The organism is Streptomyces sp. NPDC033229 (genome assembly GCF_055576875.1).
In genome coordinates this window covers 1-230,686 of sequence record NZ_JBVIQR010000003.1, presented here as the reverse complement: position 1 = coordinate 230,686, position 230,686 = coordinate 1, and the positions used below count along the sequence as shown (strand labels likewise).

The 230,686-nt window shown below is 72.9% G+C and carries 113 protein-coding genes, 1 tRNA gene, 5 pseudogenes and 1 riboswitch (1 of these 120 cut by a window edge); of the genes and pseudogenes, 70 read left to right on the top strand and 49 right to left on the bottom strand.

The window, feature by feature from the left end:
- Positions 1 to 719, bottom strand: partial view of a penicillin acylase family protein gene (locus ACZ53N_RS04520; RefSeq protein ID WP_469139555.1) — the start only. Its footprint begins 1,693 nt before the window's first position; the window shows 719 of its 2,412 coding nt (coding positions 1-719); the start codon lies at positions 717 to 719; its stop codon lies beyond the left edge, outside the window.
- Between the two features lie 144 nt (positions 720 to 863).
- On the opposite strand from ACZ53N_RS04520, the gene ACZ53N_RS04515 reads away from it, so the two are divergent.
- Complete coding sequence (locus ACZ53N_RS04515; protein WP_469139487.1) at positions 864 to 2,378, top strand: fatty acyl-CoA synthetase; 1,515 nt, start codon at positions 864 to 866, stop codon at positions 2,376 to 2,378.
- A gap of 24 nt (positions 2,379 to 2,402) precedes the next feature.
- On the opposite strand, the gene paaK is transcribed toward ACZ53N_RS04515, so the two are convergent.
- Together paaK and ACZ53N_RS04505 are read right to left on the bottom strand one after the other, a co-directional pair.
- Complete coding sequence (gene paaK, locus ACZ53N_RS04510; RefSeq protein WP_469139486.1) at positions 2,403 to 3,710, bottom strand: phenylacetate--CoA ligase PaaK; 1,308 nt, start codon at positions 3,708 to 3,710, stop codon at positions 2,403 to 2,405.
- A 103-nt stretch (positions 3,711 to 3,813) separates the two neighbouring features.
- Positions 3,814 to 5,475, bottom strand: coding sequence for an acyl-CoA synthetase (locus ACZ53N_RS04505; RefSeq protein WP_469139485.1), 1,662 nt, complete (start codon positions 5,473 to 5,475; stop codon positions 3,814 to 3,816).
- Between the two features lie 175 nt (positions 5,476 to 5,650).
- On the opposite strand from ACZ53N_RS04505, the gene ACZ53N_RS04500 reads away from it, so the two are divergent.
- The 7 genes from ACZ53N_RS04500 to ACZ53N_RS04470 all read left to right on the top strand — a co-directional run bounded on the left by ACZ53N_RS04500 (position 5,651) and on the right by ACZ53N_RS04470 (position 11,292).
- The gene (locus tag ACZ53N_RS04500) at positions 5,651 to 6,451 is read left to right on the top strand and encodes a crotonase/enoyl-CoA hydratase family protein (protein ID WP_469139484.1); all 801 of its coding nucleotides are present in this window, start codon (positions 5,651 to 5,653) and stop codon (positions 6,449 to 6,451) included.
- A gap of 30 nt (positions 6,452 to 6,481) precedes the next feature.
- Positions 6,482 to 7,447, top strand: a complete 966-nt coding sequence (locus tag ACZ53N_RS04495) for a Zn-ribbon domain-containing OB-fold protein (RefSeq protein ID WP_469139483.1) — start codon at positions 6,482 to 6,484, stop codon at positions 7,445 to 7,447.
- Entirely contained in the window at positions 7,444 to 8,637 is a 1,194-nt protein-coding gene (locus ACZ53N_RS04490) for a lipid-transfer protein (RefSeq protein ID WP_469139482.1), read from the top strand. The genes ACZ53N_RS04495 and ACZ53N_RS04490 overlap by 4 nt, the downstream gene beginning before the upstream one ends.
- Positions 8,634 to 9,800, top strand: a complete 1,167-nt coding sequence (locus tag ACZ53N_RS04485) for a thiolase domain-containing protein (RefSeq protein ID WP_469139481.1) — start codon at positions 8,634 to 8,636, stop codon at positions 9,798 to 9,800. Before ACZ53N_RS04490 ends, ACZ53N_RS04485 begins: the two co-directional genes overlap by 4 nt.
- Before the next feature lie 104 nt (positions 9,801 to 9,904).
- Positions 9,905 to 10,153 carry a DUF397 domain-containing protein gene (locus ACZ53N_RS04480; protein ID WP_469139554.1) on the top strand — a complete coding sequence of 83 codons (249 nt, stop codon included), beginning with the start codon at positions 9,905 to 9,907 and terminating at the stop codon, positions 10,151 to 10,153.
- Between the two features lie 174 nt (positions 10,154 to 10,327).
- The gene (locus ACZ53N_RS04475; RefSeq protein ID WP_469139480.1) at positions 10,328 to 10,726 is read left to right on the top strand and encodes an ACT domain-containing protein; all 399 of its coding nucleotides are present in this window, start codon (positions 10,328 to 10,330) and stop codon (positions 10,724 to 10,726) included.
- 65 nt (positions 10,727 to 10,791) lie between these two features.
- Entirely contained in the window at positions 10,792 to 11,292 is a 501-nt protein-coding gene (locus ACZ53N_RS04470) for a hypothetical protein (RefSeq protein ID WP_130880961.1), read from the top strand.
- Between the two features lie 163 nt (positions 11,293 to 11,455).
- Here the strand turns inward: ACZ53N_RS04470 and ACZ53N_RS04465 are convergent, their stop codons facing one another.
- Positions 11,456 to 13,480, bottom strand: a complete 2,025-nt coding sequence (locus ACZ53N_RS04465) for an N-acetylmuramoyl-L-alanine amidase (protein WP_469139479.1) — start codon at positions 13,478 to 13,480, stop codon at positions 11,456 to 11,458.
- 257 nt (positions 13,481 to 13,737) lie between these two features.
- On the bottom strand, positions 13,738 to 14,847 hold the full coding sequence (locus ACZ53N_RS04460; RefSeq protein WP_469139478.1) for an aminoglycoside phosphotransferase family protein: 1,110 nt from the start codon (positions 14,845 to 14,847) through the stop codon (positions 13,738 to 13,740).
- Between the two features lie 235 nt (positions 14,848 to 15,082).
- On the opposite strand from ACZ53N_RS04460, the gene ACZ53N_RS04455 reads away from it, so the two are divergent.
- On the top strand, positions 15,083 to 16,582 hold the full coding sequence (locus ACZ53N_RS04455; protein ID WP_469139477.1) for a DNA-binding protein NsdB: 1,500 nt from the start codon (positions 15,083 to 15,085) through the stop codon (positions 16,580 to 16,582).
- Positions 16,583 to 16,704: 122 nt separating this feature from the next.
- Here the strand turns inward: ACZ53N_RS04455 and ACZ53N_RS04450 are convergent, their stop codons facing one another.
- The gene (locus ACZ53N_RS04450) at positions 16,705 to 18,165 is read right to left on the bottom strand and encodes a PP2C family protein-serine/threonine phosphatase (RefSeq protein WP_469139476.1); all 1,461 of its coding nucleotides are present in this window, start codon (positions 18,163 to 18,165) and stop codon (positions 16,705 to 16,707) included.
- Between the two features lie 349 nt (positions 18,166 to 18,514).
- Here ACZ53N_RS04450 and ACZ53N_RS04445 point away from each other — a divergent pair, with 349 nt between their 5' ends.
- The 3 genes from ACZ53N_RS04445 (at position 18,515) to ACZ53N_RS04435 (ending at position 21,097) form a co-directional block, all read left to right on the top strand.
- Positions 18,515 to 19,942, top strand: a complete 1,428-nt coding sequence (locus ACZ53N_RS04445; RefSeq protein ID WP_469139475.1) for a HEAT repeat domain-containing protein — start codon at positions 18,515 to 18,517, stop codon at positions 19,940 to 19,942.
- 231 nt (positions 19,943 to 20,173) lie between these two features.
- Positions 20,174 to 20,752, top strand: a complete 579-nt coding sequence (locus tag ACZ53N_RS04440) for a hypothetical protein (RefSeq protein WP_469139474.1) — start codon at positions 20,174 to 20,176, stop codon at positions 20,750 to 20,752.
- Between the two features lie 135 nt (positions 20,753 to 20,887).
- Positions 20,888 to 21,097, top strand: a complete 210-nt coding sequence (locus tag ACZ53N_RS04435; protein ID WP_469139473.1) for a DUF5302 domain-containing protein — start codon at positions 20,888 to 20,890, stop codon at positions 21,095 to 21,097.
- Between the two features lie 106 nt (positions 21,098 to 21,203).
- Here the strand turns inward: ACZ53N_RS04435 and ACZ53N_RS04430 are convergent, their stop codons facing one another.
- From ACZ53N_RS04430 to ACZ53N_RS04405, 6 genes are all read right to left on the bottom strand, one after another.
- Positions 21,204 to 22,115, bottom strand: coding sequence for a hypothetical protein (locus ACZ53N_RS04430; protein WP_469139472.1), 912 nt, complete (start codon positions 22,113 to 22,115; stop codon positions 21,204 to 21,206).
- A 120-nt stretch (positions 22,116 to 22,235) separates the two neighbouring features.
- Positions 22,236 to 22,625 carry a DUF6233 domain-containing protein gene (locus ACZ53N_RS04425; protein WP_469139471.1) on the bottom strand — a complete coding sequence of 130 codons (390 nt, stop codon included), beginning with the start codon at positions 22,623 to 22,625 and terminating at the stop codon, positions 22,236 to 22,238.
- A gap of 279 nt (positions 22,626 to 22,904) precedes the next feature.
- Entirely contained in the window at positions 22,905 to 23,078 is a 174-nt protein-coding gene (locus ACZ53N_RS04420; RefSeq protein WP_469139470.1) for a DUF6126 family protein, read from the bottom strand.
- Positions 23,079 to 23,140: 62 nt separating this feature from the next.
- Positions 23,141 to 23,485: an ArsR/SmtB family transcription factor gene (locus ACZ53N_RS04415; RefSeq protein ID WP_469139553.1), complete on the bottom strand. Its 345-nt coding sequence runs from the start codon at positions 23,483 to 23,485 to the stop codon at positions 23,141 to 23,143.
- A gap of 5 nt (positions 23,486 to 23,490) precedes the next feature.
- Positions 23,491 to 23,688 (bottom strand): hypothetical protein, encoded by a 198-nt coding sequence (locus ACZ53N_RS04410; RefSeq protein WP_469139469.1) that lies wholly within the window; start codon positions 23,686 to 23,688, stop codon positions 23,491 to 23,493.
- 107 nt (positions 23,689 to 23,795) lie between these two features.
- Positions 23,796 to 24,251 carry a pyridoxamine 5'-phosphate oxidase family protein gene (locus ACZ53N_RS04405; protein WP_469139468.1) on the bottom strand — a complete coding sequence of 152 codons (456 nt, stop codon included), beginning with the start codon at positions 24,249 to 24,251 and terminating at the stop codon, positions 23,796 to 23,798.
- 590 nt (positions 24,252 to 24,841) lie between these two features.
- Between ACZ53N_RS04405 and ACZ53N_RS04400 the strand changes: the two genes are divergently transcribed.
- Entirely contained in the window at positions 24,842 to 26,647 is a 1,806-nt protein-coding gene (locus ACZ53N_RS04400) for a glycosyltransferase family 2 protein (RefSeq protein WP_469139467.1), read from the top strand.
- Between the two features lie 109 nt (positions 26,648 to 26,756).
- The gene (gene glxA / locus ACZ53N_RS04395; protein ID WP_469139552.1) at positions 26,757 to 28,694 is read left to right on the top strand and encodes a radical copper oxidase GlxA; all 1,938 of its coding nucleotides are present in this window, start codon (positions 26,757 to 26,759) and stop codon (positions 28,692 to 28,694) included.
- A 107-nt stretch (positions 28,695 to 28,801) separates the two neighbouring features.
- On the opposite strand, the gene ACZ53N_RS04390 is transcribed toward glxA, so the two are convergent.
- Complete coding sequence (locus ACZ53N_RS04390) at positions 28,802 to 30,067, bottom strand: MFS transporter (protein WP_469139466.1); 1,266 nt, start codon at positions 30,065 to 30,067, stop codon at positions 28,802 to 28,804.
- A 96-nt stretch (positions 30,068 to 30,163) separates the two neighbouring features.
- On the opposite strand from ACZ53N_RS04390, the gene ACZ53N_RS04385 reads away from it, so the two are divergent.
- Positions 30,164 to 30,616 (top strand): winged helix-turn-helix transcriptional regulator, encoded by a 453-nt coding sequence (locus ACZ53N_RS04385; RefSeq protein ID WP_469139465.1) that lies wholly within the window; start codon positions 30,164 to 30,166, stop codon positions 30,614 to 30,616.
- A gap of 360 nt (positions 30,617 to 30,976) precedes the next feature.
- Here ACZ53N_RS04385 and ACZ53N_RS04380 read toward each other — a convergent pair.
- Together ACZ53N_RS04380 and ACZ53N_RS04375 are read right to left on the bottom strand one after the other, a co-directional pair.
- Positions 30,977 to 32,002 (bottom strand): annotated as a pseudogene (locus ACZ53N_RS04380) (glycoside hydrolase family 6 protein); the annotation flags it as partial.
- Positions 32,003 to 32,136: 134 nt separating this feature from the next.
- Positions 32,137 to 33,198 (bottom strand): ATP-dependent DNA ligase, encoded by a 1,062-nt coding sequence (locus tag ACZ53N_RS04375; protein ID WP_469139464.1) that lies wholly within the window; start codon positions 33,196 to 33,198, stop codon positions 32,137 to 32,139.
- Positions 33,199 to 33,275: 77 nt separating this feature from the next.
- Here ACZ53N_RS04375 and ligD point away from each other — a divergent pair, with 77 nt between their 5' ends.
- Both ligD and ACZ53N_RS04365 read left to right on the top strand, forming a co-directional pair.
- Positions 33,276 to 34,280, top strand: a complete 1,005-nt coding sequence (gene ligD, locus ACZ53N_RS04370) for a non-homologous end-joining DNA ligase (protein WP_469139463.1) — start codon at positions 33,276 to 33,278, stop codon at positions 34,278 to 34,280.
- A gap of 117 nt (positions 34,281 to 34,397) precedes the next feature.
- Positions 34,398 to 34,784, top strand: a complete 387-nt coding sequence (locus ACZ53N_RS04365; protein ID WP_469139462.1) for an SH3 domain-containing protein — start codon at positions 34,398 to 34,400, stop codon at positions 34,782 to 34,784.
- Positions 34,785 to 34,786: 2 nt separating this feature from the next.
- Here the strand turns inward: ACZ53N_RS04365 and ACZ53N_RS04360 are convergent, their stop codons facing one another.
- The gene (locus ACZ53N_RS04360) at positions 34,787 to 35,974 is read right to left on the bottom strand and encodes a CapA family protein (RefSeq protein WP_469139461.1); all 1,188 of its coding nucleotides are present in this window, start codon (positions 35,972 to 35,974) and stop codon (positions 34,787 to 34,789) included.
- 370 nt (positions 35,975 to 36,344) lie between these two features.
- Here ACZ53N_RS04360 and ACZ53N_RS04355 point away from each other — a divergent pair, with 370 nt between their 5' ends.
- The gene (locus ACZ53N_RS04355; protein WP_130880946.1) at positions 36,345 to 36,539 is read left to right on the top strand and encodes a hypothetical protein; all 195 of its coding nucleotides are present in this window, start codon (positions 36,345 to 36,347) and stop codon (positions 36,537 to 36,539) included.
- A 305-nt stretch (positions 36,540 to 36,844) separates the two neighbouring features.
- Positions 36,845 to 38,074 carry a hypothetical protein gene (locus tag ACZ53N_RS04350; protein WP_469139460.1) on the top strand — a complete coding sequence of 410 codons (1,230 nt, stop codon included), beginning with the start codon at positions 36,845 to 36,847 and terminating at the stop codon, positions 38,072 to 38,074.
- 18 nt (positions 38,075 to 38,092) lie between these two features.
- Here ACZ53N_RS04350 and ACZ53N_RS04345 read toward each other — a convergent pair whose 3' ends face one another.
- From ACZ53N_RS04345 to ACZ53N_RS04335, 3 genes are all read right to left on the bottom strand, one after another.
- Entirely contained in the window at positions 38,093 to 39,079 is a 987-nt protein-coding gene (locus tag ACZ53N_RS04345) for a DUF6528 family protein (protein ID WP_469139459.1), read from the bottom strand.
- A 183-nt stretch (positions 39,080 to 39,262) separates the two neighbouring features.
- Entirely contained in the window at positions 39,263 to 40,138 is an 876-nt protein-coding gene (locus ACZ53N_RS04340) for an NAD(P)H-binding protein (protein ID WP_469139458.1), read from the bottom strand.
- Positions 40,139 to 40,230: 92 nt separating this feature from the next.
- Positions 40,231 to 41,115 carry an AraC family transcriptional regulator gene (locus ACZ53N_RS04335; RefSeq protein WP_469139457.1) on the bottom strand — a complete coding sequence of 295 codons (885 nt, stop codon included), beginning with the start codon at positions 41,113 to 41,115 and terminating at the stop codon, positions 40,231 to 40,233.
- Between the two features lie 294 nt (positions 41,116 to 41,409).
- On the opposite strand from ACZ53N_RS04335, the gene ACZ53N_RS04330 reads away from it, so the two are divergent.
- Positions 41,410 to 42,003 (top strand): cupin domain-containing protein, encoded by a 594-nt coding sequence (locus ACZ53N_RS04330; RefSeq protein WP_469139456.1) that lies wholly within the window; start codon positions 41,410 to 41,412, stop codon positions 42,001 to 42,003.
- Between the two features lie 16 nt (positions 42,004 to 42,019).
- On the opposite strand, the gene ACZ53N_RS04325 is transcribed toward ACZ53N_RS04330, so the two are convergent.
- Positions 42,020 to 42,439: a nuclear transport factor 2 family protein gene (locus ACZ53N_RS04325; RefSeq protein WP_469139455.1), complete on the bottom strand. Its 420-nt coding sequence runs from the start codon at positions 42,437 to 42,439 to the stop codon at positions 42,020 to 42,022.
- 97 nt (positions 42,440 to 42,536) lie between these two features.
- Here ACZ53N_RS04325 and ACZ53N_RS04320 point away from each other — a divergent pair, with 97 nt between their 5' ends.
- The 4 genes from ACZ53N_RS04320 to ACZ53N_RS04305 all read left to right on the top strand — a co-directional run bounded on the left by ACZ53N_RS04320 (position 42,537) and on the right by ACZ53N_RS04305 (position 46,870).
- Positions 42,537 to 43,121, top strand: coding sequence for a TetR/AcrR family transcriptional regulator (locus tag ACZ53N_RS04320; RefSeq protein WP_469139454.1), 585 nt, complete (start codon positions 42,537 to 42,539; stop codon positions 43,119 to 43,121).
- A gap of 130 nt (positions 43,122 to 43,251) precedes the next feature.
- On the top strand, positions 43,252 to 43,776 hold the full coding sequence (locus ACZ53N_RS04315) for a hypothetical protein (protein ID WP_469139453.1): 525 nt from the start codon (positions 43,252 to 43,254) through the stop codon (positions 43,774 to 43,776).
- On the top strand, positions 43,773 to 45,677 hold the full coding sequence (locus ACZ53N_RS04310; protein ID WP_469139452.1) for a GMC family oxidoreductase: 1,905 nt from the start codon (positions 43,773 to 43,775) through the stop codon (positions 45,675 to 45,677). Before ACZ53N_RS04315 ends, ACZ53N_RS04310 begins: the two co-directional genes overlap by 4 nt.
- The gene (locus ACZ53N_RS04305; protein WP_469139451.1) at positions 45,674 to 46,870 is read left to right on the top strand and encodes a ferritin-like domain-containing protein; all 1,197 of its coding nucleotides are present in this window, start codon (positions 45,674 to 45,676) and stop codon (positions 46,868 to 46,870) included. The genes ACZ53N_RS04310 and ACZ53N_RS04305 overlap by 4 nt, the downstream gene beginning before the upstream one ends.
- Positions 46,871 to 46,991: 121 nt before the next feature.
- Here ACZ53N_RS04305 and ACZ53N_RS04300 read toward each other — a convergent pair whose 3' ends face one another.
- The 9 genes from ACZ53N_RS04300 to ACZ53N_RS04260 form a co-directional block, all read right to left on the bottom strand.
- The gene (locus ACZ53N_RS04300; RefSeq protein WP_469139450.1) at positions 46,992 to 48,440 is read right to left on the bottom strand and encodes a DUF6777 domain-containing protein; all 1,449 of its coding nucleotides are present in this window, start codon (positions 48,438 to 48,440) and stop codon (positions 46,992 to 46,994) included.
- A gap of 121 nt (positions 48,441 to 48,561) precedes the next feature.
- Positions 48,562 to 49,935, bottom strand: coding sequence for a serine/threonine-protein kinase (locus ACZ53N_RS04295; RefSeq protein ID WP_469139449.1), 1,374 nt, complete (start codon positions 49,933 to 49,935; stop codon positions 48,562 to 48,564).
- A gap of 429 nt (positions 49,936 to 50,364) precedes the next feature.
- A complete protein-coding gene (locus tag ACZ53N_RS04290) occupies positions 50,365 to 52,983 on the bottom strand; it encodes a condensation domain-containing protein (RefSeq protein WP_469139448.1) in 2,619 nt (872 codons plus the stop codon).
- On the bottom strand, positions 52,980 to 56,774 hold the full coding sequence (locus ACZ53N_RS04285; RefSeq protein WP_469139447.1) for an amino acid adenylation domain-containing protein: 3,795 nt from the start codon (positions 56,772 to 56,774) through the stop codon (positions 52,980 to 52,982). The genes ACZ53N_RS04290 and ACZ53N_RS04285 overlap by 4 nt, the downstream gene beginning before the upstream one ends.
- A gap of 108 nt (positions 56,775 to 56,882) precedes the next feature.
- Positions 56,883 to 58,055, bottom strand: a complete 1,173-nt coding sequence (locus tag ACZ53N_RS04280) for an acyl-CoA dehydrogenase family protein (protein WP_469139446.1) — start codon at positions 58,053 to 58,055, stop codon at positions 56,883 to 56,885.
- Positions 58,052 to 61,222 (bottom strand): non-ribosomal peptide synthetase, encoded by a 3,171-nt coding sequence (locus tag ACZ53N_RS04275; protein WP_469139445.1) that lies wholly within the window; start codon positions 61,220 to 61,222, stop codon positions 58,052 to 58,054. The genes ACZ53N_RS04280 and ACZ53N_RS04275 overlap by 4 nt, the downstream gene beginning before the upstream one ends.
- A 115-nt stretch (positions 61,223 to 61,337) precedes the next feature.
- Positions 61,338 to 62,657, bottom strand: coding sequence for a condensation domain-containing protein (locus ACZ53N_RS04270; RefSeq protein WP_469139444.1), 1,320 nt, complete (start codon positions 62,655 to 62,657; stop codon positions 61,338 to 61,340).
- A 167-nt stretch (positions 62,658 to 62,824) separates the two neighbouring features.
- Entirely contained in the window at positions 62,825 to 64,105 is a 1,281-nt protein-coding gene (locus ACZ53N_RS04265) for an MFS transporter (RefSeq protein ID WP_469139443.1), read from the bottom strand.
- A gap of 323 nt (positions 64,106 to 64,428) precedes the next feature.
- The gene (locus ACZ53N_RS04260) at positions 64,429 to 65,304 is read right to left on the bottom strand and encodes an endonuclease/exonuclease/phosphatase family protein (protein WP_469139442.1); all 876 of its coding nucleotides are present in this window, start codon (positions 65,302 to 65,304) and stop codon (positions 64,429 to 64,431) included.
- Between the two features lie 271 nt (positions 65,305 to 65,575).
- A riboswitch (cobalamin riboswitch) is annotated at positions 65,576 to 65,767 on the top strand.
- A gap of 152 nt (positions 65,768 to 65,919) precedes the next feature.
- Between ACZ53N_RS04260 and metE the strand changes: the two genes are divergently transcribed.
- Both metE and ACZ53N_RS04250 read left to right on the top strand, forming a co-directional pair.
- Entirely contained in the window at positions 65,920 to 68,247 is a 2,328-nt protein-coding gene (gene metE, locus ACZ53N_RS04255; protein WP_469139441.1) for a 5-methyltetrahydropteroyltriglutamate--homocysteine S-methyltransferase, read from the top strand.
- 172 nt (positions 68,248 to 68,419) lie between these two features.
- The gene (locus ACZ53N_RS04250) at positions 68,420 to 68,773 is read left to right on the top strand and encodes a hypothetical protein (RefSeq protein WP_469139440.1); all 354 of its coding nucleotides are present in this window, start codon (positions 68,420 to 68,422) and stop codon (positions 68,771 to 68,773) included.
- A gap of 24 nt (positions 68,774 to 68,797) precedes the next feature.
- Here the strand turns inward: ACZ53N_RS04250 and ACZ53N_RS04245 are convergent, their stop codons facing one another.
- Entirely contained in the window at positions 68,798 to 69,388 is a 591-nt protein-coding gene (locus ACZ53N_RS04245) for a histidine phosphatase family protein (RefSeq protein WP_469139439.1), read from the bottom strand.
- Between the two features lie 302 nt (positions 69,389 to 69,690).
- Here ACZ53N_RS04245 and ACZ53N_RS04240 point away from each other — a divergent pair, with 302 nt between their 5' ends.
- Both ACZ53N_RS04240 and ACZ53N_RS04235 read left to right on the top strand, forming a co-directional pair.
- Complete coding sequence (locus tag ACZ53N_RS04240) at positions 69,691 to 69,915, top strand: CbtB domain-containing protein (protein ID WP_130880926.1); 225 nt, start codon at positions 69,691 to 69,693, stop codon at positions 69,913 to 69,915.
- 21 nt (positions 69,916 to 69,936) lie between these two features.
- Positions 69,937 to 70,707, top strand: coding sequence for a CbtA family protein (locus ACZ53N_RS04235; RefSeq protein WP_469139438.1), 771 nt, complete (start codon positions 69,937 to 69,939; stop codon positions 70,705 to 70,707).
- Between the two features lie 166 nt (positions 70,708 to 70,873).
- Here ACZ53N_RS04235 and ACZ53N_RS04230 read toward each other — a convergent pair whose 3' ends face one another.
- On the bottom strand, positions 70,874 to 71,464 hold the full coding sequence (locus ACZ53N_RS04230) for a TetR/AcrR family transcriptional regulator (RefSeq protein ID WP_469139437.1): 591 nt from the start codon (positions 71,462 to 71,464) through the stop codon (positions 70,874 to 70,876).
- A gap of 49 nt (positions 71,465 to 71,513) precedes the next feature.
- On the opposite strand from ACZ53N_RS04230, the gene ACZ53N_RS04225 reads away from it, so the two are divergent.
- Entirely contained in the window at positions 71,514 to 72,434 is a 921-nt protein-coding gene (locus tag ACZ53N_RS04225; RefSeq protein WP_469139436.1) for a DUF2867 domain-containing protein, read from the top strand.
- 71 nt (positions 72,435 to 72,505) lie between these two features.
- Here ACZ53N_RS04225 and ACZ53N_RS04220 read toward each other — a convergent pair whose 3' ends face one another.
- Positions 72,506 to 73,489 (bottom strand): NAD-dependent epimerase/dehydratase family protein, encoded by a 984-nt coding sequence (locus tag ACZ53N_RS04220; protein ID WP_469139435.1) that lies wholly within the window; start codon positions 73,487 to 73,489, stop codon positions 72,506 to 72,508.
- 214 nt (positions 73,490 to 73,703) lie between these two features.
- Here ACZ53N_RS04220 and ACZ53N_RS04215 point away from each other — a divergent pair, with 214 nt between their 5' ends.
- On the top strand, positions 73,704 to 74,801 hold the full coding sequence (locus ACZ53N_RS04215) for a beta-propeller fold lactonase family protein (RefSeq protein WP_469139434.1): 1,098 nt from the start codon (positions 73,704 to 73,706) through the stop codon (positions 74,799 to 74,801).
- On the opposite strand, the gene ACZ53N_RS04210 is transcribed toward ACZ53N_RS04215, so the two are convergent.
- Positions 74,756 to 75,736 (bottom strand): GlxA family transcriptional regulator, encoded by a 981-nt coding sequence (locus ACZ53N_RS04210; RefSeq protein ID WP_469139433.1) that lies wholly within the window; start codon positions 75,734 to 75,736, stop codon positions 74,756 to 74,758. The two genes, ACZ53N_RS04215 and ACZ53N_RS04210, sit on opposite strands and share 46 nt — an antisense overlap.
- A 52-nt stretch (positions 75,737 to 75,788) precedes the next feature.
- Here ACZ53N_RS04210 and ACZ53N_RS04205 point away from each other — a divergent pair, with 52 nt between their 5' ends.
- A complete protein-coding gene (locus ACZ53N_RS04205; protein ID WP_469139432.1) occupies positions 75,789 to 76,205 on the top strand; it encodes a cupin domain-containing protein in 417 nt (138 codons plus the stop codon).
- A 261-nt stretch (positions 76,206 to 76,466) separates the two neighbouring features.
- On the opposite strand, the gene ACZ53N_RS04200 is transcribed toward ACZ53N_RS04205, so the two are convergent.
- Positions 76,467 to 76,540 (bottom strand) — tRNA-Trp (locus ACZ53N_RS04200).
- Positions 76,541 to 76,724: 184 nt separating this feature from the next.
- Between ACZ53N_RS04200 and ACZ53N_RS04195 the strand changes: the two genes are divergently transcribed.
- The 5 genes from ACZ53N_RS04195 (at position 76,725) to ACZ53N_RS04175 (ending at position 81,029) form a co-directional block, all read left to right on the top strand.
- The gene (locus ACZ53N_RS04195; protein WP_469139431.1) at positions 76,725 to 76,991 is read left to right on the top strand and encodes a hypothetical protein; all 267 of its coding nucleotides are present in this window, start codon (positions 76,725 to 76,727) and stop codon (positions 76,989 to 76,991) included.
- A 112-nt stretch (positions 76,992 to 77,103) separates the two neighbouring features.
- Entirely contained in the window at positions 77,104 to 78,153 is a 1,050-nt protein-coding gene (locus ACZ53N_RS04190; RefSeq protein WP_469139430.1) for a phytase, read from the top strand.
- 215 nt (positions 78,154 to 78,368) lie between these two features.
- Positions 78,369 to 79,127 carry a 2OG-Fe dioxygenase family protein gene (locus tag ACZ53N_RS04185; RefSeq protein ID WP_469139429.1) on the top strand — a complete coding sequence of 253 codons (759 nt, stop codon included), beginning with the start codon at positions 78,369 to 78,371 and terminating at the stop codon, positions 79,125 to 79,127.
- Positions 79,128 to 79,241: 114 nt separating this feature from the next.
- Positions 79,242 to 80,330: a magnesium and cobalt transport protein CorA gene (locus ACZ53N_RS04180; RefSeq protein WP_469139551.1), complete on the top strand. Its 1,089-nt coding sequence runs from the start codon at positions 79,242 to 79,244 to the stop codon at positions 80,328 to 80,330.
- Positions 80,331 to 80,399: 69 nt separating this feature from the next.
- Entirely contained in the window at positions 80,400 to 81,029 is a 630-nt protein-coding gene (locus ACZ53N_RS04175; protein WP_469139428.1) for a DUF4291 domain-containing protein, read from the top strand.
- A 267-nt stretch (positions 81,030 to 81,296) separates the two neighbouring features.
- On the opposite strand, the gene ACZ53N_RS04170 is transcribed toward ACZ53N_RS04175, so the two are convergent.
- Positions 81,297 to 81,896 carry a TetR/AcrR family transcriptional regulator gene (locus tag ACZ53N_RS04170; RefSeq protein WP_469139427.1) on the bottom strand — a complete coding sequence of 200 codons (600 nt, stop codon included), beginning with the start codon at positions 81,894 to 81,896 and terminating at the stop codon, positions 81,297 to 81,299.
- 90 nt (positions 81,897 to 81,986) lie between these two features.
- Here ACZ53N_RS04170 and ACZ53N_RS04165 point away from each other — a divergent pair, with 90 nt between their 5' ends.
- A complete protein-coding gene (locus ACZ53N_RS04165; protein ID WP_469139426.1) occupies positions 81,987 to 82,688 on the top strand; it encodes an SDR family NAD(P)-dependent oxidoreductase in 702 nt (233 codons plus the stop codon).
- A 25-nt stretch (positions 82,689 to 82,713) separates the two neighbouring features.
- Here ACZ53N_RS04165 and ACZ53N_RS04160 read toward each other — a convergent pair whose 3' ends face one another.
- Complete coding sequence (locus ACZ53N_RS04160) at positions 82,714 to 83,676, bottom strand: hypothetical protein (protein ID WP_469139425.1); 963 nt, start codon at positions 83,674 to 83,676, stop codon at positions 82,714 to 82,716.
- A 174-nt stretch (positions 83,677 to 83,850) separates the two neighbouring features.
- On the opposite strand from ACZ53N_RS04160, the gene ACZ53N_RS04155 reads away from it, so the two are divergent.
- The 13 genes from ACZ53N_RS04155 (at position 83,851) to ACZ53N_RS04095 (ending at position 102,292) form a co-directional block, all read left to right on the top strand.
- Positions 83,851 to 84,561 carry a L,D-transpeptidase family protein gene (locus tag ACZ53N_RS04155; RefSeq protein ID WP_469139424.1) on the top strand — a complete coding sequence of 237 codons (711 nt, stop codon included), beginning with the start codon at positions 83,851 to 83,853 and terminating at the stop codon, positions 84,559 to 84,561.
- Positions 84,562 to 84,670: 109 nt separating this feature from the next.
- Entirely contained in the window at positions 84,671 to 84,817 is a 147-nt protein-coding gene (locus ACZ53N_RS04150; protein WP_469139423.1) for a hypothetical protein, read from the top strand.
- A gap of 846 nt (positions 84,818 to 85,663) precedes the next feature.
- Positions 85,664 to 87,838 (top strand): hypothetical protein, encoded by a 2,175-nt coding sequence (locus tag ACZ53N_RS04145; protein ID WP_469139550.1) that lies wholly within the window; start codon positions 85,664 to 85,666, stop codon positions 87,836 to 87,838.
- A gap of 65 nt (positions 87,839 to 87,903) precedes the next feature.
- Entirely contained in the window at positions 87,904 to 89,421 is a 1,518-nt protein-coding gene (gene pelF / locus ACZ53N_RS04140) for a GT4 family glycosyltransferase PelF (protein WP_469139422.1), read from the top strand.
- Positions 89,418 to 90,878, top strand: coding sequence for a hypothetical protein (locus tag ACZ53N_RS04135; RefSeq protein WP_469139421.1), 1,461 nt, complete (start codon positions 89,418 to 89,420; stop codon positions 90,876 to 90,878). Before pelF ends, ACZ53N_RS04135 begins: the two co-directional genes overlap by 4 nt.
- 162 nt (positions 90,879 to 91,040) lie before the next feature.
- The gene (locus tag ACZ53N_RS04130; protein WP_469139420.1) at positions 91,041 to 92,042 is read left to right on the top strand and encodes an SDR family NAD(P)-dependent oxidoreductase; all 1,002 of its coding nucleotides are present in this window, start codon (positions 91,041 to 91,043) and stop codon (positions 92,040 to 92,042) included.
- A 52-nt stretch (positions 92,043 to 92,094) separates the two neighbouring features.
- Positions 92,095 to 92,808: a nucleotidyltransferase family protein gene (locus ACZ53N_RS04125; protein ID WP_469139419.1), complete on the top strand. Its 714-nt coding sequence runs from the start codon at positions 92,095 to 92,097 to the stop codon at positions 92,806 to 92,808.
- Positions 92,809 to 92,817: 9 nt separating this feature from the next.
- Positions 92,818 to 93,720 carry an NAD-dependent epimerase/dehydratase family protein gene (locus ACZ53N_RS04120; RefSeq protein ID WP_469139418.1) on the top strand — a complete coding sequence of 301 codons (903 nt, stop codon included), beginning with the start codon at positions 92,818 to 92,820 and terminating at the stop codon, positions 93,718 to 93,720.
- The gene (locus tag ACZ53N_RS04115; protein WP_469139417.1) at positions 93,717 to 94,445 is read left to right on the top strand and encodes a spherulation-specific family 4 protein; all 729 of its coding nucleotides are present in this window, start codon (positions 93,717 to 93,719) and stop codon (positions 94,443 to 94,445) included. The genes ACZ53N_RS04120 and ACZ53N_RS04115 overlap by 4 nt, the downstream gene beginning before the upstream one ends.
- Complete coding sequence (locus tag ACZ53N_RS04110) at positions 94,442 to 95,392, top strand: endo alpha-1,4 polygalactosaminidase (RefSeq protein WP_469139416.1); 951 nt, start codon at positions 94,442 to 94,444, stop codon at positions 95,390 to 95,392. Before ACZ53N_RS04115 ends, ACZ53N_RS04110 begins: the two co-directional genes overlap by 4 nt.
- A gap of 272 nt (positions 95,393 to 95,664) precedes the next feature.
- Positions 95,665 to 96,981, top strand: a complete 1,317-nt coding sequence (locus tag ACZ53N_RS04105) for an alpha/beta hydrolase (protein WP_469139415.1) — start codon at positions 95,665 to 95,667, stop codon at positions 96,979 to 96,981.
- Complete coding sequence (locus tag ACZ53N_RS04100; RefSeq protein WP_469139414.1) at positions 96,978 to 99,524, top strand: phosphatidylglycerol lysyltransferase domain-containing protein; 2,547 nt, start codon at positions 96,978 to 96,980, stop codon at positions 99,522 to 99,524. Before ACZ53N_RS04105 ends, ACZ53N_RS04100 begins: the two co-directional genes overlap by 4 nt.
- 146 nt (positions 99,525 to 99,670) lie before the next feature.
- Positions 99,671 to 102,292, top strand: a complete 2,622-nt coding sequence (locus tag ACZ53N_RS04095; protein WP_469139413.1) for a hypothetical protein — start codon at positions 99,671 to 99,673, stop codon at positions 102,290 to 102,292.
- Between the two features lie 10 nt (positions 102,293 to 102,302).
- Here the strand turns inward: ACZ53N_RS04095 and ACZ53N_RS04090 are convergent, their stop codons facing one another.
- Positions 102,303 to 103,034 carry an oxygen-binding di-iron domain-containing protein gene (locus ACZ53N_RS04090; RefSeq protein ID WP_469139412.1) on the bottom strand — a complete coding sequence of 244 codons (732 nt, stop codon included), beginning with the start codon at positions 103,032 to 103,034 and terminating at the stop codon, positions 102,303 to 102,305.
- A gap of 120 nt (positions 103,035 to 103,154) precedes the next feature.
- A complete protein-coding gene (locus ACZ53N_RS04085; RefSeq protein ID WP_469139549.1) occupies positions 103,155 to 103,904 on the bottom strand; it encodes an SDR family NAD(P)-dependent oxidoreductase in 750 nt (249 codons plus the stop codon).
- Positions 103,905 to 103,975: 71 nt separating this feature from the next.
- Here ACZ53N_RS04085 and ACZ53N_RS04080 point away from each other — a divergent pair, with 71 nt between their 5' ends.
- From ACZ53N_RS04080 to ACZ53N_RS04060, 5 genes are all read left to right on the top strand, one after another.
- A complete protein-coding gene (locus ACZ53N_RS04080) occupies positions 103,976 to 104,581 on the top strand; it encodes a TetR/AcrR family transcriptional regulator (protein ID WP_469139411.1) in 606 nt (201 codons plus the stop codon).
- 132 nt (positions 104,582 to 104,713) lie between these two features.
- The gene (locus tag ACZ53N_RS04075) at positions 104,714 to 105,913 is read left to right on the top strand and encodes a cytochrome P450 (protein WP_469139410.1); all 1,200 of its coding nucleotides are present in this window, start codon (positions 104,714 to 104,716) and stop codon (positions 105,911 to 105,913) included.
- Between the two features lie 105 nt (positions 105,914 to 106,018).
- Positions 106,019 to 106,393, top strand: coding sequence for an RNA-binding S4 domain-containing protein (locus tag ACZ53N_RS04070; RefSeq protein ID WP_469139409.1), 375 nt, complete (start codon positions 106,019 to 106,021; stop codon positions 106,391 to 106,393).
- Positions 106,394 to 106,726: 333 nt separating this feature from the next.
- Entirely contained in the window at positions 106,727 to 107,743 is a 1,017-nt protein-coding gene (locus ACZ53N_RS04065) for an isopenicillin N synthase family dioxygenase (protein WP_469139408.1), read from the top strand.
- Between the two features lie 91 nt (positions 107,744 to 107,834).
- Complete coding sequence (locus ACZ53N_RS04060; protein ID WP_469139407.1) at positions 107,835 to 109,391, top strand: MFS transporter; 1,557 nt, start codon at positions 107,835 to 107,837, stop codon at positions 109,389 to 109,391.
- 64 nt (positions 109,392 to 109,455) lie between these two features.
- On the opposite strand, the gene ACZ53N_RS04055 is transcribed toward ACZ53N_RS04060, so the two are convergent.
- A complete protein-coding gene (locus tag ACZ53N_RS04055; protein WP_469139406.1) occupies positions 109,456 to 111,036 on the bottom strand; it encodes an FAD/NAD(P)-binding protein in 1,581 nt (526 codons plus the stop codon).
- A gap of 205 nt (positions 111,037 to 111,241) precedes the next feature.
- Here ACZ53N_RS04055 and ACZ53N_RS04050 point away from each other — a divergent pair, with 205 nt between their 5' ends.
- Positions 111,242 to 112,834: an alpha/beta hydrolase gene (locus ACZ53N_RS04050; protein ID WP_469139548.1), complete on the top strand. Its 1,593-nt coding sequence runs from the start codon at positions 111,242 to 111,244 to the stop codon at positions 112,832 to 112,834.
- A gap of 87 nt (positions 112,835 to 112,921) precedes the next feature.
- On the opposite strand, the gene ACZ53N_RS04045 is transcribed toward ACZ53N_RS04050, so the two are convergent.
- Positions 112,922 to 114,013: a PP2C family protein-serine/threonine phosphatase gene (locus ACZ53N_RS04045; protein ID WP_469139405.1), complete on the bottom strand. Its 1,092-nt coding sequence runs from the start codon at positions 114,011 to 114,013 to the stop codon at positions 112,922 to 112,924.
- A 231-nt stretch (positions 114,014 to 114,244) separates the two neighbouring features.
- On the opposite strand from ACZ53N_RS04045, the gene ACZ53N_RS04040 reads away from it, so the two are divergent.
- Positions 114,245 to 115,006, top strand: a complete 762-nt coding sequence (locus ACZ53N_RS04040; RefSeq protein ID WP_469139404.1) for a thioesterase II family protein — start codon at positions 114,245 to 114,247, stop codon at positions 115,004 to 115,006.
- A 34-nt stretch (positions 115,007 to 115,040) separates the two neighbouring features.
- Here ACZ53N_RS04040 and ACZ53N_RS04035 read toward each other — a convergent pair.
- A pseudogene (locus ACZ53N_RS04035) lies at positions 115,041 to 115,824 on the bottom strand (VOC family protein).
- A gap of 291 nt (positions 115,825 to 116,115) precedes the next feature.
- Here ACZ53N_RS04035 and ACZ53N_RS04030 point away from each other — a divergent pair.
- A complete protein-coding gene (locus tag ACZ53N_RS04030; protein WP_469139403.1) occupies positions 116,116 to 116,535 on the top strand; it encodes a CBS domain-containing protein in 420 nt (139 codons plus the stop codon).
- A gap of 49 nt (positions 116,536 to 116,584) precedes the next feature.
- Here the strand turns inward: ACZ53N_RS04030 and ACZ53N_RS04025 are convergent, their stop codons facing one another.
- Positions 116,585 to 117,145 (bottom strand): GNAT family N-acetyltransferase, encoded by a 561-nt coding sequence (locus tag ACZ53N_RS04025; protein ID WP_469139402.1) that lies wholly within the window; start codon positions 117,143 to 117,145, stop codon positions 116,585 to 116,587.
- Between the two features lie 170 nt (positions 117,146 to 117,315).
- On the opposite strand from ACZ53N_RS04025, the pseudogene ACZ53N_RS04020 reads away from it, so the two are divergent.
- From ACZ53N_RS04020 to ACZ53N_RS04010, 3 genes and pseudogenes are all read left to right on the top strand, one after another.
- A pseudogene (locus ACZ53N_RS04020) lies at positions 117,316 to 118,642 on the top strand (MbnB/TglH/ChrH family RiPP precursor modification enzyme).
- Between the two features lie 15 nt (positions 118,643 to 118,657).
- Entirely contained in the window at positions 118,658 to 119,563 is a 906-nt protein-coding gene (locus tag ACZ53N_RS04015; protein ID WP_469139401.1) for a TIGR04222 domain-containing membrane protein, read from the top strand.
- A gap of 118 nt (positions 119,564 to 119,681) precedes the next feature.
- The gene (locus ACZ53N_RS04010) at positions 119,682 to 120,377 is read left to right on the top strand and encodes a polysaccharide deacetylase family protein (RefSeq protein WP_469139400.1); all 696 of its coding nucleotides are present in this window, start codon (positions 119,682 to 119,684) and stop codon (positions 120,375 to 120,377) included.
- A gap of 22 nt (positions 120,378 to 120,399) precedes the next feature.
- On the opposite strand, the pseudogene ACZ53N_RS04005 reads toward ACZ53N_RS04010, so the two are convergent.
- A pseudogene (locus ACZ53N_RS04005) lies at positions 120,400 to 122,674 on the bottom strand (family 2 encapsulin nanocompartment cargo protein terpene cyclase).
- Between the two features lie 223 nt (positions 122,675 to 122,897).
- Between ACZ53N_RS04005 and ACZ53N_RS04000 the strand changes: the two are divergent.
- Complete coding sequence (locus ACZ53N_RS04000; RefSeq protein ID WP_469139399.1) at positions 122,898 to 123,221, top strand: nuclear transport factor 2-like protein; 324 nt, start codon at positions 122,898 to 122,900, stop codon at positions 123,219 to 123,221.
- Here the strand turns inward: ACZ53N_RS04000 and ACZ53N_RS03995 are convergent.
- Both ACZ53N_RS03995 and ACZ53N_RS03990 read right to left on the bottom strand, forming a co-directional pair.
- Positions 123,212 to 125,227, bottom strand: a complete 2,016-nt coding sequence (locus ACZ53N_RS03995; RefSeq protein ID WP_469139398.1) for an ABC transporter ATP-binding protein — start codon at positions 125,225 to 125,227, stop codon at positions 123,212 to 123,214. The genes ACZ53N_RS04000 and ACZ53N_RS03995 overlap by 10 nt on opposite strands.
- Before the next feature lie 78 nt (positions 125,228 to 125,305).
- Complete coding sequence (locus ACZ53N_RS03990) at positions 125,306 to 127,057, bottom strand: ABC transporter ATP-binding protein (protein ID WP_469139397.1); 1,752 nt, start codon at positions 127,055 to 127,057, stop codon at positions 125,306 to 125,308.
- 353 nt (positions 127,058 to 127,410) lie between these two features.
- On the opposite strand from ACZ53N_RS03990, the gene ACZ53N_RS03985 reads away from it, so the two are divergent.
- The 5 genes from ACZ53N_RS03985 to ACZ53N_RS03965 all read left to right on the top strand — a co-directional run bounded on the left by ACZ53N_RS03985 (position 127,411) and on the right by ACZ53N_RS03965 (position 180,923).
- On the top strand, positions 127,411 to 128,442 hold the full coding sequence (locus ACZ53N_RS03985; protein WP_130880881.1) for a GDP-mannose 4,6-dehydratase: 1,032 nt from the start codon (positions 127,411 to 127,413) through the stop codon (positions 128,440 to 128,442).
- A 323-nt stretch (positions 128,443 to 128,765) separates the two neighbouring features.
- Positions 128,766 to 157,166, top strand: a complete 28,401-nt coding sequence (locus ACZ53N_RS03980; RefSeq protein WP_469139396.1) for a type I polyketide synthase — start codon at positions 128,766 to 128,768, stop codon at positions 157,164 to 157,166.
- 12 nt (positions 157,167 to 157,178) lie between these two features.
- On the top strand, positions 157,179 to 173,378 hold the full coding sequence (locus ACZ53N_RS03975; RefSeq protein ID WP_469139395.1) for a type I polyketide synthase: 16,200 nt from the start codon (positions 157,179 to 157,181) through the stop codon (positions 173,376 to 173,378).
- A 52-nt stretch (positions 173,379 to 173,430) separates the two neighbouring features.
- On the top strand, positions 173,431 to 179,589 hold the full coding sequence (locus ACZ53N_RS03970; protein WP_469139394.1) for a type I polyketide synthase: 6,159 nt from the start codon (positions 173,431 to 173,433) through the stop codon (positions 179,587 to 179,589).
- Positions 179,590 to 179,735: 146 nt separating this feature from the next.
- Positions 179,736 to 180,923, top strand: a complete 1,188-nt coding sequence (locus ACZ53N_RS03965) for a cytochrome P450 (protein WP_469139393.1) — start codon at positions 179,736 to 179,738, stop codon at positions 180,921 to 180,923.
- Positions 180,924 to 181,015: 92 nt separating this feature from the next.
- On the opposite strand, the gene ACZ53N_RS03960 is transcribed toward ACZ53N_RS03965, so the two are convergent.
- The 4 genes from ACZ53N_RS03960 to ACZ53N_RS03945 form a co-directional block, all read right to left on the bottom strand.
- Positions 181,016 to 181,216, bottom strand: coding sequence for a ferredoxin (locus ACZ53N_RS03960; protein WP_469139392.1), 201 nt, complete (start codon positions 181,214 to 181,216; stop codon positions 181,016 to 181,018).
- 107 nt (positions 181,217 to 181,323) lie between these two features.
- A complete protein-coding gene (locus ACZ53N_RS03955) occupies positions 181,324 to 182,499 on the bottom strand; it encodes a cytochrome P450 (protein ID WP_469139391.1) in 1,176 nt (391 codons plus the stop codon).
- An 85-nt stretch (positions 182,500 to 182,584) separates the two neighbouring features.
- Positions 182,585 to 183,643 (bottom strand): DegT/DnrJ/EryC1/StrS family aminotransferase, encoded by a 1,059-nt coding sequence (locus ACZ53N_RS03950; RefSeq protein WP_469139390.1) that lies wholly within the window; start codon positions 183,641 to 183,643, stop codon positions 182,585 to 182,587.
- A gap of 11 nt (positions 183,644 to 183,654) precedes the next feature.
- Complete coding sequence (locus tag ACZ53N_RS03945; protein ID WP_469139389.1) at positions 183,655 to 185,043, bottom strand: glycosyltransferase; 1,389 nt, start codon at positions 185,041 to 185,043, stop codon at positions 183,655 to 183,657.
- 420 nt (positions 185,044 to 185,463) lie between these two features.
- Here ACZ53N_RS03945 and ACZ53N_RS03940 point away from each other — a divergent pair.
- From ACZ53N_RS03940 to ACZ53N_RS03930, 3 genes and pseudogenes are all read left to right on the top strand, one after another.
- Positions 185,464 to 188,658, top strand: a pseudogene (locus tag ACZ53N_RS03940) (type I polyketide synthase); the annotation flags it as partial.
- A 41-nt stretch (positions 188,659 to 188,699) separates the two neighbouring features.
- Positions 188,700 to 198,182: a type I polyketide synthase gene (locus tag ACZ53N_RS03935; protein ID WP_469139388.1), complete on the top strand. Its 9,483-nt coding sequence runs from the start codon at positions 188,700 to 188,702 to the stop codon at positions 198,180 to 198,182.
- A gap of 20 nt (positions 198,183 to 198,202) precedes the next feature.
- Positions 198,203 to 230,530 carry an SDR family NAD(P)-dependent oxidoreductase gene (locus ACZ53N_RS03930; protein ID WP_469139387.1) on the top strand — a complete coding sequence of 10,776 codons (32,328 nt, stop codon included), beginning with the start codon at positions 198,203 to 198,205 and terminating at the stop codon, positions 230,528 to 230,530.
- Positions 230,531 to 230,686 lie beyond the last annotated feature (156 nt).

The window sequence follows — 230,686 nt, the reverse complement described above, 5'->3', positions numbered from 1 at the left end:
GCGACCGCGTTGGACCCCATGCCGTTGCCGCGGGGGCCGAAGAGCCCGCGGGACGCCTTGGCCGGGTCGGGGGACCCGGCGGGGCGGGCCGGCTTCTTGTCCTGCGGGCCCGTGTCCGTGGTGCCGTCCACGACCGCGCCCCGGCCGCCCAGTTGGGTGATGGCGTGGCCGCGCCGCGCCACGTCCAGTGCGGTCACCGGCCGGACCCAGTCCGTCGCGCGGCAGGCCGGGTCCGTGATCTTGTTCTGTCGCAGCCAGGCGTTGTACCCGGCGGCCCAGCCGCGCATCAGCTCCTTGGCCTGTCGGCTCGGACCGACGGGCGCGGGCCGGTCGAGGAGCTTCTCCACGGTCTTCGCGTCCCGCAGCCCCCGGAAGTACAGGTCGCTGGAGAGGTTGGTGGCGGCCGAGGACAGCGAGCGGTCGGGCGCGGCGTCGCCGCCGAAGTGACGGGAGCGCTCGCCGCGCAGGGTGACGAACCCGTCGGCGAGCGTACACACCTGGTCGGCGGCCTGCGCCCACCCTTGGCCGAAGCCCAACTGCGCGTAGTCCTTGCCGGTGATGTGCGGGATTCCGTACTCGGTGTAGCGGATGACGGCGGACAGCCCGCCGCCCGACGGTCTGTCCGTACGGTCCGGGGCGGCGGCCGAGGCGGGCAGCGCGGTGGCCCCTGTCAGCAGGACCAGCCCCCCTACGGCCAGTGCGCGTAAGCGGTGACGGATGAGCAACGCGAACTCCTCTACGAAAAAAGACGGAGGTGACAGTTGTCTGCGAACTGCCAGACGCAGCCGAGGTGTTCGCAGTTGACTCCGGGGCCGTGCGCTGCGCCCTTGACGCCGGTAGCGCCGCGCCCACAGGATCCCGCCATGTCTTCACGGCCTTCAGCACGCGAGAGCACGGTGGACGGCGTCCTGCGGCGCAGCGCCCGGCGGGTGCCCGGGCGGACCGCCCTGCGGTACGGGGACCGCGCGTGGACCTACCGCGAGCTCGACGAGGCGGTGACCGGCGCGGCCCGGGTCCTGCTGGAGCACGGGCTGCGGTCGGGTGACCGTGTCGCCGCCTACGGGCACAACTCCGACGCCTATCTGATCGGCTTCCTGGGTTGTGCCCGCGCCGGGCTGGTGCACGTGCCCGTCAATCACCACCTCACCGGTGACGACCTGCGCTACATCCTGCAGCAGTCCGGCGCCGCCCTGGTGCTCACCGACCCGCTGCTCGAACACCGGCTGCCGGGCGGCGTGCGCACGCTGCCGCTGCGTGATGCCACCGGCTCCCTGCTGGAGCGGCTCGTGAGCCCGCCGGGGTCGGCCGTGCTCTTCGCCGGCGGCCCGGACGAGGGCGACCTCGCGCAGCTGCTCTACACCTCCGGCACCACCGCGCTGCCCAAGGGCGCCATGATGACGCACGGCGCGCTGGTACACGCCTACGCCAGTGCCGTCCTCGCCCTCGACCTGAAGGAGACGGACCGGCCGGTCCACGCGCTGCCGCTCTACCACTCGGCGCAGTTGCACGTCTTCCTGCTGCCGTATCTGGCGGTGGGCGCGGAGAACATTGTCATCGACGCCCCGGATCCGTACCGGATCCTGGAACTCGTCTCCGCCGGGCACGCCGACAGCTTCTTCGCCCCGCCGACCGTATGGATCGCGCTGGCCGGCCACCCGGGTTTCGCCACCCGTGACCTGAGCGCCCTGCGCAAGGCGTACTACGGTGCCTCCGTCATGCCCGTCCCCGTCCTGGAACGGCTGCGCGCCCGTCTGCCGGGTCTCGACTTCTACAACTGCTTCGGGCAGTCCGAGATCGGCCCGCTGGCCATGGTCCTCGGGCCGCACGAGCACGAAGGACGGCTGGAGTCGTGCGGGCGGCCGGTGCTGTTCGTCGAGGCACGGGTCGTGGACGAGCGGGGCCATGAGGTGTCCGACGGCAACCCGGGCGAGGTCGTCTACTGCTCACCGCAGTTGTGCGAGGGGTACTGGGACAAGCCGGAGGAGACGGCCAAGGCCTTCCGCGACGGCTGGTTCCACTCCGGCGACCTCGCCGTCCGCGACGGCGAGGGCTACTTCACCGTCGTCGACCGGGTCAAGGACGTCATCAACTCGGGCGGTGTGCTCGTCGCTTCCCGCCAGGTCGAGGACGTCCTCTACGGGCACCCGGCCGTCGCCGAGGCGGCGGTGATCGGACTGCCGGACGAGCGGTGGATCGAGGCGGTCACGGCCGTGGTCGTCGTACGCGACAAGGCCGACGAGAGGGAGCTGATCGCCTACGCGCGCGAGCGGCTCGCCGCGTTCAAGGCGCCCAAGCGCGTGCTGTTCGTGGACCGGCTGCCGCGCAACGCCGCCGGGAAGGTCCTCAAACGGGAGCTGCGCGACCGCTTCGGCTCGTGAGAAACCACCGGCGCACGGCGCGGATCACGACGGGCTCTTCGCCCGCAGGTCCACGATCCGCTTGAGCTTGCCCACCGACCGCTCCAGGGTCTCGGGCTCCACGATCTCGACCGCCACCGAGACGCCGATCCCGTCCTTCACCCGACGGACGATGTCCGAGGCCGCCGCCGCCCGCTGCTCGGGCGTGGCCCCCTGCCGCGCCTCGGCCCGCACGGTGAGGCGGTCCAGTCGCCCCTCGCGGGTCAACCGCAGCTGGAAGTGCGGGGCGATGCCGGGGGTGCCGAGGACGATCTCCTCGATCTGCGCGGGGAAGAGATTGACCCCGCGCAGAATGACCATGTCGTCGCTTCGGCCGGTGATCTTCTCCATCCGGCGGAAGGCCGGGCGGGCGGTGCCCGGCAGCAGCCGGGTGAGATCGCGGGTGCGGTAGCGGACGACGGGCATGGCCTCCTTGGTGAGCGAGGTGAAGACCAGCTCGCCGTGGCCGCCCTCGGGGACGGGCTCACCCGTGAGGGGGTCGACGATCTCCGGGTAGAAGTGGTCCTCCCAGATGTGCGGGCCGTCCTTGGTCTCCACGCACTCCTGGGCGACGCCCGGTCCGATGACCTCCGAGAGCCCGTAGATGTCGACGGCGTCGATGGCGAAGCGGCCCTCGATCTCCCGACGCATCCCCTCGCCCCACGGTTCGGCACCGAAGATGCCGACGCGCAGCGACGTGGAGCGGGGATCCACGCCCTGACGTTCGAACTCGTCGAGCAGCGTGAGCATGTAGGAGGGCGTCACCATGATGACCTCGGGCCGGAAGTCCGTGATGATCCGCACCTGGCGCGCGGTCATGCCGCCGGAGGCGGGGATCACCGTGCAGCCGAGCCGCTCGGCGCCGTAGTGCGCGCCGAGGCCGCCGGTGAACAGCCCGTAGCCGTAGGCCACGTGGACCGTGTCGCCCGGCCGGCCGCCGGCGGCGCGGATGGAGCGGGCGACGACATCGGCCCAGGTGTCGAGGTCCCGCTCGGTGTAGCCGACGACGGTCGGCTCGCCCGTGGTGCCGCTGGACGCGTGGACGCGCCGCACCTCGGCCCGGGGCACGGCGAACATGCCGAAGGGGTAGTTGGCGCGCAGATCGGCCTTGGTGGTGAAGGGGAACAGGGCCAGATCGGCGAGGCTGCGACAGTCCTCCGGGCGCACCCCGGCCGCGTCGAACGAGCGCCGGTAGAAGTCGACGTGGTCGTAGGCGTGCCGCAGCGTGGAGCGCAGCCTGCTCAGTTGCAGCGCCGCCAGCTCGTCGTGCGAGAGCCGCTCCGCCGCGTCGGGAAGTCCCCGGGAATCCGTCATGCGCTCCACCGCCCCACCAAGCCGACCGATCATTCGGTAGTCACCTGTGTGATCAAGTAACCAGCTGCCCGGGGCGGTCGTCAAGGGGAGCGTGACGCGGCGGTCAGGTCCCGCCGCTCCCGTCCCCGTCGCCGCCCGCTTCGTCGGCTGCCGCCCGTGCCACCTCCCGCGCCCAGCGGTAGTCCGCCTTGCCGCTGGGGGAGCGCCGGACGTGGTCGGTGAGGACGACGACGCGCGGGATCTTGTAGCCCGCGAGGCGGGCCCGGCAGTGGGTCCGTACGGCGTCGGCCGTCAGGGGCGGGGCGTCCGCGCGGGGCTGGACCACGGCGGCGACGCGCTGGCCCCACCTCGGATCGGGCACGCCCGCGACCAGTGCGTCGTACACATCCGGATGAGCCTTGAGAGCCTGCTCGACCTCCTCCGGATACACCTTTTCCCCACCGGTGTTGATGCACTGCGAGCCACGGCCGAGGACCGTGACCACGCCCGCCTCGTCGACCGTCGCCATGTCGCCGAGCAGCACCCAGCGCTCGCCGTGCGCCCGGAAGAACGTCTCGGCGGTCTTCACCGGGTCGTTGTAGTAGCCCAGCGGCACATGGCCGCGCTGCGCGATCCGCCCCACCTCGCCGGCCGCGACCCTCTCGCGCGTCGCGGGATCCACCACGGCGGTGCGGTCGTTGACGCGCAGCCTGAAGCCCCGCCGGGGCCCCGCGTCCTCGGTGGCGGTGCCGTTGAAGCCGGACTCGGAGGAGCCGAAGTTGTTCAGCAGCGCCACCCGGGGCAGGAGCGCCGCGAACTCGGTGCGCACGATGTCGGAGAGGACGGCACCGGAGCTGCTGACGGTCAGCAGCGAGGAGCAGTCGGTGTCGCGCTGCGGGCCGGACAGCGCGTCCACCAGCGGTCGCAGCATCGCGTCGCCCACCAGCGAGAGGCTGGTCACCCGCTCGCGCGCGACGGTGCGCAGCACTTCCTCGGGCGCGTACTTGCGGTGGAGGACGACCTTCTGCCCGAAGTCGAAGGCGATGAACGAGGTGAGCGTGGAGGTGCCGTGCATCAACGGAGGGGTGGGGAAGAAGACGAGCCCCTCACCGCCCGCCGCGACCCGCTCGGCCACCTCCTGCGGCCGTTTCACCGGCGCGCCGGTCGGCGCGCCGCCGCCGAGACCGGAGAAGAACAGGTCCTCCTGCCGCCACATCACCCCCTTGGGCAACCCGGTGGTGCCGCCGGTGTAGATGATGAACCGGTCGTCGCTCGAGCGCGGTGCGAAGTCGCGCCAGGGCGCCCCCGACGCCTCGGCGGCCGTGAAGCCGACGGGGGCGATGTGCGGCTCGGCGGCGCCCTCGGGGGCCGTGCCCACCCGGACGAGATGCCGCAGCCGCTCCGCCCGGGGCGCGGCCGCCGCGACCCGGCCGGTGAACTCCGCGTCGAAGATCAGGGCGGCCAGATCGGCGTCCCGGTAGAGGTAGGTCAACTCCTCGTCCACATACCGGTAGTTCACATTGATCGGCACCGCCCGGATCTTCAGACAGGCCCATACGGTCTGGAGGTACTCGACGCCGTTGTACAGGTGGAGCCCCACGTGCGCGCCCGGCCCGATCCCGCTGTCCTGGAGGTGGTGGGCCAGCCGGTTGGCCGCCGTGTCCAGCTCCGCGTACGTCAGCCGCCGCTCGGCGCCGCTGCCCGGCAGGTCGAGATGGACCAGGGCCTCCCGGTCCGGCACCGTGTCGACGACCGACTCGAAGAGATCGGCGAGGTTGTAGTCCACGTCTCCTCCTGACCGGGCCCGACCGGGGGAACAGGGGCTCGGCGGTCATTAGAGCGTCCGGGGACCGAAGGGGGAAGGGCGTGCGCCCAAGAAAACTGACGGGAAGTCAGAAATCTATTGAACCCGGCCCCCGCCTCCTGCAACCTGTTCTCCGTCTCGAGACGGGAGAACTGTCATGGGCGGGACCCCGCACCTCACCGCGGAGCGCGTCGGCGCGACCCTCGTGCTCACCCTGAACCGGCCGGAGGCCAAGAACGCCCTCTCACTGCCGATGCTGGTCGGCCTGTACGACGGCTGGCTGGCGGCCGACGCCGACGACGCGATCCGCTCGGTCGTCCTCACCGGCGCCGGCGGCGCCTTCTGCGCCGGCATGGACCTCAAGGCCCTCGCCGGCCGGGGCCAGACCCGCGACGTGTACCGCGAGCGCCTCGACGCCGACCCCGACCTGCACTGGAAGGCCATGCTCCGGCACCACCGGCCCCGCAAACCGGTCATCGCCGCCGTCGAGGGCCCCTGCGTCGCCGGCGGCACCGAGATCCTCCAGGGCACCGACATCCGCATCGCCGGCGAGAGCGCCGTCTTCGGTCTCTTCGAAGTGCGCCGCGGGCTGTTCCCCATCGGCGGCTCCACCGTCCGCCTCGCCCGCCAGATCCCCCGCACCCACGCCCTGGAAATGCTGCTCACCGGACGCCCGTACCCGGCCCGGGAAGCCGAACGCATCGGACTCATCGGACGCGTCGTCCCCGACGGCACCGCCCTGGAAGCGGCCCTGGCGACCGCCGAACTCATCAACGCCAACGGACCGCTCGCCGTCGAAGCCGTCAAGGCCTGCGTCCACGACGCCGCCGAGATGGGCGAGACAGACGGCCTCGCCCTCGAACTCCGGCGCGGCTGGCCGATCTTCGACACGGACGACGCCAAGGAAGGCGCCCGCGCCTTCGCCGAGAAGCGCCCCGCCGTCTACCGGCGCTCCTGAAGCGCCGGCCGCCGAAGGAGAGCAGCCGCCATGCCCGAGCCCCTGACCGCCCCCCTGGTCGTGGAATTCCCCTTCACCCGCTCCCTGGGCCCCGTGCAGAGCGCGTTCCTCACCGGGCTGCGCGAGCGGACCGTACTCGGCGTCCGGACCACCGACGGGCAGGTGCTCGTGCCCCCCGTCGAGTACGACCCGGGCACCGCCGAGGAGATCCGCGACCTCGTCGAGGTCGCCGCCACCGGCACCGTCACCACCTGGGCCTGGAACCCCGCCCCCCGCCGCGGCCAACCGCTGCACACCCCCTTCGCCTGGGCCCTCGTCCGCCTCGACGGCGCCGACACCGCCCTGCTGCACGCCCTTGACACCCCCGGCCCGGACACCGTGCGCACCGGCATGCGGGTCCGCATCCGCTGGGCCCCGGAGCGGACCGGAGCGATCACCGACATCGCCTGCTTCGAGCCGTACGACGACTCGGCAAGCGGGCCCGCCGGGCGGCCCGCCGCCGAACCCGCCTCCCCGCCGGGCGCCTTCGCCGACCCCGTCACCGCCGTCACCACCCCCGCCCGCCTCGACTACACCTACACGCCCGGCCGCGCCCAGAGCCGCTACCTCGCCGCCCTCACCGGCCGAAGGACCGTGGGCGAACGCTGCCCCGCCTGCCGCAAGGTCTACGTCCCGCCCCGCGGCGCCTGCCCCACCTGCGGCGTCGCCACCGACGAAGAGGTCGAGGTCGGCCCGCGCGGCACCGTCACCACCTACTGCGTCGTCAACATCAAAGCCAAAGGCCTGGACATCGAAGTCCCCTACGTCTACGCCCACATCGCCCTCGACGGCGCCGACCTCGCCCTCCACGGACGCATCGCCGGCATCCCCTACGACCGGGTGCGCATGGGGCTGCGCGTCGAGCCCGTATGGACCGAAGGCGCCCGCTACCCCGACCACTACCGCCCCGCCGACGAACCCGACGCCGACTACGACACGTACAAGGAGCTGCTGTGACGCACGCCGCCAGGGACGTGGCGATCGTCGCCTTCGCACAGAGCGCCCACCGGCGCCGCACCGACGGGCTCTCCGAGGTCGAGACGCTCATGCCGGTGCTCCACGACGCCCTCGGACAAGCGGGACTCACCGCCCGCGACATCGACTTCACCTGCTCCGGGTCGAGCGACTACCTGGCCGGCCGTGCCTTCTCCTTCACCATGGCCCTCGACGGGGTCGGGGCCTGGCCCCCCATCGCCGAGTCCCACGTGGAGACGGACGGGGCCTGGGCGCTCTACGAGGCATGGGTCAAGATCCTCACCGGCGCGGCCGACACCGCCCTCGTCTACGCCTACGGCACCTCCTCGGCCGGTGACGTCCGGGACGTCCTCACCCGGCAGCTCGACCCCTACTACCTCGCCCCCCTGTGGCCCGACCCGGTCGCCCTGGCCGCCCTCCAGGCACGGGCCCTCATCGACGCGGGGGAGACCGACGAGCGCGCCCTCGCCGACATCGCCGCGAGAAGCCGCGCGGCGGGCGTACCAGGTGCGGCAGTCGCGCAACGGCAAGGGGAGCGTCGTCCCCGCGGCACCGGCCCCCGAGCCGGACAACCACGAGGGGATGACGGGCGTGCCGCACCGACCGCGTGGATCGCGGAGGCCGGCGCCGCCCGGTCCGCCGACGCCAAGGGCACCGCGCGCGGCACCCGGGCGGCGGACGACTACGTCGTGGCGCCGCTGCGCGTCCGCGACTGCCCGCCCATCGGCGACGGCGCAGCCGCCGTCGTCCTCGCCGCCGGGGACACCGCCCGCCGGATCCACGACCGGCCCGCCTGGATCCGCGGCCTCGACCACCGCATCGAGGCACACGCCCTCGGCGTACGCGATCTCACCGACTCGCCCTCCACCCGCCTCGCCGCGACCCGCGCCGGGGCCTTCGACGCCCCCGTCGACACCGCCGAACTGCACGCGCCCTTCACCTCGCAGGAGATCGTGCTGCGCAAGGCGCTGCGGCTGGGCGACGACGTCACCGTCAACCCCTCCGGCGGCGCCCTCGCCGCCAACCCCGTCATGGCCGCCGGCCTCATCCGGCTCGGCGAGGCCGCGGCCCGGATCCACCGCGGCGCGAGCGACCGCGCCCTCGCCCACGCCACCGCCGGCCCGTGCCTCCAGCAGAACCTCGTCGCGGTCCTGGAAGGAGAGACCCGGTGACCCGAGAACCCGTGGCCGTCGTCGGAATCGGGCAGACCCGGCACGCCGCCGCCCGCCGCGACGTCTCCATCGCCGGACTGGTCCGCGAGGCCGCCCGCCGCGCACTCGACGACGCGGCACTCACCTGGTCCGACGTCGACGCCGTCGTCATCGGCAAGGCCCCCGACTTCTTCGAGGGCGTCATGATGCCCGAGCACTACCTCGCCGACGCGCTCGGCGCGGTCGGCAAACCGCTGCTGCGGGTCCACACCGCGGGTTCCGTCGGCGGCTCCACCGCCCTCGTGGCCGCCGACCTCGTCACCGCGCGCGTCCACCGGACCGTGTTGACCCTGGCCTTCGAGAAGCAGTCCGAGTCCAACGCCATGTGGGCCCTGTCGCTGCCCGTCCCCTTCCAGCAACCCCTGCTCGCCGGCGCGGGCGGCTTCTTCGCCCCGCACGTCCGGGCGTACATGCGCCGCACCGGCGCGCCCGACGGCGTGGGCTCCCTCGTCGCCTACAAGGACCGCCGCAACGCCCTCAAGAACCCCTACGCCCACCTCCACGAGCACGACCTCACCCTGGAGAAGGTCCGCTCCTCGCCCATGCTCTGGGACCCGATCCGCTACTCCGAGACCTGCCCCTCCTCCGACGGGGCCTGCGCCATGGTCCTCACCGACCGCGCGGGCGCGGCCCGCGCCCCCCACCCGCCCGCTTGGCTGCACGGCGGCGCCATGCGCAGCGAACCGACGCTCTTCGCCGGCAAGGACTTCGTCTCGCCCCGCGCCGGGAAGGACTGCGCCGCCGAGGTCTACCGCCAGGCCGGGATCACCGACCCGCGGCGCGAGATCGACGCCGTCGAGATGTACGTGCCGTTCAGCTGGTACGAGCCGATGTGGCTGGAGAACCTCGGCTTCGCGGCGGAGGGCGAGGGCTGGAAGCTCACCGAGGCGGGCGTGACGGCACTCGACGGCGACCTGCCCGTCAACCCCTCCGGCGGCGTCCTGTCCACCAACCCGATCGGCGCCTCCGGCATGCTCCGCTTCGCCGAGGCCGCGCTGCAGGTCCGGGGCCGGGCGGGCGAGCACCAGGTGGCGGACGCCCGCAAGGCGCTCGGCCACGCCTACGGCGGGGGCGCGCAGTTCTTCTCCATGTGGCTGGTCGCCGCCGAACCCCCCACGGCCTGAAGGGAGTACGGGCGTTCCCGGCGGCCTGTCCGGCGTCCGCCGCGCTCGCTACTGTGGCCCCGGGACGACGACGAACCGGGAGGAGCGCAGACGTGGCGGACAGCATGACGGGTCATCTGAGGGAACAGCGTCCGGGGCGAGCGACGGGCGGCGCGCAGCCGGAGCTGGACCTCGGCAAGGCCACCTGGCAGTCGAGCAGCGAGGGGACGGGCGACGTCCAGATCGCCTTCGTCGAGGGGTACATCGCCATGCGCGACGGCCGTAACCCGACCGGGCCCTCGCTGGTCTTCACCCCGGAGGAATGGCGCGCCTTCGTCGTGGGCGCGCGGAAGGGCGAGTTCGACCTCACGTAGTGCCTGTCCGGCGGATCACGGGGGCGCACCACCGCTGCGCGGCGGTGTCCTCAAGCGCCGGACGGGCTGGTTTCGGCTGAGCCCAGCCGCATCAAGCCCGTCCGGCGCTTGAGGACGCGCCCGTCAGGGCGCTCGCCGCCGCAGGCGGCACAGCTGCCCCCGTAGGGTGAGGGCATGGCGGGAGAACGCGATCTGACGAAACTGCTCGGCGGCATGCGGCCGCGGCTCAACCCCGGGCGCTATGTCTTCACCGTCGTGACCGGCCCGGCGCCGGCCGGCGTCAAGCCGGTGGTGACCGTGGCCGAGGACGAGGGACTCACCCTCGTGCTCCGCAAGGAGGAGGCCGACACCGCCGGCCTGGCGTACGCGTACGTCGCCGGCTGGATCACCCTGCGGGTCCATTCGGCCCTGGAGGCCGTCGGTCTCACCGCCGCCGTGGCCCAGGCGCTGGCCCAGGCGGGGCTGAGCTGCAACGTCGTCGCGGGCTGCCACCACGACCACCTCTTCGTCCCCTACGAGCGGGCCGCGGAGGCGGTGGAGCTGCTCGAGAGCCTCGCCGCCGGAGCCGCCTGAGCGGGAGGGGGCCACGCCGGGTTCCCCGGGGCGGCGGCCCGGCCGCGGGCACGTACGATGTGGGCATGTCGTTCCTCCGCCGCCGCAGCGCAGCCACGCCCACCGGGCCGGACTTCGACGTCCTCGCCATGGACCCGGGGGACTGGCCCGGCGACCTCGGGGCCGGGCTGCTGCCCGCGCCCGACGGCACCTGCCAGGGCGTCTTCCTCCGCTACGACCTCTTCGGCGGGCGCGGCCCGGCGATGATCATCGGCAATCTGCCGGAGGGCTCCCCGGCGCGCGAGCTGGACGAGGACCAGGTGCCGTTCGAGGTCGCTCAGCTCCTCGCGGCGCTGGGCAACGACGAGCCCGTGCACGTGGTGGGCACCGAGGACATCCCCGTCATGCACGAGGACAACCTCCTCATCGTGCGGCGAGTGAAGTGCTCCGAGGGCCGCATCTCCTGCACCCAGTTCGACCGCAGCGACGGCGTGCTCGTCACCATCGCGAGCTGGGACCGCCCGATCACGGACGAGCTGTACCAGCTCCTCAAGCCGCTGCCCGCGGAGATGTTCCAGCAGGGCTGACCCATGACCTCCGGCACCCCGGAGCCCGGCACGGTCCCCGTGCCGGGCTCCTTCGCGTTCCCCGCCGGGGCCTGCCGACGGATCTTCGCGGGCTCCCGACGCCCGGCACCGGGAGGTGCCCCCCGAGCCGCTCGCCGATCCACGAAGGTCCGCCGGACAGGCACTAGCGGTTCGAGGGCCGGACGTCCACGTCGGCGGCCTTGACGAAGGCCACCCGGTGCCCGAACTGGATCTCGTAGTACGTGTCCTTGCCGCGGATCACCTTGTGTTCCTTCTCGTCGAACGTCGACGCCCACAGATACTCGCTCGGCGACCTCTGGCCCAGCGCGTAGGCCTGACCGGCGAGCAGCTTGTACGGCAGGGGCGAGACGGCCTGCACCGGCACGCCCGCCGGATAGGCCTCCTTCTCCGGGTACGCGCGCCCGTAGACCGGGATGTCCCGCCGGCCCTGCTTGGGCGTGACCACATTGCCGTAGGTGTGCATCGCCGTCGGACTGTCCCACGGGTTGTGGAACCACGCCCTCTGGCCCAGGTACCAGATGGAGGTCCAGTCGCCCCGGTGGCCGGCGACCGCGAACTGCTGGCCGGTGGAGGCACGGGCACCCGTGTCGTTGACGTCGATGGTCGAGGCGCCGCCGTCGGGGCGCAGACCGATGTCCTTCACCAGCGGGGCGTCCAGGCTCGGTCCGGTGTGCAGCCGGACCGCTCCCGAACCGTGCCGGACACATGCCTGACCGGGCTTGACGCAGCCCGTGTAGTCGGGCTGGTGGTCGGGGTAGTGCGGCGCGATGGTGACCATGCCGGCGAACGGGCCGCCCGTGGGCTGGAAGAACTTGCCCATCAGCGCGAAGTAGTGCGCCCAGTCCCAGTACGGGCCGGGGTCGGTGTGCATGCCCCTGATCGTCGCGGTGGTGGTGCCGGGGACGTTGTCGTGGCCCAGGATGTGCTGCCGGTCCAACGGGATCTTCAGTTGGTGCGCCAGATACTTCACCAGCCGGGCGGACGTGCGGTACATCGCCTCCGTGTACCAGGCGTCGGGCTGGGCGAGGAAACCCTCGTGCTCGATGCCGACCGACTTGGCGTTCACATACCAGTTGCCCGCGTGCCAGGCGACGTCCTTGGTCGGCACGTGCTGCGCGATGTGGCCGTCCGAGGAGCGCACGGTGTAGTTCCAGGAGACGTACGTAGGATCCTTCACCAGCTTGATCGACGTCTCCCACGACCCCTCGGTGTCATGGATGACGATGAAATCGGGCTTCTGCGACGTCGGCCGGTCCGCCCGATCGTGGTTGCCGTAGTCGTCACCCTCGAGCTTCTGGTACGGCGCGGGGATCGACTCGCAGGCCACGGTGGGCGGGCATTCGACCCCGGTGGCCGGGGGCGTCGTCAGGCCCAGCCGCCGCACCTGCTCCGTACGGGCCGCCAGCCGCGGTGTCGCGGCCAGCGTGACCTGCTGGCCCGCGTCGGTGATGCGCCGCTCACCGGTACGGATGACGTCCATGACGTCGTTCGCGAAGGTGGTCGCGGTCGCCGCGTCCGAGGCGCCCGAATAGCTCGCCACCGCGCCGTACCAGCCGGCGGGACGCTCGCTCGGCGGCAGCCCCAGCCGTTTCTGCGCGGCGGCCAGCAGCGCCGCGCCACCCAGGACATTGGCCGAGGTCTCCTGCCGCAGCGCCTTGCCGGACAACCCCGTCAACGCGGCGGCACGCTCCAGGGTGCGCAGCCGCGCCGGGAGCGGCCCCGCCGTGATCGTCCGTACGGCCGCGCGGGTGGCCGTACGAGGCCGGGCGGCGTCACCCCGGGCGTCCTCCCCGGCCTCGCTGTGGTGCGGGGCCCCGGCCAGGGCCGTCGCCGCGTCCGTGAGGTGCATCGGGCCGTAGCCACCCGTGACGCTCGGGGCACCACCGTGGGAGTCCCAGCGCGACTCCAGATAGGAGACCCCGAGCAGCACGCTCTGTGGGACGTGGTACTTCGCCGAGGCGTCGGCGAACGCTTGCTGCAGTGCTCCGGAGCCCGGCTGTCCGGCCGTCGCGGTCGGCGCGACCGCGAGCACGGGCAACAGCAGGGCGGCCGACGCGACGGCGCCGGCCGCCCGCAGGGTACGGCAGGATCGATGGGGACGTCCGCGCGGACGTCTACGGGGGCGGGTCGGTGGGGTGCTCCATGACTCCGCGGGGGATCCTCGCAATGCAGCCTCCTTGGGACGGGCCGTGCCATGCGCTGGGATGGTAGGGGCGCGATCAGGCGTGCGGGACCGGACTTTCCAGAGGTAACCGCTATCCGACGATCCGTCAATCACCGTGGTGAGCCGGTGTCGGACGTGCCGAACGCCCGTGTCGGGGGGTTCTCCCGGCACGGGCGTTCGATCTGCGGTGCTGCTCCAATGCGGTGAATGCGGGGGGAGTCCCGGCCCGCCGCGCGCCGGGCGCGGCGGGCCCGCCGGGCTCAGCGGGTACCCACCGCCGCCCGGACGGCCCGCCGGGCCAGCGCGCAGTCGTCATGCAGGCGGCGCAGCAGCAGCCGCTGCTCCTCTCCGGCATCGGCCATGCCGGGCCCCGACGGCGTGGGGTCCTGCAGGGAACGCTGCACGGCGGTCTCGTACGTACGGATCTCGCGGGTCAGTACGAGCATGAGATTCACCAGAAAGGCGTCACGCGAAGCGGGCCCCGCGGCCTGCGCGTGCTGACTGATCTGACGCCGCGCCACCGGGGCATCGCCGAGGACGGTCCACAGCGTGGCCAGGTCGTACCCCGGCAAATACCAGCCGGCCTGGTCCCAGTCGACCAGCACCGGCCCGGCGGGCGAGAGCAGGATGTTCGACAGCAGGGCGTCGCCGTGGCAGAACTGCCCCTGGACGTGCGCCAGTCCGTGCAGCAGCTTCTGGAGATCGCCCAGGTCACGGTCGGTGAGCAGACCGAGCTCGTGGAAGCGGGCGATGCGCTTGCCGTAGTCCAGCGGCATGTCGAACATGCCGGCCGGGGGCCGCCAGAGGTTGACCCGGCAGATCGCGCCGAGCGCCGCCCGGACATCGGCGCGGGGCGGACTGTTCACCGGATGTCGCTGGCCGGCGGCCGGGCGGCCGGGCATCCGCTCGATGACGAGTGTGCAGTTGTCCGGATCGGCTGCGATGAGCCGGGGTACCCGCACGGGCGGGCGATGGCGCACGAATGCGCGATATGTGGCTATTTCGTGCCGGAATCGTTCGGCCCAGGCCGGAGAGTGATCAGTTAAGCACTTGGCCACGGCCGTCGAGCGTCCCGTCGTACCGACCAGGAGGACGGAGCGCCCGCTGTGGCGCAGTACCTGGACGGGGTTGAACTCCGGACAGATGCGGTGCACCGACGCGATGGCCGCGCGCAGTTGCGTTCCCTGCGGGCCGGACAGGTCGATTCTTCCGCTGAGCGGTTGGGCGCCGATCCCCGGGGCCCGCCGGGCCCGGCCCGCCCCGAACGCGGCTCCCGCGGCGTGGGAGGGGTCGAGGTACGGCCCTCCGCCGCTCGCTTGCGGTCGGATCGGCCGGGGCGGCGCGGACACGGAGGTCGATGCTGCATACATGGGCGGAACAGATCCCTTCGTGTGCCGACGAGTTGCCGCGCATCCCGGCCCCCGAGGGCCGGTGCACCCTGGGGAATGCCCTCCGGTCGCCGGGGGCCGGGGTTGCGCGTTCCTACATCACACCCGGCCGCCGGTGGCACACCATCTGGCGCACCCTGGCGAAGCCTGGCGAATACTCGCTTGGCCCATGACGGGCCGATACCTTCAAGTCAGCCGAGGAACCTGGGGGCTTGACGTGACAAGGGAACCCAACACCCGCCTGGCGGATCTGTTCGGCCTCGCCGGATGGACCAAGGGCGAGCTGGCGAGACTCGTGAACCGGCAGGCGGCTGTCATGGGACATCCGCAGCTGGCGACCGATACCTCGCGGGTTCGGCGCTGGATCGACATGGGGGAGTCCCCGCGCGATCCGGTGCCCAAGGTGCTGGCCGCCCTGTTCACCGAGCGTCTCGGTCGTGTCGTGACCATTGAGGATCTCGGGTTCGGCCGGCGTGGGCGCGCGACCAAGGGGCAGTCCGTCGAGGGACTGCCCTGGGCGCCCGAGCGGACAGCCGCGGTCCTCACCGAATTCACGGGAATGGACCTCATGCTCAACCGACGCGGCTTGGTGGGCGCGTGTGCCGCGCTCTCCGCAGGCTCAGCACTCAGCAGCGCCATGCACGACTGGCTGCATACCGACCCCCTCCTCACCTCCGACGCCCCCCGGCTCGACGACCCGCTGCGCAGGGACGGCGCGTACTCCGACGCCGCGGGTTTCGACCGCTACGAGGCGGCGCCCGTGGGTTCCACCGAGATCGACGCCCTGGAGCGCTCGGTCGACGTCTTCCGTGCCTGGGACGCGGCCCGCGGTGGCGGGCTGCAGCGCAAGGCGGTCGTCGGTCAGCTCAATGAGGTGGGCGGCATGCTCGCCTACCGCCACCCCGAGCACCTCCAGCGCAGGCTCTGGGGCGTCGCCGCGAATCTCGCCGTGCTGGCGGGCTGGATGTCCCATGACGTGGGGCTGGAGCCCACCGCGCAGAAGTACTTCGTCATCGCCGCGCACGCGGCCCGCGAGGGCGGCGACCGGCCGCGCGCGGGAGAGGCGCTCTCCCGGGCCGCCCGGCAGATGGTCCACCTCGGCCGCCCGGACGACGCCTTGGACCTGATGAAGCTCGCCAAGTCCGGCTCCGGCAGCGAGACCCTGCCGCGCACCCGGGCCATGCTGTACACGATCGAGGCCTGGGCGCAGGCGTCGATGGGGCGTGGCCAGGCCATGCGACGGACCCTGGGCCAGGCCGAAGAGCTGTTCGCGTCCGACAAGGGCGATGTGCCGCCGCCGAGCTGGATGCAGTCGTTCCACGAGATGGAACTCCACGGGATGCAGGCCCTGGCCTACCGGACGCTCGCGGACCACGAACCGGGGGCCGCGGTCATCGCCCAGCGGCACGCCAAACAGGCGCTGGCCCTGCGGGGGAACGACACCCTGCGTTCGAAGATCTTCGACTACATCTCCATGGCCTCGGCCTGCCTCCTCGGCAACGACCCCGAGCAGGCCGACACCTACGCCCGGCTGGCCCTGGCCTCGATCGGTGACACCTCCTCCCACCGCACCTGGGACCGGTTGCGCGAGATGTACCGGCTCACGGGGAAGTACGCGGGCTTCGCCCGGATCGAGGATCTGCGCCAGGAGATCCAGCGGGCCCTGCCGAAGGGCCCGGGAAAGAGCACGGGCAAAGGCAGGAGCACGGGCGTGTGACCAGCCGAGTGACCAGTCCTGTGATGAGCCGTACCGCAGGGGCCCCGGGGTCGGTGGCGCCGACGTGATCAGCCGTGGCCGGAGTCAGCCGTGGCCGGACGTGGTGACGTGGTCGGATGTGGTCAGCAGCCGACGCGGGCGACGAGCACGCAGGCGTCGTCCTCGCGCGCCTCGCCGCCGAACTCCTCCAGCACCACTCGCACACCCTCCTGCGCGCTTCTCGCCATCGCGAAGCGCGGCGCCAGCTCCAGCAGGCGCTCGGTGCCCGGATCGGTGTCGGGCGTGGTGCGGTAGGGCGAGAGCCCCTCGGTGTGCAGAACGAGCAGGTCACCCGGCTCCAGGCGCTCTTCGGCCTGGGCGTAGGCGGCGTCGGCGACCGCTCCGAGCAGCACGCCCTCCGGGGGCCGAAGTGCCCGGCCCCGCCCGCCCCGGAAGAGCAGCGGGGCGGGGTGGCCGGCCTGTGACCAGAGCAGGGTGCGCTCGCGCGGGTCGTAACGGCAGCACACGGCGCTGCCCAGCGCGGGCTGGGCGGAGGCGTCGAGCAGCCGATTGAGCAGGGCCATCAGGGGACCCGGCTCGGTCCCGGCGACCGCCATGCCGCGCAGCGCGCCGAGCAGCATGGCCATGCCGGAGGTGGCGGTCACACCGTGTCCGGTGAGACCACCGACGCTCAGCAGCGTGCGCCCGTCCGGGAGCTGCATCGCGTCGTACCAGTCGCCGCCGATCAGGGCGCTGCTGGCAGAAGGGAGGTAGTGCGCGGCCAGATCGAGGACGCCCGGCGTCTCGGCGGGGGCTGCGGGCCCGTCGCACGAGAGCCGGAGGGAGCCGCGCCACGGTGGCAGCACGGCTTCCTGCAGCTCGACCGCGAGCCTGCGCTCGGCCTGCGCGATGTGCCGTTCGTGGCGCAATGAGTCACGGGTCTCGTGCACCTCCCGCTCGCTGCGGCGCAGCTCGCTGACGTCCCGCAGCACGGCCCACATGGAGGCCGTGGCGCCGTCGGCGTCGAGCACCGGCTCACCCATCATGTGCACGGTGCGCACGGCGCCGTCCGCGCGCTCCACGCGGAACTCGCCGTCGATCGCCTTGCCGTCCACGAGGCAGTCGGTGACCATCGCGGACAGCAGTCCGCGGTCCTCCTCCAGAAGCCAGGAGGGCAGCTCGTCGAGGGTCGGCGCCCCGTCCTCGGGCCGTCGGCCGAAGAGCTCGAACAACTCGTCGGACCAGGTGACCTCGTCGTTGAGGAGATTCCACTCGGCGCTCCCGGCGCGGCCGGGACCGGGGTCCGGCGTCGCGGGCCGCGCGGGGGCGGGTGCCCCGGCCGCGGGGGGAAGGTCGGCGGGCAGCCCCGCGCGGAGCTGGTCGAGATGCTCGCCGAGGCCGTCCAGATGGTGCGCGGCCAGATCGCACAGGGCACGCTGCCAGCGCAGCTCGGGATCGCCCGCGTGCTCCTCGCCGGCTGTCTCGCGGCGCACGGCGTCGATGTCGCCGCGCAGTCGCCGCGTCTGCGAGATCAGTGCCTCGACCGTGCCGCGCTGCGGCGGTCGGTCGGCGGCGGAACGGTCCGCGGAGAGGGGGGACGGCATCACGTACTCCGATACATGCGCGGCGCGGCCGGCTTTGGCGGATCCGATGGATCCGGTGGATCTGTGGAAGGGCCGGTAACGACTGTTGCACAGGGAGCGAGCGCCCGTCAGTGGTTTTGCAATACCCGATACGGTGGTGCTGTAGGCATATGTCAGAGGCTTTCCGGGGTCCGGCGGGGGGCAATTCGGGCACGGCTCGGTGGAATGCTCCGCTCCGGGTAGGCTGCGGGCGCTCGGAAGACCTTGAGTTCCTCCAGTTCACCAGGCATAGCACAGGTGGACACCGGCAAGAATGCCGGACGACGGAAATCCCGTTGCCAGCCGACTCCCCGCACCGGATGCTGACCCCATGTTCGATCCAGACATAGCGCCCAGCGGCACCCTGCTCGGCCTCCTTCAGCGAGGCCGCGGCGACGGGACCCTGCATGCCCTCGCGGCGCCGCGGGCCGAGGCGCTCGCGGCACTGCACCACTGCGTGCTCCGCGACCCGCGGTGTGACTGGCAGGTGGAGAACCGCTCCCTCTACTACGCGCGGCTCTATCTGGACCTCGACGGCGGACTCGAGGAGATCGAGCAGCACCTCTTCGCCCCGGGCGACCTGCTCGACACCGCCGAGGAGCGCACCGGCCTCGCCCTCGCCGTCCTCGGGCACCTCGCCTCCTACGGCCGCGACGACGCCCTCCTGCTGCTGCGCCGCTACGCCACCACCGGTGGCAACTGGTCCTGGGCCCTCGACGAGCTCGCCCTGCGCGACGACGACGCCGGTCTGGCCGCCCTGGGCGAGATCATCGTCGCCCGGTTCCCCCGCACGCCCGAAGGCGAGTCCGCGCTCGCCGCCGCCGTGCGGGACGCCTTCGAGCCCCGCCCGTGGCGACTGTGGGCCGAGGACCCGCACGCCCCCGCGACCGCCGCCCGGGTGCGCGCGGCGCGGGAACAGGGCTCCTTCGACCGTTGGCAGCGCCAGCTGCGCCCGGCCGGCCCACGGCCGGGCTGGAGCGTCCGTGAGGTCCTCGACTGGGCGCAGCAGGGCCTGGCCCTCCACCCCACCCAGCACCGCCATGTGCCCGCCACCCGCTGTCTCACCGCGGTCGCCGGGCCCGAGGACCGGGTCGAGATCATCGAGGCCGCGGCCGGCGCCCCCGACGCCGCCCGCGCCACCGCGCTGCGCTATCTCGCCGAGCACCACGATCCCCAGGCCCTCGACCTCATCGAGGCCGCCGCCGACGATCCGCGCGAGCTCGTCGCGGAGGCCGCCGTCACCGCCTTCGGGCGCATGCGCAGCACCGCGGCCCTGGAGCGGGCCCGCACCTGGATCCACCGCACCGACGCCCTCGGCGCCGCCGCCGCGGGGATGCTGGCCTGCCGGGGCGCCCAGTACGACGCCGCGCTGGTCCTCGGCGCCCTGCGCCGGACCGTGCGGGCGCAGGGCCCCGACGCACCCGTGCTGTGGGATCTCGTCGACGGCGCCGGGCGTCTCGCGATCACCTGCGCCGCCCCGGTCCTGCGGCACGTCTACCGCGAGACCTCCTCCTCCCACCTGAGGGGCCGGGCGGCCCGGGCGCTCGCCGCGACGGACCCCTCCTTCGCCACCGGGTTCGCCGTCGAGTGCCTGTGGGACTGCGAGGAGACCACCCGCGAGCTCGCCGCGCACCACGCCACCACGGCCGATGCCCGGGTCGTCGAGCAGCTCCGCAGGCTCGCCGCCGATCCGGCGGAGGAGGCCGAGGTGCAGACCGCGGTCCGCAGCCGCTTCGGTCCGGACGCCCCGGCGGTGTGACGGCGCCGGGGTGAGCGCGCCGGTGGCCCGTCGGGACACCGGCGCCCGCCCGATGATCTTGAGGGTGGCCGGGGCTCCTAGGATGTCCGGGGCCGTCTTCCACGGCCCGACGCCCGGGCGTGCCCTTCGCGGGGCCGAGCCGGCGTCGGTCATCTCCTCGTCCCAAGGAGCGACGTGCCCGAACAGCGCGCACCGCGTCCCTGCCCGTCCCCGGTCCGGTCGACAGCCGGCATGTCCGGCCTCCGTGCCGCCCCGATCCTGGCGTCCGGCGGCAGGGCGCTGCTCGTCGGGGCCGCGGTGCTGGCCCTCCAGCTCGGCGCCGGCGTGCTCCCGGCCGTCGCGGCGACCGGCCCCGTCGGCGCGACGGCCGTATCGGACGGCCGGACCGCGACGGTCCGTATCACCGAGGGGCAGGTCAAGGAGATCGGCCGGGGTGGCACGATCGTCTATCCCGGCGTGACCAGCTGTCTGACGGTGACGGTCCGCCTGCGCGACGGCGCCAAGGCGGGCGCCCACGCCAGCCTGTTCCAGGTGCCCGGTGAGTACCGGTCGGACGAGATCCTCGGGGCGCTGCGGCGCCAGGTGGGGGGCCGGGCCGTTCGCGCCGTCGAGGTCAAGGGCGCGGTCGGGGCCTGGCACCCCGGCTACTTCACCAAGGCCGTGGAGAGTTACGGCGACGGCGAGGCCGTTCCGTATCCGACGCGGCCCGATCCCGAGGGACTGGCGGCGGCCGTGGCCGAGGGGCTCGGTACGCCGAGGAGCGCGGTGACGGTGGAGGATCTGCCCGACGGCGATCTGATCGTGCGCTGACGGACCGGCGGTGCGGGGAACCCGCCGGTGTCCCGCGCCGGTGCCCAGCGGCTCCGGGCGCCTGACGTGGAAATTGTGGTGGCGCCGGTGTGCCAAGCTGTGGCTGACGCCGGTATGACTGACCAGGAGGTTTTCATGACAGAGAACAACGCGCCGCAGGACGCGACCGCCGAGGGTGCCGAGGGCACCGAGGACGCGGTCAAGCGCAAGTTCCGGGAGGCCCTGGAGCGCAAGCAGGGCAAGGCCGCGGGTGGCGCCAACGGCCAGAACCGCGACGGCTCGAAGATCCACGGCACCCAGGGCAAGGCGGGCGGCCAGCGCAACTTCCGTCGCAAGAGCGGCTGACCTCGCACCGACGCCGCCCCGACTCCTGGCGGCCGGTCGCCTCGGCCGGTGCCGCACCGAACTTCCGGTGCGGCACCGGCCTTTGCGTGGGCGGACCCCGTTCGCCTCAGCTCGCTCCGGCCCTTCCGGCCGTTCTGGACAGCCATACCAGGGCGAGCCATGGGGTGGCGGCGGCGCCCGCCGCGAGGGCCCAGCCCGTGCCCGTCGCCGGGAATCCGGTCAGCAGCGGCAGGACCAGTCCGGCACCACCGGCCAGGAGGGCCGCCGCCGGCAGGTGGGCGCGGGGTGCGAACCGGCGGGCGGAGCGGACGCCGAACTCGTTGCGGTGCAGCACCATGCCGGTGACGATCCCGGCCGCGAAGGACAGTACCCAGATGGCGGGCAGGGCGATCAGCCGGCCGACGAAGGTGCCGATGTCGTTTTCCGGCGTCTCGCGCACCCCGAGGTCCGGCCTGCTCGGCGCGTACAGCAACTGCACGGTACGCCCCACCTCCGGCATGCCACGGGTGTGCACGTTCTCGACGGTGACCCGTCGCGACCCCGAGTCGAAGGGGAGGACGACCTCGATGGTCGACGCGTACTCGTCGACGTCGTTGATCTCCACGTTCGTGGAGCGCGGCTCGCCGACGATCCGTTCGATGCGGACCTCGTAGGTGCCGCCGTCGGCCTGCCCGACCTTCGCGAGCCACTCGCCGTACGGGCCATCCGGCCCCACCCCCTGACAGAGCGCGGCTCCGCTGGCGAGCGCGATGCCGAAGCCCAGGATCCAGCACACCAGGCGCGAGGACCGGGGCTCGTATTTCTTGCGCGTGACCCGCTTCCGCGCCACCGCCCGTCTTCTGGCCGTGGTCAGCCAGGAGACGCATATCCAGCACAGGGCGCACCCGGCGGCCAGGGCGAGCAGCCACAGTTGCTGCCGCTTGGGCGGCAGCTCCCGGAACGGGATCACACCGGCCACCACGGCCGCGTAGGCGGCGAGCAGCGTCGCCCACCCGGTGAGCCGCGTCCCCATGTTCATGTTCCACATCCCCCGACCACGCCACTTGATGATCTTGACGTGGACAGCGTAATTGGTGCATTCGCGCCACAACGCCGCAGGAGAAAGCGGAGGAATCGGTACCGGTGCGGGGGGTGGCCCTCAGTACCGGGTGAGGAACCTCTGCGGCTGGCAGGCGTCGCAGGGCCGGGCGCCTTCCGACGCGAGCTGGTCGCGGGCCTCCGCGGTGGTCATGGCGTCCTCGCCGCCCTTGGGTACCCAGCAGCCGGCGTGATGCAGCTCCATCAGGAGCCTGCCGGACCGGCGGTGCGTGGTGACGAGCCAGAGGGCGTCCTCGAGCCCGGGCCGGTACGGCCCCTGGTGCTCCGCGCGGGTGGCGAGGGCGCCGTGCGCGGTATCGGTCTCCTCGAAGTCCCCGCCGTCGAGGTGCTGCAGAACGACAGCGCGCACCCAATCGCGCGGGGAGTGGCCGGTCTCTCGCGCAGCGGCCTCGATACGGGCACGTTCATCAGGGGTGAAGAGCTGCTCCATGACGCGCGACAGTAGCAGCGCGAGGGGGTGGTGGGCCCTGTCGCCGATGGTCGGAGAAATGTTCTGACCTGCCGAGTTGACAAGAACGGGGGCGGAATATGCCGCGTGCACCACGCACGCGCACCCGAGGCGAGGTGCCGCCGCCCACGCCGCACCCCCCGGGGGCGGAACCCCTGGGCGTCGAGGGGGTGGCGTTTTCCCCTCGACCCTGGGCATAGGCGCCGTCGCCTGGGAGGGGGACGGCGATGTCCCCGCGCCGACGGCCGGTCGGCCCGGGTGCTACTTCGGCGCGTGCTCGCCGAGGTAGAAGAGCAGCCAGATGAAGCCCGCGAGCAGGTGGCTGACGACGACGTAGATGAGAACCCGGAAGGCCACGGCCTTCTCCTTGTACTTCTCACTGCCTGCGCCGAGGTCACGCGGGGGCGTGGCCTGCTCGGCCCGGTCGTCGGTCACTGCTGTTCTCCGGTCGTCGTGCTGTGCTTCGGGGGCCGGGGCGTCGGCCGCCCGCGGTGGCGTCAGGGGGTGTCCGGCCGCTCGGCCTCGCGCAGCTCTGTCAGGAGCTCCTCCTGGCCGGTCAGGACCTGGGTGAGCAGCCGTCGGGCGGCCGCCAGCAGCTCCGCGACGTCCCCGCCCGCCAGGGCGTAGACGACGGTGGGGCCCTCGCGGGTGGCGGTGACGATGCCGGAGCGGCGCAGCACGGCCAGCTGTTGCGAGAGGCTGGAGGGCTCGATCCCGATGGCGGCGAGGAGGTCGCGCACCGGCATCGGCCCGTCCTGGAGGAGCTCCAGCACCCGGATGCGCACGGGGTGCCCCAGCATCCGGAAGAACTCCGCCTTCGCCTGATAGAGCGGCACCCGCACCCCGATCAACGCTCGTCCCGTCCCTCGTCCGGGTCCGCCGCGGCGCCGGTGTCGACGCCGTGCGCCCGGGCCAGCCGCAGCGCGTCGTCCAGCTCGTCGGCGGCCACGGCCGTCGCGTAGGCGTCACCGTCGGCCTGTGCCGCCGCCAAGGCCGCGCGCGCGTCGCGCACCCGCTCCCGCATCGCTTCGGCGAACGCGCTCACCACAGCCCCCCATGCGGCACGCCCGGTGACCCAGGCACCTGGTGAATTGAAGAATTCTTCAAATTCTAGGACACACCCCGCCGGGTCCGGGCCGCCGGGTGCCGGGGTCATACCCGCCATGCTCCGTTCCTCATCAATTCCCGCCCCTCCAGCTCGTTCTCCTCCCGCCAGGCCAGCAGTCGGCGGGGCCGGAAACGGAGGTAGACCCAGGCGTCCCGTCCCCGGGGGTCCCATGCCAGCTTCGCCGCGAAGGCGTCGGCCGCCGAGGCCGGGAGGTCCGCCCCGGTGACGGTCTCGGCGTCGGCGTCGATGAGGATCACGTCCCGGGTGTGACCGAGGGCGATACGGGCCTCGCCGTTCGCCGCGAGGTTGCGGGCGGTGCGGTTGGTGGTGCGGGTGCACATCACCAGCGTGCCGTCGTGCCAGACGAAGGACAGAGGGGCCAGCAGGGGCCGGCCGTCGCGGTCCGCCGTGGACACCCACGCGTCCTGGTCCTGCTCCAGCCGTTCCAGTACGTCGGACTTCCGCTGTTCGGCACTGCGCGCCGGTGGCGTGTTCGTCATGCCCCGGACGCTATCGACGGGATGCGCCTCGGCGCCTCGGCCGTAAGCCGTACGTCATCTGCGCCGACCGCCGTACTACCGGCGGCCTACCTCGTCATGGGGCGGCATCGGTCCGGTGTGGCCCCGGTGTGGCCCCGGTGTGGCCCCGGTGTGGTCTGTGTGGGTGGCCTGACGGTGTGTTGCATGCAGATTGTCAGATGATCAGAGAGTCAGCTTGTTAGGTTTTCAGGGCTGATGGAGCGATTTATGCGATTTATTACGAGTCATGCAAAGTTCCCGTGTCCTTGTGCGACTGGGGGTATGTGGTGACGGTTTCGGCGAGTGGAGCCCGGTTGGCGGCCACCGATGGGTGCTCGGTGGCGAGTGTGTCCAGTGAAAACACTTCCGGCAGCCGGCCCGCCGAGGGGAGGGCGGCCGGGGGCGGATCCGCCGGAGGCGTCGCGTCCGGCGGGCCGCCCGGCGGCGTTCCCGGACCGGGGGGAGCCGCCGGAGGTTCGGGTCCGGCGGACCCGGGGAACCCGGGTGCCCCCTCCGGCTCCGGCGGTCCGGGCTCCGGGGGAGCGGGGCCGGGCGGCCCGGGCGGGCCCGGGGTGGCGGAGCCGGACGGGGCGAGCGAGCCGGCGGGCTATGACTACGAGGGATTCAGCCGGCTGGCGGGCGACCTGACGGAACCTCCGAAGGGTGTGTACCGGGTGCGGTACCAGCGGCTCCTGGACCGGGAATCCGGCAGTGGATGGGGGATCGGGCTGCTCGTGGGAGCGGCCCCGCTGGTGTCTTTGGGCTTGCTGGTATGGCTGTTGTGGCCGGGGCACTGGGCGCACCGGGAGTACGTCGGCCCCATCGGGCGCGCCGCCGACACGGCGATGCTCATCTCGATCGGGCTGATCGAGGTCTTCCGAGTGGTCAACGTCCTCTCCAACGCCCACGCGACCTGGGTCGCCCGCGACCCGGTGCCGGTGCGGGCCCAGCCGGGCACCCGGGTGGCGTTCCTGACCAGCTTCGTCCCCGGCAAGGAACCCCTGGAGATGGTGAAGGCCACGCTGGAGGGGGCGGTGCGCATCGAGCACGACGGGGTGCTCGACGTCTGGCTGCTGGACGAGGGCGACGACCGCGAGGTCAAGGCGCTGTGCCGGCAGCTCGGCGTACGGCACTTCTCCCGCAAGGGGACGGTGCGGTGGAACCAGCCGTCGGGCTGCTTCCGGGCCCGCACCAAGCACGGCAACTACAACGCCTGGCTCGACGCGCACGGCCACGACTACGAGTTCATGGCCTGCGTGGACACCGACCACGTGCCGTTGCCGAATTTCCTCCAGCGCATGATGGGGTACTTCCGCGACCCGGACGTCGCGTTCGTCGTCGGCCCGCAGGTCTACGGCAACTACACGGCGGCCGTGACAAAGGCGGCCGAGAGCCAGCAGTTCCTCTTCCACGCGCTGATCCAGCGGGCGGGCAACGCCTACGGCTCGCCGATGTTCGTGGGGACGAGCAACTGCGTGCGCGTCAGCGTGCTGCGCCAGATCGGCGGGCTCTACGACTCGATCACCGAGGACATGGCGACGGGGCTGGAGATCCACCGGCGCCGCAACCCTGCCACGGGCCGCCGCTGGCGGTCGGTGTACACCCCGGACGTGCTGGCCGTGGGCGAGGGGCCGTCCTCGTGGACGGACTTCTTCTCGCAGCAACTGCGCTGGTCGCGCGGGACGTTCGAGACGCTGCTGAAACAGTACGGCCGGGCGGTCTGGTGTCTGTCGCCCGGCCGGGCGCTCAACTACACGCTGATGGTGACGTACTACCCGATGGCCGCCCTCAACTGGTTCCTCGGCGCGGTGTCGTGCGTGCTGTTCCTCGGGCTGGGCGCGGCGGGGATCAACGTGGAGTCCCAGGTGTGGCTGATGCTCTACAGCGACGCGGCGGCGCTCCAGGTCGGGCTGTACATGTGGAACCGGCGCCACAACGTGAGCCCGCACGAGCCGGCCGGGTCCTCCGGCGCGGCCGGGATGGTGATGTCGGCCCTCTCCGCCCCGCTGTACGCGCGGGCACTGGGGGAGGCGCTGCTGCGGCGGCGCTCGCGGTTCGTCGTGACCCCCAAGGGCGACTCGGCCAGCCCCGACTGCCTGGCGACCTTCCGCACCCATCTGGTGTGGGTCGGGGTCTTCGGGCTGTCGCTGGCCGCCTCGATGGTGCTGAGCCACGCCCACACGGCGATGCGCATCTGGGCGGGACTGGCCATGCTGACCGCGCTCGGGCCGCTCGGGGTGTGGCAGGCCGGTCTGCTGCGGGACCGCTGGCGGATCCGCCACGGGCTGGATCCGGTGCCGGCGGCGGGGGATCCGGCGGTCGCCGGGGAGACGGAGGCCGGGGCGCCTCGCCCGGTGGAGCAGCGCAGCCCGGTGTGAGCTCCGAGGCCGCCCGCACGGGCGGCGGTCCTCGGTACGGACGTACGGCGCGGCAGTGCCGAGAGGGCGGCGGCGCCGAGAGTGCTGATGCGACGGATGGGATGGTGTGGTGAAGGTCTACCCGAAGACGAAGGCACGCAAGGCGGCGCTGGGCACGGTGGCGGTCGCGGCGCTCGTCGCGGCGAACGCCCCGGCCGCCGCCGGGTTCGCGGAGCGGGCCTGGCACGAATACACCATCAACCAGGAGTCCTACAAGGCCCGTTACGGGCACTGGGACCTGGTGGACGTCCCCGAGAAGTTCAGGATCAACGCGATCCACGCGGCGCTGCTGCACACGGGCAAGGTGCTGCTGATCGCGGGCTCGGGCAACGACGAGAAGAACTTCAAGGCGGGGACCTTCCAGAGCGTGCTGTGGGACCCGCGGAAGGACACGTTCAAGGAGATCGACACCCCCAAGGACATGTTCTGCGCGGGACACGCGCAGCTGCCCGACGGAAAGCTCCTGGTGGCGGGCGGTACCGCGCGCTACGAGAAGCTGACCGGCGATGTGACGCGCGCGGGCGGCGGGATGATGGTCAAGAACGAGGACCCCGACAAACCCCGGACCCTACCCGCGGGCACCGTCTTCGAGGGCTCGACCGGCAAGCGGTACCGCTCGCAGCTGCCGGTGCTGGTGCCGCGCGCGACGAAGACGGTGACCGAGGAGTCCGAGGGGAATCCGAAGAAGGTCGTCGTCAGCGCGTCCCAGGCGCGGGTGTACGTGGAGTCCGACGTCGAGGGGGAGGAGGGCATCGCCAACACCGCCGACCAGTACAGGATCAAGGGGCTGCGGGGCAAGGACGCCCAGATGGTCTACGGGCTGGCGACGAAGCTGGGGCTGGACAAGAAGGACTTCCAAGGCCTCAAGGAGGCCTACGAGTTCGATCCCGTCACCGAGCGGTATGTGACGGTCGACCCGATGGACGAGGCCCGCTGGTACCCCACCCTGGTGACCTTGCAGGACGGCCGGGTGCTGTCCGTCTCGGGCCTGGACGACATGGGCGAGATCATCCCGGGCAAGAACGAGATCTACGACCCCAAGACCCGCACCTGGAGCCCGGCGCCGCAGCAGTACTTCCCCACCTACCCCGCGCTGTTCCTCACCACGGGCGGGAAGCTCTTCTACTCCGGCTCCAACGCCGGCTACGGCCCGGCCGACAAGGGCCGCAAGCCGGGGATGTGGGACCTGGAGGACAACACCTTCACCCCCGTCCCCGGCCTGCGGGACCCGCAGCTCACGGAGACCTCCGCGTCGGTGCTGCTGCCGCCGGCCCAGGACCAGAAGGTGATGATCCTGGGCGGCGGCGGGGTGGGAGAGTCCCATGAGGCCACCAAGCGCACCGCGGTGGCGGACCTGAAGGCCGCGAACCCCGTCTTCGCCTCCGGTCCCGACCTGCCGGTGGGCACCCGCTACCTCAACGCCGTCCTGACCCCCGACGACAAGGTCTTCACCACCGGCGGCTCACGCGACTACCGCGGCAAGCGGGGTTCGGACATCCTGGGTGCCCAGTTCTACGACCCACGGGCGAGGGCGTTCGACGCCATGGCCGCCCCCACCGTGGGCCGCAACTACCATTCCGAGGCCCTGCTCCTGCCCGACGGTCGGATCGCGGTGTTCGGCTCCAATCCGCTCTTCGCCGACGAGGACGACACCAGGCCCGGCAGGTTCGAGCAGCGCATCGAGGTCTACACCCCGCCGTACCTCTACCGTGACAAGCGCCCGGTCCTGCGCACCGGGCCCCTCAAGGCCGAGCGCGGCCAGGCCCTCACCCTCCCCACGCCCGCCCCCGGCAAGGTGGCGGCGGTCCGGCTGATGCGCCCGAGCGCGGTCACCCACGCCACGGACGTCGAGCAGCGCTCCATCGCCCTGCAGGCGACGGCCCGCGCCGACGGCCTGTCCGTGACCATCCCGAAGGACCCGTCCCTGGTGCCGGCCGGCTGGTACATGGTCTTCCTGACCGACCGGGACGGCACCCCGTCCGAGGCGGCGTGGGTGCACGTCGGCTGAGTGGCGCCCGGCCCGGCGCCGGGCGCGCGGAGCAACCGCAGGACGTGAGGCCCCGACGGCTTCGGGGTGCCGGTAAGAACCGTGTCACCAACGCGGCGGTGATCAGCTCATGCTTCGCTGCGGGAGGTCACCTTGGCGGCGGGGTCCGGGGCGCTGTGTCGAGTGAACGCCCACAGCGCGAGCCCCAGGCAGCTGAACGAGGCACCCAGCGCGCATACGGCGCCCCAGCCCGCCACCGTGTAGAGGGAGGTCGCGGCGATGGCGCCGGTGGCGCTGCCGATCGAGTAGAAGACCATGTAACCACCGATCAGCCGGCTGCCCGCGTCCGGGTGCAGCGCGTATATCAGGGTCTGGTTGGTGACATGGACCGCCTGCACGGCGAGGTCGAGAAGGATCACCCCGACGGCCAGAGCCCAGAGCGAGCTGCGGGTGAAGGCCAAGGGCAACCACGAGGCCGCGAGCAGGGCCAGGGCGATGCCGGTGGTCCGCCGGGAGAGTCCGCGGTCGTTCAGGCGGCCCGCCACGGTCGCGGCCACGGCGCCGGCGACACCGATCAGCCCCAGCGCCCCGATCGCGCTGTGGGACCAGAAGTACGGAGCCTCACTGAGCGGCAGCGCGACGCTGCTCCACAGGGTGCTGAAGGCGGCGAAGACCAGCAGACCGAACAGGGCCCGGAGCCGCAGCAGTCGTTCCCGTGCGAACAGGGTGACCGTGGAGCGCAGGAGCTGTCCGTAGCGCAGGGTTGTCGGCGGAGCGTCACTGTGGCGCGGCAGCACTCGGTACAGGACGAGGGCGAGCAGAGCGGTGAGCGATGCCGAGGCGAGGTAGACGGAGCGCCAGCCCGCGAGATCGGCCATGAGGCCGGATGCGGTGCGGGCGAGCAGGATTCCGATGACGACGCCGCTGGTGACCGGACCGACGACCCGTCCGCGACCGGCGGGAGGGGCCAGCGAGGCCGCGAAGGCCACCAGCGTCTGCGTGACGACCGCGAGAAGCCCCGTCGCGGCCATGCCCACGAGCAGGATCGCCGCTGTGCGGGCGGCGGCCACCACGGCCAGCGCCACCACCAGGAGCAGCAATTGGGCCACGATGAGCCGTCTGCGGTCGGCCACGTCGCCCAGCGGCACGAGGAAGAAGAGTCCCAGCCCGTACCCGACCTGCGTGAGCATGACCACGCTGCCGACGAGTGCCGGGCTCATGGCGAGGTCGTGGCCCATGGTCACCAGGAGCGGCTGGGAGAAGTAGACGTTGGCCACCGCGGCCCCGCAGGCGACGGCGAACAGTATGACGACGCCCCGGGAGAGGACGAACGCGGAACCTTCCCCGCTCGGGGCCTCGGTCCGTTGGGCCACAGCCTCACCGTTGCCGGTCATCAGCGCTCCTCCGCACATCTGGTTTCATCTTGCTACCAATGGCGACGGTAACTATTTTGGTAGCATGTTGCAACCGTCGTGGGAATGGAGGACGCCATGGTGACCAGGACGCGCTTCGACGACAGTGAATGTCCCGTCGCCCGGTCGGTGGACGCGATCGGCGACTGGTGGTCCCTGCTGATCGTGCGGGACGCCTTCGACGGAAGCCGACGCTTCGGGGAGTTCCAGCGCAGCCTCGGCGTGGCGAAGAACATCCTCACCGCGCGTCTGCGCACCCTGGTCGCCGGCGGTGTCCTCGAATCCGTCCCCGCCTCGGACGGCAGCGCCTACCGCGAATACGTACTGACCCCGAAGGGCAAGGCGCTCTTCCCTGTCATCGTGGCCCTGCGGCAGTGGGGCGAACAGAATTTCTTCAGCCCTGGCGAACCACACTCACAGTTGGTCGACCGCCGACAGGGACATCCCCTCCGCGCACTGGAAGTGCTGTCCACGGACGGGCGACGGCTGAACCCCGACGACACCACCGTCCACAAAGTCTCCACCCAGTGATCCGAGCCGAAGACCCGGTGCCGACACGCCGCTCTGCCGGTGATCCCGCGGCGGGGTGCCTCCTCGGCGGGCGCCCGATCGCCTACGGTGCGGGGGCCGGGCACCGTTGCACGGTTCCTACCGCCACTCCTACTTCGCCGGCGTGACGGGGGCCGGCGGTGCCTGCGGTGCCTGTGGTGTCGGGAGCGGGGCTGCCGGGGCCGCCGGGGTGACGGCAGGGGCGGCTGGGGGCATCACCGCGGGCGGTGTCACCGGCTGCACCACCGGCTTCACCACCGGCACCGGCTTCGTCACCTGTACGGGCTGCGTCACCTGCACGGGCTGCGGCGCGGCCTGCTTCGCGGGGGCGGTGGGCTTGGCGCGCGCCAGCTTCAGCGCGTAGTCGGCCCACCAGTGACCGGCCGGCGGGGCGCCCCGGCAGGAGCCGTCCGACTCACCGGGCCGTTTGACCCAGACGAAGGCATCGACGCGCGCCGCGCCGGTGTCCGTCGTGGGCGCGGCACCCAGGGCCCGGCCCGGGGGGTTGCACCACGACTCGGCTCCGTTGCCGCCGGTGGCCTTGTCCTGCTCCGGGGGCAGTGGACCGTTGCCGTTGCGGCTGGTGTCGATGATGTAGTGCGCCCCGCCCAGCAGGTCCGAGAGCTTGTCGCCGTACGCGCGGGTCACGGGGGTGGTGTGGAAATTGGAGACGTTCAGCGCGAACCCGTCCGCCTGCGACACCCCCGCCCTCTCCAGCGCACCCGCCAGGAGCCGCTGATCGGAGATCCAGCCGGAGTTGCCGGCATCGAGATACACCGTCGTACGGGGATTGGCCTTGAACTTCCGTACGGCCTCGCCCAGCAGCCCGAGCCGTTCCTTGGCCACGTCCGGGGTCACACAGCCCGACGCCCACTGGGCGATGGCGTCGGGCTCCAGCACCACCCAAGCCCGGCGCTCGGCGATCCCCGCCGCGGCGCTGTCCAGCCAGGCCCGGTACTGGGCCGCGTCCTTCGCGCCGCCGGAGGAGTACTGGCCGCAGTCACGGTGCGGGATGTTGTAGGCCACCAGCAACGGGACCCGGCCCGCTTGTTCGGCCTGCCGGGTGACCTGCTCCACCTGCTCCTTCGGGTCACGGCCGTCACCGGGCATCCACACGGCCGTCGGCTGGTCGGCGATGCGCCGGAGCACCGCCGAGTCCTGTTCCCGGCCGCGTTCCTGCCACACCCGCACCTGCCGTGCCGCCCGGCCCGTGGGCTCCACCCAGAACGGGGAGTCGGGGCCGTCCGTGGCGCCCACCGCGACCGCCCGGCCGTCACAGGACGGCAGCCACACGCCGCACGCGCACGCGAACAGGACGGCGCCGCGCCGGGCTCCGGTGATGAAGCGGGCTGTACGTGCCCTGGGCATGAACTCCACCCTTCCGCTCTTCACATGGTCCTCGTCCGTTCCTCCACGCTTACATGTGTCGAGCCGTCAGGTCGCGCGGAAGTGCGCCGAACGGGCAGCCCCGTGCCCCGGTCGGCGGTTCGGCTCCCCGCTCGCTATCCGCCGAGCACCTCCGCCAGGTCGTAGTGGACCGGCTCCTCCAACTGCGCGTACGTGCACTCCCGCGGCTGCCGGTCGGGACGCCAGCGGCGGAACTGGGCGGTGTGCCGGAAGCGGTCGCCCTGCATGTGGTCGTAGGCGACCTCGAGCACCCGCTCCGGGCGCAGCGGGATCCACGACAGGTCCTTCTTGCCCGTCCACCGGCTCGGGCCGCCGGGCAGCCGGTCGGCGGCCTGCGCCTCCTCGCTGGCCCACCGCTCCCAGGGGTGGCCCTGGGCGGAGGGCATCCGCAGCGGCTCCAGCTCGCCCATCAACTCCTGACGGCGGCGCATGGGGAAGGACGCGCAGACCCCGACGTGCTGCAGCCGGCCCGCGTCGTCGTGCAGGCCGAGGAGCAGCGAACCGACGACCGGCCCGCTCTTGTGCAGCCGCAGACCCGCCACCACGCAGTCGGCGGTGCGCTCGTGCTTCACCTTGACCATGACCCGCTCACCCTGCCGGTAGGGGAGCCCGGGCGGCTTGGCGACGACCCCGTCCAGGCCCGCGCCCTCGAACCGCTCGAACCACGCCCGGGCCACGTCGACGTCCTCGGTGACGGGCGCGACGAACACCGGGTCGGCCGCGTCGCGCAGCGCGTCCTCCAACGCGGCCCGACGGGCGCGCTGCGCCGTCTCCAGCAACGACGCGTCGCCGAGGGCCAGCAGATCGAAGGCCACAAAACTCGCGGGGGTGGTCTCCGCCAGATGGCGCACCCGGGAATCGGCTGGATGGATGCGCTCCAACAGGGTGTCGAAGTCCAGCCGTCCGCCCCGGACGATGACGATCTCCCCGTCCAGGACGCAGCGCGGCGGCAGCTGTTCGCGCAGCCCGCGCACGAGTTCGGGGAAATAGCGGGTCAGCGGTTTGCCCGAGCGGCTGCCGAGCTCGATCTCCGCGCCGTCACGGAAGACGATGGCCCGGAAGCCGTCCCACTTGGCCTCGTAACTCATGCCCGGCGGGATGGCCGCCGCGGACTTCGCCAGCATCGGCCGCACCGGAGGCATCACCGGAAGGTCCATGATCTTGATTGTGCGGGCGCGACGGTTCTCGCGCCCGCCGACGGGCGCCGCCCGCCCGTGCGGCCTAGCGTGACGGTATGGCAGATTCGCTGGAGCTCACCGTCGGCGAGCGGACGGTGCGGGTGTCCCACCCGGAGAAGGTCTACTTCCCCCAGCGGGGGTTCACCAAGGCCGACCTCGTCCGCTACTACCTGAGCGTCGGCGACGGCATCCTGCGCACGCTCAGGGACCGGCCCACCACGCTGGAGCGGTACCCCGACGGCGTGGAGGGGGAGTCGTTCTTCCAGAAGCGGGCACCCAAGAACCTTCCCGAGTGGATCCCCACCGGCCGCATCTCCTTCCCCAGCGGCCGCTACGCCGACGAGATCTGCCCCACCGAGACCGCGGCCGTCCTGTGGGCGGCCAACCTCGGCTGTCTCACCTTCCACCCCTGGCCCGTGCGGCGCGCCGACACCGAGCACCCCGACGAGCTGCGCATCGACCTCGACCCCCAGCCCGGCACGGACTACGCCGACGCGGTCCGGGCCGCGCTCGAACTGCGCGACGTGCTCGACGGGCTGGGTCTGGCCGGCTGGCCCAAGACCTCCGGCGGCCGGGGGCTGCACGTCTTCGTCCCCATCGCGCCGACGTGGACCTTCGTCCAGGTGCGGCGCGCGGCCATCGCCGTCGCCCGGGAGCTGGAGCGGCGGGCGCCGGAGCGGATCACCAGCGCGTGGTGGAAGGAGGAGCGGGGCGCCAAGATCTTCGTGGACTACAACCAGACCGCCCGCGACCGCACCATCGCCAGCGCCTACTCCGTACGGCCGCGCCCGCACGCCCCGGTCTCCGCCCCGCTGCGCTGGGAGGAGGTCCCCAGCGCCGTGCCCGAGGACTTCGACCTGGCCACCATGCCCGCCCGGTTCGCCGAGGCGGGCGATGTGCACGCCGACATGGACGATCACGCCTACGGTCTGGAGGCCGCGCTCGAACTGGCCGACCGCGACGAGCGCGAGCACGGCCTGGGCGATCTGCCCTACCCACCGGAGCACCCGAAGATGAAGGGCGAGCCGAAGCGGGTCCAGCCGAGCCGCGCCAAGAAGTGAGGCCACCCGATCGGCTGATCACCCGGAAGGGCAGGAATCTTTTTCTCCTGGTTTATCGGGACATGCGGTGCGGAAACTGGGCATAGCGTTATCCACCTCGCACTGCAGGGAGTACCCATGTCCCAGACACTCGCGATCCGCGGCGTGATCGCGGCCGCCGCGCTCGCCATCCCGCTGCTGGCCGTCGGACCGGCCCAGTCGGCGCCCGTGCCGGTGGCGCCGAGCGGCACGGTCACAGCCGCCTCGGGCGTCAACGAGCGCGCGTACCCGAGCATCGACTCCAAGGTGACGGGCCGGCCGCTGAAGCACCGCGCGCCGATCGCCCTGCGCTGCAAGGTCCGGGCGCAGAACATCGGCGGCAACGAGTACTGGTACCTGCTGCGGGCCCGGCCCACCTGGGTCGCGGCGAAGTACGTCGGCGCCGCCGGGTCCGTCCCCCTCTGCCGGAGCATCAACCGCAGCGTCCTCGACGACACCCCCGCGACCCGGGCCGCCATGGGCTGACGTCAGTCGCCCATGACCAGGCCGTCCTTAGCCGCCCCCCGGGACAGCACCGCCTCGCGGATCTGCTCCCGGGCGTCGGCGAGGTCCGCGCGGCCCGGCCGCTCCCGCACCGCCCGGCCCAGGGCGACCACCCGGAACGGCGGGCCCTGGTCGGTGAGCTGGGGCAGGAACTCCGCCTTCGTCACCGTCCAGCGCCCACCCGCACGCGGGGGCGGCGCGAACGTGAAGCGCGCGAGGGAGCTCTGGTTGCCCCGCCCGTCCGGGGCGCCCTGCGGATTGAACATCTCGCCCGCGAGCTGGTCGCCCATCCCGTAGACCACCCAGGTGCCGCCCACCTTCTCGTACGCCTGCGGCACGTGGTTGTGCGTGCCGAGGATGACGTCGATGTCCGGGCGTCCGTGGCTCCTGGCGGCGGTGAGCCGCTTGGCCACGGTCAGTTGCTGCTCGTCCGGGTCCCGCTGCCACTCCGTGCCCCAGTGCAGCGAGACCGCGACGACGTCGGCCCCGGCCTTCCGGGCGGTCCGGGCGTCCGCGACGATGCGGTCCTCGTCGATGAGATTGACAGCCCACGGACTGCCCTCGGGCACGGGTATGCCGTTCGTGCCGTAGGTGTAGGACAGGTGGGCCACCTTCGCCGGACCCGCCCGCAGCAGATTCACCCGGGTCCGCTCCGCCGCCGACCGCGCGGAACCGGTGTGCCGCAGGCCCACCGCGTCCATCGCGTCCAGCGTCCGGCGCACGCCCGCGCTCCCGGCGTCCAGGGTGTGGTTGGAGGCGGTCGAGCAGGAGTCGTAGCCCGTCTCCTTCAGCGCCCGCGCGACCTGCGGCGGTGAGACGAACGCCGGCCAGCCGCTGAACGGACCCGACCGCTCCCCGTACACCGTCTCCATATGACAGATCGCCAGGTCGGCGCCGGAGACGATGTCCTTCACCCCGGCGAACATCGGCCGGAAGTCGTACCCCGTGCCCGACCGGTCCCCGTCCCGCTTCGACTGCCGGATGATCGAATCGTGCGGCAGTACGTCTCCTGAGGCCAGCAGGGTGAATCCGCGCTGTTCCCGCGCCGCCTGAGTGGCCCCCGCGCCCCGCGCCGCCCGGCTGTCGGCGTCCCCGCCCGGCGCGCACCCCGGCGCCACGGCGAGCACTATCCCGAGCGCCGCCACAGCGGTCCTGCCTCCGTATGTCCCCATCGCTCCGACTCCCGGTTCGCCGACAGTGAGCTGCACGCCTATATGACTTATTGGGGCATCTCTGGGCGACTTGGGCGAGTCGGGGACGGGTGGTGACGGAAGCGCAGCGAACAGGAAGGCGCCGACCACGGGCGCACGGGCGCCCACCGGGGCGCGAGGATCACGTCACGCCGAACGGCCGCGCCGGTCACGCTTCCGGCCGGCCCTCTCGGGTGCCATGATGGCCGGCGGGGGAGGGGGAACCGGTGAACTGTACACACTGCGGCGCGCCCGTGATCCAGGGGTCCGACGGCGGCTGGTCGTGCAACAACTGCGGCGCGGCCGGGAAATAATGGACGGCACCGACATCCCCCAGACGAATGCTGCTGCGATGCTGTGCAAAGACTGCCTGAACCCGGTGATCGAAGGCCCTGAAGGGGGCTATGTCTGCGGCCAGTGCTTCCACGTCGTGGAACCCAACGGCTACGCGGAGCGCCGCGCCGAAGGCGTGAAGAAGGCCGCCGAGGAGCGCCGGATCCGCACCGAGGAGCGCCGGGGCCGCCCCGGCGCCCGGAAGTGGTCCTGAACGGGCCCGTCGGCCCGGTGGCCGTCCGGCCGCCCGGCCACCCCCGACGCGGGCCGCGCCGACGCGCCCGCGCGGCCCGGCTCACCCGGCACCCGCCACCGGACCCCGCCGACGGGGACATACCGGACGTCACCGGGGCAGGGCCCGGCCCCGTCCCGCCCGTCGGTGACGGTGTCCGCGGTCACCACCCGCGGCGACCGAGCATCCCACCCCCGCACCAAGCCACAGGGGCGGCCCATGTCACAGGGGCTGCCCGCACCCGCCGCCACGGCGCGGGACCCGCATCAGCCGGAAGGAAGCGCGCAGTGAACCACCCCGCTCATGGTTGTGTTCTGTTGCTGGACGGCACCCCGGACAGACGGCGGGGAGCGTTGCCCAACCCCACCGCGCACGCCATCGCCGGAGCCAACCCCCGCGGATTCCTCGCCGCCGCGTCCGCCGACGTGGTGCAGCTTCCCGCCATGGCGGGCCCCCAGAGCGTCCTGGCCTACCTCCAACACGCCGTCACCGGCACCGGGCCGTTACTCATCTGGGTCACCGGCCACCTCATGATCCCGGCCCGCCGCAGCACCGAACTGCACCTGGCCCTGCGGGAGAGCACCCCTGCCACCGTCCGCTACACCGGACTGCCCTGGGAATGGCTCACCCGCACCCTGCGCGACCACCCCGGCCCCACGCTGCTCGTGATCGACGCGGAAGCCGACGCCCACGCCCGGCCCCACGTGGCCGCCGCGGCCCGCGAAGGGCACCTCGCGGCGGGCGTCCCGGCCTGTGGCGTCATCACCCCCGCCGCGCCCAAGGCGCCCCTGGAGGCCGGGCCGTACACCCGGTCCTTCCTCGCGGCCCTGCGCACCGGCCATCCCACCGCCGGACCCACGCTCGACCCCGCCCACGTCCATCACCAGGCCCTCGCCCAGGCCGCCCTCCCCGAGGGCGTCGTGGCCTTCCAGCACGGCGCGTTCGGTCCCGTCCTCACCAACCCCTGTACCGCCCCCGTGGTCCGGCGCCCGGCGCCCGTCCCGGCGGTGCCCGGATTCGGGACCCCCGCACCCGTCGACACCGCGCCCCCGGCGGCCCCTTCGCCCGCGGTTCCCGAGCCCACCGGCCGACCGGACGACGACCCCCTGCCGCGGATCCTCGCCGCAGCCCACGCCGGCCGGCACAACGAGGCCGCGAACATGGCCGCCGCCTGGGAACAGCAGACGCTGCGCCGACACGGCACGGACAGCGCCGAGGCCCGGCTGTGGATCGAGGTGCGCGCCGACCTCGCCCGGCTGGCGGGCGACCACCCGCGCGCCGCCGAGCTGTGGATGTCGGCCGCCGCGAACCGGCTCGCCCGGGGCGGCCCGGCGGACACCGAGGCCCTCGCCGCGCTGAAGCGGGCCCACTACTGCTGGCAGCACAGCGGGGAGCGCGCCCGCCGGCTGGCACCCGCCCTCCTCGCCCTGTGGGAGCAGGTGCCCGACAGCCTCGACGCCACCGCGGACGTCCGCGCCCGTCTGACGGAGGAGGTGTCCCGCCCGGCTGCCCGTTAGCGGCGGGGCGGCTGCCCGTCAGCTGCGGTAGGAGGTCCACCAGCGGGCCTTGTACATTCCGCCGCGCAGCAGTGTGCGGGTCCCGTCGGGCTGGTACAGGGTCAGGGTGGAGGTGCACCAGACGCAGGGGTTGCCCGCTTCGGGCCGGGCGACCAGCACCTGCCCGGTGGCCGGGTCGTCGCCGACGCTCTTGACCGACCGCCCGCTGATCCTGGACTGGAGCGGGTAGGAGACGAACTGCCGCTCCGAGGTCGCGTACTGGTACACCGCCGAGGACGTGGCCACCCACAGCCGGCCGGGCGAGGCGAACACCGGGGCCAGGTCGTGACCGCCCCGGGTGGGCAGCGCCCGGCGGTGGGCGACCGTGAGCGCGGGGGAGCCCGGCGTACCGCCCACGGCCAGCGCGACGAGTTCACGGTCGCCCACCGCCCACAGCAGTTCATTGCGCGGATCCCAGTGCACACCGTGCGCCCCGGCGAGGGCCACCTGGGTGTACTCGGTGGCCCGCGTGCTCCGGGACGCGGCGTACACCCGCACGTACTGGCCCTTGCTGGCCGCGACCGCCACGTTCCCGTCCGGCAGCAGCTCGATGCTGTGCGCGTTGCCCGAGCCGGTGTCGGCCGCCCAGTACGCCGTGCCCTCCGGGTACCTCACCACGGCGGCCAGGCCGCCGGACGCCGTGGTCAGCAGATACCGCCGGCCGTCCATCTCCCGGAGCTTGGCCTCGCTCGGATTCGTCCACGAGCCCGCGGGCCGCAGATCGGCGAGGTCCGCGCGGCCGTCGGCGCGCCACGACCACAGCACGCCCCCGTCGGGCCCCTGGGCGTTCCACCGCGTACGCTCCGCGTCCAGCACATACACCGACCGGGAGGCCTGGTCGGCCGCCACGATCGGCGTGACCGCCGCGAGAGCGGAACGCCCGCCCACCGTGTGGTGGGCCCTCGCCACTCCGGACGTCCCCAGTACGGTCAGCGCCGCGAGGACGGCGACCCACACACGTCTCACGCGGCCGCCCGTGCCGTCGCCGTGATCCCGTTCTCCACGCAGAACTCCCATCCCGTGACGCGGCATCCGCGCCGACAGGATCGGGCAGCGCACCCCGTTCCCCCGCCGCGCCACGCCCACAGGTCCCGCGAACGGGGTGCGCCGAGCCGGCCGAGGGGGCACGAGCGGCTCGGCGCGGGCGGATCAGCCGCGCCAGGCTCCCGCGGCGGCGGCGTCCGACACGAACTCCGTGAAGTCGCGCGGATCACGGCCCAGCGCGCGCCGCACGCCGTCGGAGATCTTGGCCTCCAGGCCCCGGCGGATCGGGTTCAGGGCCGCGGCCCACAGCCCCGCGTCCTCCGCCGAAAGCCCCTCCTGCCTCAGCTCGGCCGTGAACCGGTCGACCGTCACCGGCACATAGCGGATCCGGCGGCCCGTGGCCTCGGCGATCTCCGCGACGGCCGTCCCCAGGGTCACCGCCCAGGGGCCGGACATCTCGTAGACCTGCCCGGTGTGCCCGTCCTCGGTCAGCGCCGCCACCGCGACCGCCGCGACGTCCTCGAGGTCGACGAACGACGCCGCGCCGTCCGCCACCGGCAGCCTCAGCTCGCCCGCGAGCAGCGGGTCCAGGAACAGGCCCTCGCTGAAGTTCTGGGCGAACCAACCCGGGCGCAGGATCGTCCACTCCAGCCCCGAGTCCCGCACCGTGCGCTCGCCCTGGAGGTGGCTCGCCACGCCGGCTTCCTCTTCGTCCGCGGCCCCGTCCGCTTCCTCCCCTTCCTCGGAGTACCCGGGCACGTCCACCCCGCGGGCCGACAGCAGGACGATGCGCCGGACTCCGCTTCTCGCGGCGAGCTCGGTGAAGGACCGGGGCACCGGAACCCCCTCCAGCGGCACCGCGTACACCGCGCCGGCGCCCTCCAGCGCCGGCGCCCATGTGCTCTCGTCCAGCCAGTCGAATCGCTGCTCACTGCTGCGGGACGCCACCCGCACGGCCACGCCGCGCTCCTTGAGCCCTGCCACTACGCGGCGGCCGGTCTTGCCCGTGCCGCCGATCACCAATACCGGTTCGTTCGTCATGCCCCGAGCCTCTCCGACGGGCCTACCGCCGGGCCATGGCCGAAACGCTCGACCGGATGTGCGAGCGTCCAGGGAGGTGTGGGCCGGTGGCCTCAGACGCCGACCCGTTCGTGGTCCGCCCCGGCCCGGCCGGCGCGGTGCGCGCTCGGGCTGAGGCCGCGTTCCCGCTTGAAGGCCGCGCTGAAGGCGAACCCGTCCGCGTACCCCACCCGCCGCGCCACCCCGGCGACGGTCGCCTCCGGCTCGGCCAGTAGTTCGGCGGCGAGCGTCATCCGCCACCCCGTCAGATACGCCAACGGCGGCCGGCCGACCAGCTCGGTGAACCGCTTGGCCAGGGATGCCCGGGAGACCCCCGCCCCGGCGGCCAGCGCGGCGACGGTCCAGGGCCGGGCCGGCGCGTCGTGCATCGCGCGCAGCGCCGCGCCGACCACCGGGTCGCCGAGCGCGCGGTACCACGCGGGCGGACAGGCCTCGGGGCGCTCGAACCACGCCCGCAGCGTGCACACCAGCATCCAGTCCATCAGCCGGTCGAGGACGAACTGCTGCCCCGGCTTGTCGGCGGCGGCCTCGGCCGCGATGAACTCGTGGAGCACGCCGCAGCCCTCCGGCTCGCCCTCGTCGGGGACGATCAGCACCTGGGGCAGCGCACCGGTCAGGCGTCGGCCGATGTCGGACTCCGAGCGGTAGGCACCGGAGACCAGTTCGGCGCTCCGGCCGGCGGGACCCGCGGGTGCGGCCGCGAGCGCGTCCACGAAGGTGAACGGCGCGGGCCCGCGCACGAGCGCGGTGTCGCCGCGCCGCAGCAGTCGCGGCTCGCCCTCCGCCGGTACGAGCCACCCCGTCCCCCGCACCAGTGTGCACAGGGTCAGCGGAGCCCCGTCCGCGAAGCGCAATGACCACGGTGCCGTCACGGTCCACCGGCCGAACAGGGCGCCGTCGGCCCGTACCCCACGCAACAGATCCCCCAAGGCGTCCATGCCGTCACTTTAGACGTGCCGTGAGACGGGATTGAGAGGATCCGGCGCCGTGCCCGCCGCACCCCCTCCGTACACAGAACCGGAGGGTTCCTTTTCGAATCCGTGCCCTGGACGGGTGATTTTCCGGGCTCGTCCTGTGGCCGTCGGCCGGAGTCGGGGATCATGTCCCGGGAGAGCGCCCGAACGCGGGTCCCCCGCCGCGCCTCGCCCGCGTCCGCCTCATGACGAGGAGTGCACGCCGATGACGACGATCGAATCCGCTCGCCTCGTGGACATCCCGAAAGGCCGTGCACGATGACTCTCACCAGCTCTCCGGACGGCCTCATCGTCCCGCCGGGCGCGGGACGCACTCTCGTCACGGCGGCCCAGCAGGTGACGTTCAAGGTGACGGGGGAGCACTCGCGGGCGGCCTCCAGCTTCGAGGTCGTCGTGCCCCCGGGCTTCGACGTCGGCGCGCATCTGCACACCCGCAGCGAGGAGCTGTTCTACGTGCTCGAAGGCGAGCTCGACGTCCTCGCCTTCGAGCCCCGCGTCCGGACGGTCCGCAATTGGCGGGAGTGGGAGTCCCCGAGCGGGGAGCGCTGTGTGCGGGCCACGGCGGGCACGCTCATCGTTGTGCCGCCCGGCTGCCCCCACGCGTTCGCCAACCCGACGTCCGACCCCGCGCGGATGTTCTTCCAGGCCTCGCCCCCGCCGGACCACGAGCGCTATTTCGAGGAACTCTTCGAGATCCTCAACTCGGGCCCGGTCATCGACCAGGACGCCATCGCCGCGCTGCGCAAGCGTTACGACATCGAGCAGCTCACCCCCCTGACCGCTGCCTCCCCTGTCGCCGCCCCTCCCGCCGCGGCTCCCGAGCCCGCCGCCGCCCCCGCCGTCCTGGCCTGATCCGTCGGCGAGCCGGTCAGACGGCGATGTGCCGTTCGTCCTCGGCGATCGGCACATCGTTGATGCTTGCGTAGCGGCGCCGCATCAGACCGTTCTCGTCGAACTCCCAGTTCTCGTTGCCGTAGCTGCGCCACCACTGGCCCTCGCCGTCGTGCCACTCGTACGCGAAGCGCACGGCGATGCGGTCGTCGCCGTACGCCCACAGTTCCTTGCGCAGGCGGTAGCCGTGCTCGCGCTCCCACTTGGCGCGCAGGAACTCCACGATCTCCGCCCGGCCGTTGAGGAACACCTCGCGATTGCGCCATTCGGAGTCCTCGGTGTAGGCGAGGGCGACGCGCTCGGGATCGCGGCTGTTCCAGGCGTCCTCGGCGGCCTGGACCTTCCGCAGGGCGGACTCGGCGGTGAACGGCGGGAGCGGCGGCCTCTGCTCGGACATAACTCTTCCCTTCCACGCGGAGAACGATCGTTCTCTCAGCTGTCCGGTAGCCTAGGAGAACGATGGTTCTCGGGCAAGACGCGAGGTGGGAGCGGTTATGGACACCACGGCAAGGGAAGCGGCGACGCCGGAGGCCCGGGTGCTGGACGCGGCCGGGACCCTCTTTTACGGGCAAGGGCTCCAAGCAGTGGGCATGGACGCGATCCGTGCCGCGTCAGGTGTCTCCCTCAAGCGCCTCTACCAGCTCTATCCGTCGAAGGATTCGCTGGTCGAGGCCTATCTGCGGCGGCGTGACACCCGCTGGCGGGACGCGCTGGCACGCTACGCCGATGCCCGGCCCGCCGGGGCCGAGCGGATCCTGGCCGTCTTCGACTGGCTCCACCAGTGGTTCGAGGAACCCGATTTCCGCGGCTGCGCCTTTGTGAACTCCTTCGGGGAGCTGGGTGCCGGGTCGGAGGCGGTGGCGGCGGTCGCCCGCGCCCACAAGGACGCCTTCCGGCGGTATCTCACCGACCTGGTGACCGGGGCGGACGCCCCCGTCGCGCTGGCGGACCAGCTCGCCCTGCTCGCGGAGGGGGCCATCGTGACGGCCGCGATCTCCGGTGATGCCGAGCCGGCGATCCGGGCCAAGGAGGCCGCGCGCGTCCTGCTGGAGGCGGCGGTGACCCGCCCGCGACCCTGAGGCGGAGGTGACTGTCCAGAATCATCCATTCCGCCAATCTCCTTCCGGATAAAGGACGTTCACCCCTCTTCTCCCGCTATGAACTCTTCGGTAAGAATGTGCGGGCAGTCCCTTGGAGGGGTGGTCACGCATGATTCCCGAACTCGATCGAACGGCACTGGAAGACGAGTCCGTCGAAGTGCCCCCGCCCGTGGCGGGGTTCATCGACATCTCCGAACGCCTCACCGGTTTCACGGCGTTCGACCTGTATGGCACCGGAATGGCCCAGCTGTACCACGACACCACGGTCGACCAAGTGGGGCGCGAGGGCGTCGGCCGCTTCATCGACGACATGGCGGCGGCCGGCGGAGACCCGGACCGGCTCGTCGACGAGACCTCCCGCGAGATCGCCCGTGCCGTCACCCATCTGTGGTACCTGGGCGTGTGGCCCGCACTCGCCCGGTCCGTGCACCGCGCGCTCGGCCGGGAGAAGGCCAACGTCGCCTTCACGGCCGCCCCCGAGGCCTACCCGGAGGGCCTGGTCTGGCGGACCTTCCACGGACACCCGCCGGGCGCGAAGGCCCCCGGCTTCGCCACCTGGGCCGATCCGCCGCCCGGTGCCCCGCCCCTCGCCCGGCCCGATCGCCCGGCCCACGGCACGGGAGGCGTCGCGTGAACAGCCCGTCACCTTCCGGCCGCCGCCGGTACGACGTGATCGTGGTGGGCGCCGGGATGGCCGGCAGCCTGGTCGCCAAGCGCCTGGGGGACCAGGGGTGGCGCGTACTCGTCCTGGAGGCGGGCACCGGCACCCTGGACACCTGGCCCGGCCATCTCGACGCGCTGAACACCTTCGCGTCCGCCGTGGCCAAGGTGCCCAACTCGCCCTACCGGCCCAACGCCGTCGCCCCGTCCCCCGACGTCCTCCATGTGGGCGGCCTGCCCGGCGGCGGCTACCGGGCCCAGGGCTACCTCGTCCAGCGCGGAGCCCTGCCCTACAACTCGGACTATCTGCGCGCCGCCGGCGGCACCGGTCTGCACTGGCTGGGACTGACGCCCCGCATGCACCCGGACGACTTCGCCATCCGCAGCCGTTACGGCTACGGACGGGACTGGCCGATCGGCTACGACGACCTGGAGGCCCACTACCGCGCGGCCGAGCGGGAGTTGGGCGTCGCCGGGGACGCGATCGAGCAGGCCGACGCCATCGGCCTGCCGTTCCCCGAAGGCTACGTCTACCCGATGCGGGAGATCCCCCGCAGCTACCTCGACAACGTCCTGGCGGCCCGGCTCGACGGTCACGCCGTCCAGGAGAAGCCGGGCTCCCCGCACACCACACTGCGCGTCGTCACCACCCCGCACGCCCGCAACAGCACGCCCCACGAGCACTACGACGGCGGCCGCGGCTACCGCCCGGTCGGCGCGGCCGGACTGCCCAACTACGGTGAGCGCTGCGTGGGCAACGCCTCCTGCACGCCGATCTGCCCGGCCCAGGCGAAATACACCCCCCTCAAGACCCAGGCCGCCTGGAGCCGTGACGTCACCCTCGTCACCCGCGCCGTGGTGAGCCGCGTCCTCACCACGACCAACGGCCGGGCCCGGGGCGTCGAATACCAGGAGTACGACGACCCCGCCGCCCCCGCGAGCGTCACCCGCACCGCGGAGGCCGACGTCGTCGTCCTGGCCGCGCACGCCATCGAGAACGCCAAGCTGCTGCTCGTCTCCCACCTGGCCACCCGCAGCGACCAGGTGGGGCGCAACCTGATGGACCACCCGGTGCTGCTCACCTGGGGGCTGATGAACCACCCCGTCGGGCCGTTCCGCGGCCCCGGGTCGACGTCCGGCCTGGAGGGCTTCCGCACCGGAGCCGGTCGGCGGACCCGCGCGCCCTTCCGTATCGTGATCGCCAACTGGGGGTGGAGCTGGCCCACGGGTTCACCCGGCGCCGACGTGGCCCGGCTGCTCGGCATGGGCGGCGACCCGGCGGCACCGCGCGGGCGAGGGCTGTTCGGCGCCGCGCTGCGCGACGCGCTCGGCCGGGGCATCGGCCGCCAGTTCACCCTGCAGTTCGAGATGGAGCAGGAGGCCGAGAGCCGGAACCGGGTCACCGTCGACCCGCTCCACCGCGACCTCCTGGGCAATCCGCGCCCCGTCGTCACCTACGACCTCTCAGACCGCGTCAAGCGCGGCATGGCGGCGGCGAAGGCCGTCTCCGACCAGATCTTCGGGCTGCTCGACGCCGAGGACCACACCGCGTACGGTCCCGGGCCCTTCGCCCCCGGCCACTTCCGCTTCGAGGGCCGCGACTTCGTCTACCAGGGCGCGGGACACGGCGCCGGCACCCATGTGATGGGCGCCTCGCGCGAGACGTCCGTGGTCGACCAGTGGCAGCGCTGCTGGGACCACCCGGGCCTCTACGCCGTCGGCTGCGGCAGCATGCCCTCGGTCGGCACCGCCAACCCCTCGCTGACCATGGCCGCCCTGGCCCTGCGCAGCAGCGAGCGGATCCACCGGGAGCTGAGCGAGCTGCGCCGGCCCCTGACCGTCCGTACCGCCCCCGTCCCGGAGGGACGCCCATGACGGCCACCGGCCCGCTGACCGGGCAGACCGGCCCCGCCCGGCACACCGACATCTCCGCCGACCTCGCGGTGGTCGAGGAACCGCCGTTCCGGGTGCCCCGCGACCGCGCGGAACTGCATCTGTTCCTCCAGGCCGCACTGACCCTCGAACACCTCACCATCCCGCCCTATCTGACGGCCATGTACACACTGCCGCCCGGCACCAACCGGCCCGCGCACTTCGCCGTCCGGGCCGTCGTGCTCGAGGAAATGCTGCACATGACGCTGGTCGCCAACCTCCTGAACGCGACGGGCGGCACCCCCCTGGTGGCGAACTCGCGGTTCGTCACCGGCTATCCCGCCCGACTGCCCTTCAGCCGGGACAAGGTCCCCATCGCGCTGCGGCACTTCGGGACGAAGGCGCTGGACACCTTCCTGCACATCGAGCGGCCGGAGTACGTTGCCGAGCCGCCCGGTCACCCTTCGGTGGCGGACGACGACGGCTGGACCTCCATCGGCCAGTTCTACAACACCATCCGGGAAGGGGTGATCCGTCTGTCGAGGAAGCTCGGCGAGGCGGAGCTCTTCCGCGGCGACCCCGCGCGCCAGGTCGGCCCGAAGGACTTCTACAACTCCGGCGGCGAGGTCTTCGCGGTCACGGACCTGGCGTCCGCCCTCAAGGCCCTGCGCGTCATCACCGAGCAGGGCGAGGGCGCGGCCGGGGGCATCCACGACACCGACGACCGGCTCTTCGGCGAGGTCCGCGAGGTCGCGCACTACTTCCGGTTCAACGAGATCCGTCAGGAGCGCGGTTACGGCCCGCACGACACCCCGCGCTCCGGGCCGACCGGCCCGGCGATGGACGTCGCCTGGCAGGACACCTACCCCATCGACCCCGAGGCGAAAGTGGCGCACTACCCGCCCGGCAGCGCCGTGCGCCGGGCCGCCGACCACTTCAACGAGGTGTACGCGCGGCTGCTCGTCGTCCTCGAACGCGGCTACACCGAGGACCCGGCGGTGCTGGGGGCGGCCGTGCCCGTCATGCTGGAGCTGCGCGACCTCGCCGAGGCCCTGTACCGCAACCCGCACCCCGACCCGGCCAAGCGCGCCCTGGGCCTGCACGCCTGTGCCACCTACGAGATCACCGACCGGCACTTCACCCTCGCGCGCGACCGGCTGTCCGGGGCCCCCGGCGCCACCGCCCTGCCGGGCTGAGGGCACGACAGCGGGCGGGACGTCTCCCGGAGGAGGCGGCCCGCCCTCGGGCGTCGGCGCCCATCTCGGCCTCGACCGGCGGGAGACGGCTCGAACGGAATCGTTGACCGTGGCAGGCCGCTCACGTGCTCGGCGGCTCGGCCCTGGGCGGGGTGCGGGGCGCGGGCGGCAGCTGCCTGTCCGCGGTGGGATGTTGCGCGGGTGGTTGCTGCCGGTCGGCCGGGGGCCTGGCGGCCGACTGCGGCGGAGGCTTGGGCGGGTCCACCGGCTTGTACGTCGGCTTGTACGTCGGCGGGTCGACCGGCTTGTTCGCCGGCGGGGCCTGCCCGGTGTTCCGCGGGGGAATCGGCGGCGGCCGGTCCTGGCCGTCGGCTGTCGGCACCCGGCCCGTGGCGGGCTGCCTGCCCGCGCTCGGCAGGGACGAGGACGCCGAGGACGGCGGCTTGCTGCGGGCGGACGGCACGGTCGGTGCCGTCGGCGCCACCGTGGTGGCCTTCGAAGGCTTCGAGGCCGTCGGCGGGCGGACCGACGACGGCCCGGTGCCGGTCGGCGGCTTGGGCGACGTTCCCCGAGACGGCGTTCCCTTGCTCGGCGTCCCTGAGCCCGGCGTTCCCGAGTCCGGCGGTGAGGAGGGCGTTCCCGACTCCGGCGTGGAAGCGGACGGCGCCGGTGAGGAGGGCCTGTCCGATTCCGGCGACGGAGTGCCGCTGCCGCTGCCGGTGGGCGTGGGAAGCAGGGCGGACGGGGTGGGCACGGGGAACGGCTGGGAGTCCTTCGAACCGTCGGAACCGGCGCTGCGGTCGAAGCCCTTGGTCGGCGCGTAGGGATCGACGAGCGGGACCGACGTCAGCGGCCCCTTCTTCTTGGGCCGTTCCTTGATGACCGTGATCTGGACGTAGGCGAAGCCTTCCCAGCGCTTGCCCGTGTACGAGGACGCCTTGTAATCGACGTTGGTCTCCGGCTGCCGCAGCGGGTTTCCGCAGTTGCACTTGACGGCCGGCCGCGCGTAGGAGTCGACGAGCACCGCGACGCCCGCCTGGAGGACCGACAGATATTCGGATATCTCGCCGTTGCCCTTGTAGTTGTGGTTCTTGACCAGGGTGTCGTGGAGCAGGACCACGGGCGTCAGCTGGTCGATGTGCGCGGCGATGTCCCGGGGGTCGATGTCGCGTGCCGAGCTCCAGGCCTTCGCCTTGACGCTGTCCCGGGTGAGCTCCTTGACGAGGGCCGCCTTGTCGCAGTGCGCGACGTTACGGGTGCCGCCGAACGCGCCGCGGCTGTCACCGGCCAGCTCGCCGCCACGGCGGGCGGAGTCGACCCCCTTGAGGTCCGTGCCCGCGCCGGTGAGGAACGGGGCGGAGCCGATCACTCCCACGGCCTCCAGGGCGAGCTCGGCCGCCTTCTTCTTCTGGGGGCCCGTGCACCCCAGGGTGCCGGTTCCCCCGATCAGGGCGGGCACGGCCAGCAGCGCGACGGCGCTCAGCAGCCGTTTGTGCCTGCGGGCACGCCGGATGTCCGGCCCGCCCGCCTCGCGCTCGGTGACTCCGTACGGAAAGGACCCCAGCCGCATGTGCGTACCCCCGAAAGCCGGTCTGTGATGTCGGTGATCAGTGATTCCCCAGGACCCCGTCACCGGAGCCCCTCGCACACCTCGCCACGCGTGACCCTCGCGCGTCCCACCCCGCCTTCCCTCAGCCGTATCCGCAGGTCGCGACCCAGCCGCCGGCCGCGCACGTCGTGCCCGGGTCCGGCGTCGGCTCGGCAGTCGGTTCGGCGGCCGCGGGCGTCTCCTTCGGGCCGGGCGTCGTGGACGGCCGCGGCTGGGCCCCCGACGCGCCGTCCGACGGCCGGTGCGTCTCGCTGACCGCACCACCGGTGCCGCCCGACGGTGTGCCGCCGTCGTCACGGGTGGCGATCACGGCGGCGGTGGCCGCTCCGCCGGCGAGCAGGAACGCCAGCACCGGACCGAGGACCACCATCGCCTTCCGGCGCCGGACAGGGGGGCTCGGGCGCTGGGGGTCGGGAAACGGCCGCTCGGGCTGCTGCGGGGTGGGCGGCCCGAAGACCCCGCCGGGGTGGGGCACGGGCGGCACGGGCGAGTAGTAACGCACGGCAGGCCCGGGGGCGGGCGACGGCACGGGTGACGGGGCGGGCCGCGGCACCGGCGCCGGGGAGGGTGCGGCGACGGCCGTACGGACGTACTCCCCGGTGTCCGAACGTGCCCAGCCCGGTGGCTCGCTGAGCCGCCCGGCCGCGACGGAGTCCAGGAGCCGCTGTGCCTCCACCGCGCCCATCCGGTCCTGCGGGTCCTTGCGGAGCAGCCCTTCGAGCAGCGGAGTGAGCGGGCCGGCCCGCCGCGGCGTGGGCGCCTCGTCCTGCACCACCGCCTGCAGCGTGCTCAGCGCCGAGGTGCGGCGGAACGGCGACAGTCCCTCGATCGCCGCGTACAGGGTCGTGCCCAGCGACCACAGGTCCGACGGAGTGCCGGGACGCCGGCCCATCGCCCGCTCGGGGGCGAGGAAGTCGGGGGAGCCGACGATATCGCCGGTGTGGGTGAGGGTGCCCGAACCCTCGACCACGGCGATGCCGAAGTCGGTCAGCACGACCCGGCCGCTCTCCTCGATCAGGACGTTGGCGGGCTTGACGTCGCGGTGCAGCACCCCGGCCGCGTGCGCGCTGCGCAGCGCCTGGAGCACCATCGACCCGATCCTGGCGGCCTCCTTGGGCTGGAGCACTCCTTCCTCCTCCAGCACATCGGCCAGCGACTTGCCGCGCACCAGCTCCATGACGATCCAGGGCCGGCCCTGCTGCTCGACCACGTCGTGCACCGTGATCACGTACGGGTGGCTGATCCGGGCGGCCGCCCGGGCCTCCTGCTTCAGCCGCGCGTACAGCAGCCGGACGTCCGCCTCGCGCATGTGCTCCGGTGCCCGGACCTCCTTCGCCGCGACCTCACGGTCGAGCAGTTCGTCGACGGCACGCCACACCACTCCCATGCCGCCACTGCCGAGCCGTTCGACGATCCGGTAACGTCCGGCCAGCAATGGACTTCGCGCCTCGTCCATGCCATACGCCCCCTTCCCGCGCGCACGGCACCCCGAGCCGCGCGCATTCGGGCACACTCCCTCAGACGGCGGGACCGTCGATATCGTTCCCGCCTTCGGGAATTTCGCCGAATTCCCTTGCGCCCCTCCCGACACTGTCTGTCCAGTCCCCGTGTGACCAGGGGATTTGGCCCTCTGTGGGTAGATCTCCCGTGCCTCCCCGGAAAGTTACCCGCCGGTCTTTTCGCCCCTGGTCGGACTTCCTTTACGGCCGACTAAGGGAATGCATCGTTCCGCGGTACTGATTCCTCGGGGCGTCCCCCTCAAGGGAGTTTATTCGGGAAGGAATTGCTCCGCTCCCGCAAGGGGCTGCGCAAAATGTTCTCAAAAGCGGAGACGCCTGGGGGTGGCGGTCCCGGCACCGCCGCCCCCCTGGATCGTTGGCGCGCGTCAGCGGTCCAGCATCGCCGCGATCACCGAGCGCCAGTCCTCGCCCGGCCGTTCGACCAGCTCCTCCGCGAGGGCCTCCGCGCGGTAGCGGTGGCGGTGGAGCAAGGGCGCGGAGGCCGTCCCGGCCGCCGGGCGGATCCCGCCGGTGCTGCCGAGCAGCCGGTTCAGTTCGGTCGCGAACTCCTCCCAGCCGACATGGCCACCGATGGCGTTCACCATGCCGTGCGCGGGTCGTTCGGCGCAGGTCACCAGGGCGCGCGCCAGGGCGGCCGCGTGCACCCACGGTGCCCCGGACCAGGGGTCGCCGGACGCCGGCACGGCCCCCGCCGCGGGCAGCACGACCGGTTCCCCGGCCCGGGCGGCCTGGAACAGCGCCCCCGTCGCGCCCCACCTCAACTGGTCGCGCAACCGGGGGTGGGGCCCCCACACCAGCGGCGCGCGCACCGCGGTCGCCCCGCCGCGTCCGCCGGTGCCCGCCGCCTCCCACAGCATCCGCTCGCAGTCGAGCTTGGCCCGCCCGTACGCGGTGAGCGGTTCGGCGGACGGCGTGTCCTCGGTGACCTCCACCACCGGCGGCCTGCCGTACGCGTCCACGCTGCTGACGAAGACGAACGAACCCTGACGCCAGCCGTCCAGCAGCGCGCGCATCGCCGCGACGTCCACCTCGGGCGAGGTGAACGTGCATGCGGAGTGGATCACCGCGTCCACGCCCGTGACCGCGTCCCGCAGGCTCTGCGGGTCCGCGAGATCGCCCTCGGCCACCTCGATCCCGTCGCCCGCCACCAGGTGCGCCGACTCCGGCCGCACCAGCGCGCGCACCGGCCGTCCCCGGGCCGCCAACTCCCGCAGGACGAAGGCCCCGACGCCCCCGGTGCCGCCCGTGACCAGGACCGTGCCGGGCCTGGCGGGACCCCGGCGCACGGCCCCGCCGGAGGCGGCCGTGGCCGTCCGCTTCCGCTGTTCCGCCCGCTCGTCCAGCAGCGCGGCGAGCGCGCGCGGGGTGCGGTGCTCCAGGACGTCCAGTCCCGTCAGCGGCAGGCGGAGCCGTTCCCGCAGCCGCTCCGCGACGCGGACGGCGAGCAGGGAGTGCCCGCCCAGGAAGAAGAAGTCGCCGTCGGGGCCGGGGTCCTCGCCCAACAGCTCGCCGAACACCGTCCTGACGACTTCACCCCGCTCGCCGAGCGGCGCGGTGGGGAGCCCGGCCACGCGGTGGTCCGCGCAACCGGCCGTCCCGCGCGACAGCGGCCGCCCGGGGTCCGACGCCACCTCCGTCAGGAGCGCGGCGAAGGCGTCCAGCAGCCCCCGCGCGGTCTCCTCGTCGAGCCGCCCCCGGTCGTACTGCACCAGGGCGCGCGGCCCGGTACGGTCCGTGGCCTCCGCGACGTAGAAGCCGAGGCCGAACTTGGCCGTCCCCAGGTCGATGTCGACGGGCTCGCACTCGGTACGGGCGAGGCGCAGCCCCGACGGCTTCGGCAGGACGTCGGCGGTGACGCCCACCAGCGGATTGCCGTCGCCGTCCCGGGCCGCCGCGCCGAGCCGGTCGACAACCAGGTCGAACGGGACGTGGCGGTGACGGTGTGCTTCGAGCAGGTCGTCCCGTACCCGCGACAGCAGCTCACCGAAGTCCCGCGCGCCGGACAGGTCCGTGCGGATCGCCAGGGTGTTGACGCACAGGCCGACGAGATCGCGCCACCCGGCCCGGTCACGGTGGCTGCTCGCGCACCCGATGACGAGGTCCTCGCCGCCGGTCGTCTCCAGCAGCGTCGCGAACGCACCCGCGAGTACCACGGTGAACAGCGTGGCCTTGCGGTCCCGGCCCACCCCGCGCAGCCCTTCGAGGGTGCGCGGCGTCAGGGGCGCGGTGAGGACGCGGCCCTCGCCGCGGCCGCCGGCGGGTGCCGTGACCCGGGGCAGGGGCACGGGCCGGGCGCCCGCGAGCCGCTCCGCCCAGTACGCCGGCCCGGTGTCGAGCGTCGCGGCCGACTCCGCGCGCTCCCGGCGGGCGAAGTCGGCGTACCGCGGCGCTTCGGTGTCCGGCTCCCAGGCCCGGCCCTCCACGACCGACCGGTACCGGGCGTCGAGTTCACGGGTGATCAGGTCGAGGGAGCCGCCGTCCACCGCGATGTGATGGAACGTCAGCAGAACCGTGTGGTCCTCCGGCGCGTGCCGCACACAGAGCACACGCGGCAGCGGCCCGGCGTCCAGGTCGAACGGACGCGCCGCCTCGACGGACAGCTCACCGGCGCCGTCGCCGGTGGCGTCCACGACCCGTACCGGCACCGGTCCGGCCGCCATCACCTCCTGGTACGGCTCGCCGTCGGCGTGTCCGTACCGGGTGCGCAGCACCTCGTGGCGGCGCACCAGTCCGGTGACGGCCGCGGCGAGGGCGTCCAGGTCGAGGGGCCCGCGCACCCGGGTCGCGAACGGCACGTTGTACAGGGCGCCGCCCTGGCCGAGCCGGTCCATCAGCCACATCCGGTGCTGGGCGTGCGAGAGCGGCGCCGGGCCCGCGGCCCGGCCGGCCGGCGCGGGCGCCCGGCCCGCGGCGGCGGTCCGCCCGCGTTGCCGGGCGAGGCGGAGCAGCGCCTCCTGGCGCGCGGCATCGGGGACGGCGGTCATCGGCCCTCCTGGCCATCGGTGTCGACGTCCGCTCCGAAACGGCCGAGGAGCGCTTCCTCGATCAGCGCGGCCTGGCCCGCCACCGTGGGCGCCGCGAAGAACTCGGCGAGCGACAGCTCGACGCCGACGTCCTCCCGCACGTCGTCCACGATGCCGAGGGCCAGCAGGGAATGGCCGCCGAGGTCGAAGAAGTCGGCGTCGGGGGCGTCGACCGGGCGGTCCAGCGCCCGGGCCCACGCCTCGGCCACGGTCTGCTGGATCGGGGACAGCGCCGGCCGCGCGTCCGGGGCCTGTCCGGCCGCCGCGGGCTGCGGAATGCCGGGCACCGGCTGTTCGGCCAGCGCGCGGCGGTCGACCTTGCCGGTGGCGGTCAGCGGCAGGTCGTCCACCACGGACCAGCCGTTGGGCAGCAGGTGCGCGGGCAGCCGCTCGGCCAGGTGGGCGCGGAGCGCGGCGACCGTGAGGTGTCCGCCGTCGACGGGAACGACGAAGGCGACGAGCCGCGCGTCCTCCGGTGTGGGCCGCAGCACGGTGACGGCCGCGTCCGCGACGCGCGGGTGGGTCCGCAGCGCGTGCTCGATCTCGCCGGGCTCGACCCGGAAGCCACGGATCTTGAACTGGTCGTCGGTGCGGCCGTGGAAGTCCAGCACACCGTCCGGACGGGCCGACACGAGGTCACCGGTGCGGTAGATCCGCCCCGCGGACGGATGGTCGACGAAGCGTTCCGCGGTGAGGTCGGGCCGGCCGAGATAGCCGCGGGCGAGCCGGGGGCCGCCCAGCCACAGCTCCCCGCGGGTGCCCGCGGGCACCGGGGCGCCGTGCTCGTCGAGGACGTGCACCGTGGTCCCGGCGACCGGGCGGCCGATCGGCGGCGGGCCGTCGCAGTCGGCGTCCCGTACCCGGTGGGTGGTGGCGAAGGTCGTGGCCTCGGTCGGCCCGTACCCGTGGACCAGCTCCAGCCACGGATGCGAGCGCAGCACGCCGCGCGCGTGCCGGGCCGATATCGCCTCGCCGCCGACGAGCACGCCGCGCAGCACGTCGAAGACCGACGACCGGCGGTCGGCCAGGTGGTGGAAGAACGCGGTGGTGAGCATGGCGACGGTGACGCCCAGCCGCTCCACGTCCCGGGCCAGCCCCTCCAGCGAGTGCCGGTCGGCGGTGGAGACGGCCACCGCCGCACCGTTCGCCAGCGCGACCCAGACCTCGAAGGGAGACGCGTCGAAGGTCTGCGCCGAGTGGAACAGCACCCGGTCCCGGGGGGTGACCGTCACGAAGTCCGGTGCGACGGTCAGCCCGGCCACCCCGCGGTGGGTGATCGCCACGCCCTTGGGGCGGCCCGTCGAACCCGAGGTGTACATCACGTACGCCACGGCGTCGGGGTCGTAGGGGCGGTGCGGTGCCGGGAGGTCCTCGTCCGGCCACCGCGCACCCGTGTCGGCGATCCCGGCCGAGGACAGGGCGAGCCCCTGCCCCGCCGGTATGCCCGCCGCCTCCAGCAGGTCCTTCTCGCCCAGCGTCAGCGTGACCCCGGCGTCGGCCAGCATCGCGTCCGTACGCTGCCGGGGATACGCGGGGTCGAGGGGGACGTAGTGGCCGCCCGCCCACCAGACGGCGAGCTGGGCGACGACGACGCCCACCGAGTGCGGCATCAGCAGCCCGACCGGGGTGCCGGTCCGCACGCCCCGGGCGCGCAGCACGTTGGCCAGCCGCCGGGCGGCGGCAGTCAATTCGCCGTACGTCAGCGTCAGATCGCCGTCCAGGACGGCGAGGGCCCGCGGTGACGCCTCGGCATGGGCGGCCACCCGGCCGAGCACACCGCCGTCGGCCGGGTCCGCCGCGGCAGCCGCCGGGGGCACGGTCGCAGCCACCGGCGCCGAGTCCGCCGGGGGCGCCGGCTGCTCGGGGGTGTCCGTCCGCTTGCTGTCCAGCAGCGCGGCCAGGCTGCGCAGATCGGGCTGCCGCAGCACTTCCGGTGCCCGCAGCCGCACGCCGCACTCCTCCTCCAGGGCGGCCAGCAGCCGCGCGGCGGCGAGGGAGTCACCGCCGCTGCCGATGAAGTTGTCCCCCGGGCCGAGGTCCGGCCGGTCGAGCAGCGTGCGGCACAGCCGCAGCACCGACTCCTGCGAACCGGACGCCGCAGCGTGCGCGGGAGCCGTCTCCCGCGGCGCCTCCCCGGCGGGCAGGGCGGCGCGGTCGACCTTGCCGTTGGCGTCGAGGGGGAAGGCGTCGACGTACCGGACCGCCGCCGGTACCGCCTGCTCGGGCAGCCAGCCGCGCACGGCCGCCAGCAACTCCGCCCCGGCCGGCGCCCGCCCGCCCGGTTGGGGCAGGACGTACGCGATCAGCCGAACCGCGCCGTCGGCGCCGGTCGTTGCCGCGACGACCGCTCGCCGGACCCGCGGGTCGTGCTCCAACGCCGCCTCCACCTCGGCCGGTTCGATACGCACCCCGCGCACCTTGACCTGGTCGTCCAGGCGGCCGAGGAACTCCAGCACGCCGTCGGCCCGCATCCGCACCCGGTCGCCGGTGCGGTAGACCCGCCCGGTCCCGGTCATCCCCGTCGGCGGGGCCACGAAGCGGCGGGCCGTCAGTTCCTCGTCCAGGTAGCCGATCGCCAACCCGGCGCCGCCGAGGAGCAGTTCACCGGGCTCACCCCGGGGCACGAGGTGCCCGGAGGCGTCGGTGACACCGACGACCGTTCCGTCCAGCGGCAGCCCGATGGGCGGCGGCGCCCCGGCGTCCGCTCCGTCCGTGCCGTCGCCGTCCGCCGCGTCCGCCGGGTTCAGGGCATGCGCGGTGGCGAGGACGGTCGCCTCCGCGGGGCCGTACGCGTTGTCCACCAGGGCGGTGACGTCCGCCGCCGGGCGGCGGCGCATCCGGTCGCCGCCGACCGAGAGGTGACGCAGCGCGGGAAGCCGCGGCCACGGCCGCTCGAACACGGTCTCCGCGAGCGGTGTCGGCAGGATCGCCACCGTCACCGCCGCCCGCCGCCACCAGTCGGTGAGGGCCTCCGGGTCCCAGCGCACCTCGTCCGGCGCGACGCTCAGCGCGCCGCCGGAGCACAGGGCGGCCCACAGCTCCAGGACGTGCGGGTCGAAGGAGACCCCCACCAGCAGGCTGTGCCGGTCGCCCGGGCGGGCGCCGACGCGGTCGAGATACCAGCGCAGCCGGGCGGCGAGCGCGGCGCTGTCCACCGCGACCGCCTTGGGGGTCCCCGTCGACCCCGAGGTGAGCACGGCGTAGAAGGCGCCCTCGGGCGCGGCCGTCCCTGTTGCCCGGTCGCGCGGGGCGAACGCGGCGACGGCCTCCGCCGCGTTGGCACCGGCGACGGGCAGGGGCAGCGGCAGCCGCTCACCGGCGGGATACCCCTCGGGCAGCACCTCAAGTGCCCCGACGAGTGCGGTCACCCGGAGCCCGCCCGTCACGGCGGCGAGCCGCCGGTCGCCGGGGCGCGGCCCGAGGGGGAGGTAGACGGCGCCGAGCCGGGCGAGGGCGACGGCCGTCGCGGCCAGGGCCGCGGAGCGGTCCAGGCACACCCCGACCAGATCACCGGGGCGCACCCGGGGGCGCAGCGCGTCGGCGACCCGCTCGGCCAGGGCGTCCAGCTCGGCGTAGGTCCAGCTCAGTTCCCCGTCCTCGACGGCGGTCGCCGACGCCTCATGGCGGGCCCAGTGCTCGAACCGGGCCAGGACGTCCCAGCCGTCCGCCGGGGCGGCCGGGCCATGGGCGACGCTGAGGCGCGGTCCGCCGTCCGGTGCGTCCGGGCGGGACGTGTTCGCTGTAGTGGTCATGATTCCTCTTGACGAAGTCGAAGGGGTCGCGCGGGCCGCGAACAGGGCGCGGGACGCGCGCGATGCGAGAGGGGCGGGGGCGGTGCGGTGGCGTGCGAGGCGAGTGGCTCAGCCGAGCCCCATCGACCGGGCGACGATCACCTTCTGGATCTCCGACGTACCCTCGATGATCGTCATCATCCGCACGTACCGGTAGAGGAACTCCAGCGGATGGCCCCGGACCCAGCCCGTCGCGCCGTGTACCCGCAACGACCGGTCCACGACCCGGACGGCGGTCTCCGAAGAGGTCAACTTCGCCAGCGCCGCGTTCTCCGGCGTCTCCACGCCCTCGTCCACCAGCCGCGCGCACGCCAGCGTCAGCAGCTTGGCCGCCTCGACCTCCGCGCGACTGCTCACCAGGTGCTCCTGCACGTGCTGGTACGCGCCGATGCGCTCCCCGAACGCCCGCCGTTCACGGGCGTACTCGATCCCCAGCCGCAGGGCGTACTCGGCGATGCCGTTGCACATGGCGGCCACCACCAGACGGCCCCGGGAGAGGCTGTCGATGCCGTTGCCGAGGGCGGCGCCGATCCCGGCCTCGCCGCCGACGACGGCCTCGGCCGGCAGCCGCGCCCCGTCCAGCACCAGCTCGTACAGCCGCTCGCCCGACATACCGTCGTATGCCTGCCCGATCCGCAGCCGGGGATGGTCCATCTCCACGACGAACGCGGTCGGTCCGCCGTCACCCGTGCCGTCGTCCGCCCGGGCCACGACGATCGCGAAGTCCGCGTGCCCGGCGTTGCTCACGAATGTCTTGCGGCCGCTCAGCACCCACTCCCCGCTTTCCTCGCGGGTCGCGGTGCTGGTGAGGTGGAAGGCGTCCGACCCGGCGTTCGGCTCGGTCAGCGCCAGACAGCGGGTCGCCTCCCCGCGCACCAGCGGCTTCAGATACCGCTCGATCTGCTGCTCGGTGCCCTGCCGCAGCAGCGGGCTCGGCCCGTCCGAACCCGCCAGCGCGTACGGGGCGAGCGGACAGCCGCTGCGCCCCGCGGCGTGGTGGAGCAGCACCACGGCGCTGAACGGCATGCCGGAGCCGCCCAGTTTCTCGGGGTAGTCGCCCGCGTAGAAGCCGAGCTTCGCCGAGCGGGCGCGGACGTACGCCCGCAGGTCGGCGGGGGGCAGGTCGCCGTCCTCCGGCAGCTCGGCCGCCAGCGGCACCAGCTCGCGTCGGACGAACGACTCGAAGGAGCCGACGAGTTCACGGTGTTCCGTCTCCAGGACGGACGAGGGGGCGGTGCTCATCGGGTCGCCTCCGTGACCGCGCGGGCCTGGTCGGCGAGGACCGGATGCTGGAAGAGGACCCGCAGCGGCGGGCGGCCGCCGAGCCGGGGCTCCAGCCACGCGGCGAGCTGGGCGGCCAGTAGGGAGTGCCCGCCCACCTGGAAGAAGTGCGACGACGGCGAGAAGCGGTCGTGCCCCAGCACCTCCCGCCAGCCCTCGCTGAGCAGCGCGACGGCCGGGTCGGCGGGTGCCGCGGACGCCTGCTCGGCGACCTGGTCGAGCGGCAGGTCGGCGGCTGCGCGGGTCAGGGCGGCACGGTCGGGCTTGCCGCCGGGCAGGGTCGGCATCGCGTCCATCCGGATCCAGCGGCCGGGGACGAGCGCGGCGGGCAGCCGCCCGGACAGGGCGGTGTGCAGGGCCTCGGCATCGGGCTCGACGGGTGCCTCGGTGGGTGCCTCGGCGCGGGACTCGAAGAAGCCCACCAGCCGTGGCCCGCCGGACGCCTCCCGGTCGAGGACGACCGCGCAGGACCGGCCGCCGAGCTCGGCGGACGCCGCGGCCTCGACCTCCTCCAGCTCGATGCGGTAACCGCGCAGCTTGATCTGGTTGTCGCGGCGGCCGAGGAAGACCAGGCGGCCCTCGCGGTCGCGGTAGCCGAGGTCACCGGTGAGGTACACGCGCTCACCACCGAGCGCCGGTACGGTCACGAACCGGGCGGCCGTGGCCTCGGCGGCCGTCTCGCCCCCGAGGTACCCCTCGGCGAGAGAGGCGCCGCCGATGGCGAGTTCACCGACCGCGCCCCACGGCAGCGGACAACGGCCCGCGCCGAGGACGTGGACGTCCACGCCCGGCAGCGCGCTGCCGAGCGGCACCTCGGTGCCCTCGGCGAGCTCCGCCCGGTCCACCTCGTGGACGGTGGAGGTGACGGCCGCCTCCGTCACCCCGTAGGCGTTCAGGACCGTGACGGTGCCCGTAGCGTCAGTGGCGTCGAGCAGCTCCCGCAGCGCACCGGCCGGCAGCCGCTCGCCGCCGCACACCAGGAGCCGCGGCGACCAGCGGCCGTCACCGAGCGCGTCGCGCAGCTCCGCGCGGACCGCGAGGAGATAACTCGTCGGCAGATTGGCGACGGTGACCCGGCGGGCCGACAGCACGGCGATCAGCTCCGCGGCCGTCGGCACCTCCCGTTGCGGTACCACGAGGGCCGCACCGGCCAGCAGCGACGGCAGCACCTCCTCCAACGCCACGTCGAACGACGGCTGGGCGAACAGCAGCACCCGGTCCTCGGAGGACAGCGCGTACCGCCGCGCCACGGCCGCGGTGAAGTGGGCCAGCGCGGCCCGGCCCACCACGACGGCCTTGGGCACACCGGTGGAGCCGGAGGTGTGGATGATGTACGCCGCGCCCTCGATCCACTCGGCGGGCTCGGCCTTGGGGAACTCCGCCGCGTCGAGGAGGGCCACCGGCAGGCCCTCGGCGGGCAGGGACAGCGCGCTCTCCCGGTCGGTCAGCACGAGCGCGGGCCGCAGCCGCGCCAGCAGCGTCTCCAGGCGCGCGGCCGGGTCGTTGGGGGAGAGCGGGGTGTAGACCGCCCCCGTGCGCAGACAGGCGAGCAGGGTCACCACGGTGTCCACGCCGCGCGGCAGCACGGCCGCCACCGGCCGGCCCTCCGTGACGCCCGCCGCCCGCAGCTTCCCGGCCAGCTCCCCGACCCGGCGGTCGAGCTCCCCGTATGTGATCTTCAGGGCGCCGCTGACGATCGCGACGGTCGCGGGGTCGTGCCCCGCGACGGGGTCCAGGGCCGCGGCCGACGTCACGGGGAGGGCCTCTGCGTCCGCCGGGCTCACGACGGCGGGCGCGGGGGCGAGTTCGGCGAGCGTCGTCGTCGGCGCGTCCAGATAGGCGCGGACGAGGTCCAGGAACCGCTCGGAGAGCAACTGTGCCGTCGCCCCGTCGAACAGGTCCCGGTCGTAGTCCCACACCAGCGTCATCCCGGCCGCGCCCTCGCGCGGGCCGACCGTGCGCCGGTCGTCGGGTAGCAGCACCAGATCGAGGTCGAAGCGGGTCGTGCCGGTGTTGAAGCCCTCGAACAGCGACACCTCCAGGCCCGGCACCCCGATCTGCGGCAGCGCCGCGTCGTGCGCGCTGAACATGACGCTGAACAGCGGGTTGTCCGCCCCGGAGGTGTGCAGCCCCAGCGCCCGGGTGAGCACCTGCACGGGCACTTCCTGGTGCGGCAGCGCGCGGATCAGACCGTCGGTCACCTCGTCCACCGTCGCGTCGGCCCCGGCCGCGGGGTCCAGCCGCAGACGCAGCGGGATGGTGTTGACGAACATCCCCGTGGCGCCCTCGAAGCCCTCCGGGCGGTTGCCGACCGCCGTGCCGACGACGAGGTCGGTGCGCCCGCTGTGGCGGCGCAGCAGTTCGGCGAAGAGCGCGAGCAGCGTGGAGAACGGCGTGTGGCCCTGGGCGCGGCTGTGTGCCCGCAGCCGCTCGGCGAGGTCCGCCCCGATCGGCTGGCGCAGCTGGGCGCCCGCGTGCCGGCGCCGCACACCGGGCCGGGCGAGCCCGGGCAGCGGCAGATCGAAGGTGGCGTCGGCCAGCTCCCGCTGCCAGTACGCGAGGCTCGCCTCCCGCCGCTCCTGTCGGCCCGGCCCCTCGGCGGCCCGCACGTGGTCCTCGTACGAGGGCGCGGCCGGCAGCTCGGCCGGCTCGCCCAGCACCCGCGCCCGGTACACGGTGAACACGTCGCGGAGCAGGATCGCGAAGGAGTGCCCGTCGTGGACGAGGTGGTGCTCGACGTGGATGATCCGGTGGTGGCCGTCACCGAGGCGGACCAGGCACCAGCGCAGCAGCGGCGCCTCGAAGACGTCGAGGGGGGTGACGGTCTCGGTGCGCAGCAGCTCTTCGAACGCGGCCTCGGGGTCGGCCTCCTGGCCGAGGTCGACGTTCCGCACGCGGGGCGTGCAGCCCTCACGGACGCGCTGGCCGGGCAGCGCGCCGGGGTTCTCGACGAGTTCGAGCCGCAGCCCGGGGTGCCGGTCGAGGGCGGCGGCCAGCCCGTCGCGGAGCGCGCTCTCGTCGAGCGTGCCCCGCAGGTCGATGGTGGCGGTGAAGTTGTAGGCGCGACTGCCGGGCAGCATCTGCTCGTGCAGCCAGACGATCTCCTGGGATGTGGAGAGTCCGAACATGGTCAACCCTTCCGTGGGGTGGTTGGAGGGGCCCGGTGCCGCCGTCGGGTGGACGGCGGGCCGGGTCAAGTGAGGCAAGTGAGGCAAGTGAGGGGGGACGGGCGGCCGGTGGGGATCAGCCCACCGGCGCGTGCCCATGGGTGCGGGCCCGCAGGGCGTCCAGCAGGGCGTCCAGCAGGGCGGCGAAGGCCTCCTCGGCGACCGGGTCCGGTAGGACGCCCCGGTCCCACGCCATCCGGACGAGGAGGTCCGTGCCGTGGGAGACGGACACGGCGAACGGCGCCTGGAGCGGGCGGCCGTCGATGTGCGTCTCGTGCCCGGTGGCGTCGCCCAGCCGCAGCGGGGGACGGCGGTGCAGATCCTCGGAGGTGAGCAGGCCGTCGAGCCGCCCCGACCAGGGCACCCCGGCGGTGCGGGCCGCGTGCACCACCTCGTCGAACGGGGCGTCCGCGTGGTCGAGGTCGTCCCACCACGCCACGGTCCGCTCGTCGAGGTCGCAGGCGGTGGCCGGGTGCACCACGGTGTTGAGGAAGCAGCCCAGGACGGGCTGTGCCGCGGCGGGCCTGCCGCCCCAGGGATAGCCCAGGGCCGGGACCCGGTCCGGGCCGTACAGCGTGCGCGCGGCGGCGGCACAGGCGTCGAGCAGCTCGGGGAAGGCGGGCCGGGAGCCGTCCGGCGCGGCGGGCAGCCGGTGCAGCACGGCGCCGGTGCCGGCCGGGCCGTCCCCGGCGCGCGGCGCCGACGCGGGGCCGGCGGCCGGGCGCAGCGCGGCGAGCCGCCGGGCCCAGTACGTGACGGACCGCTGCCCCGACGCCCGCGCCTCGGCCTCCAGTTGGAGGTGCACGGCCTCGCGGTAGGCGGCCAGCTCGTCCGCCGCCCGGGCATCGGGGACGTCCCGGGGGCCGAGCCCGTCGCGGTAGGCGTCGGTGAGATCCGCCATGACCCGGCCGATGGACGCCTCGTCGCAGGCCGCGTGGTCCATGACGACGGCCAGGACGTCGCGGTCGGCCGCCGGGTCGGCGACGAGGAACAGCCGCAGCGGCGGGCCCTCGGCCGCCCAGGCGCCGAGCGCCCGGCGCAGCGCGTCGGCGGCGCTCTCGCCGGGGCGCGGCTCCACACCGCTCACCCGGGCGTCGGGCTCCCCGAGCCGCTGCACCGGGACCCCGCGCAGTGTTTCGGGGCGGGCCCGCAGGGCCGGGTGCAGGGCGGCGAGGTGCCCGGCCGCCGCCCGCAGCCGGCTCACGTCGACGGACCCGCGGGGGAAGGCGAAGAACAGCGGGACGAGATCGGCCCGGCCGGCCGGGTCCATCCGCCGGGCGAGCAGGAACCGCCGCTGCGCACCGGTGACCGGGAGCGACCCGGCGGCCCGCGCCGTGCCGTCGACGGTGCGCCGGTATCGGTCGAGGTACTGCGAGGTGATGCTGCTGGACTGCACGATGTCCTCCCGCGCGCCCGGGGCGCGCTGACTCGTGAGACGAAAGGGGGGTGTCGGGCGGTGGTGCGGTGGGGCACGTCCGACCGCCGCGGTGTCGGAGCGTCCGAGCGGTTCGCTACGAGGGCGCTTCCGGGCGGCGGGTGGGCGGGGTGGTGGTGCGGTGGGGCCTACGTACCGGAGACGGCCCGGTCCTCGTCGGCGGCGGGCGCCGGCAGATCGCGCAGGCGCCGCAGCGGGGAGAGCAGCAGGGGCAGAGGGACGAGCAGGAAGCCCGCGGCGCACACCCATACGGCGGCGCGCGGCCCGGCGGCGGACGCCACGGCCCCGCCGAGCAGGGCGCCGAGCGGCATGGTGCCCCAGACCATGAAGCGCAGGGTGGCGTTCATCCGCCCGAGGAGCGCGTCGGGGCACAGCAGTTGCCGGAAGCTGACCTGGGCGACGTTGTAGACCACCGCGCCGAAGAAGACGGCCGCGGAGGCGACCGCGAACCAGACGGCGGCGGCGCCGTGTCCGGCCAGCGGCCACAGCAGCGCGAACGGCCCGGTGACGACGGTCGACAGCCAGATGACCCGGGCCTGGCCGACCGCGCGGGCGAGCGCTCCCGCGCACAGCGCGCCGGCCAGTCCGCCGACGGCCGAGGCCGACAGCATCAGTCCGAGCACCCCGGGGGGCAGGCCGAGCTCCCGCACCAAAAACACCGTCTGCACGGACATCAACATCGCGGAGAAGAAGTTCGCGACCCCGGTGGCGCAGGCGATCATACGGAGGACGGGATGGCGGAGGACGAACACGAGGCCCTCCGCGACCTGGGCCCGCAGCGGGACGCCCGCGACGGGCGCGGGCCGCGGCTCACGGGCGCGGATCCCGCGCAGGAAAAGCGCCGAGACGAGGTAGCCGATCGCGTCGGCCAGCAGGGCGACGGGCGCCCCGAGCAGCTGCACCAGGGCGCCGCCCAGCCCCGGCCCCGCCACCTGGGCGGACGAACGAGCCGTCTCCAGGGCGCCGTTGCCCGCGACCAGCTGCTCCCGGGGGAGCAGGCCGGGCAGGTAGCTCTGGTGCGCGATGTCGAAGAACACGGTGGCCACACCGGTGATGAGGGCGGCCACGTACAGCTGCGCCATGGTCAGCGCCCCGGCCCACGCCGCGAGCGGCAGGCTCAGCATGGTCACGGCCCGTACGACGTCGGTGCGGATGAGCAGGGGCAGCCGCCGCATCCGGTCCACCCAGGCTCCGGCGGGCAGCCCGACCAGCAGGAACGCCGCGGTCTCGGCGGCGGTCAGCAGCCCGACCTCCATGGGCGACGCGTCGAGCTCGATGACGGCCACCAACGGCAGGGCCACCACGGTCACTTGGGCACCGATCTGGCTCACCGCTGCCCCGGAGAGCAGTAATCGGAAGTCGTAGTTCCGTAAGAGCCCTGAGCACACCGGCTTCACTGACGAGGACATTTGGCAGACATTTGGTGATGAGGGTGGGCACAGTCAAAAGGATCCGGGTACTTCCGGACAGTTTTGTTCGTAATGCGGACAACTCGTGGTGACGTTGGGGCGAAAGGTTTCATACTGTTGCTTGAACGTCACCCAGGGTGGCCTGCGACGGAAGCGTTTTCTGCGGTTCCGGTGCGCCGAGGGGGGCCTGATGTTCGAATGTCCGATAGTCGGTGCCGTGCCCGGGGTGGATCGGTTCAAAGTGGTGACACTCGGGCGGCTTTGAGATAAGCGGCGATGAGATGGGCGGCTCGGGGAGGAGTGTCCGGGAGTGTCCGGCTGCCCTACAGCTCCACGTCCGCCTGCACCGGCAAGTGATCGCTGGGGAACTGCCCGCCCTGCTGGAAGACGTTGATGGCCGCGCGCCGGGTCCGCACCCGGGGCGAGGTGAGGATCCAGTCGATGCGGTCGCCGTCCGGCACGAGTGGCCGGTATCCGTGGAAGGTCGCGTACTGCGCCCCGCGCCGGTCGGCCGCGTCCCAGGAATCCACGAGCGAACCCTGGTCGAGCATCGTGCCGTAGACGGGGTTGCCGTGTGCGGGGACGTTGAAATCGCCGGTGACGATCCGGGGGAGGGCCGGATCCAGACCGCGCAGCCGAGTGGTGATCAGCGCGGCGGAGCGCTCGCGCGCGTACTGGTGGGCGTGGTCGAGATGGGTGTTGAAGGCATAGAACTCGCCCCCGGTGAGCAGATCCCGGAACCGGACCCAGGTGACCATCCGGATCACGGTGTTGCCCCAGGTCGCGGAGCCGATGAGATACGGGGTGTCGGAGAGCCAGAAGTGGTCGTACGCGACGGGGGCGAGCCGCCGCACGTCATGGAAGACGGCGGCGAACTCATCACGGCTGCCTCCCGCGCGGCCCGTGCCGATCCACGCGTAGCGCGGCCCGAGATCGTCGGCGATGTCCCGCAGCTGCGCGTACAGCCCCTCCTGGGTGCCGAGGAGATGAGGGCGTTCCTGGCGCAGCAGCGCGCGGGTGACAGGCCGGCGATCGGCCCAGGTGTGGGGCGGGGTGTCGGAGGCGTAGCGGAGGTTGAAGCTCATCACCCGCAGCGGACTTCGGCCGCCACCACCCCCGACGGGCCCGGCCGCGGCCGACGCGGCCACGGCCCGCAGCGCGGTGCGGCGGTCGAAAGGAGCGTGCGCGAAGGCGGTCACGGCGTCTCCAGGGTCCGGGCGAGGTCCGGGTACCGAGGATTCTCATGCGTCGCAGGGGCCGCCGCAACGGTGCCGTGGGTGACACGTGCGGGGGGTTGTGACGGCGTCCGTCGACGGGCGGCGGCGCCCCCGGGGGCGCCGCCGGGCGTGTCGGCGCGGCTCGCGCGAGGGCCCGGCCCCCCTCTTTTCCGCCACCACACGCCAAGATCGAATCCTTGCGCGGATTCCCCTACCGGCACTTCGACATTGTGTCTAGGGTGGGAGACGCAGCTGGTTCGCCCCGCCCGCCAGGCGGGAGCGTCGCAAGAGGGAACCCGGTGGGAATCCGGGACTGCCCCGCAGCGGTGAGTGGGAACGACCGCCGTCATACGCACTGGACGCCCACGCGTCCGGGAAGCGACGGCCAGTAGGTGCCCGACGGCCCCAAGGCCCAGGGCGCGCCCGCGAGTCCGAAGACCTGCCACTGCCCGCGCGCCACCCGCGCGCGGTGATCTCGGTGGCCTCGAGGGAGGGCCGGCGGTGGCAGGCAGGCGTGCCCGGCACGCCCGCCCTCTTCGTCGTCCCTTCGCGCCCGGGTCCGCCGTGGTCATTCCGCGACTCGCGAAGGAGAGTTCCGTGACCGACCGCATCGCCACCCCGCCCTCCCGGGCCACCGTCCACGGCTACCCCCGCCAGGGCCAGGGCCGTGAGCTGAAGAAGGCCATCGAGGGCTACTGGGCGGGCCGCGTCACCGCCGACGCCCTGCACACCACCGCCGCCACCCTGCGCCGCACGGCCTGGCGCCAGTTGACCGAAGCCGGTGTGGACGAGGTCCCCACCGGTGACTTCTCGCTCTACGACCACGTCCTGGACACCACGGTCATGGTCGGCGCCATCCCCGAGCGGCACCGCACCGCCGTCCGGGACAACGCCCTGGACGGCTACTTCGCCATGGCCCGCGGCACCCAGGAGGCCCCGCCGCTGGAAATGACGAAGTGGTTCGACACCAACTACCACTACCTCGTCCCCGAACTGGGCCCGGACACCGTCTTCACCGCCGACCCCGCCAAGCCGCTCGGCGAACTGCGCGAGGCCCTCGCCCTCGGCCACACGGCCCGCCCCGTCCTGGTCGGCCCGGTCACCTATCTGCTCCTCGCCAAGCCGGCCCCCGGCGCCCCGGCGGACTTCCAGCCCCTCACCCTCCTCGACCGGCTGCTCCCCGTGTACGCCCGGGTGCTGGCCGAGCTGCGGGCCGCGGGCGCCGAGTGGGTCCAGCTCGACGAGCCCGCCCTCGTGCAGGACCAGCCCCCCGCCGTCCTCAGCGCCGCCACCCGCGCCTACCGCGACCTCGGCGCGCTCGCCGACCGGCCCAGGATCCTGGCCGCCGCCTATTTCGACCGCCTCGGTGACGCCCTGCCCGTCCTTGCCAAGTCACCCGTCGAGGGTCTGGCCCTGGACTTCACCGGCCCCGCCGCCGCCAATCTCGAAGCCCTCGCCGCGGCCGGCGGTGTGCCGGGCAAGCGCCTCGTCGCCGGCGTCGTCGACGGACGCAACATCTGGCTCAACGACCTCGAACACTCGCTGGCCACCCTCGCCACCCTCCTCGGTCTCGCCGGCCGGGTGGACGTGGCACCGTCCTGCTCGTTGCTGCACGTCCCCCTCGACGCCACCGCCGAACGCGACGTGGACCCCCAGGTCGCCCGCTGGCTCGCCTTCGCCCGCCAGAAGACCGAGGAGATCGTCACCCTCGCCCGCGGACTGAACGAGGGCACGGACGTCATCGCCCCGCAGCTCGCAGCCAATCGCTCCGCCCGCGCCTCCCGCGCCGCCTCCGCCCTCACCCACGACCCGGCCGTCCGGGCCCGCGCCGCGGCCGTCACCGAGCGGGACACCCGCCGCCCGCAGCCGTACGCCGAGCGGACCGCCGCCCAGCGGGCCCGGCTGAACCTGCCGCTGCTGCCCACCACGACCATCGGCTCGTTCCCGCAGACCACCGAACTGCGCACCGCTCGTGCCGACCTGCGCTCGGGACGGATCGACGCCGCCGGGTACGACGAGCGCATCGCCGCCGAGATCCGCGACGTCCTCGCCTTCCAGGAGAAGGCCGGGCTGGACGTCCTCGTCCACGGCGAGCCCGAACGCAACGACATGGTCCAGTACTTCGCGGAGCGGCTCACCGGCTACCTCGCCACCCAGCACGGCTGGGTGCAGTCCTACGGCACCCGCTATGTCCGTCCGCCGATCCTGGCCGGTGACATCTCCCGCCCCGAGCCCATGACCGTGGCCTGGACGAGCTACGCCCAGTCGCAGACCGAGCGCCCGGTCAAGGGCATGCTCACCGGGCCCGTCACCATGCTCGCCTGGTCCTTCGTCCGCGACGACCAGCCGCTCGCCGACACCGCCCGCCAGGTCGCCCTGGCCCTGCGCGATGAGGTCGCCGACCTGGAGGCCGCCGGGACCGCCGTCATCCAGGTCGACGAGCCCGCGCTGCGCGAGACGCTGCCGCTGCGCACCGCCGACCGGCCCGGCTACCTGGCCTGGGCGACCGAGGCGTTCCGGCTGACCACCGCGGGCGTCCGGGCGGACACCCAGATCCACACCCACATGTGCTACGCCGAGTTCGGGGTCATCATCGGCGCCATCGAGGAGCTGGACGCCGACGTCATCAGCCTGGAGGCGGCCCGCTCGCACATGCAGGTCGCCGACGAACTCGCCGTGGCCGGATACGGGCACGAGGTGGGCCCGGGCGTCTACGACATCCACTCGCCCCGTGTGCCGGGCGTCGAGGAGACCGCCACCCTGCTGCGCAAGGGGCTCGGCGCCATCCCCGCCGAGCGTCTGTGGGTCAACCCCGACTGCGGCCTGAAGACGCGGGGCTGGAGCGAGGTCCGCGCCTCCCTGGAGCATCTGGTCGAGGCGGCCCGGCAGGTGCGGGCCGAGCTGACGGGTCCTGACGCGCGCTGACGCCGGTCACCGCCGCTCTGATCAGGGGCGGCAGCGGGCGCGGCCCGGCGCCGATGTGCCGGGCCGCGCCCGCTGTTCACGGCCAATCCCGCTCAAGTGGCCCAAATCCCAACGGACTCTCATGATTGACTGCCCCCACCGGTCATGCCCCCCACAGGAGAGGACGGCCACGATGAGCAGGCGCCCCGAGCCGCGTCGAATGATCATCGGTGGGGAGGAGGCGGTGGTGGTGGCCCCCGAGGAGTACGAGCGCCTGGCGACCACCCGCAGACAGGTGGGCGCGCAGGGCGCCCGTATCCGCGTCCTCAAACAGGAACTCCAGCACAGCCTCGCCCTGTTGGCGGCCGTCGAGTCCCTGCTGGCCGACGTTCCGCACGGCCGTCCGGGGCCGTCCTTCGACGGCGGGGGCGGCGGTGACGTCGGCCATCCGGCGGCCTCCTGTGTCCGCTGCGGGTTGCTGGAGCTGATCCAAGGGAGGCCGCCGGCCGCGACGCGGGCCCAGCGGGGCGGGCTGACCGCCCTGTGAGTCCCCGTGTACTTCCGTGCCGGTTCAGGGGGCCGGCGGTGCCGGCTCCGGGGTCAGTGGCCGACCGCAGCGCAGGTTCCAGCGTCCGGCACGGCCGGTGAGTTCGGTCAGCGACAGCGGGGGCACGTCGAGCCGCCAGAAGAGCTGCGGCGGCAGCCCCAGCGCGTGCACGACCGCCGCGCGGACCACCGCGGGTTCCACGACGGCGAGCAGCCGGCCGTCGTCGTCGGTCCGCCCGTCCAGCCAGGAGCCGACCCGGCCGACGAGGTCCAGCAGCGACTCACCCCCGTGCGGCGCGGCGCCGGGGTCCGCCAACCAGGAGGCCACCGCCTCGGGTTCGGTGGCGGAGAGCTCGGCCAGCCCCCGCCCGCGCCAGCCGCCCACCTCCAGGTCCCGCAGCTCGGGCACGGCAGCGGGGGACAGGCCGAGCGCGGCGGCCGTCCCCCGGCAGCGCGGGGAAGGGGCACAGAGGGCGGCAGACATCCGGGGCAGGCCGCCGGCGGCGGCGCGTGCCTGCCGGGTGCCGACGTCGTCGAGCGGGGCCCCGTCGTCGAAACGGGCCTCGCGCAGGGCGGCACTCATCGCCGGTGAGAGCAGCGTCACACGTACGGTCATGGTCCTCAACTCTCCTCCCGGGCGGGCCCGGTCGGCCCGGGCCCAGCAGACCACGAGGGGGCGAGCGGGGCGCGCGCGGGGGTGCGCATCCGCACGCCGTAGCGCCCCGGTCGCGTACACGGTACGGTCGCGTGTACATGACGACGGTGTGACGGAAGTCCGGTGAGATCCCGGCACGGTCGCGCCACTGTGTACCCGGCGAACGCCCCCCGATCCACGTGGGGCGGTGGCAGGGAAGTCAGACCCGGCACCGTCGTTGAAAGCACCACGATCGGGACGCGTGTTCCCCAGGAGGTTTTGCCATGGCCCAGTCAGCCGCCCCCGCGACCGGTACCCCCGCCGTACCGGCGATCACCCCGATCTCCCTCAAGGAGATCGCCCCGTGGACGCTCTTCTTCGGGATCCTCGCGCTGATCCTGCTGTACTTCGTCGGCGCCGAGCAGGGCGCCACCGCGCTGATCTCCGGTGAGGGTGTGCACGAGTGGGTGCACGACGGCCGTCATCTGCTCGGCTTCCCCTGCCACTGAGAGACCAGGGGTCAACAGCTCGTGAACTCCATATCGGTACGGGCCCTGCTCGTACGCGGCATGCTCGCCGGCCTCGCCGCCGGCGCGCTGGCGCTGCTCACGGCCTATCTGCTCGGGGAATCCCGGGTGGACGCGGCCATCGCCTTCGAAGAGGCGCACAGCCATGACCACGGCGGCGGTGAGGAGCTGGTCAGCCGCTCCCTGCAGTCGACCGCGGGACTGGCCACCGGCATCCTCGTCTACGGGGTCGCACTGGGCGGTATCGCCGCCCTGGTGTACTGCTACGCGCTGGGCCGCGTCGGCCGGTTCGGCCCGCGCGCGACGGCGGTACTGGTCTCGCTCGGCGCGTTCGTCGCGGTCTATCTGGTGCCGTTCCTGAAGTATCCGGCGAACCCGCCCGCCGTGGGCGACCCGGACACCCTGGACCAGCGGACCGCGCTGTTCTTCCTGATGATCGCGCTCAGCGTGCTGCTCACCGTCGGCACGGTCATCCTGGGCAAGCGGCTGGCTCCCCGCCTGGGGAATTGGTACGCGAGCGTCGTGGCGGGCGCCGCGTTCCTGGTAGTGGTGGGGATCGCCTTCGCGTTCCTGCCCTCGGGCGAGAACGTGCCGGAGGGCTTCCCCGCCGTGCTGCTGTGGCAGTTCCGCCTCGCCACGCTGGCCGTTCAGCTCGTCCTGTGGGCCGGTTTCGGCCTGCTCTTCGGTCACCTCGCGGAGCGTCTGCTGCTCTCCAAGGCGGGGGACCGGCAGGGCGACGGGACGGCGTCGCGGACGGCCACCGCGGCGCGCTGAGCGCACCGGAGCACCGAGAGCACCTCATCTGTCCCGTGGGTTCGGAAGGGCGACTGCCCGACCGTCCCACGGGACAGTCGCGTTCGGGGCGTCGTCCGTGCTCGGGGCGTCCTTCGTGCCCGGGGAAGGCGTCCGTGCTCGGGAAGGCCTCGTGCCCGCTTCGGAGTCAGTCCCGGCGCAGCAGCATGTCGATGATCGAGTCGAGGTGCTGGGCCCGCTCCCGGCCCGGCGGCAGGGCCTCCGGGACGGCGTGGACCAGCTGGCCGTGGCCGAGGAAGCTGGTGTAGCCCAGCATGCCGCGCAGCCGGGCCTCTTCGGGCGTGAAGCCCAGCTCGGCGAAGACCTGGGTGAGATAGCCGAGCCGACGCTCGGTCACCCGCTTCACCACCGTGGCGACCAGCGGGTGTCCGACGGTGGCCAGCAGGGAGACCTCGAGGGGGTTCTCGGTGACCGCCTCGGTCGCCGCGACGAACAGCCTGCGCAGTCGCCGTTCGGGGTCCGGCTCGGCCGACAGCTCGGCGATGGCCGCCTCGGTGCGGGTCTGCTCCCAGCGCAGCAGCGCGGCCTCGATCAGGGCGTCCCGGCTGGCGAAGTGCCAGTAGAAGCTGCCCTTGGTCGTCCCCAGCCGGACGGCGAGCGGCTCGATCGCGACGGCGGCCAGCCCGCCTTCGCCGATGGCGATCAGCGCCGCGTCCGCCCAGTCCAGCGCGCTGAGCCGCTGTCGTCCGCCGGGTTCCCGCAATCGCCGTTGCACCATGACCGTACGCTACCGTACGGTTGAACATACGCCAGCGTATGGAGGGGCAATGCGCACGGTCCGCAACATCCACGAACGCGTCATCGAGGCTCCGGCGGAGACGGTCGGAGCTCTGCTCGACCGGCTGTCGTCCGACGACGACCCGATCTTCCCCACCCCCGCCTGGCCCGCGATGCGCTTCGACCGCCCGCTCGGAGTCGGGGCCGAGGGCGGCCACGGCCCGGTGCGCTACCGCGTCGGCGCCCATGAGCCCGGCAGCCGCGTCCGCTTCGACTTCACCCCACCGTCGAACGGCTTCCACGAGATGGCCGTGGAACCGCTCGGCCCCGGCCGCTGCCTCGTACGGCACACTCTGGAGCAGACCCAGCGCGGCACCGAGGCGCTGGCCTGGAGCCTGGCGATCCGGTTCGCCCATGACACCGTCGTGGAGGAGGTCTTCGACAACATCGAGCGCGTGGCGACCGGTTCGCTGCGGCGGGCGGTGCGCTGGTCCCCGTGGGTGCGGTTGCTGAACCGGCTGAAGTGGGACAAGCCGGTCGAGGTGGAACTCCCCGCCCGGGCCCGGCTGGCCCGTACCGCCTTCGAGCGCACCGATTTCACCGACGCCTGGCAGCTGGAGATCCTGCCGGGGATGCCCGAGGACCCACGGGCCTGGGAAGGTGCTCTGCGCTTTCCTGTCGTGGCGCGCGGGGACGGCGAGGTCCTACTGGGCAAGGACGCCGGCCACCTGGACTTCCGGGCCTCGATCCTCATCGACCAAGGGCGCGTCACGCTCAGCACGGTCGTGCGGATCCACAACCCGGTGGGCCGGGCCTACTTCACGGTCGTCAAGCGGGTGCACCCCGCCATGGCCCGCGCCCTGCTGCGCCGCACCCACCGCCGACTGGCGCTGTCCACCCCGAGCGCGGGGTCGCGCGAGCGGTTCCACCGGGCAGCGGACCCGGCCACCGCCGAGGTGGCCGTGCCATGACCGGGAGGCGGACCCGTTGAACAGGGGACAGCGGGTCCGTCTCCCTTCTCCGCGGCCGTGCCGCCCGCTGTTCAGCCCCCCAGCAGCTTGGCCTCGATCTCCGGGTCCAGGCCGAGCGGGGGACGGTCCATGCGTCGCGGCGGCGGACCGTCCAACTCCCGGAGCCAGGCCCAGGTGTCGGCCACCGTCTCCTCGACGGGGCGGCAGCGCAGCCCGGCGGCCAGCGCCTTGGACACATCACCCTCGTGCATGGTGGCGTACGCCTCGCCCGGCGGCACCCAGATCGGCAGGTCCATCCACGGCTCGACACCCGCGGCGAGGATCGGCTCCGGATCCGTCCAGCGCAGCTCGGCGTCGGAACCGGTGACGCGTACGCACGCCTCCAACAGCCCGCCCATGGTGGTGTGTCCGGGCGGGCTGATGAGGTTGTAGGGGCCGCCGAGCTCCCGCTCCACGGCGTCCAGGGACCATCGGGCGAGATCGCGCGCGTCGATGTACTGCAACGCCAAGTCGCGTGGCCCGGGCGCCAGCACCGGGCCGCCCCGGGCGATGCGCAGCAGCCACCACGGCAGCCGCCCGATGTTCTCCCGGGGGCCCAGGATCAGCCCGGCCCGCACCAGCAGCGCCCGGTCCCCGAAGACCTCGGTCACCGCCAGCTCTCCGCCCCGCTTGGCCTGCGGGTAGTCCACCTCGCCGGCGTCGGGCGAGCCGTCCACCAAGGGCGCGTCCTCGTCGTGCCCGGGCGCGCAGGGGTAGCTGTACACCGAGCCGGTGGACACGTACACATACCGCTTCACCCGTCCGGCCAGCGCCCGCGCCGCGTCCCGCACGACCGACGGCGCGTTCGTCCAGGTGTCGACCACGACGTCCCACTCGCCATGGTCCAGCGCCGCCAGACCGCCCACCTCGGTACGGTCGCCCAGCAGTTCGACGACGCCCGGCGCGGGCTCGTGGCGGCCGCGGTGGAAGACGGTCACCTGCCAACCCCGGGCCAGCGCCTCGTCGGTGACGGCGCGGCCCACGAACTCCGTTCCACCCAGTATCAGAAGTCTCATGACCGCGACTGTGCACCCCGGACCGCGCCGGGGGAAGCACCCCATGCTCTCAGCGGAATCGCCCAGAGCTGAACGCCCCGGCCTCGTTGTGCGTGACCCCTGCCACAGCGTATTCGGCCGACGGACAGCCCACCTGGATCATTGCGCCGAGGACAACACGTCCTTGACCGCAACGCACTGGAGTGCCCCGCCCCGGCCGCCCAGGATGCGAGGCATGAACACCCGTCACACCGACACCAGCCGTGACCAGCTCGCCGTCGTCAGCCAGAGCGGCCCGACCGTCACGTTCTTCGACGCCCGCACGCACGCGGTCCTCCGGGTGCTGGAAGTGCCCGCCGAGCCACACGAGTTGTGTTTCGACGCGGACCGCCGACTGCTGTACTGCGCCGCCACCTACGTCTCGGGCTACTACCACGCCCACCAGGGCCGGGCCCGGAACATCAGCGTCATCGACGTGGACACCCACGAGATCGTCGCCACCCTCGACACCGCACCGGACCACGCCCCGCACGGGCTCGCCCTCGACCCCGACCGATCCCGGCTGTACGTCAGCGTCGAGGCCACCGAGAACGCGCCCGGCGGCGTGATCGTCTACGACACCCGGACCCATGAGCGGGTCGCCCGGATCCCGCTCATGGCCGACGGCCCGCACTGGTTCGCGATCACCCCGGACGGGCGGCGGGGCTACTCCACCAACAAGGAGGCACGGTTCGTCTCCGTCGTGGACCTCGAACGCGACGAGTTCACCGGCCGGATCGCCGTACCCGGCAGCGAGGGACTGGACGTCTCGCGCGACGGCCGGTACGTCTACGTGGCCGCCCCCAAGGGCGACTTCGGCGCCCGGCCCGCCGCCGCACCGGGCATCCGTGTGATCGACACCGCCACCGGCGCGATCGTACGGACCCTGCCCACCGAAGGCCTGGTGTTCCCCGTGCACACCGCCGCCACCGGCGCGGTGCTCGTGGGCGAGCTGCGGATGGCGGCGCAGGCGCCCGACGGCGCACTGGGCGCGCAGGACAACGGCGTGCTGACCGTCTACGCCCCGGGCACCCTGGAAGTGGCCGGACACGTCGAGGTCGGCCGGTTCCCCCTCACCATCACTTCCTCCCCGGACGGCTCGGTGGGCTACGTCTCCAACGTCATGTCCAGCACGGTGACCGTCGTCGACCTGACCCTGATGCGGGTCATCACCACGTTGGAGGTCGGCCGCGCGGGCGAAGCCGGCGCGCACGGGCTCGCGTACCTCCCGGCCGCCCGCCGATCCGTTCAACGCACCGGCTCGGGAGCGGCCGGACCGAACCGCCGACGGTAGGTCGTCGGGCTCAGCCCGGTGCGCCGGCGCAGCTGCGCCCGGAGGTTCGACGCCGTCCCCAGGCCACTGGCTTCGGCGACCACGTCGAGCCGTAGCTCGCCACGCTCGATCAGCCGGCAGGCCAGCGCCACCCGTTCACCGGTGAGCCAGGCCAGCGGCGTGGTGCCGAGCTCGGCCCGGAAGCGCCGGTGCAAGGTGGCCGGGCTGACCGCCGCGCGGGCCGCGAGGTCCGCGACCGAGAGCGGCCGGCCCAGCCGTTCCAGGGCCCAGGCCAGCAGGGGAGCGAGCGACGCGTCGGGCACGGCGGGCACGGGCCGCTCGACGAACTGCCGCTGCCCGCCGTCGCGGTGTGCCGCGAACACCAGCCGCCGGCTCACCGCGTTCGCGATCTCGGCGCCGTGGTCGCGGCCGATCAGGTAGAGGCCGAGATCCAGCGCGGCGGCGCTGCCGGCGGCGGTCAGCACGTCACCGTCGTCCACGAACAGCACGTCCGGTTCGAGCCGGACCTCGGGGTAACGGGCCGAGAACTCCGCCGCCCACTTCCAGTGCGTGGTGGCCCGGCGGTCGTCGAGCACCCCCGCCGCGGCGAGGGTGAACGCGCCGGTGCAGAAGCTCACCAGGCGCGCACCCCGCCCGGCGGCCCGCCGGATCGCGGCCGTCACGGCCGGGTCCGGCGGGGTGCGGGGATCCGGACGGTTGGGCACGATCAGGGTGTCGGCGGCATCGGCCGCCTCCAGCCCGGCGACGCCGGACAGCGTGAACATCCCGTCGTTCATCCGCACGGCGGGTGAGGCGGCGCAGAGCGTGAAGTCGTACCACCGCCGGTCGATCTCGGGGCGGCGCAGCCCGAACAGCTCGGTGGCCACGCCCAGTTCGAAGGGGTTGGAGCCCTCGTCGACGAGGACGGCCACCCGGTGCGAGGATCCATGCGACATATGCGATTCCTAGCACTGGTACCGAATGATCGACAATGGCGATGATGGCGAAATGATCAACGAACCGATCAACGAACCGATCAACGAACCGATCGACCTGACGTCCGCACTGAGCAGTTTCGATCAGCTGTGGAGCCCACGGATCGTCACCCAGGTGAACGACTACGACGTCCGTATCGCGAAGGTGGCGGGTGAGCACATCTGGCACGCGCACGAGAACACGGACGAGTTCTTCCTCGTCCTCGACGGTGAGCTGGGCATCGGCCTCCGCGAGGGCGAGGACGAGCGCGTGGTCGTGCTGCCCAAGGGCGCGGTGTTCGTCGTCCCGCGCGGGGTGGAACACCGCCCGTTCTCCACCGCCGGCGCCTCGATCCTCCTGTTCGAACCGACCGGCACGTCCACCGTCGGCGACCGCCACGACCCGGTCCCCGGCCACGTCGACGCCACCACCGGGCACACGCTCGGCTGACGACGGGGCGGCGATTGCCGGGCGTGCTGTGCCCTGCTCGGCCTTCGGATGAGGAACGCCTGGCGGTCGGCCGTACCGAAGGGGAAGGCCGCTTCCAGGCAGTGGACGCGGTCGACGCTGCCCGCAGTGAGTGCGAGGCAGCCGGAGCGGCTCGGACATGCGCGGGGAGCTGAAACGACAGTGGGGTTGTCGCGGTGATCGCGACAACCCCACTGCACGCACTTTTGCAGGTCGGGGGAAGTAAGCCTGCCCGACCGTCAGCAGGGGCGACAGGATTTGAACCTGCGACTAGCGGGTTTGGAGTCCGCTGCTCTGGCCAGCTGAGCTACGCCCCTTCGGCGTGGTGATCACTCTGCCATGGGCAGGGCGTCCGCCGCCAGCCGATTTGTCGTGGCGATGGTCACCGTCGCCCCTCGGCGAGGGCTTTCACCCCAAGCGGTCGGTGAGGCTCCGCCTGACGGCGGCCCGGCCCGGGGCCGTACGTACCCACGACGGCTCCGCGTACGGAAGACTGCACCGGTGAGCACAACGACACCTCAGCCCTCGCCCCGTACCGCCCTCGGACGCGGCGTCAGCACCCTGATCCCCGGACCCACCGCGTCGTCGGGCGAGCAGGCCGCCGCCGCGCTCGCCGCCCTGCGGACCGCGACCGTGCACGTCGGGGTGCTCCAGGCCGCCGCCGTCCTGCTGGGCGAACTCGCCCGCACCGGCGAGGACGAGACCACGCGCGAGACGGCGACGACCACCGCGGCCCTGCTCGAACAGGCGATGCGTACGGCGGAGTGAACGCCCGAGGTGGCGGGGAACGGCCGCCCGGGATTCAAATGGAGTTCACCGCTCCGTCCCGTATCGAACGTACCTTCGCCGCGACGTTGTCGTCTCCGGAAGGCTCCTTCCCATGAGGCCCCTGGCCACCTCCGTACGTCTGCGCGCCACCTCGGCCGCCCTGGCCCTCGCGACCGGGGCGCTGCTCTGGCAGTCCACCGGCACGGCGCAGGCCGCCGTCCCCGGCCGCTTCCCGGTGACCGCCACCGTGGAGACCTCCCCGGTGTCGCACAGCGGTGACGCGGCCGACGACCCGGCGATCTGGGTCCACCCCACCGACCCGTCCCGGTCGGTGATCGTCACCACCGACAAGAAGGGCGCGCTGGAGGTCCTCGACCTCTCCGGCAACCGCATCCAGCGGATCAACGGCGACCACGGCAACAACGTCGACCTGCGGGGAGACATCGTCGTCTCCGCGGACGACGAGGCCGCGAACGGCGACGGCGCGATGCACATCTACCGCATCGACCCGGCCACCCGGAAGCTGACGCACCTCAAGGACGTCGCCACCGAGGTCACCGCCCACGGCATCTGCATGTACACCTCGCCCACCAGCGGCAAGCTGTACGCCTACCCCAACTCCACCTCCGGCCGCGTCGAGCAGTGGGAGCTCGCGGTGCGCGGCGACGCGGTCAACGCCACCTCCGTGCGCATCTTCGACGCCGGCTCCGCCGTCGAGGGCTGCTACGCCGACGAGAAGACCGGCAAGCTCTACCTCGGCGAGGAGGACGTCGGCGTGTGGGTCTACGGCGCCGAGCCCACCGCCGGCACCACGCGCACCAAGCTCGACTCCACGGGCTCCGGCGGCCACCTCACCGCCGACGCCGAGGGCATCACCGCCGCCGGCCGCTACCTCATCGTCTCCTCGCAGGGCAGCAACGACTTCGCCGTCTACGACCGGACCGGCGGCGGCTACCTCGGCCGCTTCGCCGTCACCAAGGGGACGGCCGCCGACGGCTGCGAGGACACCGACGGCATCGACGCCACCGCCGCGCCCCTCGGCGCGAAGTTCCCCGGCGGGGTCTTCGTCTGCCAGGACGGCACCAACTCCGCCCCCGGAACCAGCGGCAACCAGAACTTCAAGCTCGTACCGTTCGAACGGATCTCCGCCGTCCTCGGCTGACGGTTTGAACACGCACCCCCGGGTGCCCGGACGACGTGCGTCGTCCGGGCACCCGTGCGTTTGTCAACAGGCCTTTGTATGTGACTTTTTCGGCCGTCTCGGCCGATTCCCCGTCGTGGCCGGTCTTGCTACGTTCGTTCAGCCCCCGTGACCCGGTGCCCCGAGCACGTCCGCACGAAGGCCCTTGACAGGGCCCGTACGAAGGCAAGGAAGCCATGACCACAGCGCCACTGCGGGAGCCGGAGACGTCCGGCGCCGGAATCGGGAACGCACCGGAGTCGGGCCCCCTCGATCAGGTCGCCCCCTTCGTCCAGTTCGGCCCGGACCTCCTCACGACCGCGCTGGCCGAGGTCCCCGAGGACGGTGTCGCGGAGTTCACCGACTCCTGGCACGATCTGCCGGCCGACGCGCACCTGGGCACCGCCACGCCCTACCGGTTCCGCCGCTACGGGTCCTTCCGACTGCTGCCCGACCGGCTCGAAAAGCTCCCGCACGCCGCCTTCTTCCAGGACAGAGCCGTGAACAAGGTGAACGGCGGCGTGGACCGCATGTTCGCCCCGCTCGACGACTCGGTGGCGTCCGGCGCCGCGCTGCGCACCGTTGTCCGCACCCTCTTCGGCAGGCTCCCCGGCCCCCGCACCGGCATCGACACCTGCGGGGTGCACCAGATACGCGTCACCGCCACCGAGGACGCCGAGGGCCACCCCGCCCCCGAGGGCGTCCACCAGGACGGCCACAGCTACGTCGCCCAGGTGCTGATCCGCCGCGAGGACGTCGAGGGCGCCGAGTCCAGCCTCTACGACCTCGGCCGCCGCCGGATCCACCACGCGCTGCTCACCACCCCCATGGAGACCATCGTCCTCGACGACCGGCGTGTCCTGCACGGCGTCTCCCCGGTCCGGCCCGCGTCCGGTGCCCGCACGGGCGTGCGCGACATGCTGCTCGTCGACTTCTTCCCCGGCTCCACCGGCTGACCGCGGCGCGGGGGCGCGTGAACGGGCGCCGGGAGAGGGTGCCGGGCGCGGCTGGGTCCTGCAGACCAGAGATGGCAGACTGGCCGCCGACCTGGAGGAGGACCCCGTATGTCGATGACCGGCCAGCTGCGCAAAGCGGTGCGGCTGAGGCACCGCCGCACCGCGGTGGACCTCAGTCATCCCGCACGCTCACCGCTCGGATCCGCCGTCGTCAACTGCGCGGTCTACATCGGCGGCGTCCGGCAGGAGGGTGACTGCCCCGTCGAAGAGGCGGTCAGGCACGTACGCAAGGCGGGCGACGGCTTCGTCTGGATCGGCCTGCACGAGCCCACCGTGGAGGAGTTCGCCGACATCGCCACGCTGTTCGGCCTGCACCCGCTGGCGGTCGAGGACGCCGTCCACGCCCACCAGCGGCCCAAGCTGGAGAGCTACAACGACACGCTCTTCACCGTCTTCAAGACCGTCTGCTACGTCGACCACGACAAGCTGACCGCGACGAGCGAAGTGGTCGGCACCGGGGAGATCATGGTCTTCACCGGCCATGACTTCGTCGTCACCGTCCGGCACGGCGGACACGGCTCCCTCGGTCCGCTGCGCGAGCAACTGGAGTCCGCCCCCGAGCTGCTCGCGAAGGGACCCGCCGCCGTCCTGCACGCCATCGCGGACCATACGGTCGACGACTACCTCGCCGTTGTCGACTCCGTGCAGAGCGACATCGACGACGTCGAGGCCGAGGTCTTCGCCAGCGACAGCGGCCGCCCCGCCGACGCGGGCCGGATCTACCAGCTCAAGCGCGAACTCCTGGAATTCCGGCGTGCCGTGATACCGCTGGACCGGCCGGTGCGGGAGCTGTCCACCCGACCGTACCCCGTGGTCGACCAGGAACTGCGGACGTACTTCCGCGACGTCGCCGACCACCTGGCCCGGGTCGCCGAACAGATCATCGCCCTCGACGAGCTGATCAACTCCATCCTCCAGGCGCATCTCGCCCAGGTGACCGTCGCACAGAACGAGGACATGCGCCGGATCAGCGCCTGGGTCGCGATCGTCGCCGTGCCCACGATGGTCTGCGGGATCTACGGCATGAACTTCGACCACATGCCGGAGCAGCACTGGACGTACGGCTACCCGCTCGTCCTCGTCGTCATCGCCGTCGCCTGCTTCGCCATCCACCGAGGCTTCCGCCGTAACGGCTGGCTGTAACGCCGGCGGCTCCGCCCGTCCCGTAAAACCACTGGTCAAGGCAGGTCGGCGTACCTCATCGTGGTCGTCATGCACGAACCGAACCACCGAATCCGCGCGCTCCACACGGACTCCACGGTCACCGTTTACCAGGCCTACAGTCCAGCGATCGGCGTTCCCGCGGCGCGCGACGGGCGCTTCCCCGCCGCCTGGAAGCGGGACCGCATGACATGGATCAAGCCCTCTTTCCTGTGGATGATGTACCGCTGCGGCTGGGGCACGAAGGAGGGGCAGGAGACGGTTCTCGCCGTCGAGATCACCCGTGAGGGGTTCGAGTGGGCGCTGCGGCACGCCGCCCTGTCGCACTACGAGCGTGGTGTGCACCCCGACCGGGACGCCTGGCGGCGCGAGCTGCGCCGGGCGCCGACGCGGGTGCAGTGGGACCCCGAGCGCGATCTGCGCCTGGCCGCGCTGCCGTACCGGTCCCTCCAGCTGGGTCTTTCCGGCGAGGCCTCGCGACGCTATGCCGACGAGTGGACGGTCGCCATCACCGATGTGACCCCGCTCGCGCACGAAGTGCACGCGCTCGTGCGCGGCGGTGACCTGGAGACGGCGTCCCGGCTCTTGCCCGAGGAGCGTCCGTACCCGGCCGGGGACGAGCTGCTGGCCCATCTGCGGGCGCAGGAGGGGGACGGGCGAGGACGTCACCGTCAACGGTGAGAGCGTCATCGTCGCCAGGCCGATCGCTCCTGGCCGCCCGGGTCTCAGCGCTTGAGTACGGGCCGGGTGAAGAGGCTGATGTCGCTGCTCGTCACGACGGCCAGGGGAGACCGCCGTCTGCGGAGAACAGGACGCGGTGGTCCGGCTACTCGGGATGGTGGCCGAGTCCGCCGCCACCGACCTGCGCCGGGATCTCGCCACCGTGCCGGCCTTCGGGCCGGGGCAGGGTGCCCGCCTGGTCAGGCCGACGCATCGCTGAGTGGATACTCAGGTCGATCGGGGCCTGAGCAGGCCCTCGACAAGGGTGTCCACCAGTTCACCGGGGATGCTCGATCCCGTCAGGGCGCAGTAGACGATCGGGCCGATGAGGGCGTCGATCGTGGCTTCGGGGCCGAGTCCGGGCGAGACCTCACCGGCGTCGATCGCGCGCGTGAGCATGGCTCGTTCTTGGTCACGACGTGGACCGAGATAGCGCGTGTGAAAGCTCTTGGCCGTGGCGGGATCGTGCTGCGCCTCGGCGATGAGCGCGAGCAGGACCTTGCCGGCAGGGTCGTCGGCGAGGAATCGCGCGAAGTCGCTGAGATAGCCACGGACGGTCTCTGCCGTGGGCTTCTCCGTCGGGACGGGGAGGCGTTTGTCGCTGTCCTCGATGAGCGTGTCGAGGAGGATCTCGACCTTCGAAGGCCACCAGCGGTAGATCGTCTGCTTGGCGACCCCGGCGCGACGCGCGATCGCCTCGATGGTCAGAGCGCCGAAGCCGTGCTCGACGAGTAGATCGTCCGCGGCATGAAGCACAGCGAGACGTGCGGACTCGTCGCGCCGGCTGCCGGAGCGCGGCCTGCGGGGCTGAGGGCTGGCTGCGGGCATGCGGGACACCCTACCCGCCGACAGGGCCGCGGTATTGTCTAGACGCAACGGCGCGTCTACTCTAAATTCTCCCGCCACGAAGGAGTGCGTATGAACGCTGCGTCCCACCGCAAGGCCCTCATCATCGGAGCGTCTCGAGGGTTGGGGCTCGTCCTCGCCGACGAGCTGGCTCGACGCGGCTGGCACGTCATTGCCACGACGCGCCAGGGCGGCGGCGAGCTGCAAGCGAAGGCCGATGCCTGGAACGGCCGACTGAAGGTCGAATCGCTGGAGATGACAAGCTCCGAACAGTTAGCCGCGCTGCGCGAGCGCTTGGAGGACGACGGCTGTCGACTCGATCTGCTCTTCGTCAATGCTGCGATCGACCGAGGGAATCTGCCGATCCACGAGGTCTCGACGGACATGTTCACCGAGGTGATGATTACCAACGCCTTGAGCCCGCTGCGCGCCCTGGAGGCCCTCCGCGGACTTGTCGCGCCCGGTGGCACCGTCGCGGTCATGTCCTCCGAGCAGGGCAGCGTCTCGCGGAACACCGAGGGCGGCCATGAGCTCTACAAGGCCAGCAAGGCCGCGCTCAACCAGCTGATGCGCAGTTACGCCATCCGCCATGCCGCCGACGGACAGACCAAGCTGCTCATCGACCCCGGCCACAACCGGACTCGGCTCGGCGGGCCCGACGCGCCACTCACCCCCCAGGAGAGCATTCCCGGCGTCGTCGACGTCCTCGAAGCGCAGACCGGCGCCCCCGGCCTGCAGTTCTTGGATCGCCACGGCAAGACCGTCCCGTGGTAGAGCGTCGGCCTGTACCGGACAGCCCCTACGCGCCTTGGACGACGTCCTCCCAGGTGATGACCGGGCTGCCCGCCCGCAGGCTGTAGTCCATGGCCGGGTCGCGCACCGGCCACTTGAGGCGCAGCCAGCTCGGGATCGTGGCGGGAATGCCGTCGTCGCCCGCCAGGTGCCAGAACGTATTCGAGTCCTGCCGGGCGAAGTAGGGGCAGAAGAAGGAGATCACCAAAGTCACCCGGCGGCCCTGCGTCACCGGGGTGACCGCGTGGAAGATCCGGCTGCCGTGCAGGAACAGTGTCGTCCCGCGCTCCCCGCACGGCGCCTCCCGGATCCGTGGGTCGCCCTCGGTCACCCCTGTGAATTCATCCGTGCGTCCCTGGAAATACGTGAAGCGCCCGCCCTCGTAATCGTCGTCACCGCTGAGCTGGATGGTGAAGACGTAGTCCATGCCGTCGCGATGCCAGCGCACGATCTCCGGCCGGCCCCGGCCCTCGAAGTAATTGATCTGCGCGGTGGGAAGGCGCAGCGGATGCGGGATCAGGGGAACTCCCGCCAGTCGGGAGCAGGTGAGCAGGAAAGTCCGGTCCCGAATCATGTTGTTGATGAACGGCGACACGAGATCGGCACCGCGCAGCCGCCGCGTCGCGATGAAACGGCTGCTGCCCGCCGCGCCCTCCAGCTTGTCGCACACCTCGGCCAGCAGGTCGAGGCCCTCCGGAGTGAGGATCCGTGCGGGGCCCACGAGGGCGGTGTCGTCGACCCGGCCGTGCGCGTGGTGGAGTTCCTCCCGGCGATAGCCGAATTCCTCGAGGGTCATGCGCGGCCCCGTGACGTCCGGCGCCACATAATCGGCGCGCCAGTGCGGCTCGGCGGGCAGGCCCGCGATCCGTTGTGGCTTCCGGGCCCGTATCGCGTGAAAGACCTGGTCGAATCCGGTCGGCGTCCTCGGCAGGTCGAGCGCGCTTCTTCCGTCGCTTCGCACGGGGCTCATGGGCATGACTGGATCTCCTTCGATGGGAGAACGCCGGGGACCACTTCACCGGAATGGCGGCATCGAATCATCGGGCCCCGGACCCCACAAGCCCGGATCCCGCCACGTGCCGCCGGGGAAAAGCCGGGTGCCGGTTCGTGCAACCGCCGGGCCGGGTGGGGGGTCATACCCCGTATGGGAACCAGAGCGAGAAACAGGACGGGATCAGTCGCGGCACGCCGAACGGCCGTGCTGCTGGGGGTCGTCGGACTCACGGCGCCACTGACGGTGGCCATGGGCGGGACCGCGCAGGCGGCCACCGCGTGTACGTCGGAGACGGGGCCGCACCAGAAGGACGCGGAGAAGTTCCTGGGCCGGCCGGTCGACGGGCGGCAGTCGCCGGCCGACTGCCGGGTGATCCAGGCCTTCCAGAACAAGCACGGCATCCGCCCCGACATCGGCTACGCGGGCCCGGTGACCTGGCGGGCGATGCAGGCGGAGATCACCAAGCGCGATCCGAACGCCGCCGGGAAGTGCCCGGTGAACAAGGGCCGCATAGCCTGCGTGGACCTCACGCGTCAGATCAGCTGGATCCAGGACGGCAAGACCCTCAAGTTCGGCCCGGTTCCGGTGCGCACGGGACGGGACGGGTACGAGACGCGCACCGGTGCGAAGAAGATCTACTGGCGGGCGATCGACCACTGGTCGAGCATCTACAAGGTCCGCATGCCGTACAGCCAGTTCTTCGACGGCGGACAGGCCTTCCACGCCATCAGCGGCAGCGTCTGGTCGCCCCCCGGTTCGCACGGCTGCGTCAACATGCGCACGGCGGATGCGAAGAAGTATTGGTCCATGCTTCGCAACGGCGACGACGTCCAGGTCTACGGCCGCAAGCCCGGCACGTGAGGTTCCGGCGGGAGGGACTCTTGGACGTGAGACCCCCGGTCACTGGGTAGACACACAGTCTCGAACCACGTGGGCCGCGCCGGGCCGTGAGCGACCGGAGGAATGGGTCATGGCAGGGTTGATCGACCGGATCAGGAATTTCGCCCGGAGTCCTCAGGGCCGCCGGGCCATCAGCGAGGGCAGGCGGGCCGCTCGGGACCCACGCAAGCGGGCCCAGCTGAAGGCGCTGCTCGGCAAGGTGCGCGGCAAGCGCTGACCGTACGGGCCGGGGCCCTGGCTCGTACGGGCCGAGAAGACCATGGCGTAACGCCCGTCCGAACGGCCGGGCGTTACGCGTCCGGGCGCGTCGTGGCGGGCTCGGGCCCTTGTCCGCCCCCCGACCCGGCCCGGCCCCGCCCCCGGAACGATCGCGGAACAAACTCGGCACAATATCGGACCGGTCGCGCGGTTTCCGGAACTTTGCCGCCCGACTCGCCGGTACGTCACGGAAGTTGGGGGTGATCGCCGCCGAGCACATCCGTCGAATTGACACCTCAACCGGCAATTCCGACAGCCGTCATCAGGCCGATCTTGTCGATGTTCGATGTCGGGGTGGCCCCCCTGTCCGGCGGCCCGGCGGCGGGCATACGAGCGGGGCATAGACCAATGTCGCCACAGGTCACCCCGGCAATGGCCGATGAGCGTGAGCTGATCCGTCCGTATCCGGTCGCTATCCGGGGCGAGTTGAATTCCGGACAACACCCCGGAACGAGCGCCGGGCTCCTCCTCGGTGCGCCCCGCGCGGCCTTCGGGCATGGCGCACTATATGGCTGGGCGGTCGAGAGGCTGAGTGCGCCTCTCGGGGGGTGTGGCATCGCTGTGCCACCCGCCCGGTCACTGTCGCGCGGCCTCGGCTCCGGCCGCGCGGCACGGGTACGGGCATCGGCGCGCGTACCGCGGCAGGGGAGGAGCGGACGCGGCCGGGATGGGGTCCCGGACCGCAGCGGAGCCGGACTTGGGGACTATTCGGGGTGCGCTCAATGGCGGCATCGACGCCATGCGCACGTGAGGAACCGTACGGACGACGCTCTCGCGCGTCGTTCCGTTATGGGGGGAGATCATGATGGGTCGTACGACCCGGCTGGCCGCGGCATGCGCCTCGGCGGCCCTACTGGCTGTGACGCTACCGACGGGCGGCGCCTCCGCCGCCGGGGCGGAGCCCAGAATCGACCTACGGGTGCTGGTCGTCGACGACGGCGGACCGGCCACCGAGGCGATCCGTGCCGAGCTCGATGAAGCCGGCACGCCGTACACGAAGATCACCCTGGCGGACTCCGGCCGCCAGCGGATCGACGAGGCGTTCCTGAGCGACACCGTGGACGGCAGACCGCGCGCCAGATTCCAGGGCGTGGTGCTGCCCAACGACAACCCCTTCGGGGCCAATTCGGCGGAGATGGCAGCCCTGGCCGGGTACGAGAAGCGTTTCGGGATCCGGCAGGTGGACGCCTACACCTACGCCCGCCCGGCGGTGGGGCTCAACACTCCCCAGGGCTCCGGCTACAGCGGCTCGATGGACGGCAAGTCCGCCCAGGTGACGGGGGCCGGGGCCGGGGGGCCGTTCGGCTATCTGAAGAGAAACGTTCCTTTTGAGGACAACGACACCGCCGTCAACGAGAGCTGGGGCTACCTCGCGACCCCGCTGGAGAAGCAGGCGAACGGCGCGACGTACACCAGCTACCTCGACGCGCCCATCCCCGGCGGCTCCGCGCGCGGCTCGCTGATCGGCCAGTACGACCACGACGGCCGCAGCGAGTTGGTCGTCACCTTCGTCTACAACCGGTACCAGTCGCAGTTCCGGCTGGTCTCCCGGGGCATCGTGGAGTGGCTGACCCGGGGCGTTCATCTGGGGGCCGCCCGCAACTACTTCGGCGTGCACGTCGACGACGTCTTCGCCTCCGACGACCGCTGGGACACCAAGCTCAAGTGCACCCCCGGTGACGTCGACTGTCCGGGAAACCCCGATGCCCAGAGCCCGCCGATCCGGATGACGGCCGCCGACGCGGCCTACGCCAAGCAGTGGTCCGACAGCCACGGCCTGCCCCTGGACCTCGCCTACAACGGCGTCGGCAGCGAGGAGTACCGGGCGGAGCGCGGCGGCGCACCGGACCCGCTGCTGAATCAGCTGGTCGCCGACCAGAAGTCCTACCGCTGGATCAACCACACCTACACCCACGCCTTCCTGGGCTGTGAGCAGAACACCTCCGTCGTGCCCTGGAAGTGCGCCACCGATCTCTTCGGCAGGACGCGCTGGGTCAGCCGCCAGACCATCAGCGGCCAGGTCAACGACAACCTCGCCTGGGCGGCCCGTCAGGGGCTGACCCTCGACCGGGACGAGCTGGTGACCGGCGAGCACTCCGGTCTCAAGACGCTGCCCCAGCAGAACGTCGACAACCCCGAACTCGCCCCCGTCCTCACCGCGAGCGGAGTCGCCTCGATCGCCAGCGACAACTCGCGTGAACCGCGCCAGCGCCAGGTCGGATCCGCGCTGACCGTGCCCCGCTACCCGATGAACGTCTACTACAACGTCGGCACGGCCGCCGAGCAGACCGACGAGTACAACTGGCTCTACACCAAGAAGTCCGACGGCGGCAGCGGCTTCTGCGAGAACTCCACGACGACCACCTGCCTGAAGGCCCCGCTGGACGTCAGGACCGGATTCGCGTCCTACATCGCGCCCCTCGAATCCCGGATCGCCCTCGGCCACGTCCTGGCCAACGACCCGCGGCCGCACTTCATGCACCAGTCCAACCTCTCCGAGGAACGCCTGGGCTACACCGTCATGGAGAAGGTCCTCGCCGACTACTCCGCCCTCTTCGCCGACAACACGCCCCTGGTCACCCCCCGGATGCGGGACGTCGCCACGGAGCTGCGCAAGCGGGCCGCCTGGGACGCGGCCCTCGACGCCGGCAAGGTCACGGCCTACCGGATCGGCTCCACGGTCACCGTCGAGGCGCCCGTCGGCATCGAGGCCACCGCGACGCTCCCGAACGGCAGCACGCAGGTCAACGGCAGCGGAAGCACACCGTTCGGCGCCGCCTACGCCGGAGCCCGTTCCGGCTGGGCCGCATCCGCCGACGGGCAGCCCCAGCTCACCTTCACCCTGCCCACCGAGACCCCGGCCGCCCGTACCGCGCCCGGGGCCGCCGCCCGGGTGCAGCCCCCGGCCGCCGCCCTCACGGTCCCCCAGGGCGTCGGCCACCCCGTGCGCCCGGGGACCGGAGTCCCCACCCGGCGCTGATCCGACCCGTGTCCTCCGTGCCGAACCGCCCCATGCCCCACCGTCTCCCGGAGAGAACAGAATTCATGCACGGACCGTTCGCCGAACCGGCGTTGGACACCCCCTCGGTGACGCTGCTCACCGAGGGGACCTACCCGCACAGCCACGGCGGGGTGAGCGTGTGGTGCGACCAGCTGGTCCAGGGCATGCCCGACATCGACTTCCGGGTCATCGCCGTGACCGGCACCGGCCGGGAGCCGCTCGCCTGGGACCTGCCCGGCCACGTCCGGAGCGTGGACACCCTCCCGCTGTGGGGGCCGCCCCCGGCCGGCCGCGCCCCGCGCGGCCGGGCACTGCGCCGCTTCCTCACCGCCTACGAACGGTTCCTGCTCGCTCTCCTCGACCCCGCCCAGGAACACCACTTCCCGCGCACCTTCTACCGGCTCGCCGAGTACGCCGTGGCGGGCACCCTGCCGGCCGCGCTGCGCGGCGAAGCCGCCGCACGCGCCCTGGTCCGGGTGTGGAACCGCCCGGAGCTGGCCACCGCCGCCGCCCGCCCCACCCTGCACGACGCGCTGACCGCCACCGACCTGCTGGAACACGCGCTGCGCCCGCTCGCCGCGAAGGTGCCGGCCGAGGGCGTCACCCATGCGGTGAGCGGCGGCCTCGCGGCGGTCCCCGGGCTGCTCGCCCACCACCGCCACGGCACGCCGTTCCTCCTCACCGAGCACGGCATCTATCTGCGCGAGCGCTATCTCGGCTTCCGCGCCGAGCCCTACCGCTGGCCGGTCAAGGCCCTGATGCTGGGGCTGTTCCGGCTGCTGGCCGAGGAGAGCTACCGGCGCGCCGCCCTGGTCACCCCGGGCAACCGCTACAACCGACGCTGGGAGGAACACGGCGGCACCCCGCCCGACCGCATCCGCACCGTCTACAACGGTGTCGACCCCGCCGCGTTCCCGCCCGCCGGCCCGGAGCCGGAGGTCCCCACCCTGAGCTGGGCCGGGCGCGTCGACCCCATCAAGGGCCTGGAGACCCTGATCCGCGCCTTCGCGATCGTACGGGCGGAGATCCCGGCCGTACGCCTGCGGCTCTTCGGTGGCACCCCGCGCGGTGGAGAGGGCTACCGCACCGCCTGCGAGAGCCTCGCGGCCGAGCTGGGCGTCGCCGACGGCGTCACCTTCGAGGGGCGGGTGGAGGACATCCGCGACGCCTACGCCGCGGGCAACGTGGTGATGCTCTCCAGCATCAGTGAGGGCTTCCCCTTCACCCTGATCGAAGCCATGTCGTGCGGGCGCGCCACCGTCTCCACGGACGTGGGGGGCGTCTGCGAGGCGGTGGGCGACAGCGGTCTGGTCGTGCCGCCGCGCGACCCCGAGAGCATGGCGAAGGCCGCGCTGCGCCTGCTGAAGGACCCCGGACTGCGGGCGAGGATGGGCGAGTCGGCCCGGCTGCGGGTGATCGAGCAGTTCACCCTCCGCCAGACCATCGACTCCTTCCGCGACATCTACCACGACCTGGCCCGCGGCAGGCAGCAGGAGTCCGGGCGGATATTCCGGCCGGAGCCCGTGCCCGTCATGGCTCTGGCAGCAGGTGGTGCGGGATGAGCGGCTTGCTGCGGCTCGTCCCCGACGAGCCGGAACCCGTCCACGACCTCGCCTCCGCGCACCCGCGCCCCCACCCGCGGCCCCGGCCGCGGTGGGCCGCCGACCCGCTCGACGACCTCGCCGAGGAGCTCGCCGAGGTCTGCGCGGCGGCCGTCCACCCCGACGAGATCGCGGCCGTCCTGGAGGCCGACGGACTGACCGGCGAGCAGATCACCGAGCGCTACGGCCGTCGCGACGCCTTCGAACTCGCGGCGGAACTCTACGCACGGGTGCCGCGCGGCCACCCCGAACCCGGCCCGCGCCCCGACCCGTGGCAGGTGAGTCCCGGCCAATTCGTCCTGCGGGCCCTGGTGTTCACCCTGCCCGGCTTCGGCTACGCGCTCGGTGCCCCCTTCATGGCCGGCGCCCGGGACGGCTACGGCCTGCCCGCCGGCACCGGTGCGCTCGTCGCCTCCGCGCTCACGGCCTGGGCCTGGAACCAGGGCTTCGCCCACCGCGCGTACCTGCGGCTGGGCACCGGCGGGCGCGCCGCCGCCGGGCGGGCCCTGATGTGGGGTGCCCCGCTCGGCGCCCTGCTCGCCATCGTGGTCGCGGTGGCGTTCCCCGCCCCGGCCGGGCCCACCGCCTACGCGGCGGGCCAGGCGCTGTACCTGGCGGGGGCCACCGTCCTGTTGGTGCTGGGCCGGGAGCGGCTCCTGCTGCTCGCCCTCCTGCCCACCGCCACCGGGGGAGTGGCGCTCCTCGTCACCGACCCGCCGGCCTCCGTGCGCGTCGCCCTGCTGCTGGCCACCGCCGGGGGCGTGCTCTTCGCGGCGGCGTACGAGATCGCGCGCACCCGCAAGGGCGATACCCCGTCGGCCGGGCCCGCACCGCTGCCCCTCGCCGCCTCCGTCCCGTACGGGCTGTTCGGCCTGGGCTGCGGGGTGCTGACGACCCTCGCCGCGCTCGGCGACGTTCTGCGGCACGGGGCGGGGGCCACCACGGCGGGCTCCGCCGTCATCGCGCTCACCCTCAGCATGGGCGCGGCGGAGTGGCTGCTCTACCGCTGCCGGAGCCTCGCCCTCCGCGCGCTCGCCCGGAGTGTCACCACCGGGGGACTGCTGCTGCGGGTCGCCCGCGTGCTCGCCCTGTGCGTGGCGGTCTACCTCGCCGCCCTGGCCGCCCTCGACCTGGCCGCCGGGGCCCTGTGGCCGGACGGTCCGCCGCTCACCGCACTGCGGACAGCCGCGCTGCTGGCGCTGGGCGCGGTCCTCTGGGCCGGGCTGCTGCTCCAGGCCTTCGGCGTCGCCTGGACCCCGGCGCTGCTGTGCCTGGCGGCGGCCGGGACCGAGACGGCCGCGCAGCTCCTGCGGATCTCCACACCGGCCACCGCGCAACTCCTCGTCTGCGGCGGCACGGCGGTCGGCCTCCTGGCCGTCGCCACCGCCCTGCTCGGACGACTCACGACGCACCGCTGAACCACCACTGAAGCACCACCACGTCCCCGCACCACCGTCCCCGCACCTCACGCACATCGCACCTCAGGCACACCGCACGGCACCCGTCATGAACGACCTTCATGCACAGGCCTGGTGAACGCAGGCCTGGTGAATGGCCGTCACACACAAGGGAGACCCCGCATGTCCGCACCCGCAATCGTCGCCGTCACCGGCGCCGAGGGATTCATCGGCTCGCACCTGGTGGAGGAACTCGTCACCACCGGGCACCGGGTACGCGCCATGGTGCAGTACAACTCCTTCTCCTCCTTCGGCTGGCTGGAGACGCTTCCCGAAGAGGTGATGTCCCACGTCGAGGTGGTCCTCGGCGACGTGCGCGACCCCGGATCGGTGAACGGGCTGGTGACGGGCGCGGAGGCCGTCTACCACCTGGCCGCGCTGATCGCGATCCCGTACTCCTACCGCGCCCCGCACAGCTATGTGGAGACCAACGTCACCGGCACCCTCAACGTGCTGGAGGCCGTCCGCCACCTGGGCGTCCCCCGACTGGTGCACACCTCCACCAGCGAGACGTACGGCACCGCGCAGACCGTGCCGATCAACGAGGACCACCCCATCAACACCCAGTCCCCGTACGCCGCGTCGAAGGCCGGCGGCGACCGGCTCGCCGACAGCTACCACGCGAGCTTCGACCTGCCGGTGGTCACCCTGCGGCCGTTCAACACCTTCGGGCCCCGCCAGTCCATGCGCGCCGTCATCCCGACCGTCATCGCCCAGGTGGCCGCCGGGCAGCGGGCCATCACCCTCGGCGATCTGCGCCCCACCCGGGACTTCACCTATGTGAAGGACACCGTGGCCGCCTTCCTCGCCGTCGGCACCGCCCCGGCCGCCGACGTCGTCGGCCGCACCTTCAACGCCGGCACCGGGGAGGAGATCTCGATCGGCGACCTGGTGCTGCTGATCGGCAAGCTCATGGACGCCGACCTGACCGTCACCGAGGACCCCGCGCGCATCAGGCCCGCGGCGTCCGAGGTGATGCGGCTGGTCTGCGACGCGACCCGGCTGCGCGCCGCCACCGGCTGGGCCCCCGCCCACACCCTCGAAGCGGGACTCGTCCGGGCCATCGAGTTCTTCCGCGACCCGGCGAACCTCAGCCGGTACAAGGTCGGCATCTACAACGTCTGACGCGACGTCACCACCCGTTCCGGCGCCACCCATCGCAGAGAGGAATGCCACCATGCATGTCGTCATACTGGCCGGAGGCAAAGGCGTCCGGCTGCGTCCGTACACCACCGCGCTCCCCAAGCCCCTGGTCCCCATCGGCGAGGAACACGCGATCCTCGAGATCGTGATGCGCCAGCTGGCCGACGCGGGATTCACCAGCTGCACCCTGGCCATCGGCCACCTCGGGCACATCATCCGTGCCTACGTCGGCGACGGCTCCCAATGGGGCATCAAGGTCGACTACGCGACCGAGGAGAGCCCGCTGGGCACCATGGGCCCGCTGCTCACCATGCTCGACCGACTGCCCGAGAACTTCCTGGCGATGAACGGCGACATCCTCACCGACCTCGACTTCGGCGCGATGTACCGCACCCACGTGGCCGCCGAGGCACCGCTGACCATCGCCACCTACGCCCGGAAGGTGAACATCGACTTCGGTGTGCTGACCACCGACTGCGGGCGCGTCGTCGGTTTCGCCGAGAAGCCGAGCATGGACTACCGGGTCTCCATGGGGGTCTACGGCGTCTCCCGCGAGGCCCTGACCCGCTACACCCCCGGCCTGCCGCTCGGTTTCGACGAGCTCGTCCTGGACATGCTGGCCGCGGACACCCCGCCGCACGCGTACGAGTTCGACGGCTACTGGCTCGACATCGGCCGGCCCGACGACTACGACCGGGCCAACCGGGAGTTCTCCCTGCACCGCGACATGCTGATCAAGGGAGCGTGAACGGCCCGCATGCGCATCCTCGTTCTGGGCGCCACCGGCTTCCTGGGCCGGCACGCCGTCGAGCAACTGCGCGCCCTCCCGGGCGCGCGGGTACTCGACGGCGGCCGGGCCCCCGGCGCCGATCTCCCCGTCGACCTGGCCACCGCGGACCCGGCCCACCTGGCGGCCGCGCTGCGCGAGGCCGCCCCCGACGCCGTCGTCAACTGCGCGGGCGCGGTCGACGGCAGCGCGGTGAACCTCGCCGCCGTCAACGCCCGTGGCCCGGCCGTGCTGTGCGAAGCACTGCGCGGAGCCGCCCCGGCGGCCCGCCTGGTCCACCTCGGCTCCGCCGCCGAGTACGGGCCCACGGACGGACACCGGCCCGTCACCGAGACCACCCCGGCCCGCCCCGTCGGCCTCTACGGCGCCACCAAACTCGCCGGCACCCTCGCGGTGACCGCCTCCGGCCTCGACGCCGTCGTGCTGCGGCTGTTCAACCTCGTCGGCCCCGGTTCCCCCGCCTCCTCACTGCCCGGCCGGCTCGCCGCCGAGCTGCACCGGGCCGGCCCCGACGGCAGCGTGCGGACCGGGGACCTCTCCGCCCACCGCGACTACGTCGACGCGCGGGACGTGGCACACGCCGTCACCCTCGCCGTCACCGCGCCCGCCCCGCTGCCCCCGCTCCTGAACATCGCCGGCGGCCGGGCCCGCCGGGTCAGGGAGATCGCCGACGGGCTGGTACGGGCCGCCGGCTTCCGCGGGCGCATCGAGGAGGACGGCAGCGGCTCCACCCGGTCCGCCGCCGTCTCGTGGCAACAGGCGGACATCACCGCCGCCGCGCACGCCCTGCGCTGGGCGCCCCGGCACACCCTCGCCGACTCCCTCGCCGATCTGTGGGCCGAGACCCGCACCCGTTCGGAGTCCCTCCGGTGACCGGCCGGACGCGTCGCCGTACGAGTGGGGACCCGCCCGGCGACGGCCGGCGACGGCTACTCGTCCCGCTGTACGTCCACCCCGCGGTGAGCCCGCAGGCGTGGACGTCGCTGGCGGGCGCCGCCGCCGGACTGTACGCCGTCGTGCTCAACGTGGCGGACGGCCCCGGCCACCTCCCCGACCAGGAGTTCCGGGCGGCCGCCGATCGGCTCCGGGGCGCGGGCGTCCGGCTGCTCGGCTACACCGACACCGGCTACGGCCACCGACCACCGCGCGAGATCATCGCCGACATCCGCAAATACCGCAGGTGGTACGACGTGGACGGAATCTTCTTCGACCAGGCGGCGGCGCATGCCGCACTGCTGCCCCGCTACCGCAGGCTCGTCCGTCTGGCCAGGGCGCTGGGCGCCCGGACGGCCGTACTCAACCCGGGCACCCACCCCGACCCCGGCTACGCCCTGATCGCCGACCTGCTGGTCACCTTCGAGGGCAGCTGGGAGACCTACCGGCGGGCGGCGGTGCCCGACTGGACGGCCGACCACCCGCCCGAGCGGTTCTGCCACCTCGTCCACGGGGTCCCGCCCGAGCACGCGGAGCAGGTGGCACGGACCGCCGACGGGCGGGGCGCCGCGGTGCACTGCGCGGTGCCGGGGGAGGGGGCCAACCCCTGGCAGAGCGTGCCGCTGACGGGCGCGGGCACCGGGCTCGCGGGGGACGCCCGATGACCGGGCGGCGCGTCGGCGCCGGGCTGCTCGCCCTCGCCCTGCTCGCCCTCGCCGGCTGCTCCTCCGCCGGCGACGGGCCCGATATCGAGGAATCAGAAAAGCCTTCCTCCGCTGCCCCCGGGACAACCGGCACCCCGGACCCCGACGAGGAGAGGGAAGACTCCTCGGACCCCTCCGGCCCCGCGGGTTCCGCGGATCCTTCCGCCTCCGCCGATTCCCATGGCCCCGGCACGAACCGCCCCGCCTCCCGGCGCTGGCAGCCCCGCCCCGGGACCCGCTGGCAATGGCAGCTCGACGGTCGGGTCGACATGAGTGTGGACGTCCCCGTCTACGACATCGACGGCTTCGAGAACTCCGCGAAGACCGTCGCGGGACTGCATGCCCGAGGCCGCAAGGTGATCTGCTACATCAACGCGGGTGCCTGGGAGAAATTCCGGCCCGACCAGGCCGACTTCCCCAAGGAATTGCTCGGGGAGAACAACGGCTGGGCGGGCGAACGGTGGCTCGACATCCGCCGCCTCGACGTCCTCCGGCCGCTGATGGCCGCTCGTATCGAGATGTGCCGGAAGAAGGGCTTCGACGCCGTCGAACCGGACCTGACCGAGGGATACCGAAACACCACCGGATTCCCCCTCACCGCCGCCCACCAACTGAACTTCAACCGTATGCTCGCGCAACTGGCCCACGACCGTGGGCTCGCCGTGGGCCTGAAGAACGACCTGGACCAAATCCCCGAACTGGTGGGGGACTTCGACTTCGCGGTGAACGAGGAGTGCGCGCAGTTCGGCGAATGCGACCGGCTGGCGGCGTTCGTGAAGCGGGAGAAGGCGGTCTTCCACGTGGAGTACGCCCTGGCGCCCGACGCGTTCTGCGGTGACGCCAAACGACTCGGGCTCAGCTCCATGCGCAAGCGCCTCGACCTGGACTCCTGGCGGAAACCCTGCTGACGGCCTGCCGAGCGTCTCGGTAAAGCGCTCGGGAAAGCCTCCGGAGGGCATCAGGAAAGCCTCCGGAGGTCATCAGGAAGGGATCGGGAAGGCATCCAAAAAGAGGGGCGGATATCTCGGGTTGCCGGATATCCGGTGAAAGGTAGCATTTTCGGTGAACGGGTAGATGGTGCGTTCAAGTCCACCCGGCTCCACCGCGTGGGGCCGTAGCTCAAGGCAGAGCGACCCGTTCGCCCACACCCCCCGGCCCCCACACGGACGTGGTGCGACGCATGCGGATCGCGGCAGGCCCGCTGGACTGGTCACTGGTGAGCGGATGGATTCCGCTCACCCTTCTGGTCGTGGGGCTGTGCGCGCTGGCGGCCCTGCTCTGCTCCCGGCAGCGCCGGTGGTGGATCTGCTGGGGACCGGTCGCCGTCGTGCTCGCCGTGCTGCTCACCTGGCTGCTGCGGGTGGCCGTGGACGACTGGCTCCAGGTCTTCCCCGACCCGCTGCCGACCGATGTGGTGCTCTGGGCCGGCGTGGCCGTCCTCGGCATCACTCTCGCGGCCTTCCGCCTCGCGCTGCTCCGCCCCCGCCTGTGGCTGCCCGCCCTGCTCGCCGGACTCCTCGTCGTCCTGCTGGGGGCCTCGCAGATCAACCGGCACTTCGACCAGTACCCGACGGCGCGCACCGCCCTGAACACCTGGCTGCAGAAGACCACCAGCCTGGCCGACGCGACCGGGCGCGAGGAGCCCGCCCTGCGGGTCCCGGAGGGCAAGGCGATCTCGGAGGTGTGGCGGCCGCCCAAGGGGCTGCCCGAGAAGGGCACGCTCTCCAAGTCGTCCATCCCCGGCACCACCTCCGGCTTCGACGCCCGCAGTGCGTACGTCTTCCTGCCCCCCGCCTACCGCTCCACCCCCCGCCCGCTGCTGCCGGTGATCGTGCTCATGGCCGGCCAGCCGGGGTCCCCGGACGACTGGATCAACTCGGGCCGGCTGGTGGACATGATGAACACCTTCGCCGCCGCGCACCGGGGGCTCGCCCCGGTGGTCGTCGTCGTGGACCCGCTCGGCAAGCAGTTCGCCAACACTCTCTGCGTGGACTCCAAGCTCGGCAATGTCCAGTCCTACCTCGCGGCGGACGTCCCCGCCTGGATCCGCTCCCACCTCCAGGTCGCGACGGACCGCACCGCCTGGATCGTCTCCGGCATCTCCTTCGGCGGCACCTGCTCCCTCCAGCTCGGCGTCAACGCCCCCGACGTCTACGGCGTCGTCAACGACATCTCCGGTCAGGACGCGCCGACCCTCGGCAGCACCAAGAAGACCGTCGACACGGCGTTCGGCGGCGACCCGGCCGCGTTCGCCGCCGTCAACCCGCTCGATGTCATGGCCCGCAAGCGGTTCCCCGACACCAAGGCCGCGTTCATCGCCGGCAGCGACGACAAGACGTACGGGCCGCAACAGCGCAAGGTCTACGAGGCCGCCGTCAAAGCCGGCATGCGGGCCGAGTGGGTGGAACTCCCCGGGGGCCACAGCTGGCAGGTCTGGCGGCCCGGCCTGGAGCGTCAACTGCCGTGGCTGTCCCGGGAGACGGGACTGATCCGATGACGCCCTCCCCTCCTCCCGCCCCGCCCGACGACCCCGCCGCGGCGCCCGTCACCGGCGACAGCCGGCACCCGTGGCGCTCCACCCTCGACCGGCTCCTCGCCCCCGTCCGGCACGCCCCCTTCACCCTCGCCTTCCTCGCGGTCCTGTGGATCGTCGGCGCCGTCACCGGCAGCCTCGGCAGCGGCCCGGGCCAACGCCGCATGGAACGCTTCGGGGCCGGGCTGCCCTCCCTCGCCGAGGGCCGGTGGTGGACCCCGGCCACGTCGCTGCTGTGGTGCCCCGGGCTCGCCGGCTACATCGGCGCGACCGTCCTCGTTCTGGTGCTCCTCACGCCCGCCGAACGCCGCCTCGGCGTCGCCCGCACCGCCGCGATCCTGCTCGGCGGCCAGATCGCGGGCACCCTGCTCGCCATCGGCATCGTCAAACTCGGCTCCCTCGCGGGCGAGCAGTGGCTGGACAGCCTCTCCGAGGACCTCGCCGTCACCCCCACCGTCGGCGCGCTCGCCGTCGGCGCGGTCCTCAGCTACCGGCTCACCGCGCTGTGGCGGCGCAGGGTACGGCTCGGCATCGGCGCGTTCGCGCTGGTGATGGCTCTGTACGTGGGGCACCTGCAGGGGGTCATGCGGTTCGGCGGGGTCGTGGTGGGCCTCGCCGCCGGTGCCGCGCTCTACCACCGCTCCGGCCGGGTGCGGCTGCGGCGCGCCTCGCACACCGAGGCCCGGGTGCTGGTCGCCCTCGTCGTGGCCGCCTCCGCGATCGGACCGATGATCGCCATTCTCTACCGCGACGCGTACGGCCCCTTCAACTCCTTCGACAACCTCTACGTCTCCATCCAGCCCACCGCCGAGGAGGTCGCGGACGCCTGCGCCTCGTCCGCCCGCGACTGCCACTCCGAGCACGCGATCCAGGACTTCTACCACTCACCATCGGTGATCATGGCCGCGTTGGTGCCCGTCCTGCTGCTCGTCCTCGCGGAAGGGCTGCGCCGCGGACTGCGCCTGGCCTGGGGTCTCGCCGTGCTGGTGCACCTCGCCTGGATCGCGCTGCTCGGCTATCTGCTGAACGACTTCCTCGCCGACCCCCAGGCGTACGGCGCGGTGCCCGCCGAACACGCGGGGTACGTCCAGTCCTTCGTGGAGCAGATGCTGCTGCCGGTCCTGGTCCTCCTCCTGCTCGTCCTCACCCGCGACCGCTTCGACCTGCGGCTGCCGCGCACCGCGATGCGCAAACTGGCGGCGGTCGTCGGGGCCGCGTTCCTGCTGGTCTGCGCCGCCTACGTGGGCATCGGCCACGCCGTGCGCGACCAGTACGATCCGGAGGCCGGCCCCGGGCTGCTCTTCGGCGGGCTGGTGTCGGTGTTCCTGCCGCCCGCCTTCCTCGACGAGTTCACCGACTCGCCGATCCCGGTCGGCGGCCTGGCGAAGGCCCTCTACCAGTACTGCGGGCTCGTCTTCTGGGCGGTCGCCCTGGTCGCGCTGTTCTTCACCTTCCGCCGCCCCCGGCTGCACACCGACGCGGACGCGGCCGTACGGGCCCGGGAACTCCTCACCGCGCACGGCGGCTCGAACCTCTCCTACCTCACCACGTGGGACGGCAACTACTACTGGTTCGACGAGAGCGGCCGGGCCGCCGTCGCCTACCGGGTGATCTCCACGGTGGCGCTGACGACGGGCGACCCGTTCGGCGACCCGCGGGCCCGCGCGGCCGCCGTCGCCGGTTTCTCCCATTACTGCGACGAGCGCGGCTGGACACCCTGCTTCTACAGCGTGGGCTCCGAGACCCTCCGGTCCGCCGAGCGGCTGGGCTGGCGGTCGGTGCAGGTGGCCGAGGACACCGTGGTGCCGCTGCCCGACCTGGCCTTCACCGGAAAGAAGTGGCAGGACGTCCGTACCGCCCTGAACAAGGCCAAGAAGGAGGGCATCACCGCGGAATGGTGGTCCTACCCCGAGGCCCCGGTCGCCCTCACCGACCAGGTGCGGTCGATCTCCGAGGAGTGGGTCGCCGACAAGGGACTGCCGGAGATGGGCTTCACCCTGGGCGGCCTCGACGAACTCGACGACCCCGCGGTGCGCTGTCTGCTCGCCGTGGACGCCGACCGCACGGTGCACGGCATCACCAGCTGGATGCCGGTGTACGGCAGCGGCAGGCCGGTGGGCTGGACACTGGACTTCATGCGGCGCAGGGCCGGCGGATTCCGCGGCTCGATGGAGTTCCTGATCGCGTCGGCGGCCCTCGGCTTCAAGGAGGAGGGCGCCGCGTTCCTCAGCCTCTCCGGCGCCCCCCTGGCCCGCACGGCCAGCGCCCAGCCGGCCGCCGCGCTGCAACGCGTCCTGGACTACGGAGGAAAGGTCCTCGAACCGGTCTACGGCTTCCGGTCCTTGCTGAACTTCAAGGCAAAATTCCAGCCCCAGTACCGGCCCATGTACATGGCCTATCCGGACCCGGCCTTCCTGCCCGCCATCACCAGGGCGATCTCCAAGGCGTATCTGCCGCACATGACACCGGCCCAGGGGATGCGGCTGATGCGACAGTTCTCCGCCTGAGCGCGCAGGGATGCCGAAGCCACCCATCCCGGGTTGCCCGGCCCCGGATTCGTAGAAGACTGGAAGGTGACGACCCCAGTGGTGGGAGGGTCGGCATGTCCTCACGCGCACATCGGCATTCCACGACGGGGCTTTCGCTGCTCCCCGTGCCACACGTCCTCGGGGCGGTGGCCCTGGCCGTGGCCGCGTTCTCCTTCCTGCTCGGGTCACTGCGCGCGATCGGGGGGCAACAGCCGGCCTGGCACGCCTCGTGGCCGGAGCCCATGGCCTCGATCGGCGAGTGGGCGATGCAATCCCTCACCGGCGTCGCACGGGTACTGGCCGGCGGTCAGAACGGGGCTTCGCTGTACCAACGCCTCGGCTGCCTGCTGCTGCTCGTCGCCTTCTTCGTCCTGCTGCGCCGCGCGATGCTCTCCCGAAACGCCTATAAGCCCGGGCCGGTGGACGTGAAGAGACTCGTCCCCTCGTCCCCGGACGTGGAGACGCAGGTGGAGGGCCTCACCGCACAACTGCGCAAGTACCTCTCGGAGACCAATCTGTACCCCCCGACCGCGCTGCCCGCGGAGGCTCCCGCGGACCACTTCCTGGATCTGCTGGGTGATGTGGACCTGGAGCCGAAGAAACTGGGGACGAGTCTGCTGAGGCTCTTCAGCAGGCTGCGGCCCAAGATCGCCTATACGGTCCGCGGGGTGCTGCGGTCGCGGATCCAGGAGCCGTGCCTCGGGGTGACGATCACCGTCACGTCCTACGCCATCAGGGGCAGTCGCACCGAGACGCTCTGGGCGACGACCTGGGAAGACGTGGTGCGGGAGGCCGGGAACTGGGTGATGGCCACGCTCGTGCCGGTGACCCGGGCCAGCAGACGCCCGCCCTGGCAGGACTGGCACGGCAGGGACCTGCCTCCCGACTTGTTCGCCGCCTACCAGGAGGCGAGAAGACTCACCGAGGAGCGGAAGTTCGACGACGCCCTGGAACACTATTACGCGGCGCTGCGGCTCGACCCGATGAACCTGTATCTGCGGACCCAGATCGCCGGTACGCAGGAAAAACTCTGGCTGCATCTGGACGCGCTGGAGACCTACTACGGAGCCATGCTCCTGGACGGCTGCACCAACAGGCAGCGCAAGGCCCGGCTCGCCAGGAAGGCCTGGAACCCGCGCCGGTTCCTGCGCCGCAGATACCGCTGGTGGCGCGACGGCCTCCTGGAGGCCCGCTACCGGTACGCGGTCGTGCTCGGGGTCACGGAGCGCACGGCCGCGCAGTGGTGCCGCAGCCCCTTCGAGGACACCTTCGCACCGCGGCGGGCCCACGCCCGGGAGGAGATCCGCAGGTCACTGACACCGGCATTCGTCGATCGGTACTGGCGGACGCTGATCGGACTCACCCCGCCCGGCCGCGCGCGGTTCGAGGCCGCGGACGAGGTGCTGATCAAGCACTGGCTCGCGCGGCAACTCGGCGACCACTCCCAGCGGGACATCGTCCGGATGGTCTTCCAGTGCGCGGCCCAGGAGGAGATGCGGCAACTCGCCCGCGACTATCCCCTCGTCGCCCTGCATCCCTTCTCCGCCGCCCGTCGGCGGGGAACCGTCACCTGGCCCTCGCTCCGGCTCATCCGGGACGTCTGGGTGCCGTTGAGGCTGGCCTGGGCCGCGTCCGCGTGCGAGTCCGGGTGCGCGTCCGAGGCCGAGTGCCGCGAACACCGCATGGGCGGGCTTCCGAGCCGTCCGGAATGGCTCGCGCGGCCGGAGACGCTCGATGAGCAGGTGCGCAAGGTGGCGGCCTGGCCGCTGCCGCACCGTCTGAAGCAGTGGGCCAGGGACTGGCGCCTGTGGCCCCGTCGCCCGTGGCAGGACAGTTACAGCGCGGCATGCGTCTACGCCGTGGCGATGCGCATCAAGACGACGAAGATGAACGCGGACGACCTCGCGGAGATGGCCGTGAACGAACTGGAGGACGCCGCGAGAACCGACCGGAGCGGATTTCACCCGCTGATGCGGGAGTGGCTGCTGATCGAGGACCCGGATCTGGAGGAACTACGACGCAAGGACCGCTTCATCCGCTTCGAACGGGAGACCTATCCGCATTCCGTCCCCGATCACCACCGGCCGAAGCGGCCGTTGTGGGCCGAGGTCATGGCCTACGACCAGCGGGTCCTGCGCGGCACCGCCCGGGTCATGGAGGAGACCTGGTGTCTGAGGAAGGAGCAGCTGCCCGCCGAGACCCATGTCATCGCCCGGTGGTTCAGCGGCGACAAGGAGCTGTGGGAGTGCGTCCACCGTGTCGCCCGGAACCAGGGATGCGACTGGCGGGACCGTGAAAAGCTGCTCCAGACCGTCCGCGCGATCGCCGACCCCGCGCTGCTGGCCCGGTGCGGTCTGCCGTCCACGCTGCCCGAGCTGGACGATCTGCTGGACGACGCGGCGTGGGCCGAACCCGGCCAGGCCGAGCGGCGGGTCGAAGTCTTCGACAAGCTGATCGTGCGCCGCCTGCAGATACTGAGCTGCGCCCTGCAACCCCGGTCGGCGGGCTCGGTCGTCGCGTCCCCCATGGCGCGCAGCGCCCAGTGGCTCGCCGCGGTGCGGCAGGACTTCGCGTCCGCCGGCTTCGTGTCCCCGGGCGCCGTCCGGCAGGCGTGCTGGGACTACGAGGCCACGTGGCGGGCGCTGGGCGAGCAGCTCGACCCCGAAGGGGACAAGCTCGCGATCCCCAGGGCGCTGCGCCGCCTACGGGGGCCGCACGGCACGCGGGGCCCTCTGACCGCGGTCTGACCGGCCGCGGTCACCCGCCCCGGTGACCGTTGCGGGAGGCCAGGAACCGGTCCTCGTAGGCCGCCGCCAGATCGGTCAGCGCCTGGCCGCAGTCGCCCGTGTACGACGGGCCGTGCATCAAACCCATCGTCGTCGGCCGCAGCCCGGCCAGGCGGCGCATGGTCGGGGCCGTGGCGGCCGTCAGGCACGTCGACCTGAAGACGTCCTCGGCCGCCAGGGCGGGGCCGACGAGATCGCTCTCCGTCAGGGGCGGGGCGTCACCGATCCGCGTGAAGAGGTCACCGCACAGGAGAGTGCCGGTCGTCTCCTCGTAGAGCAGCCCGGCGTCCCAGCCGTGCGGCATGTGCGGGGTCTCCAGGCGGCGCACCCGCTTTCCGCCGAGGTCGAGCACCTCCTCGTCCTCCAACGGGCGCGGCTGACGGTCGGCCATGTCGTTCACCGACACCAGGCACCCCATCGCGCCGTGCGCCACCTGGGCCCGCGGAGCCGCCTGGAGCCAGGAGTTCAGCGAGCCGCACTCGTCGGCCTCGACATGACCGAAGGTGATCCAGCGGAGGTTCTCCACCGGGGTCACCCGGGCCACGGCCTCCGACACCAGGGGGAACAGCGCCCGCAGCCCGCAGTGGAAAAGCAGCGGCTCCTCGGCGTCGACGAGGAATTGGTTGAACATGAAGTCCGCGTCGCTGATGTAGGTGGACAGCCGGTAGATGTCCGGCGCGATCTCCGTGACCTGCGTTTCCATCGGCCCAGTCTGGCCGCGGCCGATCGGCCGACGGGAGCGGCCCGCCGTCGGCCGCGCCGGAGCCCGCGGACCGATTCCCTCGAACGGGTCAACCCTGTGGCCCCGGGCCGGGTGGCCCGGTCAGGCCAGGTAGCCGCCGTCGATGTCGAGAACGGCACCGGTGACGAAGGAGGCGCCGGGGCTCGCGAGGAAGACGATGCCCGCCGCGATCTCCTCCGGCCGGCCGTGGCGCCCCATCGCGTTCGCCGCGTGCTGGGCGTCCGCGAACTCGCCGGTCGAGGGGTTCATGTCGGTCGCCACCGCGCCGGGCTGTACGACGTTGACGGTGATCTGCCGGGCGGCCAAATCCCGGGCCGCGCCCTTGCTGTACCCGACGACGGCGGCCTTGGAGGCCGCGTAGTCGGCGACGCCCGGGAACCCGGGGCGGGTGGCCAGCGTCGAGCCGACGGTGACGATGCGCCCGCCGGCGGCCATCACCCGGCTCGCGGCCCGGATGGCGGCCATGACCCCGCCGACGTTGACCGCGAGCTGCCGGTCGAACGCGGCGTGGTCGCCGTCGGGGGAGCCGACGGGCCCGTTCACCGACACACCCGCGTTGTTGACGAGGATGTCGAGCCGCCCGAAGTCGGCCACGACCGCGTCGACCAGGGCGGTGACCTGCCCGGCGTCGCCCTGGTCGGCCCGGTGTGCCGCGCCGCGCACACCGAGGGCCTCCACGGCGCGCACGACCTCCCGGGCCCTGTCGGCCGCCGTGGCGTAGCCGATCACCACATCGCCCCCCGCCTCGGCCAGCGCGCGGGCGGTCGCCGCCCCGATGCCGCGCGACCCGCCGGTCACCAGTGCCACTTTGCCTTCGAGTGTCTTCGTCATGAGTCCCATCCAGAATTGTGTACCGATCGGTACTGAAGAGGGAGAGTACTATATCGATCGGTACGAAATGAATGGAGGCCGCCGCCGTGACCGCTGGACGCCCACGTGAGTTCGACATCGACGAACGCCTGGACCGCGCCCTGCGCGTGTTCTGGCGGCAGGGCTACGAAGGCGCGGCGCTGTCCGATCTGACCCGGGCCATGGGCATCAGCAGGCCGAGCCTCTACGCCGCCTACGGCAACAAGGAAGCGCTGTTCGACAAGGCGATCGACCGCTATCTGGACGCCTACGCCCGTCACGTCCGCGAAGCCCTCGACGCACCCACGGCCCGCGCCGCCGCCGAGCGCTTGCTGCGCGGCGCCGTCGAGGTCACCACCTCGCGGGACAACCCCGGCCGTGGCTGCCTCATCGTCCAAGGGGCCCTCGCCACGGGAGAACAGGCCGGTGTCGTCCGTGACAAGCTCGCCGCCCGCCGTCGCGCCGGCGAAGCGGACCTGTGCGCGCGCTTCGAACGGGCCCGTGCCGAGGGCGACCTGCCGGCCGACGCCGACGCCGCCGGTCTGGCCCGCTACGTCGCCATGGTCTCCTACGGCATCTCCGTCCAGGCGTCGGGCGGCGCCACCACCGACGACCTGCACCGGGTCGTCGACGTCGCCCTCGGCTCCTGGCCGAAGTGACCATCGGGGCATTCACCTGAACGGGGTCGACGATCCGCGCCTCCCGCTACCGGTGGCCCCGCCGCCGGTAGCGTGACGCGCGAGGCGGCCTGGCGGCGGGCCAGGCGGCCATCGAGGCGGAGGCGGCTGTTGATGATCGGTGAAACCCCGCGACTGTACGACGTCCCCGACCTGCCGGCGCTGGACTTCGACCCCTTCCTCAAGGAGTCGCTGCAGGCCGCACCGGTCCGCATCCGGCTGCCGCACGGGAAAGGCGACTGCTGGCTGGTGACCCGGTACGCCGATGTCCGGTTCGTGGCCTCGGACGCGCGGTTCAGCAGGGACATCATCGGTAAGTCCGTGCCCAAGATGACCAAGCACTTCATCCCGCTCGACCGCGCCGTCAGCTTCGTGGACCCGCCCGACCACGCCCGCGTGCGCTCGGTCGTCGCCCCCGCGTTCACCCAGCGCAGCATGGAGCGGCTGCGGCCCCGCGCCCAGGCCGTGCTCGACGGCCTGGTCGACGACCTGCTGGCAGCCGGACAGCCCGCCGACCTCATCCGGTACGTCACCTCGCCGTTCCCCCTGGAGGTGGTCAGCGAGCTGATGGGCGTCCCCGCCGGGGACCGGCCGCAGATCCGCGACTGGGCCCAGACCCTGCTGACGAGGGCGTCCGACGAGGCCGCGGCCGAGCGGGCCAAGAAGGTCAAGGACGCCGCCCACGACTACTTCCGCGAGCTGGCCGCGGAGCGCCGTGCCGCACCGCGGGAAGACCTGATGAGCACGATGGTGGCCGCCGTCGACGCGGGCCGGATCGATGAGGAGGAGCTGCTGGCCCTCGCCACCCTCATGGGCCTCAACGGCTGGCACGCGGTACGCAACAACACCTCGAACATGGTCTACGCCCTGCTCACCCAGGACGGGTTGCTGGACCGGCTGCGGTCCGAGCCCGCGGTGGTGCCGAAGGCCGTCGACGAACTGCTGCGCTGGATCCCGCACAAGCACGGCGTCGGGCAGCCGCGCATCGCCACCGTGGACGTCGAGGTCGGCGGTTCCCACATCCCCGCCGGTGACATCGTCTACGTCTCCTACGTCGCCGCCAACTGGGACGAGGAGGTCTACCCCGACCCCGGCCGGATCGACTTCGAGCGCCAGGGGCCGCCGCACGTCGCCTTCGGGCACGGCCCGCACTTCTGCGTGGGCCCCCTGCTGGCCCGCATGGAATCGGAGGTCCTGCTGTCCACCCTGGCCGGCCGGCTCCCCGGGCTGCGGCTCGCGATTCCGGCGGACCGGGTGCGGTGGCAGACCGAGGTGCTGATCCGGGGCCCGGTCGAGCTGCCGGTCGCGTGGTGAGCCTCCGCCCCCTGGGCATGCGAATGCCCAGGGGCATGCGAGTGACACGATGCCGTCCCCGCGGGGCATTCACCCCGCGGGGAGCGCTTGCATAAGGTGGGGGACATGGCTTCCGACGAGCAGTCCGTACGGATCGACAGCTGGATCTGGTCCGTGCGGCTCACGAAGACCCGTTCGCTGGCGGGCACCGCCTGCCGCGCCGGTCACGTGCGCGTCAACGGCGAGCGCGTCAAGCCCGCCTACGCGGTGCGATGCGGCGACGAGGTCCGGCTGCGCGTGGGCAGCCGGGACCGGATCGTCGTGGTCTCGCGTGTCGTGAAGAAGCGGGTCGGCGCCCCGGTCGCCGCGGAATGCTACGTCGACAACAGTCCGCCGGCCCCGCCGCGCGAGGAGATCGCCCAGGTCGCGCACCGTGACCGGGGCGCGGGCCGCCCGACCAAGCGCGACCGCCGCGACCTGGAGCGCCTGCGCAACGGCTGAGCGCCCGGCGGAGCACGGGCGGCAGGGCCCTGCTCCGCCCCCGGACCGGGCTCGAAAAACAGTTCGGCGCCCGGTCGTATACCCTGGGCATGTGATTCCGCTCGTCAAGCGCCGCCACGTGGACCTCGTCCGCGTTACGAGCATGTCCTGTCGCCACTACGGCTGACCATCACCTGACCGTGCCCCGCTCTCCGGGCAGTGGTCCCCCCTTTTCTTTCTTCTGCCTTTCCTAGCCGTTTCCCGGCCCCGCTCCCTCCGCATACCCTGCGGCGCTTCGCGGGCCGTCCGGCCACCGCCGGGCGTGACCGGGCCCTCACGCTGTGGATAAATTTCATGATCAACGAGCTTCCCGTCATCGACCTCTCCGCCGCCTCGGCCGGCCCCGACGCGCGGGCGCGCTTCCATGACGCGCTGCACACCGCCGCCCGCGACGTGGGGTTCTTCCATCTGACCGGCCACGGCGTCACCGAGGCCGAGACCGCCGAGCTGATGCGCACCATGCGCGCCTTCTTCGCCCTGCCCGAAGCGGAGCGGCTCGCCATCAGCAACCTCAACTCGCCCCATTTCCGTGGCTACACCCGCATAGGCGACGAGCGGACCGGCGGCAGCCGCGACTGGCGCGACCAGATCGACATCGGCGCCGAACGCACGCCGCGCGTGCCCGGCCCGGACGAGCCCGGCTACTGGTGGCTGGAGGGCCCCAACCAGTGGCCCGCCGCCCTGCCCGAGCTGCGCACCGCCGCCCTGAACTGGGTCGACCGGCTGAGCTCGGTGGCCCAGCGACTGCTGCACGAACTGCTCGCCGCGATCGGCGCCCCGCCGGACTTCTACGACGAGGCCTTCGCCGACCGCCCCCACCTGCACCTCAAGCTCGTCCGCTACCCCGGCAGCGCCCCCGACGGCGCCGCGCAGGGGGTCGGCGCGCACAAGGACTACGGCTTCCTGACACTGCTGCTCCAGGACACGGTCGGCGGACTGCAAGTGGAGGGCCCCGACGGGGCGTTCATCGATGTGCCGCCGATGCCCGGCGCCTTCGTGATCAACCTCGGCGAGCTGCTGGAAGTCGCCACCAACGGCTACCTCAAGGCCACCAACCACCGGGTCGTCTCCCCGCCCGGGAACCGGGAGCGCTACTCCGTCCCGTTCTTCTGCAACCCGCGGCTGGACGCCCGGATCGAGCCGGTCCCCTTCCCACACGCCCACCGGGCCCCCGGCGTCACCCAGGACTCGGCCAACCCGCTGTTCGCCGAGTACGGCCGTAACGAGATCAAGGGCTGGCTGCGGGCGCACCCGGGCGTCGCCCGCCGCCATCACGCCGGGCTGCTGGACGCTCCCGTACCGGTGAGCTGACCCGCGACGTCCCTCGGCCGATCACGAATCGCGCCCTTCACCGGCTTCGCCCATCATGCGAAGGGAAGCCGGTGAAAGGGCGCGATGTGCCATGGAGCGAGCCTCTCCCGCCGATGTCCCCGAGGGCCCGGCGGCGGACCACCACCCGGCCCCCGACCCCGGCCGCTGGGCGATGCTCGCGGTGCTCTGCGCCAGCCTTCTGCTGGTCGCCCTGGACGCCACCATCCTCAACGTCGCGCTGCCCTCGCTCATCGACGATCTTCAGCCGGGCGCGCTCGAACAGCTGTGGATCATCGATATCTACGGTCTCGTGCTCGGCGGCCTGCTGGTCACCAGCGGTGCGGTGAGCGACCGGTACGGCCGCAAGCGGCTCTTCCTGAGCGGCTTCGTCCTCTTCGGCCTGGCGTCCGTCGTCGCGGCCACCGCGGGCAGCTCCGCGCAACTGATCTGCGGCCGGGTGCTGCTCGGCCTCGGCGGCGCCATGGTGATGCCGTCGACGCTCTCCCTGATCCGCAACATCTTCACCGACGCCCACGAGCGGGCGCTCGCCATCGGCATCTGGGCCGCCGTCGCCGGCGCCGGAGCGTGCGTGGGACCGCTCGTCGGCGGGGTGCTCGTCGAGCACTTCGGCTGGGCGGCCGCGTTCTGGGTGAACATCCCGGTCGTCGTCGTCACGGTCGTCGCCGGACTCCGGCTGCTGCCGGAGTACCGCAGCCCCCAGCCCGGCGGGCTCGACTGGCCCAGTGCCCTGCTCTCCGTCGTCGGCATCGTGTTCCTGGCCTGGGGCATCAAGCACGTCGCCAAGGGCAGCCTGCTGCCCCAGGACCTGGGCACGCTCGCCCTCGGGGTACTGCTGCTGGCGGTGTTCGCGCGACGCCAACTCCGCTCCGAGGACCCGCTGCTGGACGTACGCCTCTTCAAGCGCCGTCCGTTCCTGGCCGCCGCGCTCGCCACTCTGCTCGCCATGCTGGCCATCGGTGCCGCGCTGTTCCTCATCTCGCTGTGGTTGCAGTACGTCCACGGCTATTCGCCCTCGCAGGCCGGTCTGCGGACCCTGCCCGCGGCCGCCGCCATGCTGGCCGGTTCGCTGTCGACCCCCTGGCTGATGCACCGCGTCGGGGTCCGTTCCGTGCTGGCCGTCGGCCTCGGCGCCCTCGCCGCGGGGTTCCTGCTGCTGGCCCTGTCCCCGGTCCCCACCGGCTATCCGGTCGTCGCGGTGGTGCTGGCCGCGCTCGGCCTCGGCGACGGGCTGGCGATCACCGCCTCGGCCGCCGTGCTGGTCTCGTCCGTACCGGCGGAACGCGCCGGGCAGGCGGGCGCCGTCTCGGAGACCGCCTACGAACTCGGCGTCGGCCTCGGGGTGGCCCTGCTCGGCAGCATCCACGGCGCCGTCTACTACCGGCACATGACCGGCCTGCCCTTGGGCGGCACCGACGCAAAGCGGGCGCGGGAGTCGGTCGGCGGTGCCACGGAGGTCGCAGAGAAGACCGGCGGCACGACGGGCCGGCAGGTGCTCGAAGCCGCCCGGGACGCCTTCGACGACGCCCTCACCACGACGGCGTACGTATCGGCGGCGATCGTCGTCGCCGTGGCCCTGCTCGCTGTGTGGCTGGTGCCCCGCGGGTTCAGAACGACGAGCAGTCACTGAGGGGTCGGCGCGGCTCCCCTCGGCCGCCGGCGGGTGACATCGACCTCGACGCCGGCAGCTCCCCTCAACCGCCGGGCGGCATCGCCGCGATCTCGTCCGCGACCTGGCGGGCCTGACGGGTCACGTTGCGCAGATGGTTGGAGAACGGGATCCGCAGATGGGTGCCCACCCCGGCCACCCAGATGTGCTCGGGCTGTGCCCCGGGCCGAGGGCGCAGCCGCAGATCGGCCTCCAGATCGTCGACGGCCACGGCGGGGCCCGGCGGCCCGTCCAGGTACACGGTCTTGCCGTCGGTGTCCCAACGCAGCTGTGGGGGAAGGAAACCGGTGGCGTTGACGACGTAGTCGAAGCGCGCCCCGGGCCCGCCGGCCCGTGGCCACCGCACCCGCCACGCGCCTGCGTCGAAGGACACGGCGCGGGGGTAGCCGGGAGCCATCCGCAGCGCACCGGTCTCGAAGTGGGCGAGCAGCCGGCGGGCGTTGAGGACGGTCAGTGCCGTCGCGTAGCGGCCGACGAACCAGCCGAAGTGCGCGATCAGCGCGCGGCGCCGCGCGGCGGGCAGGGCGGCGCTCAGGGCGATCACCCCTTCCAGCAGCGGCACGACGACGCCGGGCCACGAGCAGACACCGGCCTCCACCAACGCGGTCTCCTCCCGCAGCCGCCGGACGGGATCGGCGGCTGCGGAGGTCTGCGCGCGCAGCGGGCGGCGGTCGAGCAGCCGGACCGCCTCCACCGCGCAGCGCGTCACCTTCGCTTCGAGGCGGGGGTCGGCGGGGTCGAGCCGGGCGATCCCTTCCAACGGCGGGAAGTCGCGTACCGGCGCGGCCAGCGACTGCCGCACGGCGGGCAGTGATCCCGAGGGCGAGGTCAAGGTCGTCCGGTGGCCGTCGCGGCACAGCAACAGGGCGGCGTCGACGGCCGACTGGTGGGTGCCGAGCACCAGCACCCGGCTGCCCGGGGGAATCCCGTCCCGGATCCGGCCGGCGGGGTAGGGGCTGTCCAGATAGCGGGGGTGGCCGGCGAAGGCCGCGAAGCCGTCGGGGACGCGGGGGCGGTGGACGCCCGTGCAGACGACGACCTCGTCGGCCGTGATCTCCTGCCCGCCGAGGAGCCGCACCCGGTGCCCGCCGGTCCCGGCGCTGACCGACACCGCCGTGTCCCGCACATGCCGGACCTCGATGCCGTGGGCCGTCGCCAGGGCGCGGGCCTCGGTGTGGCGGTCGTGGCAGTACTCGGCCATCCGGGCACGCGGCACACAGTCCTGCGGCCCCGGCGGCACGCCGCGCGCCCAGAGGTAGTCGATGAAGTCGGTGGGCCGGTCCGCCAGCAGGGAGTTGACGTCGGCGGCGCTGTTGCACACCAGCAGCGGGTCGCTGTCACCGAAGGCCAGCCCCCATCCGACGGTGTGGGGGTCCACCACCTGGACCGACCGTACGGGGCGGGCGGCGGAGCCGGTCCGCGTCCGTACGCCCGGGCGCAGCAGCGCGCCCACCAGGTGCAGGAAGACGCTGGTACCGGCGAATCCGGCACCCACGATCACGACGTCGCGCCCGGTGGCGCGGCCGTTCCCGTGCCCGCCGCCGTAGCTTTCGTCGTCGGCGTGCCCGGCCTCCCGGTCGCCACCGGGCGTGGCGGCATGTCCCACGGTCCCCCCTTTCGCAGGCCGCTTGCGCAGGCCACCTCCGTAGGTCACCCTGCCCCGCGCCGACCCCGGGGAACCCGCACGGCCGTGTCATCCCGATGGCCCCATTCCGGCTGCGGGCCGTCCCCGTGGCGGATGGACTGGGAGCGTCCCCGACGCTGCGTTCGTCTCGCCGCCGGGGACCTCGCCAGGAGAGGACGTGACGAGGATGCGTACCCGGCCCGGCAGGACAGCGGTGGTGATGGTCACCGCGGCCTTCGTGGCCGGCGGCTGTGTGCCGGGCGGTGGCGGCAGCGGCGGGGGTGCCGGGACGACAGGGCCGCCGACCCCGTCGGACGGGCCGCGGCGGGCCGCACCTCCCGTGCCGGGGGTGCCCCGGGGGATCGCCCGGCAGCGCCTCGACTGGGCGCCCTGCGAGCCCGAGGACGCCGGGGAGGGCGTGCAGCAGCCGCTGCCGGACGCCGAGTGCTCCTGGCTGACGGTGCCCCTGGACTACGCGGTGCCCCACAAGAGCACCATCAAGGTGCGCGTGGCCCGGGTGCGCGCCCCGGCCGGGTCCCGTCGGCTCGGCTCGCTGGTGTTCAACCCCGGCGGGCCCGGTGAGGCTGGCGCCGCCCTGGTCGCCGACGGTACGTTCGCGGCGACCCCCGAGGTGGGCGACCGCTACGACCTCGTCGGCTTCGATCCGCGCGGTGTCCACCGCTCGGCCCCGCTGATATGCCCCGCGAGCGACGGCGGCAGTGATCTCATCCCACGCACCCGGCAGTTGATGGACGCGGAGTTCAAGATCGCCGCCGAGCGGGCGGCGGACTGCCGGAAGGCCACCGGTGCGCTGATGGCGCACATGGACACCGTCAGTGTCGCCCGCGACCTGGACCTGCTGAGGGCGGCCCTGGGCGAGGACAGGCTCGACTACCTCGGCGTCTCCTACGGCACCTACATCGGCCAGCACTACGCCCGGCTCTTCCCGGACCGGGTCGGGCGCTTCGTCCTCGACGGGGTCGTGGACCCGGGCGCCGACCAGGCGCAGACCGCGCGGGAGGACGTCAAGGCCATCAGCGAGAGCTTCGCGAGCTACGCGCGGACCTGCGCGGCGAACGACTGTTCCCTCGGCACCACCCCCGGCGACGTCACCACCACGACCACCGACTTCGTACGGGGCCTCGACGCCCACCCCGTCCCCGGCCCCGACGGTGCCCGGCTCACCACCGCCATGGCGGCGCAGGCCATCCGTGACTCCCTCTACCAGGACGCGAAGTGGCCGGAGCTGACCCAGGCCCTGGTGGACGCCATGAACGGCGACCCGGAGCCGCTCCTGCGGCTCGGTCCGTACGGGGGTCGGCTCACCCGGCAGGGGGCGGCCGGGGACGGGGAAGCCGCCGCCGATCCCTCCATGGCCAGGAGCGCCATCGACTGCCTGGACCGGCCGGGGCCGAGGAGCCCCGACGACATCCTCAAATACCTCGGGGAGTTCGAGAAGGCGTCGCCGCTGTTCGGCTCCACCGTGGCCACCGCCATGGTCCACTGCGCCGCCTGGCCCATCACCCCCACGGGGAAGGCCGAGCCCCTCAGCGCGCCCGGCGCCCCCGCCATGGTCCTGGTCTCCTACGCCGTCGATCCGGCGACCCCGCTGGTCAACGCCCGGGCCGTACGGACGAACCTGGGCGCGGGCTCCCTCGTCGTCCGGGCCGGCACGGGTCACTCCGCCTACGCGAACGGTTCGGAGTGCACCGACCGCGCGGTGGGCACCTTCCTCGTCTCCGGCAAACTGCCCCCGGCGGAACTGCACTGCGGAGCCTGACCCCCTGCGGCGAACGGAGAACCGGGCGGCGGGAGTTTGCCCCGGACGGGGCAAACGGTTGCGCCCGCCCGTACGGGCAGCGCCGGGTCACTGTTCGCGCCGCACGACCAGCAGGGCGGCGTCGTCGGACAGTTCGCCGCCCGCGTAGGAGAGCAGATCGGCCACCAAGCGGTCCGCCATCGCGTCCGGGGCCAATTCCGGCAGTCGGGCGAGCCGTTCGGTCAGGGGGTAGAAGACGCCGGACGCGTCACGGGCCTCGGTCACGCCGTCGGTGTACAGCACCAGCAGATCGCCCCGCTCGAAGGCGAACGCCCGCCCGTCGTACGGGCCGCCGATCAGTTGGAGCAGGCCCAGCGGCGGCTGCGGAACGGGCGTCAGGACCTCGGTCACCCTTCCCGCGCGCCGCAGCAACGGCGGCAGGTGGCCGCAGTTCACCAGCTCGGCCGGCCCGCCGTCGTCCGGCACACCGACCAGCGCGGCGGTCACGAACTCCTCGCTGGGCGGGCGCCGCCCCAGGGCGGCGTCGAGCCGGCGCGCCACCGTGGCCAGGTCCGCCTCGACCTGGGCGACCTCCCGGAAGGTGCCGAGCACATCGGCCGCGGCGTCCACGGCCGACAGCCCCTTGCCCCGGACGTCGCCGATGATCAGCCGGGTCCCGAAGGGCGTGGCCAGCGCCGCGTAGAGGTCGCCGCCCACCCGGGCCTCGGCCGCGGCCGCCAGATACCGCACCGCCATGCGCAGGGTGCCGATCCGCTCCGGCAGGGGCCGCAACAGGGTGCGCTGCGCCGCCTCCGCCACGGAGCGGGACTGGAGGAGCTCGCGCTCCCGCGTCGCCACGAGGACGACGTTCGCGGTACTGACACAGGTGATCGCCAGGACCGTGAAACCCGACGTCAGGTGCACGGCACGCGACACGTCGGGGTCGGCCCGCGCGAGCAGGGGGACGAGCGCCAGGGCGAGCAGCCCGGCCACCAGGGGGACCCGGGCGCGCCGGGTGCCGATGCTGGCGAGGACGGGCGCCGTGGCGAGCACGGGGGAGAGCGTCCACTGCGGATTCGTGGCCAGGTCCGTCGCGACGGAGGCGGCGAGGAGCACATAGGCGGCCACGACGAGGCGTCGCGCGCGGCGGGGGAGCCGCGAAGCCTCGGGCGGCCTGTCCCGGCCTGGGGCGAGCATCATGATTGTTCTCCACCCTAGGGACTCCGCTCCCGCCCGCAACCGGACCGCCGCCGGACGCCGGGGGCCACGGGGCCCGCCGCCGCCCCACGTGGAAAGTAAGGTTCCGTTTCGGTCCCCGTCGCTTACCGCCCCGGCCCCGTACCGCGATCACGAACTCGCCATACTGGCGTTCGGGTCCGCCCTCGCGCACCGGCGGGCCGACGGCGACGAGAGAAGGAACCCACCGCTCTGATGACCGACAACAAGATCAACAACATCATCCGTCCCCGCCCCGTCCAGGATCCCGAGCTGCGCCTCTTCGCCCTGCACCACGCCGGCGGCTCGCATGTGCCGTTCCGGAGCTGGGCGCGGCTGCTGCCGGCCGAGTGGGAACTGTGCCTGGTCGACGCGCCCGGCCGGGTCGCCCGCCCCGGCCCGCCCTGCCGCAGCGCGGCGGAGCTGGCCGAGCGGTTCCTCGACGACTTCCGGCCCCTGATGGACCGCCCGTACGCCCTCTTCGGACACAGCATGGGCGCGATCGCCGCGTACGAGAGCGCCCTCGCCGTGCACGAGCGCGGCCTTCCCCTGCCGCAGTGGCTGGGTCTCTCGGCAATCAGCGCCCCCGAACACCACCCCCGGGGGACCCGGCGCTTCGCCCTTCCCGACGACGGGCTGCGCGAAGCGGTGCTGCGGTTGGGCGGCACGCCGCGCGAGGTGCTGGAGGACCCCGACCTCTGGGCGTTCTTCTCGCCGATCATGCGGGCAGACTTCGAACTCTCGGAGACCTGGCGGCCGCGCCGCGACGCCCCCGCCCTGCCGATACCCCTGTCGGTGTTCGTCGCGGACGGCGACGCGGGCGTCCCGGTGTCGCGCACGGAGGGCTGGGCGGCCACCAGCACGCGCTTCCTCGGCACCCGGGTCTTCAGCGGGGGCCACTTCTACTTCCAGCCCGATCCGGCCGCCCTCGTCGACGCCGTCGTGGCGGACATCCGGGCCGTGGCCCCCGTCCACTGACCGTCGGCCCGGCTCCCCCCTCCGACGCGCCTCGTCAGGGCGACTGCGGGGGGTTCGGCTCGATCACGGCGAAGGGGGCGCCGAAGGGGTCGGTGAGCCATGCCATCCGGCCGATGTCCGGGGTGTCCATGGCGGGCATGAGCACCGAGCCGCCGTGGTCGACCGTCCTCGCGACGGCAGCGTCCGCGTCCTCGACGGCGAAGTAGGGCAGCCAGCGGGGTTCATTGCCGCCCTCGAGCGGAGCGACACCGCCGAACGTCGTGTCCTGCTGGTCGCCCTCGGCCGACGAGAGCACGGTGTAGGTCATGCCGGGGACCTCCATCCGCTCGCTCCGCCACCCGAACAGCGAGCGGTAGAAGGCCTGGGCCGCCTCCGGGTCCGGGCTGTGCAGCTCCGTCCAGCACAGGGTGTCGGGCTCCGAGGCCGCTTCCAGCCCCGTGACGGCACCGGGCTGCCAGACGGCGGAACTCGGCGCCGCCCGGGTCCGTCAGACAGGCCATCCGCCCGGCGTCCATCACGTCGAACGGCTCGACTCGGACGGTGCCGCCGCCCTGCTCGGTGGCCTTCGCCGTGGCATCGGCGTCCGGGGTCCGGAAATACACCGTCCAGGCGGCGTTCGCACCCTCCTCGGTGAGCGGTCCGAGGGCCGCGACCGTCCGGCCGTCCTTCTGGAAGAAGCCATAACCGCCCGCTTCGGGCCCGGCCGCCCGGAAGTCCCAGCCGAATACCGAGCCGTAGAACGCGGTCGCCGCCACGGTGTCGGGGCTGCCGAGGTCGAGCCAATTGGGTGCGCCGGTCACGAAATCAGTGGTGAGCATGGTGGTGCGCTCCTTCGACGGATCCGCGCCGGGGGCCGTCTCCCGCGGGCGCGGCGATCCGGTGGCTCCCCGACGCTTTTCAGTCTGGCACCGGCCACTGACGGCCGCGCGGGCTCAGAGGGGCTCCCAGGGCGCGGCCACCTGGCTACCGCCCCCGGGGCGGAGGGCGCCGCGTTCGCGGCGGAGGGCGCGGGCGGCGACGATGGAAGAGCCGTGTGCGCCAGCCACGGCGACGTCCGATCGAACCCCCGGCGCGCGCCCGCGCCGCCGGTGGGACGTAAGGAGGCAACCATGACCACTGCCAAGGAGATCATGCACGAGGGCGCGCAGTGGATTCCCCGTACGGAGACGCTGGACCGTGCCGCCCAGCTGATGCGACGGCTGGATGTGGGCGCCCTGCCGGTCAGCGACCAGAACGACCGGCTGTGCGGGATAATCACCGACCGTGACATCGTCGTGAAGTGCGTCGCCGCCGGCCACGACCCGTCCCACATCACCGCCGGCGACCTGGTCGAGGGCACCCCGCGCTGGATAGACGCGAACGCCGACGTCTCCGAGGTGCTGGAGGAGATGGAAAGCCACCGCATCCGCCGGCTGCCCGTCATCGAGAACAAGCGCCTCGTCGGCATGATCAGCGAGGCGGACCTGGCCCGGCACCTCTCCGACGACCAGATCGCCGCGTTCGTCGAGAAGGTCTACGCGGTGCAGTAGCCGCGCGCCGGGGGCGACCGCTGGATCCCGCGGCCGCCCCCGGCCGCGATCAGGCCTCCCGGGAGGAGGCGCGGCCCTCGCCGCCGGGGCGGGTGTCGTCGGTCAGTTCCTCGGCGAGCAGATCCATCAGCAGGGCGTCGTGCCAGGTGCCGTCCGGCCCCCGCTCGTAGCGGCGCATGAGGCCGACCGGACGGAAGCCCACCTTGCCGTAGCAGCGGATGGCCGCGGCGTTGTCGGCCGCCGGGTCGATCACCACCCGGTGATGGCCGTGATCGGTGATCAGATGCCGGACGAGGGTGCGCACGGCGTCGCTCCCGACACCCCGGCCGTGCACCGCGGGGTCCACATAGATGTCGATGTTCGCGTGGCGGTAGTCCGGATCGATCTCGGCGGACCACTGGATCGCACCGGCCACCTCGCCGTCGTACTCGATCACCAGGGTGTGGTCACCGGGGTAGGCGAGGTCCTCGGCGACCGCGGCCGCCAAGTCCTCGCCCCCGCGCCACCGCGCGTACACCTCGGGCTCGGCACGGATGGCGGCGAGCGCGGGAATGTCGGCCGGTGTCGCCGGACGCAACACGACAGCGGTTCCGTACAGACTCTTCTGCATGTACCGGAACGCTAGTCGAACTTGCGTCCGTGCCTGCTGATGCCAACATCACACCGACGCTTCCGCGCCTCCTCGAACGGTCATTCATATGATGCGACAGGGGGCATTCTTCCCCCGGACTGTTTCCCCGCGCGATCGGTATCGCGCGGGAGCACGGGGGCGGGGGACCCATGGGGCACTTGGGCACGGGCATCGGCTGGCGCCCGGAGATCGCCGACGACATCGCGCGACTGCCGGACGTCGACTGGGTGGAGGTCGTGGCGGAGAACCTCTGCCCGGGCCACCTCCCCGAAGCCCTGGAGCGGCTGCTCGCACGCGGCACGCCCGTCGTCCCGCACGGGGTCTCGCTCGGTCTCGGCGGCGCCGAACGACCCGACCTCGCCCGGCTGGTCGCGCTCGCCGAACTGGCTGAGGAACTCGACGCGCCGCTGGTCAGCGAGCACATCGCGTTCGTCCGGGCCGGCGGCCCGCTGACCGCCTCGCCACGGATCGAGGCCGGGCACCTGCTGCCCGTCCCCCGCACCCGCGACGCCCTGGACGTACTGTGCGCGAACGTGCGGATCGCCCAGCAGGTCCTGCCCGTACCGCTCGCGCTGGAGAACATCGCGGCGTATCTGACGTGGCCGGGCGAGGAGTTGACCGAAGGACGCTTCCTCGCCGAGCTGGTCGAGCGGACCGGTGTGCGGCTGCTTGTCGACGTCGCCAACCTGCACACCAATCACGTCAACCGGGGCGAGGACCCGGCCGCGTTCCTCGACGAACTGCCGGTCGAGGCCCTCGCCTACGTCCATGTGGCGGGCGGCTTCGAGAAGGACGGCCTGTGGCACGACAGCCACGCCCACCCGGTGACCCCGCCCGTCCTCGACGTCCTCGCCGAGCTGTGCTCCCGCGTCACCCCGCCCGGTGTGCTGCTGGAGCGCGACGACGACTTCCCCGAGGCGGGTGGGCTCGCCGCCGAACTCACCGCGATCCGCGGCGTGCTCCGGGAGCCCCACCGTGTCTGAACCCCCGCGCCACGTCCCCGACGGGGACGGGCCCGACACCGATGCCGCCCGCCGTCGGCTCGCCCACGCGCAGACCGAGCTGCTGTCCGCGCTCGTCGCGGGCGGCCCGCCGCCCGTCGGCTTCGACCGGGCGCGACTGGAGGTGCAGCGACGGGCGCTGATCGCCAAGCGCGCGAACGTCCTCACCAAAGTGGCACCCGAGCCGGCCAAGCTCCTGGCCGGGGACTTCCGTGACCTGTTCTTCGCCTACGCCCGCACCCGCCCCATGACCGACGGCTACCGCCGGGACGCCACGGACTTCGTCCGCCACCTCCTGGACACCGGCCAACCGCCGGACGCCGAACGGCGGGAGCTGCTGACCGCCTGGTGGGAGGAGCGAACGGCCCCACCGCCCGCCCCCGGCCGCCTGGGTCGCCTGATGACAGCCCTACGCACCTCACGCGCCGCGCGCCCGCTCCGCATCGTGACGAGCGCTGCCCCGAAAGGCAACTGACCTATGATCACCGCCGTGACCGTGGCCCTGATCGGGCTCGCCGTCACCTCCGCGTGGCTCCTGCGCCTCCGCCTCAAGGCCCGTGGCACCCGCGGCCCGCTGACGGAGGGCTGTGAGCCGGGCCTGCTGGAGATGGCCCACTTGAGGGAGGGGGAGGGACGGGTGGCCGATACCGTGATCGCCCGGATGTACGCCGAGGAACGCATCTCCGTGGACTCCGCCGGCAAGGTCAAGGTGATCAGCCCGATCGCCCGGGACGCCTTCGAGCGGGCCGTGTTGAAGGAATGCGCTACCGACTGGAGCAGCGACCTGCGCGCGGTGCGGGACAAGCTGACCGGCTGCCGGGAGATGCGGACCGTGGAAGGCTCGCTGGAGAAGCAGGGCCTGCTGATGGCCGGTTCGACGTACAGCACGTGGCGCTGGGCCGCGGGCATGCAGGTGGCCACGCTGGTGATCGCCGGCATCCTCGCCCTGCCGCCGGCCGTCACGGCGGACTCCTCCCTGGCCCGCTTCGCCCCCCTCGCCCTGGTCGCCCTCGGGATTGTGCTGCGGGTGGTGTGCCGTCCCCGCGTGAGCCGGTTCACCGATCACGGAGAGCGGATGGACAACTACCTCTGGCGGGAGAGCCCCTGGGGAGAGCAGAAGCCGGACCGCCATCCGGCTTCCGTCGCGGGAGTCGTCGCCGTGTGGGGGCCGGGCATACTACGGGACCCCCACAAGGAGTTCGGGAAGCAATTGGAGAAGGCGGGCGAGTGGCGACCGTACGAGCCCTCGTCCTCCCGCTCTTCCGGCAGTGGAGGATCGAGCTCGTCCTCCGGCTACGGCTGCAGCACGGGTTGCTCCAGCAGCTCGTGTTCGAGCAGTTCCTGTTCCAGTAGCTCCTGCTCCAGTTCGAGCTGCGGCGGAAGCAGCTGTTCCTGACCCGGGCTCCCGCGTCACCCGGTCGGCCGAGTCGTCATTTGCGCCGGGATGCGGCCGCTGCCAGCCTGAGGCGGTGATCACCGGCAGCTCGTCCCGTTTCTGTCGTCACCCCCGGCCCGTGACGGCCGCGATCGCCGTGCTGGCGGCGCTGTCGGCCGTGCTCGCGGTCTGCGCGGCCCCCGCGAGCGCGGCGGCGGGCTATGACGCCGAGCGGTGCGGCAATACCTCCGGCCGGGTGCTGCTGACGCTGGACGACTGGTCCGTGGAGGACCCGGACCGGGCCGTACGAGCCGGGGAATTCCTGCGAGGGCGCGGCATCCGCGCCGCGTTCTTCCTCGTCAACTATCACGCCGAGCGCCATCCGCAGATCGCCACCACCCTGCGGCGCCAGGGCCACTGGGTCGGCAATCACTCCTACTCCCACCCCCATCTGCCCGCCCTGAGCGAGAAGGCGGCCCGCGAGGAGATCCGCAGCGGGCTGCGGAGCACCTTGCTGCGACCGCCGTTCGGTGACTACGGGCCGCGTGAGACGGCACTCGCGGCAGAGCTCGGGTACCGGATCTGCACCTGGACCCTGGACACCCGGGACTGGGTGAAGACCGGTGGGCAGTTCCCGGGCCCGGATGTCCTGCGGGCCCGGGTACGACAGGCCCCGGCGGCGGCCAAGCGCAGCGGGGTCGTCCTGGGGCATCTCTTCACCCGCTTCCCCGACGCCCTGCCCGGCATTGTCGACGACCTTCACGACCAGGGCTACGGGCTGTGCCGGAACAGCGGTCCCACCACGGCGAGCATCCCGGACCCCCTGGACTGCTGAGCCTCCCGGCGCCCGGTTCCGCTCAGCCCCGGGGCACCGCCACTGCCGTGGGCGGGCGGAACGGCGTCATGATCCTGGCGGCCGAGGTGCCGAGGCCCGTGGGGGCGCCCCATGTCGGCACCGGCGGGGCGTTGTGGCGGAGCAGGTCGACCTCGGCGTACCGGCGGCAGCCGCGGTGCCAGGTGAGGATGCCGGACAGCCAGTGCTCCAGCTCCTCGGCGGCCCGTCAGGGTGGCGCGGGCCTTGTCGTCCAGGCCGAAGTCGTCGAACATGGCGGGCAGTTGGACGGTGACGATGTGCTGGAACTCGCGCATCCGGGAGGTCATCAGATCACTGACGATGCCGAGCGCCTCCTCCCTCCCGCAGTTGAAGAAGTTCTGCACCACGAGGACGGCGTTGTGGATCTCGCCCTCGAACTGGATCTCCTTCTGGTACGAGAAGACATCGTTCATCAGACAGGCGTAGTCCTGCGCCGCGTTCTCCATCGCCTTGACGGGCCGTGCCTGGTAGACCTCCGGCGGCACGGTGTGTCCGTGGCCGATGCGGGACAGGCTCATGGTGAGGTCCGAGCCGAAGGTCTGGCGGCGCATCTCGATGTAGTCGACGGGCTCGGGGATGCGGTTCTGCTTCTGGTTGGACAGCTCCCACAGCCAGCTCTCCAGCATGACCCGGACGCCGTCCTGGAAGGTGCGGCGGTCGTCGGTGTCCATCGGGCCCGCCGTGCGCGGCCACAGATCGGCGAGTCCGCGCTCCAGTGGGTTCAGCGGGGTCGGCGCCGGGGCGAGGTCCAAGGGCATGAACAGCAGCAGCCGTTCGTGACAGGCCTTCGCGGCTTCCATGTCCGGGGTGCGGCCGAAGACCACCGGGTAGTAGTCGTCGGCGTAGGTGCCCCAGGTGAGCCAGTCCGATGTCAGGTCCAGTGCCTCGGGGGCCGCGTCGGGGTGGATCCCGGCGGCGCACAGGGGCAGGTCGATGTCCTTGAGCTTCTCCTCGTCCCAGATGCCGGATCCGGGGACGCCGGGGACGGCGTCCAGGATTCCCACAGCACGGCTCCACTCGACGTTGTGCCGGCGGGCGGCGTCCAGATGCGGGCTCAGCCGCGTCGTGTAGGGCATGAGGAAATCGGGGTGCGGCAGCGGCCCGACCTGCTGGAAGGGGATGTGTGTGTAGCTCCTGAGCCTCGCGGGGACCGACGCCGCCAGCGAGACCAGGGCCCGCGCCGCCGACGTGCCGAGGCCGGACGGGCCGGCCAGGAGGGCTGCCGCGGTGGCCAGGGGAGCGGGGGCGTCCGCTGGGGTGCCGCCCGAGGCGCCGTTCATGTACCGGCTGGAGCGCATGTGCCACTCGTGCCCGCCGGACTGCCAGTCCTGGAGCCCCTTGACGTAGGCGAAGACGTCGGCGTGCGCCGCCGGGTCGAGTCCGTGCTCCCGCAGCAGCGGAGCCACCTCGGTCAGCGCGGTGTGCTCGAACTGCTGCAGGCGGGCGGTGAGCAGGTCGTTGACGGCGTCCGCCGCCTCCTGGGTGCCGCAGCCCAGGAACTTCTCCAGCACCAGCACCGCGTTGGCCAGCTCGCCCTCGCTCTGCGTCTCGCGCTGGTACGAGAAGAGGTCGTTGCGCAGGTGCACCCCGTCGGCGAAGGTGTCCTTGAGGACCCGCATCGGCCGGCTCGCCGCCACCGCGGCGGGCACCTCGGCGCCGACCGCGTGCTCGACGAGATTGGCGGACCAGGGGGCGCCGCCCACCTTGCGGCGCATCTCGATGTACTCGACGGGGTTGGACACCCGGCCTTCATTGATGTTGGCGAGCTCCCAGAGGGACTCCTCCAGCAGATGCCGGGTGCTCTCGTGGAAGCGGCGGCGCCAGTCCCGCGACATCGTCGGGACCGTACGGGCCCACAGCTCCGCGAGTCCCGCCTCGACCTGGTTGGTCGGTGTCGCGGGGGTGTCCACCGGGTCGACGGGCATGAAGGCGGGCAGCCGGTCGAGATAGGCCTTCGCGCCGGCCATGTCCCGGCTGCGCTTGAAGATGTCCAGGAAGTGGTCGTCGAAGAAGAACACCCAGACGTACCAGTCGGTCACCAGGGACAGCTCCGCGGCCGTGGCGTCCGGATGGGTGTACGCGCACAGCAGGGCGTAGTCGTGCGAGTCGAAGTCCGACTCCTCCCAGATGCCGGATCCCTCGATCATGTTCATGTCGCGGGCCCACGCTTTGGAGTGCTCGCGGGCACTCGCCAGATGAGGGTTCAGACGGGCCGGATACGGCATGTAGAAGGAAGGAAGCCGGAAGGGATCTGACATCGTGCACGGCCTTTCGCGTGGCCCGGACCAAATCGCCCCTCACGCTAGGCGGCAGGTCGCACAAAAAGGCGGGGTAAGTCATCTTTCCCCTCAATAAGGTGAATACGGCGATCACCCCGCTTAACGATCTTGCGACCGGGGTGGGCGTGGTCCCGTGGCCGGAACCGCACCCCGTGGCTACCGTTCGGGACATCCGCCCGGAACGACCGAGGAGCAGCCCGCGATGACCATCGCCCCCCAGAACCTCAGCGACCCCCTGGTGAGATCCTTCGCCCTCGCGATCAACACCGGCGACCGGGAGGGCTTCCTGTCGCTGCTGACCGACGACGCGACCCTGTCCGACGACGGCTCCGACCGCGATCTGCGCCAGTGGATCGACAAGGAGATCTTCAGCTCCGGGGGCCACATCGACGTGCGGTCCGAGTCGGACGGCGGCCTCTCGCTGATCGCCGACTTCCGCAACGACACCTGGGGCGAGATGCGCACCGCCTGGAGGTTCGACACGACGGACGGCAGGATCAGCCGCATCGAGACCGGTCAGGCCTGACCGGCCGGCTCCCCCTGCTCTCCCGGCTCCTGCCCCGGCACCAGGGTGCGGGAGGCGTACATCCGGGCGTAGGTGCCCGCGTTCTGGATCAGTTCCTCGTGCGTGCCCCGCTCGATGATCCGCCCGGCCTCCATGACGACGATGACGTCGGCGTCCCGGATGGTCGACAGCCGGTGCGCGATGACGAAGCTGGTGCGGCCCGCGCGCAGCGAGTTCAGCGCCCGCTGGATGAGGACCTCCGTACGGGTGTCGACCGAACTCGTCGCCTCGTCCAGCACCAGGATCGCCGGCCCGGTCAGGAACGCCCGCGCCACCGTGATCAGTTGCTTCTCACCGGCGCTGACGCTGGAGGTCTCGTCGTCGAGCACGGTGTCGTACGCGTCGGGCAGGGTCCGCACGAACCGGTCCACACAGGTGGCGCGCGCCGCGGCCACGATCTCCTCGCGGGTCGCCTCGGGGCGCCCGTACGCGATGTTCTCGGCGATCGTGCCGCCGAACAGCCAGGCGTCCTGCAGGACCAGACCGATGTTCGCGCGCAGTTCCTCGCGGGTCATCCCGGCGATGTCCGTGCCGTCCAGCAGGATGCGGCCGCCGTCGAGCTCGTAGAAGCGCATGAGGAGATTGCCCAGCGTGGTCTTGCCCGCCCCGGTCGGACCGACGATCGCCACGGTCTGGCCGGGCCGCACGGTGAGCGACAGGTCCTCGATCAGCGGAGTGCCCGGGGTGTAGGCGAACGACACCCGCTCGAACTCCACATGCCCCTCGACCCGTTCGGGCCGCACGGGCCGCCGCGGGTCGGGCCCCTGCTCGTCCGCGTCGAGCAGCGCGAAGACCCGCTCGGCGGACGCCGCGCCCGACTGCAGCCGGCCCGCGACGCTCGCCGCCTCGACGATCGGCCGGCTGAAGCCGCCGGAATACAGGATGAAGGCCTGCACCTCACCGATCGACAGCGACCCGCTCACGACCCGCAGCGCGCCGACGACGGCCACGACGATATAGCTGAGGTTGGCGACGAACATCATCGACGGTTCGATGGTGCCCGAGACGGACTGCGCCTTCGCGCCCGCGCGGTACATCGCCTCGTTGTGCTCGTCGAAGGCCCGCTCCGCGAGCTCCCGCCTGCCGAAGCCCTTCACCAGCGAGTGTCCGCTGTACATCTCCTCGACATGGGCGTTGAGCGTCCCGGTGGCCGCCCACTGCGCGGCGAACTGCGGCTGCGCCCGTTTGACGATCAACGTGGCCAGCAGCGCCGACACGGGCACGCCGATCAGCATGATCAGGGCCAGCAGCGGTGAGATCACGAACATCAGGACCAGCATGCTCAGCGTGGAGAACACCGCGGTGATCAGCTGGCTCAGTGACTGCTGGAGGGTCTGCTGGAGGTTGTCGACGTCGTTGGTGACCCGGCTCAGCACCTCGCCCGGCGGATTGCGGTCGAAGTAGCTGAGCGGCAGACGCGCGAGCTTTGCCTCCACCCTCTCGCGCAGATCGAACACGACCCGCTGGACGACGGCCGTGGCCAGCCACCCCTGCAGAAGCGTGAACAGCGACGCCGCGGCGTACAGCGCGAGGACCACCAACAGCAGTCGTCCGACCCCGTCGAAATCGATGCCCTGACCGGGCACCACATCCACCGTGCTGAAGACATTGGCGAGCGAGTCGTGGCCCTCGGCGCGCAACCGCTCGACGACGGCGGCCTTGGACTCCCCGCTGGACACCTGCTTGCCGACGACACCGGCGAACACCAGGTCCGTGGCATCACCGAGGAGCTTCGGACCGAGGGCGTTGAGCGTGACACCGACGATCCCGAGGCCGAGCAGCACGGCGACCCGGCCGCGCTGCGGGCGGAGCAGCCCCAGCACCCGGCGGACCGTACCGCGCGGGTCGCGTGCCTTCTCCGACGGCTCGGTGCTCTCCGGCGGGGTGCGCTGCTCCCCGTCCGGGACGGCTTCGGGCTCCCGCGGTGGTGTGTCCGGTGCCGCGCCGACCTTGACCGGGGGAGTCATGCCGCCCCGCCTTTCCTGTGGGTTCCGGGGAGTCGGTGCGACGGCCGGCGTACGAGCGCGGCGGCGCTCCCGCCGGGCTCACGGCTGTGTCGTCGCACCGGCGGCCTCCTCGCTGGTGAGCTGGGAGAGCGCGATCTCGCGGTACGTCGCGCTGTCGCGCATCAGCTCCTCGTGGGTGCCGGTGCCCACGACGCGCCCGGCGTCGAGGACCACGATGCGGTCGGCGTGCCGGACCGTGCTGACCCGCTGGGCGACGACGACCACCGTCGCCCCGGAGATCTCGGGGGCGAGGGCCGCCCGCAGCGCCGCGTCCGTGGCGTAGTCGAGCGCGGAGAAACAGTCGTCGAAGAGATAGACGTCGGGCCGGCGCACCAGGGTGCGCGCGATGGACAGCCGCTGTCGCTGCCCGCCCGAGAGGTTGGTGCCGCCCTGGGCGATCCGCGCGCCCAGCCCCCCGGGCATGCGCTCGACGAATTCCCGGGCCTGGACGATCTCCAGGGCGCGCCACAGCTCCTCGTCGGTGGCCCCGGGGTTGCCGAACCGCAGATTGCTCGCCACGGTGCCGGAGAAGAGATAGGGCTTCTGGGGAACGAAGCCGACGGTGCGGGAGAGGGCGTCGGCGTCGTACGCGCGCACGTCGACGCCGCCCACCAGGACCGAACCGCCCGTGCGGTCGAAGAGCCGCAGCAGCACGTTCAGCAGAGTCGTCTTGCCGCTGCCCGTGCTGCCGAGGATCGCCACCGTCTCCCCGGGCCCGGCCGTGAGGTCGATGTCCCGCAGCACCGGCTCCTCCGCACCCGGATAGCGGAACTCCACCGCGCGCAGCTCCAGCCGGCCGGTGTCCGTGCCGGTGTGGACCGGGCTCGCGGGAGCCTTGACGCTGGGCTCGGTGTCGAGCACCTCCTGGATGCGTTCGGCGGACACCTTCGCGCGCGGTGCGGCCAGGAAGACGAACGTCACCATCACGACGGACATGAGGATCAGACCGAGGTAGCTCAGGAAGGCGCTCAGCGAGCCGAGCTGCATCGACCCGGCCTCGATACGGCGGGCGCCGAACCAGATCAGCCCCACCATGAAGGCGTTCATCACCATCATGACGAGGGGGAACATCGCCGCTATCAGCCGGGCGACGCGCAGCGACAGCGCGGTCATCTCGGCGTTCGTCCGGGTGAACCGCTCGCGTTCGTGGGTGTCGCGCACGAAGGCCCGTACCACCCGCACCCCGGTGATCTGCTCGCGCAGCATCCGGTTGACCTGGTCGACGCGCTGTTGCATCAGGTCGTACCACGGGCTCATCCGGGTCAGGATGAGGGTGAAGGTACCGGCGATCACCACGACGATCGCCACCAGGAACATCGACAGCGGCACGTCCTGACGCAGCGCCAGCAGCACACTGCCGACGCACATGATGGGTGCCGACACCGCGATCCCGAAGGCCGACTGGGCGAGTGCCTGGACCTGCTGGACGTCATTGACCGTTCTGGTGATCAGCGAAGGGGTGCCGAACCGGCCCACCTCGCGGGCGGAGAAGTCCAGCACCCGGCGGAAGACCGCGGAGCGCAGATCGCGGCCGAGGGCCATCGAGGTGCGGGAGCCGAGGTGCACCGCGCCGATCGCGCAGGCGATCTGCGCTATGGCCACGACGAGCATGACGGCGCCGGTCCGCCAGATGTAATCGGTATCGGCCTTGACCACGCCGTTGTCGATGACCGCGGCACCGAACATGGGCAGCAGCAACGTGGCCGTGACCTGCACCAGTTGCAGCAGCACGAGAAGGGTGACGGAGCGGCCGTAGGGGCGCAGGCGGGCACGCAGGAGTCTGATCAGCACCGAACTCTCCGGACGGCAGGGCCGGCGGACCGCCGACCCGCCCAGTCCACCGCACAACGCACAGGAGAATCCCTAGTGTTCACGCGGTGGGACGCTCCCGGGCGTCGGCCGACGGGGTGCCCACGGGGCCGAGTCTCGCAAATTCCCTAGTGTGTCGGCATTTTCTTGACACTGCCGTCGGGCGACTGCGAGCGTGCGGTCGCATATATCGGCCGGACAGAAGCGCATTCGGTGCCAGTTCATCGACCGGTCATTCTTCCGGTGCGTTCATCGTCGGACTTTCGCATGTTCCGCTCCCGTGGTGGGACAGCTCTGCGTGGGGGCGGTCTGTCCGGGGGAGAGAAGGGGATGACATGTCCAGGCGCGCGTTGATCACTGGGATCACCGGACAGGACGGTTCTTACCTGGCGGAACACCTGCTGTCGCAGGGTTACCAGGTATGGGGATTGATCAGGGGACAGGCCAATCCGCGGAAATCGCGGGTGAGCCGTCTGGTCTCCGATTTGTCGTTCGTGGACGGCGATCTCATGGATCAGGCAAGTCTCGTTTCGGCCGTGGACACGGTGCAGCCGGACGAGGTGTACAACCTCGGCGCGATTTCCTTTGTGCCGATGTCATGGCAGCAGGCCGAACTCGTCACCGAGATCAACGGCATGGGTGTGCTGCGGATGCTCGAAGCCATCCGCATGGTGAGCGGACTGAACGGCTCCCGCCACGCCGGCGGCGGCCAGATCCGTTTCTACCAGGCGTCGTCCTCGGAGATGTTCGGCAAGGCCGCCGAGACTCCGCAGAGCGAGACCACCAGGTTCCACCCCCGCAGCCCGTACGGCGTCGCGAAGACGTACGGGCACTTCATCACGAAGAACTACCGTGAGTCCTTCGGGATGTACGCGGTGTCCGGGATGCTCTTCAACCACGAGTCCCCGCGCCGTGGCGCGGAGTTCGTGACCCGGAAGATCTCGCTGGCGGCCGCCCGCATCAAGCTGGGCCACCAGAAGAAGCTGGACCTCGGCAACCTCGACGCGGTGCGTGACTGGGGCTTCGCCGGCGACTACGTCCGGGCGATGCACCTCATGCTCCAGCAGGAGGAGCCGACCGACTACGTGGTGGGCACCGGCCAGATGCACACGGTCCGGGACGCGGTGCGCTATGCCTTCGAGCACGTGGACCTCGACTGGAAGGACTACGTCTGCGTCGACCCCGCCCTGGTGCGTCCGGCCGAGGTGGAGGTGCTGTGCGCGGACACCCAGCGGGTCCGCACCGAGCTGGGCTGGGAGCCGACCGTCGACTTCCCGCAGCTGATGCACATGATGGTCGAGTCCGACCTCCAGCAGGTCTCCCGTGAGCACGAGTACGGGGACCTCCTGCTGGCCGGCAGCTGGTAACAGCGGCACATCGCGCCGGCTCGGTACCGGCACGGGCCGGCAGCAGCCCGGCAGCAGACAAGTAACAGACAAGCAACAGACAAGAGGCGTCAAGAATCCGACGCGGCGTGACGCGTACCCGCGTCCCGCCGCGTCGTCGCGGACGAAGCACCGCGCAGAACTAGGGATTTCTTGCCGACGTCCCGACGAGACTCGCCTCATGGCATTCCGCGGACGCGGATGCCGCGAGTCTCGTCGCCCCGGGCCAAGACGTGCCTGCCGGGTGACGTTCGGGCGGCGCGATTCAGGTTCGGCCACTGGCTGTCGAGATTGGTTGAGTTGAGATGGACAACGAACAGAAGCTCCGGGACTACCTCAAGCGAGCGACAGCCGATCTCCGACGGACACGGCAGCGGGTGCAGGACCTCGAGGCGGCCTCCCAGGAGCCCATCGCCATCATCGGCATGACCTGCCGCTACCCGGGCGGTGTGGCCAGCCCGGAGGACCTGTGGCGGATGGTCGAGTCCGGCGGGAACGGCATCACCGACTTCCCCACGGACCGTGGCTGGGACCCCGAGGCCCTCGCCGTCTCCCAGACGAACTCCGGTGGCTTCCTGCACGACGCGGCCGAGTTCGACACCGGCTTCTTCGGGATCTCCCCGCGCGAGGCGGTGGCCATGGACCCGCAGCAGCGCGTGCTGCTGGAGTCGTCCTGGGAGGCCTTCGAGCGGGCCGGCATCGATCCCACCTCCATCCGGGGCACCCGCACCGGTGTCTTCATGGGTGCGATGGCCCAGGACTACCGCGTCGGCCCCGCCGACGGGGTCGAGGGTTTCCAGCTCACCGGCAACACCGGCAGCGTGCTGTCCGGCCGTATCTCCTACGTCTTCGGTGCCGTCGGTCCCGCCGTGACCGTCGACACCGCCTGCTCCTCCTCACTCGTGGCCCTCCACCTCGCCGCCCAGGCGCTGCGCGCGGGCGAGTGCTCGCTGGCGCTGGCCGGCGGTGTCACGGTCATGGCGAGCCCCACGACGTTCGTCGAGTTCAGCCGCCAGGGCGGGCTGTCCGCCGACGGTCGCTGCCGTTCCTTCGCCGACTCCGCCGACGGCACCGGCTGGGCGGAGGGCGTCGGTGTGCTGGTGCTGGAGCGGCTCTCCGACGCCCAGCGCAACGGGCACGAGATCCTCGCCGTGGTGCGCGGCTCGGCCGTCAACCAGGACGGCGCGTCCAACGGTCTGACCGCCCCGAACGGCCCCTCCCAGCAAGCGGTCATCCAGCAGGCACTGGTCAACGCCCGGCTGTCGGCCGACGAGGTCGACGTCGTCGAGGCCCACGGCACGGGCACCACGCTGGGCGACCCCGTCGAGGCCCAGGCGCTGCTCGCCACGTACGGCCGGGGCCGCGACGAGAGCCGACCGCTGCTGCTCGGTTCGGTCAAGTCGAACATCAGCCACACCCAGGCCGCCGCCGGTGTCGCCGGTGTCATCAAGATGGTCATGGCCATGCGCCACGGCGTCCTGCCCAAGACCTTGATGGTCGACGCCCCCTCGTCCCACGTGGACTGGTCCGAGGGCGCCGTCCGGCTCCTCACCGAGAACACCGCCTGGCCCGAGACCGGACGGCCGATGCGGGCCGCCGTCTCCTCCTTCGGTATCAGCGGCACCAACGCCCACACCATCGTCGAGCAGGCACCGGAGCCCGAGCCCGCGCACGAGGCCGAGGGCGCGGCGGCCGTCACCGTCGCCCCGGGCGTCGTGCCCGTGACGGTCTCCGGCCGCACCCGCGAGGCCCTGCGGGCCCAGGCCGGACGACTGCTGTCCGCCCTGACCGCCGACCCCCGGCCCGCCGTCCTCGACACCGCGTACTCGCTGGCCACCTCGCGCGCCGGCCTCGAGCACCGCGCCGTCCTCGTCGCCGCCGGACACGACGACGTCGTCGCCGGTCTGACCGCCCTGGCCGAGGACCGCCCGGCGCCCGGCTGCGTCCAGGGCACCACCCAGGGCGAGGGCAAGCTCGCCTTCCTCTTCTCCGGGCAGGGCAGCCAACGCCTCGGCATGGGACGCGAGTTGTACGAGCGGTTCCCCGTCTTCGCCGCGGCGCTCGACGAGGCCCTCGCCGCACTGGACCCCCACCTGGACGGGTCGCTGCGCGACGTCATGTGGGGCGAGCGGGAGGAGGAGCTGGAGCGCACCGCGTACGCCCAGCCCGCCCTGTTCGCCGTCGAGGTCGCCCTCTTCCGGCTGACCCGGTCGTGGGGTGTCAAGCCCGACTTCCTCGCCGGTCACTCCATCGGCGAGGTCGTCGCCGCCCACGTCGCCGGGGTGCTGTCGCTCAGCGACGCGGCCGCCCTGGTCGCCGCCCGCGGCAAGCTCATGCAGGCACTGCCGGCCGGTGGCGCCATGGTGGCCGTCCAGGCCACCGAGGACGAGGTCCTGCCGCTGCTGGCCGAGCAGTCGGCCGACCGGGTGTCCGTCGCCGCGGTCAACGGCCCGGGCGCCGTCGTCATCGCCGGCGCCGAGGACGCGCTCGCCGACATCGTCGCCCGCCTGGAGGCCGACGGCCGCAAGACCAAACGGCTGCGCGTCTCCCACGCCTTCCACTCGCCGCTCATGGAGCCGATGCTCGACGAGTTCCGCGCGGTGGTGTCCGGGCTGACCCTCCAGGCCCCGCTGATGCCGTTCGTGTCGAACCTGACCGGCGAGCCCGTGACCGTCGCACAGGTCACCTCCACCGACTACTGGGTCGACCACGTCCGCCGGGCCGTCCGCTTCGCCGACGGCGTCGACTGGCTGCGCGACCACGGGGTCACCACCTTCCTGGAGCTCGGCCCCGACGGCGTGCTCGCCGCCATGGCCCAGAGCTGCCTGGACGAGGCCGGCGCCGACGACCGCGCCGCCCTGCCCCTGCTGCGCGCCGGCCGCCCCGAGGTGCAGGCCGCGACCACCGGTCTCGCCGGTCTTCACACCCGAGGCGTTCCCGTGACCTGGGACGCCTACTTCGAGGGCACCGGAGCACGCCGCGTCGACCTGCCGACCTATGCTTTCCAGCGGCGGCGGTACTGGCCCAAGGACAACCCCGGCCAGTCCGGCGACCTGCGCGCCGCGGGACTCGGCGTGGCCCACCACCCGCTGCTGTCCGCGGCGGTCTCCCTCGCCGACTCCGACGGCGCCCTGCTCACCGGCCGGCTGTCGCTGCACTCCCACCCCTGGCTCGCCGACCACGCCGTACGCGGCACGGTGCTGCTGCCCGGCACCGCCTTCCTGGAGCTGGCGATCCGCGCCGGCGACGAGGTCGGCTGCGACCGGATCGAGGAGCTGACCCTCGCCGCCCCGCTGACCCTGCCCGAACAGGGCGGCATCCAGGTGCAGTTGTGGATCGGCAGCCCCGACGAGACCGGCCGCCGCACCCTCAACATCTACTCCCGCCCGGACGGCGCCGACGAGCTGCCGTGGACGCAGCACGCCACCGGTGTGCTCACCGCCGGCGAGCACCACGTGCCCTTCGACGCGGCCGTATGGCCGCCGGCGGGGGCCGAGCCGGTGTCGCTCGACGGTCACTACGACCGCCTCGCGGAGGACGGGTTCGGCTATGGCGCCACGTTCCAGGGCCTGCGGGCCGCCTGGCGGCTCGGCGGCGAGGTGTACGCCGAGGTGAGCCTGCCCGAGGTCGGCGAGGCCGACGCGGGCGCCTTCGGCCTCCACCCCGCGCTGCTGGACTCGGCGCTGCACGCGGCCGGGTTCACCGACCTCGGCGCGCAGGGCCAGGGCGGGCTGCCGTTCTCGTGGGAGGGCGTGTCGCTGCACGCCACCGGCGCCACGGCACTGCGGGTCCGGCTCGCCCCGGCCGGTGAGGGCACGGTCTCGATCGCCGTCGCCGACACCTCCGGCGAGCCGGTCGCCTCCGTCGACTCCCTGGTGCTGCGCCCGGTCTCGGAGCAGCGCCTCGGCGATGCCGGGGCCGCTCGGGACGCGCTCTTCCGCCTGGACTGGGCGCCGGTACGGGCCGAGACGGCCGCGCCGGAGTCGGTGGCCCTGGTGGGCTCCGATGTCTTCGGCCTGGCCGACGCCCTGCCGGACGCGGTGCTCCTCCAGGACCTGGCGTCCTTGACGACCCCCGACACGGCGATACCCGCCGTGGTGCTGATCCCCGCCGCCGGTGAGAGTGGTGACCAGGCCGTCGGCTCCGCGCACACGCTGGTCTCCCGGACCCTCGGCCACCTGCAGGACTGGCTGGCCGACGAGCGGTTCGTCGGCTCGCGCCTGGTGTTCGTCACCCGGGGCGCACTGGGCGGCGCCGACCCCGCCGCGGCAGCGGTATGGGGTCTGGTGCGCTCGGCACAGACGGAGAACCCCGGCTGCTTCGGGCTGCTGGACCTGGACCTGGACCTGGGGACGGAGGCCGGGGGCGACGCCTTCGCCGCCGCGCTCACGCGGGCGCTGGCCTCCGACGAGCCGCAGCTGGCCGTGCGCGCGGGCGAGCTCAAGGCCGCGCGCCTGGCCCGGGTGTCCGTAGCGGACGCTGTCTCCGAGAGGCCCGTCTGGGACGCCGAGGGCCGCGTGCTCGTCACCGGCGGCACCAGCGGCCTGGGCGCGCTTGTGGCACGGCACCTGGTGACCGGACACGGGGTGCGAAGGCTGCTGTTGGTGAGCCGTCGGGGTCTGGCTGCCGAGGGTGTGGACGACCTGGTCGCGGAGCTGGCGGGGCTGGGTGCCGAGGCCGTGGTGGCCGCGTGCGACATCGCCGACCGCGACGGTCTCGCCGGGCTGCTGGATCGGCACCCGGTCACCGCCGTGGTGCACGCGGCGGGGGTCCTCGACGACGGGGTCATCGCGTCCCTGACGCCCGAGCGCGTCGACGCGGTGCTGCGCCCGAAGGTCGACGCGGTGTGGAACCTGCACGAGCTGACGCGCGACGCGGACCTGACCGCCTTCGTGGTGTTCTCCTCCGTCGCCGGCACCTTCGGCGGTGCCGGCCAGGGCAACTACGCGGCCGGCAACGCCTTCCTCGACGCCCTCATGCAGCGGCGCCGTGACGAGGGCCTGCCCGGCATCTCCCTGGTGTGGGGCCCTTGGGACCAGTCCGGCGGCATGACCGGCACGCTCGGCGACGCCGACCTCCAGCGGCTGGCCCGCGCGGGCATGCCGGCGCTGACGGCCGAGCAGGGCGTGGCGCTGTTCGACGCGGCCCTGGCCACCGACGAGCCCGTCGTCCTGCCGGTCCGGCTCGACCTGCCCGCGTTCCGCGCGAGCGGCGACGTGCCGCCCCTGCTGCGCGGCCTCATCCGTACCCGCGCCCGGCGCGCCGCCGTGGCCGGATCGAGCACGGCCACCGGCCTCGTGCAGCGCCTGGGACGGCTGGCGGACGCCGACCGTGACGAGGCCCTGCTGGACCTGGTGCGCGGTCAGGTCGCCCTGGTGCTCGGGCACGCCGACGCCGAGGAGATCGACGTCGCCCGCCCGTTCCGCGACCTCGGCTTCGACTCGCTGACCGCGGTCGAGCTGCGCAACCGACTGAACACCGTGACGGGGCTCCGGCTGCCCGCCACCCTCGTCTTCGACTACCCGAGCGTGCGCACCCTGGCCGGGTACGTCCGGGGCGAGCTGCTCGGCTCACAGGCCGCCGTCACCGCGCCCGCCGCGCGGGCCGTGGACACCGACGACCCGATCGTGATCGTGGGCATGGCCTGCCGCTACCCGGGCGGGGTGACCTCGCCGGAGGACCTGTGGCGGCTCGTCACCGAGGGCACCGACGCGGTCTCCGGTTTCCCCGCCAACCGTGGCTGGGACGTCGACGGCCTCTACCACCCCGACCCCGACCACCCCGGCACCGCCTACACCCGCTCGGGCGGCTTCCTGCACGACGCGGGCGAGTTCGACCCCGCCTTCTTCGGCATGAGCCCGCGTGAGGCGCTCGCCACCGACTCGCAGCAGCGCCTGCTGCTGGAGGCCTCCTGGGAGGCCGTCGAGCGCGCCGGGATCGACCCGGTGAGCCTGCGCGGCAGTCAGACCGGTGTCTTCGCCGGTGTGATGTACAGCGACTACAGCGCCGTACTCGCCGGGGGTGACTTCGAGGGCTTCCAGGGCAGCGGCACCTCCCCGAGCCTGGTCTCGGGCCGTGTCTCCTACACCTTCGGGCTGGAAGGCCCGGCCGTCACCGTCGACACGGCCTGCTCGTCGTCGCTGGTGACCCTGCACCTGGCCGCTCAGGCCCTGCGGGCGGGCGAGTGCTCGCTGGCGCTGGCCGGCGGTGTGACGGTCATGTCGACGCCGTCCGTGTTCGTCGAGTTCTCCAAGCAGCGCGGGCTGTCCGCGGACGGCCGCTGCAAGGCGTTCTCCGACGCGGCCGACGGCGTCGGCTGGTCCGAGGGCGTCGGTGTGCTCGTCGTCGAGCGGCTCTCCGACGCCCGCCGCAACGGCCACCCGGTCCTCGCGGTCGTCCGTGGCAGCGCCATCAACCAGGACGGCGCCTCCAACGGGCTGACCGCCCCCAACGGCCCCTCCCAGCAGCGCGTCATCCGCCAGGCCCTCGCCAGCGGCGGACTCTCGCCCGCCGACGTCGACGCCGTCGAGGCCCACGGCACCGGCACCACCCTCGGCGACCCGATCGAGGCCCAGGCCCTGCTGGCCACGTACGGGCGTGACCGGGACGAGACCCGGCCGCTGCTGCTCGGCTCGGTCAAGTCCAACATCGGCCACACCCAGGCCGCCGCCGGTGTCGCCGGTGTCATCAAGATGATCATGGCGATGCGCCACGGCGTCCTGCCGCGCACCCTGCACGTCGACGCCCCCTCCAGCAAGGTCGACTGGACCGAGGGAGCCGTCGAGCTGCTCACCGAGCAGACCGCGTGGCCCGAGACCGGCCGCCCCCGCCGGGCGGGCATCTCCTCCTTCGGTATCAGCGGCACCAACGTCCACACCATCATCGAGCAGCCCCCGGCCCCCGCTCCCGAGCGGACCGCCCCGGCCGCCCCGAAGGCCACAGCCGTCGTCCCGTGGCTGATCTCCGGCCGTACCCGCGACGCCCTCCGGGCGCAGGCGGCACGGCTGCGGTCCTACGTCGAGGCGCGCCCCGAGCTGGACCCCGCCGACGTCGCGCACTCCCTGCTGACCACCCGCTCCCGCTTCGACCAGCGCGCCGCCGCGGTGGCGGGCGACCGCGACGCGCTGCTGCGCGCGCTCGCCGCCCTGGCCGCCGACCGGCCCGACGCCCACCTCGTCGAGGGCGAGACCGCCCACCCCGGCAGGACGGCGTTCCTCTTCGCCGGCCAGGGCGCGCAGCGCCTCGGCATGGGCCGTGAACTGTACGAGCGCTTCCCCGTCTTCGCCGAGGCCCTCGACGCGGTCCTGACCGAACTGACCCCGCGTCTGGAGGCCCATCTGGACCGCCCGCTGCGCGAGGTGCTCTTCGCCGCCGCGGACTCGGCCGACGGCGCCCTCCTGGACCGTACGGGCTGGACCCAGCCCGCCCTCTTCGCCATCGAGGTGGCGCTGTTCCGCCTCGTGGCGTCCTGGGGCGTCACCCCCGACTACGTCACCGGGCACTCCATCGGCGAACTCACCGCCGCGCACGTCGCGGGCGTCCTGACCCTCACCGACGCCTGCGCGCTGGTCGCCGCCCGGGCCGGACTCATGGAGGCGCTGCCGGCCGGTGGCGCCATGGTGGCCGTCCAGGCCACCGAGGAAGAGATCCTGCCGCATCTGACCGACGGGGTGTCGATCGCCGCCGTCAACGGGCCGACGTCGGTCGTCGTCGCCGGCGACGAGGACGCGGTTCAGGAGATCGCCGACCGTCTCGCGGCGGAGGGACGCAAGACCAAGCGGCTGCGGGTGAGCCATGCCTTCCACTCGCCCCGCATGGACGCGATGCTGGACGACTTCCGGCGCGTCGCCGAGGGCCTGACCTACGCGGCACCCGCCATCCCGCTGGTGTCGAACCTCACCGGGCGGCTCGCCACCGAGGAGGAGCTGCGCTCCCCCGACTACTGGACCCGGCACGTACGCGGCGCCGTCCGCTTCGCCGACGGCGTCCGCACCCTGCGCGACGCGGGCGTGACCACCTATCTGGAACTCGGCCCCGACGGTGTGCTGTCCGCCATGGCACAGGACACCCTCGGCGACGAACACGGCGCCCTGCTCGTCCCCGTGCTGCGCGCCGACCGCTCCGAGGAGCAGACCGTCACGGCGGCGCTGGCGCGCCTGCAGGTGCACGGCGTGAGCGTGGACTGGTCCGCCTTCTTCGCGGGCTTCGACGTCCACCGGGTGGACCTGCCGACGTACGCCTTCCAGCACGAGTTCTACTGGCCGCAAGGCCTGTCCCCGGTGACCGCCGACGCGTCCGCCGATCCCGCGCACCAGCGGCTGTGGGCCGCCGTGGAGCGGGGCGACGCCGATGAACTGGCCACGATCCTGGGCCTCGCGGACGACCAGGTCTCCTCGCTCGGCTCGCTGCTGCCCGCCCTGTCCTCCTGGCGTCAGGGCAACCAGGAGAAGGCCCTCCTCGACACCTGGCGCTACCGCGTCGAGTGGACCCGGCTGCGCGCGGCCGCCGCCCCCGCGGCGGACGGCAGCTGGCTGCTCGTCACCACCGACGGGATGGACGCCGCTCTCCACGACACCCTGCTCGCCGCGCTGAACACCCACGGCACGCGGGCCCGTTCCCTGGTGCTCGACGACGCGTGCGCCGACCGGGGCGTCCTCGCCGAGCGGCTCACCGCCGTCCCGGGCGCCGAGGGCCTCACGGGCGTCCTGTCCCTCCTCCCGCTCGACGAGCGCCCGAGCACGGCCTGCCCGCCGCTCACCACCGGACTCGCCCTGACGGTCGCCCTCACCCAGGCACTCGGCGACACCGGGCTCGGTGCCCGGCTGTGGACCGCCACCCGCGGTGCCGTGTCGACCGGCCCCGCCGACCCCGTCACCCGGCCCGCCCAGGCCGCCGCGTGGGGCCTCGGCCGCGTCGCCGCCCTGGAGTACCCGCGCGGCTGGGGCGGACTCGTCGACCTGCCCGAGGTGCTCGACCAGCACGTCGTACAGCGCCTGCTGGGCGTCCTGGCCGGCCTCGACGGCGAGGACCAGGTGGCGGTCCGTGCCTCCGGCCTCTCCGGCCGCCGCCTCGCCCGCGCCGTTGTCCAGGACCTGCCCGCCGAGACCGCCTTCACCGCCCGCGGCACCGTGCTCATCACCGGCGGCACCGGGGCGCTCGGCGCCGACGTCGCCCGCTGGCTCGCCCGCAGCGGCGCCGAGAACCTGGTGCTCACCAGCCGCCGCGGCCCCGGCGCCCCCGGCGCGGACGGACTCCGCGCCGAACTTCAGGCGCTGGGCTCCCGCGTCGAGATCGTCGCCTGCGACGTCGCCGACCGCGACGCGCTGGCCGCCGTGCTCGCGGACATCCCCGACGAGCTGCCGCTGACCGGTGTCGTACACACCGCGGGCGTCGGCCAGGCCGCGCCCCTGGAGCAGACCCCCGTCACCGCCTTCGCCGAGCTGACGTCGGCCAAGGCCGCGGGTGCGGCCAACCTCCACGCCCTGCTCGGGGACCGCGAACTCGACCTCTTCGTCCTCTTCGGCTCGATCGCCGGTGTGTGGGGCAGCGGCGGCCAGAGCGCCTACGGTGCGGCCAACGCCTACCTCGACGCCCTGGCCGAGCACCGCCGCGCCCACGGACTGGCCGCGACCTGTGTGGCCTGGGGCCCGTGGGCCGAGGCCGGCATGGCCGTCGACGACGCCATCTCCGACAGCCTGGTCCGCCAGGGCCTGGGCTTCCTCACCCCGCGGTCCGCCATGACCGAACTGCGGCGCGCGGTCGTGCAGGGGGACGTCACCGTCACCGTCGCCGACGTCGACTGGAAGCGCTACTTCCCGCTCTTCGCCTCGATGCGCCCCAGCGCGCTGCTCGCCGACCTGCCCGAGATCCGCGCCCTCCAGCTGAGCACCGAGCACGAGAACGGCGCCGCCTCCGAGTACGCCGCACGCGTCCGCGCCCTGGGCGAGGAGGAGCGGGAGCGGCTCCTGGTGGACCTCGTTCGCGACGAGGCCGCCGCGGTCCTCGGCCACGGTTCGGCGGACTCCGTCCCCGAGCAACGAGCCTTCCGCGAGGCCGGTTTCGACTCGCTGACCGCCGTGGAGCTGCGCAAGCGCCTCGGCACGGTCACCGGCCTCACCCTGCCGGCCACCATGGTCTTCGACTACCCCACCCCGCTCGCCCTGGCGCGATACCTGGGCGCCGAGATCCTCGGCGCCGGCATCGACGTGGCCGGCCCGGTCGCCACCTCGGCGGCGGCCGACGACGAACCGATCGCGATCATCGGCATGAGCTGCCGCTACCCGGGCGGGGTCTCCTCGCCCGAACAGCTGTGGCGGCTCGTCGCGGACGGTGTGGACGCCATCTCGGAGTTCCCCGCCAACCGAGGCTGGGACACCACCGGCCTCTACGACCCGGACCCCGACCGGGCCGGCACGACCTACACGACGCAGGGTGGGTTCCTGCACGAGGCGGGCGAGTTCGACCCCGCGTTCTTCGGGATCTCACCGCGCGAGGCGCTGGGCATGGATCCGCAGCAGCGACTGCTGCTGGAGACCACCTGGGAGGCCGTCGAGCGGGCCGGCATCGACCCCGCGTCGCTGCGCTCCAGCCTGACCGGCACCTTCATCGGTTCCAGCTACCAGGAGTACGGGCGCGGTGGCGCCGAGCCCGGCTCCGAGGGCCACATGGTCACCGGCAGCCAGCCGAGCGTCCTCTCCGGCCGGGTGTCCTACGTCTTCGGCCTGGAAGGCCCCGCCGTCACCGTCGACACGGCCTGCTCGTCCTCGCTGGTCGCCCTGCACCTGGCCTGCCAGTCGCTGCGCAACGGCGAGACCACCCTCGCGGTCGCGGGCGGTGTCACGGTCATGACGACCACCGACCCGTTCGTGGCCTTCAGCCGCCAGCGGGCCCTGGCCACCGACGGCCGGTCCAAGGCGTTCGCCGAGGAGGCGGACGGCTTCGCGCTCGCCGAGGGCGTCGGCATCCTGCTCGTCGAGCGGCTCTCCGACGCCCGCCGCAACGGCCACCCCGTGCTCGCGGTCGTCCGTGGCAGCGCCATCAACCAGGACGGCGCCTCCAACGGGCTGACCGCCCCCAACGGCCCCTCCCAGCAGCGCGTCATCCGCCAGGCCCTCGCCAACGCGCGACTGTCCCCCTCGGACGTCGACGCGGTGGAGGCGCACGGCACCGGCACCCCGCTCGGAGACCCCATCGAGGCCCAGGCCCTCCAGGTCACCTACGGCCGCGACCGCGACGCGGACCGGCCGCTGCTGCTCGGCTCGGTCAAGTCCAACATCGGCCACACCCAGTCGGCCTCCGGCGTCGCCGGTGTCATCAAGATGGTCATGGCGATGCGCCACGGCCTGCTGCCGAAGTCGCTGCACAGCGACAACGCCTCCTCCCACGTCGACTGGTCGGCCGGTGCGGTCGAGCTGCTCACCGAGCCCGTCGAATGGCCGGCGGGGGAGCGGCCGCGCCGCTGCGCGGTGTCGTCCTTCGGCATCAGCGGCACGAACGCCCACGCGGTGCTGGAGGAAGCGCCGCGCACCGAGGAGCCGGCGGCCGATGAGCCCGCCGCCCCGGCGGGCGAGCGCGACGTGCTGCTCCCCTGGGTGGTGTCCGCGCGCAGCGCGCCCGCCGTACGGGACCAGGCGGCGCGCCTGGTGTCGGCCGTGGAGGCCGAACCGGGCCGGCGCCCGGCCGACATCGCCTTCTCCCTGACGTCGGCCCGCTCGCTGTTCGAACACCGCGCGGTCGTCGTCGGCACGGACCGCGAGGAACTGCTGACCGGCCTGCGGGCCGTCGCCGCCGACGCGTCGTCGCCCGCCGTCGTGCGCGGTGCCGCGGACGTCGACGGCAAGACGGTGTTCGTGTTCCCCGGTCAGGGTTCGCAGTGGGTGGGCATGGGTGCCCACCTGCTGGAGGAGTCGCCCGTCTTCGCCGAGCGCATCGCCCAGTGCGCCGACGCGCTCAGCCCGTTCGTCGACTGGTCGCTGACCGACGTCCTGCGCCAGGCACCCGACGCCCCCTCCCTGGAGCGGGTCGACGTCGTCCAGCCGGCGTCGTTCGCGATGATGGTGTCGTTGGCGGCGTTGTGGCAGGCGCACGGTGTGCGTCCGGACGCGGTGGTGGGTCACTCGCAGGGTGAGATCGCCGCTGCGGTGGTGTCGGGTGCGCTGTCGTTGGAGGACAGCGCGCGGGTGGTGGCGTTGCGGAGTCAGGCGATCGGTCGTCGGCTGGCGGGTCGTGGTGGGATGATGTCCGTCGCGCTGCCGGTGGCCGAGGTCGAGGAGCGGTTGGGGGCGTTCGCGGGCCGGGTGTCCGTCGCCGCTGTCAACGGGCCCCGTTCCGTGGTGGTCTCCGGTGATCCGGAGGGTCTGGACGATCTGGCCGCGCGGCTCACGGACGAGGGTGTCCGGGTGCGGCGGATCGCGGTGGACTACGCCTCGCACTCCGCGCAGGTCGAGGACCTCCACGAAGAGCTGCTGTCCGAACTGGGACCCATCCGGCCCCGCGAATCCGACGTGCCGTTCCTGTCCACCGTCACCGGCGCGTGGCTGGACACCAGCGGCATGGACGCCGAGTACTGGCACCGCAACCTGCGCAACACCGTCGAGTTCGAAGCGGCCGTGCAGTCGCTCCTCGACACGAACCACCGGGTGTTCGTGGAGGTCAGCTCCCACCCGGTGCTGACCGTCGGCGTCCAGGACATGCTCGACGACGCCACCGGCCAGGGACTGGTGACCGGCACGCTGCGGCGTGACGAGGGCGGTCTGCGCCGCTTCCTGACCTCGCTGGCCGAGGTGTTCGTCCGGGGCACGGCCGTCGCATGGCCGGTGGACTTCACCGCCGCCGGTGCCCGCCGGGTGGACCTGCCCACCTACGCCTTCCAGCACGAGCACCTGTGGATCGTGCCCTCCGAAACCGACCGGGCGGCCACGACGGACCCCGCCGACGACGCCTTCTGGGCGGCCGTCGAGCAGCAGGACGTCTCCGCCCTCACCTCGAGCCTGCACATCGACGAGAAGTCCCTCGCCGCCGTGCTGCCCGGGCTGTCGTCGTGGCGTCGCCAGCGGCGTGAGCAGTCCGCGTTGGACGCGTGGCGTTACCGCGTCGCCTGGTCGCCGCTCAGCGGTGTGCCGCAGGTTTCGCTGTCGGGCACGTGGCTGGTGGTCACGGCCGAGGGCATCGCGGACGACGACGTGGTGGCCGCGCTGAGCGGCCAGGGCGCCGAGGTGCGCCGACTGACACTGGACGACTCCTGCGTCGACCGCGCGGTGCTCGCGGCCCGGCTGCGGGACGCCGCCGACGTGGCGGCCATCGTCTCGGTGCTGGCGGCGGCGGAACAGCCCAGCACCGCGTACCCGGCGCTGGCCTCCGGCCTCGCGCTGACCGTCGCGCTCGTCCAGGCGCTGGGTGACGCGGGTATCGACGCGCCGCTGTGGTGCGTGACCCGTGGCGCGGTATCGACCGGTCGCTCGGACCTGGTGACCAACCCGGTGCAGGCGCAGGTGCAGGGCGTGGGCTGGACGGCCGCGCTGGAGCACCCGCAGCGCTGGGGCGGCATGATCGACCTGCCCGGCACGCTCGACGAGCGCGCCGGACAGCGCCTGGCCGCCGCCCTCGCCGGCGCCACCGGCGAGGACCAGCTCGCGATCCGCGCCTCCGGCGTCTTCACCCGGCGGGTGCTCCCCGCCCCGGCCGGTGAACCGAACCCGGACCGTGCCTGGTCGCCCCGGGGCACCACACTGATCACCGGCGGAACGGGCACCCTCGGCCCCCACATCGCGCGGTGGCTCGCGGGCCAGGGCGCCGAGCGCCTCGTCCTCGTCAGCCGCAGCGGCATGAACGCCCCCGGCGCCGCCGAGCTGGTGGCCGAACTCGCCGAACAGGGCGCCGAGGCCTCCGTCGTCGCCTGCGACATCACCGACCGCGACGCGCTCGCCGAACTGATCGCCACCCTGAAGGCCGACGGCCACACCATCCGCACGGCCATCCACACCGCTGCCGTCATCGAGCTGCACTCGCTGGCGGAGACCACCATGGAGGCCTTCGCCAAGGTCGTCCACGCCAAGGTCGCCGGCGCGCAGAACCTCGACGAGCTCCTGGACGACGCCGAGCTCGACGCCTTCGTCCTCTTCTCGTCCGCCGCCGGCATGTGGGGCAGCGGACAGCACGCCGCCTATGTGGCGGGCAACGCCTTCGTCAGCGCGCTCGCGGAGAACCGCCGTGCCCGCGGGGTGACCGCCACGTCCCTGCACTGGGGCATCTGGGCCGACGACCTCGGCCTCGGCCGGGTCGACCCCGACCAGATCCGCGGCAGCGGCCTGGAGTTCATGGACGCCCGGCTGGCACTGGCCGGCATGCGGCGCGCCCTGGACGACGACGAGACGGTGCTCGCCATCGCGGGCGTCGCCTGGGACACCTACCACCCGGTGTTCACCTCCGGCCGTCCCACCACGCTGTTCGACGAGGTGCCCGAGGTCCGCCGACTGGCCGAGGCCGCCGAGCAGAGCACGCGCAAGGGCGGCGAAGGGGAGTTCGCGGCCCGGCTGCGGGCCCTCCCGGCCGTCGAGCAGGAACGCCAACTGCTGGAGCTCGTCCGCTCCGAGGCCGCGGGCGTCCTCGGCTACACCTCTTCCGAGGCACTGTCCGACCAGCGTGCCTTCCGCGACGTCGGCTTCGACTCGCTGACCGCCGTGGGCCTGCGCAACCGCCTCCGGGAGATCACCGGGCTGCGGCTGCCGACGACCATGGTCTTCGACTACCCCACCCCCCTCGCGCTCGTGGAGTTCCTGCGCGCCGAGATCGCGGGCACGGGCATCGCCGCGGCCGCCCCGGCGGCCTCCGCCGCACTCACCGACGAGCCGATCGCGATCGTCGGGATGAGCTGCCGCTACCCCGGCGGGGTCGGCTCGGCGCAGGCGCTGTGGGACCTCGTCATGAACGGCACCGACGCCGTCTCCGGCTTCCCCGCCGACCGCGGCTGGGACGCCGAGGGGCTCTACGACCCGGACCCCGACAGCCACGGCAAGACGTACTCCGTCCAGGGCGGATTCCTGCGGGACGTCGCGGACTTCGACGCCTCCTTCTTCGGGATCTCCCCCCGTGAGGCGCTCGCCATGGACCCCCAGCAGCGGCTGCTGCTGGAAACCGCCTGGGAGGCACTCGAGGGCGCCGGCATCGACCCCGACTCGCTGCGGGGCAGCTCGACCGGCACCTTCATCGGCGCGAGCTACCAGGACTACGGCACCGGCGCCGCCAACGCCACCGAGGGCTCCGAGGGCCACATGGTCACCGGCACCCTCTCCAGCATCCTCTCCGGCCGGGTCTCCTACCTCTTCGGCTTCGAGGGCCCCGCGGTCACGCTCGACACCGCCTGCTCCTCCTCGCTGGTCGCCATGCACCTCGCGTGCCAATCGCTGCGCAACGGCGAGAGCTCCCTCGCGCTCGCCGGCGGCGTCAGCATCATGGCCACCCCGAACGCCTTCATCGGCTTCAGCCGCCAGCGCGCCCTCGCCGTCGACGGCCGCTGCAAGGCGTACTCCGACGACGCGGACGGCATGACCCTCGCCGAGGGCGTCGGCCTCGTCCTGCTGGAGCGGCTCTCCGACGCCCGCCGCAACGGCCACGACATCCTCGCCGTGGTGCGCGCCAGCGCCATCAACCAGGACGGGGCCTCCAACGGTCTGACCGCCCCCAACGGCCCCTCCCAGCAGCGCGTGATCCGCCAGGCCCTCGCCAACGGCGGCCTCACGCCCGCCGACGTCGACGCGGTCGACGGGCACGGCACCGGCACCGCGCTCGGCGACCCGATCGAGGCCCAGGCCCTGCTGGCCACCTACGGCCAGGACCGCGAGCGGCCGCTGCTGCTCGGGTCGGTCAAGACCAACATCGGCCACACCCAGATGGCCTCCGGCGTCGCGAGCGTCATCAAGATGGTGATGGCGCTGCGCGAGGGCGTCCTGCCGAGGACGCTGCACGCCGAGACCCCCTCGTCCCACGTGGACTGGTCGGCGGGCGCCATCGAGCTGCTGACCGAGCCGGCCGAGTGGCCCGAGACCGGGCGCGCCCGCCGGGCCGGCGTGTCCTCCTTCGGACTCAGCGGCACCAACGTGCACACCATCCTCGAACAGGCACCGCCCGCCGAGGCACCCCCTGCCGAGGAACCGACGGCTCCCGCGCCCGGCATCGTGCCCCTGACGCTGTCCGCCAAGAGCGACAGCGCCCTGCGCGCCCAGGCCGACCGTCTGCTGTCCCTGCTCGCCGAGCGGCCCGGGCTCCACCTCACCGACCTGGCCTTCTCCCTGGCCACGTCCCGGACCGGCTTCGACCGCCGGGCGGGCGTCGTGGCGGGGGAGCGGGAGGAACTGCTGCGCGGCCTTGAGGCCCTGCGCGACGGCACCCCCGCCCCGGGCGTCCTCCAGGGCACCGCGGGCCGTGGTCGGCTGGCCTTCCTGTTCACCGGACAGGGCAGCCAGCGACCCGGCATGGGCCGCGAACTCTACGAGCGCTACCCGGTGTTCGCCGACGCGCTGGACTCCGTGATCGCCCGGATGGACACCGCCCTCGACCGCCCCCTGCGCGAGGTGATCTTCGCCGAGGACGGCACACCCGAAGCGGAGCTGCTCGACGCGACCGGCTACGCCCAGCCCGCCCTGTTCGCCGTCGAGGTGGCACTGTTCCGCCTCGTCGAGTCCTGGGGCATCAGGCCCGACTACCTCGCCGGGCACTCCATCGGCGAACTCGCCGCCGCGCACGTCGCCGGGGTGCTGTCCCTGGAGGACGCCTGCGCCCTCGTGGCCGCGCGCGGCCGGCTGATGCAGGCCCTCCCGGCCGGTGGCGCCATGGCGGCGATCCAGGCCACCGAGGACGAGGTCCTCCCGCTGCTGGCCGACCACGTCGACCGGGTGTCCGTCGCGGCCGTCAACGGCCCCTCCTCGCTGGTCGTCTCCGGCGACGAGGACATCGTGGTGGACATCGCCGCCCGCTTCGAGGCCGACGGGCGCAAGACCCGGCTCCTGCGGGTGAGCCATGCCTTCCACTCGCCGCTGATGGACGCGATGCTCGACGACTTCCGCCGCGTCGCCGACGACGTCACCTACCACGCGCCCACCATCCCCTTCGTGTCCAACCTCACCGGCCGGCTCGCCACCGCCGAGCAGGTGTGCTCCCCGGCCTACTGGGTGCGCCACGTCCGCGACGCGGTCCGCTTCGCCGACGGGGTGAACTGGCTGGCCGAGCACGGCGTACGCGCCTTCCTGGAGCTCGGCCCCGACGGCGTGCTCTGCGGAATGGCCCGTGAGAGCCTCGCCGACGACGTGCACACCGTGCTGGTCCCCCTGTTGCGCCGGGGCCGCCCCGAGGAGTCGGCGATCACCGCCGCGCTCGTCGACGCCCACGTGCACGGGGTGTCGGTCGACTGGTCCGGATTCTTCGCGGGTTCGGGTGCGCGGCGGGTGGAGTTGCCGACGTACGCGTTCCAGCGGGAGCGGTTCTGGCCGGAGGTGGTCGCGGCGCCGGTGGCCGGGTCGGTGGATCCGGTGGATGCCGAGTTCTGGTCGGCGGTGGAGCGCGAGGACCTGGGGTCGCTCGCGGACACGCTGGAGTTGGACGGGGAGACGGTGACGGCGATGGTGCCGGCGCTGTCGTCCTGGCGCCGCCGCCGTCGCGAGCAGTCCGTGGCCGACGCCTGGCGCTACCGGGTCACCTGGAAGCCCCTCACCGCGCCCGCCACCGCCGCCCCGCGCGGCACCTGGCTCGTCCTCGTCCCGGTCGGCTCCGAGCAGGACCCCTGGACACGCGCCTTGACCGACGGCCTCGGCGTGGAGACCGTCCGCGTCGAGGTGTCCGCACCCGACCGCGCCGCCCTCACCGGGCGTCTGCGCGAACTGCAGGACGGGGGCGTCCGCTTCGAGGGCGTCCTGTCGCTGCTCGCCCTCACCGACGACGAGCGGGCCGGACACCCCGGCGTGCCCGCCGGACTCGCCCTGACGGCCGCGGCCGTCCAGGCCGCGGGCGACGCCGGACTCGACGCGCCCCTGTGGTGCGTCACCCGCGGCGCCGTCGCCGTCGGCCGCTCCGAGCACGTCCAGGACCTGGCACAGGCGGCGGTCTGGGGACTCGGCCGCGTCGCCGCCCTGGAGAATCCGCAGCGCTGGGGCGGTCTCCTCGACCTGCCCGAGCAGCTCGACGCCCACACCGCCCGCCGTATCGCGGGCGTCCTCGCCCGGACCGACGGCGAGGACCAGGTGGCCGTCCGCGCCTCCGGCGTCTTCGTCCGCCGACTCGCCCACAGCCCCGCCGCGGACCGGCCCGTACGCCGCGTGTTCGCCCCGACCGGCACCGTGCTGATCACCGGCGGAACCGGCGGACTCGGCGGCCACGTCGCCCGCTGGCTGGCCCGCAGCGGTGCACAGCACCTGCTGCTCACCAGCCGCCGCGGCCCGGACGCCCCCGGCGCCGACGCGCTGCGCGAGGAACTCCAGCAGCTGGGCGCCGACGTCACCGTCACCGCCTGCGACGCCGCCGACCGCGACGCGCTCGCCGCCGTACTCGCCGCCGTCCCCGCCGACCGGCCGCTCACCGCGGTCATCCACACGGCGGGCGTCGTCGAGGACGGCGTCCTGGCCGACCTGACACCGGAGAACTTCTCCGCCGTCATGAACGCCAAGGCCGTCTCGGCCCGCAACCTGCACGAGCTGACCCAGGACACCGCCCTGTCGGCGTTCGTCCTGTTCTCCTCCACGGCCGGCACCCTCGGCGCCGCCGGACAGGGCAACTACGCCGCCGCCAACGCCTACCTGGACGCCCTCGCCGAACACCGCCGTGCCACCGGCCTGACCGCGACCTCCCTCGCCTGGGGCCCCTGGGCCCAGTCCGGCATGGTCGCCGTCGACGCCGACGTCGAGAGCCGCGTACGCCGCGGCGGCTTCGCACCGCTCGCCCCCGAGCGGGCCGTCGCCGCGCTGAAGCAGGCCATCGAGCACGACGACACCGTCCTCGCCCTCGCCGACATCGACTGGAGCCGCTACGCCGCCACCGTCGCGGCCGTCCGGCCCGCGCCGTTCGTCGCCGACCTTCCCGAGATGCGCCGGGCCGGCACGACCGGCACCGCGGCGGACACCGCCACCGGCGGCGAACCCGCGCTGCGCCGCCGCCTCGCGGAGCTGCCCGAGGCCGACCGCGGCCGGTTCCTGGTGGACCTGCTGCGCACCCAGGTGGCCGCGGTCCTCGGCCACACCGACGCCTCACGGGTGGAGGCCGACCGGGCCTTCAAGGACCTGGGCTTCGACTCGCTGACCGCGCTCGAACTGCGCAACGGGCTCGCCGCGGCCACCGGCCTGAGCCTGCCCGCCTCCCTGGTCTACGACCACCCGACCCTGCTGGAGCTGTCGGAGTTCCTGCTGGCCGAGATCGCGGGCACACTGCCCGGCGCCGTGGTGACGACACCCGCCGCCCGCCCCGCCGACGACGACCCGATCGCGATCGTCGGCATCGGCTGCCGCTTCCCCGGCGGCGTCTCCTCCCCGGAGGACCTCTGGCGCCTGCTCGCCGACGGCCGTGACGGCATCTCCGCCTTCCCGGCCGACCGGGGCTGGGACCTCAGCGCCCTCGCCGCCGGGGCCTCCGCCACCGCCGAAGGCGGATTCCTCACCGGTGTCGCCGACTTCGACGCCGCCTTCTTCGGGATCTCCCCGCGCGAGGCCCTGGCCATGGACCCCCAGCAGCGGCTGCTGCTGGAGACCACCTGGGAGGCCCTGGAACGGGCCGGCATCGACCCCGCGTCGCTGCGCGGCTCCCGCACCGGCGTCTTCGTCGGCACCAACGGCCAGGACTACCCCACCCTGCTGCGCCGCTCGGCCTCCGACGTCCAGGGCTATGTGGCGACCGGCAACACCGCCAGCGTCATGTCCGGCCGGCTCTCCTACACGCTCGGCCTGGAAGGCCCGGCGGTCACCGTCGACACCGCCTGCTCGGCGTCGCTCGTCGCCACCCACTGGGCGGCCGGGGCACTGCGCTCCGGCGAGTGCGAACTGGCACTCGTCGGCGGGGCGTCGGTGATGTCCGGCCCGGACTCCTTCGTCGAGTTCAGCACCCAGGGCGGCCTGGCCCCCGACGGCCGCTGCAAGGCCTTCGCCGACGGCGCGGACGGCACCGCCTGGTCCGAGGGCGTCGGCATCCTCGTCCTGGAGCGCCTCTCCGACGCCGTGCGCAACGGACACGAGGTCCGCGCCATCGTGCGCGGCACCGCCGTCAACCAGGACGGCGCGTCCAACGGCCTGACCGCGCCCAACGGCCCGGCACAGCAGCAGGTCATCCGTCAGGCCCTGGCCGACGCGGGCCTGACCGCCGCCGACGTCGACGCCGTCGAGGCGCACGGCACCGGCACCACGCTCGGCGACCCGATCGAGGCCCAGGCGCTGCTCGCCACGTACGGGCAGGACCGGGAGCGGCCGCTGCTGCTCGGCGCGGTCAAGTCGAACATCGGTCACACCCAGGCCGCCGCCGGCATGGCGGGCGTCATCAAGATGGTCCTGGCCATGCGCCACGGCACCCTGCCGAAGACCCTGCACGTCGACGCGCCCTCGTCGCACGTCGACTGGTCGACGGGCGCCGTCGAGCTGCTGACCGAGCCGGCCGAGTGGCCCGAGACCGGGCACCCGCGCCGGGCGGGCGTCTCCGCCTTCGGCGTCAGCGGCACGAACGCCCACGTCATCGTCGAGCAGGCACCGTCGGCCGAGGCGGCGCCCGAAGCCGGGCCCGTGGACACGACCGCACCCGCCGTCGTGCCGTGGGTCGTCTCCGGCCGGACCCGCGAGGCGCTCGGCGAGCAGATCGAGCGGCTCACCTCCTTCGCCGCGGACCACCCCGAACTGTCCCCGGTGGACGTGGGGTACTCGCTCGCGAGCGGCCGCTCCGTCTTCGGGCACCGCGCGGTGCTGCTGGCCGGCGCCGACGGGGTGACGGAGGCCGCGCGCGGCCTGCGCGGCACGTCGGGCTCGTCCGCGTTCCTGTTCTCCGGACAGGGCAGCCAGCGACCCGGCATGGGCCGCGAACTGTACGGGCGTTTCCCCGTCTTCGCCGAGGCCCTGGACGCCGTCCTCGCCCACCTGGACCTGGAACTGGACCGCCCGCTGCGCCAGGTGCTGTTCGCCGAGGCGGACACCGCCGAGGCGGACCTGCTGGACCGTACCGGCTTCACCCAGCCCGCGCTGTTCGCGATCGAGGTCGCGCTGTACCGCCTGGTCGAGTCGTGGGGCATCACCCCGGACTTCGTCGGCGGCCACTCCATCGGCGAGATCACGGCCGCCCATGTGGCCGGCGTGCTCTCCCTGGAGGACGCCTGCCGGCTGGTCGCCGCCCGCGCCACGCTGATGCAGGCGCTGCCGGCGGGCGGGGCGATGCTCGCGGTGGAGGCCACCGAGGACGAGGTCACCCCGCTCCTGACCGACGGCGTCGAGATCGCCGCGGTCAACGGCCCGAACGCCGTCGTCGTCTCCGGCGCCGAGGAAGCCGTCCTGGCGACCGCCGAGCGGTTCGCCGCCGACGGCCGGCGCACGACACGGCTACGGGTGAGCCACGCGTTCCACTCGCCGCTGATGGACCCGATGCTGGACGCGTTCCGCGCCGTCGCGGACGGTCTGACGTTCACGGCACCGCGCATCCCCGTCGTCTCCAACCTCACCGGCGCTCTCGCCGACCCCGAGCAACTGTGCACGGCCGAGTACTGGGTGCGGCACGTCCGTGAGGCCGTGCGCTTCGCCGACGGCGTCCACACCCTGCGCGCCGCCGGTGTGGCGACCTTCCTCGAACTCGGCCCCGACGGAGTGCTCTCCGCGCTGGTCCGGCGCGCCCTCGACGGGCAGGAGCCCGAGCCGGCCGTCGTGCCGGTGCTGCGCGGCGACCGGGGCGAGGAGCGGGCCGTGGTCACCGCGGCCGCCCGACTGCACGTGCACGGGGTGCCCGTCGACTGGCCGGCCCTGTTCGAAGGTTCGGGTGCGCGGCGGGTGGAGTTGCCGACGTACGCGTTCCAGCGGGAGCGGTTCTGGCCGGAGGTGGTCGCGGCGCCGGTGGCCGGGTCGGTGGATCCGGTGGACGCGGAGTTCTGGTCGGCGGTGGAGCGCGAGGACCTGGGGTCGCTCGCGGACACGCTGGAGTTGGACGGGGAGACGGTGACGGCGATGGTGCCGGCGCTGTCGTCCTGGCGCCGCCGCCGTCGCGAGCAGTCCGTCGCGGATGCCTGGCGCTACCGGGTCACCTGGAAGCCCCTCACCGCGCCCGCCACCGCCGTCCCGCAGGGCCGCCGACTGGTGATCGTGCCGGCCGGGTACACCGACGACGCGTGGCTCAGCACCGCCGTCACCGCGCTCGGCGAGGACACCGTCCGCGTCGAGGCCGACGTCACCGACCGCGCCGCTCTGGCCGATCTGACGCGGGCACAGGGCGACGACGGCGCGTACACCGCCGTCGTGTCCCTGCTCGCCGCCACCGCCGGGGACACCGCGCTCCCCGCGGCCGCCGCATGGCCGGCCGATCTGCTGGAGGCGCTCGACGCCGCCGGGATCGAGGCGCCCCTGTGGTGCGTCACCCGTGGCGCGGTCTCCGTGGGCCGCTCGGACCCCCTGGCCAACACCGGCCAAGCCGCCGTATGGGGCCAGGGCCGGGTGGCCGCGCTGGAGCACCCGGACCGCTGGGGCGGTCTGGCCGACCTGCCCGAGACCCTCGACGCGCGCACGGCGGACCGCTTCGCCACCGCGCTGGGCGGCCACGACGGTGAGGACCAGCTCGCGATCCGCCCCTCGGGGGTGTTCGCGCGGCGTCTGGTGCGCGCCGGCCGTTCCTCCTCCGCCGCGTGGACCCCGTCCGGCACGGTGCTCGTCACCGGCGGCACGGGAGTGATGGGCGGCCACGTCGCCCGCTGGCTGGCCCACCGCGGTGCCGAGCACCTGGTGCTCACCGGCCGGGACGGCGCGCACGCTCCCGGCGCCGCCGACCTCGAGGCCGAGCTGACCGGGCTGGGCGTCACGGTCACGATCGCCGCCTGCGACCTCACCGGCGCCCCCGGCTCCGCCGCCCTGACGGACCTGCTGGACGCCCTCCCGGAGGGGGCCCCGCTGACCGCGGTCGTCCACGCCGACGAGGAGACCGGCACCGACGCCACGGCCGCGCTCACCGCTGTGACCACCCTCGACGCCGCACTGGGCGACCGGCCCCTGGACGCGTTCGTCCTCTTCAGCACCATCGCCGGGGTCTGGGGCGTCCGCGGGCAGGGCGAAGTGGCCGCGGCCTGTGCCCTCCTGGACGCGTTCGCCACCCGGCGCCGCGCCCGGGGCGCCGCCGCCCTCACCGTCTCCTGGGGCGCCTGGGCCGAGACGACGGACCCGGGCATGACCGGGCACCTGCGACTGAGCGGCCTGCCCGTCATGGACACCGAGGCGGCGCTCACCGCACTCGCCCACGCCGTCACCGACGACGACAGCGGTCTCACCCTCGCCGACGTGCGCTGGGAGACCTTCGCACCCGCCACCACCGCCACCCGCCGCACCGCGCTCTTCGCGGAGCTGCCGGAGGCCCGTACGGCCGTCGAAGCCCTCGCTCGCGGGAGCCTGGACGGGCAGTCCGCCGCGGACACGCTGCGGCAGCGGCTGCGCGCCCTGCCGGAGTCCGAGCGGTCCGCCGAACTCCTCGACGTGGTCCGCGACAAGGTCGCCGTGGTCCTCGGGCACGCGAGCGCCGACGCCGTCGACGCCGACCTGCCCTTCCGGGGCCTCGGCTTCGACTCCCTGACCGCCGTCGACCTGCGCGGCCAGCTCACCACCGCGACCGGACTGACCCTGCCCGCGACCCTCGCGTTCGACCACCCCACGCCCGCCGTGCTGGCCGACCACCTCAAGGCCGAACTGCTCGGCGAGCTGACCGAGGCCCACGGGACCACGGCCGACGCCGTACCCACCGGGCACTTGGCCGACGACCCCGTCGTCATCGTCGGCATGGCCTGCCGCTACCCCGGCGGGGTGCGCTCCCCCGAGGACCTGTGGCGGCTCGTCATGGACGGGACCGACGCGGTCGGCGAACTGCCCACCGACCGCGGCTGGGACCTCGACGACCTGCTCTCCGGCGGACCGGGCGGCCGCGGCCGCAGCGCCACCGGCCACGGCGGATTCCTCTACGACGCCGCCGAGTTCGACCCCGGCTTCTTCGGGATCTCCCCGCGCGAGGCCCTGGTCATGGACCCCCAGCAGCGCATCGTGCTGGAGGCCGCCTGGGAGGCGCTGGAGCGGGCGGGCATCGACCCCGTCACCCTGCGCGGCACCGACGCCGGCGTCTTCGTCGGCGGCGGCAGCGGCGACTACCGCCCGCCGGTGGAGTTCGGGGAGTGGCAGACCGCCCAGTCGGCGAGCCTCCTCTCCGGCCGGCTGGCCTACAGTTTCGGGCTGAACGGGCCCACCGTCTCGGTGGACACCGCCTGCTCCTCGTCGCTGGTGGCCCTGCACCTGGCCGCCCAGGCCCTGCGCAACGGCGAGTGCTCCCTCGCGGTGGCCGGCGGTGTGACCGTCATGGCCACCCCGACCGGGTTCATCGAGTTCAGCGCCCAGGGCGCGCTGTCCGCCGACGGCCGCTGCAAGGCGTTCTCCGACGCCGCCGACGGCACCGGCTGGTCCGAGGGCGTGGGCATGCTCGTCATCGAGCGCCTCTCGGACGCGCGGCGCAACGGCCACCAGGTCCTCGCGGTCCTGCGCGGCTCGGCCATCAACCAGGACGGCGCCTCCAACGGCCTCACCGCCCCCAGCGGCCCCGCCCAGCAGCGCGTCATCCGCCGCGCCCTGGCCGCCGCCGGACTGTCCACCACCGACGTCGACGCCGCCGAGGCGCACGGCACCGGCACCAAGCTCGGCGACCCGATCGAGGCCCAGGCACTCCTGGCGACCTACGGCCAGGACCGGGAACGGCCCCTGCTGCTCGGCTCGCTGAAGTCCAACATCGGCCACACCCAGGCCGCGGCGGGCGTGGCGGGCGTCATCAAGATGATCCTCGCGATGCGCCACGGCACGCTGCCGAAGACCCTGCACGTCGACACCCCCACCACCCATGTGGACTGGACGGCCGGCGCGGTCCGGCTGCTCACCGAGACGACGGACTGGCCCGACGCCGGGCGCCCGCGCCGCGCCGCCGTCTCGGCGTTCGGCGCCAGTGGCACCAACGCCCACGTGATCCTGGAGCAGGCACCCGGCGCCGAGCCCGCCGCGGCACCGGCCGGACCCGCCCGGGACACCGGCACCCTGCCGGTCCTGGTGTCCGGCAAGACGCCCGGCGCGCTGCGCGCCCAGGCCCGCAGGCTCCTCGACCACGCGACCGCGCACCCCGACGCGACCGTCGGCGACCTCGCGTACGCCCTGGCGACCACCCGGACCGCCTTCGAGCACCGGGCCGCCGTCCTGGCCACCGGCCGGGACACCCTCCTCGACGGCCTCACCGCGCTGGCCGCCGGGGACCTCGCCCCGCACGTCCTGGAGGGCGAGGCCGGCCGCGCCGGCCGGACCGCGTTCCTGTTCTCCGGGCAGGGCAGCCAGCGTCTCGGCATGGGCCGCGAGCTGTACGAGCGGTTCCCCGTCTTCGCCGACGCCCTCGACGAGGTGCTGGCCCATCTCGATGTCAGCCTCGACCGCCCGCTGCGGGAGGTGATGTGGGGCGAGGACGCGCGGGCCCTCGACAACACCGGCTACGCCCAGCCCGCCCTGTTCGCCGTCGAGGTGGCCCTGTTCCGCCTCCTGACGTCCTGGGGCGTCAGGCCGCAGTTCCTGGGCGGCCACTCCATCGGCGAAGTCGCCGCGGCGCACGCCGCGGGCGTCTTCTCACTGGCGGACGCGTGCCGCCTGGTGACAGCCAGGGCGGGCCTGATGCGGGCCCTGCCCACCGGTGGCGCCATGGTCTCCCTGCGGGCCACCGAGGACGAGGTCACCCCGCTCCTGACCGACGAGGTCGCGATCGCCGCGGTCAACGGCTCGAACGCCGTCGTCGTCTCCGGCACCGAGGAGGCGGTCCTCGTGATCGCCGCTCACTTCACGGACCAGGGGCGCAAGACGACGCGACTGCCCGTCAGCCACGCCTTCCACTCGCCGCTGATGGACCCCATGCTGGCCGACTTCCGGCGGGTCGCCGAGGAACTGACGTACCACCGGCCCACCGTGCCCGTCGTGTCGAACCTGACCGGCGACATCAGCACCGGCGAGGAACTGTGCACACCCGAGTACTGGGTGCGGCACGTCCGCGAGGCCGTCCGCTTCGCCGACGGCGTCCGCGCCCTCACCGGCCGGGGCGTGACCACCCTGCTGGAGCTGGGCCCCGACGGGGTGCTGTCCGCCCTGGCCCGGGAGTCCGCACCGGAGGCGACACGCGCCGTACCCCTCCTGCGCAAGGGCCACGGCGAGGAGACCACCCTCGTCACCGCGCTGGCCCGGCTGCACCTCGGCGGCGTCGTACCCGACTGGTCCGCCTTCTACGCGGGCACCGGCGCCCGCCGGGCCCAGCTGCCGACGTACGCCTTCGAACACGCCCGCTTCTGGCCCGACGACCGGCCGGCGGCCCCGGTGGCGTCCCAAGTGGCAGCAGACGCCACCGACCGTGAGTTCTGGGACGCGGTCGAGCGCGAGGACTTCGCCTCCCTGGAGTCCGTCCTGAGCGTCGGGGGAGACACCCTCTCCAAGGTGCTCCCGGCGCTGCTCGACTGGCGTCGCGCCCGGCAGGAGCAGTCCGTCGTCGACGGCTGGCGGCACCGGATCGTCTGGAAGCCGCTGACCGAGACCCGCGGCGCACGGCCCGCCGGCACCTGGCTCGCCGTGGTCCCCGCCGGACCGGACGACGACGCCTGGACGACCGAGGTGCTCGCCGCACTCGGCACCGACGTGGCGCGGCTGGACGTGGCGGACACCGCCGACCGCGCCACCCTCGCCGGACAGCTGCGTGAACTCGCCGCGGGCGGCACGCCGTTCGCCGGGGTCGTCTCGCTGCTGGCCCTTCGGGAGACCGCGGACGGGAGCGCGCCCACCGGGCTCGCCCTCACCACCGCGCTGCTCCAGGCCCTGGGCGACGCCACGATCGGCGCCCCGCTGTGGTGCGTCACCCGCGGCGCGGTGTCCGTGGGCCGGGCCGAGGCCCTGCGCAGCCCCCTCCAGGCCGCAGTCTGGGGCCTGGGCCGGGTCGCCGCCCTGGAGCACCCGGAGCGCTGGGGCGGACTCGTCGACCTCCCCGAGGTCCTCGACGAGCGCTCGGCCACCGGCTTCGCCGCGGTCCTCGCCGGCCCGGACGGGGAGGACCAGGTGGCCGTACGGCCCGCCGCGGTCTTCGGCCGACGGCTGGTGCAGGCACCCGGAAAGCAGTCCGGCCCGCAGTGGGACCCCAGCGGCACGGTGCTCATCACCGGCGGCACCGGCGCCCTCGGCGGCCACGTCGCCCGCAGGCTGGCCCACGACGGCGTCCGGCACCTGGTGCTCACCAGCCGCCGCGGCGAGGACGCGCCCGGCGCGATCGCGCTGCGGGACGAACTCCTCGCCCTGGGCGTCCGCGTCACCGTCGCCGCCTGCGACGTCGCCGACCGCACCGCACTGGAGGCCGTCCTCGCGGACATCCCGGCCGAGCACCCGCTGACCGGTGTGGTGCACGCGGCCGGCGTCCTCGACGACGGCGTCCTCGACCGGCTGACCCCGGAGCGCTTCGAAGCGGTCTTCCGCGCCAAGGTCACCTCCGCGTTCCTGCTGGACGAGCTGACCCGCGAGCTGGACCTGTCGGTGTTCGTCCTGTTCTCCTCCGCCTCGGCGGCCGTCGGCAACCCCGGCCAGGCCAACTACGCGGCGGCGAACGCGGTACTCGACGCGCTGGCCGAACACCGCCGGGACCGGGGCTTGTCGGCCACCTCGATCGCCTGGGGCGCCTGGGGCGGCGGCGGCATGGCCGACGGCGCCGCGGCCGACGCGGCGGCCCAGCGGGCCGGCATCGGCGCGATGGACCCGGAGCTGGCCCTGGAGGCCATGCGCCGACTGGTCATGGAGACCGAACCGACGGCGGTCGTCGCCGACGTCGCACCGGAGAGGTTCGCGCTGGCCTTCAGCGCCGCCCGCCCGGCAGCGCTCCTGCGGGAACTCCCCGGCTACCAGGCCGCGATCGCGGCCACCACACCGCAGGACGGCGGCGGCACGGCCGACGGCGGCCTCCGCGACCGGCTCACGGGCCTGCCGCACAGCAGGCGCCACGAGGCGGTGCTCGACCTGGTCCGCACCCGGGCCGCCCACGTCCTCGGCCACCCCGACCGGGACGCCGTCGGCGCCGAACGGTCCTTCCGGGACCTCGGAGTCGACTCCCTGGGCGCCGTGGAACTGCGCAACCAACTCAACGCGGCCAGCGGTCTGAGCCTGTCCGCCACCCTCGTGTTCGACCACCCGACCCCCGCCGCCCTCGCCGAGCACATGCTGCGGCAGCTCGTACCCGACGAGGACGGCACCACCGACACCACCGACGACGAGGAAGCGGAGATCCGGTCCCTGCTGTCCACGGTGTCACTCGCCCAGCTGCGCGACATCGGCGTACTGGAACCCCTGCTGCAACTGGCCGGACGGGGCACGGCAGACCCCGCACCGGAGGACGGGCCCGAGGAGTCCATCGACTCCATGGCCCTGGACGACCTGGTCCGTGCCGCCCTCGACAACCAGTCCGACGCGTCGCGCGATTGACGGAGTAGAGACATGAACAGCACCAACGAGAAGGTTGTCGAAGCACTCCGTGCCGCGATGAAGGAAGCCGAGCGGCTGCGGCGGCAGAACCGGCAACTGGTCACCGCCGCCACCGAACCGATCGCCATCGTCGGCATGAGCTGCCGGTACCCCGGCGAGGTGTCCTCCCCCGAGGACCTGTGGCAGCTCGTCGCCTCCGGCACGGACGCCATCTCCGGCTTCCCCACCGACCGCGGCTGGGACCTTCAGGCCCTGCACACCAGCGGCGTCGACGACCGGGGCACCAGCGTCAGCCAGCGCGGCGGCTTCCTCGGCTCCGTCGCCGACTTCGACCCCGGCTTCTTCGGCATCTCCCCCCGGGAGGCGGTCACCATCGACCCCCAGCAGCGCCTGCTGCTGGAGACCGGATGGGAGGCCTTCGAACGGGCCGGCATCGACGCGACCGGGCTGCGCGGCAGCAGGACCGGCGTGTTCGTCGGCACCAACGGCCAGGACTACGCCTATCTGACCGTCAGGTCGCTGGACGACGCGACCGGCGACGTCGGCACCGGCATCGCCGCGAGCGCCGTCTCCGGCCGGCTCTCCTACGCGCTCGGCCTGGAAGGCCCCGCCGTCACCGTCGACACCGCCTGCTCGTCGTCGCTGGTCGCCCTGCACCTGGCCGTGCAGTCGCTGCGCAACGCCGACTGCTCGCTGGCGCTCGTGGGCGGCGTCAACGTGATGTCCACCCCCGGCTCGCTCGTCGAGTTCAGCCGCCAGGGCGGCCTCGCCCGCGACGGCCGCTGCAAGGCGTTCGCCGACTCGGCCGACGGCACCGGCTGGTCCGAGGGCGTCGGCGTGCTGCTCCTGGAACGGCTCTCCGACGCCCAGCGCAACGGCCACCCCGTACTCGCCGTGGTGCGCGGCTCCGCCGTCAACCAGGACGGCGCCTCCAACGGCTTCACCGCGCCCAACGGCCCCGCGCAGCAGCGGGTCATCCGGCAGGCCCTGGAGCGCGCCGGGCTGTCCCCGGCGGACGTCGACGCGGTCGAGGCCCACGGCACGGGCACCCCGCTCGGCGACCCCATCGAGGCGCAGAGCCTGCTCGCCACCTACGGCCAGGGCCGCGAACGGCCCCTGCTGCTGGGGACGATCAAGTCGAACATCGGCCACTCCCAGGCCGCCGCCGGCGTCGCCGGTGTCATCAAGATGGTCATGGCGATGCGGCACGGCGTCCTGCCGAAGACGCTGCACGCCGACACGCCCTCGTCGCACGTGGACTGGTCGGCGGGCGACGTCTCGCTGTTGACCGAGGCCCGGGACTGGCCCGAGGCGGACCACCCCCGGCGGGCCGGTGTGTCGTCCTTCGGCGTCAGCGGCACCAACGCACACGTGATCATCGAGCAGGCGCCGGCGGACACCGCCGCCGCGGCGCCGGAGGAGCCCGTCCGACGGCCGGGCGCCGTGCCGTGGGTGCTGTCCGGCCGGACCGCCGAGGCGCTGCGCGACCAGGCGGCCGCCCTGCTCTCCCGCCTGGAGCCGGAAACCCGCCCCGCCGCGCTGGACGTGGCCCTGACCCTCGCCACCTCCAGGGCCGGCTTCGAACACCGCCTGGCCGTCGTGGCGGACGACGGCGACGGCCTGCGCGCCGCCCTGACCGCCTGGGTCGCCAACGGCACGGCTCCCGGTGCCGTGGAGGGCCTCGCCACGAGCCGGGCGAAGTCCGCGGTGCTCTTCTCGGGCCAGGGCTCGCAGCGGCTCGGCATGGGCCGTGAGCTGTACGGCTCCTTCCCCGTGTTCGCCGAGGCGTTGGACGCGGTGCTGGCGGAGCTGGACCCGCTCCTGGACCGCCCGCTGCGTGAGGTGATGTGGGGCGACGACGCGGACGAGTTGAACCGGACCGGTTACACGCAGCCCGCGTTGTTCGCGATCGAGGTCGCGCTGTTCCGCCTGGTCGAGTCGTGGGGCGTCACCCCGGACTTCGTGGCCGGTCACTCCATCGGTGAGATCGCCGCGGCCCATGTGGCCGGGGTGTTCCCGCTCGCGGACGCCTGCCGTCTGGTCGCCGCACGGGGCCGGTTGATGCAGGCGCTGCCCGCTGGCGGTGCGATGGTCGCCGTTCAGGCGACCGAGGCCGAGGTGCTGCCGCTGCTGACCGGGGCGGTGTCGATCGCGGCGGTCAACGGTCCGTCGTCGGTGGTGGTCGCGGGGGAGGAGGCGGCGGTCCTCGACCTCGCCGGTCGTCTCGCCGCCGACGGTCGCAAGACGTCACGGCTGTCGGTGTCGCACGCCTTCCATTCGCCGCTCATGGAGCCGATGCTGGACGACTTCCGCGCGGTCGTCTCCGGTCTGTCCTTCACCGAGCCGTCGATCCCCGTCGTCTCCACCCTCACCGGCGCCCTCGCCGGCATCGGGGAACTGTGCGACCCCGATTACTGGGTGCGTCACGCCCGGGAAGCCGTGCGCTTCGCCGACGGGGTACGAGCCCTCGCCGCCGAGGGCGTGGGCACCCTCCTGGAGCTGGGACCCGACGGCGTCCTGTCCGCCATGGCCCAGGAGTCGGTCCCCGCCGGCACCCTGACCGTGCCGGTCCTGCGCAAGGACCGCCCCGAGGAGACCGCCGCCGTCACCGCTCTGGCCCGGCTCCACACGGCCGGCGTGCGCGTGGACTGGGAGGCGTTCTTCGCCGGTACCGGTGCCCGCCGGGTGGACCTGCCCACGTACGCCTTCCAGCACGAACGGTTCTGGCCGCAGGTGTCCATGAGCGCCGGCGACGCCGCCGGGCTCGGCCTGACCCCCGCCAAGCACCCGCTGCTGGGCGCCACGATGGTGATGGCGGGCTCCGACGAGCTGGTGCTCACCGGCACCCTGTCGCTGCGCACCCACCCCTGGCTGGCCGACCACGTCGTCAGCGGCATGGTCTTCTTCCCCGGCACCGGCTTCCTGGAGCTCGCGATCCGCGCCGCCGACGAGGTCGGTTGCGCGTCCGTCGAGGACCTCACCATCGTGGCCCCGCTGATCCTGCCCGAGCGTGGCACCACCCAGGTGCAGATCCACGTGGGCGGCGCGGACGAGGACGGCCGCCGGGAGGTGCGCTTCCACTCGCGCCCCGCCGACGCCCCCGACCAGGACTGGTCCCTGCACGCCACCGGCATGCTCGCCACGGACGAGCGGACGCTGCGCTTCGACGGCGCGCAGTGGCCGCCGCGCGGCGCCGACACCGTCGACCTGGACGGCCTGTACGAGCGCTACGCCGAGACGGGACTGGACTACGGCCCGGTCTTCCGGGGCCTGCGCGCGGTCTGGCGACGCGGCGAGGAACTCTTCGCCGAGGTCGCCCTCGACCAGCGGGTCAAGGACGCCGACGCCTTCGGCGTCCACCCGGCCCTGCTCGACGCGGTGCTGCACTCGACCGTCTTCGCCAGCGCCGACGGCGACCAGCGGGGCCTGCTGCCCTTCTCCTGGAGCGGCGTCTGTCTGCACGCCTCCGGCGCCTCCGTGCTGCGGGTCAGGATCACCAACTGCGGCCCCGACGCCGTCGAACTGATCGCAGTCGACGCCGAGGGCGCCCCCGTCATCTCGGTGACCTCCCTGACCCTGCGGTCCGCATCACCCCAGGCCGCGGCCGCGCACACCCGCCGCGACGAGATGAACTCGCTGTTCCGCCTCGACTGGGTGCCCCAGGCTGTGGCTGCCGACACCGACCACACCAGGTGGGCGGTCCTCGGCGCCGACACGCTCGACCTGGCCGACGCCCTGGAGTCCGCGGGCGTCACCCCGCTCCACGCCGCCACCCTCACCGAGCTGGACGCGACGGCGGAGACCGTCGTCGTCCCCGTCACCGGTGACCCCACCCGCGTCCCCGAGTCGGCGCACGAGGTGACCCACCGCGTGCTGTGCCTCCTCCAGGAGTGGCAGGCCGACGAGCGGTTCGCCCGCTCCCGGCTGCTGATCGTGACCCGGGGGGCCGTCGCGACCGATGACGAGAGCGTCACCGACGTCGCCGCCGCGCCCGTATGGGGCCTGGTGCGGTCCGCGCAGGCGGAGAACCCCGGCCGTTTCCTCCTCGCCGACCTCGACGACTCGGCGGACTCGACCGCCCGACTCACCGCCCTCCCGGGCCTGCTGGAGGCCGACGAGCCGCAGGCCGTCGTCCGCGCCGGCACCGTACGGGTCGGCCGCCTCGCGCGCCTCGCGTCGGCCGGCGCCCTGGTGCCCCCGGCGGGCACGCCGTGGCGGCTGGGCAGCGCCGCCAAGGGCAGCCTCGACGGGCTGGCCCTCCTTCCCTGCCCGGAGGTCCTCGAGCCGCTGACCGGGCGTCAGGTGCGTGTCGACGTGCGGGCCGCCGGCGTCAACTTCCGTGACGTCCTCAACGCGCTCGGCATGTACCCCGGCGAGGCCGGGCTCTTCGGCTCCGAAGCCGCCGGCGTCGTGACCGAAATCGGACCCGACGTCACCGGACTGCGCCCCGGCGACCGCGTCATGGGCATGCTGTTCGGTGGCTTCGGCCCCCTGGGCGTCGTCGACGAACGGCTCCTCACGCCCGTCCCCGACGCCTGGTCGTGGGAGACCGCCGCCTCGGTGCCGCTGGTGTTCCTCACCGCCTACTACGCCATGGTCGACCTGGCCGGGCTGCGCCCCGGCGAGAAGGTCCTCGTCCACGCGGGCGCGGGCGGCGTGGGCATGGCCACCGTCCAACTGGCCCGCCACCTGGGCGCGGAGGTCTTCGCCACCGCCAGCGAGGGCAAGTGGGACGTCCTGCGCTCGCTCGGCGTCGCCGACGACCACATCGCCTCCTCGCGCACCACCGACTTCGAGCACGCCTTCGCCACCGTCACCGACGGCAGCGGCGTCGACGTCGTCCTCAACGCCCTGTCGGGCGAGTTCGTGGACGCGTCGCTGCGTCTGCTGGCGCCCGGCGGCCGCTTCCTGGAGATGGGCAAGACCGACATCCGCGACGCCGACACCCTCCCGGGCGTCGACTACCGGTCCTTCGACCTCGGATTCGCCGACCCCGACCGGATCCGGCAGATGCTGACGGAACTGGTCGACCTGTTCGACCGGGGTGCTCTGCGGCCGCTGCCCATGAAGACCTGGGACGTGCGCCGCGCCAAGGACGCGTTCCGCTACATGAGTCTCGCCAAGCACGTCGGCAAGATCGTGCTGAGCCTGCCCCGCGCCTGGGACCCGGACGGCACGGTGCTGATCACCGGTGGTACCGGTGGTCTGGCGGCCGAACTGGCCCGCCATCTGGTCACCGAGCGTTCGGTTCGTCATCTGCTGTTGGTCAGCCGTCGGGGCCCGGACGCGCCGGGCGCGGCGGAACTGTGTGAGGAGCTGACGGCCCACGGCGCCGAGGTGACGGTCGTGGCGAGTGACATCGCCGACCGTGCCGCTGTGGCCGGTCTGCTCGCCGGGGTCCCGGCCGAGCACCCGCTCACCGCTGTCGTGCACACCGCGGGCGTCCTCGACGACGGAGTCATCGCCTCGCTCACCCCCGAGCGACTCGCCACCGTGCTCCGCCCGAAGGTCGACGCCGCCTGGCACCTCCACGAACTGACCCGCGATCTGGACCTCGCGGCCTTCGTCCTCTACTCCTCCACGGCCGGTGTCATGGGCAGCCCCGGGCAGGGCAACTACGCGGCCGGCAACACCTTCCTCGACGCCCTGGCCCACCACCGGCACAGCCAGGGCCTGCCCGCGACGTCCCTCGCGTGGGGCGCGTGGGAGCAGGGCGCCGGCATGACCAGCACCCTCGACGACCGCGACGTACGCCGCATCAGCGGCGGCGGTATGCCGCCCCTGTCGGTGGAGCTCGGCCTTGCGCTCTTCGACGCCGCCACCACGACCGACGAGGCACTGGTCGTCCCGCTCCCCATCGGCTCCGGCTCCGGCGCGCTGCCCTCGGCGGACGGCCTGCCGGCCGTCCTGCGCGGCCTCGTCACGACCGGCCGCCGCTCGGTGGCGAGCAGCGCCGCGCGCGCCTCCCGCAAGGACCTGGCCCAGCAGCTCGCCGGGCTCGGTGACGAGGAGCGCCTGCGGTTCCTGGTCGACCTCGTCCGCGCCGAGGCCGCCGTCGTCCTCGCGCACCCCTCACCCGAGGCCATCGCCGCCGAACGGGAGTTCCGCCGGCTCGGATTCGACTCGCTGACCGCGATCGAGCTCCGCAACCGGCTGTCGACCACCACCGGCATCGCCCTGTCCGCCACCCTCGTCTTCGACTACCCCACCCCCAGAAGGCTCGCGGAGTACCTGCGCGACGAACTGGTGGGCGCGGACACCGAAGCGACGGGCGGCACCCCCGCGCCGAAGGCCGCGGCGACGGACGAGCCGATCGCCATCGTCGGCATGAGCTGCCGGTTCCCCGGCGGCGTGGACTCCCCGGAGGCCCTGTGGAACCTCATCGCCTCCGGCGGTGACGCGATCTCGGGATTCCCCGACGACCGCGACTGGGACCAGCACGCCATCGGCGGCGGCGACCTCACCGGCGCCGGCGGCTTCCTGCGCGGCGCGGCCGACTTCGACGCCGGATTCTTCGGCATCTCCCCGCGCGAGGCCCTGGCCATGGACCCCCAGCAGCGCCTGCTGCTGGAGGTGTCGTGGGAGGCCGTCGAGCGCTCCGGGCTCGACCCGGCGGCGCTGCGCGGCAGCCGCACCGGTGTCTTCGTCGGCGTGAGCGGCCAGGACTACTCGACGCTCATCATGCGGTCCAAGGACGACGTGGAAGGCCACGCGACCACGGGCCTCGCGGTCAGCGTCGCCTCCGGCCGACTGTCCTACACCCTCGGCCTCGAAGGCCCGGCCGTCTCGGTCGACACGGCCTGTTCCTCGTCGCTGGTGTCCCTGCACCTCGCCGCGCAGGCACTGCGCAGCGGCGAGTGCTCACTGGCCCTGGCGGGCGGTGTGACGGTGATGTCCACCGCGATGGGATTCGCCGGGTTCTCCCGCATGGGCGGGCTGGCCAACGACGGCCGGTGCCGGGCGTTCTCGGACGACGCCAACGGCACCGGCTGGTCCGAAGGCGTCGGCATGCTGGTCGTCGAGCGACTGTCGGACGCGCAAGCCAACGGCCACCGCATTCTCGCGGTGGTGCGCGGCTCGGCCGTCAACCAGGACGGCGCGTCGAACGGTCTGACGGCCCCGAACGGACCCTCACAGCAGCGGGTCATCCGCCAGGCACTGGAGAACAGCGGTCTGTCCCCGGCCGACGTCGACGCCGTCGAGGCCCACGGCACGGGCACCCCGCTCGGTGACCCGATCGAAGCCCAGGCGCTGCTGGCGACGTACGGGCGTGACCGTGAGGCGGACAGCCCGCTGTGGCTCGGCTCGGTGAAGTCGAACCTCGGTCACACGCAGGCCGCGGCCGGTGTCGCCGGTGTCATCAAGATGGTGATGGCGATGCGGCACGGTGTGCTGCCGCGCACGCTGCACGTCAGCGAGCCGTCCTCGCACGTCGAGTGGTCGGCGGGGTCGGTGGAGCTGCTGACCGAGCAGACGGCCTGGCCCGAGGGCCGGGTGCGCCGGGCGGGTGTCTCGTCGTTCGGCATCAGCGGGACGAACGCGCACGTCATCGTCGAGCAGGCGCCGCAGGTCACGGCACCGGCGGAGCGTCCCGACGTGGTGCCCGGTGTGGTGCCGTGGGTGGTGTCGGCCAAGTCCGAGGCCGCGCTGGACGCGCAGCTGGACCGGATGCGGTCGTTCGCGGCCGACGGCACGAACGACACCGGCTCGGTGGACGTCGGCTTCTCGCTGGCGACGGCACGCTCGGCGTTCGACCATCGTGCGGTGTTGCTGTCCTCGGCCGATGGTGTGGTCGAGGTGGCGCGTGGTGTGGCGGTCGATCGTCCGTTGGCGGTGTTGTTCTCGGGTCAGGGTTCGCAGCGGCTGGGGATGGGCCGGGAGCTGTACGGGTGTTTCCCGGTGTTCGCGGCGGCGTTGGACGAGGTTCTGGCGGAGCTGGATCCGTTGCTGGAGCGGCCGTTGCGTGAGGTGATGTGGGGTGACGACGCCGAGGCGTTGAACGAGACGGGTTGCACGCAGCCTGCGTTGTTCGCGGTCGAGGTGGCGTTGTTCCGTTTGGTGCGTTCGTGGGGTGTGAAGCCGGAGTTCCTGGCAGGTCATTCGATCGGTGAGGTGACGGCCGCGTATACGGCGGGCGTGTTCTCGCTGCCGGACGCCTGCCGACTGGTCGCGGCACGCGCCGGGTTGATGCAGGCGCTGCCCGCGGGCGGTGCGATGGTGGCCGTGCAGGCATCTGAGGCGGAGACGCTGCCGTTCCTCACCGACGAGGTGTCGATCGCCGCGGTCAATGGCCCTTCGTCCGTGGTGATCGCGGGCGAGGAATCTGCCGTGCTGGAGATCGCCGGCCGTCTGTCGGCGGAGGGGCGTAAGACGTCGCGGTTGTCGGTGTCGCACGCGTTCCACTCGCCGCTGATGGAGCCGATGCTGGAGGACTTCCGGGCGGTGGTCGAGGGCTTGACGTTCAACGCGCCGTCGGTTCCGGTGGTCTCCAACCTCACCGGCCGACTGGCTGCCCCCGACGAGCTGTGCTCGCCGGAGTACTGGGTGCGGCACGTCCGGGAGGCCGTGCGTTTCGCCGACGGGATACAGACCCTGATCGGTGAGGGCGTGGGCACGCTCCTCGAACTGGGGCCGGACGGTGTGCTCTCCGCGATGGCCGCCGAGTCGGTGTCCGAGGACACCGTGCTGGTTCCGGTCCTGCGCAAGGACCGGCCGGAGGAGACGGCCGCTGTCACCGCTCTGGCGAGACTGCACACCCGCGGTGTGTCGGTGGACTGGGAGGCGTTCTTCGCCGGTACCGCCGCCCGCCGGGTCGACCTGCCCACGTACGCCTTCCAGCGTGAGCGGTACTGGCCGCGACTGGCCGACGCCGCCGCCGTCGCGACCGGCACGGACGCCGTGGACGCGGAGTTCTGGGCCGCGGTGGAGCGCGAGGACATCGCGTCCCTCGCGTCGAGCCTGGAGATCGACGGGGATTCACTCGAAGCCGTGCTGCCCGCGTTGACGTCATGGCGCACCCGACGTCGTGTGCAGTCGGCGGTGGACTCCTGGCGCTACCACGAGGTGTGGCGCCCGCTCACAGGTGTGTCCTCCGCCGCGCCGTCCGGGACATGGCTGGTGATCACCTCCGCCGGCGTCACCGACGAGGCGTGGGTCGCCTCGGCCGTCGCCGCGCTCGGCCCCGACACGGTCCGCCTCGACGTCGAAGGCCAGGACCGCGCGCGACTGGCCGGGCGGCTCGCCGAACTGGCCGCTAAGGGAGCGGAGTTCACGGGCGTCGTGTCCCTGCTGGCGCTCGACGAGACGTGCGGCGCCACGGATGTTCCCGCCGGTCTGATCAGTACCACCGTCCTCATCCAGGCGCTGAACGACGCCCGGATCGCGGCTCCGCTGTGGGCCGTCACGCGGGGCGCGGTGTCCGTCGGCCGCTCCGACGGGCTGCCCAGCCTCGTGCAGTCCGCGGTCTGGGGCCTCGGCCGGGTCGCCGCGCTGGAGTACCCGGGACACTGGGGCGGGCTGGTCGACCTGCCGGAGACGCTCGACGAGCGGTCCGCACGGCGCTTCGCCGCCGTCCTGGCGGGCGTGGGCGGAGAGGACCAGGTCGCCGTCCGGGCGTCGGGTGCCTTCGGCCGCCGACTGGTGCCCGCGCCGAGCGGTGACCAGGAGAAGCGCTGGGAGCCCTCGGGCACCGTACTGATCACCGGCGGCACCGGTGCGCTGGGCGCGCACGTGGCCCGCTGGCTGGCCCGGCACGGCGCGCGGCATCTGCTGCTGCTGAGCCGCCGTGGCCTCGCGGCGCCCGGTGCACCGGAGCTGCGGGACGAACTGACCGCGCTCGGTGCCCAGGTCACCATCACCGCCTGCGACGCCTCCGACCGGGCCGGCCTCACGGCCGTCCTCGCGGCCGTACCGGAGGAGTTCCCGCTGACCGGGGTGGTGCTCGCGTCCGGCACGCTGGACGACGGTGTGCTGGACGGGCTGACCGAGGACCGGTTCGAGGCGGTGTTCCGGTCGAAGGTCGCCCCGGCGTTCCTGCTGGACGAGCTGACCCGTGAGATGGACCTGTCGGTGTTCGCGCTCTTCTCGTCGGTCTCGGGAGCCGTCGGCAACCCCGGCCAGGCGAACTACGCGGCGGCCAACGCCACACTCGACGCGCTCGCCGAGCGGCGGCGCGCGGCCGGACTCCCGGCGACGTCGATCGCCTGGGGCAGCTGGACCGGTGACGGCATGGCCGACCGCGCGGACGCCGAGGACGTCCGGACCGGTGCCGCCGTCCTCGACCCCGAGTCCGCGCTCTCGGCGCTGTCCCAGGTGGTGGTGGAGCCGGCCGCGACGGTCGTCCTCGCCGACCTGCGCAAGCCGCGCGCCCTGGAGGCGCTGCTGACCGTCCGGCCGAGCCCGCTGCTCGATGAACTGCCCGAGGCGCTCCGGGTGGCCGAAGCCGTCCGTGAGGCGCGCCGGGACGGCGAGTCGGCGGCGTCCGGGCTGCGTGAGCGGCTGCGGGGCGCGACCGGGCCCGAGCGGCTGACCCTGGTGCTCCGGGTCGTCCGCGAGCAGGCCGCCACCGTCCTCGGCCACTCCGGAGCCGAGGCGATCAGCGGCGACAAGGCGTTCCGGGACTTCGGCTTCGACTCGCTGACGGCCGTGGAGCTGCGCAACCAGCTCACGGGCGCGACCGGACTGCCCCTGCCCACCAGCCTCGTCTTCGACTACCCCACCCCGCGCGCCCTCGCCGAGCACCTCGTGACCGAGCTGGTGGGCGAGCCGGCCGACGCCGCCGCGCCCGTCCCCACCGCCCCCGTGGCGTTCACGGACGACCCGATCGCGATCGTGGGCATGGCGTGCCGCTTCCCCGGCGGGGTGTACTCGCCGCGGGACCTGTGGGAGATGCTGGCCGAGGGCCGCGACGGGATCGCGGAGTTCCCCACGGACCGCGGCTGGGACCTCGACCTCCTCGCCGGCGGCGGGCAGGGCGCCAGCGCGACCGGCAAGGGCGGTTTCCTGTACGACGCGGCCGACTTCGACGCCGGGTTCTTCGGGATCTCACCGCGTGAGGCGGTGGCGATGGACCCGCAGCAGCGCCTGCTGCTGGAGGTGTCCTGGGAGGCGTTCGAGCGCGTCGGGATCGACCCGGCGGCGCTGCGCGGCAGCCAGACCGGTGTCTTCGTCGGAACCAACGGGCAGGACTACGCGAATCTCGTCCTCAAGGCGCGCGACGACGTGGAGGGCCATGCCGGTACCGGGCTCGCGGCCAGCGTCATCTCGGGCAGGCTCTCGTACACGTTCGGTTTCGAGGGCCCCGCGGTGACCGTGGACACCGCGTGCTCGTCCTCCCTGGTGTCCCTGCACTGGGCCGCGCAGGCCCTGCGGTCCGGCGAGTGCTCGCTGGCGCTGGCCGGTGGCGTCACCCTGATGACGACCTCGACGAGCTTCGCCGGCTTCAGCCGCCAGGGCGGTCTGTCACCGGACGGGCACATCAAGGCGTTCTCCGACGACGCGGACGGCACCGCCTGGTCGGAAGGCATCGGCATGCTCGTCGTCGAGCGGCTCTCCGACGCGCGGGCCAACGGGCATCCGGTGCTGGCCGTCGTCCGCGGCTCCGCGATCAACCAGGACGGCGCGTCGAACGGTCTGACCGCGCCCAACGGCCCCTCCCAGCAGCGGGTGATCCGCCAGGCCCTCGCGAGCGGTGGTCTCTCGCCCGCCGACGTGGACGCGGTCGAGGCGCACGGCACCGGCACCAAACTGGGCGACCCGATCGAGGCCCAGGCGCTGCTCGCCACGTACGGGCAGGACCGCGACGCCGAACGTCCGCTGCTGCTCGGTTCCGTGAAGCCGAACCTCGGTCACGCGCAGGCCGCGGCGGGCGTCGCCGGAGTCATCAAGATGGTCATGGCGATGCGTCATGGTGTGCTGCCGCGCTCCCTGCGGGTGGGAACCCCGTCGTCGCAGGTCGACTGGTCGGCGGGGGCCGTGGAGCTGCTGACCGAGGCGGCGAAGTGGCCGGAGTCGGGACGCGTCCGCCGGGCCGGTGTGTCCTCGTTCGGCATGAGCGGTACGAACGCGCACGTGATCCTCGAGCAGGCCCCGGCCACCGAGCCGGTACCGGCCGAGGAGCCGGCGGTTTCGCCGGGTGTGGTGCCGTGGGTGGTGTCGGGCAGGACCGAGGCGGCGTTGGACGCCCAGGTGGCCAGGCTGCGGTCCTTCGTGGCCGACGACGACACCACCGCTTCCTCGCTCGACATCGGGTTCTCGCTGGCGGCGGGCCGGTCGGTGTTCGAGCACCGGGCGGTCCTGCTGTCCTCCGAGGGCGGCGTCGTCCAGGCGGCCCGCGGTGCCCTGGCCGACCGCCGACCGGCGGTGCTGTTCTCGGGACAGGGTGCGCAGCGGCTGGGCATGGGCCGGGAGCTCTACGAGCGTTTCCCGGTGTTCGCCGAGGCCCTGGACGCGGTTTTCGCCGAGCTGGACCTGTCGCTGGACCGGCCGTTGCGTGAGGTGATGTGGGGTGACGACGCCGAGGCGTTGAACGAGACCGGCTTCACCCAGCCCGCGTTGTTCGCGGTCGAGGTGGCGCTGTTCCGGCTGGCGGAGTCCTGGGGGATCACCCCGGAGTTCGTGGCCGGTCACTCCATCGGTGAGGTGGCGGCCGCGCATGTGGCGGGTGTGTTCTCGCTGACGGACGCCTGCCGTCTGGTGGCCGCGCGCGGTCGGCTGATGCAGGCCCTGCCCGCCGGCGGTGCGATGGTGGCCGTGCGGGCCACCGAGGCCGAGGTGCTGCCGCTGCTCACCGACGAGGTGTCGATCGCGGCGGTCAACGGTCCGTCGTCGGTGGTCGTCTCCGGCACCGAGGACGCCGTACGGGAGATCGCGGACAAGCTGGCGGCCGAGGGCCGTAAGACGTCGCGGTTGTCGGTGTCGCACGCGTTCCACTCGCCGCTGATGGAGCCGATGCTGGAGGACTTCCGCGCGGTGGTCGGCGGCCTGACGTTCCACGCGCCGAGGGTGCCGGTGGTCTCCAACCTCACCGGTCAGGTGGCTTCCTCCGACGAGCTGTGCTCGCCCGGGTACTGGGTGCGGCACGTCCGCGAGACCGTGCGCTTCGCCGACGGGGTACGGACCCTGGTCGGGGAAGGCGTGAACACGCTCCTGGAGCTGGGGCCGGACGGTGTGCTGTCCGCGATGGCCGCCGAGTCGGTACCGGACGTCACTGCCCTCGTGCCGGTCCTGCGCAAGGACCGCCCGGAGGAGACCGCCGCCGTCACCGCCCTGGCCAAGTTGCACGTCCAGGGCGTCCCCGTCGACTGGGCGGCGTACTTCGCCGGGACCGGCGCCCGCCGGGTCGACCTGCCCACGTACGCCTTCCAGCACGAACGCTACTGGCCGCGGGTGTCGGCCGGCGTGGGTGACGTGTCCGGCCTGGGGCTGACGTCCGCCGAGCACCCGATGCTGGGTGCCGCGGTGGCCATGGCCGGGTCGGACGAGGTGGTGCTGACCGGCAGGCTGTCGCTCGCCACCCACCCGTGGCTGGCGGACCACCGGGTCGGCGGTGCCGTGGCACTGCCGGGTGCCGGCTTCGCGGAACTCGCCGTCCGGGCGGGGGACCAGGTCGGCTGCGACCGGGTGGACGCCCTGACGCTCCTGGCCCCGCTGACGCTGCCCGAACAGGGCGCCGTGCAGCTCCAGGTGCGCATCGGTACCGCCGACGACCAGGGCGGGCGCCCGCTCGGCGTGTACTCCTGCCCCGAAGGCGTACCGGGTGCGCCGTGGACGCGGCACGCCGACGGCACACTCACCGACGGTGCCGAGGACGCCGCCGCCGGATTCGACGCGACCACCTGGCCGCCCAAGGGCGCCGAGTCGGTGGACCTGGAGGGCTACTACGACGACTCGGCCGAGGACGGTGTCGCCTACGGGCCACAGTTCCAGGGGCTGAACGCGGTATGGCGGCGCGGCACCGAGGTATTCGCCGAGGTCGCACTGGCCGAGCAGACGGAGGACGCGACGGCCTACGCCGTGCACCCCGCACTGCTCGAAGCCGTCGTCCAGGCCGCGGGTTTCGCGATGCCGGAGGAAGCGGCGGACGGGCTGGTGGCCGCCTCGTTCAGCGGCCTGTCCCTGCACGCCGGGGCCGCGTCGAGCGCCCGGGTACGCCTGGCCGCCACCGGCGCGGACTCGGTGGCGCTCGCCGCGGTCGACATCGAGGGCGCCCCGGTGTTCTCGGTGGAGTCGCTCGTCCTGCGCCCCGCCGAGGCGGGGGAGGCGACCACCGTCGGCGCCACCGAGCGGGTGGCGACCCTGCGCGTCGAGTGGCCGGCCGCGCCGACCGCCCACACCCCAGCGCGCGACGGCGGCCGGTGGGCCGTCGTCGGCGCTGACCCGTTCGGCCTCGGTGACGCCCTGGAGTCGGACAGCGGACGGTCCGTGCGGCGGGTCGACTCGCTGACGGCCCTGTTCGACGGCGAAGGAGCCGTCCCCGGCACGGTCGTGGTTCCCGTCGTCGGCGTTCCCGCCGGTGCCACGGAGCCGCTGCCCGCGTCGGTGCGAGCCGTCTCGGCCCGGGTGCTGGGGCTGCTGCAGGAGTGGCTGGCCGACCGGCGACTGTCCGCCTCACGGCTGGTGTTCGTCACCCGCGGCGCCGTCGCCGTGGGCGACGAGGACGTGCGCGACCTGGCCGCCGCCGCGGTGTGGGGCCTGGTGCGGACCGCCCAGGTGGAGAGCCCCGGCAGCTTCCTGCTGGCCGACCTCGACGACACCCTTCCGCAATCCGCGGTCCCCGCTCTGCTGGCCGCCGACGAGGACCAGTTGGCGGTGCGGGAGGGCACCGTCCGCGTCGCGCGGCTGGCCCGCGTGGACCGGGAGGACGTGCCGGGCGTACGGGCCTGGGACCCCGACGGCACGGTGCTCATCACCGGTGGCACGGGTGGCCTGGGCGGAGAACTGGCCCGGCACCTGGTCGCCGAGAAGGGCGTGCGGCACCTGCTGCTGGCCAGCCGCCGGGGGCCGGACGCGCCCGGGGTGACGGAGCTGGAGGCGGACCTGACGGCCGCCGGGGCCGAGGTCACCGTCGCCGCCTGTGACATCGCGGACCGCGCCGAGGTGACCGCGCTGCTCGCGTCGGTCCCCGCCGGGCACCCGCTGACGGCGGTCGTGCACACGGCCGGTGTGCTCGACGACGGTGTGCTCGCCTCGCTGACGCCCGAACGGCTGGCCGGGGTCTTCCGGCCGAAGGTGGACGCGGCGTGGAACCTGCACGAGGCGACGCGCGAGCTGGACCTGTCGGCGTTCGTCCTGTACTCCTCCGTCTCCGGTGTGCTGGGCAGCCCCGGCCAGGCCAACTACTCGGCGGGCAACGCGTTCCTGGACGCGCTGGCCCACCACCGCCGCGGCCTGGGGCTCGCGGCGATGTCGGTGGCCTGGGGCCCCTGGGGCCAGGGCAGCGGCATGACCAGCGCCCTGAGCGCCGCGGACATGGAGCGCATGACGCGTTCCGGGATGCCGCCGCTGACCCTCGAACAGGGCATGACGCTCTTCGACGAGGCCTTCGACCTGAACGAGGCTCTGGTGGTCTCCCTAGGGCTGACGGCTGAGGGCTCCTCTCGATCGGCCGGTGAGATACCGTCGATTCTGCGCGGGCTGGTACGGACCCGCCGCCGCACAGCGGCATCCGGGATGCGGGCCACCGGCCTGCTCCAGCGCTTGGAGGGGGTGCGCGAGAACGAGCGGGTGCGGCTTCTCGTGGACCTGGTACGGGCCGAGAGCGCCGGTGTGCTCGGCCACGCCGCACCGGACGCCGTCGCCGGCGACCAGGACTTCAGCCGGTCGGGCTTCGACTCCCTGACCGCGGTGGAGCTGCGCTCCCGGCTGACCGCCAGGACGGGGGTGTGGCTGCCGGCCACCCTGGTCTTCGACTACCCCACGCCCGTCGCCGTCGCCGAACACCTCGCGGCGGCCCTGACGGGCGCCGAGGACCCCGCGGACAACCCCTCACCGCTGGCCGAACTCGACCGGCTCGAGGCGGCCTTGGCGGCCGGCGACCACGACGAGGCCACCAGGTCCGGAGTCGCGGTGCGGCTGCGGCAGTTGCTGGCGCGGTGGAGCGGATCCGACGCCGAGACCGGCGCGCTCGAGGTGACGGAACGGATCGAGGCGGCGAGCGCCGACGAAATCCTTGCCTTTATTGACAACGAGCTCGGCCGGTCGACGGACCTCTGACTCCCGGTCGAACTCCCTTTGCGGTTGGTCTTGAAGAGAAGGGCTCCATCAGATGCCGGACGAAAAGAAGATCGTCGATTACCTGAAATGGGTGACCGCGGATCTGCACCAGACCCGTCAGCGCCTTCAGGAGGTCGAATCCGGTAGGCAGGAACCGGTGGCGATCGTCGGAATGGCGTGCCGGTACCCGGGTGGGGTCTCCTCTCCCGAGGATCTGTGGGATCTGGTCGCCTCCGGTGGGGACGCGATGTCCGGGTTCCCGGCCGACCGGGGCTGGGACCTCGGTGTCCTGACCGGCGACGGGCAGGGCCACAGCACCGCGCACGAAGGCGGGTTCCTCTACGAGGCACCCGAGTTCGACCCCGCGTTCTTCGGGATATCGCCGCGTGAGGCCCTCGCCATGGACCCCCAGCAGCGTCTGCTGCTGGAGGTCGCCTGGGAAGCCCTGGAGCGCACCGGCACGGACCCGGCCCGCCTGCGCGGCAGCAGGACGGGCGTGTTCGTCGGAACCAACTCCCAGGACTACGCCCACCTGGTCCTGGCCTCGCAGGAGGACATGGGCGGCTTCGCGGGCAACGGCCTGGCGGCCAGCGTCATGTCGGGCCGGCTCTCCTTCGCGCTCGGACTCGAGGGTCCCGCCGTCACGGTCGACACCGCCTGTTCCTCGTCGCTGGTCACCCTGCACCTCGCGGCGCAGGCGGTGCGCGGCGGCGAGTGCTCGCTGGCCCTCGCGGGCGGCGTCACCGTGATGACGACGTCGGCGAGCTTCGCCGGGTTCAGCCTGCAGGGCGGCCTGGCCGCCGACGGCCGTTGCAAGAGCTTCTCCGACGACGCGGACGGCACCGGCTGGTCCGAGGGCGTCGGCATGGTCGTCGTCGAGCGGCTCTCCGACGCCCGCAAGAACGGCCACCGGGTGCTGGCCGTCCTGCGCGGCAGCGCGGTCAACCAGGACGGCGCCTCCAACGGCCTGTCGGCCCCCAACGGCCCCGCGCAGCAGCGGGTCATCCGGCAGGCGCTCGCCAGCGGCGGACTCTCGCCCGCCGACGTCGACGCCGTCGAGGCGCACGGCACCGGCACCACCCTCGGCGACCCCATCGAGGCCCAGGCCCTGCTCGCCACCTACGGCAAGGACCGCGACGCGGACCGCCCGCTGTGGCTCGGCGCGGTGAAGTCCAACATCGGCCACACGCAGGCCGCGGCGGGCGTCGCCGGCGTCATCAAGATGGTCATGGCCCTGCGGAACGACACCCTGCCCCGCACCCTGCACGTGAGCGAGCGCACCTCGCACGTGGACTGGTCCGCCGGAGCGGTGGAACTCCTCACGGAGCCCGTGAAGTGGGACGGCACCGATCGGGTGCGGCGTGCGGGCGTGTCGTCGTTCGGCATCAGCGGAACCAACGCCCACGTCATCATCGAGCAGGCCCCGGTGGCCGAGGACACCGACGCCGAAGGCGCCGTGGAGCCCGGGGTGGTGCCCTGGGCCCTGTCGGGCAAGTCCCCCGAGGCGCTGCGCGCCCAGGCCGGGCGGCTGCTGTCGTGGCTGGGCGCGAACCCCGGGGTGCGGCCGGCGGACGTCGGCTTCTCGCTCGCGACCAGCCGAACGGCCTTCGAGCACCGGGCCGTCGTACCGGTCGCCGACCCGGCGGAAGCAGTCGATGCCCTGACGGCACTGGCCGCCGGTGAGCCGACGGCCGCGGTGGTCAACGGCTCGGTCGCGGGCGGCAAGCTCGCGTTCCTCTTCTCCGGTCAGGGCAGCCAGCGGATCGGCATGGGCCAAGAGCTCTATGAGCGCTTCCCCGTCTTCGCCGAGGCCCTGGACGCCGTCCTGGCCGAGCTGGACCCGGCGCTGGACCGCCCGCTGCGGGACGTGATGTGGGCCGAGGACCCGGAGCCGCTGAACCGGACGGGCTTCACCCAGCCCGCGCTGTTCGCGGTGGAGGTGGCGCTGTTCCGGCTGCTGGAGTCGTGGGGCGTCACCCCCGACTTCGTGGCGGGCCACTCCATCGGCGAGGTCACGGCCGCGCATGTGGCCGGGGTGTTCTCGCTCGAGGACGCCTGCCGGCTGGTGACGGCCCGCGCGGGACTGATGCAGGCCCTGCCGCCGGGCGGCGCGATGGTGGCACTGCAGGCCACCGAGGAGGAGGTGCTGCCGCTGCTGTCCGACCGGCTGTCGCTCGCCGCGGTCAACGGCCTCTCGTCCGTGGTGATCTCCGGCGACGAGGACGCGGCCCTGGAGGTCGCCGCCCGTCTGTCGGCCCAGGGCCGCAAGACGTCCCGGCTGTCGGTCAGCCACGCGGCCCACTCACCCCTGATGGACGCCGTGCTGGACGACTTCCGCACCGTCATGAAGGGGCTGTCGCCACAGAAGCCGGCCATCGCCGTCGTCTCCCACCTCACCGGTGAGGTGGGAGACGACGAGGAGCTGTGCTCGGTCGAATACTGGGTGCGGCACGTGCGCGAGGCGGTGCGGTTCGCCGACGGCACGCGGACGCTCCTCGCGCAGGGCGTGAGAACCTTCCTCGAACTGGGCCCGGACGCCGTGCTGTCGGCCCTGGCCCAGGAGACCCTCGCCGACGAGGCCGTGGCGGTCGTCCCCGTCCTCCGCAGGAACCGGCCCGAGGAACTCACCGCCGTCACCGCCCTGGCCGAGCTCCACACCGGCGGGGCCACCGTGGACTGGGACGCGTTCTTCCGCGGCACGGGCGCGCGCCGCGTGGACCTGCCGACGTACGCGTTCCAGCACGAGCGGTTCTGGCCGACGGTCTCGGCGCGCCCCGGCGACGCCGCCGGTCTCGGGCTGATCCCCGCCGAGCACCCGCTGCTGGGCGCGGCGATGTCCGTGGCCGGCTCCGACGAGCTGCTCCTGACCGGCACGCTGTCGCCCGCCACACACCCCTGGCTGGCCGACCACCGGGTCGCGGGCCGGATCACCCTGCCGGGCACCGCGTTCGTCGAACTGGCCGTCCGGGCCGGGGACCAGGCGGGCTGCGGCCGGGTGGCCGAGCTGGCCCTGGACGCCCCGCTGGTCCTCGCCGAGCAGGGCACCGTCTCGGTCCAGGTGCGCGTCGGCGGGGCGGACGAGTCCGGCCGCCGCGCGGTCACCGTCCATTCCCGGCCCACGGACGCCGTGGAAGGGGACTGGACACCGCACGCCCACGGTGTGCTCGTCGCGGCCGGGGCCGAGGGGCCCGACAGCCCCGACGACGGTGTGTGGCCGCCCGAGGGCGCGCAGCCCGTCGACCTCACCGACCTGTACCCGCGACTCGAGCGGGCCGGGCTGGCCTTCGGGCCCGCCTTCCGCGGACTGCGGGCCGCGTGGCGTCGTGAGGGCGAGGTGTTCGCCGAGGTGACCCGCACTCAAGAGGCCGCCGGTGCAGGTTCGTTCGCGATCCACCCGGCGCTGCTCGACGGAGTCGTCCGGGCCGCGGGGCTGCTGGACGCCGGCGACACCGGCGGCGGCGTGGTGCCCGCCTCGTGGGGCGGTCTGACCCTGCACGCCACCGGTGCCTCGACGCTCCGCGTCAGGGTGACCACCACGGGCGCCGATTCCCTGACGTTCACGGCCGTGGACACGACGGGCGCGCCGGTGGTCTCGGCGGAGTCGCTCACCCTGCGCCCGCCGACCGGCGAAGCGCGGGTGACGGTCGGCGGCGCCGGCCAGGCCGGGCTGTTCTCTCTCGCCTGGGTTCCCGTCCCGGCGGGCACGCCCGCGACCGGCACCCGGTGGGCCATCGTCGGCGCCGACGAGCTCGACCTCGCCTACGCGATGCACCGCGCGGACGAGTCCATCACCGGCTACGGGGAGACCCTGGCCGGGGCGGTCGGTGACAGCGGCGTCGCACCGGACGTCTTCCTGGTCCCCGTCGTGGGCGACGCGGACGAGGCCGGACCCGCGTCGGCACGGGAGCTCGCGACCTGGGCGCTGGGCCTGCTGCGGGAGTGGCTGGCGGACGAGCGGCTGGCCGCGTCCAAGCTGGTCTTCGTGACCCGCGGCGCGGTCGCCCTCGACGACGAGGACGTCCGGGACCCGGCCGCCGCCTCCGTGTGGGGCCTGGTGCGCTCCGCCCAGACGGAGAACCCCGGCAGTTTCCTGCTGGTGGACCTGGACGAGGCGTTCGTCTCCGCCGCGGAACTGCCCGGTCTGATCACCCTGGACGAGCAGCAGGTGGCGGTGCGCGCCCACACCGTCCGCGTCGCCCGGATGGCACGGTTGCCCGAGCGCACCGAGAGCGCTTCCCCCCGGTGGTCCGGCGACGGAACAGTGCTGATCACCGGTGGTACGGGTGCCCTGGGCGGTGAACTGGCACGCCATCTGGCGGCCGAGCACGGCGTGCGGCACCTGCTGCTGGCCGGCCGGCGCGGCGCGTCGGCGCCGGGCGCCGCCGAACTGCGGGCGGAGCTCGCCGCCCTGGGCGCCGAAGCCACGGTCGTCGCCTGCGACGTCACCGACCGGGAAGCGGTGTCCGCACTCGTGGCGGGCGTCCCGGCCGAGCACCCGCTGACGGCCGTGGTGCACACCGCCGGCGTCGTGGACGACGCGATGCTGGGCTCGCTCACGCCCGAGCTGATGGAGAAGGTGATGCGGCCGAAGGCGGACGCCGCCTGGTACCTGCACGAGGCGACGCGCGAGCTGGACCTGTCGGCCTTCGTGCTGTACTCGTCGGTCTCCGGTGTGCTCGGCAGCCCCGGACAGGGCAACTACGCCGCCGCCAACGCGTTCCTGGACGCCCTGGCCCGGCACCGCAGGGCCCTGGGGCTGCCGGGTGTGTCCCTGGCGTGGGGCCCGTGGTCCCCGGACAGCGGCATGACCAGTGAGCTCAGCGCGGCGGACAAGGACCGGCTGTCCCGCTCGGGCATGCCGCCGATGGCCACCGAGGTGGGCCTCGCCCTGTTCGACGCCGCGATCGACCGCGACGAGACCCTGGTCGTTCCCGCCCGGGTCAACGTCGCCGGGCTCCAGGTGCAGCAGGCGCTGCCGGCCCTCTGGCGGGACCTGGTGCCCCGCGCCCGCCGCACGGCGGCCGCCGGCGACAGGTCCCCCGCCACGCTGCGGGAACGGCTGCGGACCCTCGGCACGGCGGAGCGCGAAAGCCTCCTGCTGGAGCTGGTGGTGGGCTACGCCGCCGGTCTGCTCGGCCACCGCGACGCGGGTGCGGTGAGCGCCGACAAGCGCTTCCTGGAGCTGGGCTTCGACTCGCTGGCCTCCGTCGGGCTCCGCAACCAGCTCGCCGACGTCCTCGGTATCCGGCTGCCGTCCTCGGTGGTGTTCGACAACGAGACACCCGCGAAGCTCGCCGGGTGGCTGCTCACCGAGATCGCGGGCCATCTCGACCCGACCGCCGCACCCGCCACCGGCGGCGGCGCGCGTACCTCGCACCACGCGGACGAGACCCTGGAGGGGCTGTTCTTCAACGCCGCGAAGGCGGGCAAGCTCGTCGAGGGCATGCGCATGCTCAAGGCGGTCGCCAACACCAGGCCCACCTTCGAGAGCCCCGCCGAGCTGGAGGAACTGTCCACCCCGGTCACCCTCGCCGACGGCCCGAGCAGCCCCCGGCTGGTCTTCGTCAGCGCACCGGGAGCCACCGGCGGTGTCCATCAGTACGCCCGCATCGCCGCGCACTTCCGCGGCAAGCGGCACGTCTCCGCGCTCCCGCTGATGGGCTTCGGGCCGGGTGAACTCCTGCCCGCCACCAGCGAGGCCGCGGGCAGGATCGTCGCGGAGAGCGCCCTGCACGCCAGCGACGGCGAACCGTTCGTGCTGGTGGGCCACTCGACGGGCGGCTCGCTCGCCTACCAGGCCGCCGGCGTGCTGGAGGAGACGTGGGGCGTCCGCCCCGAGGGGGTCGTCCTGCTGGACACCCCGAGCATCCGCTACGGCCAGGACGAGGGCAACGACCTCGACCAGACCATGCGCTTCTACCTGGCCGACATCGACTCCCCGTCGGTCAACCTCAGCGCCGCGCGGATGTCCGCCATGGCCCACTGGTTCATGGCCATGACCAGCATCGAGGCACCGCCCACCAGCGCCCCGAAACTCCTGGTCAAGTGCACGCTGCCGTGCAACGGTCTCCTCTTCGACACCTCGTCGGCGCCCGTGGACGAGGTGCGTGCCATCGAGGCCGACCACCTGTCCCTCGCCAAGGAGCACTCGGCACTGACGGCGCGGGCGATCGAGGAGTGGGTCCAGGCCCTGCCGACCGCCGGGGCCTGATCCCCGCGGCCGGTCGCCGGGGATCGCGCACCCAGCCAGGCAGCCGGACGGCCCGGCCGCCCGGACACCGGGCGGCCGGGCCGCCCACCCCGCGTGCGCCCCGGCCCCCTGGCCCCCCTCGTCCATCACCGTCAGAAGGAGGCTCCATGACCACGTCCTACGAACTGCCCGAGATCACCGCCGACCCGCCCGCCGTGCTGCGGCTGAGCCCGCTGCTGCGCGGGCTGCAGGCCCACAGCCCGGTCTGCCGGGTCAGAACCCCGGCCGGCGACGAGGCGTGGCTGGTGACCCGGCACGCCGAGCTCAAGGTCCTGCTGCTCGACGAGCGGCTCGGGCGTTCCCACCCCGACCCGGCGAACGCCCCCCGGTACGTCCGGAACCCGTTCCTGGACATGCTCATCACCGACGCCGACCCCGAGAGCGCGCGCAAGCTGCACGCCGAGACCCGCACGCTGCTCACACCCAACTTCTCGGCCAAGCGGGTCCGCGATCTGAAGCCGAAGGTGGAAGCCATCGCGGAAGGCGTGCTGGAGGGCTTCATCGCCCAGGGACCGCCCGCCGACCTGCACGGACAGCTGTCCCTGCCGTTCTCCCTCATGGTGCTCTGCGAGCTCATCGGCGTGCCGCCGGAGGACCGGGGACACCTGGTGGAGCTGCTGTCCGGCATGGCCGGCGTGGACGACCCGCAGCGGGTCGTGGACGGCCAGCAGGCGCTGTTCGCCTACCTGGTGGAGCTGGCGGCCCGCAAGCAGACCGACCCCGGTGACGACGTGATGTCCCGGCTGTGCGAGACCGGGGCGCCCCCCGAGCGCGTCGGACCCATGGCCGCGGGCCTGCTCTTCGCCGGGCTGGACGCCGTCGCGAGCCATGTCGACCTCGGTGTGGTGCTGCTCGCCACCAACCCCGACGCACGGCACGCCGCGCTGGGGGACCCACGCGTCATGGCCGGTGCCGTCGAGGAGATCCTGCGGACGGCCAAGGCCGGTGGTTCGGTGCTGCCGCGGTACGCCAGCGCCGACGTCGAGATCGGCGAGGTGACCATCAAGGCGGGCGACCTCGTCCTGCTCGACTTCACCCTTCCCAATTTCGACGAGCAGGTCTTCGAGGAGCCGGAGCGCTTCGACATCACCCGCTCGCCCAACCCGCATCTGACGTTCGGCCACGGCATGTGGCACTGCGTCGGCGCCCCGCTGGCCCGGCTGCAGCTGCGGACGATGTACACCCTGCTCTTCACCCGGCTGCCCGGTTTGCGGCTCGACCTGCCGGTGGAGGACCTCCAGGTACTGGGCGGACGCCTCTCGGGCGGACTGACCGAACTGCCCATGCGGTGGTGACCGCCGCCCGGACCAGGGCGTGAAACGGGCCCCGCCCCCACTCGACCGTGGGGGCGGGGCCCGTTCCGTGCCACCGGGGAGCGCAGGGCGGCTCAGTCCTCGTGCACGGTGATCGCCTGGGACGGGCAGATCCTGCCCGCCAGCCGCACGTCCTCCACGACCGGCCCCGCCGGCTCCCCGTCGAGGACCATGACGATCCCGTCGTCGTCCTGGTCGAAGACCTCCGGCGTCGACAGCACACACTGCCCGGCTCCGATACAACTGTCGATGTCCACGCTGATACGAACCATCATTTCCTCCATCGGCGAATCGGCGAATCGATACCTTCTCGCGTGCCCGGCCGCACAGCGGGCCGGGCGGGGGAGTCCGAGCCCCCCGCCCGACCCGCCGCAGAGCGCCGCTACCAGCGCACGGGCAGCGCGTGCAGCCCGAACAGCACGCCGTCGTACTTCAGCGGCAGCTCCTCGACCGGCACCGCGAGCTCAAGCGTCGGGATCCGCTCGAACAGCGACCGGTAGGCGAGCTCCATCTCGACCCGGACCAGGTTCTGCCCCAGGCACTGGTGCACCCCGTAGCCGAACGCCACATGGTGACGCGCGGACCGGCTGGGATCGAACTGGTGCGGGCACTCGAAGACGTTCTCGTCGTGGTTGGCCGCGGCGACGAGCGGGACGATGCCCTCGCCCGCCTTGATGAGCTGCCCGCCGATCTCCACGTCCTCGACGGCCACCCGGAAGGCCACCAGGTCGGCGACGGAGTAGTAGCGCAGCAGCTCCTCCACCGCCCGGTCGTCGCCGATCCACTGCGGGTTCATCAGCAGGGTCACCGCGCCGAGCCCGATGTTGTTCGCCGTCGTCTCGTGGCCGGCGATCAGCAGCAGCATCGCGACACCCGACAGCTCCTGCGGGGTCAGCGTGCCGTCCGCCAGCAGCCTGCTGAGCAGATCGTCGCCCGGCCGCTTCACCTTGATGGTGATCAGCCGGTTGATGTACCGGAGCAGCGCCTTGGTGGCCTCCTGGCGTTCCTCGTCGGTCGACGTGAGGGTGACCAGGATCCGGGTCTTCGCCTCGAAGAAACCGCAGTCGGCCTTCGGCACGCCCAGCAGCCGGGAGATGACCAGCGACGGTACGGGCAGCGCGAAGTCCGCGATGAGATCGGCCGAGTCGCCGGCCGCGAGCATGGCGTCGATCCGCTCGTCGACGATGGCCTGGATCGCCGGCCGCATCTCCCGGATGCGCCGCACGGTGAACTCGGGGATCAGCGTCTTGCGGAACCGGGTGTGCTCCGGCGGGTCCAGGGCCACGAACCAGCCCGGAACCTCGTCCTGCGCGGGCACCCCACCGGTCTTCTGGGCCCGGGGGAAGCCCGGATGTGAGGGGTTGGAGCTGATCCGGGGGTCGGTGAGCACGGCCCGGACCTCTTCGTGCCGGGTCACCAGCCAGACCGACGCGCCGGTGGGCAGCGTCGAGCGGACGAGCCCCTCGCGCTTGCGCAGGCCCGCGTACTCCTCCGGCGGGTAGGGCCGGCCGGGCTGCCGCAGCGGGAAGCCGACCAGGTTCGAATCGGTGGTAGTCATGTGTGCAATTCCCTGAGGGTCGAAAGTCCCCGTCGTTGGCAGTTGTCGCCGTGGGGGCGGCCGCCGGCCACCCCCACGGGCCGGGTCAGCGCGCGTCGTAGAACTCGCGGATCTTCCCGATGATGTAGTTCTGGTCGTCCTCGGTCAGGCCCGTGTGGGTCGGCAGATAGAAGCCGTCCTCGCTGAACCGGGTCGCGTTCAGCGTCGGCCAGACCGGGTCGAGATAGCCGGGCTGCATGCTCATCGGCTTGAAGAACACCCGGGTCTCGATGGAGGCGTCGGCCAGGAACGCGCGCAGCTCCTCGCGGCGCTCGGCGCGCAGGTCGTACATCCACAGCACGTCCCGCGGGGGCATCAGGGTGATCCCCTCGATGTCCCGCAGGCCCTCGTCGTAGCGCTTCTCGATCTCCCGGCGGGTGGCCAGGATCTCATCGAGCTGCTCCACCTGGGCCAGCGCGACGGCGGCCTGGAGGTTCGTCATACGGAAGTTGTAGGCGAGCTTCTTGTGCAGGAAGTTGTGTGCCTTGTTGAAGGCCATGCCCCGCAGATGGGCCATCTGCTCGGCCAGCCGGGGGTCGTTCGTGAGGCAGATGCCGCCCTCGCCGGAGGTGATGATCTTGTTGGCGAAGAGCGAGAAACAGGCGATGTCGCCGACCGGCCGTACGCCGTGCGCCTCCGCCGAGTCCTCCACGACCCGCAGGTTGTAGTCGTGGGCCAGCTCCATGATCGCGTCCATGTCGCACCGGCGCCCGTAGACGTGCACCGGCATGATGACCTTCGTGCGCTCGGTGATCTTCTCCTCGATGCGGGAGACATCGATATTGAGGTCGTCCCCGCAGTCCACGAACACCGGGGTCGCGCCCAGATACGTCGCCGACCACGCGGACGCGATCATCGTGAATTCGGGGATCAGCACCTCGTCGCCCGGACCGACCCCGAGCGCCCGCAGGGCGAGGGTCAGCGCCGTGGTACCGGAGGAACAGGCGACACCGTGCGCGACACCGTTGTACCGCGCGAATGCGCTCTCGAATTCCTTGACCTTCGGGCCCTGCGACGAGATCCAGCCGTCGTTGATCGCCTCGGTCACATAAGAGAGTTCCCGCCCCTTGAGCCAGGGCTGCGAAACCGGATGCGTGAATGCCATGGAAACCTCGCTCAGTCCTTTGCCAGTGCGGGGAGTCCAAGGATCAGATCGGCCGCGGCGCCCCGCCCGCCGGCCGCCCGCAGAATCTGTCCGAAGTGCTCGGCGCGCTCGCGGAACGAACGGTCGCTGAGCACCTTGGCCAGCTTGTCGACCACGTCGTCCGCGTCGACGGTCTCGGGGCGGTCGAGCTTCAGGCTCACCCCGAAGTCCTGGCCGCGCCGGGCCTGGTCGTCGCAGTCCACCCACAACGGCCGTACGACCAGGGGCTTGCCGAAATACAGGCCCTCGTGGAAACCGTTGCCGCCCGCGTGGGTGAAGAAGACCTTCACGCTCGGATGGGCCAGCACATCGAGCTGGGAGGGAACCCAGTCCACGATCCGCAGATTGTCCGGCAGCAGCTCCGCCGCGGGCAGCAGCTTCTGCTGTTCCTGGGGCAGCTTCCACAGGAACTGGTGCCGGTCGCTCATCCGCCGTGCGACCTCCACCAACGACGCGACGTGTGCCCGCGTCAGCCTGGTGATCGTGCCGAACCCCATGTAGACCACGGAGTCGTTGTGCGCGAGCCAGTCCGAGAGGCCGTCGTCCTCGGGCGCCTGGGGCAGCGGCGGGACCATCGTGCCGACCAGCCGCATCTTGGGGGGAACGGGGAACGGGTAGTCCAGCTCGGGCACCGAATAGCACAGGACCAGCTCGGACTTGTCGATCCGGACCATCATCCCGCGCGCCTCGGGGGAGATGCCCAGCTCCTCGCGGACCTGATTGTCCTCCTCCACCACCTTGCGCATGTCGGACGTCAGGAACAGCCCCAGCGTGCGCAGACGGAACAGCTGGTTGGCCGCCCGCTGCACGGGCGTCATGTCCAACGGCAGACCGGTGTGCGGCACGGGGAAGTGGGCCGGCGTGTACGACTTGGCGAAGGGCACGTGCGAGGTCAGCACATTGCTGGGCAGGAACGGCACGCCCAGCACGAACGGGATCTTCTTGGTGACCGCGAGCTCGTACGCGTACTGGCACATGCTCTCGATGACCATCAGCGCCGGCTTGACCTCGTCCACCACGGCCTCGAGCGCCCGGTACTTCTCCACCCGTGAGCGGGGGGCGAACGAGTGCTTGATGACCGCACGGTGCGCCTTGAACCTCGACCGCTGCGTCACTTCCCGGTACGTCTTGTCGTCCCAGGTGACGGCCGACATCTCGGAGACCACCTCGCCCAGGGAGGCGAACTCCACCGGGGTGTCCACCTTCAGCGCCTCGATCTCCGAGCGCCGGTTCTCGTCCGTCGCGAACCACAGGTCCTCGACTCCCCGGCGGGACAGCTCCTCGGCCAGGACGAGCAGCGGATTCAACAGTCCGCTTTCGGGATAACTGACAAACAGAATCGGCCGCCGAGTCGAGCCCATGACAATAACCCTCCAGAAGTGGCGGCCCGGCAGCTCGGCGCCAGGTGTGCGCACGGCCGGTCGCCGAGTGGCCGCGTCTCCATCGATGCCCGCGTCCACGGCCGGCGTCGTCCGCCCGGGACGTCAAGGGACAAGAGTGCGGGAAGAAGCGTGACAGTTACGTGGTCTCACGCGAGGTCGAAGAGAATCCCTAGTCTTACGCGGCCGACGGATCGGCCGGAGCACCGGACGTGGCCGTCCGTACCGGATATGACACGGCGTCAGCGATGGGATCACGTTCTTCTTGTAGGGAAATCTACAGCGTTCCCGCCCATACGATCCGGCTCGAAGTGAAGTATCCGAGCCGACATTCCTCATGGGTGGTGCAGCGTCATGACGAGCGGAGCAGACAGCGCGTCCTGCGGCGCGGGCGATCAGGGGGCCGGAGCGCACTCCGACGACCCGGTGGTGATCGTCGGCATGGCGTGCCGGTACCCCGGCGGCGTGCGGTCGGCCGCGGACCTGTGGGACGTGGTCGCCTCCGGCCAGGACGTGATCTCCGCGTTCCCCACCGACCGGGGCTGGGACCTGGCGGCCCTCGCCGGCACCGGCCGGGGCACCAGCGCCGCCCGCGAGGGCGGTTTCCTCTACGACGCGGCCGACTTCGACGCCGGCTTCTTCGGGATCTCCCCGCGTGAGGCGCTGGGCATGGACCCGCAGCAGCGGCTGACGCTGGAGGTGTCCTGGGAGGCCGTCGAGCACGCCGGGATCGACCCGGTGAGCCTGCGCGGCAGCCGCACCGGGGTCTTCGTCGGCACGAACGGCCAGGACTACGCGCTCGTCACCCAGCTGTCGGCCCAGGACCTGGAGGGGCACTCCCTGACGGGACTGTCCCCTGCCGTGGCCTCCGGCCGGGTGGCCTACACCCTCGGGCTGGAGGGCCCGGCGATCACCGTGGACACGGCCGCCTCCTCCTCCCTGGTCGCCCTGCACTGGGCGGCCCGGTCGCTGCGCGCGGGGGAGTGCTCGCTCGCCCTGGCGGGCGGGGTCACGGTCATGTCCACCCCGACCTCCTTCGTCGGGCACTCCCGGCAGGGCGGCCTGGCCCCCGACGGGCGGTGCAGGGTGTTCTCCGACGACGCGGACGGCACGGCCTGGGCCGAGGGCGTCGGCATGGTGCTGCTGGAACGGCTGTCGGACGCGCGGCGCAACGGTCATCCGGTGCTGGCGGTGCTGCGCGGTAGTGCGGTGAATCAGGATGGTGCGTCGAATGGTCTGACGGCGCCGAACGGTCCGTCGCAGCAGCGGGTGATCCGGCAGGCGTTGGCCAATGCGGGTCTGTCGGTGGCCGATGTGGATGCGGTGGAGGCGCACGGTACGGGTACCCGGCTGGGTGATCCGATCGAGGCGCAGGCGTTGCTGGCCACGTACGGCCAGGGTCGTGAGGTGCCGTTGCGGCTGGGTTCGTTGAAGTCGAACATCGGTCACACGCAGGCCGCGGCGGGTGTCGCGGGCGTGATCAAGATGGTCATGGCCATGCGCCACGGCATCCTCCCCAAGACCCTGCACGTCGGTACGCCGACAGCACGGGTGGACTGGTCGGCGGGCGCCGTGGAACTGCTCACCGACTCGGTGCCGTGGCCGGAGACGGGGCGCGCCCGGCGGGCCGGGGTGTCGTCGTTCGGCATCAGCGGCACCAACGCGCACGCGGTGCTGGAGCAGGCCCCGCCGGTCGACGAACCGGTACGGGAGCCGGGCTCCGGCACGGAACCCACCGTGGTGCCGTGGGTGGTCTCCGCCCGCACCGAGGAGGCGCTCGACGCCCAACTGAACCGCGTCGGCCCGCTCGCGGCCGCCGATGCCGGGCTCTCCCCGGTGGACGTCGGCTTCTCACTGGCGGCCGGCCGGTCGGTGTTCGAGCACCGAGCGGTGCTGCTCGCCGCACAGGGCGAGACCGCTCTCGCGGCACGCGGCACGGCGGGCGGTTCGGGAGCCCTGGCGGTGCTGTTCCCCGGGCAGGGGAGCCAGCGCCTCGGCATGGGCCGTGAGTTGTACGGCCGGTTCCCCGTGTTCGCCGACGCCCTGGACAAGGCGCTGTCCGTCCTCGACCGCTATCTGCCGCGCCCGCTCCGGGACGTGATGTGGGGCGACGACCCGGAGGAGCTGAACCTCACCGGTTACACCCAGACCGCCCTGTTCGCGGTGGAGGTGGCGCTGTTCCGCCTGATGGAGTCCTTCGGTGTCACACCGGAGTTCGTGGCGGGTCACTCCATCGGCGAGGTGGCGGCCGCCCATGTGGCCGGCGTGTTCTCACTGGAGGACGCCTGCCGTCTGGTGGCCGAGCGCGGCCGGCTGATGCAGGAGGTCGCGGACCGCGGCGCGATGGTGGCCGTCCAGGCGACCGAGGACGAGGTGCTGCCGCTGCTGACCGAGAAGGTGTCGATCGCCGCGGTCAACGGCCCGTCGTCGGTGGTCGTCTCCGGAGACCGGGACGCGGTCCTGGAGATCGCGGGACGTCTGGCGGCCGAGGGGCGCAAGACCTCACGGCTGCGGGTGACGGTGGCCGCCCACTCACCGCTGATGGAACCGATGCTGGACGAGTTCCGCGCGGTGCTCGAAGGCCTGACGTTCTCCGCACCGGACCTGCCTGTTGTCTCCAACCTCACCGGCCGCGTCGCCGAGCCCGAGGAACTGTGCGCACCGGAGTACTGGGTGCGGCACGTACGCCGGGCTGTCCGGTTCGCCGACGGCATCACGACACTGCACACGGCCGGCGTGGGCGTCACCCTCGAACTGGGCCCCGGCGGTGTGCTCTCCGCCATGGCCAGGGACTGCCTGGGCGCGGCGGACCTCACGGTGGTGCCCGCGCTGCGCGACGACCGCGGCGAGGAGATCGCCCTGCTGACCGCGCTGAGCCGACTGCACGTCATGGGCGCGCCGGTGGACTGGTTGCGGATGTTCGAGGGCACGGCCGCCCACCGGGTGGACCTGCCGACATACGCCTTCCAGCACGAGCGCTTCTGGCCGATCGGGGCGGACACCACCCTGCGGCACACGGCGGTCGACGCCGACCGGTCCGAGGCGCGGCCCGCGCCCGCACCGGCCGGCCGGGCGCTGCCGCTCGGCGAGCGGCTGGCGTCGATGCCCGCCGACCGGCGCGCCGCGTACCTGCTCGACCTCGTGCGCTCCGAGGCCGCCGCCGTGCTCGGGCACAGCGGTGCGGTGCGCGTCGGCGCCCACCACATCTTCAAGGAACTGGGCTTCGACTCGCTGACCGCGGTCGAACTCTGTGACCGGCTGAGCGCCGTCACCGGGCTGCGGCTGCCCAGCTCGCTCGTCTTCGACTGCCCGACACCGGCGTCGGTCGCCGACCATCTGCTGGCGCACCTCGTGGACGGCTCCCCGGAGTCGGCTCTCCGTGAACTCGACACGCTGGAGGCCGTGGTGCGGGCCGCGGCGGCGGACGGTACGGACGCCGAGCGCGCGGCGATCGCCGCACGCCTGGACCAACTCGTCGTATGTCTCAAGGAATTGACGGAGGCGACGGAGCCCTCCGACGGCTCCGAAGAGGACATCAAGACAGCGTCGGTCGACAGACTGCTCGACATCATCGACGAAGAATTCGAAATCGCTTAAAGATCGACAGCTTTCGTTCATAACGGGATGAGGACGGACCGGTGCAGGAAGACCAGCAGGACAAAGTTGTCGACTACTTGAGGCGAGTCGCCGCGGACCTCCGACGTGCGCGTCAGCGCATCGACGAACTGGAGTCCAAGAGCCGTGAGCCCATCGCGATCGTGGGCATGGGCTGCCGGTTCCCCGGCCGGGTCAGCTCGCCGGAGGGGCTGTGGGACCTGGTCGCGTCCGAGGGCGACGCCATCTCCGCCTTCCCGGCCGACCGCGGCTGGGACCTGGCCGCGCTGACCGGCGACGGCGAGGGCCACAGCACGACCCACGAGGGCGGCTTCCTCTACGAGGCGGGCGATTTCGACGCCGGCTTCTTCGGGATCTCGCCGCGTGAGGCGCTGGGCATGGACCCGCAGCAGCGGCTCCTGCTGGAGGTGTCCTGGGAGGCCCTGGAGCGGGCCGGCATCGACCCGCTGTCGCTGCGCGGCAGCCAGGCGGGCGTCTTCGTCGGCTCGTACCACTGGAACCCGGGCACGGCCCGGGCGACGGGCGAACTGGACGGCCACGCGCTGACCGGCACCGCGGCCAGCGTCCTGTCGGGACGGCTCGCCTACACCCTGGGCCTCGAAGGCCCGGCGCTCACCGTCGACACCGCCTGCTCGTCCTCGCTGGTGGCCCTGCACGTGGCGATGCGGTCGCTGCGGGACGACGAGTGCTCGCTCGCCGTCGTCGGCGGCGTCACCGTCCTGTCCGACCCCGCCGTGTTCGTCGAGTTCAGCAAGCAGGGCGGCCTGGCCCCCGACGGCCGCTGCAAGGCGTTCTCCGACGCGGCCGACGGCACGGGCTGGTCCGAGGGCGTCGGCGCGCTCGTCGTCGAGCGGCTGTCGGACGCGCGGCGCAATGGTCATCCGGTGCTGGCGGTGCTGCGCGGTAGTGCGGTGAATCAGGATGGTGCGTCGAATGGTCTGACGGCGCCGAATGGTCCGTCGCAGCAGCGGGTGATCCGGCAGGCGTTGGCGAACGCGGGTCTGTCGGTGGCCGATGTGGATGCGGTGGAGGCGCACGGTACGGGTACCCGGCTGGGTGATCCGATCGAGGCGCAGGCGTTGCTGGCCACGTACGGCCAGGGTCGTGAGGTGCCGTTGCGGCTGGGTTCGTTGAAGTCGAACATCGGTCACACGCAGGCCGCGGCGGGTGTCGCGGGTGTCATCAAGATGGTCATGGCCATGCGCCACGGCATCCTCCCCAAGACCCTGCACAGCGACACCGCCTCGTCCCACGTGGACTGGTCGGCCGGCGCCGTGGAACTGCTCACCGACTCGGTGCCGTGGCCGGCGGGAGACCGCCCGCGTCGCTGCGCCGTGTCGTCCTTCGGCGTCAGCGGCACCAACGCCCACGCGGTCCTGGAGGAAGCGCCGCAGGACGGGGAGCCCGACGAGGAGCAGCCGGCCACGGACAACACCGCCACGGTGGTCCCCTGGGTGCTCTCCGGCCGGGCCCCGGCCGCCGTGCGCGACCAGGCCGCGAACCTCCTCTCCCGGCTGGACGCCGACCCCGGCCTGCGCCCGGTCGACGTGGGGTATTCCCTCGCCTCCCGGTCGCTGTTCGAGCACCGCGCCGTGATGGTGGGCACCGGCATGGACGACCTGCGGGAGGGACTCGGCGCCCTGGCGGCCGAGGAGAACGCCGCCGCCGTCGTCCAGGGCTTCGCCGACATCGACGGCAAGACGGTGTTCGTGTTCCCCGGTCAGGGTTCGCAGTGGGTGGGCATGGGTGCCCACCTGCTGGAGGAGTCGCCCGTCTTCGCCGAGCGGCTGGCGGAGTGCGCCGAGGCGCTGGGCGCCTTCGTGGACTGGTCCTTGACGGACGTCCTGCGCCAGATGCCCGGTGCGCCGTCCCTGGAGCGGGTCGACGTCATTCAGCCGGCGTCGTTCGCGGTGATGGTGTCGTTGGCGGCGTTGTGGCAGGCGCATGGTGTGTCTCCGGATGCGGTGGTGGGTCACTCGCAGGGTGAGATCGCGGCTGCGGTGGTGTCGGGTGCGTTGTCGTTGGAGGACGGCGCGCGGGTGGTGGCGTTGCGGAGTCAGGCGATCGGTCGTCGGCTGGCGGGTCGTGGTGGGATGATGTCCGTCGCGCTGCCGGTGGCCGAGGTCGAGGAGCGGTTGGGGGCGTTCGCGGGCCGGGTGTCCGTCGCCGCTGTCAACGGTCCGCGTTCGGTGGTGGTCTCCGGTGATCCGGAGGGTCTGGACGATCTGGCCGCGCGGCTCACGGACGAGGGTGTCCGGGTGCGGCGGATCGCGGTGGACTACGCCTCGCACTCCGCGCAGGTCGAGGACCTCCACGAAGAGCTGCTGTCCGAGCTGGGGCCGATCCGGCCCCGCGAGTCCGAGGTGCCCTTCGTCTCGACGGTGTCGGGGGAGTGGCTGGACACCAGCGGCATGGACGCCGAGTACTGGTACGGCAATCTGCGCAACACCGTCGAGTTCGAAGCGGGCATACGGACGCTGCTCGACGCCGACCACGGCGTGTTCGTGGAGGTCAGCTCGCACCCGGTGCTGGCGATGGCCGTACAGGACGTCATCGAGGACGCCGGCGGTCACGCCGTAGCGGTCGGGACCCTGCGGCGCTACGAGGGTGACCTGTACCGCTTCCTGACCTCGCTGGCCGAGGTGTACGTCCGGGGCGTGCCGGTCGACTGGCGGTCCGTCTACGCGGGCACCGGCGCCCGCCGGGTGGACCTGCCCACCTACGCCTTCCAGCACGAGCGCCTCTGGGCCATGCCGCACGAGGTCGAACTCCTCGCGGCGACGGACCCCGCCGACGCCGAGTTCTGGGCCGCCGTCGAGCGGGAGGACCTGGGCTCGCTCACCGCCCGGCTGCACATCGACGAGGACTCCCTCGCCGCCGTGCTGCCCGCCCTTTCGTCGTGGCGCCGTGAGCGCCGTGAGCAGTCCGCGTTGGACGCGTGGCGTTACCGCGTCGCCTGGTCGCCGCTCAGCGGTGTGCCGCAGGTTTCGCTGTCGGGCACGTGGCTGGTGGTCACGGCCGAGGGCATCGCGGACGACGACGTGGTGGCCGCGCTGAGCGGCCAGGGCGCCGAGGTGCGCCGACTGACACTGGACGACTCCTGCGTCGACCGCGCCGTCCTCGCGGCCCGGCTCGATGACGCCCACGACGTGGCGGGCATCGTCTCGGTGCTGGCGGCGGCGGAACAGCCCAGCACCGCGTACCCGGGGCTCGCCTCCGGCCTCGCGCTGACCGTGGCGCTCGTCCAGGCGCTGGGTGACGCGGGTATCGACGCGCCGCTGTGGTGCGTGACCCGTGGCGCGGTGTCCACCGGCCGTTCGGACCTCGTCACCAACCCGGTGCAGGCGCAGGTGCTCGGTGTCGGCTGGACGGCCGCGCTGGAGCACCCGCAGCGCTGGGGCGGCCTGATCGACCTGCCCGGCACGCTCGACGAGCGCGCCGGCCGACGGCTCGCGGCCCTCCTCACCGGCACCACCGGTGAGGACCAGCTCGCGATCCGGTCCTCCGGTGTCTTCACCCGGCGCGTGGTCCGGGCCGCCGCCGGTGGCCAGGGCGCGGGACGCGGCTGGCAGCCGCACGGGACGACGCTGATCACCGGCGGTTCCGGGGCGCTGGCCCCGGACCTCGCGCGGTGGCTCGCGGGCCAGGGCGCCGAACACCTCGTGCTGGTCAGCCGCCGGGGCCCGGACGCGCCCGGCGCCACCGAGCTGATCGCCGAACTCGCCGAGCTCGGCACCGAGGCCGAAGCGGTCGCCTGCGACATCAGCGACCGTGACGCGGTCGCCGGGCTGCTGTCGGGGCTCAAGTCCGACGGCCGCGCCGTGCGGACCGTCGTGCACGCCGCGGCGGTCATCGAGCTGGAGTCGCTGGCCGAGACCACCATGGAGGAGTTCGCCAGGGTCGTGCACGCCAAGGTCGCCGGCGCCCGGCACCTGGACGAACTGCTGGACGACGAGGAACTCGACGCGTTCGTCCTCTTCTCCTCCATCACCGGCATGTGGGGCAGCGGCCGGCACGCCGCGTACGGCGCGGGCAACGCCTACCTGAGCGCGCTGGCCGACCACCGCCGCGCCCGTGGCCTGACCGCCACGTCCCTGCACTGGGGGAAGTGGCCCGACGACGCCGAGGCCGCGCAGCTCGACCCGCACCAGATCCGCCGCAGCGGCCTCGGCTTCATCGACGCGGGCCCGGCGCTGGTCGGCATGCGGCGCGCCCTGGACGACGACGAGACGGTCCTCGCCATCGCCGACGTCAACTGGGACGTCTACCACCCGATCTTCACGTCCGGCCGGCCCACGACCCTGTTCGACGAGGTGCCCGAGGTACAGCGGCTGACCGCGCCCGTGGCGGCGACCGTCAGCGCCGGCGCCGAAGGGGAGTTCGCGGCCCGGCTGCGCGCCCTGCCCGCCGCCGAGCGGGACCGTCTGCTGCTGGACCTGGTCCGCGGCCAGGCCGCGACCGTCCTCGGCCACGCCTCCGGCGAGGCCTTCCCCGAACGGCGTGCCTTCCGAGACGTCGGCTTCGACTCCGTCACCTCCGTCGACCTGCGCAACCGGCTGGTGACCGCCACCGGGCTGCGGCTGCCGAGCACCCTGGTCTTCGACTACCCGACCCCCCTCGCCCTGGCGGAGTTCCTCCGCGACGAGATCGCCGGCACCGCCACCACCGCTCCCGTGGTGTCCGCCGCCGCGACCGACGAGCCGATCGCGATCGTCGGGATGAGCTGCCGCTACCCCGGTGGTGCGCACACCCCCGAGGACCTGTGGCGGCTGCTCGTCGACGGCGCGGACGTCATCTCCGAGTTCCCCGCGGACCGCGGCTGGGACGCCGACGCCCTGTTCGACCCGGACCCCGACCGGCACGGCCGGACGTACTCCGTCCAGGGCGGGTTCCTGCACGAGGCCGCCGAGTTCGACGCCTCCTTCTTCGGCATCTCCCCCCGTGAGGCGGTGGCGATGGACCCCCAGCAGCGGCTGCTGCTGGAGACCGCGCACGAGGCGCTCGAACGCGCCGGGATCGACCCCGACTCGCTGCGGGGCAGCTCGACCGGCACGTTCATCGGCGCGACCTACCAGGACTACACCTCCGGGGTCCCGAACGCCGCCGAGTCCGAGACGTACATGGCCACCGGCACCGCGTCCAGCGTGCTGTCCGGCCGCGTCTCGTACCTCTTCGGCCTGGAGGGCCCGGCCGTCACCGTCGACACGGCCTGCTCCTCGTCGCTCGTCGCCCTGCACCTGGCCTGCCAGTCGCTGCGCAGCGGCGAGAGCACGCTCGCGCTCGCGGGCGGTGTCGCCGTCATGTCGACCCCGAGCCCCTTCATCGGTTTCAGCCGCCAGCGGGCCCTGGCCGTCGACGGCCACTGCAAGCCGTTCTCCGACGACGCGGACGGCATGACCCTCGCCGAGGGCGTCGGCCTCGTCCTGCTGGAGCGGCTCTCCGACGCCCGCCGCAACGGCCACCGGGTCCTCGCGGTCGTCCGCGGCTCGGCCATCAACCAGGACGGCGCGTCCAACGGTCTGACGGCCCCCAACGGCCCCTCCCAGCAGCGCGTGATCCGCCAGGCCCTCGCCAACGCGGGTGTCTCACCCGCCGACGTCGACGTGGTCGAGGCACACGGCACCGGCACCAAGCTGGGTGACCCGATCGAGGCCCAGGCCCTGCTGGCCACCTACGGCCAGGACCGGGAGACACCGCTGCGGCTGGGCTCCCTCAAGGCCAACATCGGCCACACCCAGGCCGCCGCCGGTGTCGCGAGCGTCATCAAGATGGTCATGGCCCTGCGCGAGGGCGTCCTGCCCAGGACGGTCAACGTGAGCGAGCCCTCCTCGCGGGTGGACTGGTCCTCCGGGGCGGTGGAGCTGCTGACCGAGACCGAGAAATGGCAGGCGGAGGGACGCACCCGCCGGGCGGGCGTGTCGTCGTTCGGCATCAGCGGCACCAACGCCCACCTGATCCTCGAACAGGCACCGGACACCGAGGCCGACGGCGCCGAACCCACCGCCGACCACACGGGCGTCGTGCCCTGGCCGGTCTCCGCGAAGTCCGACGCCGCGCTGCGCGACCAGGCCGCCCGGCTGCTCGCCCGCGTGGGCGACAGCCCGGAACTGCCGCCCGTGAGCGTCGGCTGGTCGCTGGCCACCACCCGGCCCCGCCTGGGGCACCGCGCGGTCCTGCTCGGTGAGACGCACGAGGACTTCACCCGCTGCCTGGAGGCGCTCGCGACGGCCGGCACCACCCCGGGAGTCGTCCGCGGCGTCGCCGCCGCCGGCGACGCCGGTCCGGTGTTCGTCTTCCCCGGCCAGGGCTCGCAGTGGTGGGGCATGGGCCGTGAACTGCTGGAGACCTCCGAGGTGTTCCGGTCCGCCGTGGACGACTGCGCCGAGGCCCTCGCCCCGCACATCGACTGGTCGCTGCGCGATGTCCTGGCGGGCGCCGGTGACCCCGCGATGCTGGAGCGCGTCGACGTGGTCCAGCCCGCGCTGTTCTCGATGATGGTGGCGCTGTCCGCGCTCTGGCGCTCCCACGGTGTCGAACCCGCCGCCGTGATGGGCCACTCGCAGGGCGAGATCGCCGCGGCGTGCGTCGCGGGCGCCCTGTCCCTGCCGGACGCCGCGGCCGTCGTGGCACTGCGGAGCAAGGCCCTGCTGGTCCTGTCCGGCAAGGGCGGCATGATGTCCGTGGCCGCCTCCGCCCGGCAGGTGACCGCGCTCCTGGCACCCTGGGGCGACCGGCTCTCCCTGGCCGCCGTGAACGGCCCGTCCTCCGTCGTCGTCTCCGGTGACCCCGAAGCCCTCGCCGAGCTCAAGGAGCAGTGCGCGACCGAGAAGATCCGCGCCCGCACGGTCGCGGTCGACTACGCCTCGCACGGCTCGCAAGTGGAGCTCATCCAGGACGAGTTGGCGCGCCTGCTGGCCTCGATCACCCCCCGGGCGCCGAAGGTGCCCTTCTACTCGACCGTCACCGGCGAGCGGCTCGACACGCCCACCATGGACGGCACCTACTGGTACACCAACCTGCGGCAGACCGTACAACTGGAGCGGGCGACGCGAGCGCTGCTCGCCGACGGGCACCGGCTCTTCGTCGAGACCAGCCCGCACCCCGTCCTGACCGGGGCCGTGCAGGAGACCGCGGAGGCCGCCGAGGTCGAATCCGCGGTGGCGCTGGGATCGCTGCGCCGCGACGAGGGCGACACCAAGCGCTTCCTGACCTCCCTCGCCGAGGCGCACGTACAGGGCGCGCCCGTCGACTGGCGCGCGGCGTTCCCCGAGTCTCCTTCCCGGGCCCCCGTCGACCTGCCCACCTACGCCTTCCAGCGCCGCCGGTACTGGCCGGAGGCGGAGCCGACCGCCCCGGGCACCGGTACCGGCACGGAAGCGGACACCGCCTTCTGGGGGCTCGTGGAGAACGGCGACCTGGACACCCTGGCCGGTGAACTCGGCGTCGCCGAGAACGCCGAACTCTCCTCCCTGGGCGCGCTGCTGCCCGCCCTCTCGGCGTGGCGGACCAAGTCCCGGCAGGCCTCCGCGGCCAACGCCCTGCGGTACAAGGTGGACTGGACCCGGCTCCGCGAGCCCGGTGGCACGACCCCGGCCGGCACCTGGCTGGTGGTCGCACCGGCACAGAGCGCCGACGACCCGTGGACCACGGCCGTCGTCGACGCCCTGGGCCCCGACGCCGTCCGCCTCGACGTCCAGGACACCGACCGTGACGTCCTGACCGCACTGCTGGCCGCCACCGCCGAGGGCACCCCCGGCCTCACGGGCGTGGTGTCGCTGCTGGGCCTGGTCGAGGAGCGGCACCCCGGCCTCACGTCGGTGCCCGACGGGCTGGCCCTGACGCTGGCCCTGGTACAGGCACTGGGCGACGCGGGAATCCAGGCACCGCTGTGGTGCCTCACCCGGGACGCCGTCGCGGTCGGCCGCGACGACAAGGTCACCCACCCCGTTCAGGGCGCCCTGTGGGGCCTCGGCCTCGTCACCGCCCTGGAACAGCCCGGCCGCTGGGGCGGTCTGATCGACCTTCCCGACACCGTCGACCCGCGCAGCGCCGCCCGCCTGCGCGCCGTCCTGGCCGCACCGGACGGCGAGGACCAGATGGCCGTCCGCGCCTCGGGCGTCTTCGGCCGCAGGCTCATCCACGCCGCCCCCGGCGGCAACCGCCCCGAGCGGCGCTGGTGGGAGCGGGGAACCGTGCTCATCACCGGCGGCACGGGCGGTCTCGGCGGCCGCGTCGCCCGGTGGATCATCGAGCGCGGCGCCCGGCACGTCGTCCTCACCAGCCGCCGCGGGCCCCAGGCCCCCGGCGCCGCCGAACTGCGTGCCGAACTCGAGGACCTGGGCGCCATGGTCACCATCGCGGCCTGCGACGCCGCGGACCGCGACGCGCTGCACGCACTGCTGGCGGGCCTGCCCGCCGAACTCCCCCTGACCGCCGTGGTCCACGCCGCCGGTGTCGCCGACGGCGACGCCGACGCGCAGTCCCTCACCCTGGAACAGCTCGACGCGCTGCTGCGCTCGAAGCTGACCGCCGCCCTCCACCTGCACGAGGCCACCTTGGACCTCGACCTCGACGCCTTCGTCCTGTTCTCCTCGGGCGCCGGCATCTGGGGCAGCGGCGGACAGGCGGGCTACGCCGCCGCGAACGCCTTCCTCGACACCCTCGCCGAGCACCGCCGGGCCCGGGGCCTGACCGCCACGGCCGTCTCCTGGGGAGCGTGGGCCGAGGCCGGCATGGCCACCGTCGCCGAGGTGCACGACCGGCTGAGCCGACGCGGCGTCATGTCGATGGAGCCGTCCCTGGCCATCGCCGCCCTCCAGCAGAGCCTCACCGACGACGACACCCAGGTCACGGTGACGGACATGGACTGGGACCTGTTCACCCCGAGCTTCACCGCCACCCGCCCCAGCCCCCTGCTGTCCGGCATCCCCGAAGCCCGCGCGGTGCTGTCCGCCCAGGAAGCCCCGGCCGACGACGACGGCGACGAGTCGGCGCTGCGCCGACGGCTCGAAGCGCTGTCCGACGCCGAACGAGGGCGCGCCCTGCTCGACGTCGTCCGCGTCGAGGCGTCCGCCACCCTCGGCCACGAAACGGCCGATGCCATCCCCGCCGACCGGGCCTTCCGCGACATCGGCTTCGATTCCGTGACCGCCATCGAGCTGCGCAACCGGCTCCGGACGGCGACCGGGCTGGCCCTGCCGGCCGCCCTGGTGTTCGACTACCCGACGCCGACCGCGCTCGCCCAGTGCCTGCGCTCGTACCTCTTCCCGGACACCGCCCCGGCACAGAAGACGGACGACCCGGAAGCGCACATCCGCGAGGCCCTCACCACCGTCCCCATCAGCCGGCTCCGCAAGGCGGGCCTGCTCGACATGGTGTTGCGGCTCGCCGACGAAGAAGCCGAGACCGCCACCGCCGCGCCCGACGCCGCGTCACCGATCGACTCGATCGACGACATGGACGCCGAGAGCCTGCTGCGACTGGCGACCGAGAGCACGACGAACTGAAAGCGACCTGGAGTAGAACGATGAACACCTCCACCAACCAATACGTCGAAGCGCTGCGGTCGTCCCTGAAGGAAATCGAGCGGCTGCGGCAACAGAACCAACAGCTGGTCGCGGCGGCGGTGGAACCGATCGCGGTCGTCGGCATCGGCTGCCGCTTCCCGGGAGGAGTGGCCTCGCCGGAGGACCTGTGGCGACTCGTCGCCGAGGGCCGCGACGCGATCACGGACTTCCCCACCGACCGTGGCTGGGACCTGGGCACCCTCGCCGGCGGCGGCCCCGGCGGCAGCCTCGCCCAGCAGGGCGGGTTCGTCTACGACGCGGCAGAGTTCGACCCCGGCTTCTTCGGTATCTCCCCCCGCGAGGCGGTGGCGATGGACCCCCAGCAGCGCATGCTGCTGGAGGTGTCCTGGGAGGCGCTGGAGCGGGCCGGCATCGACCCCTCGTCCCTGCGGGAGAGCCAGACAGGTGTGTTCGTCGGCACCACCGGCCAGGACTACAGCACCGTCATCACCGCATCCGACGAGGACGCCGAGCTCTACTCCACCACCGGGCACGCGGCGAGCGTCATCTCCGGGCGGCTGTCCTACACGCTCGGCTGCGAAGGCCCCGCCGTCACCGTCGACACGGGCTGTTCCGCGTCGCTCGTCGCCCTGCACCTCGCCGCGCAGGCACTGCGCGGCGGCGAGTGCTCCCTCGCCCTGGCCGGCGGTGTGACGGTGATGTCGACGCCCGGCGCGTTCGTCTCCTTCACCGCGCAGAACGGCCTGGCCGCCGACGGCCGGTGCAAGTCGTTCTCCGAAGAAGCCGACGGCACGGGCTGGGGCGAGGGCTCCGGCATCCTGATCCTGGAGCGCCTCTCCGACGCCCAGCGCAACGGTCACCCGGTGCTCGCGGTGCTGCGCGGCTCGGCCGTCAACCAGGACGGCGCCTCGAACGGCCTGACCGCCCCCAACGGACCCTCCCAGCAGCGCGTGATCCGCGCCGCCCTGGAGAACGCGCACCTCGCGCCCGCCGACGTGGACGCGGTGGAGGCCCACGGCACCGGCACCAAGCTGGGTGACCCGATCGAGGCCCAGGCCCTCCTGGCCACCTACGGCCAGGACCGGGAACGCCCGCTACTGCTCGGCTCGCTGAAGTCGAACATCGGTCACACCCAGGCCGCTTCGGGCGTCGCCGGTGTGATCAAGATGGTCATGGCGATCCGCAACGGCGTCCTGCCCCGGACGCTGCACCTGACGCAGCGATCGTCGCACGTGGAGTGGTCGGCGGGCTCGGTGGAGCTGCTGACGGAGTCCGTGCAGTGGCCCGACACGGGCCGGGCGCGGCGGGCGGGCATCTCGTCCTTCGGCATCAGCGGCACGAACGCGCACCTCATCCTGGAGCAGGCACCGGCCTCCGAGTCACCGGCCGCCGAAGAGCCGACGGTGACGCCGGGCGTCGTGCCCTGGGTGGTGTCCGGCAGGTCCCGGGCGGCGCTGGACGCGCAACTGGACCGCATCACGACGTTCGCGTCCGACCACCCCGACGCGACGCCGCTCGACGTGGGCCTCTCGCTCGCGGCCGGCCGGTCGGTGTTCGAGTACAGCACGGTGCTGCTGGCCTCCGGTGAAGGCGTCGTCGAGGCCGCCCGCGGGGTGGCCTCGACGGACGAGAGCCTGCTCGCCGTGGTGTTCTCCGGCCAGGGCTCGCAGCGGCTCGGCATGGGCCGTGAGCTGTACGGCCGCTTCCCCGTGTTCGCCGAGGCGTTGGACGCGGTGCTGGCGGAGCTGGACCCGCTCCTGGACCGCCCGCTGCGGGAGGCGATGTGGGGCGACGACGCGGACGAGCTGAACCGGACCGGTTACACGCAGCCCGCGTTGTTCGCGGTCGAGGTGGCGCTGTTCCGGCTGGTGGAGTCCCTCGGGATCACCCCGGACTTCGTGGCCGGTCATTCCATCGGTGAGATCGCCGCGGCGCATGTCGCGGGGGTGTTCTCGCTGGAGGACGCCTGCCGGCTCGTGGCCGCCCGGGGCCGTTTGATGCAGGCGCTGCCCGCTGGTGGTGCGATGGTGGCCGTTCAGGCGACCGAGGCGGAGATACTGCCGCTGCTGACCGACGAGGTGTCGATCGCGGCGGTCAACGGCCCCTCGTCCGTGGTGATCGCGGGGGAGGAGGCGGCGGTCCTCGACCTCGCCGGCCGTCTCGCCGCCGACGGTCGCAAGACGTCACGGCTGTCGGTCTCGCACGCCTTCCACTCGCCGCTGATGGAGCCGATGCTGGACGACTTCCGCACGGTCGTCTCCGGCCTGACGTTCCAGGCGCCGTCGACCCCGGTGGTGTCCAACCTCACGGGCCGCATGGCCACGTCGGAGGAGATCCGCACCCCGGAGTACTGGGTGCGGCACGTCCGGGAGGCCGTGCGCTTCGCCGACGGGGTACGGGCCCTGGTGGCCGAGGGCGTGGGCACCCTGCTGGAGCTCGGCCCGGACGGTGTCTGCTCGGCGATGGCCGCCGAGTCGGTGCCCGAGGGCACCGTGGTGGTTCCCGTCCTGCGCAAGGACCGGCCCGAGGAGACCGCGGCCGTGACGACGCTGGCCCGGCTGCACGTGGGCGGCGTGCGCGTGGACTGGGAGGCGTTCTTCGCCGGCACCGGCGCCCGCCGGGTCGACCTGCCCACCTACCCGTTCCAGAACGAGCGTTTCTGGCCCGCGGGGGTCGGCAACAACACCGGTGACATGCGTGCCGCCGGACTGGCCTCCGCCGGGCACCCCCTGCTCGGTGCCGCGGTGGAACTCGCCAACGGCGAAGGCGCGCTGTTCACCAGCCGCCTGTCGGTCCAGTCGCACCCGTGGCTGGCCGACCACGTCGTCCAGGGCCGGGTGCTGCTGCCCGGCACGGCCTTCGTGGAACTGGCGATCCGCGCCGGTGACGAGGTCGGCTGCGACCGGGTCGAGGAGCTGGCACTGGCCGCCCCGCTGGTGCTGCCCGCACAGGGCGCGATCCAGTTCCAGGTGCGGGTCGGTGTGGCCGACGACGCCGGGCGCCGGACCGTGGGCATGTACTCGCGGGCCGAGGGCGCCCTCGACGCCCCCTGGTCCGCGCACGCGACCGGTGTCCTCGCCCCCGCCACGGGCACGGCCGCAGACGGCTTCGACGCCACCGTGTGGCCGCCGGCCGGCGCCGAGCCGGTCGACCTCGACGGCTGCTACGAACGCCTCTCCGAGATCGGCTTCGACTACGGACCGCTGTTCCGGGGCCTGCGGGCCGCGTGGCGGCGCGGCGACGAGGTGTTCGCCGAAGTGAGCCTGCCCGAGGGCGTGGAGGCCGACGCGGCCGCGTTCGGACTCCACCCCGCGCTGCTCGACGCCGCCCAGCACGCCGCCGCCTTCGGCGACCTCGGCGCGATCAGCCACGGCGGACTGCCGTTCTCCTGGGAGGGCGTGTCGCTGCACGCCTCCGGCGCCTCCGCCGTACGGGCCAGACTGTCCCGCACCGGCGAGGACATGGTGTCGATCGCCGTCGCGGACACCACCGGCCGCCCCGTCGCCTCCGTCGATTCCCTGGTCTCCCGCCGCGTGCCCACCGAGCAGCTGACCGAGGCCGACTCCGTGCGCAGGGACTCCCTGTTCCGCGTGGAATGGTCCGCCGTACGGACCGAGCCCGCGGCGGCCACCGGACCGGTCGCCGTCGTCGGTACCGACACCACAGCCCTGACCGAGGCGCTCCGCGCCACCGGCACCACCACCGACGTGTACGCCGACCTGGACGCCCTGTTCACCGCGGGCACCCCGGTGCCCGACGTCGTGCTCGTCCCCGTGACCGGCGAGCCGGGCGCGGGGCAGGCCGCCGCGACGCACGCCGTGACCGGCTCCGTCCTGAGCCTGGCGCAGCGCTGGCTGACCGACGAACGGTCCGCCGACGCGCGCCTGGTCTTCGTGACCCACGGCGCGGTGGCCGTCGCCGGAGGCGCCCCCACGGACCTCGCCGCGGCCGCCGCCTGGGGCCTGGTGCGCTCCGCGCAGACCGAGAACCCCGGCCGCTTCGGCCTGCTGGACCTCGACACCGCCGCCGCCTCGCTCGCGTCCGTACCGGCCGCGCTGGCCGTCGACGAGCCGCAACTGGCGGTCCGCGACGGACAGCCGCTGGCCGCCCGACTGGCCCGCCTCTCGGTGCCGGACACCGCCCCCGAGGCCGTCTGGGACGCCAACGGGACCGTCCTGCTCACCGGCGGCACCGGCGGCCTGGGCGCCGTGCTGGCCCGTCACCTCGTCACCGACCACGGTGTCCGACGGCTGCTGCTCGTCAGCCGCCGGGGCCTCGCCGCCGCCGGAGCCGAGGACCTGGCCGTCGAGCTCACGGCACAGGGCGCCGACGTGCGCGTCGCCGCCTGCGACGTCTCCGACCGCGCCGCGCTGACCGGGCTGCTGGAGACCATCGACGACGCCCACCCGCTGCGGGCCGTCGTGCACACCGCGGGTGTCGTCGACGACGGTGTCATCGGCTCCCTGACCCCCGAACGCCTGAGTGCCGTACTGCGGCCCAAGGTCGACGCGGTGTGGAACCTGCACGAGCTGACCCGCGATCTGGACCTGACCGCCTTCGCCGTGTTCTCGTCGGTGTCCGCCACCCTGGGCAGCGCGGGACAGGGCAACTACGCGGCGGGCAACGCCTTCCTCGACGCCCTCGCCGCCCACCGCCGCGCCGTGGGCCTGCCGGGCCTGTCCCTGGCCTGGGGCCCCTGGACCCAGTCGGTGGGCATGACGAGCGAGCTGACCGACGTGGACGTCGAGCGCATCGCCCGGCTGGGCATGCCGCCGCTCTCCGTCGAACAGGGTGTGACGCTGTTCGACGCGGCCCTGGCCGGTACGGAGCCGGTGGCACTGCCGGTACGGCTCGACCTGCCGGCGCTGCGCGCCAAGGGCGACATCCCCCCGCTGCTGCGCGGACTCATCCGGGTCCCCACCCGCCGCGCCGTCGCACAGTCCTCCAACGCCGTCGACTCCCTCGTGCAGCGACTCGTCCCCCTCACCGGCGAGGAGCGCCGCGAGGTCCTGCTGGACCTGGTGCGCAGCCAGGTGGCCCTGGTGCTCGGGCACGCCGGCGCGGGCTCCGTCGACGTGGCCCGCCAGTTCCAGGACCTGGGCTTCGACTCCCTGACCGCGGTCGAACTGCGCAACCGCCTGAACACGGCGTCCGGCCTGCGGCTCCCCGCGACGCTCGTCTTCGACTACCCGACGCCGGGGGTCCTCGCCGACTACCTGCTGGACGAGCTGTTCGGCGCCGAGGCGGAGACGGCCGCCCCCGTACCCCTGCGTGCCACGACGCCCGTCGCCGACGACCCGATCGTGATCGTCGGCATGGCGTGCCGGTACCCCGGTGACGTGGGCTCGCCGGAGGACCTGTGGCGGATGGTCACCGAGGGCGCCGACGCGGTATCCGGCTTCCCGACCAACCGCGGCTGGGACATCGACGGTCTGTACGACCCCGACCCGGACCACCCGGGCAGGACCCACGTCCGGCACGGCGGCTTCCTGCACGACGCGGGCGAGTTCGACGCCGAGTTCTTCGGGATGAGCCCGCGTGAGGCCCTCGCCACCGACTCCCAGCAGCGCCTGCTGCTGGAGACGTCGTGGGAGGCCATCGAGCGGTCCGGGATCGACCCGGTGAGCCTGCGCGGCAGCCAGACCGGTGTCTTCGCCGGCGTGATGTACAACGACTACGGCAACGCCCTCACGGGCGAGGAGTTCGAGGGCTTCCGCGGCAACGGCAGCGCGCCGAGCGTCGCCTCCGGCCGCGTGTCCTACACCTTCGGGCTGGAGGGCCCGGCGGTCACGGTCGACACGGCGTGCTCGTCGTCGCTGGTCGCGATGCACTGGGCGGCCCAGGCCCTGCGCGCGGGCGAATGCTCGCTGGCGCTGGCCGGTGGTGTGACGGTCATGTCCACCCCCAACACCTTCGTGGAGTTCTCGCGTCAGCGCGGCCTGGCCGCCGACGGCCGGTGCAAGGCCTTCTCCGACTCGGCCGACGGTGTCGGCTGGTCCGAGGGTGTCGGCATGGTGGTGCTGGAGCGGCTGTCGGACGCCCGGCGCAACGGTCACCAGGTCCTCGCGGTGCTGCGCGGCTCGGCCGTCAACCAGGACGGTGCCTCGAACGGTCTGACCGCCCCGAACGGCCCCTCGCAGCAGCGCGTCATCCGCCAGGCCCTGGCGAGCGGCCACCTGTCGTCGACCGACGTGGACGCCGTCGAGGCGCATGGCACGGGTACGACGCTGGGCGACCCGATCGAAGCCCAGGCACTCCTTGCGACGTACGGTCGGGACCGCGACGAGGAGCGTCCGCTGCTGCTCGGTTCGGTGAAGTCCAACATCGGTCACACGCAGGCCGCGGCCGGTGTCGCCGGTGTCATCAAGATGGTCATGGCCATGCGCCAGGGCATCCTGCCGCGCACGCTGCACGTGACGGAACCCTCGACCCACGTGGAGTGGTCGGCGGGCTCGGTGGAGCTGCTGACCGAGCAGACGGCCTGGCCCGAGGGCCGGGTGCGCCGGGCGGGTGTCTCGTCGTTCGGCATCAGCGGGACGAACGCGCACGTCATCGTCGAGCAGGCACCGTTCACCGACTCGCCGGCCCCGGAGCCGACGGTCGCGCCGGACGTGGTGCCGTGGGTGGTGTCGGGCCGGACCGGCGCGGCACTGGACGCGCAGCTCGACCGGATCACGACGTTCGCGGCCGGGCGCGCCGACATCGCGCCCGTGGACCTGGGCCTTTCCCTGACGGCCTCACGGTCGCTGTTCGGACACCGTGCGGTGTTGCTGTCCTCGGCCGATGGTGTGGTCGAGGTGGCGCGTGGTGTGGCGGTCGATCGTCCGTTGGCAGTGTTGTTCTCGGGTCAGGGTTCGCAGCGGTTGGGGATGGGCCGGGAGCTGTATCAGCGCTTTCCGGTGTTCGCGGAGGCCCTGGACGAGGTGCTGGCGGAGTTGGATCCGCTGTTGGGCGGTTCGCTGCGTGAGGTGATGTGGGGTGACGACGCTGAGGCGTTGAACGAGACGGGTTGCACGCAGCCCGCGTTGTTCGCGGTCGAGGTGGCATTGTTCCGTTTGGTGCGTTCGTGGGGTGTGAAGCCGGACTTCCTGGCGGGTCATTCGATTGGCGAGGTGACGGCCGCGCATGTGGCGGGGGTGTTGTCGCTGCCGGACGCGTGCCGTCTGGTGGCCGCTCGGGGCCGTTTGATGCAGGCGCTGCCTGCGGGCGGCGCGATGGTGGCCGTTCAGGCGACCGAGGCGGAGGTGCTGCCGCTGCTGACCGACGAGGTGTCGATCGCGGCGGTCAACGGCCCTTCCTCGGTGGTCATTTCCGGTGCCGAGGACGCCGTGCTGGAGATAGCGGGCCGTTTGTCGGCGGAGGGTCGTAAGACGTCGCGGTTGTCGGTGTCGCACGCGTTCCATTCGCCGCTGATGGAGCCGATGCTGGACGACTTCCGCGCGGTGGTAGAAGGCCTGAAGTTCGAGGCCCCCGAGGTGCCGGTGGTGTCGAACCTGACCGGAATGGTGGCCACCGCGGAGGAGCTGTGCTCGCCCGAGTACTGGGTGCGGCATGTCCGTGAGGCCGTGCGCTTCGCCGACGGCGTACGGACCCTGGTCGCTGAGGGTGTCGGAACGCTCCTGGAATTGGGTCCGGACGGTGTGCTGTCCGCGATGGCCGCCGAGTCGGTGGCCGAGGAGACCGTGACGGTTCCCGTTCTGCGCAAGGACCGGCCGGAGGAGACCGCGGCCGTCACAGCTCTCGCCAGGCTGCATGTCCAGGGTGTGGCGGTGGACTGGGAGGCGTTCTTCGCCGGGACCGGTGCCCGCCGGGTGGACCTGCCCACGTACGCCTTCCAGCACGAGCGGTTCTGGCCTGCGGGGATGCTGAGCAACCCCGGTGACATGCGGGCCGTGGGACAGGCGTCCCCCGGACACCCGCTGCTCGGCGCCGCCGTGGAACTGGCCGACGGCGAAGGCGCGTTGTTCACCAACCGCCTGTCGGTGCGCTCGCACCCGTGGCTGGCCGACCACGCCGTGATGGGACGCGTGCTCCTTCCGGGCACGGCCTTCGTCGAGCTGGCGATCCGCGCCGGTGACGAGGTCGGCTGCGACCGGATCGAGGACCTGGCGCTCGCCGCGCCGCTCGTCCTGCCCGAGCGGGGCGCGGTCCAGCTCCAGGTGCGGGTCGGCGGGGCCGACGACGCCGGACGCCGGTCCGTGGGCGTGTACTCGCGGACCGAGGGCGCGGTGGACGTCCCGTGGACCCAGCACGCGATGGGTGTGCTGGTTCCGGGGGCCGGTGCCGCCGACGCCGCGTTCGACGCGACGGTGTGGCCGCCGGTGGGCGCCGAGCCGGTGGACCTGGCCGGCTTCTACGAGGCACGGGCCGAAGACGGGTTCGCGTACGGGCCCGAGTTCCAGGGCCTGCGGGCCGCCTGGCTGCGCGACGGTGAGGTGTTCGCCGAGGTCGGGCTGCCCGACGGGGCGCAGGCCGCGGCGGACGCGTTCGGTCTGCACCCGGCGCTGCTCGACGCGGTGCTGCACGCGGGCGGACTGCTCGGCTCGGAGCGGCAAGCGGTGCCCTTCTCGTGGGAGGGCGTGTCGCTGCACGCCTCCGGCGCCTCCGCCGTGCGGGTGAGGCTGTCGCGCGCCGCGGACGGCGCCCTGGCGATCGACATCGCCGACACCTCGGGCGCTCCGGTGGCCACGGTCGACTCGCTGCTGGCCCGGGAGATCTCGGCCGACCAGCTCGCCGAAGCCGACACCCGGGACCGGGACTCCCTCTTCCGCCTGGAGTGGTCCCCGATAGCGGCCGACGTCCCGATCGTGGGACCGGTGGCCGTCGTCGGAGCCGATGTCCTCGGCCTGGCCGAGGCGCTGCGCGCCGCGGACGTCGCTGTCGCGGTGCACGCGGACCTGGGGGCACTCGCGTCCTCGGACGGTCCCGTGCCGGGCGTCGTTCTCGTGCCCGTCGTCGGCGATGCCGACACCACGGTGATCGACGCCACGCACGAGGCGACGACCCTGAACCTGGGACGGCTGCAGCAGTGGTTGGCCGACGAGCGGTTCGGCGGGTCGCGTCTGGTGTTCGTGACGCGGGGCGCCGTGGCCGTGGACGCCGGTGGCGTCGCCGACCTGGCCGCCGCCTCCGTGTGGGGCATGGTGCGCTCGGCGCAGACGGAGAACCCCGGCTGCTTCGGACTGGTCGACCTCGACGCGTCCGCGTCGCCGTCGGCCGAACTGCCGCACGCCCTCGGTACGGACGAGCCGCAGGTGATCGTCCGCGAAGGCGAGATCATGGCGGGCCGGCTGGCCCGTACCGCGTCGAGCGGCGGGCTGGTCCCGCCGGCGGACGGGCCGTGGCGCCTGGGCAGCCGGGCGAAGGGCAGCCTGGACGCCCTCGAACTGGCCCCCTGCCCGGAGGTGCTGGAGCCGCTGACCGGGTGCGACGTGCGGATCCGGGTACGGGCGGCCGGGCTGAACTTCCGTGACGTGCTGAACGCGCTGGACATGTACCCCGGCGATGCCGGAGTCTTCGGCTCCGAGTCCTCCGGCGTCGTCCTCGAGGTCGGCCCCGACGTGACGGGGCTGCGCCCCGGCGACCGTGTCATGGGCGTGGTGGTCGGCGGCTTCGGCTCGCTGGTCGTGGCCGACGAACGGCGTCTGGTGCGCGTGCCCGACGCCTGGTCGTGGGAGACGGCCGCGTCGGTGCCGCTGGTGTTCCTCACCGCGTACTACGGGCTGGTCGAGCTGGCCGGTCTGCGGCGGGGCGAGAAGGTCCTGATCCACGCCGGCGCGGGTGGCGCGGGCATGGCGGCGATCCAGATCGCCCGGCACCTGGGTGCCGAGGTGTTCGCCACCGCGAGCGAGGGCAAGTGGGACGTCCTGCGGTCGCTGGGCGTCGCCGACGATCACATCGCCTCCTCGCGCACCACCGACTTCGAGGCGGCGTTCGCCGCCGTCGCGGGCGACGGCGGTATCGACGTCGTCCTCAACTCCCTGGCGGGGGAGTTCGTGGACGCGTCACTGCGGCTGCTGACTCCCGACGGCCGTTTCATCGAGATGGGCAAGACCGACATCCGGGACGCGGCAGACCTGCGGGGCATCCGCTACGTGTCATTCGACCTGGGATGGGTGGACCCTGCCCACATCCAGCCGATGTGGGACGCCCTCATGGGGCTGTTCGAGGCGGGCGTGCTGCGTCCGCTGCCGGTCAGGACGTGGGACATCCGGCGGGCGCGTGACGCGTTCCGCTACATGAGTCTCGCCAAGCACGTCGGCAAGATCGTGCTGAGCCTGCCCCGCGCCTGGGAGCCGGACGGCACGGTGCTGATCACCGGTGGTACCGGTGGTCTCGCGGCCGAGCTGGCCCGCCATCTGGTCACTGAGCGTTCGGTTCGTCATCTGCTGTTGGTCAGCCGTCGGGGCCCGGAGGCTCCGGGTGCGGCGGAACTGCGTGAGGAGCTGACGGCCCACGGCGCCGAGGTCACCGTCGTCGCGAGTGACATCGCCGACCGTGCCGCTGTGGCCGGTCTGCTCGCCGGGGTCCCGGCCGAGCACCCGCTCACCGCCGTCGTGCACACCGCGGGCGTCCTCGACGACGGGGTCATCGCCTCGCTCACCCCCGAGCGACTCGCCACCGTGCTCCGCCCGAAGGTCGACGCCGCCTGGCACCTCCACGAGCTCACCCGCGACCTGGACCTGGCCGCCTTCGTGACGTTCTCGTCCGTGTCCGGCACGTTCGGTGGCGCGGGACAGGGCAACTACGCGGCGGGCAACGCCTTCCTGGACGCGCTCGCCCACCACCGCGCCGCCCAGGGCCTGCCCACGGTCTCCCTGGCCTGGGGCGCCTGGGCCCAGGGCGCGGGCATGACCAGCACGCTGGACGAGCGCGACATCCGCCGCGCCGCCGACGCGGGCATGCCGCTGCTGTCGGTGGAAGAGGGACTGGCACTGTTCGACGCGGCCCTGGCCACCGGCGAACCCGCCGTGCTCCCGGTACGGCTGGACCTGCCGGTGCTGCGCACGCGCGGCGAGGCCCCCGCGCTGCTGCGCGGCCTGATCCGCGACCGCTCCCGGCGCACCGCGGTGGCCGGGCCCGCCGCCACGGCGGACCTGCCGCAGCGGCTGAGCAGGCTGGAGCGGGCCGAACGGCTCGAAGCCCTGCTGGATCTCGTACGCGCCCAGGCGGCCCTGGTGCTCGGCCACGCGAGCGGTGACGACGTCGACCCGGAGCGGGCGTTCCGCGACCTCGGCTTCGACTCCCTCACGGCCGTCGAGCTGCGCAACAAGCTGAACACCGCGACCGGGCTGCGGCTGCCCGCCACCATGGTCTTCGACTACCCCACCGTCGGGGTGCTGGTGGACCACTTGCTGGAGGAGCTGACGGGCCCGGACACCGAGCCGGCCGCCGTGGAGCCCACGCGAGCGGCCACCCTGTCCGACGACCCGGTCGTGGTCGTCGGCATGAGCTGCCGTTACCCCGGCGGGGTCAGCTCCCCCGAGGACCTGTGGCGGCTCGTCTCCGAGGGCGGCCACGCGATGTCCGGCTTCCCGACCAACCGCGGCTGGGACCTCGACTCCCTCTACGACCCCGACCCGGAGCGGACGGGGACCGTGTACACCCGGTCCGGTGGGTTCCTGCACGACGCGGGCGAGTTCGACCCCGGCTTCTTCGGGATGAGCCCGCGCGAGGCGATGGCCACGGACATCCAGCAGCGGCTGCTGCTGGAACTCTCCTGGGAGGCCGTCGAGCGGGCCGGCATCGACCCGGCGACGCTGCGCGGCAGCCAGACCGGTGTCTTCGCCGGTGCCATGCACAACGGTTACGGCGCGACGCTGACGGGCGAGGAGTTCGAGGGCTTCCGCGGCAACGGCAGCGCCCTGAGCGTGGCCTCCGGCCGCATCTCGTACACCTTCGGTTTCGAGGGCCCGGCGGTCACGGTGGACACGGCGTGCTCGTCGTCGCTGGTGGCCATGCACCTGGCCGCGCAGGCCCTGCGCAGCGGCGAGTGCACGCTCGCGGTGGCCGGTGGTGTGACGGTGATGTCGACCCCCGAGACGTTCGTGGAGTTCGCCCGCCAGCGTGGCCTCGCACCCGACGGCCTGTCCAAGGCCTTCTCGGACTCGGCCGACGGTGTCGGCTGGTCCGAAGGTGCGGGCATGGTCGTGCTGGAGCGGCTCTCCGACGCCCGGCGCAACGGACACCCCGTGCTCGCCGTGCTGCGCGGCTCGGCCGTCAACCAGGACGGCGCGTCCAACGGTCTGACCGCCCCGAACGGACCCTCGCAGCAACGGGTGATCCGCCGGGCCCTGGCCAGTGGCGGTCTGTCCCCGGCCGATGTCGACGCCGTCGAGGCGCACGGCACCGGCACCAAGCTGGGCGACCCGATCGAGGCGCAGGCACTCCTTGCGACCTACGGCCGGGACCGTGACGCGGACAGCCCGCTGTGGCTCGGCTCGGTGAAGTCGAACCTCGGTCACTCCCAGGCCGCGGCCGGTGTGGCCGGCGTCATCAAGATGGTGATGGCGATGCGGCACGGCGTGCTGCCGCGCACCCTGCACGTCACCGAGCCCTCGACGCACATCGACTGGTCGGCGGGCGCGGTGGAACTGCTCACCGAGCCGGTCGAGTGGCCCGACTCCGGCCGTGCGCGACGCGCGGGCGTGTCGTCGTTCGGCATCAGCGGCACCAACGCGCACCTGATCCTGGAGCAGCCCCCGACCGTCGGCGAAGGCGAAGCTGGCGCCGACGCCGCCGCTCCCGATGCCGCCGCGACGGGCACCGGCCTCGTGCCGTGGGTGCTGTCGGGCAAGTCGCCGGAGGCACTGCGCGGCCAGGCGGCACGCCTGCTGTCACACGTCCAGGCGCTCTCCGCGCCGCGCGCGGGCGATGTGGCCTTCTCCCTCGCCACCGGGCGCACGCGCTTCGAACACCGGGCCGTCGTCCTGGCCGGTGACTTGACGGACGCGGTACGGGCACTGGCGGCGCTGGCCGTCGGCGAGCCCGACGCCGCGACGATCAGCGGCTCGGTCGCGGGCGGCAAGCTCGCGTTCCTCTTCTCCGGGCAGGGCAGCCAGCGAATCGGCATGGGCCGGGAGCTCTACGAGCGCTTCCCCGTCTTCGCCGAGGCCCTGGACACCGTCCTGGCGGAGCTGGAGCCGCTGGTGGAGGGCTCGCTGCGTGAGGTGATGTGGGGTGACGACGCCGGTCCGCTGAACGAGACCGGTCACACCCAGCCCGCGTTGTTCGCGGTCGAGGTGGCGCTGTTCCGGCTGGTGAGCTCGTGGGGGGTGCGGCCGGACTTCCTGGCCGGGCACTCCATCGGCGAGCTGGCCGCGGCCCACGCCGCGGGAGTGCTGTCCCTGCCGGACGCGTGCCGCCTGGTGGCCGCGCGCGGCCGGCTGATGCAGGCGCTGCCCGCGGGCGGTGCGATGGTGGCCGTCCAGGCCACCGAGGCCGAGGTGCTGCCGCTGCTGACCGACACGGTGTCGATCGCCGCGGTCAACGGACCCTCGTCCGTGGTGATCGCCGGTGACGAGACCGCGGTGCTGGACCTCGCGGGCCGCCTCGCGGCCGAAGGCCGCAAGACCTCGCGGCTGTCGGTGTCGCACGCCTTCCACTCGCCGCTGATGGAGCCGATGCTGGAGGACTTCCGGGCGGTGGTCGACAGCCTGTCGTTCGCCGACCCCGACGTCCCGGTCGTCTCCAACCTCACGGGAAGGCCCGCCACTTCGCAGGAGCTGCGCTCCCCGGACTACTGGGTGCGGCACGTCCGGGAAACAGTCCGCTTCGCCGACGGCGTGCGGACGCTCGCCGACCACGGCGTGACGACCTTCCTCGAACTGGGCCCGGACGGTGTGCTCTCCGCCATGGCCCAGGAGTCCCTGTCCGACCAGGCCGCGACCGTGGTGCCCGTACTGCGCGGGAACCGGCCCGAGGAAGCGGCCGCGCTCACCGCACTGGCCCGCGCGCACACCGCCGGGGTCCCGGTGGACTGGGCCGGGTTCTTCGCCGGGACGGGTGCCCGCCGGGTGGAGCTGCCGACGTACGCGTTCCAGCGGCAGTGGTTCTGGCCGACCGGCTCGGCCGGGGCGGCGAACGCGGCCGCCGTCGGCCTCACCTCGGTCGGCCACCCGCTGCTCAACGGCGCGGTGGAGCTGGCGGACGGCGAAGGGGTGCTGTTCACCGGCCGCCTGTCGCTCCAGTCGCACCCGTGGCTGGCCGATCACGCGGTGCTGGGCCGTGTCCTGCTGCCGGGCACGGCCCTGCTGGAACTGGCGATCCGCGCCGGTGACGAGGTGGACTGCGACCGGGTGGAGGAACTGACCCTGGCCGCCCCGCTCGTGCTGCCGGAACACGGCGCCGTACAGGTACAGCTTCGCGTCGGCGTCGCCGACGACACCGGCCGCCGTACCGTCACCGTCCACTCCCGGCCCGAGGGCGCCGACGAGCAGGCCTGGTCGCAGCACGCCTCGGGTGTGCTCGCCGGTGGCGCGCAGCCGGCCGGCACGGACTTCGACGCCGTGGTGTGGCCGCCGACGGGCGCCGAGCCGCTCGATGTGACGGGCTGCTACGAGCGGTTCGCCGAGATCGGCTTCGCGTACGGCCCGGTGTTCCGGGGCCTGCGGGCCGCGTGGCGGCGCGGCGACGAGGTGTTCGCCGAGGTGGCACTGTCCGACGACGTCCAGGCGGACGCCGCCGCGTACGGTCTGCACCCCGCTCTGCTGGACGCGGCCCTGCACGCCTCCCTGCTCGCCGGTGACGGCGGCGAGGGCGGGCTGCCGTTCTCGTGGGAAGGCGTCACGCTGCACGCCACCGGTGCGTCGGCGCTGCGGGTGCGACTCTCCCGGACCGGTGCGGACGCGGTGGCCATCGCCGTGGCCGACACCTCCGGAGAGCCGGTCGCCTCGGTGGACTCGCTGCTCGTACGGGCCGTTTCCGGCGAGCAGTTGAGCGATGCCGCGGCCCTGAGCCGCAACGCGCTGTTCCGGCCCGACTGGGTTCCCGTGCGGGCCGATGCCGCGGCCGACCGGCCGACGGCCGTGGTCGGACCGGATGTCCTCGGCCTGGCCGAGGCACTCACGGCGACCGGAACGGACGTCGCGACACACCCCGATCTGGCGTCGCTGGTGGCATCCGACGCCCCGGTACCCGGTGTGGTGCTGGTGGGCGTCGCCGGGCGCGCGGACACCGGTCCGGTGGCCGCCGCGCACGAGATGACCGCGGAGGTCCTGGGCCGGTTGCAGGAGTGGCTGGCCGAGGAGAGGCTCGTCGGCTCGCGCCTGGTGTTCGTGACCCGCGGCGCGGTCGGCGGTGCCGACCCGGCCGCCGCGGCGGTGTGGGGTCTGGTGCGGTCGGCGCAGACGGAGAACCCCGGCTGCTTCGGCCTGGTCGACCTCGACGACGCGTCGGCCATGGAGTCCCTGCCCGCGGCACTCGGCGCGGACGAGCCGCAGGTGGCTGTCCGCGGCGGTGAGGTCCTGGCGGCCCGGCTGGCGCGCATGACCGCGGGCCGGCCGGACACGGGCCCCGCGTGGGGACCGGACGGCACGGTACTGATCACCGGAGGCACGGGCGGCCTCGGCGCCGTCCTCGCCCGCCACCTGGTCGCCGAGCGCGGCGTGCGGCGGCTGCTGCTCGCCAGTCGGCGCGGCGGCGAGAGCGCCGGAACGGTCGAACTGGTCGCCGAACTGGCGGCCCACGGCGCCGACACCCAGGTCGTGGCGTGCGACGTCGCCGACCGCGACGCGCTGGCCGCGCTCCTCGCCGCACACCCCGTGTCGGCGGTCGTGCACACCGCGGGAGTCCTGGACGACGGCGTCATCGGCTCCCTCACACCCGAACGCCTGGCGGTGGTGCTGCGGCCCAAGGTCGACGCCGCGTGGAACCTGCACGAGCTGACCCGCGATGCGGACCTGTCGGCGTTCGTGGTGTTCTCCTCGATGTCCGGTCTCCTGGGCGGCGCCGGCCAGGGCAACTACGCGGCCGGAAACGCCTTCCTGGACGCACTGATGGAACACCGGCGCTCCGAGGGGCTGCCCGGAGTGTCGCTGGCGTGGGGTCCCTGGGACCGGACGGGCGGCATGACCGGCACCCTCGCGGACGCGGACGCGGAGCGCCTCGCGCGCTCCGGCGTGCCGCCGCTGTCGGCGGAACAGGGCGTGACGCTGTTCGACGCGGCCCTGGCCACCGACGGGCCGGTGGTGGTACCGGTACGGCTGGACCTGCCCGCGCTGCGGGCCCAGGGCGAGGTGCCCGCGCTGCTGCGCGGCCTGGTCCGCACCCGCTCCCGCCGGGCCGTCGTGGCCGGGTCGGGCACGGCCGCCGGCCTCGTACAGCGGCTCGGCCGTCTCGACGCGACCGAGCGGCACGAGGTGCTGCTGGACCTGGTACGCGGCCAGGTCGCCCTGGTGCTCGGCCACGCGAAGGGCGACGAGGTCGACCCCGGGCGGGCGTTCCGCGACCTCGGCTTCGACTCGCTCACAGCGGTCGAGCTGCGCAACAGGCTGAACACCGCGACCGGACTGCGGCTGCCCGCCACGCTGGTCTTCGACTACCCGTCAGTGCGGAGCCTGGCTTCGTACATCCTCGACGAGCTGATGGGCGGACCGGACGCCGAGCCGGTCGTGCCGCGGCTCTCGCGGACCGCGGTGGCCGACGACCCGATCGTCGTGGTCGGCATGGCCTGCCGGTACCCGGGCGGGGTGAGCTCGCCCGAGGACCTGTGGCGGCTCGTCACCGAGGGCACCGACGCGATCTCCGACTTCCCGGCCAACCGCGGCTGGGACGTCGACGGCCTGTACAACCCGGACCCGGAACACGCCGGAACGTCATACACCCGGTCCGGTGGTTTCCTGCACGACGCGGGCGAGTTCGACCCGGAGTTCTTCGGGATGAGCCCGCGCGAGGCCCTCGCCACCGACTCGCAGCAGCGGTTGTTGCTGGAGGCGTCGTGGGAGGCGTTCGAGCGGGCCGGTATCGATCCGGCGTCGCTGCGCGGCAGCCAGACCGGTGTCTTCGCCGGTGTGATGTACAACGACTACGGCAAGGCCCTCGCGGGGGACGAGTTCGAGGGCTTCCGCGGCAACGGCAGCGCCGCGAGCGTCGCCTCGGGCCGGGTGTCCTACACCCTGGGCCTTGAAGGTCCGGCGGTCACGGTCGACACGGCGTGCTCGTCGTCGCTGGTCGCGATGCACTGGGCCGCTCAGGCACTGCGTGGCGGTGAGTGCTCGTTGGCGCTGGCCGGTGGTGTGACGGTCATGTCGACGCCCACCACGTTCGTGGAGTTCTCGCGTCAGCGCGGCCTGTCGGCGGATGGCCGGTGCAAGGCGTTCTCGGACTCGGCCGACGGTGTCGGCTGGTCCGAGGGCGTCGGCATGCTGGTGCTGGAGCGTCTCTCCGACGCCCGGCGCAACGGACACCCCGTGCTCGCGGTGCTGCGTGGCTCGGCCGTCAACCAGGACGGTGCGTCCAACGGCTTGACGGCCCCGAACGGTCCGTCGCAGCAGCGGGTCATCCGCCAGGCGCTCGCCAGCGGCGGTCTGTCCCCGGAAGACGTCGACGCGGTCGAGGCGCACGGTACGGGTACGACGCTGGGTGACCCGATCGAGGCGCAGGCACTCCTTGCGACGTATGGCCGGGACCGTGACGAGGAGCGTCCGCTGCTGCTCGGTTCGGTGAAGTCCAACATCGGTCACACCCAGGCCGCGGCCGGTGTCGCGGGCGTCATCAAGATGGTCATGGCCATGCGGGAGGGTGTCCTCCCGCAGACCCTGTACGCCGGCACCCCGTCCTCGCACGTGGACTGGGATGCGGGCGCGGTCGAACTCCTCACGGAGAACACCACCTGGCCCGAGGCGAATCGGGTGCGCCGAGCGGGTGTGTCGTCCTTCGGCATCAGCGGGACCAACGCGCACGTGATCGTCGAGCAGGCCCCGTCGGTGAAGGAGCCGAGCCGGGAGCCGGTGGTTTCACCGAGTGTGGTGCCGTTGGTGGTGTCCGCCAGGACCGAGGCGGCACTCGACGCCCAGGTGGACCGGCTGCGGTCCTTCATGGCGGACGACACGGCGGCGACATCGGTCGACGTCGGACTCTCGCTGGCCACGGGCCGGTCGCTGTTCGACCACCGCGCGGTGCTGCTGGCCTCGGACGAGGGCGGCCTGACCGAAGCGGCGCGCGGCGTTGCCACCGGCGAGGTGCCGCTGGCGGTGCTGTTCTCGGGACAGGGCGCGCAGCGGCTGGGGATGGGCCGTGAGCTGTACGGCCGTTTCCCGGTGTTCGCCGAGGCCCTGGACGCGGTGCTGGCGGAGCTGGAGCCGCTGCTGGAGGGCTCGCTGCGTGAGGTGATGTGGGGTGACGACGCCGGTCTGCTGAACGAGACCGGTCACACCCAGCCCGCGTTGTTCGCGGTCGAGGTGGCGCTGTTCAGGCTGGTGCAATCGCTGGGGATCACCCCGCAGTTCGTGGCCGGTCATTCGATCGGCGAGGTGGCGGCCGCGCATGTGGCGGGTGTGTTCTCGCTGACGGACGCCTGCCGTCTGGTGGTGGCGCGGGGCCGTTTGATGCAGGCGCTGCCTGCGGGCGGTGCGATGGTGGCCGTGCAGGCGGCCGAGGCGGAGGTGCTGCCGCTGCTGACCGACGAGGTGTCGATCGCGGCGGTCAACGGTCCGTCGTCGGTAGTCGTCTCGGGTGCCGAGGACGCGGTGCTGGAGATCGCGGGCCGTCTTTCGGCCGAGGGCCGTAAGACGTCGCGGTTGTCGGTGTCGCACGCGTTCCACTCGCCGCTGATGGAGCCGATGCTGGACGACTTCCGCGCGGTGGTCGAGGGCCTGGTCTTCGCTGAGCCGTCGGTGCCGGTGGTCTCCAACCTCAGCGGTCGGCTCGCCACGTCCGAAGAGCTGCGCTCTCCGGAGTACTGGGTGCGGCACGTCCGTGAGGCGGTCCGCTTCGCCGACGGGGTGCGGACCCTGGTCGGTGAGGGCGTCGGAGCGCTCCTGGAGCTGGGGCCGGACGGTGTGCTGTCCGCGATGGCCGCAGAGTCGGTGCCGGACGGCACTGCCCTCGTGCCGGTCCTGCGCAAGGACCGCCCGGAGGAGACGGCCGCCGTCACCGCGCTGGCCAGGCTGCACACGGTCGGTGTGCGCGTGGACTGGTCGGTGTTCTTCGCGGGCACCGCCGCTCGCCGGGTCGACCTGCCCACCTACGCGTTCCAGCGTCAGTGGTTCTGGCCGGCCGGTACGGCGGAGTCGGTCGTGGACGCGACCGCGGTGGGCCTCACGCCGGCCGGACACCCGCTGCTCAACGGCTCGGTGGAGCTCGCGGTCGGTGAAGGAGTGCTGTTCACCAGCCGGCTGTCGGTGCGCTCGCACCCGTGGCTGGCCGATCACGTGGTGATGGGACGCGTGCTGCTCCCGGGCACGGCCTTCGTGGAGCTGGCGATCCGCGCCGGTGACGAGGTCGGCTGCGACCGGATCGAGGATCTGACTCTGGCCGCGCCGCTGGTCCTGCCCGAGCAGGGCGCGGTGCAGGTGCAGGTCTCGGTGGGCGCACCCGATGAGTCGGGCAGGCGCGTCGTGGAGGTCCACTCGCGGCCCGAGGGCGCGGTGGACGTGCCCTGGGCACAGCACGCCACGGGTGTGCTGACGGAGGGGCCGGACGTCACCGACGCCGGTTTCGACGCCGCTGTGTGGCCGCCGACCGGTGCCGAGCCGGTGGAACTGTCCGACTGCTACGAGCAGTTCGCCGAGGAGGGCTTCCAGTACGGGCCGGCGTTCCAGGGCCTGGAGGCGGCATGGCGCCGGGGCGAGGAAATCTTCGCCGAGGTGCGGCTGCCCGAGAGCGTCGAAGGCGACGCCGACGCCTTCGGGCTGCACCCCGCCCTGCTCGACGCGGCCCTGCACGCCGCGCTGCCGGCCGCGGCCGGCACGGAGAGCGGCGGGCTGCCGTTCTCGTGGGAGGGCGTCTCGCTGTACGCCTCCGGTGCCTCGGCGCTGCGGGTCCGGCTGTCCCCGGCCGGTGAGAACGCTCTCGCCATCGCGCTGGCCGACGCTTCGGGTGCGCCCGTCGCGTCGGTGGATTCGCTGCTGGTCCGTGCGGTGTCGGGCGAGCAGCCGAGTGGCCCCGAGGCACCGGCCCGGGACTCGATGTTCCGGGTGGACTGGTCGCCGGTGCGGGTGGCCGAGTCGGCCGGTGCCGAGTCGGTGGCGCTGGTGGGCCCGGACGTGTTCGGGCTGGCCGAGGCTGCGCCGGACGCGGCTCTGTATCCGGATCTGGCGTCGTTGGCTGCGGCCACGGCTCTGCCGGATGTGGTTCTGGTCCCCGTGGCCGGTGTGCCCCGCGAGGACACGGTTGGCGCGGTCCACGAGCTGGTGGCCCGGACGTTGGGTCAGTTGCAGGGGTGGTTGGAGGAGGAGCGGTTCACGAGCTCGCGTCTGGTGTTCGTGACGCGGGGGGCGGTGAGCGGTGCTGATCTGGCCGCCGCTTCGGTGTGGGGTCTGGTGCGTTCGGCACAGACGGAGAACCCGGGCCGTTTCGGCCTGGTGGACCTGGACACGGCCGACACGTCCCTGACCGCACTGCCGCGAGCCCTTGGAGTGGATGAGCCGCAGCTGGCGATTCGCGAGGGCGACATCACGGCCCCGCGTCTGGCGCGGGTGCCGGGCGCAGGCTCCGAGGCGGCGGTCTGGGACGCCGAGGGCCGGGTGCTCGTCACCGGAGGCACGGGCGGTCTGGGCGCGCTGCTGGCGCGGCACCTGGTGACCGAACACGGCGTGCGGCAATTGCTGCTCGTCAGCCGCCGGGGACTTGGCGCCGATGGTGCCGAGGGTCTGGTCGCGGAGCTGGCGGAGCTGGGCGCCGAAGCCGTGGTGGCCGCGTGCGACATCGCCGACCGTGACGGTGTGGCCGAGCTTCTTGCTCAGTACCCGGTCAGTGCCGTGGTGCATGCGGCGGGTGTGCTGGACGACGGTGTGATCGGCTCGCTGACGCCGGAGCGTGTGTCCGCGGTGCTGCGTCCGAAGGTCGACGCGGCGTGGAATCTGCACGAGCTGACGCGCGATCTGGACCTGTCCGCCTTCGTGGTGTTCTCGTCCGTCGCCGGTACGTTCGGTGGCGCGGGTCAGGGCAACTACGCGGCCGGTAACGCCTTCCTCGACGCGCTCGTACAGCGACGCCGTGAAGAGGGCCTGGCCGGTCTGTCGCTCGTGTGGGGCCCGTGGGACCAGTCCGGTGGCATGACGGGCACCCTCGACGACGCCGATCTCCAGCGCATGGCCCGTGCGGGCATGCCCGCACTGTCGGCCGAGCAGGGTGTGGCGCTGTTCGACACCGCACTGGCGGCCGACGAGCCCGTCGTCCTGCCGGTGCGGCTCGACCTGCCGGTGCTGCGTGCCCTGGGTGAGGTGCCGTCCCTGCTGCGTGGTCTGGTGCGGGTGCGTTCCCGCCGGGCGGCGGTGACGGGGTCGAGCGCCGCCGCGGGTCTGGTGCAGCGGCTGGGTCGGCTGGACGAAGCCGATCGGCGTGAGGTGCTGCTGGACCTGGTCCGGAGCCAGGTGGCCCTGGTGCTCGGGCATGCCGGCGGTGACGAGATCGATCCGGCACGGGCGTTCCGCGCCCTCGGCTTCGACTCGCTCACGGCAGTGGAGCTGCGGAACCGGTTGAGCACGGTCTCGGGCCTGCGGCTGCCGGCAACGCTGGTGTTCGACTACCCGACGCCGGACGTGCTGGCGGACTACCTGCTGGGCGAGCTCTTCGGGGCCGAAGCCGAGGCCTCGGTGCCGCTGCGGGCGCTGCCGCCGGTGGCCGACGACCCGGTGGTCATCGTCGGGATGGCGTGCCGGTACCCGGGTGGGGTGAGCTCGCCCGAGGACCTGTGGCGGCTCGTCTCCGAAGGTGCCGACGCGGTATCCGGCTTCCCGACCAACCGTGGTTGGGACGTCGACGGTCTGTACAACCCGGACCCGGACCACCAGGGGACCGCGTACACGCGGTCCGGTGGCTTCCTGCACGATGCGGGTGCGTTCGATCCGGAGTTCTTCGGGATGAGCCCGCGTGAGGCGCTGGCGACCGACTCGCAGCAGCGGTTGTTGCTGGAGGCGTCGTGGGAGGCGTTCGAGCGGGCCGGTATCGATCCGGCGTCGCTGCGCGGCAGCCAGACCGGTGTCTTCGCCGGTCTCATGTACAACGACTACAACGTCGTTCTCGGTGGAGACGAGTTCGAGGGCTTCAAGGGCAGCGGCACCTCGCCGAGCGTGGCCTCGGGCCGCGTGTCCTACACGCTGGGTCTTGAGGGTCCGGCGGTGACCGTCGACACGGCGTGCTCGTCGTCGCTGGTCGCGATGCACTGGGCGATGCAGGCCCTGCGCAGCGGTGAGTGCTCCTTGGCGCTGGCCGGTGGTGTGACGGTCATGTCGACGCCGTCGGTGTTCGTGGAGTTCTCGCGTCAGCGTGGTCTGTCGGCGGATGGCCGGTGCAAGGCGTTCTCCGACTCGGCCGACGGTGTCGGCTGGTCGGAGGGTGTCGGCATGCTGGTGCTGGAGCGTCTCTCCGACGCCCGGCGCAACGGCCACCAGATCCTCGCGGTCGTTCGCGGTAGCGCCGTCAACCAGGACGGTGCGTCGAACGGTCTGACGGCTCCGAACGGTCCGTCGCAGCAGCGGGTGATCCGCCAGGCGTTGGCGAGTGGTGGTCTTTCGCCTGCCGACGTGGACGCGGTGGAGGCGCACGGTACGGGTACGACGCTGGGTGACCCGATCGAAGCCCAGGCACTCCTTGCGACCTATGGCCGGGACCGGGACGAGGAGCGTCCGCTGCTGCTCGGTTCGGTGAAGTCCAACATCGGTCACACCCAGGCCGCGGCCGGTGTCGCGGGCGTCATCAAGATGGTCATGGCCATGCGCCAGGGCGTTCTGCCGCAGACCTTGTACGTCGACACCCCGTCCTCGCACGTGGAGTGGGAGCAGGGCGCGGTCGAGCTGCTGACGGAGAACACGGCCTGGCCGGAGTCCGGCCGGGTGCGGCGTGCCGGTGTCTCGTCGTTCGGTATCAGCGGCACCAACGCGCACGTCGTCCTCGAGCAGGCTCCCTCGGCGGACGCCGCTCAGGCCGGGGCGGACGAGTCGCCGACGGTGGAGTCCGGCGTGGTGCCGTGGGTCCTGTCGGGACGGACGGCCGAGGCACTGCGGGCACAGGCCGAACGCTTGCTGTCGGCTGTTCGGGACGGTGGCATCCGGTCCGTGGACGTCGGGTTCTCGCTGGCCACCAGCCGGTCTGTGTTCGAGCACCGCGCTGTCGTGCTCGCCGACGACCACGAGCAGGCGGTACGCGGGCTTGCGGCCCTGTCGGCCGGCGCACCGGACCCTGCCGTGCTGGAGGGTTCACCCACAGGCGGGAAGACGGCACTGCTGTTCTCCGGTCAGGGTTCGCAGCGGCTGGGGATGGGCCGGGAGCTGTACGGGCGTTTCCCGGTGTTCGCGGCGGCGTTGGACGAGGTCCTCGCGGAGTTGGATCCGCTGTTGGGCGGTTCGCTGCGTGAGGTGATGTGGGGTGACGACGCTGAGGCGTTGAACGAGACGGGTTGCACGCAGCCCGCGTTGTTCGCGGTCGAGGTGGCGTTGTTCCGTTTGGTGCGTTCGTGGGGTGTGAAGCCGGACTTCCTGGCGGGTCACTCCATCGGCGAGGTGACGGCCGCGCATGTGGCGGGTGTGTTGTCGCTGCCGGATGCGTGCCGTCTGGTGGCCGCTCGGGGCCGTTTGATGCAGGCGCTGCCTGCGGGCGGTGCGATGGTGGCCGTTCAGGCGGCCGAGGCGGAGGTGCTGCCGCTGCTGACCGACGAGGTGTCGATCGCGGCGGTCAACGGCCCTTCCTCGGTGGTCATTTCCGGTGTCGAGGACGCCGTGCTGGAGATAGCGGGCCGTTTGTCGGCGGAGGGGCGTAAGACGTCGCGGTTGTCGGTGTCGCACGCGTTCCATTCGCCGCTGATGGAGCCGATGCTGGACGACTTCCGCGCGGTGGTAGAAGGCCTGAAGTTCGAGGCCGCCGAGGTGCCGGTGGTGTCGAACCTGACCGGACTGGTGGCCACCGCGGAGGAGCTGTGCTCGCCCGAGTACTGGGTGCGGCATGTCCGTGAGGCCGTGCGCTTCGCCGACGGGGTACGGACCCTGGTCGGTGAGGGTGTGGGCACCCTGCTGGAGCTGGGTCCGGATGGTGTGTTGTCCGCCATGGCCCAGGACTCGGTGCCGGCTGGCACGGTCACGGTTCCGGTCCTGCGCAAGGGCCGGCCCGAAGAGCTCGCGGCCATGACGGCACTCGCACACGTCCACGTGACCGGGACCCCGGTGAGCTGGGAGACCGTGTTCGAGGGTGCCCGGCGGGTGGATCTGCCGACGTACGCGTTCCAGCGTCAGTGGTTCTGGCCGGTGGGTGCGCTGAGTGCCCCGGGTGGTATGCGTGCGGCCGGTCTGGGGTCTGCCGGGCATCCGCTGTTGGGTGCGTCGGTGGAACTGGCCGGTGGCGAGGGTGTGTTGTTCACCGGTCGTCTGTCGGTGCAGTCGCATCCGTGGCTGGCGGATCATGTGGTGATGGGCAGGGTGTTGCTGCCCGGTGCAGCGCTGGTGGAACTGGCGATCCGTGCCGGGGACGAGGTCGGTTGCGACCGGATCGACGAGCTGACGCTGGCCGCACCGCTGGTGCTGCCCGAGCGGGGCGCCGTTCAGGTGCAGGTCCGTGTGGGTGTCGCCGACGAAGCGGGTCGGTGCATGGTCACGGTCCATTCCCGCCCCGACGGCGGTGAGGAACTGCCGTGGTCGCAGCACGCCATGGGTGTGCTGGTTCCTGGAGTGGATACGGCCGATACCGGTTTCGACGCCGCTGTGTGGCCCCCGGCCGGGGCCGAACCGGTGGACCTGGCCGGCTTCTACGAGGCACGGGCCGAGGACGGCTTTGTGTACGGGCCGGAGTTCCAGGGGCTGCGGGCGGCGTGGCGGCGTGACGGCGAGGTGTTCGCCGAGGTGGCGTTGCCGGAAGCGGACGGCCGGGAGGCCGACGGGTTTGGCATGAATCCCGCCCTGCTCGATGCCGCGCTGCATGCGTCGGTGTTCGCCGGCCTCGATTCCGACGAGCGTGGTGGCCTGCCGTTCTCGTGGGAGGGCGTCTCGCTCCACGCGTCCGGTGCCTCTGCCGTACGGGTGCGGCTGACCCGGGCCGGTGCGAGCGCGGTGTCCCTCGCGATCGCAGACGCTTCGGGTGCTCCGGTCGCGTCGGTGGATTCGCTGCTGGTCCGTGCCGTGTCGCCCGAGCAGTTGGGCGGCCCGGAGATGCCGGTCGGGGACTCGATGTTCCGGGTGGACTGGTCGCCGGTGCGAGGGGCCGCTTCGCCGGCCGTCGAATCGGTGGCGCTGGTAGGCCCGGACGTGTTCGGGCTGGCCGAGGCCGTGCCGGACGCGGCTCTGTATCCGGATCTGGCGTCGTTGGCTGCGGCCACTGCTCTGCCGGATGTGGTCCTGATCCCCGTGGCCGGTGTGTCCGGCGACGACACGGTCGACTCCGTACACGACCTGGTGGCCCGGACGTTGGGTCAGTTGCAGGCGTGGTCGGAGGAGGAGCGGTTCGTCGGTTCGCGTCTGGTGTTCGTGACGCGTGGCGCGGTGGGCGGTGCTGATCTGGCCGCCGCCTCGGTGTGGGGTCTGGTGCGTTCGGCGCAGTCGGAGAACCCCGGTTGCTTCGGTCTGCTGGACCTGGGCACCGAGGACGCGGTGGCCCTGCCGCTGGCGGAGGCGTTGGCTTCCGACGAGCCGCAGCTGGCGATCCGGGACGGCGAGGTCACGGCCGCGCGTCTGGTCCGAGTGCCGGGCGAAGGTTCCGAGGCGGCGGTCTGGGACGCCGGGGGCCGGGTGCTCGTCACCGGAGGTACCGGTGGTCTGGGCGCGGTCGTGTCACGGCACCTGGTGGCCGAACGTGGCGTGCGACGTCTGCTGTTGGTGAGCCGTCGGGGCCGCGCTGCCGAGGGTTTGGACGACCTGGTCGCGGAGCTGGCGGAGTTGGGCGCCGAGGTCGTGGTGGCCGCGTGCGACATCGCCGACCGTGACGGTCTCGCCGAACTGCTGGCTCAGCATCCGGTCAGTGCCGTGGTGCATGCGGCGGGTGTGCTGGACGACGGTGTGATCGGCTCGCTGACGCCGGAGCGTGTGTCCGCGGTGCTGCGTCCGAAGGTGGACGCGGTGTGGAATCTGCACGAGCTGACCCGTGATGCGGACCTGTCCGCCTTCGTGGTGTTCTCGTCCGTCGCCGGTACGTTCGGTGGTGCGGGTCAGGGCAACTACGCGGCCGGTAACGCCTTCCTCGACGCGCTCGTACAGCGACGCCGCCAGGAAGGCCTGTCGGGCGTCTCGCTCGTGTGGGGCCCGTGGGACCAGTCCGGTGGCATGACCGGCACGCTCACCGAGGCCGATCTCCAGCGCATGGCCCGTTCGGGCATGCCGGCGCTGCCTGTGGAACAGGGCCTGGCCCTGTTCGACGCGGCCCTGGCCGGTGTGGACCCGGTGGTGCTGCCGGTGCGGCTCGACCTGCCGGTGCTGCGTGCCCTGGGCGAGGTGCCGTCCCTGCTGCGTGGTCTGGTGCGGGTGCGTTCCCGCCGGGCCGCGGTGACGGGGTCGGGCACGGCTGCCGGTCTGGTGCAGCGACTGTCCGGGCTGAGCGGCGAGGAGCGCGGTGAGGCACTGCTGGACCTGGTCCGGAGCCAGGTGGCTCTCGTGCTGGGGCATGTCAGTGGTGAGGAGATCGATCCGTCGCGGGCGTTCCGCGCCCTCGGTTTCGACTCGCTCACGGCGGTGGAGCTGCGGAACCGGTTGAACACCGTGACCGGGCTCCGGCTGCCGGCCACGCTCGTCTTCGACTACCCGAGCGTCCAGGTCCTGGCGTCGTTCGTCGAAGACGAACTGCTGGGCTCGGACGCGGCAGTGGCTGTGCCGGTCCCGTCGCGCACGATGGCGAGCGACGACCCCGTGGTGATCGTGGGGATGGCGTGCCGGTATCCGGGTGGGGTGAGCTCGCCCGAGGACCTGTGGCGGCTCGTCACCGAGGGCACCGACGCGGTGACCGGTTTCCCGACCAACCGTGGTTGGGACGTCGACGGTCTCTACAACGCGGACCCGGGGCATGCGGGTACGTCGTACACCCGCTCGGGTGGTTTCCTGCACGACGCGGGTGCGTTCGATCCGGAGTTCTTCGGGATGAGCCCGCGTGAGGCGCTGGCGACCGACTCGCAGCAGCGGTTGTTGCTGGAGGCGTCGTGGGAGGCGTTCGAGCGGGCCGGTATCGATCCGGCGTCGCTGCGCGGCAGCCAGACCGGTGTCTTCGCCGGTGTGATGTACAGCGACTACGGCAGCACCCTGAACGGCAAGGAGTTCGAGGGCCACCAGGGCCAAGGCAGCGCCGGCAGTGTGGCCTCGGGCCGCGTCTCGTACACCTTCGGGCTTGAGGGCCCGGCGGTTACGGTCGACACCGCGTGCTCGTCGTCGCTGGTGTCCCTCCACCTCGCCGCGCAGGCTCTGCGGAGCGGTGAGTGCTCGTTGGCGCTGGCGGGCGGCGTGACGGTCATGTCGACGCCGTCGGTGTTCGTGGAGTTCTCACGTCAGCGTGGTCTGTCGGCGGACGGTCGGTGCAAGGCGTTCTCCGACTCGGCCGACGGTGTCGGCTGGTCGGAGGGTGTCGGCATGCTGGTGCTGGAGCGTCTCTCCGACGCGCAGCGCAACGGCCACCGGATTCTGGCGGTCGTTCGCGGTAGCGCCGTCAACCAGGACGGTGCGTCGAACGGTCTGACGGCTCCGAACGGTCCGTCGCAGCAGCGGGTGATCCGCCAGGCGCTCGCGAGTGGTGGCCTTTCGCCCGCAGACGTGGATGCGGTCGAGGCGCACGGTACGGGTACGACGCTGGGTGACCCGATCGAAGCGCAGGCACTCCTTGCGACCTATGGCCGGGACCGGGACGAGGAGCGTCCGCTGCTGCTCGGTTCGGTGAAGTCCAACATCGGTCACACCCAGGCCGCGGCCGGCGTGGCCGGTGTCATCAAGATGGTCATGGCCATGCGGGAGGGTGTCCTCCCGCAGACCCTCCATGTGACGGCGCCTTCGTCGCACGTGGACTGGGAAGCCGGTGCGGTGGAGTTGCTCCGGGAGAACACGGCCTGGCCGCAGTCCGGTCACGCACGCCGCGCGGGCATCTCGTCCTTCGGCATCAGTGGCACCAACGCGCACGTCATCGTCGAGCAGGCCCCGTCGGCCGAGGTGTCGAAGCGGGAGCCGGTGGTTTCCCCGGGTGTGGTGCCGTGGGTCGTGTCCGCCAGGACCGAGGCCGCGCTCGACGCCCAGGTGGACCGGCTGCGGTCCTTCGTGGCGGAGGACACGGCGGCGACTTCGGCCGACGTCGGGTTCTCGCTGGTGACCGGCCGTTCGGTGTTCGAGCACCGCGCGGTGCTGCTGGCCACCGACGACCAGGTGATCGAGGCGGCCCGGGGCACGGCGGCCGGTGAGGGTTCGCTGGCGGTGCTGTTCTCCGGGCAGGGCAGCCAGCGGATCGGAATGGGACGTGAGCTGTACGCCCGGTTCCCGGTCTTCGCGGAGGCCCTGGACAAGACCCTGTCGGTGCTCGACGGGCACCTGGACCGGCCTCTGCGGGACGTGATGTGGGGTGGTGACCCGGACGAGCTGAACCGGACGGGTTACACGCAGCCCGCGTTGTTCGCGGTCGAGGTGGCGCTGTTCCGGCTGGTGGAGTCCCTCGGGATCACCCCGGACTTCGTGGCCGGTCACTCCATCGGTGAGATCGCCGCGGCGCATGTCGCGGGGGTCTTCTCGCTGGAGGACGCCGGTCGACTGGTCGCGGCACGTGCCGGCTTGATGCAGGCGCTGCCTGCGGGCGGCGCGATGGTGGCCGTGCAGGCGACCGAGGCGGAGGTGCTGCCGCTGCTCACCGACGAGGTGTCGATCGCGGCGGTCAACGGTCCGTCGTCGGTGGTCGTCTCCGGTACCGAGAACGCGGTGCTGGGGATCGCGGCCAAGCTGTCGGCGGAGGGGCGCAAGACGTCGCGTCTGTCGGTGTCGCATGCCTTCCACTCGCCGCTGATGCGGCCGATGCTGGACGACTTCCGCGCGGTGGTCGGCGGTCTGACGTTCCACGCGCCGTCGGTGCCGGTGGTCTCCAACCTCACCGGCGGGCTCGCCACGTCCGAGGAGTTGTGCTCGCCCGAGTACTGGGTGCGGCACGTCCGTGAGGCGGTCCGCTTCGCCGACGGAGTGCGGACGCTGGTCGGTGAGGGCGTCCGAACGCTCCTGGAGCTCGGTCCGGACGGTGTGCTGTCTGCCATGGCCGCAGAGTCGGTGGCCGAGGAGACCGTGACGGTTCCGGTCCTGCGCAAGGACCGGCCGGAAGAGACCGCAGCCGTCACCGCCCTGGCCCGGCTGCATGTCCAGGGTGTCCCGGTCGACTGGACGGCGTACTTCGCCGGGACCGGAGCCGAGCGGGTGGATCTGCCCACCTATGCCTTCCAACACCAGTGGTTCTGGCCGGTGGGTGCGCTGAGCGCCCCGGGTGATATGCGTGCGGCCGGTCTGGGGTCTGCCGGGCATCCGTTGCTGGGTGCGGCGGTGGAACTGGCCGGTGGTGAGGGTGTGTTGTTCACCGGTCGCCTGTCGGTGCAGTCGCATCCGTGGCTGGCGGATCATGTGGTGATGGGCAGGGTGTTGCTGCCCGGTACCGCGTTGGTGGAGTTGGCGATCCGTGCGGGTGACGAGGTCGGCTGTGACCGGATCGACGAGCTGACGCTGGCCGCACCGCTGGTGCTGCCCGAGCAGGGCGGCGTCCAGCTGCAGCTGTGGGTCGGTGGGCCCGACGAGTCCGGCAACCGCACGCTCGGCATTCACTCCCGCCCCGACAACGGCGAGGAACTGCCGTGGACGCGGCACGCGACGGGTGTGCTGACCGTCGGCGCGGACGCCACCGGCGGTGGCTTCGACGCCACGGAGTGGCCGCCGACCGGCGCCGAACCGGTGGAACTCGCGGGCTGCTACGACCGGTTCGCCGAGATCGGCTTCGAGTACGGCCCCGGATTCCAGGGGCTGCGGGCGGCATGGCGGCGTGACGGTGACGTCTTCGCCGAGGTGAGCCTCCCCGAGGGGGAGGCCGCCGACGCGGGAATGTTCGGCCTGCACCCCGCGCTGCTCGACGCCGCGATGCACGCCTCCCTGCTCGCCGACGGCGGTGCGCAAGGCGGCGGTGGGCTCCCCTTCTCGTGGGAAGGCGTGTCCCTGCACGCCACCGGCGCCTCCGACGTCCGGGTGCGGTTGACCCCGACCGGCGACAACGCGATATCCATCGCGCTCGCCGACACCTCGGGTGCCCCGGTCGCGTCGGTGGATTCGCTGCTGGTCCGTACCGTGACGCCCGAGCAGCTGAACGGCCCCGAAAAGCCGGTCGCCGACTCGATGTTCCGGGTCGACTGGACGCCGGTGCCGGCGACCGGGCCGACGGGCACGGACACGGTGGCGCTGGTCGGCCCGGACACGTTCGGGCTGACCCAGGCCCTGCCGGGCATCGTCCTGCACCCGGATCTGGAATCCTTGACGGCTTCCGGCCTGGACCTGCCGGATGTGGTCCTGATCCCCGTGGCCGGTGTGTCCGGCGACGACACGGTCGACTCCGTACACGACCTGGTGGCCCGGACGTTGGGTCAGCTGCAGGGGTGGTTGGAGGAGGAGCGGTTCGCCGGTTCGCGTCTGGTGTTCGTGACGCGGGGGGCGGTGAGCGGTGCTGATCTGGCCGCCGCCTCGGTGTGGGGTCTGGTGCGTTCGGCGCAGTCGGAGAACCCCGGTTGCTTCGGTCTGCTGGACCTCGGCACCGAGGACGCGGCGTCCCTGCCGCTGGCGGAGGCGTTGGCCTCCGACGAGCCGCAGCTGGCCATGGGCGAGGGCGGCATCACGGCCGCGCGGCTGGCCCGCGTGCCCGCGTCGGAGCCGGCCCCCGAGGCCGTGTGGGGCGCGGACGGCACCGTGGTGATCACCGGTGGTACCGGCGGTCTCGGCGCGGTGACGGCACGCCACCTGGTGGCCGAGCACGGCGTACGGCGGCTCCTGCTGGTCAGCCGCCGGGGCCTTGGGGCCGAGGGCGCCACGGACCTGGTCACGGAGCTGGAACGGCTGGGCGCGAGCGTCTCGGTCGCCGCGTGCGACGTGGCGGACCGGGACGCGCTGGCCGGGGCGCTGGCCTCGGTCGACGCCGACCACCCGCTGCGGGCCGTAGTCCACACCGCCGGTGTGCTCGACGACGGTGTGATCGGCTCGCTCACTCCCGACCGTGTGTCCGCGGTGCTGCGTCCGAAGGTTGACGCGGTGTGGAATCTGCACGAGCTGACCCGTGACGCGGACCTGTCCGCCTTCGTGGTGTTCTCGTCCGTCGCCGGTACGTTCGGTGGCGCGGGTCAGGGCAACTACGCGGCCGGCAACGCCTTCCTCGACGCGCTCGTACAGCGGCGTCACGCGGAGGGCCTGGCCGGTGTGTCGCTCGTGTGGGGCCCCTGGGACCAGTCGGGTGGCATGACCGGCACGCTCGCCGAGGCCGATCTCCAGCGACTGGCCCGCTCCGGCATGCCGGCGCTGTCGGTCGAGCAGGGCGTGGCGCTGTTCGACGCGGCTCTGGCCGGAGGGGAGCCCGTGGTGGTGCCGGTACGGCTCGACCTTCCGGCGCTGCGCGCCCTGGGGGAGACACCGGCGCTGCTGCGCGGGCTGATCCACACCCCCGCGCGCAGGACCGCGGCGGCCGTGTCCCACGCCGCCGAGGGGATCGCGCAGCGGCTGGGCGGACTGAGCGACGACGAACGCCGCGATGTCCTCCTGGAGCTGGTCCGCGACCAGGCCGCGGCGGTCCTCGGACACGCGGACGGGCAGGCGATCGTCTCCACCCGCCAATTCCAGGACCTGGGATTCGACTCCCTCACGTCCGTGGAGTTCCGCAACCGCATGAACCGGGCCACGGCGCTGCGGCTGCCGGCCACGCTGCTGTTCGACTACCCGACCCCGGCCGAACTCGTGGGGTACCTCCACTCCCGGCTCGCGGCGGAAGGGGACGCCGGACCGGGGTCGATCCTCGGCGCGCTCGACACGCTGGAGAAGGCGTTCGCGGAGCTGGACGTCGACGCGCAGGTCCACCAGCAGGTGTCCGGGCGCCTTGAGGTGCTCCGGGCCAAGTGGGAGGCGCTGCGGGGCGAAGCGCGGGCCGAGGAAGAGGAGTTCGACATCGACTCGGCCTCGGACGACGAGGTGTTCGCGCTCCTCGACGACGAGCTCGGCCTGTCCTGACGCCCCGTCGGTCCCGCTGCCGGCCACCGCGATCCGGTGGCCGGCCGCCCAGCACGGGGCCCCCCCCCACCAGGGGGGCAGAGGAAAAAAAATGGAACAAAAGAGTGGGGAAACACAAACTTTTCCCCCCCCCCCCCCCCGAAAGGGGGGGGTGTT

Excerpts from the sequence above, each read along its gene's own strand:
- ACZ53N_RS04145 (WP_469139550.1), top strand. The coding sequence starts at position 85,664 with ATGGGTCGTACGACCCGGCTGGCCGCGGCATGCGCCTCGGCGGCCCTA.
- ACZ53N_RS04475 (WP_469139480.1), top strand. The coding sequence starts at position 10,328 with ATGGCGGGAGAACGCGATCTGACGAAACTGCTCGGCGGCATGCGGCCG.
- ACZ53N_RS04230 (WP_469139437.1), bottom strand. The coding sequence starts at position 71,464 with ATGGTGCAACGGCGATTGCGGGAACCCGGCGGACGACAGCGGCTCAGC.
- ACZ53N_RS04090 (WP_469139412.1), bottom strand. The coding sequence starts at position 103,034 with ATGGAAACGCAGGTCACGGAGATCGCGCCGGACATCTACCGGCTGTCC.
- ACZ53N_RS04160 (WP_469139425.1), bottom strand. The coding sequence starts at position 83,676 with ATGAGCCCCGTGCGAAGCGACGGAAGAAGCGCGCTCGACCTGCCGAGG.
- ACZ53N_RS04460 (WP_469139478.1), bottom strand. The coding sequence starts at position 14,847 with ATGTATGCAGCATCGACCTCCGTGTCCGCGCCGCCCCGGCCGATCCGA.
- ACZ53N_RS04075 (WP_469139410.1), top strand. The coding sequence starts at position 104,714 with ATGATCGGTGAAACCCCGCGACTGTACGACGTCCCCGACCTGCCGGCG.
- ACZ53N_RS04435 (WP_469139473.1), top strand. The coding sequence starts at position 20,888 with ATGACAGAGAACAACGCGCCGCAGGACGCGACCGCCGAGGGTGCCGAG.
- ACZ53N_RS03995 (WP_469139398.1), bottom strand. The coding sequence starts at position 125,227 with ATGACTCCCCCGGTCAAGGTCGGCGCGGCACCGGACACACCACCGCGG.
- ACZ53N_RS04030 (WP_469139403.1), top strand. The coding sequence starts at position 116,116 with ATGACCACTGCCAAGGAGATCATGCACGAGGGCGCGCAGTGGATTCCC.
- ACZ53N_RS04450 (WP_469139476.1), bottom strand. The coding sequence starts at position 18,165 with ATGCCGTCCCCCCTCTCCGCGGACCGTTCCGCCGCCGACCGACCGCCG.
- ACZ53N_RS04025 (WP_469139402.1), bottom strand. The coding sequence starts at position 117,145 with ATGCAGAAGAGTCTGTACGGAACCGCTGTCGTGTTGCGTCCGGCGACA.
- ACZ53N_RS04515 (WP_469139487.1), top strand. The coding sequence starts at position 864 with ATGTCTTCACGGCCTTCAGCACGCGAGAGCACGGTGGACGGCGTCCTG.
- ACZ53N_RS04405 (WP_469139468.1), bottom strand. The coding sequence starts at position 24,251 with ATGACGAACACGCCACCGGCGCGCAGTGCCGAACAGCGGAAGTCCGAC.
- ACZ53N_RS03945 (WP_469139389.1), bottom strand. The coding sequence starts at position 185,043 with ATGGGCTCGACTCGGCGGCCGATTCTGTTTGTCAGTTATCCCGAAAGC.
- ACZ53N_RS03970 (WP_469139394.1), top strand. The coding sequence starts at position 173,431 with ATGCCGGACGAAAAGAAGATCGTCGATTACCTGAAATGGGTGACCGCG.
- ACZ53N_RS04275 (WP_469139445.1), bottom strand. The coding sequence starts at position 61,222 with ATGTTCGGACTCTCCACATCCCAGGAGATCGTCTGGCTGCACGAGCAG.
- ligD (WP_469139463.1), top strand. The coding sequence starts at position 33,276 with ATGGCAGATTCGCTGGAGCTCACCGTCGGCGAGCGGACGGTGCGGGTG.
- ACZ53N_RS04470 (WP_130880961.1), top strand. The coding sequence starts at position 10,792 with ATGTCGTTCCTCCGCCGCCGCAGCGCAGCCACGCCCACCGGGCCGGAC.
- ACZ53N_RS03930 (WP_469139387.1), top strand. The coding sequence starts at position 198,203 with ATGAACACCTCCACCAACCAATACGTCGAAGCGCTGCGGTCGTCCCTG.
- ACZ53N_RS04300 (WP_469139450.1), bottom strand. The coding sequence starts at position 48,440 with ATGCGGCTGGGGTCCTTTCCGTACGGAGTCACCGAGCGCGAGGCGGGC.
- ACZ53N_RS04265 (WP_469139443.1), bottom strand. The coding sequence starts at position 64,105 with ATGTCCTCGTCAGTGAAGCCGGTGTGCTCAGGGCTCTTACGGAACTAC.
- ACZ53N_RS04440 (WP_469139474.1), top strand. The coding sequence starts at position 20,174 with ATGTCCGGCCTCCGTGCCGCCCCGATCCTGGCGTCCGGCGGCAGGGCG.
- ACZ53N_RS04295 (WP_469139449.1), bottom strand. The coding sequence starts at position 49,935 with ATGGACGAGGCGCGAAGTCCATTGCTGGCCGGACGTTACCGGATCGTC.
- ACZ53N_RS04325 (WP_469139455.1), bottom strand. The coding sequence starts at position 42,439 with ATGTCCGAGCAGAGGCCGCCGCTCCCGCCGTTCACCGCCGAGTCCGCC.
- ACZ53N_RS04355 (WP_130880946.1), top strand. The coding sequence starts at position 36,345 with ATGCTGTGCAAAGACTGCCTGAACCCGGTGATCGAAGGCCCTGAAGGG.
- ACZ53N_RS04285 (WP_469139447.1), bottom strand. The coding sequence starts at position 56,774 with ATGACCACTACAGCGAACACGTCCCGCCCGGACGCACCGGACGGCGGA.
- ACZ53N_RS04185 (WP_469139429.1), top strand. The coding sequence starts at position 78,369 with ATGACCACAGCGCCACTGCGGGAGCCGGAGACGTCCGGCGCCGGAATC.
- ACZ53N_RS04320 (WP_469139454.1), top strand. The coding sequence starts at position 42,537 with ATGGACACCACGGCAAGGGAAGCGGCGACGCCGGAGGCCCGGGTGCTG.
- paaK (WP_469139486.1), bottom strand. The coding sequence starts at position 3,710 with ATGACGGATTCCCGGGGACTTCCCGACGCGGCGGAGCGGCTCTCGCAC.
- ACZ53N_RS04085 (WP_469139549.1), bottom strand. The coding sequence starts at position 103,904 with ATGACGAAGACACTCGAAGGCAAAGTGGCACTGGTGACCGGCGGGTCG.
- ACZ53N_RS04135 (WP_469139421.1), top strand. The coding sequence starts at position 89,418 with ATGAGCGGCTTGCTGCGGCTCGTCCCCGACGAGCCGGAACCCGTCCAC.
- ACZ53N_RS04220 (WP_469139435.1), bottom strand. The coding sequence starts at position 73,489 with ATGAGACTTCTGATACTGGGTGGAACGGAGTTCGTGGGCCGCGCCGTC.
- ACZ53N_RS03965 (WP_469139393.1), top strand. The coding sequence starts at position 179,736 with ATGACCACGTCCTACGAACTGCCCGAGATCACCGCCGACCCGCCCGCC.
- ACZ53N_RS04070 (WP_469139409.1), top strand. The coding sequence starts at position 106,019 with ATGGCTTCCGACGAGCAGTCCGTACGGATCGACAGCTGGATCTGGTCC.
- ACZ53N_RS04340 (WP_469139458.1), bottom strand. The coding sequence starts at position 40,138 with ATGACGAACGAACCGGTATTGGTGATCGGCGGCACGGGCAAGACCGGC.
- ACZ53N_RS04385 (WP_469139465.1), top strand. The coding sequence starts at position 30,164 with ATGGTGACCAGGACGCGCTTCGACGACAGTGAATGTCCCGTCGCCCGG.
- ACZ53N_RS04240 (WP_130880926.1), top strand. The coding sequence starts at position 69,691 with ATGGCCCAGTCAGCCGCCCCCGCGACCGGTACCCCCGCCGTACCGGCG.
- ACZ53N_RS03985 (WP_130880881.1), top strand. The coding sequence starts at position 127,411 with ATGTCCAGGCGCGCGTTGATCACTGGGATCACCGGACAGGACGGTTCT.
- ACZ53N_RS04105 (WP_469139415.1), top strand. The coding sequence starts at position 95,665 with ATGCGGATCGCGGCAGGCCCGCTGGACTGGTCACTGGTGAGCGGATGG.
- ACZ53N_RS04060 (WP_469139407.1), top strand. The coding sequence starts at position 107,835 with ATGGAGCGAGCCTCTCCCGCCGATGTCCCCGAGGGCCCGGCGGCGGAC.
- ACZ53N_RS04125 (WP_469139419.1), top strand. The coding sequence starts at position 92,095 with ATGCATGTCGTCATACTGGCCGGAGGCAAAGGCGTCCGGCTGCGTCCG.
- ACZ53N_RS03950 (WP_469139390.1), bottom strand. The coding sequence starts at position 183,643 with ATGGCATTCACGCATCCGGTTTCGCAGCCCTGGCTCAAGGGGCGGGAA.
- ACZ53N_RS04130 (WP_469139420.1), top strand. The coding sequence starts at position 91,041 with ATGTCCGCACCCGCAATCGTCGCCGTCACCGGCGCCGAGGGATTCATC.
- ACZ53N_RS03955 (WP_469139391.1), bottom strand. The coding sequence starts at position 182,499 with ATGACTACCACCGATTCGAACCTGGTCGGCTTCCCGCTGCGGCAGCCC.
- ACZ53N_RS04210 (WP_469139433.1), bottom strand. The coding sequence starts at position 75,736 with ATGTCGCATGGATCCTCGCACCGGGTGGCCGTCCTCGTCGACGAGGGC.
- ACZ53N_RS04495 (WP_469139483.1), top strand. The coding sequence starts at position 6,482 with ATGCCCGAGCCCCTGACCGCCCCCCTGGTCGTGGAATTCCCCTTCACC.
- ACZ53N_RS04430 (WP_469139472.1), bottom strand. The coding sequence starts at position 22,115 with ATGAACATGGGGACGCGGCTCACCGGGTGGGCGACGCTGCTCGCCGCC.
- ACZ53N_RS04225 (WP_469139436.1), top strand. The coding sequence starts at position 71,514 with ATGCGCACGGTCCGCAACATCCACGAACGCGTCATCGAGGCTCCGGCG.
- ACZ53N_RS03975 (WP_469139395.1), top strand. The coding sequence starts at position 157,179 with ATGAACAGCACCAACGAGAAGGTTGTCGAAGCACTCCGTGCCGCGATG.
- ACZ53N_RS04110 (WP_469139416.1), top strand. The coding sequence starts at position 94,442 with ATGACCGGGCGGCGCGTCGGCGCCGGGCTGCTCGCCCTCGCCCTGCTC.
- ACZ53N_RS04330 (WP_469139456.1), top strand. The coding sequence starts at position 41,410 with ATGACTCTCACCAGCTCTCCGGACGGCCTCATCGTCCCGCCGGGCGCG.
- ACZ53N_RS04215 (WP_469139434.1), top strand. The coding sequence starts at position 73,704 with ATGAACACCCGTCACACCGACACCAGCCGTGACCAGCTCGCCGTCGTC.
- ACZ53N_RS04155 (WP_469139424.1), top strand. The coding sequence starts at position 83,851 with ATGGGAACCAGAGCGAGAAACAGGACGGGATCAGTCGCGGCACGCCGA.
- ACZ53N_RS04180 (WP_469139551.1), top strand. The coding sequence starts at position 79,242 with ATGACCGGCCAGCTGCGCAAAGCGGTGCGGCTGAGGCACCGCCGCACC.
- ACZ53N_RS04425 (WP_469139471.1), bottom strand. The coding sequence starts at position 22,625 with ATGGAGCAGCTCTTCACCCCTGATGAACGTGCCCGTATCGAGGCCGCT.
- ACZ53N_RS04065 (WP_469139408.1), top strand. The coding sequence starts at position 106,727 with ATGATCAACGAGCTTCCCGTCATCGACCTCTCCGCCGCCTCGGCCGGC.
- ACZ53N_RS04080 (WP_469139411.1), top strand. The coding sequence starts at position 103,976 with ATGGAGGCCGCCGCCGTGACCGCTGGACGCCCACGTGAGTTCGACATC.
- ACZ53N_RS04500 (WP_469139484.1), top strand. The coding sequence starts at position 5,651 with ATGGGCGGGACCCCGCACCTCACCGCGGAGCGCGTCGGCGCGACCCTC.
- ACZ53N_RS04445 (WP_469139475.1), top strand. The coding sequence starts at position 18,515 with ATGTTCGATCCAGACATAGCGCCCAGCGGCACCCTGCTCGGCCTCCTT.
- ACZ53N_RS04045 (WP_469139405.1), bottom strand. The coding sequence starts at position 114,013 with ATGATGCTCGCCCCAGGCCGGGACAGGCCGCCCGAGGCTTCGCGGCTC.
- ACZ53N_RS03980 (WP_469139396.1), top strand. The coding sequence starts at position 128,766 with ATGGACAACGAACAGAAGCTCCGGGACTACCTCAAGCGAGCGACAGCC.
- ACZ53N_RS04375 (WP_469139464.1), bottom strand. The coding sequence starts at position 33,198 with ATGGACCTTCCGGTGATGCCTCCGGTGCGGCCGATGCTGGCGAAGTCC.
- ACZ53N_RS04250 (WP_469139440.1), top strand. The coding sequence starts at position 68,420 with ATGAGCAGGCGCCCCGAGCCGCGTCGAATGATCATCGGTGGGGAGGAG.
- ACZ53N_RS04280 (WP_469139446.1), bottom strand. The coding sequence starts at position 58,055 with ATGAGCACCGCCCCCTCGTCCGTCCTGGAGACGGAACACCGTGAACTC.
- ACZ53N_RS04050 (WP_469139548.1), top strand. The coding sequence starts at position 111,242 with ATGCGTACCCGGCCCGGCAGGACAGCGGTGGTGATGGTCACCGCGGCC.
- ACZ53N_RS04190 (WP_469139430.1), top strand. The coding sequence starts at position 77,104 with ATGAGGCCCCTGGCCACCTCCGTACGTCTGCGCGCCACCTCGGCCGCC.
- ACZ53N_RS04120 (WP_469139418.1), top strand. The coding sequence starts at position 92,818 with ATGCGCATCCTCGTTCTGGGCGCCACCGGCTTCCTGGGCCGGCACGCC.
- ACZ53N_RS03960 (WP_469139392.1), bottom strand. The coding sequence starts at position 181,216 with ATGATGGTTCGTATCAGCGTGGACATCGACAGTTGTATCGGAGCCGGG.
- ACZ53N_RS04365 (WP_469139462.1), top strand. The coding sequence starts at position 34,398 with ATGTCCCAGACACTCGCGATCCGCGGCGTGATCGCGGCCGCCGCGCTC.
- ACZ53N_RS04040 (WP_469139404.1), top strand. The coding sequence starts at position 114,245 with ATGACCGACAACAAGATCAACAACATCATCCGTCCCCGCCCCGTCCAG.
- ACZ53N_RS04205 (WP_469139432.1), top strand. The coding sequence starts at position 75,789 with ATGATCAACGAACCGATCAACGAACCGATCAACGAACCGATCGACCTG.
- ACZ53N_RS04390 (WP_469139466.1), bottom strand. The coding sequence starts at position 30,067 with ATGACCGGCAACGGTGAGGCTGTGGCCCAACGGACCGAGGCCCCGAGC.
- ACZ53N_RS04000 (WP_469139399.1), top strand. The coding sequence starts at position 122,898 with ATGACCATCGCCCCCCAGAACCTCAGCGACCCCCTGGTGAGATCCTTC.
- ACZ53N_RS04175 (WP_469139428.1), top strand. The coding sequence starts at position 80,400 with ATGCACGAACCGAACCACCGAATCCGCGCGCTCCACACGGACTCCACG.
- ACZ53N_RS04360 (WP_469139461.1), bottom strand. The coding sequence starts at position 35,974 with ATGGGGACATACGGAGGCAGGACCGCTGTGGCGGCGCTCGGGATAGTG.
- ACZ53N_RS04245 (WP_469139439.1), bottom strand. The coding sequence starts at position 69,388 with ATGACCGTACGTGTGACGCTGCTCTCACCGGCGATGAGTGCCGCCCTG.
- ACZ53N_RS04335 (WP_469139457.1), bottom strand. The coding sequence starts at position 41,115 with ATGGACGCCTTGGGGGATCTGTTGCGTGGGGTACGGGCCGACGGCGCC.
- ACZ53N_RS04290 (WP_469139448.1), bottom strand. The coding sequence starts at position 52,983 with ATGACCGCCGTCCCCGATGCCGCGCGCCAGGAGGCGCTGCTCCGCCTC.
- ACZ53N_RS04165 (WP_469139426.1), top strand. The coding sequence starts at position 81,987 with ATGAACGCTGCGTCCCACCGCAAGGCCCTCATCATCGGAGCGTCTCGA.
- ACZ53N_RS04305 (WP_469139451.1), top strand. The coding sequence starts at position 45,674 with ATGACGGCCACCGGCCCGCTGACCGGGCAGACCGGCCCCGCCCGGCAC.
- ACZ53N_RS04480 (WP_469139554.1), top strand. The coding sequence starts at position 9,905 with ATGACGGGTCATCTGAGGGAACAGCGTCCGGGGCGAGCGACGGGCGGC.
- ACZ53N_RS04315 (WP_469139453.1), top strand. The coding sequence starts at position 43,252 with ATGATTCCCGAACTCGATCGAACGGCACTGGAAGACGAGTCCGTCGAA.
- pelF (WP_469139422.1), top strand. The coding sequence starts at position 87,904 with ATGCACGGACCGTTCGCCGAACCGGCGTTGGACACCCCCTCGGTGACG.
- ACZ53N_RS04170 (WP_469139427.1), bottom strand. The coding sequence starts at position 81,896 with ATGCCCGCAGCCAGCCCTCAGCCCCGCAGGCCGCGCTCCGGCAGCCGG.
- ACZ53N_RS04100 (WP_469139414.1), top strand. The coding sequence starts at position 96,978 with ATGACGCCCTCCCCTCCTCCCGCCCCGCCCGACGACCCCGCCGCGGCG.
- ACZ53N_RS04150 (WP_469139423.1), top strand. The coding sequence starts at position 84,671 with ATGGCAGGGTTGATCGACCGGATCAGGAATTTCGCCCGGAGTCCTCAG.